Origin of the sequence: Pantoea sp. Mb-10, assembly GCF_021272205.1 — a bacterium.
In the GTDB taxonomy this organism is placed as follows: domain Bacteria; phylum Pseudomonadota; class Gammaproteobacteria; order Enterobacterales; family Enterobacteriaceae; genus Pantoea.
Genome location: NZ_JAJSDX010000003.1, coordinates 171,935 through 401,332 on the forward strand (window position 1 = coordinate 171,935; position 229,398 = coordinate 401,332).

Annotated in this window: 211 protein-coding genes, 2 tRNA genes, 1 pseudogene and 1 riboswitch (1 of these 215 running past the window's edge); of the genes and pseudogenes, 72 read left to right on the plus strand and 142 right to left on the minus strand. The window is 57.8% G+C overall.

Annotation, left to right across the window (positions count from 1 at the left end; genetic code table 11):
* The first annotated feature begins 225 nt into the window (after positions 1-225).
* Positions 226-981 carry a M48 family metallopeptidase gene (locus tag LU196_RS06850; protein WP_232758667.1) on the plus strand — a complete coding sequence of 252 codons (756 nt, stop codon included), beginning with the start codon at positions 226-228 and terminating at the stop codon, positions 979-981.
* A 52-nt stretch (positions 982-1,033) separates the two neighbouring features.
* Here the strand turns inward: LU196_RS06850 and speB are convergent, their stop codons facing one another.
* Positions 1,034-1,960 (minus strand): agmatinase, encoded by a 927-nt coding sequence (gene speB / locus LU196_RS06855; protein ID WP_232758666.1) that lies wholly within the window; start codon positions 1,958-1,960, stop codon positions 1,034-1,036.
* A gap of 296 nt (positions 1,961-2,256) precedes the next feature.
* Between speB and LU196_RS06860 the strand changes: the two genes are divergently transcribed.
* Positions 2,257-3,222, plus strand: coding sequence for a DMT family transporter (locus tag LU196_RS06860; protein ID WP_232778281.1), 966 nt, complete (start codon positions 2,257-2,259; stop codon positions 3,220-3,222).
* Positions 3,223-3,262: 40 nt separating this feature from the next.
* On the opposite strand, the gene LU196_RS06865 is transcribed toward LU196_RS06860, so the two are convergent.
* The 7 genes from LU196_RS06865 to speA all read right to left on the minus strand — a co-directional run bounded on the left by LU196_RS06865 (position 3,263) and on the right by speA (position 29,330).
* Entirely contained in the window at positions 3,263-4,141 is an 879-nt protein-coding gene (locus LU196_RS06865) for a LysR family transcriptional regulator (protein WP_232758664.1), read from the minus strand.
* Between the two features lie 244 nt (positions 4,142-4,385).
* Complete coding sequence (locus LU196_RS06870; RefSeq protein WP_232758663.1) at positions 4,386-4,901, minus strand: GNAT family N-acetyltransferase; 516 nt, start codon at positions 4,899-4,901, stop codon at positions 4,386-4,388.
* Between the two features lie 92 nt (positions 4,902-4,993).
* Positions 4,994-6,217, minus strand: a complete 1,224-nt coding sequence (locus tag LU196_RS06875) for an HlyD family type I secretion periplasmic adaptor subunit (RefSeq protein ID WP_232758662.1) — start codon at positions 6,215-6,217, stop codon at positions 4,994-4,996.
* A complete protein-coding gene (locus LU196_RS06880) occupies positions 6,214-8,394 on the minus strand; it encodes a type I secretion system permease/ATPase (RefSeq protein WP_232758660.1) in 2,181 nt (726 codons plus the stop codon). Before LU196_RS06880 ends, LU196_RS06875 begins: the two co-directional genes overlap by 4 nt.
* Positions 8,391-9,845 carry a TolC family outer membrane protein gene (locus tag LU196_RS06885; RefSeq protein WP_232758659.1) on the minus strand — a complete coding sequence of 485 codons (1,455 nt, stop codon included), beginning with the start codon at positions 9,843-9,845 and terminating at the stop codon, positions 8,391-8,393. Before LU196_RS06885 ends, LU196_RS06880 begins: the two co-directional genes overlap by 4 nt.
* Before the next feature lie 68 nt (positions 9,846-9,913).
* The gene (locus LU196_RS06890) at positions 9,914-25,762 is read right to left on the minus strand and encodes an Ig-like domain-containing protein (protein WP_232758657.1); all 15,849 of its coding nucleotides are present in this window, start codon (positions 25,760-25,762) and stop codon (positions 9,914-9,916) included.
* A 1,588-nt stretch (positions 25,763-27,350) separates the two neighbouring features.
* A complete protein-coding gene (gene speA / locus LU196_RS06895; protein ID WP_232758656.1) occupies positions 27,351-29,330 on the minus strand; it encodes a biosynthetic arginine decarboxylase in 1,980 nt (659 codons plus the stop codon).
* A 764-nt stretch (positions 29,331-30,094) separates the two neighbouring features.
* On the opposite strand from speA, the gene metK reads away from it, so the two are divergent.
* From metK to ruvX, 8 genes are all read left to right on the plus strand, one after another.
* A complete protein-coding gene (gene metK / locus LU196_RS06900; RefSeq protein WP_232758654.1) occupies positions 30,095-31,246 on the plus strand; it encodes a methionine adenosyltransferase in 1,152 nt (383 codons plus the stop codon).
* Between the two features lie 471 nt (positions 31,247-31,717).
* A complete protein-coding gene (locus LU196_RS06905) occupies positions 31,718-33,112 on the plus strand; it encodes a sugar porter family MFS transporter (protein WP_232758653.1) in 1,395 nt (464 codons plus the stop codon).
* A 95-nt stretch (positions 33,113-33,207) separates the two neighbouring features.
* Positions 33,208-33,720, plus strand: coding sequence for a SprT family zinc-dependent metalloprotease (locus tag LU196_RS06910; protein WP_232758651.1), 513 nt, complete (start codon positions 33,208-33,210; stop codon positions 33,718-33,720).
* Between the two features lie 75 nt (positions 33,721-33,795).
* Positions 33,796-34,503, plus strand: a complete 708-nt coding sequence (gene endA, locus LU196_RS06915) for a deoxyribonuclease I (protein ID WP_232758649.1) — start codon at positions 33,796-33,798, stop codon at positions 34,501-34,503.
* Between the two features lie 72 nt (positions 34,504-34,575).
* Positions 34,576-35,307 carry a 16S rRNA (uracil(1498)-N(3))-methyltransferase gene (gene rsmE, locus LU196_RS06920; RefSeq protein ID WP_232758648.1) on the plus strand — a complete coding sequence of 244 codons (732 nt, stop codon included), beginning with the start codon at positions 34,576-34,578 and terminating at the stop codon, positions 35,305-35,307.
* A gap of 95 nt (positions 35,308-35,402) precedes the next feature.
* Positions 35,403-36,347: a glutathione synthase gene (gene gshB / locus LU196_RS06925; protein WP_232758646.1), complete on the plus strand. Its 945-nt coding sequence runs from the start codon at positions 35,403-35,405 to the stop codon at positions 36,345-36,347.
* A gap of 86 nt (positions 36,348-36,433) precedes the next feature.
* The gene (locus tag LU196_RS06930) at positions 36,434-36,997 is read left to right on the plus strand and encodes a YqgE/AlgH family protein (RefSeq protein ID WP_232758644.1); all 564 of its coding nucleotides are present in this window, start codon (positions 36,434-36,436) and stop codon (positions 36,995-36,997) included.
* A complete protein-coding gene (gene ruvX, locus LU196_RS06935; protein ID WP_232758643.1) occupies positions 36,997-37,413 on the plus strand; it encodes a Holliday junction resolvase RuvX in 417 nt (138 codons plus the stop codon). Before LU196_RS06930 ends, ruvX begins: the two co-directional genes overlap by 1 nt.
* A gap of 34 nt (positions 37,414-37,447) precedes the next feature.
* Here the strand turns inward: ruvX and LU196_RS06940 are convergent, their stop codons facing one another.
* Positions 37,448-38,440, minus strand: coding sequence for a type IV pilus twitching motility protein PilT (locus LU196_RS06940; protein ID WP_232758641.1), 993 nt, complete (start codon positions 38,438-38,440; stop codon positions 37,448-37,450).
* Between the two features lie 16 nt (positions 38,441-38,456).
* On the opposite strand from LU196_RS06940, the gene LU196_RS06945 reads away from it, so the two are divergent.
* The 4 genes from LU196_RS06945 to hemW are packed head-to-tail and all read left to right on the plus strand — an operon-like array spanning position 38,457 to position 41,468.
* On the plus strand, positions 38,457-39,149 hold the full coding sequence (locus LU196_RS06945; RefSeq protein WP_232758639.1) for a YggS family pyridoxal phosphate-dependent enzyme: 693 nt from the start codon (positions 38,457-38,459) through the stop codon (positions 39,147-39,149).
* A gap of 27 nt (positions 39,150-39,176) precedes the next feature.
* Positions 39,177-39,731: a YggT family protein gene (locus LU196_RS06950; RefSeq protein ID WP_232758637.1), complete on the plus strand. Its 555-nt coding sequence runs from the start codon at positions 39,177-39,179 to the stop codon at positions 39,729-39,731.
* A gap of 20 nt (positions 39,732-39,751) precedes the next feature.
* Positions 39,752-40,345, plus strand: a complete 594-nt coding sequence (locus LU196_RS06955; protein ID WP_232758635.1) for an XTP/dITP diphosphatase — start codon at positions 39,752-39,754, stop codon at positions 40,343-40,345.
* Positions 40,338-41,468 carry a radical SAM family heme chaperone HemW gene (hemW, locus tag LU196_RS06960; protein ID WP_232758634.1) on the plus strand — a complete coding sequence of 377 codons (1,131 nt, stop codon included), beginning with the start codon at positions 40,338-40,340 and terminating at the stop codon, positions 41,466-41,468. Before LU196_RS06955 ends, hemW begins: the two co-directional genes overlap by 8 nt.
* Before the next feature lie 162 nt (positions 41,469-41,630).
* On the opposite strand, the gene LU196_RS06965 is transcribed toward hemW, so the two are convergent.
* From LU196_RS06965 to trmB, 3 genes are all read right to left on the minus strand, one after another.
* A complete protein-coding gene (locus LU196_RS06965; RefSeq protein ID WP_232758633.1) occupies positions 41,631-42,350 on the minus strand; it encodes a DUF2884 domain-containing protein in 720 nt (239 codons plus the stop codon).
* 134 nt (positions 42,351-42,484) lie between these two features.
* Entirely contained in the window at positions 42,485-42,811 is a 327-nt protein-coding gene (locus tag LU196_RS06970; protein WP_232758632.1) for a YggL family protein, read from the minus strand.
* Entirely contained in the window at positions 42,811-43,530 is a 720-nt protein-coding gene (gene trmB, locus LU196_RS06975) for a tRNA (guanosine(46)-N7)-methyltransferase TrmB (RefSeq protein WP_232758631.1), read from the minus strand. The genes LU196_RS06970 and trmB overlap by 1 nt, the downstream gene beginning before the upstream one ends.
* Before the next feature lie 154 nt (positions 43,531-43,684).
* Here trmB and mutY point away from each other — a divergent pair, with 154 nt between their 5' ends.
* From mutY to mltC, 3 genes are read left to right on the plus strand one after another with little or no spacing between them, the layout of a single operon-like run.
* Positions 43,685-44,770: an A/G-specific adenine glycosylase gene (gene mutY, locus LU196_RS06980; RefSeq protein WP_232758629.1), complete on the plus strand. Its 1,086-nt coding sequence runs from the start codon at positions 43,685-43,687 to the stop codon at positions 44,768-44,770.
* On the plus strand, positions 44,770-45,042 hold the full coding sequence (locus tag LU196_RS06985) for an oxidative damage protection protein (RefSeq protein ID WP_232758627.1): 273 nt from the start codon (positions 44,770-44,772) through the stop codon (positions 45,040-45,042). Before mutY ends, LU196_RS06985 begins: the two co-directional genes overlap by 1 nt.
* 55 nt (positions 45,043-45,097) lie before the next feature.
* Positions 45,098-46,177, plus strand: coding sequence for a membrane-bound lytic murein transglycosylase MltC (gene mltC / locus LU196_RS06990; protein WP_232758625.1), 1,080 nt, complete (start codon positions 45,098-45,100; stop codon positions 46,175-46,177).
* Positions 46,178-46,212: 35 nt separating this feature from the next.
* On the opposite strand, the gene LU196_RS06995 is transcribed toward mltC, so the two are convergent.
* Positions 46,213-48,360, minus strand: coding sequence for an ornithine decarboxylase (locus tag LU196_RS06995; RefSeq protein ID WP_232758624.1), 2,148 nt, complete (start codon positions 48,358-48,360; stop codon positions 46,213-46,215).
* A gap of 417 nt (positions 48,361-48,777) precedes the next feature.
* Between LU196_RS06995 and LU196_RS07000 the strand changes: the two genes are divergently transcribed.
* On the plus strand, positions 48,778-49,761 hold the full coding sequence (locus tag LU196_RS07000) for an MDR family oxidoreductase (protein ID WP_232758623.1): 984 nt from the start codon (positions 48,778-48,780) through the stop codon (positions 49,759-49,761).
* Between the two features lie 40 nt (positions 49,762-49,801).
* Here LU196_RS07000 and LU196_RS07005 read toward each other — a convergent pair whose 3' ends face one another.
* The 7 genes from LU196_RS07005 to LU196_RS07035 all read right to left on the minus strand — a co-directional run bounded on the left by LU196_RS07005 (position 49,802) and on the right by LU196_RS07035 (position 55,672).
* Positions 49,802-50,623 (minus strand): siderophore-interacting protein, encoded by an 822-nt coding sequence (locus LU196_RS07005; RefSeq protein ID WP_370640975.1) that lies wholly within the window; start codon positions 50,621-50,623, stop codon positions 49,802-49,804.
* Positions 50,624-50,747: 124 nt separating this feature from the next.
* Positions 50,748-50,975: a hypothetical protein gene (locus LU196_RS07010; protein WP_232758622.1), complete on the minus strand. Its 228-nt coding sequence runs from the start codon at positions 50,973-50,975 to the stop codon at positions 50,748-50,750.
* Between the two features lie 163 nt (positions 50,976-51,138).
* Positions 51,139-52,008, minus strand: a complete 870-nt coding sequence (locus tag LU196_RS07015; protein ID WP_232758621.1) for a helix-turn-helix domain-containing protein — start codon at positions 52,006-52,008, stop codon at positions 51,139-51,141.
* A 226-nt stretch (positions 52,009-52,234) separates the two neighbouring features.
* Positions 52,235-52,387, minus strand: a complete 153-nt coding sequence (locus LU196_RS07020) for a DUF2474 domain-containing protein (protein ID WP_232758620.1) — start codon at positions 52,385-52,387, stop codon at positions 52,235-52,237.
* A 16-nt stretch (positions 52,388-52,403) separates the two neighbouring features.
* Positions 52,404-53,408: a cytochrome d ubiquinol oxidase subunit II gene (cydB, locus tag LU196_RS07025; protein WP_232758619.1), complete on the minus strand. Its 1,005-nt coding sequence runs from the start codon at positions 53,406-53,408 to the stop codon at positions 52,404-52,406.
* Between the two features lies 1 nt (position 53,409).
* Positions 53,410-54,834, minus strand: coding sequence for a cytochrome ubiquinol oxidase subunit I (locus LU196_RS07030; RefSeq protein ID WP_232758618.1), 1,425 nt, complete (start codon positions 54,832-54,834; stop codon positions 53,410-53,412).
* A gap of 457 nt (positions 54,835-55,291) precedes the next feature.
* Positions 55,292-55,672, minus strand: a complete 381-nt coding sequence (locus LU196_RS07035) for a helix-turn-helix domain-containing protein (RefSeq protein ID WP_232758617.1) — start codon at positions 55,670-55,672, stop codon at positions 55,292-55,294.
* Between the two features lie 100 nt (positions 55,673-55,772).
* On the opposite strand from LU196_RS07035, the gene LU196_RS07040 reads away from it, so the two are divergent.
* Positions 55,773-56,624, plus strand: a complete 852-nt coding sequence (locus tag LU196_RS07040) for an SDR family oxidoreductase (RefSeq protein ID WP_232758616.1) — start codon at positions 55,773-55,775, stop codon at positions 56,622-56,624.
* A gap of 309 nt (positions 56,625-56,933) precedes the next feature.
* Positions 56,934-58,592, plus strand: coding sequence for an alpha,alpha-trehalase TreF (gene treF / locus LU196_RS07045; RefSeq protein ID WP_232758904.1), 1,659 nt, complete (start codon positions 56,934-56,936; stop codon positions 58,590-58,592).
* A gap of 1,509 nt (positions 58,593-60,101) precedes the next feature.
* On the opposite strand, the gene LU196_RS07050 is transcribed toward treF, so the two are convergent.
* Positions 60,102-61,049, minus strand: coding sequence for a sensor domain-containing diguanylate cyclase (locus tag LU196_RS07050; RefSeq protein ID WP_232758614.1), 948 nt, complete (start codon positions 61,047-61,049; stop codon positions 60,102-60,104).
* Between the two features lie 299 nt (positions 61,050-61,348).
* On the opposite strand from LU196_RS07050, the gene LU196_RS07055 reads away from it, so the two are divergent.
* From LU196_RS07055 to LU196_RS07065, 3 genes are all read left to right on the plus strand, one after another.
* On the plus strand, positions 61,349-63,082 hold the full coding sequence (locus LU196_RS07055; protein ID WP_232758612.1) for an ATP-binding protein: 1,734 nt from the start codon (positions 61,349-61,351) through the stop codon (positions 63,080-63,082).
* Complete coding sequence (locus tag LU196_RS07060; RefSeq protein WP_232758610.1) at positions 63,079-63,774, plus strand: response regulator transcription factor; 696 nt, start codon at positions 63,079-63,081, stop codon at positions 63,772-63,774. The genes LU196_RS07055 and LU196_RS07060 overlap by 4 nt, the downstream gene beginning before the upstream one ends.
* Before the next feature lie 538 nt (positions 63,775-64,312).
* On the plus strand, positions 64,313-65,494 hold the full coding sequence (locus tag LU196_RS07065) for an MFS transporter (RefSeq protein ID WP_232758608.1): 1,182 nt from the start codon (positions 64,313-64,315) through the stop codon (positions 65,492-65,494).
* An 86-nt stretch (positions 65,495-65,580) separates the two neighbouring features.
* Here LU196_RS07065 and LU196_RS07070 read toward each other — a convergent pair whose 3' ends face one another.
* Together LU196_RS07070 and LU196_RS07075 are read right to left on the minus strand one after the other, a co-directional pair.
* Positions 65,581-66,762 (minus strand): MFS transporter, encoded by a 1,182-nt coding sequence (locus tag LU196_RS07070; protein ID WP_232758607.1) that lies wholly within the window; start codon positions 66,760-66,762, stop codon positions 65,581-65,583.
* 56 nt (positions 66,763-66,818) lie between these two features.
* On the minus strand, positions 66,819-67,802 hold the full coding sequence (locus tag LU196_RS07075; protein ID WP_232758605.1) for an aldo/keto reductase: 984 nt from the start codon (positions 67,800-67,802) through the stop codon (positions 66,819-66,821).
* Positions 67,803-67,895: 93 nt separating this feature from the next.
* On the opposite strand from LU196_RS07075, the gene LU196_RS07080 reads away from it, so the two are divergent.
* Entirely contained in the window at positions 67,896-68,768 is an 873-nt protein-coding gene (locus tag LU196_RS07080; RefSeq protein ID WP_232758602.1) for a LysR family transcriptional regulator, read from the plus strand.
* 81 nt (positions 68,769-68,849) lie between these two features.
* Here LU196_RS07080 and LU196_RS07085 read toward each other — a convergent pair whose 3' ends face one another.
* The 13 genes from LU196_RS07085 to LU196_RS07145 all read right to left on the minus strand — a co-directional run bounded on the left by LU196_RS07085 (position 68,850) and on the right by LU196_RS07145 (position 79,564).
* Complete coding sequence (locus tag LU196_RS07085) at positions 68,850-69,542, minus strand: amino acid ABC transporter permease (protein WP_232758601.1); 693 nt, start codon at positions 69,540-69,542, stop codon at positions 68,850-68,852.
* 16 nt (positions 69,543-69,558) lie between these two features.
* A complete protein-coding gene (locus tag LU196_RS07090; RefSeq protein ID WP_232758902.1) occupies positions 69,559-70,245 on the minus strand; it encodes an amino acid ABC transporter permease in 687 nt (228 codons plus the stop codon).
* Between the two features lie 77 nt (positions 70,246-70,322).
* Positions 70,323-71,138 carry a transporter substrate-binding domain-containing protein gene (locus LU196_RS07095; protein WP_232758599.1) on the minus strand — a complete coding sequence of 272 codons (816 nt, stop codon included), beginning with the start codon at positions 71,136-71,138 and terminating at the stop codon, positions 70,323-70,325.
* Between the two features lie 20 nt (positions 71,139-71,158).
* Positions 71,159-71,896 (minus strand): amino acid ABC transporter ATP-binding protein, encoded by a 738-nt coding sequence (locus LU196_RS07100; protein ID WP_232758597.1) that lies wholly within the window; start codon positions 71,894-71,896, stop codon positions 71,159-71,161.
* 11 nt (positions 71,897-71,907) lie between these two features.
* Positions 71,908-72,474 carry a peroxidase-related enzyme gene (locus LU196_RS07105; RefSeq protein ID WP_232758595.1) on the minus strand — a complete coding sequence of 189 codons (567 nt, stop codon included), beginning with the start codon at positions 72,472-72,474 and terminating at the stop codon, positions 71,908-71,910.
* A complete protein-coding gene (locus tag LU196_RS07110; RefSeq protein ID WP_232758594.1) occupies positions 72,471-72,953 on the minus strand; it encodes a hypothetical protein in 483 nt (160 codons plus the stop codon). Before LU196_RS07110 ends, LU196_RS07105 begins: the two co-directional genes overlap by 4 nt.
* Positions 72,950-74,404 (minus strand): NAD(P)-binding domain-containing protein, encoded by a 1,455-nt coding sequence (locus tag LU196_RS07115; protein WP_232758593.1) that lies wholly within the window; start codon positions 74,402-74,404, stop codon positions 72,950-72,952. The genes LU196_RS07110 and LU196_RS07115 overlap by 4 nt, the downstream gene beginning before the upstream one ends.
* Before the next feature lie 1,066 nt (positions 74,405-75,470).
* Positions 75,471-76,430 (minus strand): LysR family transcriptional regulator, encoded by a 960-nt coding sequence (locus LU196_RS07120; protein WP_232758592.1) that lies wholly within the window; start codon positions 76,428-76,430, stop codon positions 75,471-75,473.
* Positions 76,431-76,602: 172 nt separating this feature from the next.
* A complete protein-coding gene (locus LU196_RS07125) occupies positions 76,603-77,481 on the minus strand; it encodes a manganese catalase family protein (RefSeq protein ID WP_232758591.1) in 879 nt (292 codons plus the stop codon).
* 39 nt (positions 77,482-77,520) lie between these two features.
* Positions 77,521-78,036 (minus strand): ferritin-like domain-containing protein, encoded by a 516-nt coding sequence (locus LU196_RS07130; RefSeq protein WP_232758590.1) that lies wholly within the window; start codon positions 78,034-78,036, stop codon positions 77,521-77,523.
* Positions 78,037-78,046: 10 nt separating this feature from the next.
* Entirely contained in the window at positions 78,047-78,520 is a 474-nt protein-coding gene (locus tag LU196_RS07135; protein ID WP_232758589.1) for a ferritin-like domain-containing protein, read from the minus strand.
* Positions 78,521-78,679: 159 nt separating this feature from the next.
* Positions 78,680-78,847, minus strand: coding sequence for a general stress protein (locus LU196_RS07140; RefSeq protein ID WP_232758900.1), 168 nt, complete (start codon positions 78,845-78,847; stop codon positions 78,680-78,682).
* Positions 78,848-79,075: 228 nt separating this feature from the next.
* Complete coding sequence (locus LU196_RS07145; protein WP_232758588.1) at positions 79,076-79,564, minus strand: CinA family protein; 489 nt, start codon at positions 79,562-79,564, stop codon at positions 79,076-79,078.
* A gap of 302 nt (positions 79,565-79,866) precedes the next feature.
* On the opposite strand from LU196_RS07145, the gene LU196_RS07150 reads away from it, so the two are divergent.
* The 5 genes from LU196_RS07150 (at position 79,867) to LU196_RS07170 (ending at position 84,129) form a co-directional block, all read left to right on the plus strand.
* Positions 79,867-80,373, plus strand: coding sequence for a hypothetical protein (locus LU196_RS07150; RefSeq protein ID WP_232758587.1), 507 nt, complete (start codon positions 79,867-79,869; stop codon positions 80,371-80,373).
* Between the two features lie 11 nt (positions 80,374-80,384).
* On the plus strand, positions 80,385-80,834 hold the full coding sequence (locus LU196_RS07155; protein WP_232758586.1) for a DUF421 domain-containing protein: 450 nt from the start codon (positions 80,385-80,387) through the stop codon (positions 80,832-80,834).
* Positions 80,835-81,190: 356 nt separating this feature from the next.
* The gene (locus LU196_RS07160; protein WP_232758583.1) at positions 81,191-81,379 is read left to right on the plus strand and encodes a general stress protein; all 189 of its coding nucleotides are present in this window, start codon (positions 81,191-81,193) and stop codon (positions 81,377-81,379) included.
* Positions 81,380-81,899: 520 nt separating this feature from the next.
* A complete protein-coding gene (locus LU196_RS07165) occupies positions 81,900-82,868 on the plus strand; it encodes a glycosyltransferase family 8 protein (RefSeq protein ID WP_232758581.1) in 969 nt (322 codons plus the stop codon).
* A 1-nt stretch (position 82,869) separates the two neighbouring features.
* Complete coding sequence (locus LU196_RS07170; protein ID WP_232758580.1) at positions 82,870-84,129, plus strand: O-antigen ligase; 1,260 nt, start codon at positions 82,870-82,872, stop codon at positions 84,127-84,129.
* Between the two features lie 54 nt (positions 84,130-84,183).
* Here LU196_RS07170 and LU196_RS07175 read toward each other — a convergent pair whose 3' ends face one another.
* The 13 genes from LU196_RS07175 to prfC form a co-directional block, all read right to left on the minus strand.
* Entirely contained in the window at positions 84,184-85,119 is a 936-nt protein-coding gene (locus LU196_RS07175; protein WP_232758578.1) for a glycosyltransferase family 2 protein, read from the minus strand.
* A 165-nt stretch (positions 85,120-85,284) separates the two neighbouring features.
* Positions 85,285-86,088, minus strand: a complete 804-nt coding sequence (locus LU196_RS07180; protein ID WP_232758576.1) for a hypothetical protein — start codon at positions 86,086-86,088, stop codon at positions 85,285-85,287.
* Positions 86,089-86,373: 285 nt separating this feature from the next.
* Positions 86,374-86,449: transfer RNA gene (locus tag LU196_RS07185), tRNA-Phe, on the minus strand.
* Positions 86,450-86,677: 228 nt separating this feature from the next.
* Positions 86,678-88,555 carry a penicillin-binding protein 2 gene (gene mrdA / locus LU196_RS07190; RefSeq protein WP_232758574.1) on the minus strand — a complete coding sequence of 626 codons (1,878 nt, stop codon included), beginning with the start codon at positions 88,553-88,555 and terminating at the stop codon, positions 86,678-86,680.
* 1,389 nt (positions 88,556-89,944) lie between these two features.
* On the minus strand, positions 89,945-90,658 hold the full coding sequence (deoD, locus tag LU196_RS07195) for a purine-nucleoside phosphorylase (protein WP_232758572.1): 714 nt from the start codon (positions 90,656-90,658) through the stop codon (positions 89,945-89,947).
* A 33-nt stretch (positions 90,659-90,691) separates the two neighbouring features.
* Positions 90,692-91,915 carry a phosphopentomutase gene (deoB, locus tag LU196_RS07200; protein ID WP_232758570.1) on the minus strand — a complete coding sequence of 408 codons (1,224 nt, stop codon included), beginning with the start codon at positions 91,913-91,915 and terminating at the stop codon, positions 90,692-90,694.
* 93 nt (positions 91,916-92,008) lie between these two features.
* The gene (gene deoA, locus LU196_RS07205) at positions 92,009-93,331 is read right to left on the minus strand and encodes a thymidine phosphorylase (RefSeq protein ID WP_232758568.1); all 1,323 of its coding nucleotides are present in this window, start codon (positions 93,329-93,331) and stop codon (positions 92,009-92,011) included.
* A 63-nt stretch (positions 93,332-93,394) separates the two neighbouring features.
* On the minus strand, positions 93,395-94,174 hold the full coding sequence (gene deoC / locus LU196_RS07210; protein ID WP_232758566.1) for a deoxyribose-phosphate aldolase: 780 nt from the start codon (positions 94,172-94,174) through the stop codon (positions 93,395-93,397).
* A gap of 259 nt (positions 94,175-94,433) precedes the next feature.
* On the minus strand, positions 94,434-95,210 hold the full coding sequence (locus tag LU196_RS07215) for a TatD family hydrolase (RefSeq protein WP_232758564.1): 777 nt from the start codon (positions 95,208-95,210) through the stop codon (positions 94,434-94,436).
* A complete protein-coding gene (locus LU196_RS07220) occupies positions 95,207-96,250 on the minus strand; it encodes a DUF6363 domain-containing protein (RefSeq protein ID WP_232758562.1) in 1,044 nt (347 codons plus the stop codon). The genes LU196_RS07215 and LU196_RS07220 overlap by 4 nt, the downstream gene beginning before the upstream one ends.
* Before the next feature lie 180 nt (positions 96,251-96,430).
* On the minus strand, positions 96,431-96,592 hold the full coding sequence (locus LU196_RS07225; RefSeq protein ID WP_007893192.1) for a DUF1328 domain-containing protein: 162 nt from the start codon (positions 96,590-96,592) through the stop codon (positions 96,431-96,433).
* 95 nt (positions 96,593-96,687) lie between these two features.
* Complete coding sequence (osmY, locus tag LU196_RS07230; protein ID WP_232758561.1) at positions 96,688-97,272, minus strand: molecular chaperone OsmY; 585 nt, start codon at positions 97,270-97,272, stop codon at positions 96,688-96,690.
* Positions 97,273-97,531: 259 nt separating this feature from the next.
* Positions 97,532-99,121 carry a peptide chain release factor 3 gene (gene prfC / locus LU196_RS07235; protein ID WP_232758559.1) on the minus strand — a complete coding sequence of 530 codons (1,590 nt, stop codon included), beginning with the start codon at positions 99,119-99,121 and terminating at the stop codon, positions 97,532-97,534.
* 430 nt (positions 99,122-99,551) lie between these two features.
* On the opposite strand from prfC, the gene ftnA reads away from it, so the two are divergent.
* Entirely contained in the window at positions 99,552-100,058 is a 507-nt protein-coding gene (gene ftnA / locus LU196_RS07240) for a non-heme ferritin (RefSeq protein WP_232758557.1), read from the plus strand.
* An 84-nt stretch (positions 100,059-100,142) separates the two neighbouring features.
* Here ftnA and LU196_RS07245 read toward each other — a convergent pair whose 3' ends face one another.
* Together LU196_RS07245 and LU196_RS07250 are read right to left on the minus strand one after the other, a co-directional pair.
* Positions 100,143-102,209, minus strand: coding sequence for a putative bifunctional diguanylate cyclase/phosphodiesterase (locus LU196_RS07245; protein ID WP_370640970.1), 2,067 nt, complete (start codon positions 102,207-102,209; stop codon positions 100,143-100,145).
* Between the two features lie 1,494 nt (positions 102,210-103,703).
* Complete coding sequence (locus LU196_RS07250) at positions 103,704-105,416, minus strand: lysophospholipid acyltransferase family protein (protein WP_232758555.1); 1,713 nt, start codon at positions 105,414-105,416, stop codon at positions 103,704-103,706.
* Between the two features lie 250 nt (positions 105,417-105,666).
* Between LU196_RS07250 and LU196_RS07255 the strand changes: the two genes are divergently transcribed.
* On the plus strand, positions 105,667-106,287 hold the full coding sequence (locus tag LU196_RS07255; RefSeq protein ID WP_232758554.1) for a response regulator transcription factor: 621 nt from the start codon (positions 105,667-105,669) through the stop codon (positions 106,285-106,287).
* Between the two features lie 73 nt (positions 106,288-106,360).
* Here the strand turns inward: LU196_RS07255 and LU196_RS07260 are convergent, their stop codons facing one another.
* The 10 genes from LU196_RS07260 to LU196_RS07305 form a co-directional block, all read right to left on the minus strand.
* Positions 106,361-106,975 (minus strand): cupin domain-containing protein, encoded by a 615-nt coding sequence (locus LU196_RS07260; RefSeq protein ID WP_232758552.1) that lies wholly within the window; start codon positions 106,973-106,975, stop codon positions 106,361-106,363.
* 234 nt (positions 106,976-107,209) lie between these two features.
* On the minus strand, positions 107,210-108,103 hold the full coding sequence (locus LU196_RS07265; RefSeq protein WP_232758550.1) for a flagellar motor protein MotB: 894 nt from the start codon (positions 108,101-108,103) through the stop codon (positions 107,210-107,212).
* Positions 108,103-108,972: a flagellar motor stator protein MotA gene (motA, locus tag LU196_RS07270; RefSeq protein WP_232758549.1), complete on the minus strand. Its 870-nt coding sequence runs from the start codon at positions 108,970-108,972 to the stop codon at positions 108,103-108,105. Before motA ends, LU196_RS07265 begins: the two co-directional genes overlap by 1 nt.
* Before the next feature lie 5 nt (positions 108,973-108,977).
* On the minus strand, positions 108,978-109,670 hold the full coding sequence (locus LU196_RS07275) for a FliA/WhiG family RNA polymerase sigma factor (RefSeq protein ID WP_232758547.1): 693 nt from the start codon (positions 109,668-109,670) through the stop codon (positions 108,978-108,980).
* 9 nt (positions 109,671-109,679) lie between these two features.
* Positions 109,680-110,207, minus strand: a complete 528-nt coding sequence (locus LU196_RS07280) for a flagellar basal body-associated FliL family protein (protein ID WP_232778282.1) — start codon at positions 110,205-110,207, stop codon at positions 109,680-109,682.
* Positions 110,152-111,261 (minus strand): flagellar hook-length control protein FliK, encoded by a 1,110-nt coding sequence (locus LU196_RS07285; protein ID WP_232758543.1) that lies wholly within the window; start codon positions 111,259-111,261, stop codon positions 110,152-110,154. The genes LU196_RS07280 and LU196_RS07285 overlap by 56 nt, the downstream gene beginning before the upstream one ends.
* Positions 111,258-111,551 carry a hypothetical protein gene (locus LU196_RS07290; RefSeq protein ID WP_232758541.1) on the minus strand — a complete coding sequence of 98 codons (294 nt, stop codon included), beginning with the start codon at positions 111,549-111,551 and terminating at the stop codon, positions 111,258-111,260. The genes LU196_RS07285 and LU196_RS07290 overlap by 4 nt, the downstream gene beginning before the upstream one ends.
* Positions 111,548-111,931, minus strand: coding sequence for a flagellar export chaperone FliS (gene fliS / locus LU196_RS07295; protein WP_232758539.1), 384 nt, complete (start codon positions 111,929-111,931; stop codon positions 111,548-111,550). Before fliS ends, LU196_RS07290 begins: the two co-directional genes overlap by 4 nt.
* A 13-nt stretch (positions 111,932-111,944) precedes the next feature.
* Positions 111,945-113,231, minus strand: a complete 1,287-nt coding sequence (fliD, locus tag LU196_RS07300) for a flagellar filament capping protein FliD (RefSeq protein ID WP_232758537.1) — start codon at positions 113,229-113,231, stop codon at positions 111,945-111,947.
* Between the two features lie 179 nt (positions 113,232-113,410).
* Positions 113,411-114,247, minus strand: coding sequence for a flagellin (locus tag LU196_RS07305; RefSeq protein WP_232758535.1), 837 nt, complete (start codon positions 114,245-114,247; stop codon positions 113,411-113,413).
* Positions 114,248-114,666: 419 nt separating this feature from the next.
* Between LU196_RS07305 and LU196_RS07310 the strand changes: the two genes are divergently transcribed.
* Positions 114,667-115,602, plus strand: a complete 936-nt coding sequence (locus LU196_RS07310; protein ID WP_232758534.1) for a transcriptional regulator — start codon at positions 114,667-114,669, stop codon at positions 115,600-115,602.
* Complete coding sequence (locus LU196_RS07315) at positions 115,577-116,029, plus strand: hypothetical protein (RefSeq protein WP_232758533.1); 453 nt, start codon at positions 115,577-115,579, stop codon at positions 116,027-116,029. The genes LU196_RS07310 and LU196_RS07315 overlap by 26 nt, the downstream gene beginning before the upstream one ends.
* Positions 116,030-116,052: 23 nt before the next feature.
* On the opposite strand, the gene LU196_RS07320 is transcribed toward LU196_RS07315, so the two are convergent.
* The 12 genes from LU196_RS07320 to LU196_RS07375 are packed head-to-tail and all read right to left on the minus strand — an operon-like array spanning position 116,053 to position 125,734.
* Positions 116,053-117,054 (minus strand): hypothetical protein, encoded by a 1,002-nt coding sequence (locus tag LU196_RS07320; protein ID WP_232758532.1) that lies wholly within the window; start codon positions 117,052-117,054, stop codon positions 116,053-116,055.
* Between the two features lie 5 nt (positions 117,055-117,059).
* Positions 117,060-117,968, minus strand: a complete 909-nt coding sequence (locus tag LU196_RS07325; RefSeq protein WP_232758531.1) for a flagellin/flagellar hook associated protein — start codon at positions 117,966-117,968, stop codon at positions 117,060-117,062.
* A 9-nt stretch (positions 117,969-117,977) separates the two neighbouring features.
* Positions 117,978-119,348, minus strand: a complete 1,371-nt coding sequence (gene flgK, locus LU196_RS07330; protein ID WP_232758530.1) for a flagellar hook-associated protein FlgK — start codon at positions 119,346-119,348, stop codon at positions 117,978-117,980.
* A gap of 56 nt (positions 119,349-119,404) precedes the next feature.
* Positions 119,405-119,707, minus strand: a complete 303-nt coding sequence (locus LU196_RS07335; protein ID WP_232758529.1) for a rod-binding protein — start codon at positions 119,705-119,707, stop codon at positions 119,405-119,407.
* Positions 119,707-120,807, minus strand: a complete 1,101-nt coding sequence (locus LU196_RS07340) for a flagellar basal body P-ring protein FlgI (RefSeq protein WP_232758898.1) — start codon at positions 120,805-120,807, stop codon at positions 119,707-119,709. Before LU196_RS07340 ends, LU196_RS07335 begins: the two co-directional genes overlap by 1 nt.
* A 25-nt stretch (positions 120,808-120,832) precedes the next feature.
* A complete protein-coding gene (flgH, locus tag LU196_RS07345; protein WP_232758528.1) occupies positions 120,833-121,492 on the minus strand; it encodes a flagellar basal body L-ring protein FlgH in 660 nt (219 codons plus the stop codon).
* A gap of 60 nt (positions 121,493-121,552) precedes the next feature.
* Positions 121,553-122,338, minus strand: coding sequence for a flagellar basal-body rod protein FlgG (gene flgG, locus LU196_RS07350; RefSeq protein WP_232758527.1), 786 nt, complete (start codon positions 122,336-122,338; stop codon positions 121,553-121,555).
* A 12-nt stretch (positions 122,339-122,350) separates the two neighbouring features.
* Entirely contained in the window at positions 122,351-123,082 is a 732-nt protein-coding gene (locus tag LU196_RS07355; protein ID WP_232758526.1) for a flagellar basal body rod protein FlgF, read from the minus strand.
* A gap of 2 nt (positions 123,083-123,084) precedes the next feature.
* Positions 123,085-124,275 carry a flagellar hook protein FlgE gene (gene flgE, locus LU196_RS07360; RefSeq protein WP_232758525.1) on the minus strand — a complete coding sequence of 397 codons (1,191 nt, stop codon included), beginning with the start codon at positions 124,273-124,275 and terminating at the stop codon, positions 123,085-123,087.
* A gap of 9 nt (positions 124,276-124,284) precedes the next feature.
* On the minus strand, positions 124,285-124,956 hold the full coding sequence (locus LU196_RS07365) for a flagellar hook capping FlgD N-terminal domain-containing protein (protein WP_232758524.1): 672 nt from the start codon (positions 124,954-124,956) through the stop codon (positions 124,285-124,287).
* Positions 124,953-125,381, minus strand: coding sequence for a flagellar basal body rod protein FlgC (gene flgC, locus LU196_RS07370; RefSeq protein WP_232758523.1), 429 nt, complete (start codon positions 125,379-125,381; stop codon positions 124,953-124,955). Before flgC ends, LU196_RS07365 begins: the two co-directional genes overlap by 4 nt.
* A 2-nt stretch (positions 125,382-125,383) precedes the next feature.
* Positions 125,384-125,734 (minus strand): flagellar basal body protein, encoded by a 351-nt coding sequence (locus LU196_RS07375; RefSeq protein WP_232758522.1) that lies wholly within the window; start codon positions 125,732-125,734, stop codon positions 125,384-125,386.
* A gap of 82 nt (positions 125,735-125,816) precedes the next feature.
* Between LU196_RS07375 and flgA the strand changes: the two genes are divergently transcribed.
* The 3 genes from flgA to flgN all read left to right on the plus strand — a co-directional run bounded on the left by flgA (position 125,817) and on the right by flgN (position 127,356).
* Entirely contained in the window at positions 125,817-126,584 is a 768-nt protein-coding gene (flgA, locus tag LU196_RS07380) for a flagellar basal body P-ring formation chaperone FlgA (RefSeq protein ID WP_232758521.1), read from the plus strand.
* A 71-nt stretch (positions 126,585-126,655) separates the two neighbouring features.
* Entirely contained in the window at positions 126,656-126,928 is a 273-nt protein-coding gene (gene flgM, locus LU196_RS07385; RefSeq protein ID WP_232758520.1) for a flagellar biosynthesis anti-sigma factor FlgM, read from the plus strand.
* Complete coding sequence (flgN, locus tag LU196_RS07390) at positions 126,925-127,356, plus strand: flagellar protein FlgN (RefSeq protein ID WP_232758519.1); 432 nt, start codon at positions 126,925-126,927, stop codon at positions 127,354-127,356. The genes flgM and flgN overlap by 4 nt, the downstream gene beginning before the upstream one ends.
* Before the next feature lie 31 nt (positions 127,357-127,387).
* Here flgN and LU196_RS07395 read toward each other — a convergent pair whose 3' ends face one another.
* The 9 genes from LU196_RS07395 to LU196_RS07435 are packed head-to-tail and all read right to left on the minus strand — an operon-like array spanning position 127,388 to position 136,074.
* Positions 127,388-128,290 (minus strand): hypothetical protein, encoded by a 903-nt coding sequence (locus tag LU196_RS07395; RefSeq protein WP_232758518.1) that lies wholly within the window; start codon positions 128,288-128,290, stop codon positions 127,388-127,390.
* Positions 128,287-129,654 carry a glycosyltransferase family 2 protein gene (locus LU196_RS07400; protein ID WP_232758517.1) on the minus strand — a complete coding sequence of 456 codons (1,368 nt, stop codon included), beginning with the start codon at positions 129,652-129,654 and terminating at the stop codon, positions 128,287-128,289. Before LU196_RS07400 ends, LU196_RS07395 begins: the two co-directional genes overlap by 4 nt.
* Positions 129,651-130,085, minus strand: coding sequence for a flagellar export protein FliJ (gene fliJ / locus LU196_RS07405; protein WP_232758516.1), 435 nt, complete (start codon positions 130,083-130,085; stop codon positions 129,651-129,653). The genes LU196_RS07400 and fliJ overlap by 4 nt, the downstream gene beginning before the upstream one ends.
* Positions 130,086-130,093: 8 nt before the next feature.
* Positions 130,094-131,407, minus strand: coding sequence for a flagellar protein export ATPase FliI (fliI, locus tag LU196_RS07410; RefSeq protein ID WP_232758515.1), 1,314 nt, complete (start codon positions 131,405-131,407; stop codon positions 130,094-130,096).
* Positions 131,407-132,096, minus strand: a complete 690-nt coding sequence (gene fliH, locus LU196_RS07415) for a flagellar assembly protein FliH (RefSeq protein ID WP_232758514.1) — start codon at positions 132,094-132,096, stop codon at positions 131,407-131,409. Before fliH ends, fliI begins: the two co-directional genes overlap by 1 nt.
* Before the next feature lie 3 nt (positions 132,097-132,099).
* A complete protein-coding gene (locus LU196_RS07420; protein ID WP_232758513.1) occupies positions 132,100-133,137 on the minus strand; it encodes a flagellar motor switch protein FliG in 1,038 nt (345 codons plus the stop codon).
* Positions 133,115-134,701, minus strand: coding sequence for a flagellar basal-body MS-ring/collar protein FliF (gene fliF, locus LU196_RS07425; RefSeq protein ID WP_232758512.1), 1,587 nt, complete (start codon positions 134,699-134,701; stop codon positions 133,115-133,117). The genes LU196_RS07420 and fliF overlap by 23 nt, the downstream gene beginning before the upstream one ends.
* A gap of 9 nt (positions 134,702-134,710) precedes the next feature.
* Positions 134,711-135,046 carry a flagellar hook-basal body complex protein FliE gene (locus LU196_RS07430; RefSeq protein WP_232758511.1) on the minus strand — a complete coding sequence of 112 codons (336 nt, stop codon included), beginning with the start codon at positions 135,044-135,046 and terminating at the stop codon, positions 134,711-134,713.
* An 11-nt stretch (positions 135,047-135,057) separates the two neighbouring features.
* Complete coding sequence (locus LU196_RS07435) at positions 135,058-136,074, minus strand: sigma-54-dependent Fis family transcriptional regulator (protein WP_232758510.1); 1,017 nt, start codon at positions 136,072-136,074, stop codon at positions 135,058-135,060.
* A 461-nt stretch (positions 136,075-136,535) separates the two neighbouring features.
* On the opposite strand from LU196_RS07435, the gene LU196_RS07440 reads away from it, so the two are divergent.
* The 9 genes from LU196_RS07440 (at position 136,536) to LU196_RS07480 (ending at position 144,578) form a co-directional block, all read left to right on the plus strand.
* Positions 136,536-137,393, plus strand: coding sequence for a flagellar motor switch protein FliM (locus LU196_RS07440; RefSeq protein ID WP_232758509.1), 858 nt, complete (start codon positions 136,536-136,538; stop codon positions 137,391-137,393).
* 1 nt (position 137,394) lies between these two features.
* Positions 137,395-137,760, plus strand: a complete 366-nt coding sequence (locus tag LU196_RS07445) for a FliM/FliN family flagellar motor switch protein (RefSeq protein WP_232758508.1) — start codon at positions 137,395-137,397, stop codon at positions 137,758-137,760.
* Positions 137,760-138,518, plus strand: coding sequence for a flagellar type III secretion system pore protein FliP (gene fliP / locus LU196_RS07450; RefSeq protein ID WP_232758507.1), 759 nt, complete (start codon positions 137,760-137,762; stop codon positions 138,516-138,518). Before LU196_RS07445 ends, fliP begins: the two co-directional genes overlap by 1 nt.
* On the plus strand, positions 138,515-138,787 hold the full coding sequence (gene fliQ / locus LU196_RS07455; protein ID WP_232758506.1) for a flagellar biosynthesis protein FliQ: 273 nt from the start codon (positions 138,515-138,517) through the stop codon (positions 138,785-138,787). Before fliP ends, fliQ begins: the two co-directional genes overlap by 4 nt.
* A gap of 2 nt (positions 138,788-138,789) precedes the next feature.
* On the plus strand, positions 138,790-139,563 hold the full coding sequence (fliR, locus tag LU196_RS07460) for a flagellar biosynthetic protein FliR (protein ID WP_232758505.1): 774 nt from the start codon (positions 138,790-138,792) through the stop codon (positions 139,561-139,563).
* Positions 139,563-140,687, plus strand: coding sequence for a flagellar type III secretion system protein FlhB (gene flhB / locus LU196_RS07465; protein ID WP_232758504.1), 1,125 nt, complete (start codon positions 139,563-139,565; stop codon positions 140,685-140,687). The genes fliR and flhB overlap by 1 nt, the downstream gene beginning before the upstream one ends.
* On the plus strand, positions 140,674-142,767 hold the full coding sequence (locus LU196_RS07470; protein ID WP_255697747.1) for a flagellar biosynthesis protein FlhA: 2,094 nt from the start codon (positions 140,674-140,676) through the stop codon (positions 142,765-142,767). Before flhB ends, LU196_RS07470 begins: the two co-directional genes overlap by 14 nt.
* Before the next feature lie 318 nt (positions 142,768-143,085).
* Positions 143,086-143,940, plus strand: a complete 855-nt coding sequence (locus LU196_RS07475; RefSeq protein WP_232758503.1) for a hypothetical protein — start codon at positions 143,086-143,088, stop codon at positions 143,938-143,940.
* Positions 143,941-144,095: 155 nt separating this feature from the next.
* Complete coding sequence (locus LU196_RS07480; protein WP_232758502.1) at positions 144,096-144,578, plus strand: YlaC family protein; 483 nt, start codon at positions 144,096-144,098, stop codon at positions 144,576-144,578.
* 9 nt (positions 144,579-144,587) lie between these two features.
* Here the strand turns inward: LU196_RS07480 and LU196_RS07485 are convergent, their stop codons facing one another.
* Positions 144,588-145,997, minus strand: coding sequence for a PLP-dependent aminotransferase family protein (locus tag LU196_RS07485; protein WP_232758501.1), 1,410 nt, complete (start codon positions 145,995-145,997; stop codon positions 144,588-144,590).
* A gap of 103 nt (positions 145,998-146,100) precedes the next feature.
* On the minus strand, positions 146,101-148,203 hold the full coding sequence (locus tag LU196_RS07490; protein ID WP_232758500.1) for a bifunctional diguanylate cyclase/phosphodiesterase: 2,103 nt from the start codon (positions 148,201-148,203) through the stop codon (positions 146,101-146,103).
* A gap of 62 nt (positions 148,204-148,265) precedes the next feature.
* Between LU196_RS07490 and LU196_RS07495 the strand changes: the two genes are divergently transcribed.
* From LU196_RS07495 to LU196_RS07520, 6 genes are all read left to right on the plus strand, one after another.
* Positions 148,266-148,574, plus strand: coding sequence for a hypothetical protein (locus LU196_RS07495; RefSeq protein WP_232758499.1), 309 nt, complete (start codon positions 148,266-148,268; stop codon positions 148,572-148,574).
* A gap of 208 nt (positions 148,575-148,782) precedes the next feature.
* Positions 148,783-149,352 carry a spore coat protein U domain-containing protein gene (locus tag LU196_RS07500; RefSeq protein WP_232758498.1) on the plus strand — a complete coding sequence of 190 codons (570 nt, stop codon included), beginning with the start codon at positions 148,783-148,785 and terminating at the stop codon, positions 149,350-149,352.
* A 57-nt stretch (positions 149,353-149,409) separates the two neighbouring features.
* Positions 149,410-149,886 carry a spore coat U domain-containing protein gene (locus LU196_RS07505; protein ID WP_232758896.1) on the plus strand — a complete coding sequence of 159 codons (477 nt, stop codon included), beginning with the start codon at positions 149,410-149,412 and terminating at the stop codon, positions 149,884-149,886.
* Between the two features lie 26 nt (positions 149,887-149,912).
* Positions 149,913-150,608 (plus strand): molecular chaperone, encoded by a 696-nt coding sequence (locus LU196_RS07510; protein WP_232758497.1) that lies wholly within the window; start codon positions 149,913-149,915, stop codon positions 150,606-150,608.
* Positions 150,608-153,013, plus strand: a complete 2,406-nt coding sequence (locus tag LU196_RS07515) for a fimbria/pilus outer membrane usher protein (RefSeq protein WP_232758496.1) — start codon at positions 150,608-150,610, stop codon at positions 153,011-153,013. The genes LU196_RS07510 and LU196_RS07515 overlap by 1 nt, the downstream gene beginning before the upstream one ends.
* The gene (locus LU196_RS07520; protein WP_232758495.1) at positions 153,010-153,972 is read left to right on the plus strand and encodes a spore coat U domain-containing protein; all 963 of its coding nucleotides are present in this window, start codon (positions 153,010-153,012) and stop codon (positions 153,970-153,972) included. The genes LU196_RS07515 and LU196_RS07520 overlap by 4 nt, the downstream gene beginning before the upstream one ends.
* 39 nt (positions 153,973-154,011) lie before the next feature.
* Here the strand turns inward: LU196_RS07520 and LU196_RS07525 are convergent, their stop codons facing one another.
* Positions 154,012-155,334 (minus strand): MFS transporter, encoded by a 1,323-nt coding sequence (locus tag LU196_RS07525; RefSeq protein ID WP_232758494.1) that lies wholly within the window; start codon positions 155,332-155,334, stop codon positions 154,012-154,014.
* Between the two features lie 392 nt (positions 155,335-155,726).
* On the opposite strand from LU196_RS07525, the gene LU196_RS07530 reads away from it, so the two are divergent.
* Entirely contained in the window at positions 155,727-157,157 is a 1,431-nt protein-coding gene (locus LU196_RS07530; protein WP_232758493.1) for an Ig-like domain-containing protein, read from the plus strand.
* Between the two features lie 57 nt (positions 157,158-157,214).
* On the opposite strand, the gene exbD is transcribed toward LU196_RS07530, so the two are convergent.
* Both exbD and exbB read right to left on the minus strand, forming a co-directional pair.
* On the minus strand, positions 157,215-157,637 hold the full coding sequence (exbD, locus tag LU196_RS07535) for a TonB system transport protein ExbD (RefSeq protein WP_232758492.1): 423 nt from the start codon (positions 157,635-157,637) through the stop codon (positions 157,215-157,217).
* A 5-nt stretch (positions 157,638-157,642) separates the two neighbouring features.
* Positions 157,643-158,368, minus strand: coding sequence for a tol-pal system-associated acyl-CoA thioesterase (exbB, locus tag LU196_RS07540; protein ID WP_232758895.1), 726 nt, complete (start codon positions 158,366-158,368; stop codon positions 157,643-157,645).
* 278 nt (positions 158,369-158,646) lie between these two features.
* On the opposite strand from exbB, the gene metC reads away from it, so the two are divergent.
* Together metC and LU196_RS07550 are read left to right on the plus strand one after the other, a co-directional pair.
* Positions 158,647-159,837, plus strand: a complete 1,191-nt coding sequence (metC, locus tag LU196_RS07545; RefSeq protein WP_232758491.1) for a cystathionine beta-lyase — start codon at positions 158,647-158,649, stop codon at positions 159,835-159,837.
* Positions 159,838-159,934: 97 nt separating this feature from the next.
* Positions 159,935-160,597 carry a DedA family protein gene (locus tag LU196_RS07550; RefSeq protein ID WP_232758490.1) on the plus strand — a complete coding sequence of 221 codons (663 nt, stop codon included), beginning with the start codon at positions 159,935-159,937 and terminating at the stop codon, positions 160,595-160,597.
* A gap of 30 nt (positions 160,598-160,627) precedes the next feature.
* On the opposite strand, the gene LU196_RS07555 is transcribed toward LU196_RS07550, so the two are convergent.
* The gene (locus LU196_RS07555) at positions 160,628-161,542 is read right to left on the minus strand and encodes an AraC family transcriptional regulator (protein WP_232758489.1); all 915 of its coding nucleotides are present in this window, start codon (positions 161,540-161,542) and stop codon (positions 160,628-160,630) included.
* Between the two features lie 221 nt (positions 161,543-161,763).
* On the opposite strand from LU196_RS07555, the gene dkgA reads away from it, so the two are divergent.
* The gene (dkgA, locus tag LU196_RS07560) at positions 161,764-162,591 is read left to right on the plus strand and encodes a 2,5-didehydrogluconate reductase DkgA (protein WP_232758488.1); all 828 of its coding nucleotides are present in this window, start codon (positions 161,764-161,766) and stop codon (positions 162,589-162,591) included.
* A gap of 46 nt (positions 162,592-162,637) precedes the next feature.
* Here the strand turns inward: dkgA and ftsP are convergent, their stop codons facing one another.
* The 6 genes from ftsP to LU196_RS07590 form a co-directional block, all read right to left on the minus strand.
* Positions 162,638-164,068: a cell division protein FtsP gene (gene ftsP, locus LU196_RS07565; RefSeq protein WP_232758487.1), complete on the minus strand. Its 1,431-nt coding sequence runs from the start codon at positions 164,066-164,068 to the stop codon at positions 162,638-162,640.
* 129 nt (positions 164,069-164,197) lie between these two features.
* Positions 164,198-164,935 carry a 1-acylglycerol-3-phosphate O-acyltransferase gene (locus LU196_RS07570; protein WP_232758486.1) on the minus strand — a complete coding sequence of 246 codons (738 nt, stop codon included), beginning with the start codon at positions 164,933-164,935 and terminating at the stop codon, positions 164,198-164,200.
* A 37-nt stretch (positions 164,936-164,972) separates the two neighbouring features.
* Entirely contained in the window at positions 164,973-167,246 is a 2,274-nt protein-coding gene (gene parC / locus LU196_RS07575) for a DNA topoisomerase IV subunit A (protein ID WP_232758485.1), read from the minus strand.
* 121 nt (positions 167,247-167,367) lie between these two features.
* Complete coding sequence (locus tag LU196_RS07580) at positions 167,368-168,012, minus strand: glycosyltransferase (RefSeq protein ID WP_232758484.1); 645 nt, start codon at positions 168,010-168,012, stop codon at positions 167,368-167,370.
* Positions 168,009-168,692 carry a hypothetical protein gene (locus LU196_RS07585; RefSeq protein WP_232758483.1) on the minus strand — a complete coding sequence of 228 codons (684 nt, stop codon included), beginning with the start codon at positions 168,690-168,692 and terminating at the stop codon, positions 168,009-168,011. The genes LU196_RS07580 and LU196_RS07585 overlap by 4 nt, the downstream gene beginning before the upstream one ends.
* Positions 168,693-168,811: 119 nt before the next feature.
* Positions 168,812-169,576: a transporter substrate-binding domain-containing protein gene (locus tag LU196_RS07590; RefSeq protein WP_232758482.1), complete on the minus strand. Its 765-nt coding sequence runs from the start codon at positions 169,574-169,576 to the stop codon at positions 168,812-168,814.
* Positions 169,577-169,735: 159 nt separating this feature from the next.
* Between LU196_RS07590 and LU196_RS07595 the strand changes: the two genes are divergently transcribed.
* Positions 169,736-170,317, plus strand: a complete 582-nt coding sequence (locus LU196_RS07595) for an NAD(P)H-dependent oxidoreductase (protein ID WP_232758481.1) — start codon at positions 169,736-169,738, stop codon at positions 170,315-170,317.
* 31 nt (positions 170,318-170,348) lie between these two features.
* Complete coding sequence (locus LU196_RS07600; RefSeq protein WP_232758480.1) at positions 170,349-170,657, plus strand: putative quinol monooxygenase; 309 nt, start codon at positions 170,349-170,351, stop codon at positions 170,655-170,657.
* Between the two features lie 67 nt (positions 170,658-170,724).
* Here LU196_RS07600 and LU196_RS07605 read toward each other — a convergent pair whose 3' ends face one another.
* The 9 genes from LU196_RS07605 to nudF all read right to left on the minus strand — a co-directional run bounded on the left by LU196_RS07605 (position 170,725) and on the right by nudF (position 182,819).
* Positions 170,725-173,850, minus strand: a complete 3,126-nt coding sequence (locus LU196_RS07605; RefSeq protein WP_232758479.1) for an Ig-like domain-containing protein — start codon at positions 173,848-173,850, stop codon at positions 170,725-170,727.
* Positions 173,851-174,043: 193 nt separating this feature from the next.
* A complete protein-coding gene (locus tag LU196_RS07610; RefSeq protein ID WP_232758478.1) occupies positions 174,044-174,922 on the minus strand; it encodes an OmpA family protein in 879 nt (292 codons plus the stop codon).
* Positions 174,923-174,973: 51 nt separating this feature from the next.
* The gene (locus tag LU196_RS07615) at positions 174,974-177,067 is read right to left on the minus strand and encodes an Ig-like domain-containing protein (protein WP_232758477.1); all 2,094 of its coding nucleotides are present in this window, start codon (positions 177,065-177,067) and stop codon (positions 174,974-174,976) included.
* A gap of 262 nt (positions 177,068-177,329) precedes the next feature.
* A complete protein-coding gene (locus LU196_RS07620) occupies positions 177,330-178,229 on the minus strand; it encodes a LysR substrate-binding domain-containing protein (RefSeq protein WP_232758476.1) in 900 nt (299 codons plus the stop codon).
* Positions 178,230-178,350: 121 nt separating this feature from the next.
* Positions 178,351-180,246, minus strand: coding sequence for a DNA topoisomerase IV subunit B (gene parE, locus LU196_RS07625; RefSeq protein WP_232758475.1), 1,896 nt, complete (start codon positions 180,244-180,246; stop codon positions 178,351-178,353).
* A gap of 46 nt (positions 180,247-180,292) precedes the next feature.
* Positions 180,293-180,874 (minus strand): esterase YqiA, encoded by a 582-nt coding sequence (gene yqiA / locus LU196_RS07630; RefSeq protein ID WP_232758474.1) that lies wholly within the window; start codon positions 180,872-180,874, stop codon positions 180,293-180,295.
* A gap of 2 nt (positions 180,875-180,876) precedes the next feature.
* Positions 180,877-181,704: a 3',5'-cyclic-AMP phosphodiesterase gene (gene cpdA / locus LU196_RS07635; RefSeq protein WP_232758473.1), complete on the minus strand. Its 828-nt coding sequence runs from the start codon at positions 181,702-181,704 to the stop codon at positions 180,877-180,879.
* Between the two features lie 57 nt (positions 181,705-181,761).
* Entirely contained in the window at positions 181,762-182,187 is a 426-nt protein-coding gene (locus LU196_RS07640) for a DUF1249 family protein (RefSeq protein ID WP_232758472.1), read from the minus strand.
* Entirely contained in the window at positions 182,184-182,819 is a 636-nt protein-coding gene (gene nudF / locus LU196_RS07645; protein WP_232758471.1) for an ADP-ribose diphosphatase, read from the minus strand. The genes LU196_RS07640 and nudF overlap by 4 nt, the downstream gene beginning before the upstream one ends.
* Before the next feature lie 211 nt (positions 182,820-183,030).
* On the opposite strand from nudF, the gene tolC reads away from it, so the two are divergent.
* The 3 genes from tolC (at position 183,031) to LU196_RS07660 (ending at position 186,491) form a co-directional block, all read left to right on the plus strand.
* Entirely contained in the window at positions 183,031-184,503 is a 1,473-nt protein-coding gene (gene tolC / locus LU196_RS07650) for an outer membrane channel protein TolC (protein ID WP_232758470.1), read from the plus strand.
* Positions 184,504-184,650: 147 nt separating this feature from the next.
* Positions 184,651-185,319, plus strand: coding sequence for a DUF1190 family protein (locus tag LU196_RS07655; RefSeq protein ID WP_232758469.1), 669 nt, complete (start codon positions 184,651-184,653; stop codon positions 185,317-185,319).
* A gap of 8 nt (positions 185,320-185,327) precedes the next feature.
* Positions 185,328-186,491: a glutathionylspermidine synthase family protein gene (locus LU196_RS07660; protein WP_232758468.1), complete on the plus strand. Its 1,164-nt coding sequence runs from the start codon at positions 185,328-185,330 to the stop codon at positions 186,489-186,491.
* Positions 186,492-186,523: 32 nt separating this feature from the next.
* On the opposite strand, the gene ygiD is transcribed toward LU196_RS07660, so the two are convergent.
* A complete protein-coding gene (gene ygiD, locus LU196_RS07665) occupies positions 186,524-187,309 on the minus strand; it encodes a 4,5-DOPA dioxygenase extradiol (protein ID WP_232758467.1) in 786 nt (261 codons plus the stop codon).
* Between the two features lie 317 nt (positions 187,310-187,626).
* Between ygiD and LU196_RS07670 the strand changes: the two genes are divergently transcribed.
* Positions 187,627-188,010: a cell wall hydrolase gene (locus tag LU196_RS07670; RefSeq protein WP_232758466.1), complete on the plus strand. Its 384-nt coding sequence runs from the start codon at positions 187,627-187,629 to the stop codon at positions 188,008-188,010.
* A gap of 49 nt (positions 188,011-188,059) precedes the next feature.
* On the opposite strand, the gene ribB is transcribed toward LU196_RS07670, so the two are convergent.
* Positions 188,060-188,716 carry a 3,4-dihydroxy-2-butanone-4-phosphate synthase gene (ribB, locus tag LU196_RS07675; protein WP_232758465.1) on the minus strand — a complete coding sequence of 219 codons (657 nt, stop codon included), beginning with the start codon at positions 188,714-188,716 and terminating at the stop codon, positions 188,060-188,062.
* Between the two features lie 106 nt (positions 188,717-188,822).
* Positions 188,823-188,972: riboswitch (FMN riboswitch) on the minus strand.
* A gap of 171 nt (positions 188,973-189,143) precedes the next feature.
* Here ribB and LU196_RS07680 point away from each other — a divergent pair.
* The gene (locus tag LU196_RS07680; RefSeq protein WP_232758464.1) at positions 189,144-189,449 is read left to right on the plus strand and encodes a ubiquinone biosynthesis accessory factor UbiK; all 306 of its coding nucleotides are present in this window, start codon (positions 189,144-189,146) and stop codon (positions 189,447-189,449) included.
* 33 nt (positions 189,450-189,482) lie between these two features.
* Here the strand turns inward: LU196_RS07680 and hldE are convergent, their stop codons facing one another.
* The 3 genes from hldE to LU196_RS07695 form a co-directional block, all read right to left on the minus strand.
* Complete coding sequence (gene hldE / locus LU196_RS07685) at positions 189,483-190,907, minus strand: bifunctional D-glycero-beta-D-manno-heptose-7-phosphate kinase/D-glycero-beta-D-manno-heptose 1-phosphate adenylyltransferase HldE (RefSeq protein WP_232758463.1); 1,425 nt, start codon at positions 190,905-190,907, stop codon at positions 189,483-189,485.
* Between the two features lie 115 nt (positions 190,908-191,022).
* Positions 191,023-193,881 (minus strand): bifunctional [glutamate--ammonia ligase]-adenylyl-L-tyrosine phosphorylase/[glutamate--ammonia-ligase] adenylyltransferase, encoded by a 2,859-nt coding sequence (glnE, locus tag LU196_RS07690; RefSeq protein ID WP_232758462.1) that lies wholly within the window; start codon positions 193,879-193,881, stop codon positions 191,023-191,025.
* A gap of 31 nt (positions 193,882-193,912) precedes the next feature.
* Complete coding sequence (locus LU196_RS07695; RefSeq protein ID WP_232758461.1) at positions 193,913-195,223, minus strand: inorganic triphosphatase; 1,311 nt, start codon at positions 195,221-195,223, stop codon at positions 193,913-193,915.
* A gap of 202 nt (positions 195,224-195,425) precedes the next feature.
* On the opposite strand from LU196_RS07695, the gene LU196_RS07700 reads away from it, so the two are divergent.
* Positions 195,426-196,049, plus strand: coding sequence for a TIGR04211 family SH3 domain-containing protein (locus LU196_RS07700; RefSeq protein WP_232758460.1), 624 nt, complete (start codon positions 195,426-195,428; stop codon positions 196,047-196,049).
* Between the two features lie 142 nt (positions 196,050-196,191).
* Positions 196,192-197,424: a multifunctional CCA addition/repair protein gene (locus tag LU196_RS07705; RefSeq protein WP_232758459.1), complete on the plus strand. Its 1,233-nt coding sequence runs from the start codon at positions 196,192-196,194 to the stop codon at positions 197,422-197,424.
* A gap of 17 nt (positions 197,425-197,441) precedes the next feature.
* On the opposite strand, the gene bacA is transcribed toward LU196_RS07705, so the two are convergent.
* Entirely contained in the window at positions 197,442-198,260 is an 819-nt protein-coding gene (bacA, locus tag LU196_RS07710; RefSeq protein WP_232758458.1) for an undecaprenyl-diphosphate phosphatase, read from the minus strand.
* A gap of 191 nt (positions 198,261-198,451) precedes the next feature.
* Positions 198,452-198,811 (minus strand): bifunctional dihydroneopterin aldolase/7,8-dihydroneopterin epimerase, encoded by a 360-nt coding sequence (folB, locus tag LU196_RS07715; protein ID WP_232758457.1) that lies wholly within the window; start codon positions 198,809-198,811, stop codon positions 198,452-198,454.
* 107 nt (positions 198,812-198,918) lie between these two features.
* On the opposite strand from folB, the gene plsY reads away from it, so the two are divergent.
* A complete protein-coding gene (gene plsY / locus LU196_RS07720; protein WP_232758456.1) occupies positions 198,919-199,515 on the plus strand; it encodes a glycerol-3-phosphate 1-O-acyltransferase PlsY in 597 nt (198 codons plus the stop codon).
* A gap of 28 nt (positions 199,516-199,543) precedes the next feature.
* Here the strand turns inward: plsY and tsaD are convergent, their stop codons facing one another.
* Positions 199,544-200,557, minus strand: coding sequence for a tRNA (adenosine(37)-N6)-threonylcarbamoyltransferase complex transferase subunit TsaD (gene tsaD / locus LU196_RS07725; RefSeq protein ID WP_232758455.1), 1,014 nt, complete (start codon positions 200,555-200,557; stop codon positions 199,544-199,546).
* Positions 200,558-200,836: 279 nt separating this feature from the next.
* Here tsaD and rpsU point away from each other — a divergent pair, with 279 nt between their 5' ends.
* From rpsU to rpoD, 3 genes are all read left to right on the plus strand, one after another.
* Entirely contained in the window at positions 200,837-201,052 is a 216-nt protein-coding gene (rpsU, locus tag LU196_RS07730) for a 30S ribosomal protein S21 (protein ID WP_001144069.1), read from the plus strand.
* A gap of 118 nt (positions 201,053-201,170) precedes the next feature.
* On the plus strand, positions 201,171-202,916 hold the full coding sequence (gene dnaG, locus LU196_RS07735; RefSeq protein ID WP_232758454.1) for a DNA primase: 1,746 nt from the start codon (positions 201,171-201,173) through the stop codon (positions 202,914-202,916).
* Between the two features lie 258 nt (positions 202,917-203,174).
* The gene (rpoD, locus tag LU196_RS07740; RefSeq protein ID WP_232758453.1) at positions 203,175-205,019 is read left to right on the plus strand and encodes an RNA polymerase sigma factor RpoD; all 1,845 of its coding nucleotides are present in this window, start codon (positions 203,175-203,177) and stop codon (positions 205,017-205,019) included.
* Between the two features lie 61 nt (positions 205,020-205,080).
* On the opposite strand, the gene mug is transcribed toward rpoD, so the two are convergent.
* Entirely contained in the window at positions 205,081-205,596 is a 516-nt protein-coding gene (mug, locus tag LU196_RS07745) for a G/U mismatch-specific DNA glycosylase (protein ID WP_232758452.1), read from the minus strand.
* 355 nt (positions 205,597-205,951) lie between these two features.
* Between mug and LU196_RS07750 the strand changes: the two genes are divergently transcribed.
* Positions 205,952-206,027, plus strand: a tRNA-Ile gene (locus LU196_RS07750).
* Positions 206,028-206,212: 185 nt separating this feature from the next.
* On the opposite strand, the gene LU196_RS07755 is transcribed toward LU196_RS07750, so the two are convergent.
* The 27 genes and pseudogenes from LU196_RS07755 to LU196_RS07885 all read right to left on the minus strand — a co-directional run bounded on the left by LU196_RS07755 (position 206,213) and on the right by LU196_RS07885 (position 223,502).
* Positions 206,213-206,410 carry an ogr/Delta-like zinc finger family protein gene (locus tag LU196_RS07755; RefSeq protein ID WP_232758451.1) on the minus strand — a complete coding sequence of 66 codons (198 nt, stop codon included), beginning with the start codon at positions 206,408-206,410 and terminating at the stop codon, positions 206,213-206,215.
* Positions 206,411-206,490: 80 nt separating this feature from the next.
* Positions 206,491-207,645: a phage late control D family protein gene (locus LU196_RS07760; protein ID WP_232758450.1), complete on the minus strand. Its 1,155-nt coding sequence runs from the start codon at positions 207,643-207,645 to the stop codon at positions 206,491-206,493.
* On the minus strand, positions 207,642-208,169 hold the full coding sequence (locus LU196_RS07765; RefSeq protein WP_232758449.1) for a phage tail protein: 528 nt from the start codon (positions 208,167-208,169) through the stop codon (positions 207,642-207,644). The genes LU196_RS07760 and LU196_RS07765 overlap by 4 nt, the downstream gene beginning before the upstream one ends.
* The gene (locus tag LU196_RS07770; RefSeq protein ID WP_232758448.1) at positions 208,166-210,127 is read right to left on the minus strand and encodes a phage tail tape measure protein; all 1,962 of its coding nucleotides are present in this window, start codon (positions 210,125-210,127) and stop codon (positions 208,166-208,168) included. Before LU196_RS07770 ends, LU196_RS07765 begins: the two co-directional genes overlap by 4 nt.
* On the minus strand, positions 210,117-210,254 hold the full coding sequence (locus tag LU196_RS07775) for a GpE family phage tail protein (RefSeq protein WP_232758894.1): 138 nt from the start codon (positions 210,252-210,254) through the stop codon (positions 210,117-210,119). The genes LU196_RS07770 and LU196_RS07775 overlap by 11 nt, the downstream gene beginning before the upstream one ends.
* 20 nt (positions 210,255-210,274) lie before the next feature.
* Entirely contained in the window at positions 210,275-210,553 is a 279-nt protein-coding gene (locus LU196_RS07780) for a phage tail assembly protein (RefSeq protein WP_232758447.1), read from the minus strand.
* A gap of 61 nt (positions 210,554-210,614) precedes the next feature.
* The gene (locus LU196_RS07785; protein WP_232758446.1) at positions 210,615-211,124 is read right to left on the minus strand and encodes a phage major tail tube protein; all 510 of its coding nucleotides are present in this window, start codon (positions 211,122-211,124) and stop codon (positions 210,615-210,617) included.
* 12 nt (positions 211,125-211,136) lie between these two features.
* A complete protein-coding gene (locus LU196_RS07790) occupies positions 211,137-212,306 on the minus strand; it encodes a phage tail sheath protein (RefSeq protein ID WP_232758445.1) in 1,170 nt (389 codons plus the stop codon).
* Between the two features lie 210 nt (positions 212,307-212,516).
* The gene (locus LU196_RS07795; protein ID WP_232758444.1) at positions 212,517-212,969 is read right to left on the minus strand and encodes a hypothetical protein; all 453 of its coding nucleotides are present in this window, start codon (positions 212,967-212,969) and stop codon (positions 212,517-212,519) included.
* A gap of 228 nt (positions 212,970-213,197) precedes the next feature.
* Complete coding sequence (locus LU196_RS07800) at positions 213,198-213,614, minus strand: tail fiber assembly protein (protein ID WP_232758443.1); 417 nt, start codon at positions 213,612-213,614, stop codon at positions 213,198-213,200.
* Complete coding sequence (locus LU196_RS07805) at positions 213,614-214,579, minus strand: phage tail protein (protein ID WP_232758442.1); 966 nt, start codon at positions 214,577-214,579, stop codon at positions 213,614-213,616. Before LU196_RS07805 ends, LU196_RS07800 begins: the two co-directional genes overlap by 1 nt.
* Positions 214,576-215,184 carry a phage tail protein I gene (locus LU196_RS07810; RefSeq protein ID WP_232758441.1) on the minus strand — a complete coding sequence of 203 codons (609 nt, stop codon included), beginning with the start codon at positions 215,182-215,184 and terminating at the stop codon, positions 214,576-214,578. Before LU196_RS07810 ends, LU196_RS07805 begins: the two co-directional genes overlap by 4 nt.
* Entirely contained in the window at positions 215,177-216,085 is a 909-nt protein-coding gene (locus LU196_RS07815; RefSeq protein WP_232758440.1) for a baseplate assembly protein, read from the minus strand. The genes LU196_RS07810 and LU196_RS07815 overlap by 8 nt, the downstream gene beginning before the upstream one ends.
* 3 nt (positions 216,086-216,088) lie before the next feature.
* On the minus strand, positions 216,089-216,439 hold the full coding sequence (locus tag LU196_RS07820) for a GPW/gp25 family protein (RefSeq protein WP_232758439.1): 351 nt from the start codon (positions 216,437-216,439) through the stop codon (positions 216,089-216,091).
* Entirely contained in the window at positions 216,436-217,026 is a 591-nt protein-coding gene (locus LU196_RS07825; RefSeq protein WP_232758438.1) for a phage baseplate assembly protein V, read from the minus strand. The genes LU196_RS07820 and LU196_RS07825 overlap by 4 nt, the downstream gene beginning before the upstream one ends.
* 203 nt (positions 217,027-217,229) lie before the next feature.
* The gene (locus LU196_RS07830) at positions 217,230-217,697 is read right to left on the minus strand and encodes a phage tail protein (RefSeq protein WP_232758437.1); all 468 of its coding nucleotides are present in this window, start codon (positions 217,695-217,697) and stop codon (positions 217,230-217,232) included.
* Positions 217,627-217,950: an Rz1-like lysis system protein LysC gene (gene lysC, locus LU196_RS07835; RefSeq protein WP_232758436.1), complete on the minus strand. Its 324-nt coding sequence runs from the start codon at positions 217,948-217,950 to the stop codon at positions 217,627-217,629. The genes LU196_RS07830 and lysC overlap by 71 nt, the downstream gene beginning before the upstream one ends.
* Positions 217,871-218,221: pseudogene (locus LU196_RS07840) on the minus strand (LysB family phage lysis regulatory protein); the annotation flags it as partial. The pseudogene LU196_RS07840 and the gene lysC, both read right to left, overlap by 80 nt.
* On the minus strand, positions 218,218-218,730 hold the full coding sequence (locus LU196_RS07845; RefSeq protein WP_232758435.1) for a lysozyme: 513 nt from the start codon (positions 218,728-218,730) through the stop codon (positions 218,218-218,220). The gene LU196_RS07845 and the pseudogene LU196_RS07840, both read right to left, overlap by 4 nt.
* Entirely contained in the window at positions 218,711-218,929 is a 219-nt protein-coding gene (locus LU196_RS07850) for an HP1 family phage holin (RefSeq protein WP_370640972.1), read from the minus strand. The genes LU196_RS07845 and LU196_RS07850 overlap by 20 nt, the downstream gene beginning before the upstream one ends.
* Positions 218,930-218,932: 3 nt before the next feature.
* Positions 218,933-219,139, minus strand: a complete 207-nt coding sequence (locus tag LU196_RS07855) for a tail protein X (RefSeq protein ID WP_232758434.1) — start codon at positions 219,137-219,139, stop codon at positions 218,933-218,935.
* Positions 219,140-219,803: 664 nt separating this feature from the next.
* Positions 219,804-219,995: a hypothetical protein gene (locus tag LU196_RS07860; RefSeq protein WP_232758433.1), complete on the minus strand. Its 192-nt coding sequence runs from the start codon at positions 219,993-219,995 to the stop codon at positions 219,804-219,806.
* Positions 219,996-220,283: 288 nt separating this feature from the next.
* Positions 220,284-222,320 carry a replication endonuclease gene (locus LU196_RS07865; RefSeq protein ID WP_232758432.1) on the minus strand — a complete coding sequence of 679 codons (2,037 nt, stop codon included), beginning with the start codon at positions 222,318-222,320 and terminating at the stop codon, positions 220,284-220,286.
* The gene (locus LU196_RS07870; RefSeq protein WP_232758431.1) at positions 222,317-222,541 is read right to left on the minus strand and encodes a TraR/DksA family transcriptional regulator; all 225 of its coding nucleotides are present in this window, start codon (positions 222,539-222,541) and stop codon (positions 222,317-222,319) included. The genes LU196_RS07865 and LU196_RS07870 overlap by 4 nt, the downstream gene beginning before the upstream one ends.
* Positions 222,541-222,759 carry a DUF2732 family protein gene (locus LU196_RS07875; RefSeq protein WP_232758430.1) on the minus strand — a complete coding sequence of 73 codons (219 nt, stop codon included), beginning with the start codon at positions 222,757-222,759 and terminating at the stop codon, positions 222,541-222,543. The genes LU196_RS07870 and LU196_RS07875 overlap by 1 nt, the downstream gene beginning before the upstream one ends.
* 68 nt (positions 222,760-222,827) lie before the next feature.
* Positions 222,828-223,160, minus strand: a complete 333-nt coding sequence (locus LU196_RS07880) for a hypothetical protein (RefSeq protein WP_232778283.1) — start codon at positions 223,158-223,160, stop codon at positions 222,828-222,830.
* A gap of 78 nt (positions 223,161-223,238) precedes the next feature.
* On the minus strand, positions 223,239-223,502 hold the full coding sequence (locus LU196_RS07885) for a hypothetical protein (protein ID WP_232758428.1): 264 nt from the start codon (positions 223,500-223,502) through the stop codon (positions 223,239-223,241).
* Between the two features lie 133 nt (positions 223,503-223,635).
* Here LU196_RS07885 and LU196_RS07890 point away from each other — a divergent pair, with 133 nt between their 5' ends.
* The 3 genes from LU196_RS07890 (at position 223,636) to LU196_RS07900 (ending at position 227,226) form a co-directional block, all read left to right on the plus strand.
* Positions 223,636-224,214, plus strand: a complete 579-nt coding sequence (locus tag LU196_RS07890; protein WP_232758427.1) for a phage repressor protein CI — start codon at positions 223,636-223,638, stop codon at positions 224,212-224,214.
* Positions 224,214-225,251, plus strand: coding sequence for a tyrosine-type recombinase/integrase (locus LU196_RS07895; protein ID WP_232758426.1), 1,038 nt, complete (start codon positions 224,214-224,216; stop codon positions 225,249-225,251). The genes LU196_RS07890 and LU196_RS07895 overlap by 1 nt, the downstream gene beginning before the upstream one ends.
* Positions 225,252-226,152: 901 nt before the next feature.
* A complete protein-coding gene (locus tag LU196_RS07900) occupies positions 226,153-227,226 on the plus strand; it encodes a hypothetical protein (protein WP_232758425.1) in 1,074 nt (357 codons plus the stop codon).
* Here the strand turns inward: LU196_RS07900 and LU196_RS07905 are convergent.
* The 3 genes in view from LU196_RS07905 to LU196_RS07915 are tightly spaced (each overlapping or abutting the next) and all read right to left on the minus strand, a layout consistent with a single transcriptional unit that may run on beyond the window.
* Positions 227,192-228,622 (minus strand): amidase, encoded by a 1,431-nt coding sequence (locus tag LU196_RS07905; RefSeq protein ID WP_232758424.1) that lies wholly within the window; start codon positions 228,620-228,622, stop codon positions 227,192-227,194. The genes LU196_RS07900 and LU196_RS07905 overlap by 35 nt on opposite strands.
* Positions 228,615-228,821: a hypothetical protein gene (locus LU196_RS07910; protein WP_232758423.1), complete on the minus strand. Its 207-nt coding sequence runs from the start codon at positions 228,819-228,821 to the stop codon at positions 228,615-228,617. The genes LU196_RS07905 and LU196_RS07910 overlap by 8 nt, the downstream gene beginning before the upstream one ends.
* On the minus strand, positions 228,799-229,398 hold the 3' portion of the coding sequence (locus tag LU196_RS07915) for a M28 family peptidase (RefSeq protein ID WP_232758422.1). It continues 1,038 nt past the right edge of the window; only the last 600 of its 1,638 coding nucleotides appear in the window; the start codon falls outside the window, past its right edge — the gene reads right to left on this strand; it ends in the stop codon at positions 228,799-228,801. The genes LU196_RS07910 and LU196_RS07915 overlap by 23 nt, the downstream gene beginning before the upstream one ends.

The window sequence follows — 229,398 nt, forward strand, 5'->3', positions numbered from 1 at the left end:
AACATGTTGTATTCCATCAGTTATCAGGCGAAGCGGGGAAAAAGTTGCACATCAATGTACATGAAAATACGGGCAGAAGTACATGCATCAGGATGCTAATCCATTGCATTTCCAGCCTTGTCTGCTAGTCATTGATCACAATGCAGGCTATAACCGACACGTTTAAACACTTGGGATCGTTTCAGGTGTTTGTTTTCTTTATCTTGTTACCTTAAGGACGACCTCATGAAAATCCGCGCCACCCTTATGGCTCTGGGCATGGCTTCGCTGCTGAGCGGCTGCGAAGGCCTCGACAATAACGCACTGCTGCAATCGGGCGCGCAGGCCTATCAGGCGTATGCGCTGAGCGATGCGCAGGTGAAGCAACTGAGCGACCAATCCTGCGCGCAAATGGACAAAGAGAATCAGGTTGCGCCTGCCGATAGCGCTTACCAGCAGCGATTGAATAAAATTGCCGCCGCACTGGGCGACAACATCAACGGCGTGCCAGCCAATTACAAGGTGTATCAAACCAAAGACGTTAACGCCTGGGCGATGGCCAACGGCTGTATCCGCGTTTACAGCGGCCTGATGGACATGATGACGGACAACGAAGTGGAAGGCGTGCTGGGCCACGAGATGGGCCACGTGGCGCTCGGCCATACGCGCAAAGCGATGCAGGTGGCGTTTGCCACCACGGCAGCGCGCACGGCAGCGGCGTCGGTGGGCGGAATGATTGGTCAGCTGTCGCAGTCGCAGTTGGGCGAGATGGGCGCCAAGCTGGTGAATGCGCAGTTCTCACAAACCCAGGAATCACAGGCGGACGACTACTCCTACGACCTGATGAAGAAACGCGGCATCAATCCGATTGGCCTCGCCACCAGCTTTGAGAAGCTGGCGAAGATGGAACAGGGCCGTCAGAGCTCGATGTTTGACTCGCACCCGGATTCCGAAGCGCGCGCGCAGCACATCCGCGACCGCATCGCCGCAGACAGCAAGTAACCCTGCGCAACAAAGCGCGCACCCGGCGCGCTTTGTTGTCTCTTCGTGAAAATTATTTAATCCCTTTGTTCGCCGCCTGAACGTGCAGCATGTCCAGCGCCAGCGTTGCCGCCGCCAGCGCGGTCAGATCGGCGTGATCGTAACCCGGCGCCACTTCCACCAGATCCATACCAACGATATTCATGCCCTGTAAACCGCGGATCAGCTTGGTTGCTTTGTCGCTAGTGAGGCCGCCCACCACCGGCGTGCCGGTGCCTGGCGCGTGCGCCGGATCCAGACAGTCGATGTCGAAGGTCAGGTAAACCGGCAGATCGCCCACCGTACGTTTCACTTCCGCCAGAATGTCGTCCACGCTGCGGTCGTTAACTTGGGCCGCATCCAGCACATTAAAGCCCAGCGACGGATCGAATTCGGTACGGATGCCGATCTGCACCGAGTGCTGCGGATCGATCAGCCCCTCTTTCGGCGCGGTAAAGAACATGGTGCCGTGGTCGAAGGTCGGTCCATTGGAGTAGGTGTCGGTATGCGCGTCAAAGTGCACCAGCGCCATTTTCCCGAAGTGTTTCGCGTGCGCGCGCAGCAGCGGCAGCGTGATGAAGTGGTCGCCGCCGAACGTCAACATGCGCTTGCCGTTGGCCAGCAGCTTCTCCGCGTGCGCCTGCAGTTTATCGGCGAAATCCTGTGAATCGCCGAACGCATACACCAGATCGCCGCAGTCCACGACGTTCAGGCGCTGGCGCAGATCGAAATTCCACGGCCAGCGGCACCCTTCCCACGCCAGGTTGGTGGAGATCTGACGGATCGCGCCCGGCCCTAAGCGGCTGCCCGGACGACCAGACGTGGCCGCATCAAACGGCACGCCGGTGATGACCCATTCAGCATCGCTGTCGTAAGGCTGGAAATTCAGTGGAAAACGCATGAAACCAAAGGCGTTAGAAACCAGGGAGTTGTCGTACTGATTGCCCAGGGTGTTGTGCATAGCTTGTCCTCGTTTGATCCGTGAGTCGGTGCGGCTAACCCGTGAAAGTGTCGATAAAGATGAAAAAAATCCCCTCCGCGTCGTTGGCCCGACGAGGAAGGGATGGATAGCGTGATTATCGCCAGGATCGGCGCCCCCTGCAATGCGGGAATGGTGCGCGGCGAGCTTCAGCCATCACCCAGCCGTTATCAGGAATCCTGATAACGCCATCAAAAATGACAAATATTCACGCTGCGCAAACGGAGGCATAGTTTATTCACACATCGCTTAACGCCTGAAACAGAGGGAATATCAAAATGAAGAGTTACATGAAAGGACTGCTCTGCTGTTTATTTGCCACGCTGTCATGGGGCGGCATGTTTCCGGTGATGACCCATGCGCTGACGCACATCGATCCGTTTAACTTCACTACCCTGCGTTATGGCATCGCTGGCGTCGCCTTCGCCCTGCTGCTGCTGTTCCGTGAAGGACGGTCAGCCTTTCGTTTGCAGGGTGAACGCTGGGGATTGGCATGGCTGTTCGGCACGCTGGGCTTCGCCGGATTCGGCTTCCTGGTGTTTTTAGGTCAGCACCTGGCTGGCCCTGGCGGCGCACTGACGGCCTCCATCATGATGGCGACCATGCCGATGCTCGGTCTGCTCACCGTGTGGGCGCTGAAAAAAGTGCGTCCACGTGCCAGTACTTTCGGCTTCATTCTGCTCTCTTTTAGCGGCGTACTGCTGGTGATCACCCATGGCGATTTTGCCAGCGTTCTGCACTCGCCAGGCAATCTCACGGCAAATCTGTTGCTGATTGCCGGTGCGCTCTGCTGGGTGCTGTACACCGTGGGCGGCAGCTATTTTTCCGGCTGGAGTCCGCTGCGTTACACCACCCTGACCACCCTGCTGGGTATGACCAGCGTAGCCGCCATTGATGGGCTGCTGCTGGGAACAGGGACCCTTGCGGTGCCCAGTGCCGCCGCCGTCACCGCCGTGATCCCACATCTGCTGTATATGTCACTGATCGCAGGCTTAATGGCAGTGCTGTGCTGGAATATTGGTAACCGCATTGTCACCCCGACGAACGGCGTGCTGTTTATGGATGTGGTGCCCGTTACCGCCTTTGTTGTCTCGGCCCTAAACGGTGTGTTGCCCACCGAAGTGCAGATTGCCGGCGCCGCGATCACCGCCACCGCGCTGGTGCTCAATAACCTTAACCAGCGCAAAATAGCGCGTCAGTCCGCCCCCCAGCCCGTACTGAAAACCGCTGCTGCGCGGCGTTAAGCGCCATCGGGTCCTCTTCAATCGGAGAGGACCCTCTCCCTCAACACGGCACCTGCCAAATATCCCGAACCGTATCGATGAGCGCAGCCACCACCGGCGAGCGCTCTTTATCACGATCCCAGACGAAACAAAGCTGACTGACCGTTTTTTCACCGGGCCAGATATACATCTCTTCGTTATCCTGCGACACCAGCGCAACATCTTCGCGCATCAGGGTGATCCCGGCCTGCATCGCCACCAACTCTGACAACGTTTTTTCCTGATCGGCAACCATAGCAGGCTGTACGCGCGCGCCATTCCTTTCAAAAAAATCACGGGCAATCGCGCTAAACGAGCACTTTTCTGGCGTGGCAATCCATGGAAATTCTTGAAGTTTATCCCAACCGGCCGTTTCCATCTCCGTCTTCCAGGCGCGCGGTCCGACAATACACAGCGTCACCGGAGAGACCACAATCACACCCAGCCGTTCGTCATTTACCTCACCAATCACAAATCCTGCATCCAGTTCACCCGCCAGCAGACTGTCAATGATGTGCCCGGAGATGTTCTGCCTGATGGTCAAACTCACGTTCTGCTGACGCTGACGCAGCTGGGAAAGGACTTGCGGCAAATTAAGGATCATCGGCACAGAGATCGTGCCAAGGGCACAGGTACCGGCAGCGTGCAGCGAACGGGCACGGCTGACAAACTTACTGGCCGCGTCAAGGGCGAGGCGCGCTTCAGCGCGCATGATCACGCCCGAGGCGGTGAGTTCCATGCCGCGAGGCGTCCGCCGAAACAGACGCACATTGAACTCCGTTTCAAGTGATTTGATGTGCGCACTCACCGCGGGCTGGCTGAGAAAAAGCTGGCTGGCGGCACGCGTCAGGCTCGCTGTTTCTGCCACGGTCACAAAGGTTTTAAGCTGGTTTAGATCCATTAAACGTTCGCCTGTATGGGAGTGAAGTACGCGATGGGCAATGAGAATTTAATTTACAACAATCATTATTTCCTTACGTTTCTATACTCCATAAGGAATTCTTTTTACGGTGCCGCTGGCAACCCCGGCACATTTCGTTTTTATCGCCCGCATGACTTTTCCACACACAGCATCATTCTTTCTAACAAGAAAACGGATGCTTAACGTGCCCAAACCCGCAGCACATAGCGAAACACGCTGACCCCTATTCGCCCCCCGCAACCTGCAATTCATACACCACGCACGGCACATCATAATGCTGCTCAATGCCCTTGTAGGTCATGCCCAGCCGCTGCATTACCCGCTGCGAGGGGATATTTTCCGGGTCGGCCACCGCCACTAAATAGGTCGCGCCCACGTTCTCAACCGCAAACGCGACGATCGCCTGCGCGGCTTCGGTGGCATACCCTTTGCCGTGGTGGGCCGGGGCCAGTCGCCAGCCAATCTCCAGCGGGGCGCCGTCCACGTTCGCCAGATGTTGCAGACAGGCGGCGCCGACAATTGCGTCCGAGGCTTTTTCTTTTATTGCCCACCATGAAAACCCGTACTGCTGCCAGCGGGCCTGCACGCGCGCAATGGTTTCCCGCGTCTCTTCCGGCGTCTTCACCACGCCGTTGCTGATATAGCGCATTACGCTGGCATCGCTGTCCATCACCCGTAAACCGTCATAGTGGCTGTCATCAAAGGGCTCAAGCTGCAAACGCGCGGTTTCTACTCTCATCGGCTACACCTGCTTATATGAAAGGGTAAAGGGAAAGGCTTTCCCCTACCCTATCACGTCGTACGCAAGAACCGCGACGCGCGTGCCCCCCCTTAGCGCTCGCGCAGCGCTTCCTGCGCTTTGTTGAACGGCTTAACCAGATAATCCATCACCGTTTTCTCACCGGTTTTAATGTCCACGGTGGCGACCATGCCCGGTGAAATGGAGAAGCGGCTGCCCGCTTTGTTCTGCACATAGTCGTTATCGGTGCGGATAAATACGCGATAGTAGTAGATCTCCGGTTTTACCTCATCCTGAATGGTATCGGGGGAAATGCTCTCCACCACGCCGTTCAGCCCGCCGTAAATGGCATAGTCATAGGCGGAGATTTTCACGATGGCGCGCTGACCCGGATGGATAAAAGCAATATCACGCGGCGACAGGCGAGCCTCAATCAGCAGGCGATCGTTCAGCGGCACAATGTTCATCAGCTCGCCGTTGGGTGGCACCACGCCGCCCACGGTGGAAACCTTGATATTTTTCACAATGCCGCGCATCGGCGCGCGGATAGTCAACCGCGTCACGGTGTCTTCGCGGCCGCGGATCACCTGTGCCAGGCTGTCGGCCTCGGCGCTGGCTTTGGCCAGCTCCTCGCGCGCCTGCACATAATATTGCGAGCGCATATCGCTGAGTTTGAGCGCCAGATCCGCTTTATCGCGCTGCAGACGCAGCACCTCTACGCTGCTGGCTGCGCCGGTTTTAGCCAGCCGCTGGGTGATCTCCAGCTCGCGCGAGGCCAGCGCCAGCGAGGCGTTGTACTGCCGGGTGGCATCGGTAAGCTGCGCGCGGCGCGTTTTGTACAGCCGCGTCTCGGCGGCGATCAGATCGGGATACGCTTTCAGCTCGGCGGGAAAGGTCAGCGCCTCGTCATTCACCTCCGCCCGCAGGCGCGCAGCGGCAGCAACCGCCGCCCGATAGCGCGCGGCGCTCTCCCCCACGCTCGATTGCGAACGGGTGGCATCCAACCGCGCCACGACTTCTCCCGCCTGCACCCGATCGCCCTCGTGCACGCGCAGTTCGGTCAAAATGCCCCCTTCCAGCGACTGCAACACCTGCTCGCGTGAACTGGGGATCACTTTCCCGGTGCCGGTTGACACCTCATCCAGCACCGCAAACCACGCCCAAATCAGCGCCGCCACGATCAGCGCGGCGCTCATCATCAGCAAGCGCACCGCGCCGGTGTAGTGCGTCTCTGAGGCCAGTTCAGCGAGCAAATCGTCGCCCGCATCCACCTCGCTGGCGGTCACCAGCCGCAATTTAGCCGGAAGTCGCTTCATTCAGTCGGCTCCTCTGGCAAAGCATCAGTGGCACGCGGCGTGGCCAGCGCGCGCTCTTTTGGACTGTCCATCACCAGCTGTCCCTCTTTCAACACCAGTACGCGATCCACCAGCGCCAAAATGGCGGCGCGGTGCGTCGCCACCACCAGCGTGCGCCCGTTAAGCCAGGCGCCCAGTCGTTCAATAAACGCCTTCTCGGTGTGGTCGTCGAGCGCGGCGGTGGGTTCATCCAGCACAATGATGTTGGGATCGCGCAGCAGCATGCGCGCCAGCAGCAGCGACTGCCGCTGACCGCCGGAGAGCCCCACGCCGCCCTCCATCACCGGGTGATCCAGTCCCAGCGGCAGACGGCGGATGAAGTCCGCGCCGCCGCTCACCGTCAGTGCGCCAAAAATCGCTTCATCGGTGGCATGCGCCGCGCCGAGCGTCAGGTTCTCGCGCAGCGTACCGTGAAACAGCCGCGCGTTCTGCGTTAACAAACCGACGTTGCGCCGCACGTCCGCCAGATCGATGTGCGGCAAACTCAGGTTATCCAGCCGCAGCTCGCCGCCCACCAGCTCCATGCCACCGCACATCGCCTGCAGCAGCGTCGATTTCCCGGCGCCGTTGCGGCCCAGCACGGCAATACGTTCGCCCGGCTGAATCGTCAAGCTTTTGATACGCAGTGCAATGATGAGTGAGTCGCTGTTATAGCGAAACTGCGCGTCGGTGAACTGGTAGTGCCCAAACAGCACCGGGCAGTGAATACGCGTCTCGTCGGCGCTGTTCTCTACCGGCAGGTTCATTAGCGCATCCAGGCTGCCTTTCGCCGCCTTCACCTGCTGCCAGCGCGCCAGCACGCCGCATAGCGTCGCCATCGGCGCAATCATGCGTGACGAGAGCAGCGAGGCGGCCACGATCGCCCCGGTAGTAATGTCGCCGTTGATGACCATCGGCGCGCCCACCACAATCACGCTGGCATACACCAGTCCCTGAATGGTGACGCCCCAGCTGATCAGCGCGTGCATCACCTTGCGCATCTCCATGCCCGACTGCGCGGTGATGCGGATATAGCTGTTCCACTGCTGCAAGAAGCGGTCTTCCGCCTGCATCAGCTTGATATCCTCCAGCCCCTGCACGCTCTCCACCAGCACCGCATTACGCAGCGTCGACTCTTTCAGGTTCTGCTGCGCCAGCTTGGCCAGCTTTTTCTGGCTCAGCACGCCGGGCAGCACCATCAAAATCACGGCAATGGGCGCTATCCACGCCAGCTGCGGCGCAATGATCGCCATCACCAGCATAAACAGCAGGAAAAACGGCATGTCCACAATCGCGGTCACGGTCGTAGAGGTGACCATTTCCCGCACCGCCTCCAGTTCACGCAGCTGAGAGATAAAGGTGCCGGTGGATCGCGGCACGGCGCTGTTGCGCAGGCGCAGCGCATGACCAAACACCCGGTCAGAAACGCGCATGTCGGCACGCTTGCCCAACAGATCGGTGACGTGATCGCGTCCCACGCGCAGGATATAGGTGAAAATCACCGAGAGGATCACCCCGATATACAGCACATACAGCGTGGGATAAGACTGTGCCGGGATCACGCGATCGTACACCTGCATAGAGAAGAGGATCCCCACCAGTGCCAGCAGATTGATCAAAAACGCGCCCAGCATCACGTAGCCATAAGGCCGCATATCGTACAACACCAGCCGCCGCAGCCAGTCGGGCTTGACCGCTTTCAGGTAGCGATCAACACGGCTGTCTTTGGCGGCGGTCACCGGACGCAGCGCGGCGATAACGCGGATCGCCGGCAGCAGCTCGTCGATCGCCAGCGGCGCGGGCTGATCGTCACCAGCAAAGTGCACCCGCACCCGATCTTCGCCATCAAAACGGGTGATCACCCCGACCTGGCCGTCCTCCATCTCCACCGCCAGCGGCAAGCGCCAGCGGCTGATCTCTTGCACCTCCTGCTGGTAAAACTGCAGTGACAGACCCGCCTGCCGCGCCAGATGGCGCAGCGCTTTCTCGCGCGTTTGATTGCCCTGCCACGCCGTCATCGCCATGATCATGCCCGGTGAACAGGGCAAACGATAATGACCGGCGATGAGCATAATGGCGGTGGCCCAACGGTTCAGCGTTCCGCCACCGCTGCCGCCGCTTTCACTTTCCGGCGCATCGGGGATCGATAATTGCGTCATGGCTGTATCTCCACGTTTTGGATCCGCTGATGATTCAAGGCGAAAGCGGTGCGAATGTGCCCGGTACTGTAAAGGCAGTCGAGCTGAAGGGTGCGCAGCTGACTGATGGTCTGCTGCAAGGTAAAGCGGGTTTGAAACACTTCCTGTTCGGCATTCAGCACGTCCAGCAGCGGTCGGGTGCCCAGCTGGAGATACTGATCCTGATAAAGCTGCTGGGTTTTCTCTCCCAGCGTTTGCTGGCGCGCCATCATGGTCAGGCTCTGCGACAGGCTGAGCGCTTCGCTCTGCGAGGCACTCAGCTGCTGCCGCGCTTTCAGCCGTGCGGAGTTAACCGCGGCATTGGCCGCCTGTAACGCGTTCGCCGCCGCGTCGCGCGCGGCGGTAATACCCCCGCCCTGGTACAGCGGCATCTCCACTTTGATAAAGGCCTGATACTGAGTGCGATCCAGCGTTCCGCTGCCAGAATAGCGGTCGTTAAGGTAGTGCGTGACCTGCGGTTCCAGCGAGAGCGTGGGCATATTTTGCGCGTTGGCGTTATCCAGCTTGGCCTGCGCCTGGTTGGCCTGCGCCCAGGCGGCCAATACCGCGGGATTGAGCGCGTCATCCACGCTGCCCACCGCGCAGGCGCGGGTCAGGTTGTCGGGAAAGGCTTCGCTGATCTCACGCACCTGCGGCCAGCCGAGGTAGGTGGCCAGCGTGGCACGCCAGCGATCGAGACTGGCCTGATATTGCGTCAGCAGCGTGCGGGCGCCTTCAATGCGCGCGTCGGTTTGCGTGGCGTCAGACAGCGACGCCGCCCCCTCGGCGTTACGCTGCCGCGCCAGCTCCCCGATTTTGCTCAGCGCCGCCAGCTGCTGACGCGCAATCTGCACCAGCTGCTGATAGCCCTGCACCTGCACCAGCGCGGCGGCGGTATCGTGCGCCACGCTATCAATGCTGACCAGCACGTTGGCCTGCTCCTGCGCCACGCCCGCTTCGGCGGATCGCACCGAGCTGCTCACTTTGCCGAAGTCGTACAGCATCTGCGACACCGACAGCACAAACGACGGACTAAAGCCTTTTTCACTGTAGGCGTTACTGTAGCCATTGTTCATGCCCGCGCTGATCTGCGGATAATACTTGGCTTTCGCCACATCCACCTGATTCGCCTGCTCCAGCATGTTACCAATGGCCTGCGCGATATCAGGATGCCACTGCACGGCGCGCTGCACCGCCTGATTAACGGTTAAGACCGGCGGTATCTCAGCGGGCGCGGGTTCCGCCACCTGCCCGGTGAGCGACGGCAAATCTGGCTGCGCCTGCGCCAGACGGCTGGCGGCGATATGTCCCGCCTGCGTGAGCGCGTCGCTGGCCGCCATGAGTTGAGAACAGTGAAAAAGCATGACGCCCGCCATCCAGCGGCTAAGCGTCGCGCGGCGGCGCGTCATCGCGCCCGTTTGCAAAACATCCATTTAGCGTTCACCCATGAAGTAAGAAAGGGGCACCACCCTGTGCCCATACTGCATCCCTGAGTCAGCGATTACGCCGTGTGGATCTGATGCGGCTGCTGCAACAGCTCCTCAAGTGACACGTTTACGCCCTCCAACGTAATCAATTGGGTACTGCTGAAGCCGGTGCCTGTGCCGTCCCGGTCAATGGACAGCACGGTGTTACCCTCTGGAGTATGATCGACTTTGACGAAATCATTAACATTACTGGTGGAATCATTCCAACCAATCAGCAGATCGCTGATGTCGATTTTGTCGCCCTGCGCCACGCTAAAGTCCGTCCAGCTGTCGTGTCCGTTGCCGCCGGTGGCGTCGGCATTAGCCAGCAGATGGTATACCAGCGTATCGGCGCCCGCCCCCGCTGTAATGACGTCGTCGTAGGCGCCGCTGGTCAGCGTGTCCGCCACCGATGTGCCCTCGATGATCGGGTGCAGATCGATGGTGAATTGCTGGCTACTCAGGGTGCCGTCTGCCGCCGTCAGCGTGTAGCTAAACACCTCCTGGTGCGTCAGCGTCTGCCCGTCAACGCCGGCGTTAAGCGCATAGGTGTAGCTGCCGTCAGCGGCGATACTCAGCACGCCATAAACGCCCGCAACCTGCGTCGTACCGATGCTATTGACCTGCGTCACTTCACCTTGTTCATTAGTAATGCTCAAGGTTCCGCTGTGGCTGGCGGTGCTGTCGCCGTAGATGCTGCCGCTGGCGTCATGCACGGCCAGCGCCTCGCTCTCCACCCGCAGGCTCTGCGCCATAAAGGTGTTCACCGTCAGGCCGTTGTGCAACGTGATGGTCAAATTGGCCGAGGTCACCGCGCCGCTGGCGTCGCGCACCGAGTAGGTGAAGACGTCGCTGGCAGGCAAGGTATCCACGTCCAATCCGGCTTTAAGGGTGTAGGTGTAATTGCCTTTCGCATCCAGCGTCAGCGTGCCGTAGTTGGAGGTGATCACCGTGTTACCGGTGGCGGCGATCACGTTGCCCGTGACGCTGCTCACCGCGGTGCCGGTTGGCACCGTACCCGCCAGCGAACTGGTGTCGTTGGCCAGCAGATTGCCGGTGACGCTCGCCGCCACCGTCACCGCCAGCGTTGTGATATCGCTGGTGGTGCTGATGGTGGTGGCCGGTAGCGCAGCCACGCCGTTACTGGTGCCCAGCAGCACCGCATAGCGCCCGGTGTTCAGGTTGCTGTAGGTGATGTTGGCCCCGGATTGCGTGCCGAGTGACAGGAACGATTGAATGTAGTTGGCGTTACTGGTTTGCAGCGACCAGCTGCCGTCCGCATTCTGCTTATAAAGATAAAGCGTGTAGTTGGCGGTGAGCGACACCAGGCTGGTGACCGTACCGTGCAGCGTCACCGAGCGGCTGTCTCCCGCGCCAACGTTAAAGAGATAGGCGTTGGTGCTGCTCAGGACGCTGGCGCTCACGGTGTTAGACAGATTGGCGCTCAGCAGTGCAGTACTGTTGTAGTTGGTGCTGCCGTTGTTGAGCAGCCCGCTGGTCGTCACATAATCCACCTCGTTCACGTCGTTGGTGGCAACCACGCGGATCGCCCCCAGCAGGCTGGCCGAGGCCGAAGTGTTACCGGCGCGATCCGTTTGCACCACCGACAGGCTGGCGCCGGTGATTTGCGGCGTGCTGAGTGATACCGACCAGGTGCCGCCGCTGCCTACCGTTGCCGTGCCGAGCGAGGCACCGCTGCTGTCGCGTACCGTCACCACCGCGCCCACTTCACCGCTGCCGCTGACCAGCGTACCCGCGGTATTGATCGCCAGACCGCCGACCGCCGCCGGTGCCACCGTATCCACCGTGACGGTGGCCGTGGCGTTGCCGGTACTGACATTGCCTGCGCTGTCGGTCACGGTGGTGCTCAGAACGTGCGCGCCATTGGCCAGCGCGGCGGGGGTAAAGCTCCACGCGCCGCTGCTGCCCGCCGTGACCGATCCCAGCACCGTGCTGCCGTCATACACCGTAACGAGGGCGTTGGCTTCGGCGGTACCGCTGAGCACCGGCGTGGTGTCACGCGTGAACGCGCCGCTCACCAGCGTTACCGGGTTCGCGCCGCTGTCATCAACGATCGTCAGCGAACTGGCCAGCGGGGCCACGGTATCAATGCGTAAGGCGGTGGAAGCCGTGGCGCTGACGTTGCCCGCCGCGTCGGTCTGCGTCACGTTGAGCGTGTGCAGGCCGTTGCTTAGCGCAGGGGTAGTGAAACTCCAGCTGCCGTTGCTGCCCACCGTGGTGGTGCCCAGCAGCGTCGCGCCGTCGTAGACGCTGACGCGCGCCCCCACTTCGCCGCTGCCGGTGAGCAGCGGCGTGCTGTCATTGGTCAGGCCGCCGCCGGGAATGCCCAGCGCGGTGCTGCCATTGTTGTTGAACGCCAGCAGGCCGGTGACCGCCGCCGGGGCCACGCTGTCAACGATCAGCGAGGCCGCGGTGGCTCCACTGACGTTACCCGCCGCATCTGTGACGGTCACGCTCAGGGCGTGCGCCCCCTGGCCCAGCACCGGCGTGGTGAAACTCCAGCTGCCGCTGCTGCCTGCAATAGCCGTACCCAGTAAGGTGCTGCCGTCATAGATAGAGACGCGGCTGTTGGCCTCCGCCGTGCCGCTCAGCACAGGCGTGGTGTCGTTGCTGAGGCCGCCGTTCGGCACCAGCGCGCCGGTGATATCGTTGGTGACCGCCAGCGTCGTCGTCGCCGGGGCTACCGTATCCACGGTGATCGCCACCGTGGCCGATGGCGCGCTGACGTTGCCCGCCGCGTCGCGCACCGTGACGTTCAGCGCGTGGGCACCGTTGCTCAGCGCCGCGGTGGTAAAGCTCCATGCGCCGCTGCTGCCCGCCGTGACCGATCCCAGCACCGTGCTGCCGTCGTATACCGTGACAATCGCGTTAGCCTCAGCGGTGCCGCTAAGCACCGGCGTGGTATCGCGCGTGAATGCGCCGTTCACCAGCGCCAGCGGATTGGCCCCGCTGTCATCCGTCACAATCAGCGTACTCACCGCAGGAGCCACGGTATCGACCGTCAATACGGTGGACGCCGTGGCGCTCACGTTCCCCGCCGCGTCAGTCTGCGTGACGTTAAGCGTGTGCAGGCCGTTGCTCAAGCCACTGGTGATAACGCTCCAGCTACCGTTGCTGCCTACCGTGGCGGTGCCCACCAGCGTCGCCCCGTCGTACACGCTGACGCGCGCGCCCACCTCACCGCTGCCGGTGAGCAGCGGCGTGCTGTCGTTGGTGACGCCGCCGCCGGGAATGCCCACCGCCGTGCTGCTGCTGTTGTTGAACGCCAGCAGGCCGGTGACCGCCGCCGGGGCCACGCTGTCAACAATCACCGAGGCCGAGGTCGTGCCGCTAACGTTGCCCGCCGCATCTGTAACGGTCACGTTCAGGGCGTGCGCCCCCTGACTCAGAGCCGGTGAGACGAAGCTCCAGCTGCCGCTGCTGCCCACAATCGCAGTGCCCAGCAGCGTGGTGCCGTCATAAATCGACACCCGGCTGTTGGCCTCCGCCGTGCCGCTCAGCACAGGCGTGGTGTCATTGCTGAGACCGCCGTTCGGCACCAGCGCGCCAGTGATATCGTTGGTGACCGCCAGCGTCGCTGCCGCAGGGGCCACCGTATCCACGGTGATCGCCACCGTGGCCGATGGCGCGCTGACGTTGCCCGCCGCATCGCGCACCGTGACGTTTAGCGCGTGGGCGCCGTTACTCAGCGCCGCCGTGGTAAAGCTCCACGTCCCGTCGCCGCCTGCGGTGACCGTGCCCAACAGCGTGCTGCCGTCGTAGACACTGACCACGGCGTTGGCTTCCGCCGTACCGCTCAGCGTTGGCGTGGCGTCATCGGTGATCGCCCCGCTCACCAGATCGCCGACGATGCTGCCCACGTTGTCCGTGACGCGCAGATCGCTCACCGTCGCAGGGGCAGTGGTATCCACGGTAAAGGTCACCGCGGCGTTCGGGCTCACGTTGCCCGCCGCGTCGGTGGCCGTGACGTTAAGCGTGTGCAATCCGTCAGCCAGCGTGGAGCTGATATAGCTCCACGCGCCATTGCTGCCCGCCGTGACCGTGGCCAGTAGCGTCGTGCCATCGTAAATACTGACCACGCTGCCCGCTTCTGCCGTGCCGTTAAGGCGCGGCGTGCTGTCGTTGGTGAGGCCGTTGGCCGCAATGGTGATCGGCGAGCTGCCGTTGTTATTGAGCAATACCAAGTCGGCAACCGCCGCGGGTGCCACGGTGTCCACCGCGATCGTGGCCGAGGTGGTGCCGCTGACATTGCCCGCCGCATCCGTCACGGTGGCGCTCAGAACGTGCGCCCCCTGGCTGAGCGTGCCGGTGGTAAAACTCCACGCGCCCAGCTCATCCACGGTGACCGTGCCCAGCAGCGTGGTGCCGTCAAAGATCGTTACCACGCTACCCGCCTCCGCCGAGCCGCTCAGTACCGGCGTGGCGTCATTGGTGATACCGCCGTCGGGGATGGTGAGGCCCGTAAGATCGTTGGCAATCGCCAGCGTGGTGCCAGTCGGCGCCACGGTATCCACGGTGATCGTTACCGTGTCTGATGCCGCGCTGACGTTACCTGCAGCATCGCGCACCGTCACGCTCAGAGCGTGCGGGCCGTTGCTCAGCGTGACGGGGGTGAAGCTCCACGCGCCGTCGCCGCCTGCGGTGATCGAGCCCAACAGCGTGCTGCCGTCGAAGATACTGACCACGGCGTTGGCTTCCGCCGTGCCGCTCAGGGTCGGCGTGGCGTCATCGGTGACCGCCCCGTTTGCCAGATCCCCGACGATGCTGCCAACATTGTCCGTGACGCGCAGATCCACTACCGCCGCCGGTGCGGTGGTATCGACAGTGAAGGTAATGGCCGCGTTCGGGCTGACGTTACCCGCCGCGTCAGTGGCGGTGACGTTCAGGGTGTGCGGGCCGTCAGCCAGCGTGCCGGTGGTGAAGCTCCACGCGCCATTGCTGCCTGCCGTCACCGTACCCAGCAGCGTGGTGCCATCGTAAACGCTGACCACGCTGCCCGCTTCTGCCGTGCCGCTAAGCTGCGGCGTGCTGTCGTTGGTGATGCTCTCCGCCGCAATCGGCAGCGGTGCACTGCCCTGGTTATTGCTGAGCGTAAGGTCTACCGCCGCAGGCGCAAGCGTATCAACCACCACATTGAGCGCCGCAGACGGGGCGCTGATGTTGCCGGCCACATCCGTGATGCGCACCGTGAGTGCGTGGTTGCCCTCGCTCAGCGCTTGCGTGGGTGTGAAGCTCCACGCGCCCGCCGCGCTGGCGGTGGTGGAACCGATCGCCGTGGTGCCGTCATACAGCGTGACGATGGCGTTCGCTTCGGTGGTGCCGCTGAGCAGCGGCGTGCTGTCGTTCAACAGGCCGCCGTTGGCCACCGGCGTGTTGCTGTTGCCATTGGTGACGAGCGGCGACGCCGCGTCCGGTGCCACGCTGTCCACGGTAAACGCCAGCGCCGCAGAGCGCGGACCGACGTTGCCCGCCGCATCGGTCACGCTGACGCTCAACGCATGGGCACCTTGGGCAAGCCGGAGCACGCTAAAGCGCCACGCGCCCGCCGCGTCGGCAACGGTGCTACCAATCACCGCATTGCCGTCATATACCGTGACGAGCGCGTTCGCTTCGGTGGTTCCGGCCAGCTCGGGTGAGGTGACATTGGTGACGCTGTCGGCCACGATCTCCACCGGGGTGGTTCCGCTGGTATTGGCGGCGGACAGATCGGTAACCGCGGTGGGCACCACGGTATCCACGATGATGTTGGTCACCGGGGACTGCACATCATTGCCCGCGCCATCGCTCACAATCACCGACAGAGCATGCGGTCCTTCACTGAGCGCGTCAGGAGTGAAGGTCCACTGCCCGTTGGCGTCGGCGGTGACCGTTCCCAGCACATCGCTGCCGTCAAGGATCTGCACCGTGTAGCCCGCGGTGGTTAACCCGCTCAGCACCGGCGTGCTGTCTTGGGTGTAGGCGCCATCTGCCAGCGTCACCAGCGCGCTGCCGCTCTGGTCGAACAGCTGCAGCGTGGTGGTGGCCGGTGGCAAATCAGCCTGCACGTTGAGATCAAACGCGGGCGCGCTGACCGCGCTGACATTGCCCGCCGCGTCCGTGGCCGTAAAGGTAAAGCTGTGCGCGCCGTTGGCAAGTGCGCCAGGCGTGAATGTCCAACTGCCGTTGCTGCCTGCCGTGGTCGAGCCGATCAGCGTGGTACCGTCATACACCCGCACCACGCTGCCGATCTCCGCCTGGCCGCTAAACGCCGGCGTGCTGTCATCGGTGGTGGTCCCGGAGATCAGATCGCCGGTGCTGCCGCCCACGTTGTCCGTCACGGTGAGCTGGCTCACCGCCTCCGGCGCGGCGGTGTCGAGGGTGAAGTCAAAGAACGGTGACAACGCGCCGGTCGTGCCTGCCGCGTTGGTGACCGACACCGACAGGCTGTGCGGCCCGTCAAGCAGCGCAGGCGCGTCAAAGCGCCACGCGCCGCTGCCATCAACGCGCGCGGTGCCCAGTAGGGTATCGCCGTCAAACACATTGATGGTGGTGCCCGCCACGCCGGTGCCCAGCAGCACAGGCGTGCTGTCATTGGCATACCCGCCATTGATTACATCGACCAACACCGTGCCGGTGTTGTTATACACGCCAAACGAGGCCGGTGCGTCCGGTGTCGAGGTATCCACCGTCAGAGAGACCGAGGCGGCGGCGCTCACGTTGCCCACCGAATTGGTGACCGTCACGTTGAGCGTATGCACGGCGTCGGACAGCGCACTGGTGGTGACGCGCCAGTTACCGTCGGCATCCGCCGTCGCAGAGCCGATGAGGGTGGTGCCGTCATACACCTGCACCAGCGCATTGGCAATCGCGGTCCCACTCAGCACCGGCGTGCTGTCGTTGGTTAGCCCGCCGTTCGGAATCGTCACCGCGCCGCCGCCAATGTCATTGGTCAGCACCAGATCGCTGGCCGCTGGCGGTGCAGCGGTGTCGACGGTTACGGTGAGTGACGCGCTAGGGATGCTGCTGTTTCCGGCGGCGTCACGCACCACCACGGTGAGCGCGTGAGTACCGTCGGTCAGCGTGGGAGTGAAACGCCATGCGCCCAGCGCATCCGCCGTGGTGCTCCCTATTACCGTGCTGCCATCAGAGATAATCACGGTGCTGTTGGCCTCGGCCTGACCGCTCAGCTCCGGCGTGCTGTCGTTGGTCACATCCGTGTTGGTAATGGGCTGCGGCGTCGCACCGTTGTTGTTCACCAGCGTAATGTCGGTGGCCACGCCCGGCGCCACGCTGTCGACGGTAAAGGCTATCGCAGACGAATTGGCGCTGACGTTGCCTGCCGCGTCTGTGACCGTGGTGCTAAATGTATGCGCGCCCTGGCTCAGCGTCTCAGGGGTAAAACTCCAGCTGCCGCTGCTGTCTGCAGTGACCGACCCCAGTAACGTTGATCCATCGTAAATGCGCACCACGCTATCCACTTCCGCGCTGCCGTTGAGCTGCGGCGTGGTGTCATTGGTGACGCCGCCCGATGCAATCGGCACCAGGGCGCTACCTGCGTCATTACTCAAGGTGATGTTGCTGGCGGCATCCGGCGTCACGGTATCAATGTTCAGGGTGAACGGCGTTGATGGCGTACTGACATTGCCCGCCACGTCGGTCACGGTGATGGCGAGCGCGTGCCCGCCCTCGCCCAACGCTGGGCTGGTCAGACGCCACGCGCCTTGGGCGTCAGCGGTGACGCTGGCAATCGCCGTGGTGCCGTCGTAGAGCGTCACCAGACCGTTCGCCACCGTGGTACCGCTCAAAATCGGCGTATCCACATTCGTATAGCCGTTATCGGCAATCGGCACTTCGCCCGCCCCGCCGGGAAGAGTAACGCTGATACCGCCGGTTTCCGGGATGCGGGTGTCCACCGTCAGCGCTAGCGCCTCGCTGGACGTGCTAACGTTACCCGCAGCGTCGATGACCTGCACGCTGAGGCTGTGGCCGCCGTCGGTGAGCACCGGTGAGGTAAAGCTCCAGGCCCCCGTGGTGGCATCGGCCTGGACGCTGCCGAGGGCGGTAGCGCCATCGTAAACCACCACAAGCCCACCGGCTTCGGCGAGGCCGCTTAGGGTCGGGGTGCTGTCATTGGTGAGGCCGGTCAGGGTGTTACCCGCGCTGTCCTGCGCGATGACCTCGCGCGCGGCGTCTGGCGCCACGGTATCGACCGTAAAGGCCAGCGCAGCAGAAGCCGGGCCGCTGTTCCCCGCCAGATCGGTGACCGTCGCCGTCAGGCTGTGCGCCCCTTCTCCCAGCGGCGCATCCGGCGTAAAGCGCCAGTTGCCGTTGCTGTCAGCGATCGCCGTGCCCAGCACCGCGCCCGCGTCGCGGATAGCGATCGTGCTGCCCGCTTCCGCCGTGCCGGTCAGCACTGGCGTTGCGTCCCGGGTGACGTCACCTGTACCAATTGTCACTGGCGTGATGCCCAGATCGCTGCTTAAGGTGAGATCGGCCGGCTGATCCGGTACCGTGGTGTCCACGGTAAAGTCCAGCGCAGCGGACGGCGCGCTGACGTTGCCCGCCGCATCGCTGACCGTGGCGGTGAAGCTGTGCGCGCCCTCCGCCAACGGATCGGCTGGCGTAAAGCGCCAGTTGCCGTCGGTGCCCGCCACCACGCTGCCCAATACCTGATTATTATCACGCACCACGATCAGGCTGTTGGCTTCGGCCGTGCCGCTCAGCACCGGCGTGGTGTCGTTGGTGCGGCCGCCCTGCGCAATCGGCACGTCGCTGCCGCTGTTGTCATTACTGAGTTGCAGGCTGCTGGCGACGTCCGGCGCCTGGGTGTCCACCGTAAAGGCAAACGCCGCGGACGGATCGCTGCTGTTGCCCGCCGCATCGCTCACGGTGGCGGTGAAGCTGTGCGTACCCTGGCTCAGCGCAGGCGAAGTAAAGCTCCATGCGCCGCCGCTGCCTGCCACGGTGGAGCCCAGCACGGTGGTGCCGTCGCGCACCGTGACAATGCTGCCTTCTTCTGCCGTGCCGCTCAGCACTGGCGTGGTGTCATTGGTAAAGCCGTTGGCCGCTATCGGCTGCGGCGCAGTGCCGCTGTCGTTGTTCAGGACAAGATCCGCTGCCGCTGGCGGCGGTGTGGTATCCACGGTAAAGGTCAGCGGAGTGCTGGCTGGCCCGACGTTGCCCGCGGCGTCCGTGACGGTCACGGTCAGACTGTAGTCACCGTCACCGAGCGGTGCGTCCGGCGTAAAGCGCCAATTGCCGTCGGGATCGACCACGGTAGTGCCCAGCACGGTTGCCCCATTACTGACCGTGACGATGCCGCCGGCCTCTGCGGTGCCCGTCAGGATGGGGGCCGTGTCATTGATCGCGCCGTTGGCGGCAACGGGCTGTTGCGAACCGCTGCTGTCGCTGCTGAGCTGGAGATTCGCCGCCTCCTCTGGCGCGGTGTTATCGACAATGACGCTCACCGCAGCGGACGCCGCGCTGACATTGCCGGCGGGGTCGGTGACACTCACGGTCAAACTGTGCGCCCCTTCACTCAGCGGTGCCTGCGGCGTGATCTGCCAGTTGCCGTCTTGATCGGCCACGGCGCTGCCCAGCACCGTGCTGCCGTTATCCAGCAGGATGACGGTACTGCCCGCTTCTGCCGTGCCGCTCAGGGTCGGCGTGGCGTCGCGCGTCGCACTTCCTGCGGGAATCGTCTCGCCCGCATCATTATTCAACGCCAGATCCTGCGCGGCCGTCGGCGCTTGCGTGTCCACGGTAAACGCCAGCGGCGCTGAGGCCTCACTCACGTTGCCCGCCGCGCTGGTGACGGTGGTGGTCAGGCTATGCGCCCCCTGCGTTAAGGTCGGCGCGGTAAAGCTCCAGTTTCCGCCGCTGCCAACCAGCACGGTTCCCAGCACGGTGGTGCCGTCGAGCACCGTCACGGTGCTCCCCGCTGCCGCCGTGCCGCTTAACACCGGCGTGGTGTCATTGGTAAAGCCATTGGTGATAGGCACCGCGTTGCCATTTTGATCGTTAATCAGCAGCAGATTGCTGGCGGGCACAGGCTCGGTAGTATCCAGGTTGAACGGGATCGCCGCCGAAGTGGGGCCGCTGTTGCCTGCCGCATCGGTGACCGTGGCCGTGAAGCTATGCGCGCCCGCAGCCAGCGGCGCGGCGGTGAACTGCCAGTTACCCGCGGCGTCCACCAGCGCGGTGCCCAGCACCGCGCCGTTGTCGCGGACCGTGACGGTCGCGCCCGCTTCCGCCGTGCCGCTTAATACGGGCGTGGTGTCATTCGTGGTTGAACCCGCGGCGATAGGCACCAGCGTGCCGCTGCTGTCATTGCTTAACTGCAGCGCACCCGCTGCCGCCGGCGGCGTGGTGTCGACGGTAATGGCGATCGGTGCCGACGGTGCGCCGGTATTGCCCGCCGCGCTGGTCACGGTCGCGCTCAGGCTATGCGCGCCTTCCGCCAGCGCGGGCGTGGTAAAGCTCCAGCTGCCGCCGCTGCCGACGATAACGCTGCCGAGTACCGCGTCACCGTCATAGACGATCACGCTGCTACCCGGTTCCGCTGTGCCGCTCAAGACCGGCGTGGCATCGTTGGTGGTGGAATTCGGCGCAATCGTCACCGGCGTGGTGCCGCTGTCATTGCTGAGCTGGATGCCGCCGGGCGCAGCCGGTGCTGAGGTATCCACGGTAAAGACGAAGGCGTCAGACGCCGGGCCGGTATTGCCTGCCGCGTCGGTGACCGTGGTGGTCAAACTGTGCGGCCCATCGGCCAGCACAGGTGAACTGAATGTCCAGTTACCGTCGTTGCCCACGGTCGCGGTGCCAAGCAGCGTGGTGCCATCAAAGAGATTGACGGTGCTGCCCGGCTCGGCACGGCCGCTGAGCAGCGGCGTCACATCATTGGTGGTGCCCCCGTCCGTGAGGGGCTCCGCCGTGCCGCTGCTGTCGTTGCTGACCTGAATCGCACTGGCGGCGGTAGGCGGGGTGGTATCGACCGTGAGCAGCAGTGGCGCACTGGCCGGGCCAAGGTTGCCGGCGGCATCGGTCACGGTGGAAGTCAGGCTGTGATTACCCTCGGCGAGCGCCGGATTGGGCGTAAATTGCCAGCTACCGTCGCCGTTCACCACCGCCGTGCCCAGCACCACGCCGCCGTCAGAGACGGTGACGGTGCCGCCCGGCTCCGCCAGGCCACTGAGTACCGGCGCGGTGTCGTTGGTGACGCCGCCTGCGGCGATCGGTGTACCGCCGCTGTTACTGAGCTGAATATTTTCCGCCACCGCCGGGATCAGCGTATCGACCGTGATGCTCACGGGTGCGGACGCCGAGCCGGTGTTGCCCGCGGCATCGGTCACGGTGGCAACCAGGCTGTGGTTGCCGTCGCTGAGCGCTGGCGTCGTGAAAGTCCAATTGCCGCTGTTATCCACGGTCACGGTGCCAATCACGCCGTTCTCATCGGCGACGGTGACCGTACCGCCCGGTTCACCGCTGCCGCTGAGCGTCAAGGTATTGGTATTGGTGCTGCTGCCATCCGGCAGCGGCGCGTTGTTGCCATCGGCCACGCTCACCCCTACCGGCGCGGCCGGGGCCACGGTATCAATGGTGACGGTCAGCGTCGGCGTGTCGCTGGCAGCTCCGCTGGCAGGATCGGTGGCGGTGGCACGGAATACATAGGTGCCGTCACTCAGCGCCGCCGGGGTGAACGCCCACTGGCCGTTGGCGTCCGCCGTGGCGGTGCCCAGTTCCACCGTGCCGTTGTAAATGGTGATCAGGAAGCCCGCCCCCGATTGCCCGCTGACGATTGGCGTATTGTCGCTGGTGCTGGAATTGTTGAGCAGCTGCACATAGGTGCTGCCGCTGTCGTCCGAGATCACGATCAGCTCGTTGGTCACGGGCACGCCCGCCTCGATGTTCAGCGTAAACGCCGGTGAAGCCGGACTGACATTACCCGCCGCATCGGTGACGGTGGTGGTGAGATCGTGCTGGCCGTTGGTCATTGGCGCATCCGGCGTGAAACGCCAGCTGCCGTCACTGGCGACGGTGACCGATCCCAACAGCACGCTACCGTCATAGATACGTACCACGCTGCCCGCTTCCGCCGTGCCGCTTAAGGTCGGCGTGCTGTCGTCCGTGGTGGTGCCTGACGTCAGCGGCCCCGTGCTGCTGCCCACGTCATCGCTGACCACCAGATTGCTGGCGGCGGCAGGCGCGGTGCTGTCCACGGTAAACGCCAGCGGCGCGGTCGGCGGGCTAACGTTGCCGGCGGCATCGCTGACGGTAGCCGTCAGGCTATGGCTGCCGTCCGCCAGCGCGGGTGAAGCAAAGCTCCAGTTGCCCGCGCTGTTGACCACTACGCTACCCAGCAGCACCTCGCCGTCGCGCACGGTAATAAGGCTGCCCGCCTCTGCGGTGCCGCTCAACACCGGCGTGGCATCTTTGGTGAGGCTGCCTGCGGCAATGGACACCGCCGTGCTGCCGGTATCGTCCGTCAGCACCAGATTCGTGGCCGCATCCGGCGCAACGCTGTCCACGGTGAACGTCATCAGCAGCGTGTCCGTGGTGTTGCCCTGCGCGTCGGTCACGGTGCCGCGAATGCTGTGCACGCCCTGGAACAGCGCGTTAAGACGAAACGCCCAGCGGCCGTTGCTGCCCGCCACCGTGCTGCCCAGAAGCGTCGCACCGTCATACAGCGTGACGGTATTGCCCGCGCCGACCAGGCCAGTTAACGCCAGCGAGGTAACATTGGTGCTGCCGCCGTCGAACAGCTCCTGAACCGTATTGCCGCTGTCATCCATAAGTTGCAGCGCGCGGGTTGGCGCGGGGAGATCCGCCTGGATATTCACCACAAAGGGTGCGCTGGCCGGGCCAAGGTTGCCTGCCGCGTCGGTGGCGGTGAGGGTGAACGTATGATTGCCGTTGCTGAGCGCGGGCGTGGTAAACGTCCAACTGCCATCAAGGCCCACGGTGGTGTTGCCCAGTAGCGTGCTGCCGTCGTAGATCGCCAGCAGCGCGCCCGGTTCACCGCTGCCGCTCAGGGTGGGGGTATTGTCATCCGTGACGTCGCCAGAGGTCAGCGGCCCCTGCTCCGTACCCACATCATCCGTGACCACCAGGTCGCTGATTGCCGCGGGCGGCGTGTTGTCCACGGTGAACGTGAGCGGTGTCGTGGCGGCGCCGGTGTTACCGGCTGCGTCCGTGACGGTGGTGGTGAGGCTGTGCGCCCCTTCGCTCAGCGCGGGCGTGGTGAAACGCCAGTTACCGTTGCTGTCTACCACGGCGCTGCCGAGGACATTGTTGCCGTCGCTCACTACCACGGTGCCGCCCGGTTCTGCGCTTCCGCCCAGCGTCACCACGTTGCTGCCGGTAGTACCGCCATTATCTACCGGGGTGACGATGCTGCCGTTGCTGCTGCTCAATTGCAGATTATCTGCGGCCGCTGGCGGAACAGAATCAATGGTGATGTTGAGCGTGATCGAGTCGGTGAAATTGCCCGTGCCGTCATCGGCGACGGCACGGAACGCATAGGTGCCGTCCGCCAGCGGGGCGGCCGGGATAAAGCTCCACTGCCCGCTGGCATCGGCGATCGCGCTGCCCAGCACCGTGGTGCCGTTGTATAGCGTGACCAGCACGCCCGCTGCCGCCACGCCGCTCAATACCGGCGTGGTATCTTGCGTGCTGCCGCCCGCTGGCAGCACGTTGAGCGTGCTGCCGCTGTCATCCGTCACCTGCAGCGAGCTGGTGGTCGGCGGCACACCAGCGGCCACCGTCAGGTCAAAGGGTGACGTGGGGGCACTGATATTGCCTGCCGCATCGGTGACCGTGACGCTCAGCGCGTGTGCGCCGTTGCTCAACGCGGGGGGGGTGAAAGACCAGTTGCCCTGCGCATCGGCCGCGGTGCTGCCGAGCAGCGTGCTGCCGTCGTAAATCCGGACAATGCCGTTGGCTTCCGCCGTGCCGCTCAACGTAGGCGTGCTGTCATCGGTGGTGTCGCCGGACGCCAGCGGGCCGGTTGCCGCGCCAACGTCATCACTGACCACCAGCGCGTCCGCCGCCGCGGGTGGCAGCGTATCGACAGAGAAGCTAAGCGCATCGGAGGCCGGGCTGACGTTGCCCGCCGCATCGGTGACGGTAGTGGTCAGGCTGTGGCTGCCCTCTGACAGCGACGGCGTAGTGAAGCTCCAGCGGCCGTTGCTGCCAACTAGCGCAGTGCCCAGCACCGTATCGCCATCACGAATCGTCACCGTGCTGCCGGGCTCGGCGCTGCCGCTGAGCACCGGCGTGGTGCTGTTGGTCGCCCCTCCTGCCGCAATAGGCTCCACTGTACCGCTGTCGTTATCGCTCAGGATCACGCCGCTTGCTGCCGTAGGTGGCACGATGTCCACGGTGATCACCACTACGGGCGTTTGCGTGACGTTACCGCTGGTATCGGTGACGGTGGCGGAGAGCGCGTAGGTGCCATCTGCCAGCGCGTCCGGGATGAAGATCCATTGTCCATTGCTGCCCGCAACGGCGGTGCCGAGTAAGGTACTGCCGTTGTACAGTGCAATGAGCGCGCCGGGGCTGGCTAAACCGCTCAGCGTTGGCGTGTTATCTGAGGTGCTGCTGCCGTTGCCGAGCGGGAGCAGTGCAGGACCGGAATCGTCGGTGATCTCCAGCGGCGAGGTGGCGTCGGGCAGATTCGCCTGAACCGTGAAATCCCAGCTGGCTGAAGGCGCGCTGACGTTGCCTGCCGCATCCGTTAAGGTCACGTACAGGCTGTGCGCGCCGTTGCTTAGCGCCGGCGTGGTAAAGGCCCAGTTACCGTTGCCATCCACGGTCGTAGAACCGATCGGCGCGGTGCCATCGTAAATTTGTACCACGCTGCCGGGCTCACCGCGCCCGCTCAGGACCGGCGTATTGTCTGTGGTCGTGGCGTTAGCGGGAATGCTGCTGGCGCCCCCGCCGTTGTCGCCGCTCAGCGCGAGATCGGTCGCCGCAGTGGGTGCCTGCGTGTCCACCGTGAAGTTGACGGGCGCGCTGGGTGCGCTGGCATTGCCTGCGCTGTCGGTCACGACCGTGGTAAAGCTGTGCGCGCCATCCGCCAGCGTGGGTGCGGTGAACTGCCAGGTGCCGTTCGCCCCCGTGACCGCGCTGCCGAGCAGCGTGCCGCCATCGTAAACATTAACCAGCGTGCCCGGCGTCGCGTTGCCGCTTAGCACAGGCTGGTTATCATCGGTGGCCGTGCCGTTCACGATCGCGCCGCGAATCGGCCCGACGCTGTCGCTGATCGCAAGATTCGTCACCGCACTGGGGGGCGTGGCTGAACCGCCGCCTGGGGTGGTACCGCCGTCGCCCGGCGTGGTGCCACCGTCGCCCGGTGTGGTGCCACCGTCGCCCGGTGTGGTGCCGCCGTCGCCCGGCGTGGTGCCGCCGTCACCGGGTGTGGTGCCGCCGTCGCCCGGTATTGTGCCGCCGTTGTCACCACCGCCACCACCACCGCCGCCACCGCCAGCAAAGGCCGCGCCCAACCCAGCCAATGCGGCACCGCCGATACCGAAGGCCGCGATAGTGCCGGTATTGGTGACGTTTTCAGCTAACAGCCCTTCGGTACTGTCGATGGAGACATACTGAAAACCCTCCGTCGCGGGATCTTCTACCCACCAGAGCGCACCGCGATCGTCTTCCAGCACCAGATCGCTGTCACCGTCAGCAGAGTAGAATTTCTGAATAACAATCTTCTCGCCCGACTGTTTAGTGATAATTAAATCATTGCCGCTGCGTGTAAATGACTGAACGTCAACACGATTAAGATGAACTTTAACCACGCTCGGCGCCGTTAAATTAACTTGGCTGCCGCTGAACTCAGACGCAATGGTTCCACCTTTAGCCGTGACAGAGATATTGTTCATATTATTGACATCCCGCGTGGTTATCAGAATTGATAAAAAGTACCCAGCTTCCGTAGAAACCGGTTTTTTCAATAAATAACGCCCTGTTATTTATTGCTTCTCCTGAACGACCTCATTAACACAATGAAATCGCCTGTGGCCGACATCCAGTAAGGGAGTGGGATCGCGCGCTTCACCCCAGAAAAGCCCATTACTACGGCGCTATACCGCGCCCGCAGCGTGACCCGATCGCACTTTTTCTGTGGCGAAAGCCACCTCCAGCAAACCAGTATGTTATTCATAAAAAACGCGTTAATTTAAAAACCCTGGTCAGACAGCGCGTGCGATAGCCCTTATTCCTGGGCAGGCGCACCGCGTAGTCGCATTCATTGCCAGACGGTCAAGAAACCGGGCGTGATGCCGCAGGGAGGGTTAACGCGGCAGGGATAAAAAGCCTTCCTCTGCGGGAAATTCCCCTTATTTCGGCATCACATCGCGTCTGATTGGAATAACCGGGACCAAAGTCATTAATCTACAGCGGGCGACGCTGACACAGGTCACGCCGAGCGTTGTAACAGGACGGCGCGATAAATCGCGCGCGGGGGGAAGTGAAAAGTTCGCAATACGGTAAAACAGGCCTGCCTGATTTATCGATATTTTATTGGCCCTAAAAATACTAGCGGCATTTGCGTCATCCACACCTGCAACCCAATTCCGTAACAACCCGCAGTGGTAAAACTGAATAACTTTTCCGATCTGGTGAAGGAAGCAAAACCATTTATCATCGGCAGAACGCCGACGGTAGAACGCCTGATGTCGCGCAGGCTAACGCTTATTATTTTTCACCGCGCCGTCAGGAGAAGACGTTCCTGCTTCTGAGCAGGCGCAGGCGGGATATAATTTTTATGAGCATCAATAAAATAGGCTTTAAGGTGTTTCTCGTTTATTCCCTCGCGTAAAACGGCGAGAGTGAATGCGCGAACGGCTTACGTAAAACGCCTTAAAAACATCGATAAAACTTACCTCTTAACAAAAGACTAACGTAGAAGGTTAGCTTTGAAAAATAGATTTCAAACCTCATTTCGGTAAAATTTAATCGCCAAAACCTATTAATTACCTTGCTAAATTTCTTTTGATTTCACTAAGAGTAAGAAATTGCTGAACCGAGAAAGCGTGAAGCGTGACCTCTATCCGCACATAAAAATCTCAAGTACCTGATTTAAAATAAAAACCGCCATCTTAACCCCTTTTTGCCTCTCAGCTGACTTTATTTATCTGAAAAACTTTGTTTTCCTAAAAGCGCATAAAAAAAACCGCAGGCGCAGCGAACGGGAATGGAGAGATATTTAAATTTTTGTAATCTTTTTAAGGATTGTGATCGCACCAGCAGAGTGCGCCTTTCGCGGTCTTCAGGCGAGGTGACATAAATACGCCACAGACGGTCTTCTGCGCTGCGCTTAAATTAACGGAAGATTTTTAGCATTGTATTGAAATATAAATGCTGAAGGCGGGCGGATTATTCGTGACGTATCACTCGGGCGTGACTTATAGCAAAAAATAAGGGCGCATCGCGATGCGCCCTTAAATACGACTGCGTTGTGAACGCCGCTTACTCGTCTTCGAGATAGGTGTAGCCGTAGAGACCGCTTTCGAACTCTTCGAGGAACTGCGCGCGCAGGCTTTCGTCGATGTCCTTTTGCTGCGTTACCTGGTCGCGGAACAGCGTCATCAGATCGTTGGGGTTCAGCTGCACGTACTCCAGCATATCGGCAACGGTATCGCCTTCGTCTGAGAGCTGGACCTCCACGCTGCCGTCCGGGAAGGCAAACACATCCACCGCTTCCGTGTCGCCAAACAGGTTATGCATGTTGCCGAGAATTTCCTGATAGGCGCCCACCATAAAGAAGCCCAGCATTGGCGGATTATCAACGTCGTATTCCGGCATCGGCAGGGTGGTGGCGATGCCGTCACCGTCAACGTAGTGATCGATGGTGCCGTCGGAATCACAGGTAATGTCGAGCAGCACCGCGCGGCGCTGTGGCGTTTTGTTCAGCCCTTCCAGCGGCAGCACCGGGAACAGCTGGTCAATGCCCCACGCATCCGGCATTGATTGGAACAGCGAGAAGTTGACGTAAATTTTGTCCGCCATGCGCTCCTGCAGTTCATCGATGATAGGACGGTGCGCGCGGTTACTGGGGTCGAGGTGCTGCTGAATATAGTGGCAGATGCTGAGATAAAGCTGCTCCGCCCAGGCACGCTGGCCGAGATCGTAGGTGCCCGACGCGTAGCCGGTATGGATATCGAACAGATCCATCTGGCTGTCATGCAGCCACTCGCGCAGCGAGCGGCGCACGCTCGGCTCATGCATCTCCTGCCAGGTGTTCCACAGGCTCTGAATCGGACGCGGCGAATCGGCATCCGGGGCCACCGGGGTGCTAAATTCGTTGCGCTCCACGCCGATGATGTTGGAAACCAGCACGGTATGGTGCGCGGTCACGGCGCGGCCGGACTCGGTGATCACCGTTGGGTGCTCCAAACCGTGCTCTTCACAGGCATCGCCAATCGCCCAGATCACGTTGTTAGCGTATTCGTTCAGGCCATAGTTCACCGAGCAGTCAGACTGCGAGCGCGTACCTTCATAATCCACGCCCAGACCGCCGCCGACATCAAAGCACTTGATGTTAACGCCAAGCTTCGCCAGTTCAACGTAGAAGCGCGCCGATTCGCGCACGCCGGTGGCGATATCGCGAATGTTGGCCATCTGTGAGCCGAGGTGGAAATGCAGCAGCTGAAGGCTATCCAGCCGCCCTGCTTTACGCATGATGTCCACCAGCTGTAATACCTGAGAAGCCGCCAGGCCGAACTTGGATTTTTCGCCGCCGCTGGATTGCCATTTGCCCGACCCCTGCGACGCCAGACGCGCGCGAATGCCCAAGCGGGGAATCACATTGAGGCGCTCAGCCTCTTCCAACACCAGACGCACTTCGGTCATTTTCTCAATAACCAGGTAAACCTTGTGTCCCAGCTTTTCGCCAATCAGCGCCAGACGAATGTATTCACGGTCTTTATAGCCGTTACAGACGATCACCGTGCGGGTTTTGCCTGCATGGGCCAACACTGCCATCAGTTCCGCCTTGGAACCGGCTTCCAGTCCAAGCGGTTCGCCGGAGTTCACCAGCGACTCGATCACGCGTTTGTGCTGGTTCACCTTGATGGGATACACCAGGAAGTAATCGCCTTTATAGCCGTAGGATTCCCGCGCGCGCTTGAAGGCCGCGTTAATGGAGCGCAGGCGGTGCTGCAAAATTTGTGGGAAGCAAAATAGCGCAGGCAGACGCTGGCCATCCGCTTCACGCTCTTTGACCAGCTTGGCCAGATCGACGCGCACCTCAGGCTGATCGGGATCGGGGCACACGCTGATGTGGCCCAGTTCGTTGACGTCGTAATAGTTGTTTCCCCACCAGGCGATGTTGTAGGTGCGCAGCATACGGCTGGCCTCTTGATCGTTCATCGCCACTTCCTGCATAGAGCGGAGTGCACCCTGTTCGCCAGCTGACGAACCCTTGATATTCTTCATGTCGTCAGACATCGCGAACCTCAATTTTCCGTTGAAAGATGAAAAAGTTGCCCTGTTTTCTTGCGTAAAAACCGGGTAAGTATCGCCTCATTTCGCGCAACCCCGTATCGCTGAAACTGATGCTAAGTGTAAAACACCCTGTTCGAGTCGGTGAAATCGCGCCGAAGGCAGCGGTTTTCCATCCTCAATAAGGCTGAGCGCGATAAAGGCTAAAAAGTTTAGTCAGCGCACGTGTCGGCATGATGACCGCAACACAGCCTGCGGTGACGGGAGAAAAGAACAAAACGGGAAAGGTATGGCAGCGCGCAGGCGTTGCGCGGTAAACCGGTAAGCGAAGACGTGTGATTCATTGTTTTCATCACCTCCAACGTCTGCGACCAGCAAACGAAAAGCGGTTCCGGTATATGTCAGAAAAGGTTTCTGACGGCGCGACGCACGGCGGCGTCATTTCATGCTGTTAGCAGCGGCGATTTATACAACCAGACGGGGGGAAATGCAAAATCTTTGTCGGAGCGCGCGGGGCGTGTCAGGAAAATGTTCCAGAAGTCGCGCAATAAAAAATGCGGAATCAGAAAAAGCACTGGAAAACCGCCTGGAGAGTAACCTAAAATAGCCGTCCAGATGGTTTTCCATCTAAACTGATTAACAATCAGGCGGTGCAGGTGATTGACACCTCACTCCTTACTGCTCGCGGCTTTGCCTGAAGGGGCGTCGAGTCGGCCCGGCCACTTACGCTATGCAGTCGAATTCAAACCATTTGTAAGGTAAAGAACAGAATGGCTAAACACCTTTTTACATCTGAGTCCGTATCAGAAGGACATCCTGATAAAATCGCTGACCAAATTTCCGATGCCGTGCTGGACGCAATCCTGGAACAGGATCCCAAAGCGCGCGTGGCCTGCGAAACTTACGTGAAAACCGGGATGGTGTTGGTAGGCGGTGAAATCACCACCAGCGCATGGGTTGATATCGAAGAGATCACCCGTAATACCGTGCGTGAGATCGGCTATGTTCATTCCGATATGGGCTTCGATGCCAACTCGTGCGCCGTACTGAGCGCTATCGGTAAACAGTCTCCCGACATTAATCAGGGCGTTGACCGTACCGATCCGCTGGAGCAAGGCGCAGGCGACCAAGGTTTGATGTTTGGCTACGCCACCAATGAAACCGACGTGTTGATGCCTGCTCCCGTGACCTATGCGCACCGTCTGGTGCAGCGCCAGGCCGAAGTGCGTAAGAACGGCACGCTGCCGTGGCTGCGCCCGGATGCGAAAAGCCAGATCACTTTCCAGTATGACGGTGGAAAAATTGTCGGTATCGATGCCGTCGTGCTGTCTACCCAGCATGCAGAAGAAATTTCTCAGGCCGATCTGCGCGAAGCGGTGATGGAAGAGATCATCAAACCGGTACTGCCCACAGAGTGGATCAACGCCAGCACCAAATACCATATCAACCCAACCGGTCGTTTTGTGATTGGCGGCCCGATGGGCGACTGCGGCCTGACCGGACGTAAAATCATCGTTGATACCTACGGCGGCATGGCGCGTCACGGCGGCGGCGCTTTCTCCGGTAAAGATCCGTCCAAAGTGGACCGCTCAGCGGCCTATGCAGCGCGCTATGTGGCAAAAAACATCGTGGCGGCTGGCCTGGCCGATCGCTGCGAAATCCAGGTCTCCTACGCAATTGGCGTGGCAGAGCCGACCTCCATCATGGTGGAAACCTTCGGCACCGAGAAAGTATCAACCGAACAGTTGACGCTGCTGGTGCGTGAATTCTTCGACCTGCGCCCTTACGGTCTGATCCAGATGATGGATTTGCTGAAGCCGATCTATAAAGAAACGGCCGCTTACGGTCACTTCGGTCGCGAACACTTCCCATGGGAACAAACCGATAAAGCGCAGCAGCTGCGCGAGGCTGCGGGCCTGTAATCGTCCCCGCCTGCCCGACACGCCCGCTCTGAGAGCGGGCTTTTTTTTGTCCCTACTCCGCCCCATCACTCGTCTTGCTGCTCACTTTGCGCCCTTTTGTGCCTTTTGCCAGGCGGCCCAGGCGCTTTTTATTTCGTTGTCTACACTGTTAGCACTGCATTGCTAACAATATGTTAACGATTACATTTTGAAATCCTTTTATTATCTGAAATTTAGAGATTTTTCAGCGTAGTTATTCTTATTAAAATGCGTTATTTTCAGCGTCGTCTGATAGCCGGTATGAAGAGCGATGTCAGAAACTTAAAGATAGCTATACCTTACTGGTTTGAACCCTATTTTGGGCGGGAAATGCTGGATTGCAGGGTTTCAGCGTGTGTAACCGATTACACTAGCGTGATCGTACTCACTTTTTTCCGCTGACGGGTTTCATAACATTGATAACAACAATGATGGATAAACTTCGGAGGCACAATGCCTGGTAATACTCACAAAAGCAGAACCTCAAACAAGATGATGACCTTGTTTGTCTGCTTCTTAGCGGCCCTGGCTGGCCTGCTGTTTGGTCTGGATATCGGCGTCATTGCCGGTGCCCTGCCCTTCATCGCCAAGGATTTTAACGTCACCGCGCATCAGCAAGAGTGGATCGTCAGCTCCATGATGTTCGGTGCCGCGATCGGCGCTGTCGGCAGCGGCTGGATGTCGTCGCACCTGGGCCGTAAAAAGAGCCTGATGGCGGGCGCTATCCTGTTTGTTATTGGTTCGCTTTGGTCGGCGATGGCCCCTAACCCGGAAATGCTGATTGCCGCGCGCGTGGTGCTTGGCCTGGCCGTAGGCGTTGCGTCGTACACTGCTCCTCTCTATCTTTCTGAAATCGCGCCGGAAAAGATTCGCGGCAGCATGATTTCGCTGTATCAGCTGATGATTACCATTGGCATTTTGGCCGCTTACCTGTCTGACACCGCGTTCAGCGATGCCGGTGCGTGGCGCTGGATGCTCGGTATCATCACTATTCCGGCCGTGCTGCTGCTGGTGGGCGTGTTCTTCCTGCCTAACAGCCCGCGCTGGCTGGCGGCAAAGGGCGATTTCCGCAGCGCGCAGCGCGTGCTGGATCGCCTGCGTGATACCAGCGAGCAGGCGAAACGCGAGCTGGACGAAATCCGCGAAAGCCTGAAGGTGAAACAGTCTGGCTGGCAGCTGTTCCAGGGCAACAGCAACTTCCGCCGCGCGGTCTATCTGGGCGTGCTGTTGCAGGTAATGCAGCAGTTCACCGGCATGAACGTCATTATGTATTACGCGCCGAAAATCTTTGAAATCGCGGGCTTCGCGAACACCACCCAGCAGATGTGGGGCACGGTGATTGTGGGTCTGGTGAACGTGTTGGCCACCTTTATTGCCATTGGCCTGGTGGATCGCTGGGGCCGTAAACCGACACTGGTGCTGGGCTTCATTGTGATGGCTGCCGGTATGGGCGTGCTGGGCACCATGTTGCACATGGGTATTCACACGCCGTCTGCGCAGTACTTCGCGATTGCCATGCTGCTGATGTTTATCGTGGGCTTTGCAATGTCAGCCGGTCCGCTGATCTGGGTGCTGTGCTCCGAGATCCAGCCGCTGAAAGGCCGCGACTTCGGCATTACGGTCTCCACGGCCACCAACTGGATTGCCAACATGATCGTCGGTGCGACCTTCTTAACCATGCTGAATACGCTGGGCAATGCGCCGACCTTCTGGGTTTATGCCGGTCTGAACGTCTTCTTTATTCTGCTGACGCTGGCGCTGATCCCAGAGACCAAAAACGTCTCGCTGGAGCACATTGAGCGCAACCTGATGCAGGGTAAAAAACTGCGTGATATCGGTCAGCAGTAAACGCTCGCTTCTCTCTCAAGGCTGCCCTCGGGCGGCCTTTTTTTTTGCCCTAAGCCCGCTTGAATGATGGTCGCCAATTTTTTATGCTGCCCGCCATGAAAACACCTCGCCTGCCGATTGCGCTGCAACAAGACGTTATGCGCTCCCTGCGCCACTTTTTACAACTGGCCAGTGAGCGGCTGGCGCGCACCTTTGATGAGCCGCTGCTGACCTATCAACAGCGCGGCACGGCAGCGGGCACGGCATGGTTGGAAAAGTGGGAAATCCGCCTAAACCCGCTGCTGTTACAGGAGAACCCCCGCGCGTTTGTTGAAGAGGTGGTGCCGCACGAGCTGGCGCACCTGCTGGTGTGGAAACTCTACGGCCGCGTGCCGCCGCACGGCAAGGAGTGGAAATGGATGATGGAGAGCGTGTTGGGCGTACCGGCGCGGCGCACCCACACTTTTGCCCTCACCTCGGTGCGCAGCAATACCTTCCCTTACCGCTGTGACTGCCAGCAACATCAGCTTACGGTGCGGCGTCATAATCGCGTGGTGCGGGGCGAGAGCGAATATCGCTGCGTTCACTGCGGCACACGCCTACAGCCCGGTGAATTCGCCGCCCGTTAGCGTCTGAATCTGATTCCCCGCTGGCGCCGCTTCTGTTACCCTGCCGCCCTTTTCCGCTTTGGGTAAATTTGGAATATGTCTCGCAAAACGCTGTTATTACTCTCCTTATTACTGGCGCCGCTGAGCGCATTCAGCCTTGATCCTACGTCGTATCATCAGAACAATTTTCAGCAGGCCAAAACCTTTGCTGCGGCGATCAACGCGGATGCACCCGGTGATTTTTATTGCGGCTGTAAAATCACCTGGCACGGTAAAAAAGGCGTGCCGGATCTCAATAGCTGCGGTTATACCGTGCGTAAAAACGCCAATCGCGCCGAGCGGATTGAGTGGGAGCATGTGATGCCAGCGTGGGAGTTTGGCCATCAGCGGCAGTGCTGGCAGAACGGCGGTCGTAAAAATTGCACCAAAGACGCCGACTATCGCCGTATTGAGAGCGATCTCCATAACCTGCAACCCGCCGTTGGCGAAGTAAACGGCGACCGCAATAACTTCCCGTACAGCCAGTGGAACGGCGGCGAGCAGCCGTATGGCCAGTGCAGCATGAAAGTGGACTTTAAAGAGAAGCTGGCGCAGCCGCCCGAGCGCGCGCGTGGCATCATCGCCCGCACCTATTTCTATATGCGCGACCAGTACCATCTGCGCCTGTCACGTCAGCAAACGCAGCTCTTTACCGTGTGGGATAAACAGTACCCGGTGACGCCGTGGGAGTGCGAACGAGACAATCGCATTGCGCGAGTACAGGGAAATCATAACCCTTACGTACAACAGGCTTGCCAGCGCTAAATGCCCTACCTACACTAGCTTTTTTTGATTGCGCCGTGCCCGCTGGCACGGCCTAACGCTGGCAGGAACCGCATGCGTATACCTCGCATTTATCACCCCGACCCCCTCGACGTTGACCGTGAAATCTTGCTGGATGAAGATGCCGCTAACCACGTTGGGCGCGTGCTGCGCATGACGGCGGGGCAGCATATTGAACTGTTTGATGGCAGTAATCTGACTTTTCAGGCGGAAATCACCCAGTCTGATAAAAAGCGTGTAAAAGTAAGGGTGCTGGCGAGTCAGCCTGACGATCGCGAATCGCCGCTGCACCTTCATCTCGGTCAGGTGATGTCGCGCGGCGAGAAGATGGAATTTACCATTCAGAAGTCGATCGAGCTGGGCGTGAATGTTATTACGCCGCTGTTTTCTGAGCGCTGCGGCGTCAAGCTGGATGCGGAGCGCCTGGCAAAGAAAATTCAGCAGTGGCAGAAAATTGCCATTGCCGCCTGCGAGCAGTGCGGTCGTAATCGCGTGCCAGAAATTCGTGACGCCATGACGCTGGAAGCCTGGTGTGCGGAACCGGAGAGCGGGCTTAAGCTGAATTTGCACCCGCGCGCCAGTCACAGCATCAACACGCTCGCGCAGCCGGTCTCACGGGTGCGCCTGCTGATTGGCCCCGAGGGCGGATTGTCAGCAGATGAAATTGCCATGACCGCGCAGCAACACTTTACCGACATCCTGCTGGGACCGCGCGTGCTGCGCACGGAAACCACCGCGCTCACCGCCATTACGGCACTTCAGGTGAGGTTTGGCGACCTCGGTTAAGCGATAATTTTTGGCGCGTATCCCCCCGCGCCGATTCAACAGCCTGACGCTTTCATACGAAACGGGACGGCTGACTTCCCCTTGAGGAGAGAATAATGATTAAGCTTGGCATCGTGATGGACCCTATTTCGTCCATCAATATTAAAAAAGACTCCAGCTTCGCCATGTTGCTGGAAGCACAGCGCCGCGGTTACGAAATTCACTACATGGAGATGGGCGACCTCTCGCTGCGCGGCGGCGTCACCTACGCCCGCACGCGTCTGCTGAGCGTGGAACAGAATTATGACAGCTGGTATACGTTTGGCAGCGAACAGGAAATTGCGCTGGCCGATCTCAACGTGGTGCTCATGCGCAAAGATCCGCCGTTTGATACCGAGTTCATTTATGCCACCTATCTGCTGGAGCGCGCCGAAGAGCAAGGCACGCTGATTGTTAACAAACCGCAAAGCCTGCGCGACTGTAACGAAAAGCTCTACACCGCATGGTTCGCCGATTTAACGCCGGATACGCTGGTGACGCGTAATAAAGAGAAGCTGCGTGCCTTCTGGCAAGAGCACGGTGATGTGATTTTGAAGCCGCTGGATGGCATGGGCGGCGCCTCCATCTTCCGCGTTAAGCAGGATGATGCCAACTTTGGCGTGATCAGCGAAACCTTAACCAATCACGGCCAGTATTTCTGCATGGCGCAGAACTACCTGCCGGCGATTAAAGAAGGCGACAAGCGCGTACTGGTGGTGGACGGTGAGCCGGTGCCTTACTGCCTGGCGCGTATTCCGCAGGGCGGCGAGACGCGTGGCAACCTTGCGGCCGGCGGACGCGGCGAAGCACGTCCGCTGAGCGAGAGCGACTGGGAAATCGCCCGTCGCGTTGGGCCTACGCTTAAAGCCAAAGGGCTAATTTTTGTCGGCCTCGACATCATCGGTGATAAACTGACTGAAGTTAACGTGACCAGCCCAACCTGCATACGTGAAATTGAAGCGGCCTTCCCCGTTTCCATTACCGGTATGCTCATGGACGCAATTGAGAAACGTTTGGGCTGAGACAAGTTCTGGCGCACAAGCGCAGTAAACCACCCAAAACCGGCGTTGCGGCGGTAATGCCGGTTACTTTTGGTATATGAGTGATAATGAATTTACAGCACCATTTTTTGATTGCGATGCCGTCGCTGCAAGATCCGCTCTTCAAACGCTCGGTGGTGTATATCTGCGAGCACAACGAAGAGGGTGCCATGGGGTTGATTATCAATAAGCCCATGGAAAACCTGACGGTAGAAGGTATTCTCAAGAAGCTTAAAATCACTGCCACCGAACGTGACCCCGCCATCAAGCTGGATAAACCGGTATTTGCCGGCGGACCACTGGCGGAAGATCGGGGCTTTATCCTGCACTCCGCGCAGTGCGTCTATGCCTCAAGTATTCGCATTTCCGAGAGTACAGTCATCACCACGTCCCGCGATGTACTGGAAGCCATTGGCACCCGTGCGCAGCCTGAAAGCGTGTTTGTTGCGCTGGGCTACTGCGCGTGGGAGAAAGACCAGCTGGAGAGCGAACTGCTGGAAAACGCCTGGCTTACCACGCCCGCTAATACGGATATTCTGTTTAAAACGCCTATCGCCGACCGCTGGCGCGAAGCGGCGCGCAGTTTAGGGATTGATATTCATAACCTAACCAGCGATGCAGGACACGCCTGATGAGCAGCGACACCCTGCTGGGGTTTGACTTCGGCACCAAAAGCATCGGCGTCGCCGTGGGGCAGCAGCTCACCGGAACCGCGCGCGCGCTCGCGGCACTGAAAGCACAGGATGGTACGCCCGACTGGCTGCTGATCGAGAAGCTGCTCAACGAGTGGCAACCCGATTACGTGGTCGTGGGATTGCCGCTTAACATGGATGGCACCGAGCAGCCGCTTACCGCACGCGCGCGAAAATTTGCCAATCGCCTGCACGGCCGCTTTGGCGTTCGGGTCGAGTTGCAGGATGAGCGCCTCAGCACGGTGGAAGCACGCGCCGGGCTGTTTGCACGCGGCGGCTATCGGGCATTGCAGAAAGGCCAGGTAGACTCGCAATCGGCGGTCATTATCCTGGAAGATTGGTTCGAAAACCACTGACGCCCTTTTGCTCCGTGTTGCAGGCGCGCCTGGCTCAGATTAGGCCGGCGTCACGCCGTGCCTGCTCGCTCTGCGCAAAGGTCTGCATACCCGCCTGCGCACCGGTTTGTAACACGCCAGGCAGCTGATGCATTTTCCCTTCGCGGATCAAATTCGCCACCGCAGGTGTGGCGATCAGCAGTTCATACACCCCAATCCGCCCACCGCGCCGCGCCGCAACCAGCCGCTGGGCCAGCACCGCTTTTAGGCTGCTTGCCAGCTGGGTGCGCACCAGGTTCTTCTCCTCGGCGGGAAACACATCCACCAAGCGATCCACCGCTTGTGCCGCGCCGCGCGTGTGCAGCGTCGCCAATACCAGATGGCCGGTCTCTGCCGCAGTAAGCGCCAGACGAATGGTTTCGCTGTCGCGTAGTTCGCCCAGCAAAATCACATCCGGATCTTCGCGCAGCGCCGCCTTTAATCCTTGCTGGAAGGACGCGCAGTGTGTGCCCACTTCTCGCTGCTGAATCAGCGAACGCTGGCTGTGGTGGACAAACTCAATGGGATCTTCCAGCGTGATGATGTGACGCGCATGATGCTGATTCAGGCTGGCCACCAGCGCCGCCAGCGTGGTGGATTTGCCGCTGCCGGTGGCACCGACAATCAGCATTAATCCGCTCTCTTGCTGCGTCAGCACTGGCACCGCCGGCGGCAGATGCAGGGTATCGAGTGCGGGCGGGTCGCAGGCGATCACACGCAGCGCCAGCGAGAGCCCGTGGCGCTGCTTAAAAAGATTAGCGCGCAGGCGCGTGCCGTGCGCGAGCGTCAAGGCGAAATCTACGTGACCACAAGCCTCCAGCGTATCCTGCTGCGCGTGCGTTAAGTGCTGTTGGCTAAACTGCTCCAGCCACGCTATGGACAGTGTTCGAGCGTCGGGTAGCGGCTCCAGCACGCCCTGTCGCCGCCAGTGGGGCAAAAGTCCGCTGCAGAGGTGCAGATCGGCAGCGTTATGCTTTACACTAAGGGCCACTATGTCATCCAACTCCATTTAGTTTCTCCTGACTATGACTTCCATTGAGCACAACTTACAGCAGGTGCGCGAACGTATCGCCGCGGCGGCTAAACGCTGCGGCCGTGCGCCAGAAGAAATTACGTTACTTGCAGTGAGCAAAACCAAACCTGTGAGCGCGATTCACGAGGCGGTTGCTGCCGGGCAGCGGGCCTTTGGTGAAAACTACGTGCAGGAAGGCGTAGAAAAAGTCACTGCGCTGGCCAATCGCCCAGACCTGCAATGGCACTTTATTGGCCCATTGCAATCCAATAAAAGTCGGCTGGTGGCCGAGCACTTCGCCTGGTGCCATACCGTGGATCGCGACCGTATCGCGCAGCGACTCAACGATCAGCGCCCCGGCGAGTTACCGCCGCTTAACGTGCTCATTCAGGTAAATATCAGTGACGAAAACAGCAAATCTGGCATCATGCTGGAGGCCATTTCTCCGCTGGCACAGCTGATCGCCACGCTGCCGCGTCTGCGCCTGCGCGGCCTGATGGCGATTCCGGCACCGGAGCAGGATTACGCGCGTCAGCTGGCGGTGTGTCAGCGAATGGCGGACGCCTTTTATGCGCTACAGCGGGCGTATCCTGACGTCGATACGCTTTCTCTGGGAATGAGCGACGATATGGACGCGGCCATCGCCGCAGGCAGCACCATGGTGCGCATTGGCACCGCCGTATTTGGCGCGCGCAATTACGCGTGACCTTCACAACAATAATTGAGGAACTCCATGTTAACACTGACGTTTTTAGTCAAAACGCTGATTGACCTGTACGTGATGGTACTGCTGCTGCGCGTCTGGATGCAGTGGGCGCGCTGTGACTTCTACAATCCCCTGTCGCAGTTTGTGGTGAAAATTACCCAACCGATTATTAAACCGCTGCGCCGCGTATTACCTGCGCTGGGGCCAATTGATACGGCATCGCTGCTGCTGGCCTTTGTCCTCACGACGCTCAAATACCCGATTTTGCTGCTGATCCAGGTCGGCGTTTTCTCGGTGGATCCCACCAACCTACTGGTTGGGCTCTTGTCACTCCTCAAGTCCGCCGGTTATCTGGTGTTCTGGGCGATCATTATCCGCTCGCTGATGAGCTGGATCAGCCAGGGTCGCGGCGCGATGGATGCCGTATTGATTCAACTGACCGAACCGCTGATGGCGCCGATTCGCCGCATCCTGCCCGCCATGGGCGGCATCGATTTCTCGGCGATGATCGTCATTCTGGTGCTTTACGCGCTGAACTTCCTCGGCATGGATCTGTTCCCCGGCCTTTGGTATCTGCTGTAATTCTTTGATTTGGATGTGTTATGCAAAACGTTGTTCTCGCCACCGGTAACCCGGGTAAAGTCCGCGAACTGGCCGATCTGTTAACAGAGTTCGGCCTCACTATTGTGGCGCAGACTGAACTGGGCGTGGCGTCGGCCGATGAAACCGGCCTGACCTTTATTGAAAACGCGCTGATCAAAGCGCGCCACGCGGCACAGGTCACTGGCCTGCCCGCCATTGCCGATGATTCTGGCCTGGCGGTTGACGCACTGGGCGGCGCGCCCGGCATCTATTCCGCGCGCTATGCGGGTGAGGACGCCAGCGACGCGCAGAACCTTGAGAAGCTGTTGCACGCGCTGGAAAATGTGCCGGACGGCCAGCGCCAGGCGCAGTTTCACTGCGTGCTGGTGTATCTGCGCCACGCGGAAGATCCCACGCCGCTGGTGTTTCACGGCAGCTGGGCGGGGGAAATCACCCGCGCGGCCGCCGGTGAAGGCGGCTTTGGATATGACCCGATTTTTTACGTGCCTGAATTGGGGAAAACGGCCGCAGAGCTGACGAAAGCAGAAAAGCGCGCCGTTTCTCACCGTGGAAAAGCATTGACGCTGTTGCTGGAAGCGATGCGCAATGCCTGAGTTACCGCCGTTAAGCCTGTACATTCACATTCCCTGGTGCGTGCAGAAGTGCCCGTACTGCGACTTCAACTCTCACGCGCTGAAAGGTGAAGTGCCGCACAACGAGTACGTGCAGCACCTGCTCAACGACCTCGATCGCGACCTGCCGCTGACCGCCGGACGCGAAGTGCGTACGGTGTTCATCGGCGGCGGCACGCCAAGCTTGCTCAGCAGCGAGGCGATGCAGATGCTGATGGACGGCGTGCGGGCGCGCGTGCCGCTCTCCCCCTCGGCGGAAATCACCATGGAAGCGAATCCCGGTACGGTGGAAGCCGATCGCTTTAGCGGCTACCAGCGGGCGGGCATCAACCGCATCTCCATTGGCGTGCAGAGCTTTAGCCCGGAAAAATTAACGCGCCTGGGCCGCATTCACGGACCGGAAGAAGCGCGCCGGGCGGCCGAGCTGGCCTCCGGCCTGGGGCTGCGCAGCTTCAATCTCGATCTGATGCACGGACTGCCGGATCAATCGCTGGAGGAGGCGCTGGACGATCTGCGCCAGGCAATTGCGCTTAATCCGCCGCACCTGTCGTGGTACCAGCTCACCATCGAGCCCAATACGCTGTTTGCCTCGCGGCCGCCTGCGCTGCCGGACGATGATGCGCTATGGGACATCTTTGAGCAGGGTCACGCGCTGTTGACCGCAGCGGGCTACCAGCAGTACGAAACGTCCGCCTATGCGAAACCCGGCTACCGCTGCGAGCACAACCTCAACTACTGGCGCTTTGGCGATTATCTCGGCATTGGCTGCGGCGCCCATGGCAAGCTCACCCAGCCCGACGGACGCATCGTGCGCACGGTAAAAACGCGCCACCCGCGCGGCTTTATGGCAGGCAATTATCTGGATAAGCAGCATGACGTGGCGCAGGAAGATAAGCCGTTTGAGTTCTTTATGAATCGCTTCCGTCTACTGGAAGCCGCACCGCGCGCAGATTTCACCCGCTATACCGGGCTGGATGAGCAGGCGATCCGCCCGCAGATGGAAAAAGCGATTGCCGCCGGGTATGTGGTAGAACGCTCAGACGCGTGGCAAATCACGGAGAAAGGCAAACTGTTCCTGAACTCTCTACTGGAACTGTTTATGTAACTGCGATCCGGCAAGACACACTGCGGTGCGCCTTGCCGGACGTCAGGTTAATCAGCCGCGCATCAGGCGTAGGCTAGCGCCATGGCGTGGCAAAGAAACGTCAAAACAGCGGGACGCGGTGAGCCAGCCCGCAGCAGGCAGGCTGGATGATGACCGGGAACGTCAGTTCTTCACCTTGTTCATCAGCGACTTACGCTGTCTTTCCAGCGCAGTGACGCGGTTACACACTTCATGGCCAAAATTCTGGAAATCCTGCTCCTGATTGTTCCATTCGGCCTGTACCGCCTGCTGTAGGCCGCCCAGGTTGCCCATGATCGCCTGCAACGGATTGCCGCCGCTGGCCGTCTGGCTGCTGCCCATCTCATTCAGGCTGTCCTGCATGATGCCGCCCAGCGTACTCTGTACCAGCTTTTCCCCTTCAGCACGCACCTGATCGATCGCCTGGTGGTGGAAGGTCAAGCCGTCCGCACGGTGCTCAATAATGCGGTTCATCTGCTGCTTGAGCTGCCCATTGAGCGTGCTAAGGCGATGACGCACATTGCTGTTCGGGCCCAGTTTTTCCACGATGACTTTATCCAGCGCCGCACGGCTGCGCTCCAACCGCGTGGTGGCGCCGTTATCCACCCACGGCAAATCGCGGCGCAGGGCCGTTTGGTAATCAATCGCCTGCTGGCGCGTTGCGGTGTCCACCGTCACGCTCTGCCCATTAAAACGCACCTCGCCCTGGGGCGAGAGCTCAAGGTTGCCGTTGCTGCCAACAACCTGCACGCGCTGCGGAGTAATGATCACGTCATCCTGGGGTTTTACGCTGCATTGATAATCCGCGTGCGCCTGGGCGGCGGCCATCAGCAGCAGCGCGGTGGAGAGAGCTTTACGAATCATGCAATTTTCCTTTGTTCAAACCGATAGCGACAGAACGGAACAGCGGACTGGCCGGCAGTGTCGCGCCGCCGAGGGAGATGGCGTTGGGACAGGGGCACTGCCGAACGGCGACAGTGCCAGAGAAAAGAGGCGGATCAATCCCACCAAACGTCAAACAGTTCGGTAATCTGAATGTCCTGTAGATTCCGCTGCGCCAGCCAGTTACGCACAATTTCACGGTGTTCATCGGTGCATTTGCCGGTTTGCTGCAGACACACCAGCCCTTCCCAGACCAGATAGCCGCTGCCATCGTAAGCGAGGCCGTTGGGATCGATCACTTCGTTAATGAATTGATCCAGCGTGGCGTCCACTTCGTCTTCAGATGTGCCCTCGGCAAAGCGCCAGGCGACAGAGAACCCCAACTCCTGAAACTCATCAATGTGCAATTTTTTACGTAAACGACGGCTACGCTGTACGGCCATTATTTCACCCTCTCAAACATCAAATCCCATACGCCGTGGCCCAGTCGCTGCCCGCGCTGCTCAAACTTGGTTAACGGACGCGTCTCTGGACGCGGCACGTAATCCTGTGTTTCCGACTGGTTAGTATACCCGTCGATGCTGTTCATGACCTCAAGCATGTGCTGCGCATACGCTTCCCAGTCGGTGGCCATGTGAAACACCCCGCCCAGCTTCAGTTTGCGCTGCACCAGTTCTGCAAAGGGTACCTGCACGATACGGCGCTTGTTGTGACGCGCTTTGTGCCACGGATCCGGGAAGAACAGCTGCACCATGCGCAGGCTGTTATCGGGAATCATCTTTTGCAGTACTTCAACCGCGTCGTGGCACATGACGCGCAGATTGGTCACGCCCGCTTCTTTTGCTGAGGCCAGGCACGCGCCGACCCCAGGCGCATGCACTTCAATGCCGAGAAAATTCTGGTGCGGGTTGTTTTGCGCCATTGCCACCAGGGAGGCGCCCATGCCGAAGCCGATCTCCAGCACCAGCGGTGCCTCACGGCCAAACAGCGCCACCATGTCCAGCGGCTCAGGCTGAAACTCCACGCCCATCTCCGGCCAGTAATTGTCGAGCGCGAGCTGCTGTCCTTTCGTTAAGCGCCCCTGGCGGCGCACAAAACTGCGGATACGGCGTAATGGCCGCCCATTCTCATCAAATTCCGGGGTGATGACGTCATTAATCATGTTGAAGCCTGCTGGTTAGCCTGTTCAGGGAAACGCGCATTATGCAAAGTTAGATAGCAGAAGCAAGCCTTTGCAATCTTCTGGTTTACACCCTGTGGTCTCTGTGCTGGAATTCCTGCCTGATTGTAGAGTAACCACGGAAAATTTCCCCCCTATGATGCAAGCGCCGCAGTTCGCGCAACAGGTGCTGGAATGGTATCAGCGCTTTGGTCGCAAAACCCTGCCGTGGCAGCTGGAGAAGACACCTTATAAAGTGTGGCTCTCTGAAGTGATGCTACAGCAAACGCAGGTCGCCACGGTGATCCCCTACTTTGACCGCTTTATGGCGCGTTTTCCCACCGTTACGGATCTGGCCGCAGCTCCGCTGGATGAGGTGCTCCATCTCTGGACCGGACTGGGCTATTACGCACGTGCGCGCAATCTACACAAAGCCGCGCAGCAGGTGGTCACCCAGCACGGCGGCGAGTTTCCCCGCACCTTTGAGGCCGTGGCCGCACTGCCGGGCGTTGGGCGCTCTACGGCGGGCGCCATCCTGTCGCTGTCGCTGGGCCAGCACTTCCCGATTCTGGACGGCAACGTTAAGCGCGTCCTCGCCCGCTGCTACGCCGTGAGCGGCTGGCCCGGTAAAAAAGAGGTCGAGAAACGCCTGTGGACCATCAGCGAAACGGTGACGCCCGCCGAAGGCGTGAGCCAGTTCAATCAAGCGATGATGGATCTCGGCGCGATGGTCTGTACCCGTTCGCGTCCCAAATGCGAGGTCTGCCCGCTGAACAGCGGCTGCGAGGCCTATGCCAATCAGAACTGGGCCGATTATCCAGGCAAAAAGCCCAAAGTCACGTTGCCGCAGCGTAGCGGCTGGTTTTTGCTGATGCAGCACGACAATACGGTGTTTTTGCAGCAGCGTCCGCCGGTGGGCCTGTGGGGCGGCCTATTCTGCTTTCCCCAGTTCGATAGCGAACAGGCGCTCATCGACTGGTTAGCCGCGCACGGTATTCCTGGCAAACCTCAGCAACTCACCGCGTTTCGCCACACCTTTAGCCATTTCCATTTAGACATTGTGCCAATGTGGCTAGCGTGGCCTTCGTCCGGGTCGCTGATGGATGAAGCAGGCGCTCTCTGGTATAACTTAGCGCAACCCCCGTCAGTGGGATTGGCCGCGCCGGTTGAGCGCCTGTTACACGAATTGCGCCATCCCCAACAGCTAACGCTAAACGCGCGTTTGATCCAAGAGGAAGAGTAATGAGCCGCACCATTTTTTGTACGTTTTTACAACGCGAGGCTGAAGGTCAGGATTTTCAGCTCTACCCTGGCGAGATTGGTAAGCGCATCTACAATGAGATTTCTAAAGAAGCCTGGCAGCAGTGGATGGCCAAACAAACCATGCTGATCAACGAGAAGAAGCTCAACATGATGAATCCGGAAGACCGCAAAGTGCTGGAAAAGGAGATGGTGAATTTCCTCTTCGAAGGGAAAGATGTGCACATTGAAGGTTATACCCCGCCAGAAAAATAACCCGTTTAGGGCCTTCCTTTGAGGCCCCTTTTTTCGAATCAGGCACGCATCAACAATGAACAAAAAACTGATAGCCCTGTTAGTGATTGCTCCGCTTTTGGTTTCCTGCTCCGGACAAAAAAAATCGCAATATCACGAAGAGTGGGTCAAGGACACCAACGGTTTCGACATTCTGATGGGGCAGTTTGCCGCCAACATTGAAAATATTTGGGGCATGAACGAAGTCCTGATTGCCGGCCCCAAGGATTACGTCAAATACAGCGACAACTATTACACCCGCAGTCATATCAACTTTGACAGCGGTAGCATTACCATCGAAACCATTTCCGGCACTGATCCGATGGCCAGCCTGCGTCAGGCGATCATCACGACACTGCTGATCGGTGACGATCCGGGTAACGTTGATCTCTACTCTGACGCCAACGACATTAAAATCAGTAAAGAACCGCTGCTTTACGGTCAGGTGCTGGACAATACCGGGCAGCCAATCCGCTGGCAGGGCCGCGCCGGCGCCTTCGCGGACTATTTGATTCAGAATAAGCTGCAAAAGCGCGTCTCCGGACTGCATGTCATCTGGTCCGTGACCATTCCCATGGTGCCGAACCATTTGGATAAGCGCGCGCACAAATACCTGCCGCTGGTGCGCAAAGCCGCCGAGCAATACGGCGTCGATGCCTCGCTGATCCTGGCGATCATGCAGACCGAATCGAGCTTTAACCCGTATGCGGTCAGCCACTCGGATGCGCTTGGCCTGATGCAGGTGGTGCAGCACACCGCGGGCGTCGATGTGTTCCGCATGAAAGGCAAATGGGGTAAGCCGAGCCGCAGCTATCTGCTGGATCCGGCCAACAATATTGACGCAGGTACCGCTTATCTCTCGCTGCTGCAAAACAGCTATTTAGGCGGTATTCAAGATCCGCTGTCGCGGCGCTATGCGGTCATCACCGCCTACAACGGCGGCGCGGGCAGCGTGCTGCGGGTGTTCTCCAGCGATAAAGATCGCGCTTTTTCCGCCATTAACGGCATGTCGCCGAGCCAGGTTTATCAGACGCTGACCACCAACCACCCTTCCGGTGAGTCGCGCCGTTACCTGTATAAAGTGAATCAGGCGCAGCGCAGCTATCACCGCTACTAATAAAAATGGCGTCCTGCGGGACGCCATGTTGTTTATCACAGCAGCATGTTCGCCACCAGCCGCTTGTGACCGCTGGCATCCTCTTCGGTGTAGACGCCCTGCAGCTCCGGTGAGAAACCGGGCAGCAGATTAATACCTGCCTCCAGCGCCAGAAAATAGCGCTGAACCGCCCCGCCCCACGCTTCGCCCGGCACGACGCACAGCACACCCGGCGGATAAGGCAGCGCGCCCTCTGCGGCGATACGACCTTCAGCCTCAGCAATCGGCACCAGCGCGACCTCACCGCGAATGTAGGCCTGATGCGCATCCTGCGGGTTGACCTTGACCGGCGGGAAACAGGCCTGACGAAACATGTCGCGCTGCAGATCTTTCACGTCGTAGCTCACATACAGATCGTGCATCTCCTGACACAGGCGGCGCAGGGTATAGCCTTTGTAGCGATCAACGTGTTTGCGATAGACGCTCGGCAGCACCTCTGCCAGCAGGGCATCGTCGCGCACATGCTGCTCAAACTGCGCCAACATCGCCACCAGATGCGCCATTTTTTCCGGCGTTTCCGCCGGTGTCAGCAGGAATAGAATTGAGTTCAGGTCACATTTCTCGGGCACAATCCCGTTCTCGCGCAGGTAGTTGGCGAGGATGGTGGCCGGAATGCCAAACGCGGCGTATTCGCCGCTGGCGGCATCAATCCCCGGCGTGGTTAGCAGCAGCTTGCAGGGATCGACCAGATACTGATCGCGCGCGTAGCCGTCAAAACCGTGCCATTTGGCCCCCGGTTCCAGGCTGAAGTACGCCGGATCGGTGGCGATCGCCTCGGTATCGGCTGCGGCCCATGGCTTGCCGTGCACGGTCTCCGGTAGAAACGGTTTGATCATTTCGCAGCGCGCCAGAATGTCTTTGCGCGTCTCAATGCCGAGGGTCACGCAGGTATGCCACATGCTGCGCCCTGCCTCGCCTTTGTGCATCTGTGCGTTGATGTCCAGCGCGGCAAACAGCGGATAAAACGGGCTGGTCGAGGCGTGCAGCATAAACGCGTTGTTAAGCCGCTTGTGCGGGCAAAAGCGCTGCTGTCCGCGAATATGGTTATCTTTCTTGTGGATCTGCGAGGTTTGCGAAAAGCCCGCCAGCTGCTTGTGCACCGACTGTGTGACAAAGATGCCGGGATCGTTCTCGTTCAGCGCCAGCGTCAGCGGCGAGCCGTCCTGCATCAGGGGAATAAATTGCTCATAGCCCAGCCAGGCGGAGTCAAACAGGATGTAATCGCACAGATGGCCGATGCGATCCACCACCTGCCGCGCGTTATAGACTGTGCCATCGTAGGTGCCAAGCTGAATAATCGCCAGCCGGAACGGGCGCGGCTGCTGGGCACGCTCAGGCGCCACCTGAGCCACCTGCTCGCGCAGCCAGGCGTCATCAAAGCAGTGGGCATCAATGCCGCCAATAAAACCAAACGGATTGCGCGCCGCTTCCAGATAAATGGGCGTCGCCCCCGCCTGAATCAGCGCGCCGTGGTGATTGGATTTGTGATTGTTACGGTCAAACAGCACCAAATCACCGCGCGTCAGCAGCGCGTTGGTGACCACTTTGTTGGCGCTGGACGTACCGTTGAGCACAAAGTAGGTTTTATCCGCGTTAAACACTTTGGCGGCGTGCTTCTGCGCGTCTTTCGCCGAGCCTTCGTGAATCAGCAGATCGCCCAGCTTCACATCGGCGTTGCACATATCCGAGCGGAAAACATTTTCGCCATAAAAGTCATAGAACTGGCGCCCCGCCGGATGCTTACGGAAAAAGGCGCCGCCCTGATGTCCCGGACAAGCAAACGTGCTGTTCTGCATATCCACATAGCGCGTGAGCGTGTCAAAAAACGGCGGCAGCAGCGCCGATTCATACGCCTGTGCGGCCTGCTCCAGCGCAGCCCACTCCTCTGGCGCACCGTTGATTTCACCGGAGACACCGGGCAGCGTCAGCACCTCCTCGTCGAAGGCATTGGCGACAAACACCGGCAAATTAAAACCGGTTTGGCGCAGCAGCGTCAGCACGCCGCTGCGGCTATCTGCCAGCGACACCACCACCGCCGCGACGTCGGTAAAATCGGTATTATCCAGCGTCACCACATCGCGCGCGGTGTTGAGACTGAGGCTAGGCGCTACCGCTACGCTGGCAGCAATTTTCAATGGGTTCATAACACAAATCCCCGTAATGAAGGATGAGTGGGTGCCAGTGGCACAGCAATGAGGAGTGTTCCCCGACGAGTAACGTCAATTCGGACGACAGAGCCGCCGCAACCGATAGACATCAGTAAAGCCAGAGCGCCTCCGTCTTTACTCATGTCCAACAGCGAACCGCTGGAACTGCCCTCACCGCATCGTAAAGGCGCAACACGAACAACGGATGACAGAGCGTCGTTTAGCCGCCGGTGAACGGGCACAAGCGCAGTCGCGCAGCGTTGCGGTCATCGTGGCGTCCTCGGCAAGAGAGAAAGGAAAAGTGGGCCGCCATGATGGCACTTTTTGCCAGGGGGAACAACCCGCCTGCGCCTGGCCCAATGGCGTAGGGCGGCGTAGTATTAAACCTCTACTTCCTGAGCCGCCGGAGGCTGCATGTTTAAAGCATGGATAATCACCAATGATCAGCAGGGATACCGCATTTCGCTGCAGGATCTCGATGAAAGTCAGCTGCCCGACAGCGACGTCACCCTTGACGTTAGCTACTCCTCGCTGAACTACAAAGACGCGTTGGCTATCTGCAACAAGGGCCCGATCGTGCGCCAGTTTCCCATGGTGCCGGGCATCGATTTCGTCGGCAGCGTCACCGGCAGCCATCACGCGCACTGGCAGCAGGGCGATACGGGTCTGCTCACCGGATGGGGCGTCGGGGAAAAACACTGGGGCGGACTGGCGCAGAAAGCCTGCGTGCCAGGCGACTGGCTGGTTCGCGTGCCCGCCGCGCTGAGCCCGGTACATACCATGGCAATCGGCACCGCCGGTTTTACCGCGATGCTGTGCGTGCTCGCGCTGGAAAAACAGGGGATCGCGCCCGATCGCGGTCCGGTGCTGGTGACGGGCGCCAGCGGCGGCGTCGGCAGCTTCAGCGTGCGGCTGCTGTCGCGTTTAGGCTATGAGGTGGTGGCCTCCAGCGGGCGCAACAGCGATCGCGAATACCTGATCGACACGCTCGGTGCCTCGGCGGTCATCGCGCGGGAAACGCTCAGCGCGCCCGGCAAGCCGCTGGCGAAAGAGCAGTGGGCGGCGGCAATTGACAGCGTGGGCAGCCATACGCTGGCGAACGTCCTGGCCAGCTGCAAGCGCGATGCGGTGGTCGCCGCCTGCGGCATGGCGCAAGGATTGGATCTGCCCGCCAGCGTCGCCCCCTTTATTTTGCGCGGCGTGACCTTAACCGGCGTAGACAGCGTGATGTGTCCTGCGCCGCTGCGTGCAGAAGCGTGGCAGCGCCTGGCTTCGGTGATGGATGATACGCTGCTCAAACCGCTCTACAGCGTGATTCCGTTAAGTGACGTGCGCGAAGGCGCTGAACAGTTGTTAGCAGGAAAAGTGCGCGGAAGAGTGGTGGTGGATTGTCGCTAAACATCGCGCCGCCGCGGCGACGCGATGTGCGATTAACAACCTACTTGCGGTGCCAGTAGGCCACGGCGCGCACCACGTCCGGGTGCGCGCCCCGCTGCTGGGTAAAATAGTCGCTCAGGCGCTTCACCGCCTCGCCTTCCCCGGTCAGCCAGATGAAGTAGTCCGCCTCCGGCAGCGGAACGGTGGCAAGCTGATCCACCAGCGGCTGTAACGTATCTGCCTGCATAGTGCCACTGCCCAGCCAGCTTACGGTGACCCCGTCGAGATCGCCGAGATACGCCTCTCCCACGTCCGCATCCGCAAACGCGAACAAATGAACATGCTGCGCCTGGATCTCCGCGAGGCGGCGCTTAACGGCCGGTAGCCCGGTTTCATCGCACACATAGAGCTGCCAGGCGTAATCCACCGGCGCGACGCTGGAACCACGCGGCCCGCCGATGATCAGCCGATCGCCCACGGCGGCCTGCTCTGCCCAGCCGCTGGCGATACCGCCATCGTGCCGCCAGAAATCCAGCGTCAGCGCGTCGAGACCGTTGAACGCCAGCGGCGTGTAATCACGGGCCACAGGCCGCACGCCGCCGGGCCAGACGATGCCGTCTTCGGTCATCTGCGGCAGCACAGACAGTGCGCCAGCCTCTGGGGCGAAAAATACCTTGATATGGTCATCAAAGGAGGGCGAGTGAAAGCCCGCCAGATCGTCTCCGGTAAACGTAATGCGCCAGAAGGCTTCGGCGATCGGCGTTTTGCTGACAACGGAAATGTGGCGGAAACGCAGTTCATTGCGAACGCGCTGGGGCGCACGGGGCGTAGTGTTATGGTGCAAAAGGCTCTCCCAAGACCGCGCGGCGGCCTGAATCGTAATTAACACTCATTCTCATTAATACGTTCAAGCCTAACGGCGATGTCGAAGGCGCACAATGTCGAAACGTGCGCTACGCGGCGTGATGCCATGAACAAATCGTCGCGCAGGAGACAGCGATAGGCGATCAGTTCAGGTTTGGCGGGCAGTTAATAAAACGGGCATCGTCCTGGCCGTGCTGCGGCAGACGGTTGTCGCCCAGGATTTCCTGTTGCGCGCAGGCTTGCTGATGAGGATGCAAGCCGCTTGGCGGCGAGAAGGGTTCATCCATCTGCGCCGCAGCCAGGGCGGAAAAGCCCAGCAGCGCTGTGGAGATAAACAACGGTAGAAGTCGCGTCATTTTGGTTTTTTTCACGTAAGTGGTCCGGAAAGGACCTGAAAGGCAGAACATTATCCAGCCTGAGGCGGCGTGGCGGGTGAATAACACGTTGGTTCAGGCTTCAAGGCAGTATTTTACGCCACCGTGCGCGGCAAACTTATAAAAACGTGCGGTTGCTCACTGTGACCGCACGTAGGGTTTACGCGCCGAGTGACACCGGAATGTAAAACGTACCGTGGAGCACATCGGGCGTGCTGCGCAGCAGATCCAGCTTGAGCAGGTCTTTGCCGGGCCGCCGCGCCACTTCCAGCGCCGGTAAATGGCGGTAATACATCTCTGCGGTGAACGCATTGATCTCTTCGGGCGCACCTTGCCACTCAATCTCGGCGTACAGGCCCTGCTCGCCGGTCCAGTTTTGCACGGGATGCGGTAAAACGTTGGCATGCTGGCTTTCCAGCGCCTGGAACAGGCTGATGCGCTGCTGGTCGGCAGAGTGTAATCCCGGACCAAACTGAAACCCCAACCAGCCACGCTTCGCGTGCTGTCCGGCAAACGCGATAAAGTCCCGCGTATACTGCGCCACGATATGATTGTGATGCTCAATGTACTCACCAAAGCGGCACTCCCACTCCACCACTTCACCGCTCAGCTGCACCGCAGGCTTTTCCGTCAGCCGCGCTTTCGTCAGGGCGCGACGGCTGGAGATACGACCGTGGAAGTGCTTCATGGGCAGTTCAGGAATGCGCCGATAAGCGCCAGGCGTGAGGCCGAAATGGCTTTTAAAAACGCGCGTAAAGTTTTGCTGGTTATCAAAGCCAAAGCGCACGGCAATATCGATCAGCGGCAGATGCGTCAGGCGCAGCGCCATCGCGGAGAGCGTTAAACGGCGTTTGCGCGTATAGGCGGCCAGCGTTTGGCCGGTGATCTCTTTGAACATCCGCTGCATATGCCACTTAGAGTAGCCTGATTTAAGCGTAATAAGGTCGATATTAAGGTCATCGGTCAGGTTGGCTTCGATCCAGTCAACCAGGTCGCTGATGTATTGCTGTTTGAGGGTCAGGCTGAGCATGTGGGCGAGTTTACTGCGCGGCGGAGGCGTGCGCTTTTGTGTTATGTGTCAATGAAATATACCAAAATGGTGCGCGTAACGTAAGGAACAGTAAAGCTGGCCGGGTCGTTTTCGCATTAATTGCTTAGGTGACTAACTTTTTGCTGTGCATCGCGGCCCCCCTGTCGCGGTCAACAATAAAAAACGGCGCCGTTGCCGACGCCGTCTGTGCCTTTCACCGGGTACGTTAGTGGCTGCGCATGCCTGCCGCGGTCATCATCATACGAAACAGCGAGGCCACTACGCCCAACGCCAGCACGCTTGCGCCGTAAATGACCACCAGCCACATCACGCGTTTCCACCAAGGGGCAGCGGATTCACTCTGCTTTTTCATCGTCATCACCTCAGCCTGTCTATCAGTGGTATCCGGCATCCGCTTTGATTTTTCCGCGGAACACGTAGTAGCTCCAGAAGGTGTAGCCCAGAATCATCGGAATAATCAGCAGGCTTCCTACCAGCATAAAGGCCTGACTCTGCGGCGGAGATGCTGCGTCCCAGATAGTCACTGACGGTGGAATAATGTTAGGCCACACGCTAATGCCTAAGCCGGAGAAGCCGAGGAAAATCAGCGCCAGCGTTAACAGGAACGGCGAATAGTGCGCCTCTCGCTTGATGGCGCGCACAATACCCCACGAGCAGAGCAGCACCAGCACGGGCACCGGCAGGAACCAGAACAGGTTCGGACGGCTGAACCAGCGGTGTGAAATGGCGTCGTGCGTAAACGGCGTCCACAGGCTAATGATACCCACCACCACCAGCAGCGCGATCACCAGCGGAATCGCCAGCGCCGACATTTTACGGTGCAGCTCGTGTTCGGTTTTCATGATGAGCCAGGTGCAGCCCAGCAGCGCATACGCGATGACCAGCCCCACGCCGCAGAACAGCGGGAACGGTGCCAGCCAGTCCATTGCCGAGCCGGCAAACGCGCGCCCCTGCACCGGAAAACCATCAATCATGGCTCCGACCGCTACCCCCTGGCTGAACGTAGCCAACAGCGAACCGGCGATAAATGATTTATCCCAAAATGCGCGATGCTCTTCGGTAGCCTTAAAGCGGAACTCGAAAGCCACGCCGCGAAAAATCAGGCCGATCAGCATGGCCGTCAGGGGAATCGCCAGCGCGTCTGCGATCACCGAATACGCCAGTGGGAAAGCGCCATAAAGTCCGGCCCCGCCCAGCACCAGCCAGGTTTCGTTTCCGTCCCAGACCGGCGCCACGGTGTTGACCATCATGTCGCGTTCAACCGCGTCTTTGTTGAACGGGAACAGAATGCCGATGCCGAGATCAAAACCGTCCATCACGATGTACATCAGCGTGGCGAAAACGATGATGGCAAACCAGATTATGGAAAAATCGATCATGTTATTTTTCCTCCTGCGGATGATTCAGGCGCTCTTTAGCCGCAGAGAGCGGACGCGCCGGCGTATGATGCTGACCGGGACCGCCCAGTGAGACATCGTGCCCTTCGCCCGTTTCCGGACCCTTTTTAATCAGGCGCATCATATAGATATACCCCACGCCGAACACCGACGAGTACACCAGAATAAACGCCAGCAGGCTGATGCTCATATGCAGGTCGCCGTGCGCTGACACCGCATCAATGGTGCGCTGTACGCCGTACACCACCCACGGCTGACGGCCAATTTCGGTGGTAAACCACCCGGCCAAAATGGCGATCAGACCGGAGGGCCCCATCAGCAGCGCAAACCACAGGAACGGCCGTGATTGATAAAGCCGCTTTTTATAGCGCAGCCACAGGCTGAGCACGCCCAGCGTGATCATCAGCAGCCCCATCGCCACCATGACGCGGAAGGACCAGAAAATCACCAGCGAATTGGGACGATCTTCTTTCGGGAAGCTCTTCAGCGCCGGCACCTGCTTATCCAGGCTGTGGGTCAGAATCAAACTACCGAGGTACGGCACTTCCAGCGCATATTTGGTGCGCTCCTGCTCCATATCCGGGATACCGAACAGGATCAGCGGCGTGGCTTCACCGGGTGGGTTTTCCCAGTGCCCTTCAATGGCGGCAATTTTAGCTGGCTGATGCTCCAGGGTATTCAACCCATGCGCATCGCCAATCATCGCCTGAATGGGGGCCACGATCAGCGCCATCCACAGCGCCATGGAGAACATTTTACGGATGGCCGGATTGTCGTTGCCGCGCAGCAGATGCCATGCCCCAGACGCGCCGACAAAGAAGGCGCTGGCGAGGAACGCCGCCACCGACATATGGAATAAGCGATAAGGGAAAGACGGGTTAAAGACAATTTTGAACCAATCTTCCGGCACCACGATGCCATTCTGAATGATGTAACCCTGCGGCGTATGCATCCAGCTATTGGACGCGAGGATCCAGAAGGTCGAAATCAACGTTCCCAGCGCCACCATGCAGGTTGCAAAGAAGTGCAGGCCCGGCCCAACGCGGTTCCAGCCAAACAGCATAACGCCAAGGAAACCCGCCTCAAGGAAGAACGCGGTCAGCACTTCATAGGTGAGCAGCGGCCCGGTAATACTGCCCGCAAACTGCGAAAAGCCGCTCCAGTTGGTCCCAAACTGATAGGCCATAACCAAACCGGAGACCACGCCCATACCGAAGTTAACGGCAAAGACCTTGGACCAAAAATGGTAGAGATCGCGATAGGTCTCGTTACGGGTTTTTAGCCACATGCCTTCGAGCACCGCCAGGAAGCTGGCGAGACCGATGGTAATGGCCGGGAAGATAATATGGAAAGATACAGTAAAGGCGAACTGTATTCTTGCCAGATGGAAGGCATCTAATCCAAACATTGCTTACCTCATTGCCACAAGATTGCACCGAATTTTTTACTTATAATTAACACAGGGTGGCGGGAAATAAATTTCCTGCTACGCCGGAGCGCTCCCACCCATTTTAATGCACGCGGCGGGAACAAAAAGAAACAGTCGGAATGGGTAAAACTATAACAGTAATCTTTGATTAAGATCAGTGTTTTTAGCACAAAGTAGTTGTTTAAAATCACCGAGTTAAAGTTAAGCGCAGTGCTTCATTGTGACATTTTTGTTATTAATGAGGGTCGCTATTTTCCCGGCTTATCCGGTAAGCGCTTAATTTAATTATTTTTTAATGCACGCCACGGTCACGTTTATTTCACCGGTTGGTTTTTGACGTTGTAAATAATTCCGCACGACGCTTTTTGGTTGTTATTTAAACCGCCAAGCGATAAAACCAAACGCTATAAGCACGTAAGGCATGAACCTTATTTATTTACCCGGCCTCACCCACCTTGTCCTGATGGATAATGCGATGGACGTTGCTTTCCAGCCAGTCGGCCAGCCCAATCACCTGCCCTGCGACTTCGCGTCCCAAGGGCGTCAAGCGGTATTCCACGTGCGGCGGCACCACGTCGTAGGCGATGCGCGCAACAAACCCATCTTCTTCCATATAGCGCAGCGTTTGAGCCAGCATCCTTTCACTGACGCCGCCAATTTTCCGGCGCAGCACACTAAAGCGCAGCGTGTCTTCACGCAGGGCTAACAAAACCAGCACGCTCCAGCGGCTAGTGATGCGCTTCAGCACCTCGCGCGAGGGGCAGTTCACGTTTAGCAGCTCACCGCGTATAAATTTTTCACTCAATTTTTCAGACACTTATTATTTTCCTTCATGCTAACAATTCTGTAAGTACTTACTAATAGTTAGCTTATCTCTTAGTCTGCTTTTACACCAGTTCACCTTGAAGGAGTCCACCATGATTGCGATTACCGGCGCCACGGGCCAATTAGGCCGCTTAGTGATTGACGAGCTGTTAAAGAAAATGCCTGCTAACGCGCTGATTGCTGCGGTGCGTTCGCCGGAAAAAGCAGCCGATCTCGCGGCCCTCGGCATCACAGTGCGCGCAGCTGACTACAACCAGCCGGCAACGCTGGCGCAGGCGTTCCACGGCGTAGAGAAGCTGCTGCTGATCTCGTCCAGCGAAATTGGCCAGCGCGAAGCGCAACACCGTGCCGTTATCGACGCGGCCAAAACGGCAGGCGTACAGTTCATCGCCTATACCAGCCTGCTGCACGCGGATACCTCCCCGCTCGGTTTGGCTGCGGAACATGTGGCCACGGAAGCCCTGCTGCGCGCATCGGGTATCCCCTTTACGCTGCTGCGTAACGGCTGGTACACCGAAAACTACGCGGCCAGCATTCCGCCTGCGCTGGCGCACAGCGCCTTCCTGGGTGCAGCGGGTGAAGGGCGCATCGCCTCAGCCGCGCGCGTGGATTACGCAGCCGCTGCCGCAGCCGTCATCGCTGGCGACCATCACGCTGGCAAGATCTACGAACTGGCTGGAGACGAGAGCTATTCCCTGGCAGAGTTCAGCGCCGAAATCGCGCGTCAGTCGGGCCAGCAGGTGCATTACGTCAATTTACCGCCTGCAGAGTTTGAAGCCGCGCTTAAAGGCGCAGGTTTACCTGATCCCGTGGCTGCGCTGCTGGCCGATTCCGATGCGGGTGCCGCGCAGGGCGGACTGTTCGACGATAGCCATACCTTAAGCCAATTAATTGGACGCCCTACCACGCCTTTTGCCACTGTTATCCGTGAAACGCTGGCGTAATCCTGTCCCTGGGCCGACGCGCGTCGGCCTAGTGCTTTGCCATGAATTGATCAAGATTTCGCCGCCCATTCGGCAATTTGGACGCCCATTTTCATTTACAGAAAATTCTGTCTCATTATTTAAAAAGGTCATTTCAGCTGCCACTTTCAATTCCTGAAATATAGTCCGTTGTTATCACTGCAAATTCACCAGAAAACGCGATCAATCGACAAGATTTATTACGTTCATAGATATTTCGCATTGTTGTCTGATGGGGTGAGAGTTCTATAATTTGTCTTTTGAGCAACCAGGCAATTTCAGGAGGCCGCTATTAATACTATCCGCCAGCAACGCCAAGCTTTCGATGAACACGAAGCCCATGCTGATCTGGGGTATCAATACGATCCTCACGAATTGATCCGCGATGACATGCAGGATTCGGAGCCAGAGCCAGAGCTAATTGAAGGCCTGCCGGCGCCGGATGCGTTAACCCCTGCCGATCGATATCTTGAACTGTTCGAACATGTGCAGATGGCGCGCATTTTTGACGATAGCAAGACCTTTCCAGATTGCGCACCGAAATACGATCCGCTGGATATATTAATGCGCTACCGTCGTCGTAAACGTTCCGCTGATTTCGATCTCGGACAATTCGTACACGAGCATTTTTATTTACCGGTGGTGAATGAAAGTTTTTATGTTTCCGATCCGGATAAAACCATCACGGAACATATTGACGATCTGTGGCCGGTATTAACCAAAATGCCACAGCAGCATTTACCGCATTCATCACTATTGCCGCTGCCGAAACCCTACGTGGTGCCGGGCGGACGCTTTGGCGAGACCTATTATTGGGACTCGTATTTCAGCATGCTCGGTCTGGCAGATGCCGGACGCGACGATCTGCTCCGTCATATGGCGGATAACTTTGCCTGGCTGATTGATAACTATGGGCATGTGCCTAACGGCAACCGTACCTACTACCTAAGCCGCTCGCAGCCACCGGTGTTTGCCCTGATGGTAGAACTGTTTGAGGAAGACGGCATTCGCGGCGCAAAACGCTATCTCGATCAGCTGATGAAAGAGTATCAGTTCTGGATGGATGGCGCCGGCGAGCTCATGCCGCATCAGGCTTACCGTCACGTGGTGCGTATGCCCGATGGCTCCCTGCTTAACCGCTATTGGGATGACCGCGACACGCCGCGCGATGAATCCTGGATGGAAGATGTGGAAACCGCCAGTAAATCAAGCCGCCCGGCCAGTGAGGTCTACCGCGATCTGCGCGCGGGTGCGGCGTCGGGCTGGGATTACTCTTCGCGCTGGCTGCGCGATCCGCAGCGCCTGGCAAGTATCCGCACCACCCAGTTTATTCCGGTGGATCTGAACGCGTTTCTCTACAAGCTGGAGCTGATGATCTCTACGCTGTCTCATGCAAAAGGCGAAGAGCTTACGGCCTTGGCCTGGCAGAAGAAAGCCGATGCGCGCCAGCAGGCGATTAACCGTTATTTATGGGACGACACAGCGGGCGTGTACCGCGATTACAACTGGCGTGACGAGCGTTTTGGTGCGTTCACCGCCGCAGCCGTGGTGCCGCTTTTCCTGGGCCTTGCCAGCGCAGAACAGGCGCATCTGCAAGCCATCGCGCTGCGCCAACTGCTGCTCACGCAAGGGGGACTGTTTACCTCCATGGTCGACAGCGGCGAGCAGTGGGATAAACCCAACGGCTGGGCACCGCTGCAGTGGATGGCCGTAGTCGGTCTTAATCACTACGGTGAAGAGACGCTGGCGAAAGAGATCGCCCTCAACTGGCTCACTACGGTGAAGAACTTCTACAAGATTCACCACAAGCTGGTCGAGAAATACGATATCAGTGGCGACCGCGCGCGCCCCGGCGGCGGCGGCGAATACCCGCTGCAGGACGGCTTCGGCTGGACAAACGGCGTGACACGCCGTCTGCTGACGATGTACGGACACCTGCTAGCGGACTAAGGGTAATGGGCCAGCGCACTGGCAAATCGCTGCGGGCGTCCGGCCCGCAAAGCCGGTGATTTGTGAGCGGGCTCGCGCGTTGGCCTGACTCTGAGCGGGTTCCGGCCCGCCAAGCCGGTTTTAGTTGCGCAGGCCCGCGCGTTGGCCTGACTCTGAGCGGGTTCCGGCCCGCCAAGCCGGTTTTTACTGAACCCTTAGCGGGTTCCGGCCGCTCAGCCGGCATTGCTCTGAGCGGGTTCGACCCGCTATGCCGGTTTGTAGTTGCGCGGGCTCGCGCATTAGCCGCTGCGCGGGTCAGGCTACTCAGCCGATATGGCCCCAAGCGGGTTCCGGCCCGCTATGCCGGTCTTTACTGAACCCTGAGCGGGTTCCGCCCGCTAACCGCACGGCAGTTTCAGCCGCCCCGCTGCGGCGTACGGGCAAAGGGCCGATGGGCGCGGCCCTTTGCAATCCGCGCCCTGCGCCAGCCTCCGCTGTTCCCTCACTCCGCCGCAACGGCCTCACGGACCGCGCGGATTCGCCATCCCTGGCTCATTCCGCCCTCTCAGCGGCATCCCTGCCGCTTCGTCCTGGCCGTCACGCTCCGTTCGGCGCTCCGGATGGCGCCACAAACCTCGCCTTTAAGAGCCTTTTTCTGTTTTTTGTCTGGTGTTGTCTGGTTGGCCGTAAACGGGTCTGCGAAGACAGTGGCTGGCTGAAAAGAAGAAGAAGACAGAAACACAAGATTGAACAGGTTTCTGGTGAACACGGCGCGGGCGGGATGGTACTTAAAAGTCTTACCGCCACGCAGTGACCTTAAAAGACGTAAAAACACGAAAGAAGGGTTTTGCTTAACGCCGCGCGGTCTGAATGCTTCTTAAAAGTCCTACCGCCACGCGGTGGCTGCGAAAAAAGTCATGGCGTGCAGCGGGGGGGTGTGAAGCGCCATCCCCACTCGCTGAACGACTGAAGGCTTCCAGGATGAGCCGCATGGATGCGGCGAAAGGCGGCGTTGAGCAGGAGCGAATCGACGCCGGTCCGTCAGGAAGGCTGAGGGAGTGAAGGCACCGCGCAGCGGCGAGTGGGGCTGGCGCAGGGCCGGGGAGTGCAGAGGGCGCGGCCTGGCGCCCTCTGCTCGGTCGCCGCTACGCGGCAAAGGCACCTGCCAGTGCCATGGCGAACGAAACACGCTCCGTGCTAGCGGAAAGCACCGCAGCCACTGCCCGTGGCGAATCTACCCTCTGCTCGGTCGCCGCACCGCGGCAAAGGCACCTGCCAGTGCCATGGCGAACGAAAGTTGCACCGTGCTAGCGCCAGCGAGAAAGCACCGAGCCGCTGCCTGCGGCATAAGCCCGCCACTGCAAGTGGCAAAGGCACCTGCCTGTGCCATTGGCGAACGAAAGTTGCACCGTGCTAGCGCCAGCGAGAAAGCACCTGCCGCTGCCTGCGGCATAAGCCCGCCACAGCCCGTGGCTAAAGCACCCTGCCGCTGCCTGCGGCAAAAAGGCCAGGGGGCGCGGCCAAGCGCCCTCATCGCGCGATTCCGATACCCTGTTTGCCCTGCCGCTTAACCTGATACATCGTCTCATCGGCACGCGTGAGCGCATCGTCAAAGCGTACTTTGCCCTGTACCGCTGCGATACCCATTGACGCACCGATTTGCGCATAACCGTTGTCAAGTTCAAAGGGTTCCTGCGCGGCGTCCAGCACCCCCTGCGCGATCTTGCCCACCAGCGGATTGTCGAGGTCAAACGGCATCAGCAGCATAAACTCATCGCCGCCCAAACGGCCAATCACCACGCTGGGTGGGAGGGCGTCACGGATACGCTGACTAAACTGTGTCAGCACCTTATCGCCGCTGCGGTGCCCCAGCGTATCGTTAACGTGCTTGAAGTTGTCCAGATCGATAAACGCGATGCACAGCGGACCTGCGGTGCGCAGGCTGAGAAAATGGGCATGCAGCGCATGTCGATTCGCCAGGCCGGTGAGCGGATCGTGGTGGGCAAGCAGAGAAAGCTGCGCTTCGTACTCTTTCTCTTTGGTCATATCGATATGCGTACCGGTCACTTTTAGCGGCAGGCCATTATCGTCCCACGCCGTGACGCGTCCGCGATCCAGCACCCAGGTAATCTTGTCATCTTTTCCCAGCATGCGGTGCAGCGCTTCATAATAAGGCGCGCGCCCTTCGATATGATCATAAAACGCGTTGAGAACCTCCGCGGCATCATCAGGGTGCAGGTGCGCGCGCCAGGCGTCAAAACGGGCTTCGGACGCGTTGGGCTGAAAATCCAGCATCGCCCCCCAGCGCCGATTGAAAATCACCAGCTTGCCGCTGGGGATATCTAACTGCCACAAGCAGAGGCCCGTGCCATCTAACGCCGCACTGAGCTTGTTACGCGCGTCGTGCGCGATGCGCTTTAAGCGCGCATTATGCTTTTTAAGCAGCGCAATCTGCTGACGTAACGCTTCTTCGGACATGGCTTGCGGCAGGCGAGAAAATAAGGGCTATTTTGCCTGCCGCAGCGCATCTGTAAACCACACGAACAAAAATCAGATTAGTCACCATGAATTGCACGCAACGAAGCGATAAACGCGTAGACCGCGACAAAATCCAGCGTAAAACGCGACGGCGCTGCGCAACCACATTTTAAGAAAAATCTCAAATCGACGTTAAATTTGTCCGATGCGCTGTCGCTCTCCTATCAAGCTGACCCTGAGTTAGCAGGAAGCGTCGCCCCGGCGGCGTGAAGGTTTTCTTTCTCTAAACTGAGAGACTCATGATGTGGGAAAGCACGCTGGACGCGGTGTCATTGTGGAAAAGCGCTTTTCCTGTTGTCGAAGCGTTAGATTTTGTCTGGGCGCTGCATGGTGTCACCGCAATGGGGCTCTTCGGCTTATGCGGGCACACCCTGCGGCTGCGCGCACAGCTGAGGCGCCAGCTGCAGCAGGTGCATACCCGGCAGCGCCGCATAAACCAACTTGTCTGTCGCTTGCGTAACTTACGCCAGGCGCACCGTATCGTACTGCGGGCCAGTGAGGCGAAAAGCGCCTTTTTATCAGATACCTGTCACGACATTCGCACCCCGCTGGCCGCGCTGGTCGGTCTGCTGGCACTCGAGCGCCGCAACCACCGTGATGCCCAGCAGCGCCAGCGCAATCTCACGGCGGCATGGCGCACGTCATGTACGCTGCTGGATCTGCTGGGCAAGCAACTCGATCTGGCCAAGATTGAGTCCGGAGCACATTTGTCACCGCCTCAACCTATTGTGCTGAGCAACGTATTGCACGATGTCGACGCGCTGTTTCGCCCGGCGGCGCAGGCGAAAGGATTGGCGCTCAGCGTGACGCTGCGCGTGCACCACACCTGCGTATTGTTCAATCCTACGGCGCTAAAGCAGATTTTGTGCAACCTGCTCAGTAACGCCATTAAATTTACCGCGCGCGGCGCGATTACGGTGACGCTACAGCAAAGCGATAGCCAGCAGAGCCGCTATACGCTGTGCGTGAGCGACAGCGGCCCGGGGCTCACGCCGGAACAGCAGCAGCGCATGTTTGACCCTTTCGTGCAGTTTCACACCTCGAATACGCAAGCCCGCGGCAGCGGCTTGGGGCTGGCGATTTGCCAACGACTGGCAGAGCAGCTCGATTGCGATCTGCAGGTAGAGAGCACGCCGCAACAAGGCTGTACGTTTACCCTGCACTTCACGGCACCGCCAGCGGTGGCTGTCGCAGCGCACCCGCCGATAGCCACAAGCGCGATCCCCGCCCCCGCACTGCGCCTGCTGGTGGTGGATGATAACGCGATACAGCGTCAGCTGCTGTCACAGCAGCTTATGCAGGCGGGACATCAGGTGCTGCTGGCGGAAAATGCACGCACGGCGCTGGCGCTGTGGCGTCAGTACCAGCCGGACTGCATCCTGACCGACTGCCGCATGCCCGAGATTGATGGCGTCCGCTTTGCCCGCCTGCTGCGCGCCGAAGAGCAGCAACGCCAGTGGCAGCGCGCACTGCTATTTGGTCTGACGGCAAACGCGGAGACGCAAGAAAGGCTGCGGGCACTCGCTGCGGGAATGGATGACTGCCTGGTCAAACCGCTGGCGTTAGCGGATTTTCTGCCACGCGTGAACGCCGCGTTAGCCGCCAGGCAGGAAGCAACGCTGCACACGCTTAACCTGTTCACGGCGCACAATACCGCTGCCCTTCACACGCTCCTGGCGCTGGCGCGAAAGCAAAACGCGCACGACTTTAAGCGTTTGCAGCAGGCCGTAACGCGCAATGATTTTGCCGTCGCCCGTCACGCCGCCCATCAATTAAAGGGCAGCGCACTGATACTGCGCGCATCGCGCCTACAGCAGAGCTGCCTCGCGGCGGAGCAGGCCGCTGAGTGTGGCGATGCCCAACAATTACAGCAGATCATGCCCGCTGTCACCGCGGCGCTCGCCGAGCTGGAGCACCTTTTCCAGCAGCTCAACGGCACAACCTCCCCCTTCACAAATGAGATAACGTCATGAACAGCCCATCGCCGTTGCACCTCGTCGTTCTGGACGATCATCCTCTTATTGGTAAAGCCATTGAATATCGCCTGGCTGAAGAAACGGATTTCATCTGGGCGGGCGCGTTTACGCAGCGCCAGCAGCTGCTGGCATTCATACAGCACCACCCGGTGGATATCCTGATTCTTGACTACATGCTCAACGAGCAGGATCTGGATGGCATCGCGCTGGTAAACCAGCTGTTAAGGCACCTGCCTGCGCTGCGTATTTTAGTGTATTCCGCCGTGGAGAAGCCCGCGATTGTTCAGCTTTTGGTGAAAGCAGGCGTACTTGGTTTCGTGGGGAAGAGTCACACGTCAGAAGTCTTACTGGCGGGACTGCGCCAGGTTGCGCGGCGCGAACTGTTTCTCACGGCCGACATGCTGCTGGAGCTGGATCGCCTTAATGAGTCGGCGCAAGAGATGCACGACTATTTGCCGCCGCGCGAAGATGGCAGCGTGGATAAAGTCATGCTGCGTAGCTTAAGTCCGCGTGAGCTGGAAGTGCTGCGCTGCTACCTTGACGGCTTAAGCATTACCCAAATTGCCAGTAAATACGCACGCAGTCGTAAAACCATCAGCGGGCACAAGCAGACGGCATTGCGCAAGCTGGGGCTGCGTTCGGATCGGGAGTTGTTTAAGTACAGCGAACACTTTTCGCATTTGAATTAATCTATCTGCCTGCGGCAAGGCATCTGCACCGATCGAGGCGTTCAAGCTTGAGCAAAGCGAAGCCCCCGGCTACGCGCAGAACGCTTGGCGCCACAAGTGCGCGTTAGCCCTTTGGCTGGTGCGTTCAACAAGATGAAATTTATTGCCCGTTGCCCCTACGCGCCACTTACCCTGTTCAACACCCCATTGCACGTTATTTGACACAGTTGCACACAAAATCATTAATGATATTTATCATCAGTTTAACGTGATAGGTAACGTTATTTTTGTCGCATGAAGATTTTTTTAAAAAGCGGAAAAAACGTTTCCCGGTGCGAGTGAAAAGAACAAAACGCAACCCCTTCTGCAAAGAGGCCTTTTTAATAGGGAGAGGGAGATAAAAAACAGCGATAAACGCTAATGTAAATGGTATAGCGTGAAAACATTACATTAATTGACATAAAAATAACGCGCATATAGGTTAGGTATCTTAATGATTTCTACCCTACACGCCTTGTATGACGATTTCATGACAAAGCTTAAAAGGAAGGTGGTCACCATGGAAGAACGTGCACTGCAAGCCCCGTCGCCGGTATGGACAAGTCGGTTGATATGGGCGGTAAACCTCTGCTCTATCAGCGCTTCAACCTTATATTATATCTATCTCTCCTGGTACATTTACCATGCCACCGGCAATATTATTCTGTCGCAGGCCGTGCTTTATGCGCCCATGATTTTGCCCGTGCTGTTTGTTAATCAGGTGCAGAGCATTGCGGAAAAAACCTCGCCGCGAAAATTATTAATGGTCAGCAATATCGCGGCCGCCGTCTGCACCCTTTTTATCTTTAGCTTGCTTCCTGCGCTTCCTACGCTGGCGCTGTTAGGCGGACTGCTCATCGGCTCCATTGACGCCCTGCAACGCGTAGGCCGTATTGTCGCGATAAAACACTATTTTAGCGGCGATAAAATTGAGACCACCGTTCCCCTTACGCTTACTGCCCAATTTATTGCAGGGGGGCTTGCGGGGATGCTAATGGGCAGTATCAAGGGCGAGATGTCACCGCACCTTGCCATGGCAATGATTTCGGTGTTATTTGTGGTTTCGGTGGTATCCGCTTACCTGTTGCCTAAACTCAATCTCCACCCGCAAGGGCAAAAACAGACGCGATCGCTTAAGTCGTTTATTGTGCTGTTAGCCGCCCATGCCCCTTTGAAAAAAGCCTTTCTTAATTTCGTGCTGTTTATTACGTTCTTTCAGGGGTTTTTTAACGTCTCGCGCGTGACCCTGCCCTCTCACGTATTGAACCTGCCTGAAAACTATGTGGGCTACCTGCAATTAATTAACAGCGGTGCCGCCCTGGCTGGCGCACTTTTTTACTATGTTTATAATCGTCGCGGAGTGAAGTTTAATCCGCTTTACATGGCCATAATCAGCGCCCTGTTCATGCTGCTTACCTCACTCGGCATCAGCGTTTACACCAGCTTCACCGCTTATTTTTTCTATATCTTCTTTTTCGAACTGGCCTTTTTTAAGTTACAAGCCGATATCGTGTTGCAAAGCGATATCAAAGATATGCCGATGATTGCCGCCATGCAGTACGCTGGTGTTTACATCGGTATGATCTCATCCATATTTACCGGTTCACTGCTCACGCAATATTCTCATCTTTACGTGGTCGCCGTGGTGTTTGCTGCCGCTTATTTTGTTGGCTACTGCTTACTCAGTAAAAAGAAAGCCTAACCTCTTTTGCGCCGTCGGAGATGCAGCGTGACTGGCACGCATTACCGACGGCACGTGCATCAAGAACCCTCTCTAATCGCGCTTATTCACTGGGGTTTTAACCGGGCGATCAGCGCTATGCTGCTCGCCATGACACCCGCCGCAAGCAAGGCCATCCCCTGAAGGCCAGCTATCGCTAACGCCTGCCCCCCAACAAGTGCACCGGTGCCGATCGCGGTGTTAAAAATGGCAACATACACCCCTGACGCTGGCTGCGCCGCCTCACCGGCACTCCGTAGCAGCCACGTCTGCAATCCCACAAACACAATCGCGATACCTGCAGCCCATCCGGCGAGCAACAAGCCGCTGAACACCAAAGGCAAGGGGGCAGTCATGGCGATTCCCAGCATAGCAAGGGCAGCGGAACTCAGGATTAATGATAATAAGATCAAGTTCTTGAGATGGCGGTCAATCAGTTTTCCGGCAACAATATTTCCTAGCATGCCGGCGAGTCCGGCCATCAGCAGCAAACCGGAAATAGCGGACGCGGGGACCTGCTGTGCCTGCGTTAACAGAGGTTCCAGATACGTAAATGCAGCAAAGTGCGCAGTAATAATGCAGGCCGTGGCACCGAACAAAGCAAGGAGCATGGGATTTTTGAGTATCCCAACGTAAACATCCAGCCTTAGCGGGCGGGCCCCTGATAGCGGCGGAAGTGTCCAGAAGAGAACACAGGCGGTGGCAAAGGCGATCAGCGCAATGGCCATAAATGCAGTGCGCCATCCAGTCATGTCGGCAATCAAACTGGACAGTGGCACGCCCAGAACACTTGCCGCAGAAACGCCGCCAAAAATTACCGCTGTCGCAAGCCCAAGCTTCTCCGCTGGGACAAGCTGAGAAGCCACAATACCGATCAACGCCCAGAATGCTCCGTGCGCCATCGCGCCTACCATGCGGGAATACATTAACGCGGACATAGAAGAAGCGTGCGCCGCGGCCACGCAGGAGAGAGCAAGGATCGTCATCAATGCCACTAACAGGGCTTTACGTGAAATTTGCGCGGGAATGCAGCCAGACAACAGTGCGGCCAGGGCCGCAACCCAGCCGTAAGCCGTCACGACCAAGCCTGCGCCCGATGCAGTCTGATTCAGATCTTTTGCTAACAGACTGAGCATGCCCACAGGTGCCAGTTCACTGGTCACAATTGAAAATGCGCTCACGCCAAGTGCGGTAACGGCCACCCAAATGCGCGTTGATTCTTGTCTTACGGATAAAACGGTGTCATTCATACCATGTGTACTCTTAGAATTTAGGGGCGGGCGATAAAGGTATTTTTGCTAAGCATTCAGGCATTTATCCCTTTCATGCCTTCAGGCGTGTAACGTTCCCCCCTAATGGGAATGCGAGAAAGGGCGGCGCGTATTGCCTGTTGTTCCGCGCCAGAGAGTTGCACGTCCTGCGCGCGCGCGTTTTCATTCAGGCGACTCAGGTTGCATGTGCCGGGTATAGGCACAATGTTCTCGCCCTGCGCCAGTATCCAGGCTAGCGCTATCTGTGAGGGTTTACAGCCTTTGCGCTCTGCCAGCCTGGTGAGCATCCCCACTAACGTGTGGTTGATGGCCATATTTTCCGGTTGAAAACGCGGTAGCGAACGGCGGAAATCCGCCTTGTCAGGAAGCGGCTGATGCTGAAATCGTCCTGTCAGAAATCCCCGCCCCAAGGGGGAATAGGCCACAAACCCAATACCCAGCGCGTTACACAGCGGCAGGATGCTTGTCTCTGCATCGCGGCTCCATAAGGAGTACTCGGTTTGTACGGCTGCCACGGGATGAACAGCGTGGGCGCGCCTGAGCGTCTCAGCGCTCACTTCGCATAATCCGATGTGCCCAATCTTACCCGCTTGCACCAGCTTCGACAGGCCGAACAAGGTCTCTTCAATCGGCGTACTGGCGTCAATGCGGTGCACATAGAAAAGATCGATATGCTCAACGCCAAGGCGTTTAAGTGACGCCTCACAACTCTGACGAGCATAGTCTGGCTTGTTACACAGCCGCCGTTGGTATTCGCCAGGTTGGCGCACGATGCCAAATTTTGTCGCCAGCGTCAGCGTGGGTTTGCGCGACTTAATGAACTTCCCCAGTAACTCTTCATTGTGACCGCAACCATACGTATCGGCGGTGTCGAGGAACGTCATCCCCAAGGCCAACGCGTTATCCAGTACGGCCATAGCCGCGCGATCGTCACGCGGGCCATAAAATTCGCTCATCCCCATACAGCCCAAGCCAAGTGCAGAAACGCGAAGCGTTGGCGTCAGATTACGTGTTTGCATATTTATCTCCTTGTGAGGGCTGCAGTATCATTGCGATCAAAATTAGAAAACAGACATGAAAACGGATACTCGTTTTCCATAATCGGAAAAAGCATGCAAAAAGACTTCAACTGGGACGATACGCGCGTGTTTCTGGCCATTGTTCGCGCGGGTACGCTAAGTGGCGCAGCAGAGGCGCTGAAGATAGGCATTGCAACCGCGTCAAGACGCCTTGACCGGCTTGAGGCGTCCCTGTCCGTTCCGCTTTTCAGCCGACATCAGAGCGGTTATCGGCTAACCGATGATGGCGAAGCGCTGCTGGAGCGAGCTGAAGCCTTTGAATTGGCGGGACACGCTTTCAGCGAGTCGGCGCAGCGTCAGGGCCAGATTGCCGGGCTTGTCCGTCTGGCAACCTCAGAAAATCTGGCCACCCATTTTATTCTGCCTTCGCTGAAAGCGTTGCTTGAAAGGTCTCCCGAGCTGCGGGTAGAGGTGTTGAGTGGCGTCCAGTCGGTAAATCTGCATCGCAGGGACGCCGATATGGCCATTCGTATGGTCAAGCCTGATGTGGGGAATCTGACCATCAGGCGGTTGGGCACCGTGGGTTTTGGGTTATACGGTGCCCCCTCCTACCTCGAAAAGATACAGATGAGTGAGACGCACTATGTGGGTTGGTCTGAAACACACCAGCACTTGCCTGCCGCACGCTGGATAACCCGGAGGCTGCGCGGTAAACCCTGTCGGTTAGAGGCAAACACACTGCGGGCACAGGTATCCGCCATTTCAGAAGGGTTGGGGCTGGGAGTCTTACCCCATTTTATGGCTCGGGACAAAGGGCTCTGCTGCCTCGATCCCGATCTGGGTGTGGATCAATCCTTGTGGCTGGTCATGCATTCGGACCTGGTCAGCTCAAGACGCGTGAGAGCCTTCGCCGATCATCTCATTGCGCTGTTTGAGGTGAGCAAAGATCGCCTGATGATGCCGTGAAAACAGGCGTAATCCGCGTGTTTAACCAAGGTGAGCACGCGTGATGCCCCCGCCCTGAGGCGGCGGCCCACACTGCTGCCATCAAGTACGAATCCGCAAGCGCGCTTCGATCATATCCGCCACCTTGGTCACCACATAGGCGATGACCATGTAAAACAGCGCGGCAATCAGGAAGGCTTCCAGGTAGTAGAAATTCAGCGCGGCGGTGAGCTGCGCCTGGGCAAAAATGTCCACCACTTCAATGGCAAACGCCAGCGAGAGCGCTTTCATGATCACCATAAAGGCGTTCGCCAAATCGGGAATTGCCGCCACGATAATCTGCGGAAACATCACCCGGCGAAACAGCTGCCCGCCGCTGTAGCCCAGCGACAACGCGGCGTCAGACTGACCGCTGTCAAACGAGTTAAGCGCCCCTTTCCACACTTCGGCCTGAAAGGCCGCCACGCAGGCGCTGAGCGCCACCACGATAATCACCCAATTGGGCAACAGGTGGGCATTAATCTGCACGCCCAGCAGCGTTGCCAGACCGTGCAATCCCGCAGGCAATCCGTAGTAGGCAAGGAAAATCACCACCACCATCGGCACGCCTTTGAAAGCCACTTTATAGGCGATCACCAGCTGGCGCAGCACCGGCAGGCGGCGATGCTCAATAAATGCAAACAGCCCGCCGAGCAGCGTGGAGCAGATAAAAATGGTCACCGCCATCAGCAACGTAACCGGAACGGCATCGAGAATGCTCCAGAAATCCGGTAGCAGAACGTCCGCATCAAACATGGTTTTCTCCTTGCGATCACACGCCGGTAAAGGTCACGCGCGTGGCTGATTTCGCACTGTATTTCGCGTGCCGTTGTTCAAAGAAGCGGATAATCAGCCAGGCCACCAGACACAGCAGTGAATAGAGCACCGCCAGCACCAGGTAAGTACCAAATTGATACTGGTTATAGTCACGCTCCATGATCAGGTGCGCGGTCGCCATTACGTCAGCCGCACCGATGTACATCACCAGCGCCACGTTATGAATGAGATAGATAATCGCATTGCCGTAGCCGGGCAGCGCAAAATGCACCGCCTGCGGGCCGACGATGCGCAGCAATTTTTGGCGAAAGCTGTAGCCCATGCTGTCGGCCGCGTCGTGCTGGCCGCGCTCCACGGCCAGATAGGCCGGTCGCATCACTTCCGACAGGTAGCCGCCGTGATACAGGCTCAAGCCAATCATCGCCGCGACGTTGGCGGTGAAGATGTCGCTCAGGCCGAAACGATCGACGATCAGGGGCAGGCCGTAAAATGCCACAAACAGCTGTAGCACCACCGGCACGCTTCGCGCGTAAGAGACATAAAGATCGGCCAACTGGCTGAGCAGTACGATACGGCGCACGCGAAACAGCGTGGCGATCAGCGCCAACACAAAGCCGACCAGCATAGCGACCAACATTATGCCGAGCGTCAGCGGCAGCGCTGACAACAATTCGGGAATCATGGCGGTGAGATTCACGATAAAACACTCCTGCTAACGGTGACAGCAGACGCCGCGACCCGCGCGGCGCCGTAAATCCCTTACTTCATATATTGAGTGACATCTTCGCCAAACCACTTCTGCGATAGCTTATCCAGCGTACCGTCGCTCTTCAGCTCTTTCAGTGCGCGGGCAATGTCGTCGTTGAGCGCCTGATTGTCCGCCGAGCGATGGATCAGCACATAGGTGTTATTAACCGCCACCGGCTCGCTGGCTTTGATCGCCAGTTTCTGGTTATCGATCACCGTCTGTTCGCCGAGATTTGACGGCAGGATCAGCGCGTCATATTTGCCGTTCTGCACTTCTTTCAAACGATCCGGATAGGGGACGCCTGCGCTGGAGGCTTTGATGTCGATCTTGTCGCTGGGATTGTCCTGCTGCCACTGCATCACAAACTTGTAAACGCCGCCGCCTGCGGTAACCGGCACGATTTTTTTGCCAACCAGATCCTTCATGCCATTAATCGCGCTATCGCTGCGGCTGTAGATCTTCATCAGACTGGCGCCCATTGGGGCATCCGGGATCAGGAACTGTTTGCTGCGCGCTGGCGCTTTGTAATAACCACCGGTGGCCATGTCATATTTCCCGGTCGCCAGCCCGGTTTCCTGGGCGATATCCGCTGCGCCTTCCATCACGAACTTATACTGCGGCAGCTTGGCGTTAATGGCTTTGAGCACGTCGGGCTCATAGCCCTGCGGCTCGTGACCGATCGCGCCCCAGGAGAGCGGTTTGGACTCGGCAGCGGTGGCAATTTTTATGGTGCGCACCGCGTCAGCGACGCTGCTGCCGCTAAACAGGGCCAGTGCGATGATGCCGGGCGCGGCCAGGCGACGTAAGGTGGTTTTGAGTGCAGGCATGTCTTTGCTTCCTTTTATGATTAGAAGACGCGTTCTGAATTGAGGAACTGTGCAAGGCGCGGCAGGGTTGGGTGGTCAAATATCTCTGTCGGGCTGCCCTGCGCGGCCACGACGCCCTGATCCATAAATACAATGCGATTTGAGACGCTTTTAGCGAACTGCATTTCATGCGTTACCAGCAGCGAGGTGATCCCGGACGAGGTGACGTCTTTGATCACTTTCAGCACCTCGCCTACCAATTCGGGATCGAGCGACGACGTCGGCTCATCAAACAGCATCACATCCGGGCGTACCGCCAGGGCGCGCGCAATGCCGGTGCGCTGTAACTGACCGCCAGAAAGCTGGGAGGGATAGTGATCGCATTTTGCGCCCAGCCCCACCCGCTCCAGCTCCTGCAGGGCGATCGTCCGCGCCTCGGCTTTGCTTTTGCCCTGGATCACCCGCAGCGGATCCATGACGTTTTCCAGCACCGTCATGTTTTTAAAGACGTTGAACTGCTGAAATACCATGGCGGTGCGTAGGCGGATCGCCTGGATCGCCGCCTTATTCGGCGCGGCATAATCCATGTGGATCTGATCGAGCTGGATGGTGCCTGCGGAGGGTTTCGCCAGCGCGTTAATGCAGCGCAGTAGCGTGGTTTTGCCCGTGCCGCTTGGCCCAATGATCGACACCACATCGCCACGTTTGACCGACAAATTGACGCCTTTCAGGATGGGATTATCGCCATAGGCGAGCGTGATATTGTTGAGCTCTAACATCGTTCGCGCCCTTATTTGTTCAGGTCGGCATGGCCGAGCACGTGCATGAGACGGTTGGCCCAGCCAAAAATGGCAATGGCGTGGATAAGGTCGAGAATTTCCGCGTCATCCATACCTTCGGCGCGTAACGCGGCGATATCCTCCGGCGTCGCCTCCGACGGCGTGACCGACAGACGGCGTGCGAAGCGATAGATCGCCGCGTCGCGGGACGACAGCGCGTCCGCACGGTCAAAATAAATTGCGCTGACCACGGCATCACTGCCCGCCAGCTGCGCATGGCGCCGCGCGTGCACCACCGCGCAGTAGCGGCAGCCGTTGACGATTGACGCACCCAGCGCGCCCAGCTCGCGATCGGCGCGATCGAGCCCGCCTTCCACATACATAATCGCGTTGAACAACACGGTACGTGCGGTGTAACTCTCGGGATCGTGCACCAGCGTGCGCACATATTCGGAGATTTTCTTGTTCGACGGCGTGACTTTCATCGCTTCGCGCTGTGCGGGGGTGGCGTCATCCACCTCAACCGGGGCGATCCACGGGTGCCAATGCAGCGGTTTGAGATTAACGGACGGAATCATGCGGACCTCAACAGGCGAAGACCCGCAGTGACGCGCGTCTGAAAATTCACAAAGGCCACCAGCTCTGAGAGCGCCACAATCTGTGGATGGCTAAAGCCCGCCTGCTCCAGCAGGCGAATATGCTGCTCCGTGGCCTGCGTCGGGTTCAGCGTGACCCAGTCGGCGTGACGCGCCAGCGTTGCCAGTGGCTCATCCGAGACCGGCTCGCCCGCCGCCAGCGCCAGCAGCGCCGCGCTGGGCTGATGCGCCGCCAGCTGTGTCTGGTAATCCTGCACCAAGGCGGCATCGCGGTTAAGCAGGGCCATGCGCTGCGCCAGCGCCAGACGCACGTCCGTGGATAAGCCTTGATCCGTCTCCGGCGTCAGCACCGAGGCCTGGCACTGTGCTGCGCCCTCGACAAATTCAGGCCGCAGGCGGCGCGTCTGGTAAAGCGCATCGTCTGGCGCCAGTCCGGCGGCTTTATCAATAGCGTCACTCACAACGCATTCTCCTGTTTCAGTAACGGGGTGGAATCAACCCATTCATCGCCCTGTAATTCAGGGGTGTCGAACGCCTCTAAACGGGCGTAGTGCTGCTCAACGTCCTCAGCAAACAGCGAGGCGGTAATCCCACGCACCAGGCGTTCTGCCCCGGCGCTCACGGCGGGGATATCGCCGGATACTTTGCCGTGCGTCAGCATCGCCGCATCGTTAAAGCAGTGGATGTGCGCCAGCATCGGGCAGGCGCCCGCTACCCGCTCGCGAAACTCAAAGGTCGGGCCCAGATCCGGCGCGTCGATCATGCCCGGCCGGGGCGCGCCCATTTCCGGCTGCCAGCGCCCATCCGCCCAGGTGCGAATGTGCGGCGCGAGCTCGGCGAATTCGGACCGACCGTGGAAGTTGTTGGTAAAACCGGTGGCGGCAATCAGATAGTCGTAGCGCAGCGGTCCTTGAGTGGTATCCAGCAGCAGCCCCTGCGGCTCCTGCGTGACGCCCTTGATGGCGCAGTCCAGCAGGAAGCGCGCGTTGGCATGACGCGAGACGCGCAGCGTTGACGCGCGCGGCGGCGGCGTTTGCGTGGTGGCGGTGTAAGCGACAAATTTCCACTTCCACGCGTCTGGCAGATGATGCATGCCATGCACCACGCCCTGGCTGCCGATACCGGTCATTTTGTTGATGCGCGGCATCGCTTTGCGGCGGATCAGCAGATCCACCCCCGCTGCGCCCTGCTCCAGCGCCGTGGCGGCGTTGTCCATTGAGGATGCGCCAGCGCCAATGACCGCGACGCGCTTACCGCGCAGCGCGGTGAAATCGATGTCATCGGCGGAGTGCGCCCAAAATTGCCGATCGATGCCCTGCAAGAAGGCGGGCACCGCCACGCCGCCCAGTCCAGAACGGCCGGTGGCCAGCACCAGACGTCGCGTATAAATGCGTCCGGTCTCTGCGCCGTCGAGATCCAGCGCAATCAGATCATCCGCCTGGCTAATCTGGCTGACGCGGACGTCATTACGCACCGGCAGATTGAGCACGCGACGATACCAAATGAGATAATCCATCCACTGCGCTTTGGGAATTTTGTCCAACGCGTCCCACGCCGCGCGGCCCCACTGCGCGGTAAACCATGCGCGAAAGGTGAGCTGCGGCAATCCCAGCGCCGGACCGTGCAGGCTTTTCGGCGAGCGCAGCGTTTCCATCCGCGCAAAGGTCACCCATGGTCCCTCTTTGCCAGCGGGTGCCGCATCGTAGGCAACGACGTTGCTGATGCCGGTGAGGGTGAGCTTTGCCAGTGCCGCCAGTCCGCACATGCCCGCGCCAATGACCACCACATCGCGCACGGCGCGGCCCTGGTACTGACGTTCAGGTACCCAAGGTTTAGCCGGGAGTTCAAGGTACTCCAAATCCTGCTGAAGCTGCGCTTCGAGCGCCGCGAGGCCATTGGCTGCATTGGTCATAGCAATTTCCCTGAGGGTGGATACGTCGGCATGCACGCACGCATGACGTGCAGCAGCCGAGCCGTTTCAACCATTCAATTAACACATACTAAAAGATTAATTATTTACACCGCGCATAATGGCGCCGAAGTTTTCGCATAATCCTCCCGCCCCGTCAGCGAGTCAATCGCTGCGCTCAGCTTTTAACCAATGGATTTCTTATATGTTATGCAGGAATTGTTATAAGAGGGATGCCGCAGGCAGCGGCTCGGTGCTTTTCCGCTAGCACGGTGCTGCTTTCGTTCGCCACAGGCTGTGGCAGGTGCCTTTGCCGCGTTGCGGCGACCGAGCAGAGGGCGCCAGGCCGCGCCCTCTGCACTCCCCGGCCCTGCGCCAGCCCCGCTCGCCGCTGCGCGGTGCCTTCACTCCCTCAGCCTTCCTGACGGACCGGCGTCGATTCGCTCCTGCTCAACGCCGCCTCTCGCGGCATCCATGCCGCTCGCCCTGGAAGGCCTCCTTCGTTCAGCGAGTGGGGATGGCGCTTCACCCCCCCGCTGTGGGTCTTTTATTTTTTGCAGCGACCACGTGGCGGTAAAGCTTTTAAGTTGCGTCCGGCCCGAGTTGCTTCGAGCAAGACCCTTTTTGTCTTCTGTCTTTCCAGCCAGCCACTGTCTTCGCAGACCCGTTTACGGCCAACCAGACAACACCAGACAAAAAACAGAAAAAGGCTCTTAAAGGCGAGGTTTGTGGCGCCATCCGGAGCGCCGAACGGAGCGTGACGGCCAGGACGAAGCGGCAGGGATGCCGCTGAGAGCGCGGTATGAGCCAGGGATGGCGAATCCGCGCGGTCCGTGAGGCTGGCGCGGCGGAGTGAGGGAACAGCGGAGGCTGGCGCAGGGCGCGGATTGCAAAGGGCCGCGCCCATCGGCCCTTTGCCCGTACGCCGCAGCGGGGCGGCTGGAACTCCCGCAGGGTTAGCGGGCGGAACCTGCTCAGTGTGTACTGCATACCGGCATAGCGGGCCGGAACCCGCCCAGGGTTCAGTAAAGACCGGCAATGCGGGCCGGACTCCCGCTGTATACGGTGCTCAATCTTGATTGATCGAACGCATGACGCGGTGATGCTCACTGCCGGGCAACTGTATGAAGCCGGGCAGCAGATCCGCGGCTGCACTTGCCAGCGCGTCGATAAGCGCATGCGTGGCGTGGGAGAGCTGGCGGCCCTGCGGGGTGATCACGCCGAAGAAATAGGGGATCGCCTCCTGCAAAGGACGGATCGCCACGCCCGCGAGCGGCATGCCCCACGCGGTGACAGGTTCAAGGATCGCCACACCGAGTCCCGCGCGCACACAGCCTAAAATATTGGCGGACGAGTTGGTCTCAATGCTCTCGAGCAGCGGCGCCTTGACCTTTTTCAGCGCCTTCTCGTAGCGTCCGCGCAGCCGCTGCGGGCTCCAGGGGGCGATCAGCCGACGTCCGGCCAGTTGGCTCAGCGACAGCGTGTCATGCTGCGCGAGCGCATCGTCCTCAGCCAACGCCGCCACGCAGTGTGACTGCCCGATCCAGTGCACATCCACAGCATGGTGTTCCAGCGGCAGACTACAGAGCCCGAGATCGGCTTCGGCGGTGATCACCGCATGCGCAGTTTGCTCCGCAGAATCACTAAGGATCTGCACCCGATTGGTCAGGTTCAGCCGCGCCAACGCCTGCGGCAGTAACCCCGCCGCCAGCGCCGGGGTGGCTGCAATGCTCAAAGGTCGGTGCTGCTGATCGGCGATTTCCTGGGCGCGCAGACGGATTTGCTGCAAAGAGAGCAGCGCCTTTTGCACGTATTGATGCAGCTGCAAGGCTTGTTCCGAGGGATGAATACGCGGCCCGTTGCGGATAAACAGCGGGTAGCCCAGCGACTGTTCCAGTTCCTGGATCAGGCGTGATACGGCCGGTTGCGAACGGTTAAGCGCTTTCGCCGCCGCCGTTACGCTGCCCGCAGAAATCACCGCCGAGAACGCTTCCAGCTGGCGTAAATCGAGATCGTTTAACAGAGTCATGACGTGCTTTTTTTCCCTGGTCGCTGTTCGCCCCCGCCAAAAGAGCGGGAAAAACATCATAGAGAGAGTCGCGCCATTTAGCTATCGGTTCACCCTGTCTCAGGTCGCTGAACAAGGCATAAAAAAACCCGTTGCTGCCACGCAGAAACGGGTTTTTAACAGACAAGTACGATCAGGCTTTTTTATGCGTTTTTTTGCTGCCAGCTTCAGCTCCGGTGATCGGGTCGATCTGCGGATCGGAGGCCGTTCTGGCCGCCAGCGCCTCAACGCTTTTCCGCTGCTCGTCCGGCAGAATAATACTGGCCAAGCCATCACCGCCGTCCACCGCTGGCTGCGGATCGGCGACATAATCGAAGTTTTCGTCCGAATTCCAGCTGCCGCGAACCTCGTTGCCTTCCGACATGTTGTAATAGGTGTGCGCATACTGTTCGATAGGCGGCAGTTTTCCGGGTGGGAAATTGTCGCGAATGGCATACAGCGCCTTTTCGAACGAGAGCTGGTGCGCCGCTTCACGCGTCATCAGGAAGCCAAGCGCATCTTTGACACCCACGTCATCGGTCACGTTGATTAAGCGCTCGTAAATAATCTTGGCGCGCGCTTCCGCCGCCACGTTTGAACGCAAATCAGCGGTGACTTCCCCGATGGTGTCGATATACGCCGCAGTCCAGGGCACGCCGCCCGAATTGGTCAGCGGCGGACCGCCACCGTAGAGAATCGAGGTCAGATGGCTATCATTGCCCGCACCGGTAATGGAGCGATAGAGCTCGCCTTCTTTCTCGGTGCCCTCTGCCAGCTCGCCTTTGGCGCCTTTGTTGAGCATGCCCACCAGCGATCCGATGATCTCAAGGTGGCTCAGCTCTTCGGTCGCGATATCCATCAGCATGTCGCGGCGACCGATATCCTCATCGCCCAAGCCTTGGGTAAAATAGCGCATGGCTGCTGCCAGTTCGCCCTGTGGGCCACCAAACTGCTCCAGCAGCAGGTTCGCCAGGCCGGGGTTCGGTTCACTCACGCGCACCGTATACTGCAATTTTTTTACGTGTCGGAACATTGCTCACCTCAAAAATGCGTTGTTACACAGCAAGGCGCGTTAGCGTTTCGCCTGCGCGTCAGGATCTTCGCTGCGCAACAAGAATTGGCTGGTCAGTTCAGGCAGATGCTCAAGCATCCATTTCGCCATCTCTTTTTCCTGCTCACAAATCTGCTTCAACACCGGGACGCTTTCGCTATCGCCTGCGCGCTCGGCAGCGCTCATCAAGCTGGTGTAACTGGCCAGTTCGAAATTTTCGAAGACATAGCCCGCAATCGCGCCTTTGATGACCTCGTCTTCAGCAAACGCGCCACCAAACGCCTGGCCCATCGCCGCCATCTTGCCCATGACATCTTTAACGCTGGAGTGCGAGATATCATGGCGATCGAGAATCACTTCCAGCTTTGATTGCTGATCGCGCGTCTCGTGGATGTGCTGCTCAATACGCGCTTTGAGCTGCGGATAATTCTCCAGGCGGCTCGCCATCTGTTCGAGCATGGTTTCGGCTTGTTTTTCCATCGCATGCGCATCGCGCAGCCAGTCGTGATAGTGCGACATTGCAGGGGTCGTCGACATTGCTGTCTCCTTATTGCTTCTTGGCAATAACAGTGAGTTTTTCGTCCGTGGATTTTTCTTCCGCCAGCGTTTCCGCCAGCAGTCGTGCCGCGTCGTTTAACTTAAGCTTTTTCGCCATGGCGACCAGCGTGCCGTAAGTCGCAATTTCATAGTGCTCCACTTTTTGTGCGGCCCCTATCAGTCCGGCATCGCGGACCTCACCGGCCTCGGTGGATTCAATTAATTCCTGCGCCTCTTCGACCAAGCCTTCCAGCGCATGGCACTTCATGCGCATAATGCGCAGCTCGTCATGGCTCTCTACCACTTGATCCAGACGTTCGATTTGGCCCCGCGTCTCTTCAAGGTGCTGCTGAAACGCATTTTTAAGGCTTTCATCCGACGCAGCCCGCGCCATTTTCGGCAGCGCACGTGTGATTTGCTTCTCTGCGCTATATACGTCTGACAGGTCATGAATGAAGAGATCGAGTAATGTTTTTACTTTCATGATATTTTTCCGTAAATAGACTTAGCGAAAACGTGCAGTTAATTAAAATGAAAGACAGCACGTCGCAGGACGCGGTGATGCGTTCATTTTAAAAAATTACAGGTAATAAATAACTGGCGAGCGTCCGCTGCCCAATGAAATTATTCCTTTAATGGCAAATCAAGAACCGCGATTGCTGTTCTGTCCGCCTTTTTTGCCAGCTTCAGATGCCTTTTCGCGGTCGTTTTTAAAATTACCGCCGCTATTTTGGCCACCTTTTTTGCCCGCTTCAGATGCTTTCTGTTTGTCCTCGGCGAAGTTACCTGAACCGCCTCTATGCTCAGTCATATTCATTTCCTCTTAAAAGATTGAATTAACATGACAGCTGACTAACGTCATGCACGTGTTACCTACTTAAGGGTAATAGCGATCTCTTTTCTCGCAAGCGTGGCGGCTATTTTTATTTAAAAATCACACCGCCTCGCTAATATAAAATTTACCCGCCACGCTTATTTACTGCCTGTTTATCAAGCAGTGAATAGACGTGTTTCGCTTATTTCATACGTTAGGCGTGATTTATGACGTTAATATTTTATACAGCTCGCTCACGGCATGGTGCGTGGCCTTGTGCATGACTTCCTGGCTTTCGCCATCGAACCATTTGTGGCAGGTACGGATACTGTCATCGGGCAGGCCCCAGGCGAACCACACCGTGCCGGCCGGGGTGCCATCTTCGCCCCCGTCCGGCCCCGCATAGCCACTGACCGCGATGCTGACGGCGTCCCCTGAGCACGCTTTGGCACCGCGTGCCATTTCGCTTACCGCCGCTTCGCTCACGGCCGTATGATTAGTAAGTGTTTGCTCACTAACACCCAAGACGCGGTGTTTGGCCGCATAGGTATAGGTGATGAACCCGCAGCTATAGAACTGGCTGCTGTTGCTTACCGCAGCCAGCGCCTCCCCAACCCAGCCTGCCGTACAAGACTCTGCCGTGGTCAGCGTGAGCTGCCGCTCCAGTAAAAATGCGCCCAGCTGGCTGGCCACCTCATTGAGTTCACGTTGCATTATTCTCTCCTGTTCATTGCCTTAAATAATGAAAAAAGCGTAGCGGGCCAGAATATAAGCTAAGCGACAATCCACGTACCCAGCCTGATTTCCCATTGCTTTTCCCGCTGCATCATTGCTTCATTACGACGCAGTATAGAATTAAATTAGCCTGAATCTTTCGACCGTAATATAAGCGCACCGTAAAAAAAACGCTTAAATCCCCTTCTGCTTTCGGGGCCGCGCAATATATCGCCCGGTACAATGCGCGCTTTATTTCTCGCAGACTTATACTGATAGCGTTAAAAACGGGAAGCACACCTATGAAACGCGATGAATTTACCAGCCGAACGTATCCGGTTAAAGAGGATATGCGCTGGCAGAAAAAAGAGAGCACCCTCCAGCGGCTGGGACAATATCTGCTTATCATGGTGGTGATTATGGGTGCAGCCGGACTCTTTTCCAAAGGCTGGTTAAGCGACCGTATTATCACGGCAAAGGAAGACGCTTTTAGCGTTAAATATGAACGCTTTGGCCGAGTAAAAAGCAACATGGCCATGGTGATCAACACCGCGGTCGTAAAGCACCCTCGTTTCAGCGTGACGCTCACCAGCGATGCGCTGGACGAGATGCAAATTCAGACGCTCCAGCCGCAGCCGCTGGAGGCCTGGAGTACTGGCAATCAGCTCACGCTGCTGTTCTCTTCGCATGACGTCGCCGGACACGCGATTTGGCTGGGGGTGCAGCCGCAATCCGCTGGCAAAATTACCCTGCGAGTGAGCCTCGATGCTTTGCAGCCCGTGGTCATTTCACAGTGGATATATCCCTGACAGGAGGCGCAATGGAAACGGTATGGCGCGCAGCCAGCATCTATTTTTTGCTGATGGTCCTGTTTAAGATCGCAGGCAGACGCACGCTCCTTCAGATGACGTCGTTCGATCTGATCTTATTGCTGATCATCAGCGAGGCCACGCAACAAGCCCTGCTGGGCGATGACTTCTCGGTAACGGGCGCGGCCTTAACCATTATTACGCTGGTTACCATCGATATTGTGTTGGGCAAAATGAAAAATCGGTTTCCACGCCTGGAACAGCTCACCGAAGGTGGCCCTGTTATTCTGGTCGAGCACGGTGAGGCACTCATGCAGCGGATGAAGATGGCCGGTGTCAATATCGATGACGTGCTGGAATCAGCCCGTGCGTCGCAAGGCCTGGAGCGGCTCGATCAGATTAAATACGCGATACTGGAAGTGAATGGGCAAATCTCTATTATTCCGGCAGACGAAAAATAACGCGCTGGCACTGGCGGTTATTTCATCAACTTACCCTGAGCCAGCTTTTTATTCAGGCATTGCCCCACCGAAAAGCGCCGATAGCAGCAAATCATTCCTTCTGGGTGGCGTGACTGTTATCACAAAAAAAGAAACATATAGACTTATACGACATCAGGCAGCTTGTACAAATATTCATTTTTCTTTCGCTAAATTATTTGGTTATAAGCGCAGCGTGAGGCTTCATATTTATCTTCTTTACCGCCTCGTTTTTAAACATGCATATTCAATATTGCTTTCCTGTCAATATCATCCATCTTCTTGCTGGTAGCATTTTTTTATTTTCTACGATTTCACTATTTAGCTGGGGGTGACCTATGACACAACGTAGAGGCGGTGCCGGTAATTTTGCAGAAAACTCGGAGCGCGCGCGCGACGCGGGCAGAAAAGGCGGCGCAGCGAGCGGCGGTAATTTCAAAAATTGCCCGGACCGCGCCGTTGAAGCGGGTCGTAAAGGCGGTAAAGTCAGTCGTCGTGGAAAAAGTGTGACCGCAGAATCTCAATAGTTTTTTGGCGCTATACATGCCCCAGCCTATGGCTGGGGCAATATTAACCCGACGATCCCTCCTGATGAAGAGTTCCATGCTGACAAGCGAGCATTTATTACATGGTAGGACGCGTGCAGATCCCTGTTATCCACGTCACGACCTTCCCACTCCTTTTCCATTAGCCTGCCTCATCGCATTATTTCCTCCTGCATGTTAATTGCGGGGTCTCCGCCAGGTGCGCTTTTTTCTCCCTACTCGGTTCAACCTTTATATACAGGCGAAAATCGGTTTGCAGAAAACGGCTTGGCTAACGGCGCGCGGCAAGACAGCGTGATTTTCGCCTGCGCAGAAGCCGGGCATACGGGAGAATGGCACGGCTGCCTGCGGTCCAGGCAGCGCGGTTTGCCCGTTTTTTTCTGTAGAACTGCGTTATCAGAATTAACAGGTTTCTGAATTACCCATTGTGATTGATAATGCTTGTTCCATAAGGCTTTATGGCAGCCCAAGATAGCGTGATTTCAACCAACAATGGACGTATATGGATCAACTTAACCTAGACGCCATCCGGTCCAGGACACTCCTGGCCGCCGACACCGACAAGCACATATTTTTTGGCGTGGATAACAAATTCATTGCGCACGCGTTAATCACCCTGATGTCACTTGCTGAGCACGCCGGCGCGTCCGCCTTTCACTTTCACCTGATCTCTTCAGACCTTACTGATGCGGACGCCGCGCGCTTCACGGCCGTGTTATCGGGCACCCGGCACGGTCTCACGCTGCATCACGCGGGCAGCGATCTCTTTGTCTCTCTGCCCACGACCCAGCTCTTTACGCGCGCCACTTACTATCGGCTGCTGGCGCCCAAGCTGATACCCAATGCCGGTAAGGTGCTGTATCTGGATGCGGATATGGTGTGCATCAGCAACCCCGATGCGCTGTGGTCGCTGCCTTTTGACGAGGAGGCTATTGCGCTGGTGGTGGCGGAGAGCGACCCGCTGCAAGCCAGGCTTGCCGCCAATGTCGGGCTACGCGGTAGCGCCTATTTCAATGCCGGCATGATGCTGATTGATATCGCCAGATGGAACCGCGCGGCAATCAGCGAACAGGCGCTGGCCGTGCTCGCCGCGCAGGGGCAGCGGCTGCAGTATCTCGATCAGGATGCGTTGAATACGGTGCTTGAAGGCCGCGTTAACTATATTGACCGGCGGTTTAATTATATTGAGATGCTGGCTCACGACGCGCAAGGCTATCAGCGAGACGTCCCGGCCGACACCTGCATTATTCACTACGCTGGCGCGGATAAGCCTTGGCAGACGTGGAATCAACAGTATGTCTGTCGCCACTACCGCGCGGTTTATCAGCGCTCGCCTCTCTCCGACCACCCGCTTGACCGCCCAACGGAGGCTCAGCAGGCCAAAAAAATGTATAAATCTCTGTTTCGCACGCGTCGGCTGTGCCGCGGCGTGTATTGGTGGATACGTTATTATCAGATGAGGTACTTATAAGATGCTGCTTGCGAAGCGCTGGTCAGGGATCTCGACTAGCCACATCTATTCCGCGCTGCTTTTGGCGATCTGCACCGCGCTGGCTACATCACTGTTCGTTGACGCATGGCCGCGCAAATTGATGTATTTCACCAGCTATGCCGCCATCATTTTTATGGTCGTGGCCATCAAACGTAAAACCTTCGTCTATGACGCCTCTGCGTTGACGGTGGCGGGCGCGCTGCTGTTTTTGGGCGCCGTGCGCTTTACGTGGGGCACGCTGTTTGCCCATGCGCAGTACAGTGACGTGGTGGGCAATTATCGTTTGGGCGGTAAGCTGTTTATGATCTCGGCGCTGCTGGCCTACTTCATCATTGCCTGGCGCCACTGTGTGACTCAACAGTTAGCGATGAAAGCGCTGGGGGTGCTGCTGGCAGGTCTGCTGGTGACGCTTGGGTTTGCGCTACATGAGCACGCTACCACCGGTCTGCGCGTACAGTTACTGACCGACTCCGCCGGCACCGTTTCCTATCTGATGACCGCGCTGGCGCTAAGCACGCTGTTTATGGGCTACCGCGCCATCACGCATACCGGCGTGCGAATGGCCCTCTTCTTTGGCATTTTTGTGCTGAATACCCTGCTCCTGATCCTGACGGAATCCCGCGCGGGCGTGTTGACCTTGCCGGTGTTGTATTTGGCCTTTTTCTGCGTGTCGCATACGCGGCATATTAAATACGCCCTTATCCCGCTGGTGGTGGCCATGGCGGTAGGCTTTGCACTGATGCCGCAGTCGGTATGGCAACGTCTTGAGAGCATTCAGGCGGAGGTCGACACCTATCACACCAATAACGACACCTCGATTGGGGCTCGCTTCTCGATTTGGAAAGGCGGTTATGCCAGCATCCACTGGTCGCTGATGGGTCAGAGCCCGGATGACCGCACCGAAAAAGCCCGGGCGTTTATTCAGCAGCACGAGCGCGGCAATCCTGAAGCCTACAAAAACGTAAAGTATCATTTGCACGATGACGTGCTGGAAACGCTGTCGCTACAGGGGATCGCGGGCGGCGTCTCGATTCTGGTGTTTTATGGTGTGTTGTTGATTGTGCCGATACGGCGCCGTTCGTCTGCCATTGCGGTGCTGCCCGCTTCGCTGATGGTGTTCGGTCTGACCGATACGGTACTGATTCAGTCGCAGTCTGTCACCATGCTGTGCCTGGCGCTGTTTGCCAGCTATGCCCTGATGACACCCGCACCCCGCCACGCAGACGCGCCGCGGCGTTAGTTTTCGACACGCGCTGCCGCTGTCAGCGGTCGCGCGTGTTCCTCTGCTCGCCCCTCAAAATGCCCCGCGCAGACGCAACGCCAGATATTTCTTTTTGAAGCTGGTGCGCACGTGGCGATCGCACAAGAAATCCAGCGCCGGGAGCGCACGCAGTGCCTGTTGAACGCGCTGGTTATCCGCCTCGTCTTTGAACTCATGCTGATGACGATTGAGTATGGTGATCCAGTGGCAGGCGATTAAGTTGCGATAACGCTCGCCAAAGGCCACGCTCATCTGCTCGGTAGCCTGAATCAGCATGTTGACCTTTTCCGGATCGATCTGCGTAGAAAGGCTGTCCGCACGTTTGAAGTACAGATACGGCCCCGATGCGGCAAACAGGATGGCGCTGCACCGCGCCAGCACCGCGGGAAACAGCCACGCATCTTCGTAACAGCGGAACGCCGGAAAGGCCAGGCCAGCCAGCCGATCGCGCCGGAAAAATTGGCCGATAAAATGCGCCTGCAGTTCACGGTGTACCAAAAATTTGCAGATGGCCTCATGGCGCGTCAGCGTCACAGGGGCAAATGCGTCCAGGCTTGTGGGCTTGTGCGACGACGGATAGACCTCGTGCAGACGCGTGAGCAATGCATCCGGCTGGCGCGCGCGCAGCAGCGGTAAAATCTGCTCAAATGCCCCGGGGATAATCTCGTCATCACCGTCGATCATGGTGACGTATTGGCCCGTACACTGGGCCAGCGCAAAATTACGTACTTTGCCGATGTTGCGGAACGCGACCTGATGGACATCAACGTTGGTGTACTGCTGAGAAAAGCGCTGGCAGATGGCGTAAGTGCGGTCTTCGGACGCATCGTCAATCAGGACAATCTGCGACACCTGCATCACCGCCTCTGCCGCGCTGACCACGCTCGCGAGACAGGCGTCGAGCCATGCCTCTGCGTTATGCGCGGTGACAACGATACTGAGAAGTGGGCTGTTAGGCTGTGTGGTCATCAACGTTTCCAATCGGTAAACGGGCGCATCCCCGTAAAGTGCCGAGGAAAACTAGCAGGAAAAGCGGCGTGTGGGTAGAGGGAGTTGGCTGGGTGGACGCACACCGGCATTCGCTCTGTTCGTACAAGAAGCCTGTGTGCGCTGCCCGGTATGCCGACCAGAATCTTATTTCAGGGAACGTCCTCCAGAGAAGCCGAGCTTCCTGGCAGGTTTAGGATCGAACACGTATTTCTGGTAATAATCCAGCGTAACGATTTGTGCGGCGACCTGTTTGTGTTGGATATTATCATTATGTTCGGTGTCATCGGCTTTCGGTCTGGTAGGGACAGCAATAACGCAGGTATGAACGGCACCATCACCGCCTGCCTTATCGTCACTTTTTGAAACGCGATGTGAAGTAAGCTCCAATGTATATTCTCTCAGCTCTGCCTGAGTCATTCCTGCGTTTAGCTGGAAGCCTTTGGCAAAGGCATGAATGGTGCCTGCTTTTAAAGTAGAGTCGTTATTCATGCACTCAATTAAAGCTGATAACTTTTTTGCATCGTACTTGTCCCCTCGTAATTCTTTATAATCTTTTCCAAATTTTTCAGTTGAAGGGGGTAAATTAAAATATTCTATTATCTTTAGCTGCAGCGTTTCGTTTTCTGATAATTCACCACCTATGAGATAATGAGCAACATGCTGCTTTTTCTTAATAAGATTATGCCGGGCTTTTAAAAACCCTATAGAAGAACTTTTATATTTTTTATATTCAGCACTCATATCATTAAGAGACCTTTTAAACTCTATAATGTAATACTCACAATTAGCCAGCATCACCGTATCGCCAATTCGCTCCAAATTTCCATCCAAAGGGGCTAAAAAGTCGATATTACAGACGTCTTTTGCTTGGGTAACGAAATTATATTCGACCGTTTTTTCAAACCAGGTTTTGTTTGCTTTGGTTGGATTTTTAACGGGATGATTCATATTAACGTTACCTTCCTGAGGGTGGAGTATGGGCCTGTCTCTTCATTCCTGAGCCAAGTGACTCAATAAAAAATGAGTGGGCAAGCGGATCTTTAATAACACATCGATGTTCAGAATGACAGCCAGCCCGCCATGTTCAGCGCCAGCAAAAAAGTAGAATGGTTAGAAGCGCGAAGAGGGACGCAGATTACGGCATTAGCGGAGCAAGCCGTAAACGCCGCCGCGCGCTGTTTCAGCCCTTTAAAAAGCAAAAACCCAGCCATAAAGGCTGGGTTTTCAGAATGTTGGTGCCCGGACGCGGAATCGAACCACGGACACGGGGATTTTCAATCCCCTGCTCTACCGACTGAGCTATCCGGGCAACGGGGCGCATTAAACCTTACTCGGGCCGCACCGTCAAACGCTTTTCGGCAAAAATGCATCTGACTGCTGGGTTTTACAGCAACCTCGCGAAGCGGCCGCCGTGCGGGCCGTTTTTCACCCGCGAAGAGAGGGGATTTCTCACCGCAGGGCCCTATTGCGAGACAGGGTTTATCGCGGGCCATACGCGCCCTCAGGCGCACGCATCACGTCTTGGCCAAAAACGCCGCTAGCGCTTCTGCGCGGTTTCAACCGGCGCGGCCGAGGCGGCGGGCAAAAAGAGGTGGTCCAGAATATTGCGCATCAGCGGCGCGGCCGTGACGCCTTCGCTGCCGCCGTTTTCGAGAATCAGCGCCACCGCCACTTTAGGATCGTTAAACGGCGCAAAGGCGGTATAGAAGATGTGATCGCGCAGGCGCACCGGGATCATTTTGGCGTTATACACCTGGTTTTGCCGCAGGCTGAACACCTGAGACGTGCCCGACTTCGCCGCAATGCCGTAGGGTGCCGTGTGAAAATATTTATAGCCGGTGCCGTTCGGCGCATTCGCCATGCCGAACATCGCGTGGCGCACCAACGACCAGTAAGGTGATTTGGCATCGCCAATTTGCGGCTGCGGCGCGCTGGGCTGATAAGGCTGCTGCCAGTTCCCGCGCTGCGCTTTTTCCAGCAGGTGCGGGCTGATCACCCGGCCGTTGTTGATCAGCGCCACCATCGCTTTCACCATCTGGATCGGCGTAGCAATCCAGTATCCTTGGCCAATGCCCACTGACACCGTATCGCCCTGATACCACACGCGCTTGTGCACTTTCTGCTTCCATTCGCGGCTCGGCAGCAACCCGGCATACTCTTCATTGAGATCGATCCCGGTGGGTTTACCGTAGCCGAACTGGCTCAGCATGGCGTGAATGCGATCGATGCCCATCATATACGCCACCTGATAGAAAAAGCTGTCGGCCGACTCCTCAATGGCTTTGGTGACGTCCAGCATGCCGTGCCCGGTTTTTTTCCAGTCGCGGTATTTGCGCTCGGTGCCCGGCAAGGTCCAGGTCGGCCCACCGTAAAGCGTAAAGCTTGGGGTAATGACTTTGCTCAACAGCGCCGACATCGCCATATAGGGTTTGACCGTGGAGGCTGGCGGATAAAGTCCTTGCGTGACGCGGTTGATCAGCGGCAGATTTTTATCCTGCAGCAGCGTTTTGTAGGCTTTGTAGCTAATGCCCTTCACAAACGGGTTAGGATCGTAACTGGGAGCGGACACCATCGCCAGCACGCCGCCGTCGTGCGGATCTTCAATCAGCACTGCGGCACGCTGCCCGGCGAGCTGGCTCTCCACATACTGCTGCAAGTGCAGGTCGAGCGTCAGGTAAAGGTTCTTGCCCGCCACCGGCGGCACCTCTTTTAACACGCGCACAATGCGGCCGTGGTTATCGACCTCGACCTCCTGATAACCGGTTTTACCGTGCAGCAGCGACTCGTAATAGCCTTCAATGCCCTGCTTGCCGATGTTGTGATCGGCGGCATAGTTCTCCGCCACCCCTTCCGCATTCAGCCGCTTGTAATCGTTGTCGTTGATTTTCGACACATAGCCCAGCACGTGCGCGAGGTCGGCGCCGTAGGGGTACTCCCGATCCTGATAGGTATCGATGTTAACGCCGGTAAAACGGAATTGGTTCACCGAAAAGCGCGCCACCTCTTCGTCGGTGAGTTCCGCCTTGAGCTCCACCGGCTTGTAGCGGCTGCTCTGCCTGAGGGCGTGCTCGAACGTCTCGATATCCTCTGGGGTGAGATCGACAATCGGCTTCAGCGCCGCGAGCGTGGCCTGCATATCGCTGATTTTATAGGGGGTAACCAGGATGTCGTACCAGGTCACGTTGCGCACCAGCGGGATCCCGTTGCGATCGAAGATCAGCCCGCGCGTCGGCGCAATGGGGATCATTTTGATGTCGTTTTCGTTGGATCGCGTTTGGTAATAGCCGTGCTGATCGACCTGTAAGCGATAGAGGTTAATACCAAGGATCGTGAAACAGATAACTACCAGGGCAAAAGCGACAAGCGCGCGGCGGGTAAACAGCTTTTCTTCAGCTTCAAAATTACGGAGGTTCATCAGGGCGCACAGTCTCTTTGTTATCACGCTAATGATAAGCAGAGATTGTTTTAGAGCCAGCACGAAGATGCACAAGCTTCAGTAAAAGTGTGACAGATGTTTTCGGCCAAGGCGTTGACGGGGGCGCTGCGGGCGTCCGGCCCGCAAAGCCGGGTAAGGGTGAGCGGGGGCCGGCCCGCTCAAGCCGGTTTTTACTGAACCCTGCGCGGGTTCCGGCCGCTCAGTCGGCATTGCTCTGAGCGGGTTCCGCCCGCTAACCCTGCGGGAGTTCCAGCCGCCCCGCTGCGGCCTACGGGCAAAGGGCCGGTTCTGAGCGGGGTCCGGCCCGCTATGCCGGTCTTTATTTGCACGGTCTCGCGCATTGGCCGCTGTGCTGGTCTGACTCTGCGCGGGTTCCGCCCGCTAACCGCACGGCAGTTTCAGCCGCCCCGCTGCGGCGTACGGGCAAAGGGCCGATGGGCGCGGCCCTTTGCAATCCGCGCCCTGCGCCAGCCTCCGCTGTTCCCTCACTCCGCCGCAACGGCCTCACGGACCGCGCGGATTCGCCATCCCTGGCTCATTCCGCCCTCTCAGCGGCATCCCTGCCGCTTCGTCCTGGCCGTCACGCTCCGTTCGGCGCTCCGGATGGCGCTCAACACCGCCGCCTGTAAGAGCCTTTTTCTTTTTTTTCTGTGTGGTGTTGGCTGGGCGGCCGTAAGCAGCCTTTCAAAAAAGGTGACTGGCTGAAAAAGACAGAAGACTAAAGGCAAAAGACGTGTGGTTAAAACAGTGCGGGCGGGATGTTACTTAAAAGTCTTACCGCCACGCACTGGCGTCTAAACACGAAAAACGCGAAAGACGGATTTTGCTTAACGCCGTACGGTCTGGATGCACCTTAAAAATCTTCCCGCCGCGCGGCGGCTGCGAAAAACATAAAAGACCTACAGCGAGGTTTGGTAGCGCCATCCCCACTCGCTGAACGAGTGAGGCCTTCCAGGGCGAGCGGCATGGATGCCGCGAGAGGCGGCGTTGAGCAGGAGCGAATCGACGCCGGTCCGTCAGGAAGGCTGAGGGAGTGAAGGCACCGCGCAGCGGCGAGTGGGGCTGGCGCAGGGCCGGGGAGTGCAGAGGGCGCGGCCTGGCGCCCTCTGCTCGGTCGCCGCAGCGCGGCAAAGGCACCTGCCATTGCTATGGCGAACGAAATATGCACCGTGCTTCGCGCCAGCGAGAAAGCACGCTAGCCGCTGCCTGCGGCATAAGCCCGCCACTGCAAGTGGCAAAAGCACCTGCCAGTGCCATGGCGATCGAAAGTCGCTCCGTGCCAGCGAAACGGCACACCAGCCGCTGCCTGCGGCGAATCAATCGCACTGCGCCGGGCGAGCGGCGCGCCGCCCCGCTCGGCCTGGCGGATCAATCCCCCAGCAGCACGGACTCCAACGCAATCTTGATCATATCGTTGAACGTGGTTTGACGCTCCGCGGCGGTGGTCTGCTCGTGGGTACGGATGTGATCGGACACGGTGCAAATCGTCAGCGCTTTGGCACCGAACTCGGCGGCCACGCCGTAGATGCCTGCGGCTTCCATCTCCACGCCCAGAATGCCGTACTTCTCCATCACGTCGAACATTTGCGGATCCGGCGTATAGAACAGATCGGCGGAGAAGATGTTGCCGACGCGCGCGTCTACGCCCAACGCTTTGGCGGCGTCAACGGCGTTACGCACCATGTCGAAATCGGCGATGGCGGCAAAGTCATGATCTTTGAAGCGCATACGGTTCACTTTGGAATCGGTGCAGGCACCCAAACCGATCACCACGTCGCGCAGTTTCACGTCCGCGCGAACCGCGCCGCAGGAGCCTACGCGGATGATTTTCTTCACGCCAAAATCCGTGATCAGCTCTTTGGTATAAATGGAGCAGGAGGGAATGCCCATGCCGTGACCCATGACGGAGATTTTGCGGCCCTTATAGGTGCCGGTGAAGCCCAACATGCCGCGCACGTTGTTCACTTCTTTCACATCGTCGAGGAACGTCTCAGCGATATGTTTTGCCCGCAGCGGATCGCCGGGCATCAGCACGACGTCTGCAAAATCACCCATCTCGGCGTTAATGTGTGGCGTTGCCATAATACATTTCCTTTTTAAATTGTTATGCCTGCGTTACAGCAGGCTTTTGCCATAGTCCATGCTGGACAGGCCAAAATAGTTTGCGATGGTCTGGCCGATATCCGCAAAGGTATCGCGGTAACCCAGCGATCCCGGTTTTACCTGCGGGCCATAGATCAAAATGGGAATATGCTCGCGGGTGTGTTCCGTGCCCTTCCAGCTGGGATCGCAGCCGTGGTCGGCGGTGAGGATCAGGATATCGCCCTCTTTCACCAGCGCCATCAGCTCTGGCAGGCGGCGATCAAACAGTTCAAGGCCGCCCGCATAGCCCGCGATATCGCGACGATGGCCCCATGTAGAGTCAAAATCCACGAAGTTGGTGAATACAATTGACATATCGGGCGCGTTTTTCATCTGTTCGATGGTGGCATCAAACAGCGCGTCAAGGCCGGTGGCTTTGACTTTCTGCGTAATCCCCTGATGCGCATAGATATCCGCGATTTTACCCACGGAGATCACTTCACCGCCCTTCTCATCCACCAGCTTTTTCAACATGGTCGGTGACGGTGGCTCAACGGCCAGATCGTGACGGTTACCGGTGCGCTCAAAGTGCCCCGCTTTATCCCCCACAAACGGACGCGCGATGACGCGGCCGATATTGTAGCCGCCGTTGGTCAACTCTTCACGGGCGATTTCACACAGCGCGTACAGGCGATCGAGCCCGAACGTCTCTTCATGGCACGCGATCTGGAACACCGAATCCGCCGAGGTATAGAAGATCGGCTTGCCGGTTTTCATGTGCTCTTCGCCGAGCTCATCCAAAATCACGGTACCTGATGAGTGGCAATTGCCAAGGTAGCCGGGCAAGTCAGCGCGCGCCACCAGCGTGTCCAGCAGCGCTTGCGGGAAACTGTTCTCTTTATCGCTGAAGTAACCCCAGTCAAACAGCACCGGTACGCCCGCGATCTCCCAGTGGCCGGATGGCGTATCTTTGCCGGAAGAAAGCTCACTGGCGTAGGCGTAGGCGCCGATGATCTCCGCGTTGGCGTCCATTCCTGGCGGAATACGGCCCGTAGAGAGTTCCGCCGCTTTGGCTAAGCCCAGCGCCGTCATGTTCGGTAAGTGCAGTGGCCCTTTACGCCCCACGTCGGCGCGGCCTTCAAAGCACGCTTCGGCGATATGGCCGAGCGTATCCGATCCTTCATCGCCGAATTTATCGGCATCGTGGCTGGATCCGATTCCAAAGGAGTCGAGAACCATAATAAAAGCACGTTTCATGCAAGTCTCCTGCGCGATGGCGCGATGACAAGTCAAAAAAAAGCGATCAGATCAGTATACCCGAATGGCTGCTGCCTGGCACGCAGAAGCGTATTACGCGCCGATGCGCCGATAGACAACCGGCGTCGGTGCGGGCGCGCTATCACTGACGCGTATCGCTGCCTTAACGGCCGCGGCGGCATGCTGCCACTGCGCTTCCGTGGCGGCATGGATCACCGCCAGCGGTTGTCCGGCATCGACAGACGTCCCCAGGGCGATCATCTCACTCAGGCCAACGCTATAATCCAGCGTCTCACTGGCTTGCCGACGACCGCCACCCAGCGAGACCACCGCCAGGCCAAGCGCGCGCGTGTCCATGGCGCTGACCACACCGGCGCGGTCGGCGTAGACCGCTTTGCTCAGCGCCGCGCCGGGCAGATAGCGATCGAGCTGTTCAATGAAATCCGTTGGGCCGCGCTGCGCTGCCACCATGCGGCCAAACACCTCTGCCGCCTTGCCGTTATCCAGTACCTGCAGCAGCTTTTCTCGCGCTTCGCGCTCGTTCGCCGCCAGTTTACCGGAGATCAGCATTTCGGCACACAGCGCCAGCGTCACCTCAAGCAGGCGCGGATTACGCGCTTCGCCTGTCAGGAAGCGGACCGCCTCACGCACTTCCAGCGCATTGCCCGCGCTGGAGGCCAGCACCTGATTCATGTCAGTCAGCAGCGCGGTGGTTTGACAGCCGGCGCCGTTGGCAACGCCCACGATCGCCTGCGCCAGCTGCTCGGACGCTTCAAAGGTCGGCATAAATGCGCCGGAGCCGACTTTCACATCCATCACCAGCGCATCCAACCCTTCGGCCAGTTTTTTCGCGAGGATTGACGCGGTGATCAGCGGGATCGAATCGACGGTGGCCGTGATATCGCGCGTCGCATAGAAGCGCTTGTCGGCCGGGGCCAGCGAGGTGGTTTGCCCGATGATCGCCACGCCTACGTCACGGATGATCTGGCGGAACCGATCGTCATTGGGAAAAATATCAAAGCCGGGGATCGCCTCCAGCTTGTCCAGCGTGCCGCCCGTGTGGCCTAATCCGCGCCCTGAGATCATTGGTACGTAGCCACCGCACGCCGCCACCATTGGGCCAAGCATCAGCGATGTCACATCGCCCACGCCGCCGGTGGAGTGCTTGTCGACGACCGGGCCGTTGAGCTGCAGCGATTGCCAGTTCAGCACGCTGCCGGAGTCGCGCATCGCCATGGTTAAGGCGACGCGCTCCTCGAGGTTCATATCCTGGAAATAGATGGTCATCGCCAGCGCGGCGATTTGTCCTTCCGAGACGCTGTTATCACGCACACCGTTGATAAAAAAACGGATCTCCGCCTCGCTAAGCGGCTGCCCGTCGCGTTTTTTACGAATGATTTCTTGTGGCAGGAACACGATTATCTCCCCGGCTGGCGTAGTGAGATCACGTGGGCGCACGCGCGGTGCGCCCCAATGGGATTAATAACCTGATTTGCTGGTCGTGGTTTCGTGACCCAGCGTGGTTAACAGATTGGCTAACAGGCTGGAGGCGCCAAAGCGGAAATGGCGCGTATCCGCCCACGCGTGACCCAGAATGTCATCGGCCAGTTGCAGGTAGTGCGCGGCGTCTTCTGCGGTGCGCACGCCCCCTGCCGGCTTAAAGCCCACCTGCTGCTGCACGCCTTTATCGCGGATCACTTGCATCATGATCGCCGCCACTTCTGGCGTGGCATTGACCGCAACTTTACCGGTAGAGGTCTTGATAAAATCCGCGCCGGCATCAATGGCGATCTCTGAGGCCGCGCGGATAAGCGCCTCGTCTTTGAGCTCGCCGGTTTCAATAATGACTTTCAGCAGCACGTTAGCGCCCGCACAGGCTTCTTTACAGGCTTTAACCAGATCAAAACCGCGCTGGCGATCGCCCGCCATCAGCGCGCGATAGGGAAACACCACGTCCACTTCATCGGCGCCGTAGGCAATCGCCGCGCGGGTTTCTGCCAGCGCGATCTCAATATCATCGTTGCCGTGCGGGAAGTTGGTGACGGTGGCGATACGAATGTCTGGCGTGCCCTGCTCGCGCAGCGCTTTGCGCGCCACAGGAATAAAGCGCGGATAGATGCAGATAGCGGCGGTGTTGCCGGCAGGGGATTTTGCCTGACGGCAGAGCGCAATCACCTTTTCGTCGGTGTCATCGTCATTCAGCGTGGTTAAATCCATCAGGTGCAGGGCGCGCTGCGCGGCAGCGGTGAAATCGGTCATGGGATTCTCCAAAAAGTCGTGGCGACGTCGCGCCGCCTGATAATGTGACAATTCTAACAAAACGCGTGCTGAAAATTCGTGTCTTTTATCACACCAAAACGAAAAATTAGCGGTAAGGATACATATATATGGCGACATTAATCACAAAAAGGCGCGTTCAGGCCGCAGAATGCGCGCACAGCGCCCTGTTACTATTATCACAAATAAAGCGCGAAAAAGGTAGGCGTCTGCGGAAGGTTTAGCACATCGCCGCAGGGGATTAGGCAGGCAGGTTAAACAGGTGCAGGCTGTTTTGCCACAGCGCGTCGGCGATGACATCCGCAGGTTCGCTGCGCAGCGCGCACAGCGCGTCGAAGACATTGCGCGCACGTTCCGGTCGGTTGGGCTGCCCTTGATAACCGTGCAGCGGCATGTCCGGCGCGTCGGTTTCCAGCAGCAGTGATGAGAGCGGCAGGCGCGCCAGCGTGTTACGGGTTTTGCTGGCGCGCTCATAGGTGATCGTCCCGCCCACGCCGATCGCATAGCCGAGCTGCACGAAGCGCTCGGCCTGTTGCAGACTGCCGGCAAAGCCGTGCACCACGCCACGGCGGGGTAAATCGTGGCGGCGCAGTCGCATCGCCAACTGATCGTGGGTGCGACGGGAGTGCAAGATCACCGGTAAATCATACGTCTTCGCCAGCTTAAGCTGCGCATCCAGCAGCCAGGTTTGTTTGTCGAACTGCGGATCGGGCATGTAGAGATCGAGCCCAATCTCGCCGATTGCCACGCGTTTTGCGTCGGGCATGTCCAGCCAGCGCCTAAGCGCGTCCACGTCGGCTTCCGTATGCCGCGCGATCGCAATGGGGTGCAGCCCCAGCGCGGCGTACAGCGCCTCATGCTGCTGCGCAAGTTGGCTCACGCGCGCAAAACGGCTGACGTCCACGCTGGGCACAACGATACGCGTGACGCCGGCTTCAGCGGCACGTGCAATGCTGCCTGCGGGGTCATCCACGAAGGGCGGAAAATCAAAATGACAGTGGGTATCCATGAACCTCATGCCAGCGATCCTTTACTGAAATCGGGATCGTTGTCCGCCACGCCGGTCGGTAGCAACGGACGGTTTTCCGGCGCGTTAGCCACCGCAGCGGGCGGAGTGACGCGCAGTACCGGTTCGGCATCGCTGAGCCACTGCCCTAGCGTGGCAAGAAAATAGCGTCCGCTGCGGCGTCCGAGGTGATAATCCTGATTGAGCGAAGAAACGCGGCTGCCAAGCGCCATGCTGGCCAGCGGTTTCGGCGGATAAATTTCGATGATGCGCAAATCGTCCGGCGGTGTCTCAATAAACTGCTGAATCTCACGATAGCTCGCTTCATGGTGATTCAAAATATTGATCATCGGCTGCAGGGCGCTGTCGCCAAGCCAGCGCTCCATGCGCCTGAACCACTTGGGCGTATAGGCCATCTGCGAGGGAACGGTGCGGATAACCACAATGGTATCTGCGCCGCGCCGTGCGGCCTCGCGCACCGGAATAGCATCGCTGATGCCGCCGTCCTGATAGCTGATCCCATCCAGCAATACGCCGCTGCGGTAAAAACCCGGAATGGCGCTGGAGGCCTTGATGATATCGTGCCACGTGAGATCGGTGGGATTGAAATACTCCGCCATGTAGTCATCGCTGCGACAGGCGCACATATAGAATTCACTGCCTTTGGCAAATAGCGTTTGGGCCGCCGTGAGCGCCAGAGGAAACTCCTGTTTGGTCACATCAATCAACCAGTCGAGATCGATGAGATGACCGCCGCGCACAAAGCGCACGGGATCAAAAAACAGCTTGCTGGTGGTGTAACGCGTGATCACACGCCGCGCGTAGCCGGGCTGGGCGCAAACGAAAGCGGACAAGTTTTGTGCCCCGGCTGACGTGCCGAGCATCAGATGAAAGGGATTAAAGCCTGCGCGCTGAAACTCATCCAGTACGCCTGCGGTAAAGATACCGCGCTGACCGCCACCTTCACAAACCAAGGCTATCTTGCGCGATTTAAAAGGCGTGAGCGCCAGTGGCTCAAGGGTGTTTAACGATACCGGAATACGTATTCCCACGGGGTTCCCTCAGTAAAATTGCTGCTCTGAGGGAAGCGGCAAGGCCAGCATCCCGGAGAACCAGTCATTGTCATTCCCTGACCAACCGCACATTGCAATTGCCGCGACATCCATTGTGTCGCAAATGACTGGTCTCCGCTGTACTGGGTCTTGCGGGTAAGCGTTACATCAACGCTTTAGTCAGGGTCGTTTGCGCCCGGTGAACAGGCTAACGAGGAACAGAATAATACCGACAATAAAGACAATTTTAGCTGCCCATGCTGCCGTACCCGCCAGACCGCCGAAACCTAACGCTGCAGCAATCAAAGCGATGACCAGAAAGATAATACCCCAACGAAACATAAGCCTCTCCTTAAACCATAGTGAAAATCGAACTGCTTATCCAACATCATGTTTTTATTACCCAGCGGCACCGAAACGATGCCGCTGCGCCCGCGTTAAGATTTTACCTTCAGGTCATTCTTCACGCTTTTCACGCCTTCAATGGCTTTGGCGATTTTCTCAGCGCGATCGGACTGCGCTTGATTCGCCACTTCTCCAGAAAGCTGCACCACGCCGTCGGTGGTTTCCACCTTCACGTTACGCGAAGGCACAATATCATCGGCTAAAAGCTTAGCTTTAATTTCACTGGTCGTGGCCGCGTCACCCGCGTACCCCTTCAGCGAAGCTTGTTTGCTGTCTTTAACGTGTAGTTTGTCACTGACGGATTTCACGCCCTCAACTTTTTGCACCAGCGCGACGGCCTTTTCAGCCTGATCCTGCGATGCAACAAAACCGCTTAGGGTTACCACGCCCTGCTCGGTTTTCACTGAGATATCCGTACTTTTAATGGCGTCGTCATCCACCAAGGCCGCTTTGGCTTTGGCGGTGATGCCGCTGTCATCCATAAAACCATCGACTTTTTTCATAGAGCTATCGACTTTAGAACCCGTGCTGGTTTCGGCAGCAAAAGCAGTACCGCCTAACAGGGCCGTGGTGGCCAGCGCAGCAATCAGGGTTTTGGCAATCTTAGTCTTGTTCATCGATATCATCCTTCTTTAATCCGTTAATCACTCGCAAAGCGAATGCGCCAGCAACAAACGGCGTTGCTGCGTTGAGAGACGTAACGAAACGCAACGTTTCTTTTTTTGTCCGACAAAATGAGCATAGTAGGGATTACAGCTTTTGCTGGCTTTTGTGGTTGATATCTCGCCAAAAAGCCGTAAAAGCAGGGTAATTAAGAGGAGTCTGTAGCGAAGAAACAGGGCCAGTAATGATTACTGGCCCTACTGAGAACAGAAATTAGTGTTCGCGGGTTTTGCGGAACGTCACATCAGGATAGCGCTCCTGGGTGATGTTGAGATTAACCATGGTCGGCGCGATGTACGTGAGGTTATCGCCGCCATCCAGCGCCAGGTTGACCTCATTCTTACGCTGGAAATCGTCGAATTTCTTCGCATCGCTACACTCCACCCAGCGCGCGGTAGAGACGTTGATGGCTTCGTAAATGGCCTCAACGTTATATTCGCTTTTCAAGCGCGCCACAACGACGTCAAACTGCAGCACGCCCACCGCGCCCACAATCAGATCGTTATTGTGCACTGGACGGAATACCTGCACCGCGCCCTCTTCTGATAGCTGGACCAGCCCTTTCAACAGCTGTTTCTGTTTGAGCGGGTCACGCAGGCGAATGCGGCGGAACAGTTCCGGGGCGAAGTTCGGGATGCCGGTGAACTTCATGGTTTCACCTTGCGTGAAGGTGTCGCCGATCTGAATGGTGCCGTGGTTATGCAGGCCGATGATGTCGCCCGGATAGGCTTCCTCGACGTGCGAGCGGTCACCCGCCATAAAGGTCAGCGCATCGGAGATCACCACGTCTTTGCCGGTGCGAACCTGACGCAGCTTCATGCCTTTTTCATACCGTCCGGACACCACGCGCATAAACGCCACGCGGTCGCGGTGTTTGGGATCCATATTGGCCTGAATCTTGAACACGAAGCCGGTGAACTTCTCTTCTTTCGCTTCTACCAGACGGGTATCAGTTTGGCGCGGCATGGGCGCGGGCGCCCATGAGACCAAGCCATCCAGCATATGGTCTACGCCAAAGTTGCCCAGCGCGGTACCGAAGAATACCGGGGTGATTTCCCCGCTCAGGAACAACTCTTGGTCGAACTCGTGCGATGCGCCCTGCACCAGCTCCAGCTCGTCGCGCAGCTGCTGCGCCAGCTCCTCGCCCACGGCGGCATCCAACTCTGGATTTGCCAGGCCTTTCACCACGCGCACTTCCTGAATCGTGTGGCCTTTGCCCGTCTGATACAGGTAAGTTTCGTCGTTATAAAGGTGGTAGACCCCCTTGAACAACTTGCCGCAGCCGATAGGCCAGGTGATAGGGGCGCAGGCAATTTTCAGCTCGCTCTCTACCTCATCCAGCAGCTCCATCGGATCGCGGATATCACGGTCAAGTTTGTTCATAAAGGTGATGATGGGCGTGTCGCGCAAACGCGTCACTTCCATCAGCTTGCGGGTACGATCCTCAACGCCTTTCGCGGCGTCGATCACCATTAAACAGCAGTCCACCGCCGTCAGCGTGCGGTAAGTATCTTCGGAGAAGTCTTCGTGGCCGGGAGTGTCCAGCAGGTTCACGAGGCTGTCGCGATAGGGAAACTGCATCACCGAGGTGGTAATTGAGATCCCACGCTGCTTCTCCATCTCCATCCAGTCGGATTTAGCATGCTGGCTGGAACCACGGCCTTTCACGGTGCCGGCGGTTTGAATAGCCTGTCCGAACAGCAGGACTTTTTCCGTAATCGTGGTTTTACCGGCATCCGGGTGCGAAATGATCGCAAACGTACGGCGGCGCGCCACTTCATCTAAAAAGGGGGCATTCGACATGAGTCAATTCTTCTTTAAGGGCAGCACGCGCAAAGCGCGCTGCAGATAAATCGTTCCGGGATGAGGCCGGGGATCAGGTTACCCGAGATGAAACTCAGGCAGCGATAGTGGCGCGATCTACATGGGCGGCAGTCCGGTCATCCCGTGAGTAATGAGGTGGCATAGCATACAATATTTCAACACCCGGGGAAATCGCAGGATGCACAGGCAGTTGCGCCGCCCCCTCACGCCCGTTAACAGGCAAAATGCAAAACAAATGCGAATGAAAATCAGCGCGAAGTGAGAAAGCCTCGCATTCAAAAAATGAAATAATTCCATTTACAATCAATGAGATAAAATCACATTTTTGCGGAAAAAACCTTCACAGGAAAGTATAGATTGATGCATAATTCGCCGTACTTCTTCACACCCATTCCATAAGGACGCAGCCATGTTAACTGCTGAAATGACCTCCCGCCTCAATGACCAGCTCAACCTCGAATTCTTTTCGGCTAACCTCTATTTGCAGATGAGCGCATGGTGCTGCGACAAGGGTTTTGAGGGTGCAGCCTCCTTTCTGAAAATGCACTCGCGCGAAGAGATGGCGCACATGCAGCGCCTGTTTGATTACGTCAGCGATGCCGGCTCCCTGCCGGTACTCGGCACCATCGCCGCGCCAGCGATCAGCTGGAACTCGCTCAATGACGTACTGGAAGAAGCGCTGAAGCACGAGCAGTTAATCACGAAAAAGATCAATGAGCTGGTTCACACCGCGCTGACCTCGCAGGATTACTCTACTTTCAACTTTCTGCAGTGGTACGTGGCAGAGCAGCACGAAGAAGAGAAGCTGTTTAAAACCGTGCTGGACAAATTGGCGCTGGTGGGCAGCAAAGGCGAAGGCCTGTTCCTGGTGGACAAAGATTTGGGTCGCATGACCGTTGATGGCCACGGCCAATAATAAGCACACGATTGCACACCGCATTTAAGGTTAACGCCCGGCTAAGCCGGGCGTTTTTTTGCTACGCGGCTGCGGTAACTCCCGCTAGACCAGCGCCTTAAGGCGCAGTTCTGAAGGCTGCGGCCGGCCAAACAGATACCCCTGGAAGAGCGTACAGCCCTCTTCACGCAGCCTGGCAAATTGCTCGCTATTTTCTACGCCTTCCGCCGTGATTTGAATATCCAGGCTGCGGCTCATGCCGGTAATGGCGCGGATAATCGCCAGCGCCTCGCGGCTGTCACTCATGTCATTGATAAAAGACTTGTCGATTTTTATCTTATCGAACGGAAACGAGCGCAGATAACTCAGCGAGGAGTAGCCCGTACCAAAGTCATCCAGCGCAATCTGCACCCCTAACTTTTTCAGGCGCTGCAGGGTATCAATATTGCCGAGAGAATCATCCAACAGCACAGATTCGGTGATCTCGACTTCAAGGCGGTGCGGATCCAGCGCGGACTCGCGCAGCGCCCCTTCAACCACCGACACCAACGCGCTGTTTTTAAACTGCAGCGGTGAGAGGTTCACGGAAACCGACTGATTGGTATCCCAACTTTGCGCTTCACGACAGGCTTCATACAGCGCATAAGCCCCGAGCATATGAATGATGCCCGTCTCTTCGGCAATCGGAATGAAGTCGTTGGGCATGATCACGCCCTTGATCGGGTGGTGCCAGCGCATCAGCGCTTCATAGCCGATAATACCAGCGTCATTGGTAATCGGCTGATAATAGAGTTTGAGCTGGCGGCGGGTCAGCGCTTCCCGTAGGTCATTTTCAATGGCGCGGCGATGACGGGCCAGATCGTCCATGCGCGGCGTAAAGTGCTCATAGCGATTGCGCCCGTTGCGCTTGGCCTCATAAAGCGCCATGTCGGCGCAGCGCAGCATATGTTCCGGCGTGTTAGTGGCCTGCGAGGTCAGCGCAATGCCCACGCTTAATCCCACCGATAAGCTGTGTCCCTCCACATTGATCGGCGGCTGAATGGCGGCAATCAGCCGTTGTGCGATGGCAGCGGCTTCCTGCGCATCTTGCATATTGGGTAGCACCACGGCGAACTCGTCCCCGCCAATGCGCGCCAGCGTATCCTGATCGCGCAGGGAACCGCGCAGGCGTTTTGCCACGGCCCTTAGCAGCTCGTCCCCTATCTGGTGACCAAGCACATCGTTGACGTTTTTAAAATTATCCAGGTCCAGACACAGCGTGGCGCTTAGCTGATTTTCAGCGCGCAGCGCTTCGCTCAGCTTTTGCCGAAACAGCATGCGATTGGGCAGACTGGTGAGATTATCGTGGTGTGCCATGTGATGAATGCGCGCATCAGCTTCACGCTGGTCCGTGACATCTTCCACCATCAGCATTACGTAGTTCTGCCGGATATCTCTGCCGCTGATGGTGGTGGCCCGCGTCTGCAGGATGCGCTCGCCAGCCGCCGTCACCAGCAGTTGCTCGCGCGTATGAATACCTTCGTTGCGCAGGGCAATATCCGCCAGGCTATTGAAGTAATCACTGAGTTCCGGCGACATGCATTCATGCGGCCGTTTATGCATGATCAGGGACTTATGCATGCCAAATAGCTGCTCGGCTTTGTCGTTCACCAGAAGAATTTCGCGGCTGATGGCATCTTCCACGATCACACAGGAGGGAATGTTGCTGATAATGGTTTCAAGAAAGCTGGAAATTTCCGCCATGCGGGCGCTCTGCGCCTGGGCCAGGTCGCGCGCGCGCAGGAGCTGCTGCTCATTTTCCCGCCGCTCGGTGACGTCGCGGGTAATTTTGGCAAAGCCGATCATTTTGCCGTTTTCGTCGCGAATGGCGTCAATCACGACGTGCGCCCAGAAGGCCGATCCATCTTTGCGATAGCGCCAACCTTCATCTTCAAAGCGGCCGGTTTTGCTCGCGATGCCGAGATTGGCGTCCGGCGTCTGCGCCAGCCGATCTGAGGCGCCGTAAAATACGGAAAAGTGCTGGCCGACAATTTCTTCTGCGCGGTAGCCTTTAGCGCGCTGCGCCCCCGCGTTCCAGTTTGCCACTGTGCCATCCGGTTTCAGCATGTAAATGGCATAGTCCACTACGCCCTGTACCAGCATACGGTACATAACGTCAGAGTCGTTGTTCATTGTTTTTCGCCTATTGCGGCCGGGTTCAAATGCGCGGTTAAGAATATTCTCAACCAAGATGCAGACTTAAACGCAAAAGCGCGCTGCTGACAAGCGTAAATCGCGGGCATACCAAAGTTGGTAGGGGTGGGAGGCCAGCGCTGGCCGGGGCGCTGCGGGAGTCCGGCCCGCATAGCCGGTGATTCGTGAGCGGGAGTCCGGCCCGCTCAAGCCGGTAAGGCACCAGGCGGGTGCCGAACGCTCAGCCGGTATGGCTATGAGCGGGTTCCGGCCCGCTATGCCGGTCTTTATTGAACCCTGAGCGGGTTCCGCCCGCTAACCCTGCGGGAGTTGCAGCCGCTCCGCTGCGGCGTACGGGCAAAGGGCCGGTTCTGAGCGGGTTCCGGCCCGCTATGCCGGCATGACTATGAGCGGGTTCCGCCCGCTAACCCTGCGGGAGTTGCAGCCGCCCCGCTGCGGCGTACGGGCAAAGGGCCGAGGGCGCGGCCCTTTGCAATCCGCGCCCTGCGCCAGCCTGCGCTGTTCCCTCACTCCGCCGCAACGGCCGCACGGACCGCGCGGATTCTCCATCCCTGGCTCATTCCGCTCTCTCAGCGGCATCCATGCCGCTTCGTCCTGGCCGTCACGCTCCGTTCGGCGCTCCGGATGGCGCTCAACACCCCCGCCTGTGAGAGCTTTTTTCTTTTTTCTGTATGGGGTTGTCTGGGTGGATGCATGCAGGCTAGCAAAAACAGTCGCTGGCTGAAAAAAACAGAAGACAAAAAGGGTTCTGTTTAACGCCGCGCGGGCAGGATGCTGCTTAAAAGTCTTACCGCCACGCACTGGCGTTTAAAGACAAAACATGAAAGGCGGGTTTTGCTCAAAGCAGCGCGGTCGGAATGCACCTTAAAAATCTTACCGCCACGCGGCGGCTGCGAAAAAAGTCATGGCGTGCAGCGGGGGGTGTGAAGCGCCATCCCTACTCGCTGAACGAAGGAGGCCTTCCAGGGCGAGCGGCATGGATGCCGCGAGAGGCGGCGTTGAGCAGGAGCGAATCGACGCCGGTCCGTCAGGAAGGCTGAGGGAGTGAAGGCACCGCGCAGCGGCGAGTGGGGCTGGCGCAGGGCCGGGGAGTGCAGAGGGCGCGGCCTGGCGCCCTCTGCTCGGTCGCCGCAACGCGGCAAAGGCACCTGCCAGTGCCATGGCGAACGAAAGATGCACCGTACAGACGAAAAGGCACCACAGCCGCTGCCTGCGGCGAACCCACCCTCTGCTCGGTCGCCGCACCGCGGCAAAAGCATCTGCAATTGCTATGGCGAACGAAAGATGCTCCGTGCGAGCGAGAAGGCACCAAGCCGCTGCCTGCGGCAAAAGCACCTGCCAGTGCTATGGCGAACGAAAGATGCTCCGTGCGAGCGAGAAGGCACCAAGCCGCTGCCTGCGGCACAAGCCCGCCACTGCAAGTGGCTAAAGTACCCTGCGGCTCAAAAGGCCAAGGGCGCGGCCTGGCGCCCACTACGCCTCCGGCGCCAAATGCATACCGATATAGCGCGCATAGCGCGACGCCTTCAGGCGCGTTAAATCCACTAACACCAGACCATCGATACAGTGATTGAAATCGGGATCGCTGCCAAAATCGATAAACTGCACCCCGCCCGACTCACATACCTCGGAATACTGCTTATAAAGCGTCGGGATCGCCGTGCCAAGATTCGCCAGCAGCAGCTTCAGGCGACGCAAGTCTTCGCTGTAGTCATTGCCGGTAAACTGTGCCAGCACCTCGGGTAGCGAAGCAGGATAGGGACGTCGAGAGGTCGCCAGCGGCAGTTCGGTGGGAAAATAGAGACGATAAAACGCGACCAGCAGATCGCGCGCCGCCAGCGGCATTCCGCCGGAGATCGACACCGGACCAAACAGATAGCGGGTTTGCGGATAACGCGCCAGATAAGCACCGATGCCCATCCACAGGTAGTCTAATCCGCGCTTGCCCCAGTAGGCGGGCTGAATAAAACTCCGGCCCAGCTCAAGGCCTTGATTAACGATAGGCAGCATACGCTCGTCATAGTGAAACAGGCTATGGCTATATATGCCCTCCAGCCCGCGCCGCGCCAGCTGTTCCGCGCCGGGAATAAACCGATAGGCGCCCACAATTTCCAGCGCGTCCTCATCCCATAAAATCAGGTGATAGTAATCGTCGTCGAACCTATCGAGATCGCGACGTCGGCCACTGCCCTCGCCTACTGCACGAAACGCGATTTCACGTAAGCGTCCCAGCTCGCGCAGCAGCGGCACCCACGTGGCCCCGTTGCGTCGCCACAGATAGATCTGTTTGCCATCCGGTAACACGCCGAGATGTTCACTCCCCTGCAGCGCTTTTTTCAGCTCAGCGCGATCCTCCGGGCGCGCGATGGCCGCTTCCGTTTGAAACAGGCCAGATCGCCCCTGTCCGATGCGATAAAGATGCTTGCGCAGCCGCTTGGCCAGCGCTTTCCCCGACGTATGGCCGTCATGCCAGTGGGCAAAGGGAATCTGCTCGCCGATATGCAGCTTAATGCGCGAGCCGCGCTGACGAAACATTTCACGCACCAGCATCAGCATGGCCAGCGGCGGAGCGAGTTTCGCCAGCGCGTAAAACGACAGGCTGTTGCGTCCCACAATGTGTACCGGCACCAGCGGCGCACGCGCACGGGCCGCGAGGCGCAAAAAGCTATGGTGCCAGCGCCGATCGCGCACCCCTTGCGAGCTCATACGCGACACCTCTCCGGCGGGAAAAATGATCAGCGCGCCTTGATTATCCAGATGCTGCTGCATCGCGGTGAGCTGTTCCCGGCTGGTGCGGTTACTGATGTTATCCACGGGCAACATCAGGTTATTGAGCGGCGTGAGCATCATCAGCATGCGATTGGCCACAATTTTCACATCGCGTCGCACCTGTGACACCGCCGCCAACAGCGCCAGGCCATCCAGCGCCCCCAGCGGATGGTTGGCCACAATCACCACCGGCCCACGCGTGGGAATCTGCTCAAGATCGCGCTCGCTAAGTTCGGCGCGCACGTCAAGATGTTCCAGCACCTGTTCGACCATATCCACCCCTTTCAGGTGCGGATAGCGCGCAGCAAAACGTTGAAACTCCTGCTCGCGCACGGCCCATTTGAGCACTTTTTTTTGCCAGTTCGCCGGTTGCTGACCGGGCCAAAACGTATGGAGAAGCTGATCAACGGAGAACATCTTTCACCTTTCAGGCTGTCATTTCTCCCACTGAAATTAAAAGCGCTTGTTTTCAGTTTGATGAATCCGCGCCTTTTAAAGGAAACGTCCCGAGAAATATTGATAAAAAAAGCGCATTTGTCTTAAACAGAAAAATTCAAGACATGGCTTAAATCTTATAGGGAAGCCTCATGAATTAATTTAGCCAGACCTCTATGTACAGCTGTTTTCAGATTCCCACTTGGTTATTTAAATTTTTTGGACTGCACATATGATTCATTCGGTATTTATTGTTGATGACCACCCTTTAATTTGCGAGAGCATCAAAGCACTGCTTCACGCCTATCACTATTCCGTAGTCGGAATGGCTGAACGGGGTGAATTGCTGATCAGCCAATTGCATCAGCTCAAGCCGGATGTATTACTGCTGGATCTTACGATGCCAGGTCGTGCTGGCATCCCGCTGATTGCGGATATTAAGCGCGTATTACCGCAGCAAAAAATCATCGTATTTACCGCATCCGAAAGCGTGTTTTACCAGCGCTGCTGTTTGCAGCTCGGCGTTGAGGGTTACGTCTGTAAACGCGGGGAGTTGGATACGCTGCTAACGGCAATAAAAGACGTTGAGTGCGGCAAACGCGTCTATCCTACCGCCGCGCAAAATGCCCACGTTCCTACATTCATTGAAAGCGATAAATTAATGGAACTCACGCGACGCGAATTGATTGTATTAGTTAAACTTGCATCGGGAATGTCAAATAAACAGATCGCAACGCAACTGCAACTCAGCAGTAAAACAATTAGCACATATAAAATCAAAATCTTGCGTAAATTAGGTCTGAAAGGCATTAGCGGAATTAATCGCACCGCCAAAGCGCATGATTTGGTGTAAACCTCGTGCGCGTGGGGAGCAGAGCGTAGTTGGAGAGGTCTTTTATCGACCCGCTACGCTCTGCCCCGCCCTTTTAGGGATGCGTCGTCTGCTGCGCGATGGGCAACCAGATCTCGGTCAACGTACCCTCCTTGCCGGTAAACGGATCGCGCTGGGGCAGAGGAACCCGCTTGATGGCTTCTTTCGCCGCACGCAGACGCGAAGGCTCATCGCGATAGGTTTCCGGCGACATGCCTTCGGGATACGCGCCCACCACGAAGAAATCTTCCGAGGCAAACACCTGTTTATGACCTACGCCCGCAGGAATCAGCACGGCATCGCCTTCGCGCAAGGTCACCATACGGCCAGCATCGCCGCCTAACAGCACTTCCGCCCAGCCCGCCGCCACGCCCAGCACTTCATGGGTATTGGGGTGATAATGCGTGTAAGGGAAAATCGGCGCGCGCCACGCCGCAGGCCAGCCATTCTCGGTAAAGGTTTTTTCAAACCACTCCGCGCTGTTGCGCCCCTCTTCTTCTTCATATTCAGGTGCGATCTGCGGCCAGATGATCAGCGGCAACAGGTTATTGGGTATCGCGCCTGACTGCTGCCATAACATGAGATGCTGCGGATTACTGGATGCTCCGGCAGAAAATGTGCCTGCGGCGAAAGACATCAGTAACAGCAGGCTGGAGGTGTTGTCAGTCATACTCTTTCTCCGGAAAGCGTTGTTGCCTAATTGTGACAAAATTCGGTTGCAATACAATGTGCGCTTGACAACAAAATCTTGATAAATACCTGATTTCGCTTTCTTAACTCAAATTCATGCGCAACATATTTAACAAAAAGAGCGCATTTTTTTACGCTGCGGTTAGCTTCCAGGGCAAAGCGTGCTTATGCGCCCACAACCGGCGAAAAACCTGATGCATATCCTGTTTAAAAGCTACGTTTTCAAACGCGCCACAATCGGCTTAACCACCTTCTCCCCTTGCCGCCCGTAAAACTGCAGCAAAGTTTCTGCCGCAGAAGCGGTGAGCACCATGATTTCCACGCGTCGATTACGCGCATTCAAGGGATTACCCTGATCCAGCGGCATGCGCGCCGCCACGGCGTTGACTTGCAACACCCGCGCACTCTCCAGCCCACCGCGCTCCAGCGCGCGCCGGGCCGCCAGCGCCCGATCGCCAGACAGGTTCCAGTTGTTATAAGCCGCACTGGGCTCATACTGCGCGGCATCGGTATGACCGCTGATCATGATCTGGTTATCAATGCGATTGAACACCGGTCCCAGTTCGGTCAGTAAGCGCTGAAAATAGGGCGTCAGTACCGCACTCCCACGCGGGAACATCATGCGATCGCGATCGTCCTGAATCAAAATGCGCAGCCCCTGCGGCAGCGTTTCCAGCGTGAGATGGTTCTGGGCATGGTGCGCGCTGATAAGCTGTTCGATCTGCTGCTTGAGAGTCGCCAGCTCGCTGTCTGCGCGCGTAGGGGTGGCGTCAACGCCTTGATCCACGGCCTGCTCCACGATGCCGCTGACCGTGGCTTGTTGCGCCGGCGGCACCAGTGCCCTTGCCTGCGCAACGATGGCCTCCGTACCCTCAACGGCGAAGGGATCGAATCCGGTGCCGCTGAAGAGGGAGTGTCCGTGCAACTGCGCCACAATCTCTTTGCGTTCATCTTCGCTGACCGCGCCCACAATCCACAGCACCATAAACAGGGCCATCATCGCCAGGGTAAAGTCGGCAAACGCCACTTTCCACGCTCCGCCGTGATGACTGTGATGCGATCGGCGAACGCTGCGTTTAATAATGGTGGGGTGCGCATTGTTTTTCATCAGGCCGCGTCACCGTTGGTCATTTGATTAACCCAGCCGTCCAGCGTGGCAAAGGTGGGTTTGGAATCCAGCGGCAACATTTTTCGCCCTGCGTCCACCGCCAGCAGCGTCGGCTTTCCGGCGAGCTGATTGACCAGCACGGTCCGGATGCATTCCAGCACCGCCAAGCGCTTCTTCATGTTCTGCTCCATCGCGTTGGCTAAGGGGTCCATCAGGCAATAGCAAAAAAACACGCCGAGAAAGGTTCCCACCAGCGCGGCAGCCACTTTGATGCCGATCAGCGCAATCGATCCGTCGATGGACTGCATCGTAATAATAATGCCGAGAACGGCGGCGCAGATACCAAAGCCCGGCATCGCCTCAGCGGTGCGCTGCAGCGAGCGCGAAGGCTTCAAAAGCTCCTCCTCCACGGCATGCAGCTCTGATTCCAGCAGGCCTTCCAGCTCATGCTCGTTGATTTTTCCCATGGCCATCAGACGGAAATTGTCAGAAATAAAGGCAATCAGCCCGTGATCGGCCAAAATCAGTGGATAGCGCTGAAAGAGCTCGCTCTGTTCCGGCACCTCTATATGGGAATCCAATACTTTGAGTCCGCCGTTCTGCACCAGCTCCAGCAGCTCATACAGCAGCATCAACAGCTGTTGCTGAAACGCCGCGTTGTAGGTGTTTTTTTTCATGGCTCCGCGAATCTGCCGCCAGGTCTCTTTGAGTACGCTTTTGGAGTTACCGATAAGCATGGCGCCCGCGCCCGATCCCAGGATAATCAATAATTCTCCCGGCTGCCAAAACACGCTCATTATTCCGCCTGCATGGACGTAACCTATCGACACGCTCCCCAGCACTAACAAAATTCCAATCAATTTCTGCATAACGGTTACTCAAAGAATTTTTTAATTTTTTCAGCAATTTTTTTGTTGAGCTGACACACGCGCGCTTCCGTAAGTGTGAGTACCTGCGCAATCTCTTTCAGGCTCATTTCATGCTGGTAATACAGGCTGAGGATCAGCTTTTCCCGCTCTTCCAGCGACGACAGCGCCAGGTTTAACGTCCGCTGAACGCCCACTTCCTCTTCCAGATGACGCCCGCTTAGCATCATCCCGCTACCTTCAGCCGAAAGCACCTCGTCAAGGCTTTCCATCACGCTGGCTGACTCCAGCAGCAGATACTCCTGCACCTCCTCATGGCTCAGTCCAAGACAGGTGCGCAGCTCGCTTTCACTGGGTTCATGACCAAGCTGGCGCGTGAGCGCGCGCACGGCATCATTGATCTTGTGATTCCGCTGGCGCAGGCGCCGCGGTCGCCAATCGTGGCGACGCAGCTGATCCAGCACCGCGCCGCGCACACGCTGAAGCGCGTAAGCCGCAAAATTTCCATCCGGATGTCCATAGCGTCGCAGCGACTCCACCAGCCCCATCAGCGCGATCTGCTCCAGATCGTCACGATCCATCACCGAATCGGTTTGCGTCGACAGCTGGCGCACCACGCGTTTCACCAACGGGAGCCACTGATGGATATACCGACTCTCTTCCGCGGGGCTCATGCCGGTGACGGCAGTAAAAGCGTTCATCATCGTTCCTTACTGGAAAACCATTTTTGAGATGATGACGTCGGTAAAGGGCGTGCTCTTGCTGAACGCGCCTTCGTAACGGGTCATCAATTGGAGGTGAATGTCATCCACTGACATGGCGCGCGCCGCGGCATAATCCATGCCAGAAAACATGCCAACCAGCACGCTTTTGAGCTTCGGCAGCGCACGCTCGGTCTTTTCCATTGCGGCATCGCTGTCCACTACATACGCCAGATCCAGCAGCAGATAGCGCTCGCGGTTATCCCTCCCCTTGAGGGTGACAACCTGGTTTTTGACTTCGAAATACTGAATGGCCCGCGGTGTCTCTTTGGGTTTAAACAAGGTGAAAGCCGAGCCTTCGTGACTTTCCTTCTCCCCCTGAGGGAAGAACTGCATACCGCTGACGACTAATGTGGCGGTGAGCAATGCGCTGCACATCACCAAGGCGAAGCCCGTGGCCACCGTTTTTATTTTCATGGCGCTATACCGTCGTAAGAATGGAATGATCGTGTTGGGATTGCCGCTCCGCACGCTCATCGCACGGCTCATGGCCTGCGATGGGGGCCGCGCTGCGCGGCTGCGATTGGCCGTTCTGTCGCTGTTCGCTCTGCTGCTGAGAAATCTGCACGTTAACCGTAACGCTGTTTTCCTCGCTCAGCGTCCCGCGCAGCTCGTGGCTGACCTGCTGCAGGGCGCGATAAACCTCAGGCTGCGCGGCCTGAATATGGACCTGTAATTTCCCCTCTTCGTAGTGAATAGAGACCTCTACTTTGCCGAGGTGCGGCGGGTCGAGGCGAATGGTGGCTTTCTGCGTACTCTGAGCAATCTGCAGGTGCAGACGCTCGCCCAGCGCCGTTTTCAGCGTCAGCGCTTTTTCCCGTTCGGCTTCCGGCAGCGCAAGGGGCGTCTGTTGCAGATCGGCGGAAGGCGCAGCGGCTCCCGTCGCCGCAGGGAGCGGCAGCACGGTAGGCAGAGATGATTGTGGTCGGGGCATTGGCATCACGCGCCACCTCGTTTCTACGCGTTGAGCATGCTCGCGCGTGGCCAGCGCGTCTGCGATCACACCGAGAGCAGCGGGGGCGAGCGGCACGCTCTCCCCTGCCGCCGTTACCGACATCGGCCGCGGTACGCGCGCAGGAAGGCGCTGCGGATGTACCACCGGACCGCGAGCGGGCATCACCGCAACCTCAACGCCCGCGCCTGCCAACTGCGCTGTCGCAGGCAAAGCCCTCTCTGACTGCACCGGCAGCGGCAGCGCCATCTCCAGCGTATGCACGTCCAGGATGGTCTCATCGGGCGCGGTGTGATCGCCGCTCGTATGCGCCAGCGCCTCCGCCTCTGGCGTCGCCACCGGAAGCAGCGAAACGTCGGGGAGGACAAAAGCCGCTACCGTGGAGGGCAGCGCGGCAGCGTGTGGCGCGCCGACATCCCCTGCAGGCGTCAATGCGGGAACGCGCGGCGATCCGGCAGCCACTGCGGGCAAGCCTGCGGCAAGGCGCGGCGCTCCGCTACCCTCCGCGGCGGCCAGCAGGGGCTGATGCGGTGTGGCGCCGGGTAGCGCCAGCATCCGTTGAAGCGTGACCGGCGTCATGCCTCTTCTCCTGTTTCCGCGTCGAACAGGCTGTATGCCTGCCTGCCATAGCGCTGCGCCTGATACTGCGCGAGCTGCAGTCGCAGCGTCTCAAGCCGCGCGCGACCCTGCGCCATAACGCGCAGATAGCGAGACCGTAACGCTGCCCGCGCCGCGTCCTGCAGATTTCGCGCCTGCTGCTGCAGCTGCAGATTGAGCTGCGCGTCAATCTGCATCACCCGTGGCCAGTCATTCTGCTGCGCGGCGGCTTCCAGCGCCGTTATCAGCGCCTCATAGGACGAGGGCGTCATGGCTGCATCCCCTCCCATCCTTCACGCAGCGTCGCCAGCAAGCCCTCGACCTCCTCTATCTGCGCAAGGGAAAGGTTATGGCTGGCGTCATACAACCGATAAACGCAGTAGTCATAAAGCGAGGCCAGACGCTGCGCAAGTTCACCGCCGCGTTCGTAATCCAGCGCACTGGTCAGCGCGTTTAAAATATCAATGCACTTCGAAATGCTGCTGGCTTTACGCTCAAAGCGCTTAGCCACAATGTGGCCTTTAGCGCGGATCAGTTCGTCCTGTAACCCGGTGAACAGCATAAGCACCAGCTGATGTGGCGTAGACGCTGCCGTGCGTATCGCCAAATCCGCCTCGCTATAGCCGTGTGTTTCAGACCGATTCCCGTACATCTTTCACTCCTGATTAACCAAAGAACTGCGCCATGGTGCTTTCCATCTGCTGCATGGCGCTTTGTACCCGCGTGAACTCTTTCAGGTAACGGTTGTAGTGCGTGTCATAGCGCTGCTGAATCTGCAGTTCTTTGCTGCTGAGCTGGCTGGTTTTACGATCGAGGGAGTCCTGCCTTGATTTGATGGATCCGGTCACGCTCAGGAAACCATTCAGGCTTTTGTCCATCTGTTTGATCACCCCGTCGGTGCCACCAAACAGTGCATTCAGCGCCTGCGGATTGTCGTTAACCGCCTCGAGAAAGGTCTCGCTGTCGATGGACAGCTTGCCCTTTTTGTCGAGTTCAATACCGAAATCCGCCAGCGTGTTACCGTTCACGCTTTTGCGCAGCAGCGAGGTCATCTGCTGTTCTAACACCCGCAATGAGGAATCCCCGGCCAGCGCACCCGCCTGCACTTTTTCTCCGCCGCTGCGCGTCAGCTCATCGAGCTTGTCGGCAAGCGTGTTCCAGGCATCGACAAATTTCTGCGCCTGCTCTTTGGTCTGCGTCTCATCGTTACCCACGCTGATGACCAGCGGACGCGCCGAATCGGTTTTCTGTATCACGTTGATTTCGACGCCGGGAATGAGATCGCGGAAGGTGTTGCTGCTGCTGGTAATGGTCAAGTTACCCACCTTGATTTCCGCATCGCGCGCAGCAGAAATCGCGCTGCCACCTTCCATCGCACTTTTGAAGGCGGCATCGCCCGCTACGCTGATGGTGAAACCGTTGGCAACCCCGGTCTCTTCACTGCCCATCATCAGGCGGTTTTGGCCGTTGACCTTCATGATCGATGCCGTGACGCCAGGGTTATCCGCGTGGCGGTTGATGGCGTCGCGCAGTTCTGCCATGGTGGTGATGCTGCCGACATCGAGATCGAGGCTTGTTCCACCCACCGACACGGAAAGCGTGCCGGTGGCATTTTTCACCCTATCGTCGGTAAGACTTTCAAAGGCGGTTTGCTGCGCAGCAGCGGTTTCCGTCACGGCAATTTCATACAGCCCCTTACTGGCGCTGCCATCGGCTTTTAGCGTGACGTATCCCTCCAGATTGGCGGTAGCGGCATTGGTGACCACCTCACCTTTACTGCCAAAGCCTTTAAGGGTGGTGCGAAACGCGTCCAGCGCCGTTTTTAACGCGCTGAGTGCCGTCTGCTCGGCACCCACTTTTTTCTGCTGTGAGGACAAGCGAGACTTCATGGCGGCCACGCTGTTAGTGGCTAACATTTCCGCCCATTGGGACGGTTCCATACCTAGATTCATGAGATTCTCCTGCTGATATCTGATTCAATAGCAACGGGCGTGCCATCTTTTATTTTCTTTAAAATCAGTACGATAAAGAATTTGAGCGGAAGAGATATTTCCGCACAGCGGAAACCATGCTGAGGGCGGCGGAAAAAAAAACACCGCTGCGGGAGCGGTGTTGACGTAGGAAGGCGTAATTAGCCCAGCATGCCCAGCACCATCTGGCCCATGCCGTTGGACTGCTTCAGCATCATCTGGCTGCTCTGCATCAGCATCTGCTGACGGCTCATCTGCGAGCCCTCTTTGGCGAAGTCGGCGTCGCGAATATTGCCGAGGCCAAGGTCGGTGTTGTCTTTCATGTTGGCGAGGTTGGCGGCGGTGTGGCCCAGGCGGTTGATGTTGGCACCCAGCGCCGAGCGGATCTCGCCTACCGCGTTCAACGCGTCAGTCACACTGGTAATCATGCCGCTTGCGCCGCTGGCCAATGTACCCGAAGCAAGGGTGGTAATCGCAGAGGCGGTCGCCGTCAATTGCCCACTCAGATCCACCTGCAGGGATTCGCCAGCGGTAGCGCCAATCTGGAAGTTCATGGCTGCTCCCAGCTTGCCACCCGATGCCGCCAGCAGTTTTTCCGAACCGTAAGCGGTATTGCCCATGATGTTGCCCAGCTCGCTGTTAAGCGCATCAAACTCGGCCTGCATCGCCTTCTGATCTTCCGGTGAGGTGCTGGTGGCATCCGCCGCCTGCGTAGCCAGATCTTTCATGCGGAACATGATGTTGGACACTTCATCGAATGCGCCCTCTGCGGTCTGCAGCATCGCCGTGGCTTTGGTGATGTTGTCTTTGGCCACGCTCATCCCGCGCGACTGTCCTTCCAGACGTGTCGCAATCTGCAACCCTGCGGCATCATCGGCTGCGGAGTTAATGCGCTTGCCGGTGCCCAGACGCTCCATGGCGGTACTGAGGGCGGCATTTGCGCGGTTCATGGAGTTGGTGGAAGACATTGCGGATGAGTTAGTAAACAGCGTTAACATAGAGATGACTCCTGATAATTTTCAATAAATTGTGCTACAAGCATCAGGAGAAAACGGCACACTATTTTGGCACCTTAAGCAGCAACGAGATATTTACAATAAAAAAGTTTCGCCCGTAATAATGACTCACAGCATCAACGGAATAATTTAAAAATTAAGCGACACAGCAAAATTTTATGAAATGAATGCGTTTAAAAAAGCGCACTCCTCATTCATTTATTCCTGCACGCTAATGCATAAATCGGTTTTTTATAAGAAACGGGTATTTAATATCCATGGATTTACCCCTCTATTTCATTTTCCTTATAAAATTTTAAGGCCGAACTTGTTTTGCAACGCGAGTTAAGGCAGAATTTTGTCAATTAATGCGTTTTTGTAGCATCCTATTGACTGCTCTTCTTATTGAGATATCTCCCACCATGGCCGCACATTGCGTGATTAATCACTGGCTCGTCGATCGCGACAGCGCCTCACTTATCCATCAGGAAAGTGGCGAACAGCGCAGGCTGGGAGAGTATCAGCTGAAGTTACTGCTCGTACTTATTGATCATGCCGGACAAATATTATCGCGCGAGGAGTTAAATCAGCTGGTCTGGGAGCGACGCGTCATTGGGAACAATAGCCTGCCCAATGCCATCCATGCTCTGCGCGCCGCGCTGGAAGACGATGGCAAACAACAGCGCATCATCAAAACGTTGCCGAAAAAAGGCTATATTCTCGATACGGAATTTTGTCAGTTCATTACGCGGCATGAAGATGAACATGCCGCTGCGCCACCAGAAGACATTTCTCTCCCACCCCGCGCTGGAGATGAAAGTCAGGCCCTGCTCTTAGAAAACAAACCTGCTCATCGCGAGCTGACCGCACCAGCAGGCCCGGAATGGGCGGTGGCGGTAACGCAACCGACAACATTACGTCTTCGCGTCTGGAAAACACTATTTGCCAGCTTGCTGATCATACTCGTGCTAATTACGGCAATGATTGTGCATAATATGCGGCACACGAAGCTGCATTTTGAGCCGGTGAATATTGAAGGCGTGAGCCAAATTCGTTTATTGCACCTTGTCTACGTACCGGCCAGAGAAAATATTACGCCTCAGGATATACACAAGCTGCTGGGGGATTCGTTGCGCCAACTTAATGGCTCGCTGCGGCAACGTAATGCGCGCATGGATATCTATACGGCTTTGCGCGGCAGCACGCTGAGTTTGACGCTGAATATCTTTACCCCCTGCGCACACCAGCAACTCGCTATGGGGATCGCGGCCGCCACGACCCACGCAGAGGCAATGCGTAAATTGATTGTTGAAGAGACAGAGAGAAAACTGAATGAGATGGCCCCTTGCGACAAGTAGTCTGCTGATCGTCACGCTTCTACTGGCGGCGGCCGCCTGGCACTTCAACTGGCTGCCGCTGCACCAACCTGCTTTCGATCCACACTTTCACGGTGAGGTGGGCGAAATAGGGTATTACGATCTCAATACCGATCACCGTGAGCACTATTCGACGTTTTTATCTACGCGCGATAACGCGGTCAAAATTGAGTTTACCAGCCGGGAAGATCGGGAATTCAGAGCAGAAATAACGTTCATACCGCAGATTGCCTCACCGGTGGGGTACGTGTATCAATACATTCCTAATGTCTATAAAGCCAGCCAGCCGCATCGGCTGTTACAAAGCAACTTTTCGTTTATGGCCCACAACGGCGTAACGGTTAACAGCCTGACCTTTGAGGGACACCGCGTCGTGATCACCCCCTCTGGCTTGATCATCCGTCAGTGACGGCAAGGTGAGCACACTGGCGCTCACTGACGGCTGAGTACATTTCTCACCGTGGTCACCGCCAGATTCGCCTGCGCACCCAACGCCTTTGCCACATCGAGATAACCCGGCGCGCGCAGCTGCTGCGCCACGCTCTCGGCGGTATGATATGCCTGCCCGCCCGAGAGAGTGGCCATGCTGTCAACGCGCTGCTGAACCTGGCCCAGCGTCCGCACTAACTGTTGCCGTTGCTGCGCAATGTTCGCCAGCGCGCGGTGAACGTGCGTTTGCAGCGCACCGGAACGGTCGGAATGGGCCAGCGCCCGCGCAATAGTGTCGTCCAAGGTGTCATCGGCCAGGGGTTTGAGCGGAAAAAACTGCCCTTGAGGATAGCGCACGCCCCCGCCCTGAACGCTCAGGTGATTCGCCACACGCGGCCACTGCGCTTCGTCCACTTCAAACAGCAGGTCGTGCTGCGCCGTGATTTTACCGTGAATGCCCCATTTGCCCAGCGCCTGATTCAGGCCAATCAGCGTTTGCTGCGGCGAACTGTCGGCGGCGATCGCCGCAGCGCTCAACTCACGCCGATCGCCCGCCAGCGAAAAAACGATCACCTCCGACTTCGCAGGGTTCAACAACGCCTTACCGTCTCGCAGCTGAAAGCTAACCTGCGGTTTTCCCTCTAGCGTAACCTGCAACTGACGATTGACGCTGTTCCCTGACAGCCGCGAGCGCTGCGCGAGAAGCGCCTGCGTCTGTTGCAATTGGTGCAGCCTGCCACCGCGTCGATCTGACGCCTGATCGAGCCTCAACAGCTGGTTTTCTGCGGCGTGCAGAAAACGATCCGCCATTTGTACCCGGGTGAGCTGATGATTGAGCTGCACGTTATAGCGCAGCGGCTGCGAAGAGATCAGCGGCGCGTCAGGAAAATGCGCGCGCCGCCGCGCCGCCGGGGCCTGCTCGCGAAGCGGGTTTGCTTGTAGACGGGCGCTGCGCGCGTAATCCTCGCGAAGCACCGGTGCCGACAGAGTGTCCACGTTAATCATGACGCTTACCTTAGGTTAAACAGCGACAGCGTCGCGACCTGACCATAGGTCTTGTAGGCCGCCTGAGAGGCCAGGGTGTAGCGGTTCAAATCCAGCATGGCGCCCGCCATGTCCAAGCCTTCCAGTTGCTGAGTCAGTTCCTCATGGATGAGGGCCTTATCAGCATGCGCATCCTGCAGCAAGGTGAGACTGTTTTGGCGCCCGCCCAGATCGGTAAAAAGGCGCGTCACGTTGTCGAGCGTGGTTTGTGATTGCGCAAGCATCGCGGTGATGTCCGCGCTGTAACTCCCCGCCGGTAGCGCCGGATTCGCCATTTTCCCCAGCAGTGTCTCAAGCTGATTCAGCATCTTCATATCGTCGCCGAAACTGGCCGCCAGATCGATATTCGCAGGCACCGTCACGCCGTTGCTCACCGGCGTACTGACGCCGTCATGGTTACCCTGATAGATCCACGCGCCGCTGCCGGCATCGCGCACCACGGGCGCACGATCGGTCACGGTGCCCGCAAACAGATAGCGACCGCTCTCATCCCGGCTATTTAACTGGGCAATCAGCGCTGATTTCAGGGTCTCAAGTTCAGCGGCAAAGCCTCCCATATCTTCCGCGTTGTGCTGGGCGCTGTTGGCCTCGCGCAGCGTATCCAGCATGCTTAACAGCAGATCGCTGCTGCCCTCCACCTGGGTTTCCTGCAGGCTGAGCGAATGGCTCACTTGCGTAATGTTGTGCTGATACTGACGGGTTGCCGCCTGCTCCCGGCGGAGTTGAGACAGCTGCGCGCTGGCGACAGGATCGTCCGACGCCACCCGTACCCGCTTCTGCTCGGCAATCTGCGTCATTAGCGTATTAAGTTTGCCGTTGTTGACCTGCAGATTGCGCATCAATGTCGTACCAAAATTCAGAGAGGAGACTCGCATCGTTTGTCCTTAAAAGAGCGCCAGCAGATCGGTGAATATCCGATCGCCCGTGGCGATCACCTTCATGTTGGCCTGATAAGCTTGGGTGTACTGCGTGAGATTCACATACTCTTCGTCGTAATCCACCGCGCTGAGGTTATCCCGTTCGGTCTCCGCGTTCTGCAGCCATGCCTGCGCGGCACTGAGTTCGGTCTGATTCTGTCGGCTTTTAATGCCTACGGCGCCGATCATCGCGTTACTTGCCTCATCCAGCGTGGCGGGTGGCTGGCCCGCGATGCTAAAGCGCTGCTGCTTGATGGCGAGGAGATCCAGCAGGTTCTGGTTGTTGCCCGGCGCGGTAGGATCGGCAGAAAACGCCAGCTCCTCTGCCGTAAGCGCGTTGACCTGCAGCATGCCGGTGGGATGATTGGGATTAAAATTAAACAGCGGTTTGCCCGCGTTCCCCTTTAAATCAAACCCTTTTGCCAGCCGATCGTTAAACGCCTTTGCCATTGCTTCAGCCATGCCGCCAAGACGCGCTTCGCTGCTGTCGAGGGTATCGACCTGATAATCGTGCATCGCCCCCAGCTGACCGCCGGTGGCACTGTCGATCTCATAGGCGCTGCCCGCAAAGCTGAGCTGAAGAACGTGCGCGCCGCTGGCGTTGCGCTGCATGGACAATGCGCCCACCTCACTGCCGCTGACCAATGGCTGCCCGGAAGGGAGCGTCAGCGTATATTCGCCGGTCTCGCTCTCCTGCACGCGGATATCGAGATAACCACTGAGTGCGCGTACCTGCTCGTCGCGCTGATCGCGCAGGATGCTGGCATCCCCTCCTGCCGCCACGGTCTCTTTGATGCGCGCGTTGTAGTGGGCAATGGCTTCGCTGGTATGATTAATAGAAGCGGTAAGGTCACGCTGTTGCTGCTCACTCTCACTGCGCTGCTGCTGTAAAAAGTTCTGAACGTGATTAATGCGCGTGGCCAACGCCTGCGCTTCGCTGAGGACCGTCTGCCGCATCGCGTCGCTGTCGGGCTTTTCCGTGGCGCCGCTTAGGGCAGCAAAGAACGTATCCAGCCCGTCACCCACGCCGGTATTTTCCGCACTTAACAGCGTCTCCAGCGCGCCAAGGTAGCGCTGGCTACTGGAAAAATAGTCGTTCTGGGTGTTAGCGCGCCACACCTGACCGATGCGGAATCGATCGGCGATGCGCTCAATGCCGCTCACCTCAACGCCGCTGCCGCTAAACAGACGCTCGACGCCCGCCGGCCCGATAGCATTCTGCTGAATACGTTGGCGACTGAAGCCTTTGGTTGCCGCATTCGCGATATTCAGCGCGGTGACGTTCATGCCAATACGCGCCGCGCTCGCACCGCTGTAACCTATGTTAATGATGCTCATGTTCTGTCTCGCCGTTACTGTGTCTGATTAAGCAGAGCGACAAACGAAGCCCGCTCTTAAGATGAGGAGGGGGAAAGCTGCCGGATAAGCAAATCGGCGATCCCGGTGCTGCGCTGGCTCGCCAGCTGCTGCGCCAGAGCATCATCGAAAAAATCGCGGATATGGCGCGCTTCACGGCTGCTAAAAAAGCCCTGCTCATCCGCCATGGCATCCGTACTCTGGCGCATGGCCGCAAGCATATTGCGTAAAAACAAGGCTTCAAATTGCTCGGCAGCCTGCTCAAGGCGCGGCGGTGGTGCTGCGTCAGAAACCGAGGCAGCTGCGGGCGCGACTGCCGAATAACGTGTATGAATATTCATCACATCACCACCAGTTCCGCATCCAGCGCGCCGGCCTGATGCAGCGCCTGCAGGATCGCCATGATATCGTCCGGTGCTGCGCCAAGGCTGTTGATGGTGTTGACGATACTGCGCAAGCGGGTGCCGGCCGAGATCACCACCATATTGCCGCGTCCGCGATCGACGCGAATGTCACTTTCCGGCGTCACGGCGGTGTCGCCCGCGCTGAGCGCCCCCGGCTGGCTCACGTTGCTGCGTTCGTTAATGGTCACCGTGAGGTTGCCATGCGAGACCGCCGCCGCACGAACCACAACGCCCTCTCCCATGACGATGGTGCCGGTGCGGGCGTTGAAGACCACGCGGGGAGGCGCTTTGCCGGCGTTGATCTCCACCGTCTCCAACAGCGACATAAACGCCACGCGGGCGGAGGCCTCACGCGGCGCGTGTACCGACACCGCCGTGGCACTTTTCGCCACGGCGGTGTTGGCACCGAACGCCTGATTCAGCGCCACGGCAATGTTATTCGCCGTGTGAAAGCTGGGCCGCTTGAGGTTCAGCATGACGTCGCTGTTATCCTGAAAATCGCTGCCCACCGCCCTCTCCACGGTCGCCCCGCCCGGAATACGCCCGACCGTGGGCGTATTCACCGTGAGGCTGGAGCCACTCTCTCCCTGCGCGCTGACGCCGCCAACGATCACGTGTCCCTGCGCCAGAGCATAGACTTCGCCGTCGGCACCGCGCAGCTGCGTCAGCAGCAGCGTGCCGCCGCGCAGGCTTTTGGCATCGCCAATAGATGAAACGGTGACGTCGAGGGTTTGGCCCGGCGCGTAGAGAGAAGGCAGCGTCGCGCTGAGCGCTACCGCCGCTACGTTTTTCACTTTAGGATCCCGTTTCCCCGGCAGCTGTACGCCAAACTGACGCAGCATGTTGCCCAACGATTGGCCGGTAAATTTCACCTGACTGCGGTCGCCGGTACCATCCAGCCCGACCACCAGGCTATAGCCCACCAGCTGATTTTCACGCATCCCCTGTACGTCAACCAAGGTGCCGAGCGGCTGTGCGTGCGCGCTTTTCACCCCAAAAAAAGCGCTGCCCAGTACGAGCGGCAGCAAAAGGCGCATTAAAACTTGCGGCATTGTCAGCCCCTTAAATCGGAAAGAGTGGATGGTTAAACAGGCGCGTCAGCCAGCCCGCCGCGTTCGCATCGCTGAGCGCGCCGCGTCCGGCATAGGTGATACGCGCATTGGCAATGCGCTGTGAAGAGAGGCTGTTGTCACGTTCAATGTCGTCGGCGCGGACCAGCCCGGTGACGCGCACATATTCATCGCCCTGATTCAGGGTGAGCCACTTTTCGCCGCGTATCAGCAGTATCCCGTTCGGCAGCACCTTGTGCACCGCCACCGAGATGGCGCCACGCAGCATGTTCTGCTGGGCAGACGTGGCATTGCCGTTAAAATTCCGGTTGCCTTTCACCGCGCCGCTCAACTGTTCGAAGGTTTGTCCCAGCAGTGACGGCGCCCCCACCTCAAGCGCATTTTTTTTGCCGAAGTTCGTGCGGGCCTGCTTGCTGGACTGCGTGGACTCTTCCAGGCGCACGGTGAGGATATCCCCGACGCGATAGGCACGCCGATCCTGCATCAGCGACCACGCGTAATTGGCCTGATAAAGTCCCCCGCTGTGCGCCTGAGGCGCGGGCTGCTCCCACGCCTCAGGCGGAGCAAAGGCGGCATCGTCTTTGTGCGCCAGCAGCGCCGGGCTTTCACACCCGGCCAGCAGCAGCAGTAGCGCCAGGCGGGTTGTTTTCATCAGTTTCATGGATCATTTCTGTGTTGAAGAGCAAACGGAAGACGCGCTTCCGCCCGAAAATTACATCTGCTGCGTGACAAACTTCAGCATGTCATCAGCAGCCGACACCATTTTGGCGTTCATCTCATAGGCGCGCTGGACGGTGATCATCTCCACCATCTCCTCCACCACCTGCACGTTCGATCCTTCGAGTGAGCCCTGTTCCAACTGCCCAAACGCCTCTTCACCGGGCACGCCCTCTACCGCTTCGCCGCTGGCGGCGGTTTCGCGGTATAGGTTGCCGCCAATGGACTCCAGGCCAGCCGGATTCACGAAGTTCACCAGCGTGATCTGGCCCAGCTCTACCGGTTCGGCTTCACCTGCGACGCTGGCGCTTACCGTGCCATCTTTGCCAATGGTGAGCGTTTTACTGCCTTCTGGCAGCGCGATTTGTGGAATCAGCGCAAGCCCTTGCGCATTAGTCAGCACCCCGTCAGCGCTGATTTTCAAATTGCCGGCGCGCGTGTAAGCGATATCGCCGCTGGCGGTTTCAACCTGCAGAAAGCCCTGTCCGGTAATGGCCACATCCAGCTCCTGCTGGGTATTACTCAGAGTGCCCTGCGTAAACTGCTTCTGCGTTCCCACAATTTTGACGCCGCTACCAAACTGCACGCCGCCGGTGGCGGCGCTACTTTGATCCAGCTGACTGCCCGGCGCGCGCTGAGTTTGGTAGAAAAGATCCGCAAAAATGACGCGATCGCGCTTAAAACCCGTGGTGTTTACGTTTGCCAGATTATTTGAAATGGCGGCCATTTTGGCGTCCTGTGCCGCCAGGCCGGTTTTACTGACCCAAAGAGCAGGATTCATCACATTTTCCTTTTAGCTTGCACGAAGCAGACGATTTCCCGACTGCGCGAGGGTGTCTGCGGCTTTCATCATTTTGATTTGCGCCTCAAACTGGCGGCTAAGGGCCAGCGTCTGCACCATTTCATTGACGGTCGACACATTGCTGGCTTCCAGATGCTCACTGACAATCTGCACCTGCTCGCTGTGCGCGGCGGTGGCCCGGGGGCCAACCAGCCAGCCGTCATTGTTTTTACGCAGCTGCGCGTCCGGCAGCGACACCAGCTTGATGCGCGCAACGTCCTGCGCGGCGGCGACGTTGCCGTCTTCGGGGATCACGGTAATGGTGCCGTCGTTGCCAATCGCCAGCTGGGAAAACGGCGGCAGCTGAATCGGCCCGTCTTCGCCGAGCAGGGGTTTTCCGCTGATAGAGAGATTGCCCATGTCGTCGATATCAATGTGGCCATTGCGGGTATAGCGCTCTCGCCGCCCGTCGCTGACCGCAATCAGGCCCGCACCCTGAACGGCAATGTCCAGTTCGCGTCCGGTCTCCTGCAGCGTCCCCGCCGCCATATTGATACCGCCGTTTTCGCTGCTGACCAGGTAACGGCTGGCGTATCCCGCCCCCGCCACCGCCGTGGCGGTAGCGCGCTCCAGGTCGGCGCGGAACCCTTGGGTATTGGCGTTGGCCAGATTGTTGGCGTGAATGCGCTGCTGCACCAGGCTGCGGTTTGCGCCGCTGACGGCGGTATAGATCAGGCGATCCATACTTACAGCGCCTGGAACAGCGCGTTCATCATCGCGTCGTTGGTGGAGATAACTTTGGTGTTCGCCTGATAGTTACGCTGGGCGCTCATCAGACTCACCAGCTCAGCGGTCATCTCTACGTTGGAGTCTTCCAGCGCGTTAGATTTAATGCTGCCATTCAGCCCCGTTTTTGGCGCGCCAAGAATCGGTTGCCCGGAGGCGTTATTGGCGGACCAGGCGGTGCCATCCTGGGCGTCCAGCCCGTTGGGATTGCTGAAGTTTGCCAGCACCAGCTGCCCCTGTAGCAGGCGCTCACCGTTGCTGTAAGTGGCGTAAATCTTGCCGTCATCGTCAATCTGTTCGCCGTTTTTTTCCCCGGCGGCATAGCCATTGGGGCCATTTTTAGCGACGTTGAACGCCGATCCAAACTGGCTGCTGCCGGTGTAATCCAGCGCGATACTCAGCGGATCCGCCCCGCCGATGGCGGCACCGAGGGGGGTGGGTCGGGTGGGTAAGGTCAGTGCGCCGGCGGTGTTAAACGTCAGCGGCTGGCTTGCGGGCGTCGCGGGCTGGCCGTCGACGAAATAGTGGGCTTCCCACTGGTTATCCGCGGTTTTAACAAAAAATTGCTCCAGGGTGTGCTCCCGGCCCAGCGAGTCGAACACTTTGCTACTGTAGGTATTGTTGTAGGAAGTGCTGTCGTTCTTGTCGAAGGTCGTCGTTGCGGGCAGCGCGCTTTTCGCATCGAGGTTGCTCACAAAACTCAGGCTATCCGTGGCTTTAGCGGGAAGATTACCCGCATTGATGCGCAGATCGCTCACCACGCCCGTTTGCAGTTGCCCGCTGGCATCCACGCCATAGCCCTGCAGGCGTTTGCCTTGATTGTTGATAAGAAAACCGGTGCTATCCACGCCCATGTAGCCCGCGCGGCTATAGCTGATGCTGCCGTCGCTGTCCTGGGTCATGAAGAAACCGCTGCCGGCGATCGCCAGGTCAAGCCCGCGCCCGGTGGCGGTGATGCCCCCGTTTTGCGTGATGCTCTGCGAGAGGCTATTTACGCCTACGCCCAACGGCTGGCCGCCCGCGTACAGCGAGGAAAACTCCGCCCGCATGGATTTGTAGCCCACGGTCCCGCCGTTAGCGATATTGTTGCTGATGGCGCTCAGCTGTTTTGTCACGGCATTGAGGCCGGATGTAGCAATGGAAAAACTCATGATAAGTCCTTAGGAAAAGTGGCGTGACGACGTATCACGCTTGCTGTCGAACTGACGGAGCTGGTTGTAATCGACATCCCCCAAGCCGGTGATATTGAGCTTGGCTGCACCGGTCTGGGCGTCGAATCGCACGCTATTAACAATGCCGGCAATCTCAATGCCAATGCCGCTCTCGGCGGTGTCGGTCACGACGCTCAGGCTGTAGTCGCCTTCGGCCAGGCCCAGCGCCGTCGGGTCGATCGTGAAGGGCACATCGCCCGGCTTCTGACTGCCCAGATCCAGCGTGGTGACGTTCCCGGTGCTGTCTGTCATCTGCAACGTGACGTTGCTCGCCGCATGCTGCAGCGTGAAGCGGCCTTCCACCTTCTGCCCGTCCAGCTGAACGCGCTCGTTCTGGGCGAACACGCGCTGACCGGGCAAATTCGACATCCCCAGCATGTGTAGATTTTCGCCGGCATAAAACAGCGCGGTCAGGGTCTCTTTCATCCCCTGCATCGACTCCATCTGCGACATCATGGAGAGCTGGTTGATGTAGTCTGCGCTGTCGGTAGGATTGGTAGGGTCCTGATTCTGGATCTGTGCCACCAGCAGGGTGAGAAACAGATTACTGACGCTGCCGTTTTGCTGCGGCGCTGAAGGGGTGCCCTCGCCGCCAGTGCGGCTGTTGTCCACGCGCATCATCCGCCCTCACCCAGACGCAGCAGACTCTGCTGCATGCTTTTGACGCTGTTCAACACCTCTACGTTGGTTTCAAAGTTTCGCGAGGCAGACATCATGTCGGCCATCTCCTCTACGGTATTGATATCAGGATAAAAGACGTGCCCCCGGGCGTTCGCCAGCGGGTGGCCGGGTTCATAGCGCCGTATCGCGCCGCCGCTCTCCACCACGTCCAGCACCTGAACGCGCGCGCTGGCCAGCGCGGATGAGGACACTAAGCCGCTTTTTTCATACAGCGCCGCAAACACTGGCCGCCGCGCTTTGTAGGCTGCCGCCTCGCTGGAAGCCGGAGAGTCTGCGTTCGCCAGGTTACTGGCGATGGTGTTCAACCGCACGGTCTGCGCCGTCATAGCAGAAGCAGAAACGCGGTAAATATCATTAAAAGACACGGTTATTTCCCTTCGATGGCCTGATGAAGGCCGCTGAATTTACCGCTGAGAAAGCGCAAGCTGGTTTGGTAATCCAGCGCGTTTTTCGCAAACTCAGCCTGTTCAACATTGAGCGTCACGGTGTTCCCGTCGGCTGCCGCCTGGTAGGGCACCCGAAAGCGAATTTCCGGCGGCAGGTCAAAACCACTTTTTTGCATTGCACGTTGCATCTCAGCGGCGAAATCAATATCTTTAGCCTGGAAATTCGGGGTATCCACATTTGCCAAATTGGCCGTTAACAGCTCTGCTCGCGAAAGTCGAAGCTGTAATGCGGCGGGATGCACCCCCAAAGCCTTGTCAAAACTTATCCCCATTTCGTCCTCCTGATACGTGATGTCTACACGCTTAAGCAATACGCGTGCCAACTATTTAACGTATTGATTTTAGAGGATTAAAATGAAAATCACGCCCGCAGCACGGAATCCCCGTTTCCGCTTCCTCCCGCTTGGCCTTCTGCTGTTATCCGTCCCGCTGATGGCTGCCCAGCCTGCGCCGAAAAGTGCGCGCAAGCAGGTTTATCAGCAGGCGGTTGCGCTGGCCTCAGCGGACCTGTCGCGCATTGGTCAGGTACACAACTGGCCAACCTTCACCAGCAAGCTCAACGTCTTCATTCCCGGCGAGGTAGACGCCCTGGCGCGCTGTGCCCGCCCGCTGACGTACGCGTTGCCAGCCGGGAACACCGCGCAGCTGGCGAGGCTGCGCTATGACATTCGCTGCGGCGATCCGCAGGGCTGGGAGCTCACGGTAACGGTCAAGCCCGACGTCTGGCTGCCGGTGCTGGTCGCTAAAAAGGGGCTCACGCGCGAGCACGTGCTGACCGCCAGCGATGTGGTGATGAAAAAGCGCAATGTCGTGACGCTGCGCGACGGCTTTATGACTCAGCCCGATGAGGCTATCGGCTTGATGTTGAAAAAACGGGTGCGCGAATTCCAGGCGATTACGCCCGCGCACCTGACGCAGCCGCTGTTGATTTCGCGCGGCCAGCAGGTGCTCATGCTGGCGGAACAGGACGGCGTGCAGGCAAAAATGCTGGGAGAGGCGATGAAAAACGGGCGCAAAGGCGAGATCATCAAGGTACGCAATGTGCAAAGCCGAAAGACGGTGAGTGCCCAGGTCGCCGATCGCGGCGTGGTGCGGATGCTGATGGCGCCAGGCACGCCCTGACAGGCGGAATTTAAGTTTCCGCATGACCGTGTCGTTATGCAGGGGCATGCTGAAATCGACGTGAGGACATAATGAAGATCAACCCGAACGCTACACCCGTCACCCTGGGCACGCCGTCCCTCGCCACCGTGCAGGATGTCGCCGCTTCCGCTGACGCGCCCTGCGTACCGCACACGCCTGCTGAAGACGCCGGTCGACTGCAGACCGCCCGCGATCAACTGCGTGACATGCCGGAAGTGGATGCCCCCTTCGTCAGTGCCATGCAGGATGCGCTCAAGGCTGGCCAACTGCGGGTAGACACGGCGCAGCTGGCGCAGGCCATGATGGACTTTTACCGTAAATGAGTGACACCCGTGAGCACGTCAAAGCCCTGCTACTGGATATTAAACACGATACGCAGCGCTACGATGCGCTACGGCTATTACTGCAGCAGCAGCGAGACGCCATGATCGGGTGTAATACAGATACCATTCAGCAGGTTAACGCCGCGCTACTGCCGCTTTACCAGCAGCTCGCGGGCTCTGCGCAGCGTCGTAGCGATATCCTGCAAACGCTGAGACTCGCAAACGACAGCCAGGGCATGGCGCAGCTCCTGCGCTACCTGCCCGTCTCGCTGGCGCAGCAGGTGGAAAGCTGGTGGCGCACGCTGGAAAACAACGCCCGGGCGTGTCAGCAGTTAAACGAACGTAATGGCATCTTGCTGACGATGCAGCAGGAAACCCTGGAAAGCCTCACCGGCGAGCCTTCGCGCACCTTTCTTTATACCCGCTAAAAGAATGCCGCGCCGATGCGCGGCACACCTCTTACTTCAACAGAGATAATCCCACCAATAGCGCATTATCCTTCTCTGGCGTGGGCAGCGCCTCACGATGCCAGGCGGCCAGCAGGGCCACCAGCTTAGGCTCGTCCACCTCACACCCGGCGGACAACAGCTGGCCGACTAACAACTGAAGGCTAAAGACGCTTTGGCACAGCTGCAAAAACGCCCTTTCCCATTCCTCTGGATCACTGCCGGGAAAAACGTGGTGCCACACGTACCACCGGAGATAGTTACGCCACAGCGTGTCGTGTTCGGCCAGCCAGGCGTCGAACGGGATATTCGCGCGCTGCGCGCTCAACTCGCCGAGCAGACGCGCCTCTTCCAGTGAACGCAATTCGCTCAGGATCATCATCAGCATCGTGCCGGTTCGCGCGTCGAGTGTGGCATCCAGCCGTCGCGATCCCAACTGACGCATAGCGGCTATCGCATAGCTATCAATAAGGGGTAAGGTGGCAAAGGCCTCCCTGAGCACACCGCCTTCCATCAGCGCCTGCAACTCATCCCCCAGCGCGTGGATAGCCTCTGCAGTCGGCACCTGCTGGCCGCGGCTGATTAAGATGCCGAGCGCATACAGCGTTTCATTCAGCGGGCGTGCGCTATTGAGCAGCGTGCGGTAGACCTGTTGGTTAAGCGCGTAGAGACGTGGGCAACAAGGGGACAGCGGTAGCGGTTCGGTGGTCTCGATGTGCATATCGAACGCATGGGCATCACGTAAAATCACCGCCGCGGCGCTGTCGCAGCGCAGATCCCAACTGAGGCGCTGCTCATTCTGCCAGCGTATCTGGTGCAGCGGTTTTTGCCCCTGGCAACCGGAACAGGTGCAGGACCAGTGCGAAGCCGCCTGCTGCACAATATAGCCAGGCGTAAAAAGATGGGCGGTATTCATACAAACTCCTGTGAGCCGGCTTGGGGCACAGCGCCAATTTTGCGGAAAAAGCGCGCCGTTGCCGGTTCGCCATTGATGGTTTCATTGTGGAAAAACAGACCGGGATAGAGCGCAAACCAGCGCAGATCGGCGGTGATAAGGTGGTTATCTGCGTCGGGGTGCGCCAAACGCGCCTGAAGCGCGGCGTAGGCCGGCTGGTTCACGCAGCAGGCCAAATGCGGCAGCGCCTGAGCGTGTGCCGCCACCACTCCGGGCAGCTGGGTCAGCGGCCAGCCGGCCATCAGTTCAGCGCCCAAATGGAAACCGTCCCAGCCAACGTGGGGCAAGGCGCGCAGGAGTCGGTTCAGCGCATCGATACCGCGTTGATGACGGATCCACGTCATACGACTATCCAGTAACAGATAGTTCGGCCAGCTTTCCTGCTGCGCGCGTTGCAGGACCGCCGCGTGGGTTAATCGCTCATGCGCCAGCGGTGCCATAGAGATCAGACGCCCCGCAGGCAGACCCGCATCCAGCAGCTGCTGGCGCAGCGCGGCGTTTTCACCAATCAGCACCACGCGATGGAAAAAGCCCCAGTCTGGCTGCTGCGAGAGCGGCGCCTGATGCAGACGCTGATAAAAGCTGCGCAGCAGGGGGTCCGGCACGGCCTGTTCCAGCGTGATGGCCTGGGCTTTGCTGCTCGCCAGCACAAAGTCTTTGTCAAAGGTGTTACGGCTGTGCGACACGCACAGAATGCTGCGCCACGGGTCAAGCTGCAGCACCGGCACCGTAAAGCCACGGGTAAAGCTGCCCTCTTCGCCCAGCGTCACGCGATCGTCATAGCGATGGCTGCGCAGATAGTTGCGGTGGTAGGCGAATGTGCCGTTCAGGGCGTGGCGCGGCCCGGCGCTGACGGTCATAAAAATCTGATTGATATGGCTGTACCACACCGGCAGGGTGTCGCAACCGGCAAACAGGGCGTTATGACGGCGCATCTCGTTAACGGTGTAGCGGATTTTATCCGCAGGGTAGAAATCATCGTCGTCCATGCAGATGATGTATTCGCCCTGCGCCAGCGCGTTAAGGCGGTTGCGTTTGGCACCAATCGGCAAACGCTCCGGCAGATGAAAGTAGCGTACCCGTTCGGGATAAGGCGCGTAGCGCGTCAGTTCTGCCACCCATTCAGCGTGGCTGTGCGGTGAGTCATCAAGGATCACCAGCTCACGCCGTTCGGCAGGATAGTCCTGGTACTGAAACATGTAGAGCAGGTAAGGCAAAAACTCGGCGCGGTTATAGGTTGGCGTCACCACGCTCACCAACGGGAACGTCTCTGGCAACGCGCTCGGATGTCGCGACATCAGCGCGGTAAACAGATCGCGGCTCATGCTTTTTGCCTCCGATTACGCAGCCAGCATTGCAGCGCGCAATCGTCCGTAAGCGCCTGCTGCTGCCGCTGCGCCTCCTGCGCCTGCGCGTCACGCTGCTGCGCCAGCATCAGCGCAAAGCGCTTTTCTTTGCAGGCCTCGTCGAGCAGCTGCGCCTGTAACACCTGCTGCTGCTGTTCAGCCAGTTGCACGGCCTGACGCTGCCCGTTCACCAAACGCTGGAGGTGCGTTTTATAACGCGCCAGATTACCGAGCTGAGCAGGCTCCATGCGGGCCGAGATCTCGCCCAGCCGGGTTAAGGCTTCAATGTTGCTGTGGTAGCGCCGCACCTGCTGCTGCTGCTGCGCCAGCTGGCTTCCCAGCGCGTCAACGTTGCGTGCCCGCAGGTCGCGAAGCTGTGACAAAGTCACAAGAAGAGAGGGTCTGTTCATATCAACCTTTATGGCTGGCTCAAGGCCAGCAGTGCGTCAATGGCGTCGGCCAGCGCGGCAGGCTGTTCAACCGGCTGACAAAGAAACTGGGTGATGGCGGGAAAGAGTCGCACCGCGCGATCGGCTTGCGCATCCACACCCGCCACGTAGCCACCCAGCGGCAGCAGCGGCTTGATGGCCATATAGTCGGCGTAGAGCTGCTTCAGCGCGCGCGCCGCCTGCTGATGCGCGGGTGCGGTCACCAGACTCATACAGCGGCTGATGCTTTGACCGATATCAATTGCAGGGTAATGTCCCGCTTCCGCCAGCTGGCGCGTTAAAACAATATGGCCATCCAGCACGGCGCGCGCGCAGTCAACGATGGGATCCTGCTGATCGTCCCCTTCCGCCAGTACGGTATAAATGGCCGTCATGCTGCCCGCGCCGTCGCTGTTCCCGGCGCGCTCCACCAGCCGGGGAATGATGCCAAAGGCCGAGGGCGGATAGCCTTTGGTGGCAGGTGGCTCACCGAGCGACAGGGCGATTTCGCGCTGCGCCATGGCGTAGCGCGTGAGTGAATCCACCAGCAGCAGCACGTCATAACCGGCGTCGCGATACCACGCGGCCAGCGTGTGACAAAGCTCGGTGGCTTTAAGGCGCATCAGCGGTGATTCATCGGCAGGTGCCGCCACCACCACCGATTTCGCCCTGCCCACGGCCCCCAGGGCGTGCTCAATAAATTCCTTCACTTCGCGTCCGCGCTCGCCAATTAATCCGACGATCACCACTTGTGCGCTGGTGGCGCGGGTGATCATGCCGAGCAGCACGCTTTTACCCACGCCCGACCCGGCCATCAATCCCACGCGCTGACCTTTGCCGATGGTCAACAAGCCGTTGATGGCATTCACACCCACGTCAAGCGGTTCTGACACGGCTTTGCGCGTCAGCGGGTGGATCTGCGTGGGCCGAACGGGAAGCACCGCCGTGCCGCCGGGCTTGGGCTTGCCGTCGAGCGGTTCACCAAGGCCGTTGACGACCCGTCCCAGCCAGCTCTCCCCGATCATCAGCGCGTTCTGTTCCTCTTCCGGGAACACGCGCGCGCCCGCGATTAACCCAGCGGGCGTTTTGTAGGGCATCAGCCAGGTGGTCTCACGGTCAAAGCCCACCACCTGCGCCGCCAATAACGTACCGTCTGCCTGTTCAATACTGCATCGCTGTCCCACTACCAGACGGCAGCCAACGCACTCCAGCAGCAGGCCGCTGACGCGTACCAGCCTTCCGGCAACGCGCGCCAGCGGAATGTTGTTCAACGATTGCAGCAGGTGTTCAACGGTGCGCGTCATCACGGTTCCGGCTCCGTATCCGTCTGTTCAGGGCCGGCTAAATTCTCTTGCAGCACCTTGAGGCACTGACTCAAACGCTGGTTGCAGCCGATATCCATTTCATTGTCATCGGTGAGGATGCGGCATTCGCCTGGCGCCATCTCACCGTCCGCCACCAGCCCCCAGCGCGCGGCTTTTTCAGGCTCCAGCGCGGTAATACGCGCAAACTCCTCGGCGTTCAGCAGAATACGTATTGTCGTGGGTAACGTGGGCAAGCTGGCCAGCGCCTCGTCGATCAGCGCCAGCAGCTGCGTCGGCTGGAGTGCCAGCTCGCAGCGAATCACCTGGCGCGTGACTTTTTCCACCAGGGCGACAAGCTCCGTTTTGCGCTGCTGCGCCTGTGTTTCTGCCAGCGCTTGCAGGCGCGTTGTCAAGGCATCAAGCGGAGCCGCCGCCGTGAGAAAGTGCGCCAGCGCCTGCTGCTTGCCCGCCTCAAATCCCAACGGATGGCCCGCTTCACGCCCCTGCTGCAGACCGTCCTCGTACCCCTGATTTTTCCCCTGCGTCAGCCCTTGAGCAAAGCCTTCGCTGACGCCCTGCTGAAAGCCATCCAGACGCTGCCGCGACGTGGCCTCAGCCGATCCCTCGTTATCCAGCCCGGCTTTACGCAGCGGCGGAAATTGGTGCAGGCGCATAGGTTGACGAGCCATCGCTTATTCCACCGTCTGTTCGCTGAAAAGCTGCACCTGAATGTCGCCGCTCTCTGCCAGCTCACGCACGCGCGCCATGATCTCTTTGCGTACCTGCTCAATGCGCGTAATGGGCACCGGTCCCAGCCGGGCGGTGGTGGTTTGCAGTAGCTGGACCTGACGACGCGGCATGGCGTCATAGATGGCCTGTCGCAGTACCGTCTCAGTGCCCTTTAGCGCCACCGCCCACTGCTCCATCGGCACCGCCTCCATCAGACGCTGCAGCACGCTGCTACTCTGACGGCTGAGAATAAAGAACTCATACATCTCACTTTTTAGCTCATCCGCCACGGCTTCATCGCGCTGCTCAAGCTGCGACAGAAGCGCCTGTTGATTATTGCTAATGCGATTAACGATATTGGCAGCCTGGCGAAGACCCTGCACTTTTGAGCCATGCTCGGAGAGTACTGCGACGCCGCGGTCAATAAGTCGATCCAGCTCATCTACCACATCGCGATTGATGTCATCCAGCCGTGCCACGCGATAGAGGATCTCGTTTTGGCGCGCCACCTCGAGCTGAGCGAGCACCCCGGCGGCAACATCAGGCGGTAAAAAGGCAAGAAACACCGCCTGCAGCTGCAAATGCTCCTGGTCAATCATCGCAGCAAGCTGCGGCGTATCCACCCACTGCAAACGCGCCATCCGGTGACGGATTTCATCGCCGTAAATACCGTTGATCACGCTGCGGGCAATTTCACCGCCCAGCGCGCGCTCAAGGATATTGCGCAGATAACTGCGCGACGCGCCGTTAATACCGCTCTGCTCGCGGTAGTCCTGAAAAAACGTATTGATTGCAAGGCGCGCGTGCGTGACTTTGACGCCGTGCAGGCGCGCCATGGTTTCAGAAAGCCGCAAGACCTCCTCGCGGCTCATTTTTCGCATCACCTGTGCGGCCGCCTCTTCGCCGATGCTGAGCAGAACGATCGCAGCATGTTCCAGCCGCGAACGGGTTTTCTGCCCTTCAGAATGTTTGGTGCTTTTACTTGCTGCTGCTTCGCTCATTGCTGCTGACCCACTGTTTCAACACGTCGGCGACGCGATCGGTTTCGCTCTGCGCCAGGGTTTGGAGGTAATTGATTTTGGTTTCAAGGCCGGAGCCCTGCGGCGGCAGATCGTCGCCGCTGAAACCACTGTTGGGCAGCAACGGCGCATCCTCATTTTTTGCCTCGTCTTCAGCGGGTTCTGCCAATACCGGCGGCGAGGGTTGCGGTTGACGCGCCACGCGGCGCATCATCGGCAGCAGTCCAAACAGCGTCACCAGCAGCGCCAGTAGACCGATTCCGCCGCGCTCCGCCCACTGCAGCACGCTGCGGCTCTCCCACCACGGGGGCGTGTGCTCCACCTCAACCGCTGGCGGGTTGAATGCCATCAGCGCCAGCGATAGGGCATCGCCACGCTGACTGTCAATGCCCGCCGCTTTGGCCAGCAGCGCGTTCATTTCCGTCTGCTGCGCCGCGCTCCAGGCTTTTACGCTGGTGGCGTTCTGGTTGAGCAGCACCGCCACCGTGAGTTTTTGCACGGCAAATCCGGCATGCTGAATGTGGCGCACATCGCGATCCCATTTGAATTCACGCTGCGCCTGGCTGCGACTGGAAAGGGAAGCCGTCTCTTTGGCCGGGGCCGCCGTCACGGGACGATTGCTCAGTGAGCCGGGAATACCCATCGCGAGCGGTTCGTTACTGTTGTCCTGCGACAGCTGCTCGCGGGCAACGCGTGGCGCATTCAGAAAACGCTCCTGCGTCTCTTCTATCTGGCTAAAATCCACGTGCGGCACGACGCTGACGCGAAAGTTTTCGCGCCCGACAATCGGCAGCAGCAAATTGGCGATGTTGCGCTCTACCTCTTCACGCATCTGCTGCACTCGCTCGCGGCCCCGGCGCTGATCTCCCCCGGCGTGCGCGTGCGCGATGTTAGCCGAGAGCAATGTCCCCTGCTGATCCACCACGCTGACCCGTTCGGGCGACATACCCGGTACGCTGCCCGCCACCAGGCTCACGATGGCGCCCACCTGCTCATCATTGAGATGACGGCCGGACTTGAGGCGCACCATCACCGAGGCGGTGCTGTTGGGCTTATTCGCCAGCACAAATGCGCTGCTCTCGGTGATCCCCAGATGCACGCGCGCATAAGCCACGCTCTCCAGCGCCATAATGCTTTGCGCGAGTTCCCCTTCCATGCTGCGGCGCAGGCGCACATTTTGGATAAACTGGCTGCTGCCTAGCATCTCCTCTTTATCCATGAGCCCATAGCCCTCCGGCGAGAGGGCCTTAATGCCCTTTGACGCCAGCGCCAGGCGCGCGTTAGGCAGGTCGTTCTCACGCACCAACAACACGCCGCTGTCGGGCGCAACGCGATAGCGCATCCCCGCGTCGCTCAGGGCCGCGACCACATCGGCCATCGGTAGGTTCTCCTGCGAGCCAAAGAGTGCAGTCCAGCGGTTATTGCTCTGCCACAGCAGCGCCACCACCACCGCGGTAATCACCGCCGCAATCGCAGCAGGCAGAAGCCATCGCTTGATGACGGCTGGCGCAGTCGCTGACAGCTGTGACGCGAGTTTTTTCAGCACAATCGCTCCTTAAAGTGGACTGTTCATCACGTCATCAATGCCTTGCTGCAGCTTATTGCGCACCTGCAGCAGCGCCGAAAAAGCCACGCTGGCCTTCTGGCTCTCGATCATGGCACTGCTCAGATCGTCACTCAGTCCCATATCAATGGCTTGCTGCTGCTGTGCCGCGCTTCGCTGCAACCGGTCAACCCGATCCAACGTGGCTTCCAGCACCTGTTTGAAATCCGGTGCGTCGAGTGAAACCGGCTGTATTGATGCCATGCGCGGCGAACCGATGGGGGTAATCACTGGCACATCAGCCAGCATGGCCGCCTGAAAGGACGGAAAAGTCAGTGCTTCGGTCATAACGATGTTCCTTAAGAGAGACTGCCGAGGTCGAAACCCTGTTCGCGCAGAGAGGCCAGCCGATAGCGCAGCGCGCGTGGCGTAATACCGAGGAATTCGGCCGTTCGCGATCGGTTTCCCTGATAGCGCTTCAGGAGTTCAAGGATGTACTGCGACTCTGCACGCCGACCGTGGCGCCGGATGTGGCCGTTATCGAGCGCCTCGACGTCCTCAGACGCAGGCTCCATTTCGGCGGGCATCAGGCCGTTTCGGCTTTGCAGTTGGAAACAGGCGGCGCTGAGATCGCCATTGCCACACATGATCAGGCCGCGCTGCAGGATGTTTTCTAACTCACGCACGTTACCGGGCCAGGAATAGTGCAGTAATGCTTCCCGTCCACAGACGGTAAGGTGAGGTGAATGGCTGACGAACGACTGGTATTTTTCAATAAAGCGCTCAGCCAGCGGAATAATGTCGGCAGTTCGTTCGCGCAGTGGCGCAATATGCATCATGACCACTGACAGCCGGTAGTAGAGATCCTGACGGAATCGTCCTTCACTGATTTCTACGTCTAAATTTTTATTGGTCGATGCAATAATCCGAATATCCAGCGGGATCTTTTTATGGCTGCCTAAACGCTCAACCTCCTGCTCCTGTAATACCCGCAGCAATTTCACCTGCAGCGCTAGCGGCATATCCCCTATTTCATCCAGTAATAGGGTGCCGCCATTAGCCAACTCAAACTTTCCGGGTTGGCTAGAGATCGCCCCGGTAAAAGCACCTTTCTCATAACCGAAGAGCATCGCTTCCAGCATATTTTCTGGGATGGCCGCGCAATTCACCGCAACGTAGGGTGCGCGCTGAGAAAATGCGTGATGGTGAATGTATTTTGCAACACACTCTTTTCCCGTGCCGGTTTCTCCGGTAATTAAAACCGGCACATTATATTTGGCAACGCGCTTTGCCATGCTAAAGAGTTGAACACTATCCGGCGAGTGCGCAATAAAATCTTCAGCATAGGCTTTATTTGACTGTGTGAAATTCAACATAGCTCGCTTCCTTCAAATTGGGGAAAACACCCATCACGGGAAGGCCCCCAACTTAAATACCTCAATCTTATATCTATGTAACGATATATTTTGCCATTTCAGAAACCCCCTACATCATAAAGATGAATATTCCTGGTTCGTCTGTATTGCATGGGAGCGACGAGTATACTTACCAGAAAAGTCTTATCTACAACCATTACAGTATTAAAATATTAATGCAATAAAATCATACATTTAATGATTTAACCATTTTTAAATATTAATTACATGAAAGATTAATAATGCATTAAACGTTGTTTTAAATATTTTTGAACATTAATTTAAGCAAGACAAAAACAGAACATCACGAACAGGCGTGAACGTCACATTGATTATTCTGACGCGCTAACGCACACCGTAACTCTGTTAATTGAAACCTGCCCTTCTGCGCGTTACGCAAATTTATTGTCGGGAGTGAAGCCATGTCGCTACGCAGCAAAAAGAACAAAATAAGGATTTACCCACCGGCGAATCATCCTGAGCTGATGCCGCTGGACGTTGGCAAACTTGGCCGTCCTTATCACAAAGTCCCGTCAATGTTTAAAGATAACCGCGATCGCCTTGACTCTAAGCTGGGCATCTATTTTCTGAAAAAATTTCGCGTCAATGCAGGTTTAAAGGACTTAGCGTTTCACATGGACTGCACGATAAAGCAGGCCAGCTTGTTTAGCAGTGAAGCGGGAAATCTGGGCTTTACGATTGATCGCGCCTTATTACTCACTCTGCTGCATGATTATTACGGTTTAACGCGCGATGACCAGAATATGGCAGAAGTAGAGCGCGTCCCGGTGACAAAAACCGAAGAGCGGATGCTGAATAAGCTGGCTTACGATCTGGTGGATTTAGTGTGTGATGACGCTCTCTTTCCTGAACCGCTGCACATTAAAACTGACCCTGCCGCGTTAATCACGCACTGGTCGTACCGTATCGATTTTTTTCTCGACGGTTACGAGGGCGGTCAATTTTCTTTACTGCTGGATGCCGGGCACGTTGATCGCTTGCTCTGCACGCTGCGCCAACCCGCTGAACATGCCCAAGCGGCCATCTTTCCGTCGCAACCCTGCTTTCGCCAGCTGCCGGTGCGCCTGCGCGGCCGGTTGGCCTCGCTGCCATTGACCGTGGCGGATTTGGCCCGTCTGCAGCCCAACGATGTACTGCCTTTCGCCATGAACGACCGCATTCCGCTGCTGGTAGGTAATCAGCCGCTGTTCAGCGCCGTCATTTGCGAGGATCGCGGCAAACTTTACTTTTCTGACCTGAGTGAACGTGCGAGTGACTAATATGAGCGATTTAACCGATCTGGCGAGCGCCCTGGATATCGATTTCTCTCTGGAAACCGATGCCGAGACGCAGACGCCCGCCACCCTGATAAAACCGGACACCGCGCGTAATCTGGCGTTGTTTAGCCGCATTCCGGTGACGCTGACGCTGGAGGTTGCGTCGGTGGAGATCTCGCTCGCCGAGCTTATCGGGGTGGGCAATGATTCCGTGATTGAACTGGATAAGCTGGCTGGCGAGCCGCTGGATGTCAAAGTCAACGGCATTCTGTTTGGCAAGGCTGAAGTCGTGGTGCTGAACGATAAGTACGGTTTGCGCCTGATCGCGTTTAACAATCACGATCTCAGCGAACTGGCAGGAGGCCTGTGATGCCGCGGGTGACGCGCTGGACAATCAGCCTGGCGGGCATCACGCTGCTGCTAACCGGCCCGGCGCTGGCGCAGCAGAGCGGGTTGCCGCTGTTCTCGGCGCTGCCCACGCGCGAAGGTGGCCAGGAATACAGCGTTAAAATCGATATTCTGATTTTGATGACGCTGCTGAGTCTACTGCCCATCATGCTGCTGATGATGACCTGCTTCACCCGCTTCATTATTGTGCTGGCGCTGCTGCGCCAGGCGATTGGCCTCCAGCAAAGCCCGCCAAATAAAGTGCTGACCGGCATTGCGCTGGTGCTCACGATGCTGGTGATGCGCCCCGTGTGGACCACCATTTACCATGACGCCGTGGTGCCGTACCAGAACCAGCAAATTGGCCTTAAACAGGCGTTGAGCATAGGTCAGGAACCGCTGAAAAGGTTCATGCTGTCACAAACGCACAGCACGGCGCTGGCGCAAATCATGACGATTGCGCACGCCAGCGGCGAAGCCAACGATCAAGATCTGTCGATCCTGGTGCCCGCCTTCGTGCTGAGCGAGCTAAAAACGGCGTTTAAAATTGGCTTCATGATCTATATCCCGTTCCTGGTGATCGATCTGATCGTGTCCAGCATCTTAATGGCCATGGGCATGATGATGCTCTCGCCGCTCATTATCTCGCTGCCGTTTAAGCTGATTCTGTTTGTACTCTGCGACGGCTGGTCGCTGGTGGTGGGCACGCTGACGCACAGCGTGCAGGGCGTGGCGCTATGATGACGCTGGACGTGGCGGGCGACGTACTGGCCCAGGGATTGAAGCTGGTATTGTCGATCTCGGCGGTGGCGATTGTACCCAGCCTGCTTACCGGCCTGGCGGTGAGTATTTTTCAGGCCACCACCCAAATCAATGAACAGACGCTGAGTTTTTTGCCGCGTCTGGTGGTCACCCTGCTGGTGTTGGTGTTTGCCGGGAAATGGATGCTGACGCAGCTCATTGACTTCACGCAGCTTATTTTTCAGCAAGCGGCGGCGCTGGTAGGCTGACCATGAACGTGACGTTTGACGATCTGCTTGAGCCGCTTTTCGCCCTGTGGCTGCCGTTTGTGCGCATCGCCGCTCTGCTGCATTTTTGCCCGATACTGGACAATCGCGCCTTTACCCGCAAAGCCAAAATCGGTCTGGCGCTGCTGTTAAGCCTGGTGATCACGCCCATGCTTGCAACCGTGCCGGTGCTGCGCGAATTGCTGTCGGTGCAAAGCCTGCTGCTGACGGCGGAACAGCTGCTGTGGGGGTTACTCTTTGGCCAGATGCTGGGGTGGAGCGTGCAGGCGCTGCAAACCGCCGGGCATATATTGTCGATGAATATGGGCTTGGGCATGGCGGTGATGAACGATCCGGCCAGCGGTACCTCGACCATGGTCATCGCCCAGATTATTTACGCCTGGACTGGCGTGCTATTTTTCTCCATGGATGGGCACTTACTGCTGCTGACGCTGCTTTACAGTGGCTTCACCTACTGGCCTATTGGTCAGGCGATCAATGCGCTTACTCTACGCACCGTGGCAGGCGGCATTGGGTGGATGTTCAGCGGTGCGCTGCTGCTGGCGATGCCCACCGTTATCATCATGATGCTGGTGCAGGGCGTATTCGGCCTGCTTAACCGCATCTCGCCCACGCTGAATCTGTTTGCTCTTGGCTTTCCTATCAGCATGCTGTTTGGCCTGTTTTGCTTCACCTTGCTCATCGGCAACGTCGGTAGCCACTATCTCGAACTCACCCAGCAGGTTCTGGCCCTGCTGGATAACATGAGGTCGGCGTGATGGCGGGTGACAAAAGCGAAAAACCCACCGCCGGTAAGCTGCGTAAAGCACGTGAAAAAGGCGATATTCCGCGGGCAAAAGAGGTTAATCTGGCGGTGAGTTTGGTCATGGCCTTGGTCACGCTCGAGCTCTTTTTTCCCTATTATCAGCAGCTCATCCACGCCGCGTTCCTGGCGGTGCGTCAGATGGCTGACCGCATTCACGATAACGGCGCCCTGCATCAGTTTATGCTGACGCAGGTGAAAATTTTGCTGAAATTCCTCGCCACGCTGCTGCCCATTCCGCTCACCGCCGCCCTCGCTACGCTGATACCGGGCGGGTGGGTTTTTGTTCTCTCGCGTATTCAGCCGAACGTGAAAAAGCTCAACCCGATTAGCGGCGCTAAGCAGCTGTTTTCCGCCCAGCACTACACCGACGTGGGGAAGATGATCGCCAAGTGTTTGGTGGTGCTGGCCCTGCTATGGCACTGCGTTCAGGATAACCTCGGCGCCATGATGACTCTGCAGGGGCTGTTTCTCCACGCGGCCATTTCCCAAGGCCTGGCGCTGTTTGCCGACATCATGCGGCTGTTTGTGCTCACCCTGGTGCTGTTCGCCGTGATTGATCTGCCGCTGGCGCGCTTTCTGTTTACCAAGAAAATGCGCATGACCAAGAAAGAGGTGCGCGACGAGCACAAAAATAATGACGGTAATCCCCAGGTGAAAGGCCGCATTCGGCAAATACAGCGCCAGATGGCCATGGGACAAATTAATCAGCAGGTTCCGCACGCTGACGTCGTGATCACCAACCCCAGCCACTTTGCGGTAGCGCTGAAATACGATCCGAATAAGGCGGCGGCGCCGTATATCGTGGCCAAAGGGCGCGATGACATTGCGCATTACATTCGCCGCGTGGCGGAGCAGCACCGCGTAGAGATCGTGCCGTTTCCGCCGCTGGCGCGCGCTGTGTTTCACAGCACGCGACTCAATCAACAAATCCCCGCCGCCCTGTTTCGTCCGATCGCGCAGGTCCTGAGCTACGTGATGCAGCTGCAGGCGTGGCGTCAAGGCCAGGGCAACAAACCCCGGCTGGATACGCAATTGCCTAACCTGAAAGAGATAATGAAAGCCCATGAGCCTAATTAACCTGCGAGCGCTGCTGCGCCAGGCGCACGTCGGCGTCCCTGTATTATTACTCAGCGTGCTGGCGATGGTGATTTTGCCGCTGCCGCCGCTGGTGCTGGACGTCTTGTTCACCTTCAATATTGTGCTGGCCATTATGGTGCTGCTTGCCAGCGTGAACAGCAAGCGACCGCTGGATCTCTCAATTTTCCCCACCCTGCTGCTGGTGACGACGCTGATGCGACTGACGCTCAATGTCGCCTCTACCCGCGTGGTGCTGCTTAACGGCCATGAAGGCGGAGCCGCGGCCGGTAGAGTCATTGAAGCGTTTGGCAACGTGGTGATCGGCGGCAATTTCGTCGTGGGCTTTGTGGTGTTCGTGATTTTGATGATCATCAACTTCGTGGTAGTGACCAAAGGCGCTGAGCGCATCTCTGAGGTATCCGCCCGCTTTACGCTGGATGCCCTGCCGGGCAAGCAGATGGCGATCGATGCCGATCTTAACGCCGGTTTAATCCAACAGGAGCAGGCCCGGCTGCGGCGTAAAGAGGTCGCCAACGAGGCTGACTTCTATGGCGCGATGGACGGCGCCTCCAAGTTTGTGCGTGGCGATGCCGTCGCGGGCATCATGATTCTGCTGATCAACGTGTTAGGCGGCATTCTGATTGGTGTCTTCAAACACGGATTGCCGGCGGGCCAGGCGTTTGAACAGTACGTCCTGCTGACCATTGGTGATGGCCTGGTCGCGCAGATCCCCTCGCTGCTGCTGGCGACCGCCGCCGCGATTATTGTCACTCGCATCAGCGACGGTGCCGAGTTGGGCGACGACGTTAAAACTCAGCTGCTGGCCAAGCCCGCGACGCTCTATACCGCTGGCGCCGTAATGCTGGTGCTTGCGGTGGTCCCCGGCATGCCCCATCTGGTGTTTTTACTTTTCACCGCGCTGCTGCTGTTTGCCGCCTGGCGGCAAAGCCGGGCGGTGGCGAAACCGACGCAGAACCCGGTGGATATCGAGAAAATTCAGCAGGCATTGGCCCCTGACGATCGGCGGCCGACCATCAGCTGGGACACCATTCCCATGGTGGAGCCCATTGGCCTCAATCTCGGCTATAAGCTGGTCACGCTGGTGGACAAGAGCAACGGCGCGCCGCTCACACAGCGTATGCGCGGCGTGCGGCAAATGGTGTCCGAAACCAGCGGCGTGCTGCTGCCCGAGATCGCCCTGCGCGAAGATTTTCATCTTAAACCGGCACAGTACGCGATTAAGATTAACGGGGTACGGACTGCTGTGGGCGAGGTGCATGCCGATCGCCTGATGGCCATCCCCACGCCGGAGCAGTATGGCGAGATCGATGGCATTCTGGACACCGATCCAGCGTATGGCATGGCGGTGACGTGGATTCTGCCGGAGCAGAAAGCCAAAGCGCTGAATCTGGGCTACCAGGTCGTGGATTGCGCCAGCGTGATCGCCACCCACGTCCACAAGGTGGTGCGCGAGCATCTGCCGGTGCTGTTTAACTACGATGACATTACTGCGCTGCACCAGCGCCTCGCGCACATGGCGCCGCGTTTATCCGATGATGTCAACGCAGCGGTGAGCTTTAGCCTTCAGCTCAAAGTGTACCGTTTACTGCTCACCGATCAGGTGTCCCTGAAAGATATCACCACCATCGCCACCACGCTGCTTGAGAGCAGCGCGATCACCAAAGATGCGCTCTTGCTGGCGGCCGATGTCCGTCTGGCGCTGCGCCACGCCCTGGTGGCTGCGATTGCACCCGATAATAAACCGCTATCGGCCTTCACGTTGGATAACGAACTGGAGAATCTGCTGCTGGCCGCGCTGAATCAGGCGCAGCAGGCGGGCAAGGTGGCACTGGATAGCTTCCCGGTGGATCCCAATATTTTAACCCAACTGCAAAACGCGTTGCCCACGGTCATGGAGCAGCTCAAAGCGCAAAATCTGACGCAGGTTCTGCTGGTGACGCCGCAGCTGCGGCCGCTGATGGCGCGCTACGCCCGGCTGTTTGCCCGGGGGTTGCACGTGCTCTCTTACAATGAGATTCCCGACGAGGCGAACCTGCAGGTCGTAGGTCAGGTAAGCTAATGGGAGGCTGCCAAGAAAAACCTTAGACCTCAAAGACATTTTCCTAAAAAAGGGAGAGACAGGTCTTGTCTTAATTAATCTTCTTGGGCCTGACGTTCACGTCGGGAACCGGGAAGCGCGCACGACGCAAAAAAAAGCGGGACGCTGCCACAACTCATCGCGAAATAAAATAAAACCATTTAAAATCATATCATTGCATGCAATAAAATTACAAGACAGGTCTCATATTAACGAAAAACCGATGCCTCGATACTTCCGCTGCTGCAATTTTTCCCGCTAGTTTTGCGGTTTTTTTTGACCTCTAGCATAGGAATTACCATGGACAATCTGAATTTTCCGTACAAGAAAAATCTCGATTTAAATAATCCAGCATGTTCGCTCTCTGATGCGTCCCAGGTCCTGCTGCCGGACAGTGACGTCGAGTGGCGCGATGAGCCGCTGTTCAGCGGAGAGTGTCGCACGCGCACGCGCTCGCTTCAGCAGGCGCCCGAGGGGAGCGCGGCGCTAACGCTGATGGCGGCAATGTCAGGGCCGCTTATGTCCGAGACGCCCACGCAAAACGCGCGCGCCAACGATGCGGATCTGCCTATCCGCGCACACACTGAACAAGAGGCAATGCGCGCGGCGCTGGTTTATGACTGGGCCGACCTGTATCGCTTACCGCTGAATACCCTGGTTGAGAACACACCGTTAACCGACGCGTTTTCCTCACCTGGCTTAGCGGATGACAACCAAAAAATGCTGGATTTACTCACCGCAGAACTGCGCACCCTCAATGACCTTGAGTGGCTTGCTGACCACAGCGGAGGCAGCAGCCTGATGCACACGCGCAACCAAGCGCCGTTAACCCCAGATATGACGCCCGCGATAGCGGTGACGCAGGAAGAACCGGCGCCGCAGCTGGAAGGGAATGATCTGCTGTTCCCCGCTGCCGAACTGCCGGGTGAAGGGGATCGTGAGGAGGAATTGATGGCGCGTGCCGTGGCGAGTCACAATGGCGAGAAGGTGTGTTTATCGCTGGAGGACATCCTGGGCATGCAAGATGAACTCATCGCCTGGAGCGCGGCATACGGCGATGAGCTAAGCGGCGGCACGGTGGTGGAGCATTATCCGTTCTATATCGAAAATAACGAGAGTTGGCAGATGGCAGGAACGCGTGAGCACCTAACGTAATGAGTGCGCGCGGGCGGCGTCGCAGCAGCCATGACGGAGGGTGTACGTGCCGTTTTCCCGCAGGGAACTGTTATAAAAAAACAGCTAAAATCTGTCTCTAACGCCTTACACTGTTATGTGGTTTGATGGCAAGCAGTGATAATCAGAGGTGTATTATGGACGCGATTAAACAAATCCTGCTTGATGAAATCGACACGCTGAACCGTGATGAGCTGCGCGATAACCGCCCGCGCTTCAGTTTCTCTTTTCTAAAAACGCATCCCGGCCTGTGGGCGCTGATGTACGGTTGCTACGCGCTGTGCGTCGCGCTGATCTTTTCCACCGACATGCTAGGCTGGCCCGCCTTCTGGTTTGCCACGGTGTTTGTGCTGATAATGAGTTTTCTGATGCTGTTGGATATCAACCCAAAATACCGCTTCGAGGATATTGATACGCTGGATCTCCGCGTCTGCTACAACGGCGAGTGGTACTACGTGCAGCCCGTGTCACAGCAGGCGCTGGATAAAATCGTCAGCCTGCCCGATGCGCCCGAGCGCGTGCGCAGCGGCATTGCCCGCTTGATGCAGCAAAAAGGCGAAGTGGATTTTTACGATGTTTATTATCTCACCTGGGGACATCGCCAGGCCGCCCAAGTGTAACGCTGTCGCTTAAGCCAGGGTGGCAATGAGCGCACCAAGCCGCTCTACGGCGGCTTCCGCGCGTGCATCCCAGGGCCAGGCTGCATTGAAGCGAAAACAGTGATTGAAGGCGTTGCTGCCGGAGAACAGTTGCCCCGGCGCAATACTGATCCCTTCCTGCAGCGCCAAATGGTAGAGCTGCGTGGTGTTGATCTGGCCTGGCAGCGCGATCCACAAGAAGTAGCCGCCTGACGTGTCGCTGATGCGCGCCTCGTCGGGTAACACGCGGCGCAGCGCCTGCCGTGCCAGCTGCTTGCGTTTTGCCAATGTCTGCCGCAGTTTTTTTAAGTGGGTATCGTAGCTGCGCGTGCTGAGGAAGTCCGCCAGCGCCAACTGCATCGGCGCACTGGTAGAGAGCGTGCTCATCATCTGAATACGTTGCACGCGCTGCGCATGACGTCCTGCCGCCACCCAGCCCACGCGAAACCCCGCGACCAAATTTTTTGAAAAGCTGCCGCAGTGCAGCACGTTCCCGTGGCGATCAAAGGCTTTGGCTGGCAGCGGCTTATCGTGGCCACTGTAAAGATCGCTATAAACATCGTCCTCGATCATCGCCACGTTGTAGCGGTCAAACAGCGCCACCAGTTGCTGCTTGCGCGGACGGCTCAGAGTAAAGCCGAGCGGGTTGTGCCGATTGGTCATCAGCCACGCGGCTTTGACCGGCCAGCGCTGCAGCGCCTGCTCCAGCTCCTCCATATCCATGCCCTCTTCGGCGTCGCTGGCAATGGCGATGGCATTGAGCTTCAGGCGCTCAATAGCCTGGAGCGCGCCATAAAAGGACGGGTGTTCAATCACCACCCAATCTCCTGGCTCGGTGACCGCCTGCAGGCTGAGGTTCAACGCTTCCATCGCGCCATTGGTGATCACGATGTCATCTGGCGACAGCGTTATCCCCTGCTGGGCATAGCGCTGCGCCAAAATTTTACGCAGCGCTTCGTTGCCGGGCGGCAGATTATTCAACGCATCGGTGGGTTTGAGGTGGTGCGAAACATTGACCAGCGATCGCATTAGCTGACGCTGGGGAAACAGCTCCGGATCGGGAAACGCCGAGCCAAACGGCACAATGTGGGGGTCGCGCGTGGCCTGTAGCACGTCGAACACAAAGCTATTGGTGTCCGCCTGGTGGCTTTTCTCAATAGCCTGCACGGGTGGACGTGGACGTGCCGCCGCGGCACGCGGCGCGACATAGTAGCCGGACTGCGGTTTAGAGACGATCGCGCCTTGGCTTTCCAGCACTTCATACGCGTGCATCACCGTCATCAGGCTCAGACCGCTGTGCTCCGCCTGCTGACGCAGCGAAGGTAATTTTTCTCCCGGCTGCCAGATACGTGCGTCAATCTGCGCGCGCAGTTGCGCCACCAATTGCTGATACTTCGCCACTCACCCTCCGCTGTCGCCCGCTAAGCGGCACAGTGTAGCGTAAATCACCGTGCGAAAAAGCCCGCGCTGCACCGCTGAGGCGGCTATTTCAGCACAGCTTGCCTCACTGTGGCGTAAGCGCGCCTTGCGGCTGTAACTGAACCTGCCTCAGCTCGGTGGGCAGCTTGTCGATCAGCTCGGGCGGCAGCGGTTTGCCCAGCAAATACCCCTGCAACATGTCGCAGCCAAGTCCGGTTAGAAACGCTTGCTGCGCCGGTGTTTCGACGCCTTCAGCCACCACCTTGAGATTAAGCGACTGCGCCAGGGCGACGATGGCAGACACGATGGTGGCGTCTTCGTTTTTTGCCTGCAGCTCTTTCACGAAAGCGCGATCGATTTTAAGCTCGGATGCGGGAAGACGTTTCAGGTAAAGCAGGCTGGAGTAGCCCGTGCCAAAATCGTCAATCGACGCCCTGACACCCCTTTTCGTCAACTCCGTAAGAATGCGCACGCTCTCTTCAGGGTGGCGCATCGCGGTGGTTTCGGTGACTTCAAGCGTCAGCAAATCGGCGGGAATATCGTGTCTGGCCAGCGCCTGCAGCACCGTATCCACCAAATTGCTTTGTTCAAACTGCAGCGCCGACAGGTTAACCGCCACCGACCAGTGCGGATGGCCTTCCCGATGCCAGGCGTGCAGCTGCCGACAGGCTTCATTGATGACCCAGTCGCCAATGGCGACGATCATGCCGGTCTTTTCCGCAAGCGGCAGAAACACATCCGGCGTCAGCAGGCCGCGACGGGGATGATCCCAGCGCAGCAGGGCTTCAAAGCCGAGAATCGGACCGCTGGGCGCGCGATACTTCGGCTGATAAAACAGACGCAGCTCGTTGTTGTCCAGGGCGTGCCACAGGTCGTTATTGAGCTGCAGCTGCGACTGGGCTTGGGTATTCATGGAGGGTTGAAAGAAGCTGTAGCCGTTGCGGCCGTTATTTTTGGTGTGGTACATCGCGGCGTCGGCGTTGAACATCAGCTCGCGATCGTCGCGGCCATCGCCCGGATACACCGCAATGCCCACGCTGAGTGACACCACTAAGTCGTAGCGCGAGACGTTAAACGGACGATCGATCGCTTTCACCAGCGCATCAGCCACCGCAGCGGCATCGTTGGGCTCCTGGATCTCCATCAGCAGAACAAACTCGTCACCGCCCAGCCGCGCCAGGGTGTAATGCCCCTGCATTTGCGCGCTCATGCGTTCGGTCACGGCCACCAGCAGGGTATCACCCACGTGATGACCAAACGCGTCGTTGACCGCCTTGAAACCATCCAGATCCATAAACATCAGTGCGAACTGCGACTGCTCGCGGTTGGCTTTGTTGAACGCCTGGTCCAGGCGATCTTCCAGCAAAATGCGGTTGGGTAGACGCGTCAGATTATCGTGCAGCGCCAGCTGGGCCAGTTCACGATTGGCCTCCGCCAGCGAACGCGCCAGCAGCGAGGTGCGCGCCTGCATGCGCGCATCCAGCATGGACACCAACAACGTGATCCCGAGGATCGCCAGCGTCACCACCGTGACCAGAATCGCCAGCCAGCTGCTGTTGACGCCCATGTGCGTGGCATGGCTGTGCAGCGGAAAGCTGGCGGCTGCCATACCGGTATAGTGCATGCCAGCAATCGCAAAGCCCATCACCACCGACGCGCCGAGCCGCAGCAGGGTCACGCGAGGGTGCCCATCACGCAGATGAAACGCCAGCCACAGCGCCGCGCCTGACGCTGCCAGCGCAATCACCACCGACAGCGTAATCCAACCTGCATGCCAGACGATACCGGGCGTAAACATCAGCGCGGCCATCCCGGTATAGTGCATGGCAACCACGCCCGAGCCCAGGACCAGGGCGCCTGCGCACAACCGGGCGATCGGCAGCGCCTGAGACGTGCACACCAGCCACAGCGCAACAATCGATGCCACCACGGCCACCGCCATAGAGACGGCGGTCAGCTTTGCATCGTAACTCATGACCATATCAAGGCTCATTGCCAGCATGCCGATAAAGTGCATGGCCCAGATACCAATGCCCATGGCAAAGCCGCCGCCCAGCAGCCAAATCATCCCGGCGCGCCCGGATGAGGAGGCGACGCGCCCTGCCATGTTAAGCGCGGTAAAAGAGGCCAGCACCGCCACCAGAATCGAAATGATGACGGTAAATGCGTCGTATGAAGTCACTAACATAGTGATTTCCCTGGGTTAAGCCGTTACTGAATCAGCTGTGGTGTAAGTAAGAAGCAAGGGCGGTGGTGACGACGCTGTCATCGGTGCTGCCCGCAGGCGGCCTCGCGCGATCGCCGTTCAGTACAGCGGGGATCCGTGCTGGACGCCATCCCCACAACCTTAAAAACGACAAGACATTTCTTATTAATTCCTTTCTGCCGTCGTCGTTTAGAGCACAAACACATTCAAAAATTAATGATGCTAATTTAAATAAGGAATCTATCATTGCGCCTCAGGCGGCGACAAACTATCGATTCAATCGCTTATTAATTTTTTTCAACACGCCGCCAGCCCCCGTCAATACTGCTTTATCGGCGAAACGAGCCAATTGATTAGCAAAAAATCACGCGGCATTCTCGGCGTGACCGATGCGCTGTTCTATAGTAAATAAAACTGATATAAAACATTAAGCTTCTATGCAGGAATTTTCTTACCTGGCAGGCACTGGCATACCCAGCCCTGACGGGAATTTGCGTTAACTTTTGTCTGATATCACCGGGTGAAAAAGCATCGATTCTGGATAATCAGTAAGGAATGATTATGAAACTCAAGCTTTTTCTTGTGGCCGCCAGCCTGAGTGCCGTCGCGCTACCCCACGTTGCCAGCGCCGCCACCACCACCGGCACCATTAACGCCACCTTGACGCTGACCACGGGCTGTCTGGTGAACGGGCAATCCGCCACCACCGGCGTGAATTTCGGTACCCTGAACTTTGGTAGCAGCGCCGCCACCTTTGATACCCTTAACGCAACGCTGGTGGGGGCCTCCGGGAACGGTATTTTTGTGCGCTGCACCACCGGTCAAACCTTTAACGTCCAGGTCACCAGCAGCAATGCCGCGCCTGCCACCACCTTCGGTACGGTAAGCGGACAGCCGCGCTATCTCATTCTGGGCTCCAACAATACCCAAGGCATTGCCTATACCCTTTACAGTGATGCAGCCTTTACGACGGCCATCGCCAACAACACCAACATTGCCCCCAGCGGGACCACCGATCCGGCACTGGGTACCAACTTTGCCATCTACGGACGCGTGGTGGGTGGCGGCTTCGATCCGCTCATCCCGGCCGGGACCTACACGGATACGATCAACGTGGCGGTCAATTACTGAGTGCTGGGCTGACGTTACGGCGTGGGAGTATTACACAGGAGATGCGGCGGAGGCGCGCTGTTGCTGAGCGTCACGCTTTCCGCTTGGGCGCTGCCCACTGCGACTTTCCAGGTGGCTGCCTCAGTGGTCGCGGGCTGCGTGGTGTCGGGAACCAATACCGGCACGTTCGGCGCGCTGAATTTTGGCACGCAGTCGGGCGTGGCGCGCCGGAGCGTAAGCACAAGCCTGGTGCAGAGCACCACGATCACGCTGGCCTGCACGCCCGGCACCGCACTCAGCATGAGCATCAATGGCGGCAATAATTACGCCTCGACGCGCAACCTGAAAATCAGCGGCAGCACCGCTGAGAGCGTGCCCTACGCGCTCTATAGCAATGCCGCACTCACTACCGCCATTCCGGTCAACAGCGCCGTCGCGCTGAGCTACAGCAACGCCAATAACATTACGCTGCCCATCTACGGCCAGCTCACCCTGCCCGGCCCCACGCGCGCCGGCACCTATACCGACACGTTAACCGTGACGCTCAGCTGGTGACGACATTGAAAAAAGGACGACTGACAATGCGCCTGCGCGACCTGTTTACGCTGCTGCTTATAGCCCTGATGCCCGTTGCACACGCGGCGAACTCCCTGATGATTTGGCCGATCGATCCCACCCTCAACCCCGATGAAAAAGCCAGCGAGCTGTGGCTGGAGAATCGCGGCAGCGCCAGCACCATTATGCAGGTGCGCGTCTTCGCCTGGCAGCAGAAGGCAGGCCAGGAGCAGTACCAAACGCAACAGCAGGTGGTTGCCAGTCCGCCGATGGTGCGGCTGGAGGCGGGACAAAAGCAGCTGGTGCGTTTGATTCGACAACTGCCACCCGCGCCCGGGCAGGAGGCGGCCTACCGCGTGGTGCTGGACGAGATCCCGACGCCGCGCACGCCGGGCGATAATCAGGCGGGACTGACGTTCCAGATGCGCTATTCGGTCCCGCTGTTTGTTTACGGTAGCGGCGTAACGCGCGACAGCGTGCAGCCGACGCTGCAGTGGCACGTGGTCAGCGAGGCGGGCAAACGCTGGCTGGAACTCACCAACCGCGGCAACGGCCATGCGCGCCTGAGCAACGTGAAGCTCGGCGATCGCAACCTGGGCAGCGGGTTATTTGGCTATGTGCTGGCTAATAGCCAGTTTCGCTGGCCGCTCAGCGGGGCCGCAAGCGGTGAGTTGTCCGCCGAGGTGAATGGGCGCCACTGGCGCAGCGCTGCCGCGCGCTAATGAGGCACCGATTCTCGGCCTGCACGCTGACGGCGATCGGCGCGCTGAGCGCGTGGCCCTTGCACAGCGCGGCGGAGACCTTTTCTACGCTGCCGCCGCCGCCCGCGCTGGAGAACAGCGCCAGCACTCAGCAGTTTATGCTGGAGCTGGTGGTGAACCAGCGCGCGCGCGGCGACATTGTACCGGTGGAACGCCGTGCGGGTGATTTTTGGCTGCGTCGGGGTGACCTGCTGCAAGCGGGCATTCCCGCCGACAAGCTCTCCGGTGAGCAAATCAATCTTCATCAACTCAATGAGGTCGACGTGACGTACGACGAAGCGCGCCAGCGCCTGCTGATCACCGTGCCCCCCGCGTGGCTGCCCGACCAGGTGATTGGCCAGGCGCAGCGCGGTATCCGCTACCCCGGTCGTGCGTCGAACGGGGCGCTGGTGAATTACGATCTCTATGTCACGCGCACGTCGCGCGTGGGCACGCGCCTCTCAGGCTGGAATGAGCTGCGTGCGTTCGGCCCAGCCGGGCAATTCTCCAGTAATGGCGTCTACAGCCAACCGCTGTCGGGCCGCATGGCGGGCCAGCAGCAGGGCTTTATTCGCTATGACACGTGGTTCAGCAATGAAAACGAGGAGCACGCCTTGGCCTGGCGCGTGGGCGACGTGGTCACGGATTCTCTGAGCTGGAGCAACAGCATCCGCCTCGGCGGCGTACAGATCGCACGGGATTTCAGCGTGCGTCCCGATCTGGTGACTTATCCCCTGCCCAGCTTCGCCGGGCAGGCAGCTGTGCCCTCTTCGGTCGATCTGTTTATCAACGGCTATCGCAGTGCGCAAGCGGATGTACAGCCCGGTCCCTGGTCGCTGACCAACGTTCCCTTTGTCAACGGTGCGGGTGACGCGGTGATTACCACCACGGATGCCGTGGGCCGCCAGGTCACCACTACCCTGCCGTTTTATGTTGCCAGCAGCCTGTTAAAAGCCGGTTTAGCCGATTACGCGTTTTCTGCGGGGGCCATCCGGGAAAACTACGGCCTGAAAAACCTCGACTACGGCGCGGCGGCGGCCAGCGGCTCGTATCGCTATGGTCTCACCGACCGCTTTACCCTGGAGCTGCACGCCGAAGGGGGCGAAGGGGTGGTTTCGGGCGGCACAGGCGGTTTGGTCACGCTTGGCAGTTGGGGCGTTCTTAACGGCGCGCTGGCGCAAAGCCAAATGGCGGGCCAATCTGGCCGGCAATACAGCTGGGGATACCAATATAACAACAGTTGGTTTAGCGTGGGGACACAGCATGTTCGGCGCAGCGCCGACTACGGCAATCTGGCGCTGGCCGGTACGCGCGGCGACAGCGGCAATACCCGCTATTCGCTGGCGCAGCGCAGTGCGCAATACACCGCCAGCGTGTCGCTCAGCACCTATGGCAGCCTCGGTGTTGCCTATCTTGATATCGCGGGAGGCGCGGGGGATCGCACCCGGCTGCTGAATATGACGTGGAGCAAAAACCTCTGGGGCAACAGTAGTCTGTATCTCTCCATGAGCCGCGATCGCCAGCGTGGCGACTGGAGTGGCGCGCTGTCGCTGGTGATCCCGTTTGGTGAACAGAGTAGCGCCTCGATAAGCGTTGAGCGCGATCGTCAAGGAGAGCAGAATCAGCGCGTGTACCTGTCGCGCGCCATGCCGACCGAAGGCGGGCTGGCGGGCGATGCGTCTTGGGCGCATCAGGGCGGCAACAGCGGTGATTATCGCCAGGCCAGCCTGCGCTACCGCAACAACAAGCTGGATGGCTCGATGGGCTTCTATGGTGACCGCGACGCCACCACGCAGTGGGCGGATTTCACCGGTGCGCTGGTACTGATGGATAACCGCGGGTTCGCCGCCAATGATATTAATGACGCCTTCGTGGTGGTGAAAACCGATTATCCCGGCGTCACCGTGCGCTATGAAAACCAGCCGATGGGGCGAACCGATCGCGCCGGGTATCTGCTGATCCCTTCGGTGAGCAGCTATTACGGCGCGAAATATGACATCGACACGCTCGATCTGCCGCCCGATCGCAGCGTGCCGCGCGTTGAGCAGCGCTTCGCTGTGAAGCGCAACAGCGGGTATCTGCTGCATTTTCCGGTCGAGCCGCTGCGCGCAGCCAGCGTGGTGCTGCACGATCGCCACGGCGCGCCGCTGCCGGTCTCCAGCCAAGTGCTGCGTCAAAACCAGGCCACCGCCTACGTAGGTTGGGACGGACTGGTGTGGATGGAGGATCTCAGCGCGGATAACCCGATGCAAGTGGTCACTCCCGATGGGCGACGCTGTGACACCCGGTTGACGTTGGCGAAAGGCGAACCCAAGGCGCTGAAAACCTACGGCCCGCTCAGATGCGATCTGCCCGATGCCGTGACACCCTCAGGCGCCACGCCATGAGAACGCTGCTGCTACTTCTGCTGTTTGCCTTCCCCGGTGTCGGCGTGGCCGCGTGTGCTCTCTCTGCGCCCGCGGCCAGCTTTGGCACCGTAACCACGTTCGCCGTGAACAGCACGGCCAGCACCACGTCCAGCAACACCAACGTCAACTGCGGCAGCGGTACGCTGGCGCTGCTGGGCACGGATAACGTGACCTACGCGTTTACCAGCGCCAGCGGCGTTAGCGGATCGCGCGCAGTGCTGAAGGCCTCAAGCACCGGTGCGGATGCGATACCGATTCAGCTCTGTATTGACAGCGCCTGCGCCAATGAAATGCTGGTCGGCGGTCGCCACGTTTATGATTCTGCCGCGTTGCTTAGGCTCGGCAGCACGCTGAATTTTACGATTCCACTCTATTTTCGCACCGTGCCGGGCCAGGTGGTGGCGGCAGGCAGCTACACCACCACAATCACCCTCACGGTCAGCTATACCGTCTGCGCGGGCCTCAATGCCGCAGGGTTGTGCGTAGGGACCGTGCAGAGCAGCACCGGAACGCCCATGACGTTTGCGGTCAATCTGATCGTCACCAACGATTGCACCACCATCACGGCACCGAACCTGAATTTCGGTAGCGCCCCGCTGGCAAACCGCTTTTCCACCCTCCAGCAGACCATTAGCGTGGTGTGTTCGAAGGGCAGCACGTTCACAGTGGGACTGAGCAACGGCAGCTATTACAGCGGCACCGCGCGGCAAATGGCGAGCGGCGCAAATCGGCTAGCGTACGAGATTTACAAAGGCACCACGACGACGGCGCGCTGGGGCCCCGCCGGAAGCGATCGCTGGAGCAGCAGCAGCGCCACCTCGCTCAATGCCGATAACCTGACGCGTAACTTCACGTATACCGCACAGATTCTGCCTACGCAGGTGACGCCGCCAGCGGGCAATTATAGCGATAGCGTGGTGGTGGACGTGGCGTTTTAAGGCGAGAAAAACGTGGCCCGCAGCGGGGCCACGACAGGATTACAGGGAGGCGCTTACCGGAGTGACGCTGTGTCGCGCGCGATATTGCTTCACCATGCGGCCGATAAGCAGCGTGCCCAGCAAACCGCATACTGCGGCAAATGACAGCCAGACGCCCGGCATCGCTTTGTCGCCGGTGGCATGAATCAGGTAGCTGGAGACCGCAGGCGTGAAGCCGCCAAACAGCGCCGTGGCCAAGCTATAGGCCAGAGAAAAACCGCTGGCGCGCACTTCGGCAGGCATGATTTCCGCCAGATAGACCACCATCGCGCCGTTATAGCTGGCGTACAGGAAGGACAACCACAGCTCCGCTTCCACCAGATGCGCAAAGGTCGGTGATGCCACCAGCCAGTGCAGAACGGGCCACGCGGTAAGGATCATCAGTACCGTGAACACCAGCAGCAGCGGACGACGACCGACGCGATCGGACAAGGCGCCCATGATCGGCAGCCAAAACAGGTTGGAGATGCCCACGAACAGCGTGACCAGGAAGCTCTGCTTATCGCTCATCATCAGCACGGTTTTGCCGAAGGTCGGCGTGAACGCGGTGATCATGTAGAACATCACCGTGGTGGTCACCACCATCAGCATTCCCGCCAGTACCAGCGCCCAGTTCTGCGCGACGGACCGCATAATCTGACGCATAGAAGGATGGTGCTTACGCTGGCTGAACGCTTCGGTCTCTTCCAGCATACGGCGGATCCAGAACAGGAACGGTACAATCAGGCAGCCGACCACAAAGGGAATACGCCAGCCCCACTCGGTTACCGCGTCCTTCGCCAGCAGGTGGTTCAGGGCCAGACCCAGCAGCGCCGCAAAAATCACCGCCACTTGTTGGCTGCCTGATTGCCAGCTTACGTAGAAGCCTTTACGCCCTTTGGGGGCCACTTCCGCAAGGTAAACCGACACGCCACCCAGCTCAACGCCTGCTGAGAAGCCTTGCAGTAAACGCCCCAGTAAAATCAGTACCGGCGCAGCCGCGCCCAGCGTGGCGTAGCCGGGCACCAGTGCGATGGTCAGGGTGCCGAGCGCCATCAGTCCCAGCGTCAGCAGCAGCCCTTTACGGCGTCCGTGATGATCAATGTAAGCGCCCAGCACAATGGCACCCAGCGGGCGCATCAGGAAGCCCGCGCCAAAGGTCATTAGCGTCAGCATCAAGGAAGCAAAAGGATCGTCGCCCGGGAAAAAGGTTTTGGCGATCGCCGTAGCGTAGTAGCCAAACACCATAAAATCGTACATCTCCAGAAAGTTACCGCTGGTGACGCTGAAGATCGTTTTGGCCCCACTCCTGGCCGGCTTTTGTAAAGATTGACTCGTGCTCATAACATCCTTCCCGTTTTTTCTTCCCCTTTTAGCGGGTTACGCCAGGAATAGATGTGATCCCGTTCACCATTGCAGTTTACAAAAGTGAGACCAAACGTAACAAAAAAATAACAACATAGTGCGTCAGATTCTCATAAGGCGAAACGCGCAGCATGCGGGAAGACTTTTTCCGCAGCCTCGCTCTCCGTAGCGCGTTCCACATCCGTTATCCGTTGCCCTTTCGCACCTTCATTCGCCTATGCGAGCAAATTTGGCCTAACAAAAACATTAGCACCACGAATAAATTACTTACCTTTTCGGGACAAGTCTGGTTCAGGCTCTGGCGCGTTGACCGTTAACTCTTACGGGCTTTAGAGAGCAATGACGCTCGTATAGAAACTCTGGAGAGTAAAATGAATTCAACGCGTGAAACCGACAGATTACATGGAACCTTTGTGCCGAACTTCGCTGAAACCGTGCCATCCACCGCGGATATACCGGACATCGCGGACGATCGAACCACGCTCGACGCCGCGCAGCCCCAGCCGGCAAGCGCGCCCCCAACCATCCGCTATGCGCTGGATGATGTCGGCACCGTCAAGGGGGAACTGGACAGCGGCAGCACAACCGACGACTTCTCACCGACGCTAGTAGGGCGCGCCGAACCCAACAGTATCGTTTACTTATTCGCGCAAAATAAATACGGTGGCATCGGGTTCAAGGGCAGCGTCAAAACCGATAGCGACGGTAACTGGGTTATTCAATCACGCGAAATGATAAGCGGTGACGGGCTCTACAGTTTTCACGCCAGCTACACCAACAGCAAACAGGATTACCGTCCTGACTTTGTCCTCAACATGTTGGCGCAGACCGATCCGGTACCGCAGATCGCGTTTGCTCACGACAACAGCGGCGACATGACGGGAAAAATTTATCAATACGGCACCACCGATGATAAAACCCCGACGCTGGAAGGGCGCGGCGCCCCCGGCAGCGTCGTGGAAGTGCAGGCGCAATCGAGCTGCGGTGAATGGTGCACCTTGGGCAGCGTGACGGTGGATGCACAGGGCAACTGGCAATTTCAGGTCACGGAACGCGATCGTTATGGCGAGTGGACGTTTCGCGCCCGCGGCTATCATCACGGCCAGGCCAGCAGCTGGAGCGAGAGCTTTACGCTGATTGTGATTCCCGAAAAGCCTCAGCCGCCAACCGTCGATTATCTGCTTGACGATCAGGGCTGCGTACCGGAAGTGGTGCTTGATGAGGGGGCAACCGATGACCCAACGCCCGTACTGAATGGCACAGGCGTGGCCGGCCAGGTCATTGAGGTGCAGTACCTTTTGCAGGCGTTGGGTTCAGTCGCGACGTGGCAAACCGGCAGCACCGTGGTCGGCGAAGATGGCACATGGCAGTTCATGTTCCCCACGCTCTACCAGCAAGGCTGTTGGGTTTGTCAGGCGCGCGCCTCGACCGGTGAGCTAAAAAGCGCGTGGACGGAACCGTTTTCGTTTACCTTGACGCCTCCCGCACACACCGCGCAGGACACAGCGCCGGAGGAAAAAAACGCTGCAGTCCCGGAGACGATAGATATCAATACTTTACTGGCGCATGCAGAGGCGGAAGGCGATCCCGAGCTGATGGCGGAATTGCATGCCCTGCTGTCAGACCTTGAAAACGCATTGAGGACGCCCTCAACGCAAAACTATGTGATGCGAGACGGCGAGCAGATGGCCTGGTCGGATAGCGCAGGCGTGTTTACCTTGAGCGAACTGGGCTGGCATAACGTTCCATTAGGCGAGCAGGAGTTGATGGTGCCTTATCTGGCGCGGAACGAATGGGTTTAACGGCTTCACGCCAATAAAAAAGCGGCCGCAGGCCGCTTTTTCGCACCGGTGCCAGGCTTACTTTTTCGCGCTTTCCATGCCCATCAGGCCTATTTTCAGGTATCCCGCCGCGCGCAGCTGATCCATGACGCTCATCAAGGTTTCATAGTCCACTGACTTGTCGGCCTGGAAGAAGATGGTGGTCTCTTTGTTCCCGGCCGTTTGCGCGGTCAGGGCATCGACCAGCGTCGCTTTGCTCACCGCGTTATTGCCGATGAAGATTTGCTTGTCCTGTTTGATAGAGAGATACACCGGCTTATCGGGACGCGGCTGCGGCGCGCTGGTGGAAGCAGGCAGGTTAACCCGCACGTTGACCGTCGCCAGCGGTGCCGCAACCATAAAGATGATCAACAGTACCAGCATGACATCAATAAACGGCGTGACGTTGATTTCATGCATTTCGCCATCGCCGATGGCGTCATCGTTTAAGCGCATCGCCATCGTACTTACCCTACACGCAGCTTTTGTGCAGTCGCGCGGTTACCGCCTTTGACCGCTTCAATGGTGCCAAGATCGAGATCGCGGCTCTGCAGCAGCATGATCTGCGCGGCCACATCGCCCAGCGAGGCTTTGTAGCTGGCAATCATGCGCGCAAAAACGTTGTAAATCACAACCGCGGGGATCGCCGCGACCAAGCCAATCGCCGTCGCTAACAGGGCTTCTGCGATCCCTGGCGCCACGACGGCAAGATTCGTGGTCTGGGTTTGGGCAATGCCAATAAAGCTGTTCATAATGCCCCACACGGTGCCAAACAACCCGATAAAGGGTGCGACAGAGCCGATGGTGGCGAGGAAGCCATTACCGCGCCCCGCGTGGCGGCTAAAGGCGCCTACGCGACGCTCAAGGCGAAAGCTGGTACGCGCTTTGATGCCCTCGATATCTTCGCTGCCCGCAGACAAGATCAGCTCATTTTGTGCATCGTTGAGCAGCACCGTGCTGGCGCTGTGGCGACGGAAGCCTTCTGCGGCACGGTAGGCATCATCAAGGGATCGGGCTTCGCTCAAATCCTGCTGTTCGCGTTTAAGGCGGCGTTTCGCCGCGCTGAGTTCAGCATACTTGCCAAAGAAAATGGCCCAGGTCACTACCGACGCCAACAACAGGCCGATCATCACTACCTTTACCACGATATCCGCATGCTGATACATGCCCCAGACGGAGAGATCCGTCTGCATCAAATCACTGGCTACCACGCTGCGTCTCCAACTTCTGTTGCACAGTTCACGATCGAAGCCACGATCATAGCAAACAACCCGCGCGAAGTGATAGTCGTTCTCATTACTATTTACAAACGCCACCGTCGCGTTCTCGGCGGCTTTTGCGTCTGATGAGGATCATCGCGGTGCCGGCGCGGTAAACCCTCGACTCACTCTGATAATCATGATTCAAAGGCCACCCGCGCGGGCAATTCGTGGTAACGTGAAGCCTTTGCGGTAAGCGTCAGGAAAGGCCGATGGCAACCAACAAAATCGATACCACGCTGGTGAGCGCGGGACGCAGTAAACGTTATACCCAAGGCGCCGTAAACAGCGTGATCCAGCGCGCGTCGTCACTGGTTTTTGACACGGTAGCGGACAAAAAGCGCGCCACCGCTGGACGCGCCAGCGGCGAACTGTTTTATGGCCGACGCGGCACCCTCACGCACTTTGCGCTGCAGGACGCGATGACCGAGCTGGAGGGCGGTGCCGGCTGCGCGCTTTTTCCTTGCGGCGCGGCGGCGGTCGCCAATGCCATTCTGGCCTTTGTGGCCGCAGGCGATCATATTTTGGTCAGCGGCGCGGTGTATGAGCCGACGCAGGATTTCTGCACCAAAATCCTCAGTAAGATGCATGTCGCCACCACCTTTTTTGATCATCAAATCGGCGCCGAGATCGCCGAACTGATTCAGCCCAATACCCGCGTCGTGTTTTTGGAGTCGCCCGCCTCGATTACCATGGAAGTGCAGGACATTCCGGCGATCGTCGCTGCGGTGCGCGCCAAGGCGCCCGAGGCGGTGATCATGATTGACAATACGTGGGCGGCGGGCGTGCTGTTTAATGCGCTGGCGCACGACATTGATATTTCCATTCAGGCGGCGACCAAATACATCATTGGCCACAGCGATGGCATGATTGGCACGGCGGTCGCCAACGCGCGCTGCTGGCCGCAGCTGCGTGAAAACGCCTATCTCATGGGACAGATGGTGGATGCCGATACGGCCTACATGGCCAGCCGCGGCCTGCGCACGCTGAGCACGCGACTGCGGCAGCATGAAGAGAGCGCATTGCAGGTGGCAGAGTGGCTGGCGACGCGCCCTGAAGTGGCGCGCGTTAACCATCCAGCGCTGGCCCAGTCGCCCGGCCATGCGTTCTGGAAGCGCGACTTTCGCGGCAGCAGCGGCCTGTTCTCGTTTATTTTGCAGGAAAAGCTGGGCCGCGAGCAGTTGGCGCACTATCTTGATGGCTTTGAACACTTCAGCATGGCCTACTCGTGGGGCGGCTATGAATCGCTGATTCTGGCCAACCAGCCCGAAGAGCTGGCGGCGATTCGCCCGGCGGGCGGCGTGGATTTCAGCGGGACGCTGGTGCGTCTGCACATCGGGTTGGAGCACGTGGATGACCTGCTGGCGGATTTAAAAGCGGGCTTTGCACGCCTGCGAAGTTAAACAAAACATAAACCTGCTGCGGGCAGAGGGCGGAGGTCGCGCCATGTGCCGCTGCAGCGCGTTAAAATAGACTCCTTGTGACTCGATGAGATAGCCGATGGGTGTTTTACATGAGATTGTCAGCGCGCTTTGGCATCAGGATTTTGCCGCGCTCGCTAATCCGGATGTAGTGTGGATCGTTTACGGCGTGATGTTCCTGACGCTGTTTCTGGAAAACGGCTTGCTGCCTGCGTCGTTTCTGCCCGGTGACAGCCTGCTGCTGCTGGCCGGTGCCATGGTCGCTAAAGGGGTTATGGATTTCGTGCCGACGATGGTGATATTGACCACGGCGGCCAGCCTTGGCTGCTGGTTGAGCTACCTGCAGGGGCGCTGGCTGGGCAACACCAAAATGGTGCGAAGCTGGCTGATGCACCTGCCCGCGCAGTATCATCAGCGCGCGTGGCATTTGTTCAATCGTCACGGCTTGATGGCGCTGCTGGTGGGCCGTTTTCTTGCCTTTGTACGCACCCTGCTGCCCACCATGGCGGGCATTTCCGGTTTGCAAAATGGTCGTTTCCAGCTGTTTAACTGGCTGAGCGGTCTGCTGTGGGTGGGCATTGTGGTGGCGATGGGCTACGGCATAAGCCAGGTGCCTTTTATCAAACGTCACGAAGATCAGGTGATGGCGATCTTGATGGTGCTGCCGATGGTGCTGCTGTTTGTCGGACTCACGGGCAGTATTGTGGTGATTTGGAAAAAGCGGCGGCAGAAAACCTCGTAAGCACGGGGCGCGCCAGCCGCGCCCGGCACGTTAGGCGGCATCAGACGGCTGCGCAGGCAGCGTCAGACGCGCGCGACTCACCTCCTCGCCCGGCGTCACGCCGAAGTAGCGCTTAAACTCCCGCGAAAATTGAGACGGGCTTTCATAGCCCACGCGAACAGCCGCCACGCTGGCTTTTAAACCGTCCTGCAGCATCAATAACCGCGCCTGATGCAGGCGATAGCGCTTAAGGTACTGCAGCGGCGAGGTCTGCGTCACCGCTTTGAAGTTATGGTGGAAGGCGGAGATGCTCATGTTCACTTCGGCGGCCAGCGTCTCGACGCTCAGGCTGTCGGCATAGTGTTTTTCAATGCGGCGCAGCGCACGCGCGATTTGGCTAAATTGCGTCTGGCGATTCACCAGCGCCAGTAGCGCCCCCCCTATCGGACCGGTCAGGACGTAGTAAACGATCTCGCGGACCAACTGTGGCCCCAGGACACGCGCATCGCGCGGATGACCCATCACGTCCAGTAGCCGCTCGGCGGCGCACAGCATCTCTTCGCTCAGGAAGGCCGAATGAATGCCACCGGTTTGCCGCGGGGGCTGAAACTGCTCGTCGTCGCCGATCTCCAGCAGCAGATCCTGCAGATTGGCGATATCCACGTTAAGGAACATACCGGCCAGCGGTGCGTCCGGCGTGGCTTCGGTTTCACACTCCACCGGCAGTGGCACGGTGAGCATCAGATACTTTGTGGCGTCGTAATAAAACTGGGTGCTGCCAAGGTAGCCGGTTTTACGCCCCTGAAACAGAATCACGATCCCCGGCTGATACATCATCGGGGTGCGTGGCAGCGGTTCACAGGCATAAATCAGCCTGACATTGGGCACCGGACTAAGGGTGCGACCAGCCTGCATCAGCGTGATGACTCGCTGCGCCAGGTGGCGACAAAGGGCATCATGAGACATTGTGCGCTCCGGCAAAAAAAAAGCAGTGTGCCGCAACCTCGCGTATTGTGCCAGCGGTCTGGCACCGCTGACGCGCACCACGCTCGCTTTGCCACGGCAGCACGCTCGCTTTGCCACGAAAGATGCGCGCGTATCGCACAGCGATCCGCGTATCGGGTTTGTTGACTAGACTTACTTCCATTCTTTCTACGGTAAGTCACTGTGATCAGTAAGGAGCAACCATGGCAGAGCAACCCATTATCAAACTCCGCGACGGCAATATGATGCCGCAGCTTGGCCTTGGCGTATGGCAGGCCAGCATCGAGGAAGCACGCCACGCCATCCTGGAGGCGTTAAACGTTGGTTATCGTTCGATTGATACCGCCGCCGTTTATAAAAACGAAGAAGCGGTGGGTCAGGCATTACAGGAAACCGATGTCCCGCGCGATGACATTTTCATCACCACCAAGCTATGGAATGACGCGCAGCAAAATGCGCAGCAGGCGCTGGAAACCAGCCTGAAAAAACTGCAGTTGGAGCGCGTGGATCTCTATCTGATGCACTGGCCGTGTCCGGAAAAAGATCAGTACGTGGACGCCTGGAAACAGATGATTGCGCTGCAGCAGCAGGGCTTAATCAAGAGCATCGGCGTGTGTAATTTCCATGAATCGCACCTCAAACGCTTGATCGACGAGACCGGCGTGACCCCGGTGGTGAACCAGATTGAGCTGCATCCGATGTTACAGCAGCGCACGCTGCACGCGTGGAATGCTCTGCATCAGATCCAGACCGAGTCGTGGAGTCCGTTGGCACAAGGCGGCGACGGGGTATTCGATCAGGAGATTATTCGTCATCTGGCGAAGAAGTACGGCAAGACGCCGGCACAGATTGTGATTCGCTGGCACCTCGACAGCGGGCTGGTGGTCATTCCTAAATCGGTGACGCCAGCCCGTATTCACGAGAACTTCCAGGTGTTCGATTTCCGTCTGGATAAATCGGAAATCAGCGAGATCGCCAAACTCGATAGCGGTAACCGTCTGGGGCCCGATCCGGAAACCTTTAACGGTTAAAGATGGGCCATCCACTGCGGCTCGCCTCAAGGGGGCCGCAGCGGTATCACGCCTGCGGCGTCACCAGCAGTTGGCCTGCGGTGCCACGGTCCGCAAGCTCCAGCGTCTGGCTGTAATACATAAAGGGGAAGTGTTCCGACGAACTTTGCGGGAAGCTCACCAGCAGCTCCACGTCACCATCCACCCATACCGTATCTTTCCAGCCGCGATCCTCGCCCATGGACGACGCGCCGTTGACGCTTTTTACCAGGAACATCACGCCCTGAATATGCAGCGACTGCGGACGGTCGGCGTGGATGATCCAGCGTTCGAAGGTGCCCTGCTGAGCCGTGGTATCGATACGGCTCATGTCCCACAGCGCACCGTTAATGCCCGGCATGCTGTCACCGATGCGAAATTCCCGCGTGCGCACCGCCGCGCCATCCAGGATCTGATCGGCCAGCAGGCGCATCGGGAGATTGTCCGTCACCAGCGGCAGCAGACCGGTTGGGCGCAGACTCAGCACCAGCGTGTTGGTGAGAATCGACGAGGGTTCAAACAGGCCGCGCAGGCGATCCATCAGCCCGGCAGCGGCACCTGCGGTGATCGAAACCTCGTCGCCCTGCGACATATCCACCAGCACTTCCCGTCGTTCGCCGGGTGCCAGCGACAGCGTTTGTACCGCAACCGGCGCCGGCAAAAAACCTTGATCGCTGGCAATGACGGTGAACGGACGGTTATCGGAAATGTTCAGCTCAATACGGCGCGCATTTGACGCGTTAAGCAAACGCAAGCGGACCCAGCCGCGCGATACCTCAACGTAGGGATTTTGCACGCCGTTGACCAACAGCGTATCGCCCAGGAAACCGCCGTCCGCCGGCGGGTTGTAAACCGGGGTGGCAAAATTATCCAGCCGCTTGTCCTGAATGATCAGCGGGAAGTCATCAACGCCGTAATGCTTGGGCAGCGGCAGAGCTTTGCTGACCTCATCTTCGATAAGCCACATGCCCGCCAGGCCATTATAGACGTGCGGCGCCATGCGGTTCGGCGTATTCGCGTGATACCACAGCGTGGCGGCGCTCTGGCGTACCGGCAGCACCGGTGCCCAATCCACCCCAGCGGACATCATGCGCGGTGCACCGCCCATTAAGGCACCTGGCACCTGCAGGCCGCTGACGGTCATCGAGACCGGCTCGTTCAGGCGATTGCTGTAAATCAGCTTGACGTCATCACCGCTGTAAACCCGCACCGTGGGCCCCAGATAGAGGCCGTTGAGGCCCCACACCGGCACTTTATTGCTGTCGCCGCTGAACGACCAATGGCTGCGCTGCAGCGTCAGAAACAGCGGCTGCCCGCGACGGGACTCAATCAGCGGTGGCACCGGCAGCGGTACATCGCCCTGCGGCGCGGCTGCGGCGCGGGCGGTTATGGGCAAAGCACCGGTAGCCAGTGCAATACCGGCGGAGAGCTGAATAAACTGACGTCTGCTGCAAGACATAAAACTTCAGACCTTTTGCGCGGGGCGTGAACACGCCCTGTCCATGTTGTTCTTATCAAGAAAGTGCTGTGCGTGCCCGTCCGGGCCGGGATGAACGGGGCGGAGTGCCCGGCCCCCTCGTTAAGTCCGTCAGATTTTACCGTTTTTTTCGCGTTCGGCGACTTCGGCGTTCAACTCTTCCAGCTTAGCAGACATTATTTCACGGCAGTGGGTCGCCAGCTTGCGCACCGACGCCGTTTCAAACTGTGAGGTATCCACCGGCGGCAGCATTTCTACAATCACTAAGCCATTTTTCCAGCGGTTGAGTTTGATTTTATCGTGGGTGTTGGAGACCACGATCGGGATAATCGGTACGCCCGCCGCCACCGCAGCGTGAAAGGCACCGGTCTTAAACGGCAGCAAGCCTCGTCCGCGGCTGCGCGTGCCTTCCGGAAACATCCAGAAGGAGATGCGCTTTTTATTGAACTGCGCCACCAGCTCACCGATGGTGCCGTGCGCCTTGGCCCGATTATCGCGATCAATAAGCAGATTGCCGGTCAGCCAGTACAGTTGGCCAAAGAACGGGATCCACAGCAGACTTTTTTTACCCACCGTCACGGTGGTGGGCTGCACGATGTTGGCCGCGGTGATCATGTCGTAGTTGTTTTGGTGGTTGGCAATATAAATGGCGTTGCCGTAGTGCGCCGCCTCAGGGGGCTTACGCAGCTCCACCTTGACGCCAAACACCGTGGAGAGGCGTCCAAAAAGATGGCCAAAGGTAGCCACATGGCGCGGATTTCGCGGCGAGAACAGGCACCAAATCGAGCCAAAAATGCAGACCAGTATCGAATAAATAACAACGATAATTGACCGTAAAATTAATAACATAGTTTCCTCAAACAGGGCTCTTTTGCTCAGGCGAAGATCAGACTTCGCCTGCGGTATCACGCGCCGGACGCGCCGGGGCGTTCACTTCCACGCTATCAATACGCTGCAGGCCACGCGCCACGCTGCCGCGACGGCCGCGATCGGCGCGCACTTTTTGCAGATCCTCATCGCGCATGATCAGCTTGCGTTTGCCGACGTAAATCGTCAGTGAACTGCCCGGCGGCAGGATCAGCAGCCACTGCAAGCGATCGACGCCCGCTGCGGCATCCGCCGCCGGAATCGAGATGATTTTATTGCCCTTGCCTTTCGACATTTGCGGCAGATCGCTCACCGGGAACATCAGCATACGGCCCGCCTGGGTGATGGCCAGCAGCATGTCGTCGCCGGAGTGCACCGCCAGCGGCGTCATGACTTTGGCATTTTCAGGCAGCGTCAGCAGCGCTTTACCGGCGCGATTGCGCGAAACCAAATCGGCAAAGGTACAGATAAAGCCATAGCCCGCGTCGGAAGCCAGCAGCAGTTTCTGATCGTCAGCCTCCATCAGCACCTGCTCAATGACTGCACCCGGCGGTGGCGTAAGTTTACCGGTCAAGGGTTCACCCTGCCCGCGCGCCGACGGCAGCGAGGTGGGATCGAGCGTGTAGCTGCGGCCGGTTGAGTCGATAAACGCCACCGGTTGGTTGCTTTTGCCGCGCGCGGCGGCGCGATAGGTGTCCCCGGCTTTGTAACTTAACCCTGCCGGATCGATATCGTGCCCTTTGGCGCTGCGCACCCAGCCCATTTGCGACAGTACAATGGTCACCGGCTCAGCGCTCACCAGCTCATTTTCGCTCAGGGCTTTGGCCTCTTCCCGCTCCTGCAGCGGCGAACGACGTGCGTCACCGTAGGTTTGGCTATCGGCCTGCAGCTCTTTCTTGAGCAGATTGCTCATTTTCTTCTCGGAGCCAAGAATTGACTGGATCTGGTCACGCTCTTTTTCCAGTTCGGCCTGCTCGCCGCGAATTTTCATCTCTTCCAGCTTGGCAAGATGACGCAGCTTCAGCTCCAGAATCGCTTCCGCCTGGGTTTCGCTGATGTCAAAACGCGACATCAATACCGGCTTCGGCTCATCCTCCGTGCGGATAATGTGAATAACGTCATCGATGTTGAGAAACGCCACCAGCAAACCTTCAAGGATATGCAAGCGGCGCAGCACGCGGTCAAGACGGTGATTGAGGCGGCGCGTCACGGTGTCGCGGCGGTAGACCAGCCATTCCGTCAGGATCTCATGCAGGTTTTTTACCGCCGGACGGTTATCCAGGCCGATCATGTTCAGGTTAACGCGATAGCTTTTTTCCAGATCGGTGGTGGCAAACAGGTGATTCATCACCTGCTCCAGATCCACGCGGTTAGAGCGCGGAACAATCACCAAACGCGTGGGGTTCTCGTGATCCGACTCATCGCGCAGATCCTCCACCATCGGCAATTTTTTGTTGCGCATCTGCGTGGCGATCTGCTCCAGCACGCGCGCACCGGAAACTTGATGCGGCAGCGCGGTGATCACCACGTCGCCGTCCTCTTTTTTCCATACCGCGCGCTGGCGAATCGAGCCGCGCCCGTTCTGGTAAATTTTGCGAATCTCGTCGCGCGGGGTGATGATTTCCGCTTCGGTTGGGAAATCCGGCCCCTGCACAATATCCAGCAGTTCGTCCAGCGTGGTACCGGGTTTGTCGATGAGCTTCACTGCGGCTTCGGCCACTTCGCGCAGGTTGTGCGGTGGAATATCGGTGGCCATGCCCACGGCAATGCCGGTGGTGCCGTTCAGCAGGATATTCGGCAGGCGCGCCGGCAGCATTTTCGGCTCCTGCAGCGTGCCATCGAAATTGGGAATATAATCCACCGTGCCCTGCCCCAGCTCGGCCAGCAGCACTTCTGCATACTTAGACAGACGCGATTCGGTATAACGCATGGCGGCGAAAGACTTCGGATCGTCCGGCGCCCCCCAGTTGCCTTGGCCATCTACCAGCGGATAGCGGTAGGAGAACGGCTGCGCCATCAATACCATGGCTTCATAGCAGGCGCTGTCGCCATGCGGATGGTATTTACCCAGCACGTCCCCCACGGTACGCGCGGATTTTTTGAATTTAGCGCTCGCGCTAAGGCCCAGCTCAGACATGGCGTAAATAATACGGCGCTGCACCGGCTTCAACCCGTCGCCGATATACGGCAGCGCGCGATCCATGATGACGTACATGGAGTAGTTCAGGTATGCGTTTTCGGTAAATTTGTGCAGGGCAAGACGCTCTGCACCATCCTGCGTTAACTCGCTCATTAAGCTTGTATCCTCACTCTGGTTCCACGGCGGCGGAACACCGGGCGGTGGTTTGGCGAGGATAGTACATTATTGGCGGAATTTAGTCACAGGGAAGCCAGTGCCGGGCATCGCTGCGCCCTCAGCCTGGCAGCGCATTCAGCGCATTGTGTAAGCCAAAAGTCGTGCCCCACATCTGGCGCGCGAACACGTGCCCGGTGCCCAGATAGGTTTTACCGCTGTAGTGCTCTGGAATAAAGTAGTGGCTGGGCCAGCACGTGAGATTACTGTAGCCAAGGCGCTGCACGGTTTGCGTCAGCAACAAAGGGCCCGTTTCTTCCCACGGTAGGTTTTTCGTGACGCTCTGTTTACGCTCAATGGCCATGATCAGCTCTGCCAGCAAGGCAGCTTTCGCTTCAGCGGCCAGATAGCCATTGGCGATCAGGCCCGCCCGGACGTGTTCGTTCTCCATGCTGGCGCACACCTGGCTATCAAACAGCCACGCTTCTAAAGGTTTGATGCACAGGCTGTCAGCGTCTACCGCAAAACCGCCGTGGTGGAACAAAATCTCATAGCGCATGATATCCGCCGCCCCGGCGTACCGTGCTCTCTTGAGCATACTGTCAATGTGCCGGCGGTTGATCCATGCGGTGCTGGCCAATTCAGCATTGCCCCAGACTTTCACCTGCCAGCGTGGATTCAGGTCGCGCCAGCTCGCGATCAGCCTGGCGGGGATTTTACTTTCATCGCCAATCCAGACGATGTGAAGGGTTTTGGGGATATTCACGGCGTCACCTCGCTCAGCGTCACGGCAATGTCAGACAAGGGTTTGTAGAAGAGAGGGCGGTAGTCCATGTGACCGTCTTCAATATTGGAGCAGCCGGGCAGCTGATGGCCGGCAACGGGGTAGATGCCCAACCATTTGTCGCGCATCATCAAGCTTTGCCAGTGGACATCCAGCGCGTACTGATTTTTACGCCCGCCCTGTAACAAGGCGGCGAGGGAAGCCGCATAATTATCGCGCAGCGTGAGCAGATAGTGCGCATTGACGAGATAGGCGCAGGCGCAAAACGCCTTCAGCGGTTTTACCAACCCTGGCGCGCTTTTCAACGGAATAACCTGCAAATAGTTAGCACTAAGCAGCGCGACGTCCCAGCTAAGCGCGGTCAGCGCATTTGACATGCACGTCAGCGCCGCACTGCTCTGGGCCGTGTGGTTAAAACACATATCATCTTCCAACACCAGGATAGGACCCCAGCCGTTTTCGATCGCCATATTGAGCACGGCAAGGTGCGACTGCGTGCGGCCAATGTGCCCCAGCAGATGGGCACAGGCGTCGAAGCGCACGATTTTTTCCGGCGGGACGCGCAGCAGCCTAAGCTGCTTTTGCAGGCTTTCGTCGCGATCTTTGCGGTGCGACAAATTGATATAAATAACTTTATCGATACTGTCCCAGAGCGGGGTCATGGCAAAGGTTTCCACAGGTGTTTAGCGGTTAAAGACGTCACCTGCGACCGATAAATTTAATGTTGCACATTTTTGAGAGGGGTCATCGGGTGGCGCTAACCCAAGCGCCACCGACGCGTTTAGCGGCTTGCGCCCAACCACTGCTGTTTAACGCGCGCGTATTCGCCCGTGGCAGTACTCAGGTGCAGCCATTGGTCGACATACAGCTTCCAGCTCATGTCGTCGCGCGGCAGCATGTACGCCTTTTCACCGTATTGCATCGGTTTATCTGGGCTGATGGCGCATAGCGAGGGGTAGTGCTGCGTCTGAAACAGCGCTTCAGACGCATCGGTGATCATGACGTCGGCCTGATTATCCACCAGCTGCTGAAAAATCCCCACGTTGTCTGCCAGCCGTAAAGTGGCCTGCGGCAGATGGCTATGGACAAAGGCTTCGTTGGTGCCGCCAGCCGGTTCGATCACGCGCACTGCGGGTCGGTTAATCTGCGCCACCGTCTGGTATTTTGCTTTGTCCGCACAGCGCACCAGCGGAATTTTACCGTCAACGTCCAGCGGCTGCGCAAACCAGGCAATTTGCTGGCGCTTCAGCGTGACCGACACGCCGCCCAGTGCGATATCACACTGTTTTGCGACAAAATCCTCACTCAGGGTTTTCCACTGCGTTGGCACCCAGCGTACCTTCGCCCCCAGGCTGGCGGCCAGCGACTGGGCCATGCTGATATCCAGCCCTTCATATGCGCCATCGGGACGCAAAAAGCTGTAAGGCTTGTAGTCGCCGGTGGTGCAGACATTGAGGGTTTTACTACTGAGAATGGTGTCCAGGTGTGATTGTGCTGCCGCAGTGCCGGATACCAGCAGCGCGACCGTTGTGATAGCGATTTTCATGGTTTCTTCTTATTGAGGGAGGCGTATTTGCGCACGAATTGTGCCATAACTCGCCCAATTATTGCCTGCCAGGCAAAAGTCTTGTGATCAACGCCCCATTTTTACCCGCATCTCAGGGGCGTACAGTGTGCGCATTCATCCAACACGAGCACGGATTTTATGAGCAACATTTTCATTATCGATGGCGGAAAAACCTTCGCGCACTCCAAGGGGGAGCTGAACCATACGCTTACCGAGGTTGCTGCCAGCCAGCTGCGCGACATGGGCCACAGCGTGCAGGTCACCGTGGCCGACAGCGATTACAACGTGGCGGAAGAGATTCAGAAATATCTCGACAGTGACGTGGTGATTTATCAAATGCCAGGCTGGTGGATGGGCGAACCCTGGACGGTAAAAAAATACATCGATGAAGTCTTTACCGAAGGTCATGGTTCGCTCTATGCCAGCGACGGCCGTACGCGCAGTGACGCCAGCAAGCAGTATGGCTCCGGCGGGTTGATCCACGGGAAGAAATATATGCTGTCTCTGACCTGGAATGCGCCGCTGGAGGCCTTCACCGATCCCGATCAGTTCTTTGAAGGCGTAGGCGTTGACGGGCTTTATCTGCATTTCCACAAGGCCAATCAGTTCCTCGGTATGGAAGCCCTGCCCACCTTCATCTGTAACGATGTGATTAAACAGCCTGATGTGCCGCGTGATATTGCGCGCTATCGGACACATCTCAGCGAGATTTTTGCTTAACTGTAAGCACACCGGTAAAAAAGGAAGCATTATGTTAACCGTCGTCGCAGAGATTTGTATCAAACCCGGCCGCCGTCAGGCGGTGCTGGATGCCGTGAAAACGCTGATCCCTGAAGTGCTGAAGGAAGAGGGCTGCCATCAGTACGATGCGCTGGTGGATCATCAGGCGCAGGTAACGTGGAAACAAAATTCCCCCGACTCCATTTTTATGCTGGAGCAGTGGGCGTCCCTGCGTCATCTGGAGCAGCATCAGCAGATGCCGCACATGGATGCGCATCGCGCCACGATCAAAGACGACGTGGTGGACGTAAAAATTCTGGTGCTTGAAGCAGCGCAATAGCGATCTGTTCAGTGATAAAAAAACCCCCGGTCAGGCGACCGGGGGTTTTTTATATTAACGGCCGGAATCAGATCTCTTCCTGGCGGTGTTCGACCAGCACTTCTGCGGTGCCGGCCGTATTCTGATAAACATCGTACTCCATGCCCGCAATCGTCATGGTACCCGTCGCCTGATTCCAGTTATCCACACTCTCGCCCCTCGGCAGAATGTCTTCCAGCGCCAGCGACGTGTTGCCTTCGTTCGCCGCAATCACTTGCGTTTTATCGTTGTCGATAAACAGCGACTTCGCATCCAGGGCCAGAATCTCGTTCAGCGACATCTCCATAATATTGTCGATTGCGCCAAACGGGATCACCGTTTTGCCGGGCGGCGTGGTGTCCAGGTGCGTGGGGAAGTTGGTATCCAGCGACGTTTCGTTACCGGCGGTATCACGGAAACCAACGCTGAAGATCACTGTCTCATCGACTTCTTCCCTGGCGGCCTCCTGATCCTGGTACTCTTTGTATTCAAAGCGCCAGTTCCCCATATTGTCCACCACGGTAGTGCCCAAGATAACCGTTTTGTTCGCATCGCCGTAAATCACCACCACATCATCTTTTTGGCCGGTGCCTTTCAGGATGGGGGTCAGATCTTTGGTTTCGATGTATCCGGTTGTGCCATCCACCGCGAGTAAGGTTTCCGTACCGCCCAGATCTTTATACACGCCGTCGAAAGTGCCCACCGCTGGCGCAGTGGTATCCACGTCGAAACGGATAGGCGTGCTGAGATCGCCTTGAACACCCGATTCACTCACCACGCGATACGAAATCTCGTGAGCGCCTTCAGGAAGCAGGGGCAGTTCCAGCGCAAAGTTCGCGCCCGCCGTGACCTTGACGCTGCCGATAAGTGTGGCGCCGTCGTAGACCAGAATCATACCGTTTTCGGTAGAGGTGCCCTTTAGCGTAGGTTGCCGATCGTCGGTGATGCTGCCGTCAGTGATGTTACCCGTGTTCGGGCCAACGTCATCTTCCAGCGCGATCACCGTAGGATTGAGCGGTATGTGCGTATCGACAATCAGATCGACAGGATCGGATTCTGACGTATTGCCTGCCGGATCTTTGATTGCCACGATCAGCTCGTATTCACCGTCTGGGATCGCTTCGCCCGGCGTCACGGTCCATTTGCCGTCTTCGCCCACAATCGCAGTACCGATAATCGTTTGCTCACCGGTGTTTTTGTCTTCAATGATGACGCTCACGAGATCGCCTTCGTCTGCATCCTCACCGCGGATATCCGGCGTGGTGTCTTTGATCGGCGTGCTGGGGTCAATAAGCGCAATGCCATCGGCGACAAGGGTTGGATCATCGGGCTTATCCGGCGCTTGGGTATCGATAATGAGCGTAAAGGGATCGGTTGCGTCAGAGAGTTTTCCGGTGTCTTTATCCTGCGTTTTCGCCGTCAGTGAATGTGAGCCATCACTCAGTGGCGGATTAAGGGTGAACGTCCAAGTGCCGTTGACGACCATCACCGAGCCAATAAGTATGTCGTTGTCGTAGATAAGAATGGTGTCATCATTCTTACCGACGCCGCTAAATTTCGGCGTGCTGCCGTTGGTGGCATCGCCGCTGGCGAGTTCGATCTCCTGCGCGCCGTTGTCCGCCACGACGTGGCTGATCTCCGGCTTATCGATCATGTTCAGATCGATAGTCACATCAAAGGTTGGACTCTTTTCAGATACCGTTCCCCCTTTGCTCACCGAATCCACGCTCAGGCTGTGGGCGCCGGGCTCCAGGTTCACCGTCAGCTCCCACTCGCCGCGTGCAGTAGACATCACCGAGTCAATCAGTTTGTCACCGTCCCAAACGCGCACCAGCGTATTCGCATCGGCCTTGCCTTTCAGGGTGGGCGTGGTATCACTGGACACGGCCCCGGTTGTCAGTTCAACGCCTATCCCGCTGGTGTCATCGATCACTTTATCAAGGGTGGCAGGATCGGGCTGGTGCGAGTCCAGCGTGAAAACAAAGGGATCGGATTTTGCACTCTCACGCCCAAAGCGATCGACGTAGAATGCGCTCAATGCGTAGGTGCCATCGGTATCCAACGTCGGCTCAAAGTGCCAGCGCCCATCTTCACCGGCCGTGACGGAACCGATGACTTTGCCATTGCTGGTGATTTTTACCAGTGAACCCGGCTGCGCAACGCCCGACAGGGTCGGGGTTTTATCGTTGGTGTAATCGTTGAACGACAGGTAATCACTGTCCCCTTCATCATCAATGACGCGCATAATCTGCGGTGCTTCCGGCAATGCAGTTTCAACGTAATAAATACGCTGCACGGGTTCGCCCCAGTTATTTGCTTTATCACCAAAGCGAACCTGCACTTGGTAAATGCCATCGGTTAATTTTGGTGACGCAAAGCGCCAGTTGCCCTCTGCATCCGCCAGGAAGGTAAACACCTTTTCGTTGATTAAGACTTCAACCAGTCCGTTGGCATCTGCGCCGCCCGCATCGAATGTAATGGTATCTGAAGAAATATGAACCTGGCGCGGCAGCGCACTTGCCTCCGCCAGCGTTACATCATCATGCTGAAGGGGCTGAATATAATCCGTGTGATCCGCATGATTGTGTGCTTTTACAATGGCCCCGGCTTCCACCGTGACGTCAAACGCCGCTGAGAGATCGCTGACATTATTGGCCGCATCCGTGGCGCCAACCTGCAGAGAATGTTCGTCTGCGGAGAGTGTTGGCTGCATGCTCCATGCGCCCATGCTGTCTGTTTTTGCCGACGCAATGGGCGTCGTACTGCCATCGTCATAGAGGTAGACAATCGTATTAGGTTCTGACACGCCTGAAAGGCTCGGTGACGTTTCTTTGGTGCTGTCTCCCGGCGTCAGGTTGCTGCTTTTCGTCGCAGAATTATCCTCTACGCGCCAGATCTCCGGCGCCACGGGCTTGGTCGTATCATAATTCACAATAAACGATGTGGGCGCACTGGCATTCGATGCCGGGTCAACGGAAAACACGGTAACCGTGTGTAAGCCATCAATCCAGCCATTTGGGTTAAATGACCATTTCCCATTTGCATCCGCCTTCACGGTATATTCCACCTCATCAATGATGATATGAATCATACAGTTTGCATTGGCTTCATCTTGAATATCTTTCCATTGATAATCAGGCTTACTCGTATTTACAATTCGAACCGGCGCAATCACGCTCGAGGAAAATGTTTTGGCTATTAATCATAGCAATACTCCTTTACGGGTAAAATCAATAAATTAACGTTAAATTCAACAGGGTAATTAATTAATAAAATTCAAGATGCGTCTTGGTAAACCATACCCAGTCAATAAACATTTGGTTTTGTAACAGTAGAGCTGCATTTGAAAAACTGAAACAGCAGGATAATTAGTTATTTTCAACACCAATCACGACCCGACGTTCATCACGGTAGCATGCTTTCTTTTCTTTTATTGTTCCCTTGCAAACTTTAGAAACCTGCGTTTCGCCCATGCTTTGAGTAATCATATCGCTGGCTAACAATCCGTTATCGACCAAGAGAGTTTTTACCGCCTCTGCGCGGCGCTTCCCTAAATTGAAGTTAGCGTCGGCTTCACCAATCGGATCGGTAAAACCAGTAATCACTATCCGTTTATTTTTTCTTTCCTGCATGTTTAACATCGCCACAAATTGTTGGATGGCTTCGCGACCCTCGTGCGATATATCGTTGCTATTGGCACTGCCAAATTTAAACAGCAGGTCCGAAGAAAAAACGTAATCCGCGCGTGATTCACCGACATTCGTTTCACAGGCAATAACCGATGAGGCACGTGAAAGCAGATGCGTTTGCTTTCGCAGCGCGGTAAGCTGCTGTTCAGCCTCTTCAGCATTACTCACCAGCGGGCGCCCCGTGTCATCCAGATTCGCACGGATATAAAACGTTTTTCCCGCAGCCAGGTTGTCGCGCCACGGCTGCCGCTGTTTCCCCTCATACGTAGGCGCATCGCCAGTAAAACTGCCCAAGGAATGCATGCCGGGTGCCAGACAAAATACGGTATAGCCACCGCTGACGAGTGAAGTATGAAACTCTCCGTCGACATAAATATTGGCTGCGGCTTTCACTTCGTTATCAACCGGAAAATAATAGACAATTCGTGTTTGATTATCTGTAACCGCAGGCATCGCTTTCCATGCTTCACCAAACAGGTTGCCAGCATGAGCGCTCAAGGGTGCCAGGACGCACAGCGAAGCCATTAAAGCCAGCGCCGTTAGTGTTTTATTTCTCATTGCTACCTCTCAATACCAAATGCAAAGCCTAGGCGTGAAAAAATATAAATTTTAAAATTGTTCAGGCATTTCAATTAGGGGGTAAATGTCGTCCTTAGGACGAGAATTTATTTCCGCCGCAACGCCACTGCCAGGATGAAGATTACCCTCAAGCAGATCGAAATAAGCGTCGCCCTCAAGCAGTTCGGCGAGATCGTGCCGTACGGCGTTTTCTTCCCCCTCATCGAAAATACGATAACTTTCGTTGTGGGAAAGGATATCCAGCGGCAACGCGTCAAACGGAATTTCTGGTTTTGGGGGAGGCGTAACGTCAATTTCAATGTGCCACGCTGGCGTTTTTGCAGAAACTACGCCATCAGCCCCCTTAAATGCGGCTTCAATAGCGTACACGCCTTCAGGTAATTCTGGCGTGTAATATTCCCAATGTCCCTTTTCGTCCACAACGACGGATTGATAGAGATAGGAGCTTTCACTTTTGATCCATAAATAAACGATATCACCCGCATGTCCCGAGCCTTGAATAATTGTCGAGGGATCGTTGGAGGCGCCATTATTGCCAATCGGAATTAAAATACCGCCGCTGTTGTTGTCTTTATAAAGATTATCCAGGGGTACGGTCGGATCGGGCGTGACTTCATCGCCTTCACCGCCTTCGTTATCATCGCCGGGGCTATCATCAATGATGATGGTCTGCTTGTCAGAAGGAACAGATTCGTTACCGGCAGGATCGGTAACGACAATCTGGAATTCGTGCTGCCCTTCGTAGAGCGGCGTTTCCGGTTGGAACGTCCAACTGCCATCTTTACCGACAATGGCTGAGCCAATCACTTCACCGTTGTCGATAACCTTGATGACTTCGCCCTCCTGCCCCTCGCCGCGAAAGATCGGCGTGCGGTTATCGGTTTGATCCATCACTGGCGCACCGGTGCTGTCTACAATCTCACCAATTTCGCGTTTCTCAGGCGCCACGGTGTCAATAAGGACTTTCCAGCTCTCAGAGGACAGCGATTTGTTGCCGACGGAATCGATCACAATCACGCTCAGTTCATGTTCACCGTCCGCCAGTGCTGGGGTATTAAATGTCCAATTCCCCTCTACGTCCGTTGTGGTGGTGCCAAGGAGTTTTCCATTATCCCAGATTTCTATTGTGGCGCGGGCTTCTGCCTTGCCGCGCAGGCACGGCGTGGTGTCGTTGGTTGCGCCGCCTTTTTCAATGGGCGTCGGCGGAGTGGTATTGTCGTTACTCAGACCGCTGAGCGTGCTTTTCGCGGGCGCCGTATGGTCGATGGTGAATTCCCAGGCTGGGCTAAAATCGCCCACTGCGCCCCGCTCGTTCTGCTCTTGGGTCTTAATGCTGTGCGCGCCAGCGCTGAGCGCTTTTACCGGGGTAAAAGACCACTTACCGTCTTCTCCAACACGTACGGATCCAATCAGCGTATCACCGTCCCAGACCTTAATCATGTTGCCTGGGGTGCCTTTGCCGTTAAACGTCGGCGTCGCGTCGTCGGTTTTCCCGCCTTGCGTAATGGGACCGGTAATGTTGCCAACGTCGTCAACCACATCGGTAAGCTCTGGGGTTTTAACGCCGCGACCGTCGCTTTCGCCACGGTGATGACTATCGTCATACTGATGTTTGGCGGCCAAATAGCCCAATCCGGTGGCAGCGGCGATAGCGGCTAAGCCGCCGAGTGCAATCAGCGCAGGAGACCAGGCAAACCCTGCCGCCAACGCGTAATCGGACTCTGGCTCTGCAACGGTTTCTTCGCCCAGCGCTAACGAGGACATTTCGCCTTCCGCCAGCGCCGCGGCCTCATGCTCAGCGAAACCATCAGTGGCGACATACGCGTGCAGCACACCGTCTTCTGCTTTGCCAACCAGCGAACCCGCTGTGGAAAAAAAATCTTCAATAATCAGTGCTGCCTGGTCGGGTTCTGCGCCTTCCAGCATGACATGAAGATCGTTGCCCATGCGCTTAACGGTGATATTTTCTGGCGCAAAACCCTCGTTCCCCTGCGCCAACAGGTATTTCCCTGCTTTAATCGCCTGGATTTTTACCGGCTTACCGTCTCGGCTCACCGATAAGACTTCCGCTTTGTTTATCGATTTGTTGTCAATCACTGCGACACTTACGGGCATCTCATTCATAGCCATTCCTTACCATCTTCTAAACGCGTGATCGCGCGTTGGGACACCAACGCAGCAATCGCCCCTGATGACTGCACGCCTGCGCCATGGCAGACGAAAAGAGTGGCTATAATCCAGAAAATTGCCTCTAAGGAGACATAAGAACGGTCTCGTTAGAATTTTAAATTTTTATCAGAAGGGGTGTTTGAAATGATAAGTAAAGCTTTTGATTTCATTGATTAATTAATCAATGCCCGCTCAATGAATGCTGACGATAGTTGGACTAAAACAAGTTATTTTCTTGAATTTTCTCGCTTAAAAATGCCAGGAAACAGTGAATACGGGGAGCCAGGGCCTGATTGCGGTAAAACACCGCATTGATAGGCAATCTGACGGATTGGGTTTCATTTTCCAGCACCTGAACCAGGCGACCGGCAGCACGATCTTCGCGGCTAACGTAATCTGATATGCGTGCGATGCCTTGGCCCGCCAGCGCCAGATGACGAATAGTTTCCCCACTTGAGGCCGTTATGGTGGGTTTAACCTGCATCAGCTCCCCTTCGTGCTGCCAAACCGGCCAGACGTTATGGGCATCAATGTGGCTAAACCCAATACGCTGGTGGTTCGCCAGGTCGGCCACAGAGTGCGGTGTGCCTTTTTGCGCCAGGTATGCCGGGCTGGCCAGCAGGCGGACGGGACTGCTACCCAACAAGCGCGCACGCAAAGTTGAATCGCGAAGCTCACCGACGCGGATCGCAATATCGGTATGCTGTTCCAGTAGATCGATGACGATATCGTCGGTGTTGAGCTCCAGTTCAATCAGCGGATATCGCTGCTGAAACTCCGCAATTAAAGGCACGATGACGTGCAGCATCAAAGGCGTGGCGGCATTGATCCTAAGCCGGCCCGCGGGCATTTCACGACGCTGTGCTAACTGCGCTTCGGCCTGCTCTACTGAGGCCAGGATCTGCCGGGCGTGGTCGAGAAACAGGCCTCCCTCTTCCGTTAACGCGAGCCGACGCGTGGTACGGTGCAGCAGGGTGGTTTGTAGCTTGTGTTCCAGCCGGCTCAGCGCGCGGCTGATACCCGAACTGGTTTGATCCAACTGTTCTGCCGCGGCGGTAATAGAACCACTGTCCACTACCGTGACCCAGGCGCGCAGTTCTTCCAGTGTGATTTTCACGTTCTCATCTCGATCGTCATGGTGCCTTTACCACAGCCCAGCGGCGTTCACTCCGCATCGACAAAAAGCGCAGCGCATGGTGCATGCGACAAAAGTAAAAGGACGCCGCAGCGTCCCTGTTTTACACTTCGAGATCGGCAAGATCGCCCTTTTCCTGCAGCCAGTTACGTCGATCTTCCGAGCGTTTTTTGGCCAGCAGCATGTCCATCATGCGTAGCGTTTGCTCCACATCTTCATCGTTGATGGTGAGCTGAACCAAGCGGCGCGTGTTGGGATCGAGCGTGGTTTCGCGCAGCTGGAGCGGATTCATTTCGCCCAGACCTTTAAAGCGCTGCACATTGGGTTTGCCTTTCTTGCGTTTGAGCTGCTCCAGCACGCCCTCTTTCTCATCCTCATCCAGCGCGTAATAGACCTCTTTGCCTAAATCGATACGGTAGAGCGGCGGCATCGCGACATAGACATGGCCCTGCTGAACCAGCGAGCGGAAATGCTTCACAAACAGCGCACACAGCAGGGTGGCAATGTGCAGGCCATCGGAGTCCGCATCGGCAAGAATGCAGATCTTACCATAGCGCAGCTGGCTGAGATCTTCGCTGTCGGGATCGATACCGATCGCCACGGAGATATCATGCACTTCCTGCGAGGCTAACACTTCGTCCGAAGAGACTTCCCAGGTATTCAGGATCTTACCTTTTAGCGGCATGATCGCCTGATATTCGCGATCGCGCGCCTGTTTGGCCGAGCCACCGGCGGAATCCCCCTCCACCAGAAACAGTTCGGTTTTGTTGAGATCCTGCGCGGTACAGTCTGCCAGCTTACCCGGCAGCGCGGGCCCGCTGGTGAGCTTCTTGCGCACCACTTTTTTGGCGGCGCGCATGCGGCGCTGGGCGCTGGAGATCGCCAGCTCAGCCAGCATCTCTGCGGCCTGCACGTTTTGATTGAGCCACAGGCTGAAGGCATCTTTCACAACGGCAGAAACAAACGCCGCGCACTGACGCGACGAGAGACGCTCTTTGGTCTGTCCGGCAAATTGGGGGTCTTGCATCTTCACCGACAGCACGTAAGCGCAGCGATCCCAGATATCCTCTGCCGAAAGTTTAACGCCGCGCGGCAGGATATTGCGGAATTCGCAAAATTCGCGCATCGCGTCCAGTAAGCCCTGACGCAATCCGTTAACGTGGGTGCCGCCCTGCATGGTGGGAATCAGGTTTACGTAACTTTCCGTCAGCAGCTCACCGCCTTCTGGTAGCCATAGCAGCGCCCAGTCTACCGCTTCCACATCACCCGCAAAGCTGCCGATAAACGGTTTTTCAGGCAGGGTGGGCAAGCCGTTAACGGCTTCGCTCAGGTAGTCGGTAAGGCCATCCTGATACAGCCACGTTTGCTCGGTGTCGTTGACCTTGTCTTTGAACACGATCTCGACGCCCGGGCAGAGCACCGCCTTCGCTTTTAACAGGTGCTTTAAACGTGAGACAGAGAAGCGCGGGCTGTCGAAAAAGCGCTCATCAGGCCAAAAATGCACGCTGGTACCGGTATTGCGCTTTGCTACGCTGCCGATCACCGCGAGATCCTGCACTTTGTCACCGTTTTCAAACGCAATCTGGTAAACCTCACCGTTACGACGTACCGTGACTTCGACGCGCGTTGAGAGCGCGTTAACCACGGAGATCCCCACGCCGTGCAGGCCACCCGAGAACTGATAATTTTTATTCGAAAATTTACCGCCCGCGTGTAAGCGGCACAGAATGAGCTCAACGGCAGGCACGCCCTCTTCAGGATGGATATCCACTGGCATGCCGCGACCGTCATCAATCACTTCCAGAGACTGATCGGCATGGAGGATCACTTCTACACGTTTCGCGTGACCGGCTAGCGCTTCATCGACGCTGTTATCGATCACTTCCTGGCCCAAATGGTTGGGACGCGTGGTGTCGGTATACATACCGGGGCGACGACGCACCGGTTCAAGGCCGGTTAAGACCTCAATCGCATCGGCATTATAGCTTGATTGGCTCATCGTAACTGTCTGATTGGCAATAGGAATAGGGGTCCATCTTGCGTTTTCAGGGAGCCGTCAGCCCCAGAAAATCAATGATCTGCGCAAAATGGCGTTCGAATCCGATATAAGCATGATTGCCACCCTCTTCGACCGTCTGGCGGCAGGCGCTGTAGTAGTTCAGCGCCTGGCGATAGTCGAGTACTTCATCGCCGGTTTGTTGCAATAACCAGAGCAAATCAGGCGCTTCAAGCGGGTCAATCTGCAAGACTTTCAGATCGTAAATGTGGCGAGACTCTAACACATATTGCTGGCCGGTGTAGGGATTCCGATTTTCTCCCAGGTAATCCACCAGCAGCTCAAAAGGCCTGACGGCGGGATTCACCACCACCGCTGGCAGCATAAAACACTGGGAAAGCCAGGTGGCGAAATAGCCGCCTAACGAAGAGCCGACCAGGCCAAGCGGCTCACCGGCGTGTTGCATCACCAGCTCTTCCAGCATCATCGCGGCATCAGCGGGAAACGTGGGAAGCTGGGGCACCATGACCTCAAGGTGGGGATGATGCGCGGCCACCCAGCGCTGCAGCTGCGTGGCCTTTGCCGATTGCGGTGAACTGTTGAATCCGTGCAGGTAAATCAGCGCCGCCACGGTTAATAGCCCTCTGATTCAAGGTCGGGACGGAACAGATCGCTTTGTAGCCGGTTGACTTCGGTGTGCACCTCGCCATCCGCTCGCAGCGTTAACCAGCGCCAGCCCGGTGCAGCATTGTCGAGAGCGAAGTTGGTACAGTGTGGTTTGAACTGTACGCACGTGGATGGCGAAGCCAACACCCGGCGCCCATGCCAGTCAAGATCCAGCTCCTGATGAATGTGTCCACACACCAGATGACGCGCCCGGGGAAAATGCTGCAGCACGTCATGGAGCTGATGGGGATTGCGCAGGCTGTGCTGATCCAGCCACGTGCAGCCGCAGGGCAAAGGATGGTGATGCAGCAGGACCAGCGTATGGCGCTCAGGCTGCTGGCTCAGCACGCGATTGAGCCACTCCAACTGTTCGTCGCTCAACATGCCATGCGGGACGCCAGGCACCTGGCTGTCCAGCAGCACCAGCTGCCAGTGTTCGCCCAGCAGGATATGCTTTTCTGCCGCGATCCCCGCTTCCGCTAAGGTCGTGACCATCGCTGGCTGAAAATCGTGGTTGCCCGGCAGCCAGACGCACGGCTTCGGCAGCCGCGAAATACCCGCAACAAAATGTTGATACGCTTCGGTGGTATGATCCTGGGCAAGATCGCCCGTGGCGATGACCACATCGTATTCGTGCTGCTGCGCGAGGATCGCGTCCAGCACGGCATCGAAGCTCGACCAGGTATTCACCCCCAGCAGCGATTGATGTTTTCCTGCGAAAAGATGGGTATCCGTGATTTGTAAAATTCGGATGTCGGACCCTTTTGCCGCAGGAAGCGTAAGCAGGCTATCCAAAGCGTTTCCTTAATCTCCACGCCACACAGTTGCGTTGTTTACCCGAAGGTTTCGCTATCAGCAGACAGGTAGTGCCACGGCGCCGTGCGCAAGGCAGTAGCGTAACCAGTCAGCAAGAAATTGGTTAATCTGATGTTTTTCATCGCGCTGGTGCAAATTTTTATTGGGGTAATCATAGCGCGCTTTGAAGCGGTAGATCTGCTGAGTGGAACACACTTCAGCGACCATCGCATCGTGATAGAGACGCACCGACATCGCAGGCAGACTCCAGTAACTGACGGTCGGCGCGATCTGCCGAATTTCCACCCGTGTGGTATAGCGCGTCGACTCTTCGATGGTCAGTTGATAACGGGCGCCGTTCACCTGATACCTCACCGACGCGCCTGCCTCGTCATCACGCGGCAGCAGGCGACGCAGCTGGGCGAAATTGGTTTCGCACAGACGCATCATTTCGGGAAAATCAGGGGTGTAGCGCTGTTTCATTTTCGTTTCCACTCTTCGCGTAATTTTTCATGGTGCAACGCCAGCCATTGCAGGGCGATGACAGAAGCTGCGTTATCAATTATCCCCTCTTCCACCCAGCGGTAAGCCTGTTCCCGGCTCACAACATGGACAAGAATATCCTCATTCTCTTCCTCCAGCCCGTGATTTCCCTGTGCCTGGCTGGCATCCACTTCGCCCACCAGCACCGACAAACGTTCTGACGTTCCGCCGGGACTGGCTAAGTAACTCACAATGGGTTTTACGCGCCCGGTTTCAAGGCCCGCTTCCTCAATGGCTTCGCGCCTTACGACGTCTTCCGGCGTTTCGCCGGGTTCAATGATGCCCGCCACCATCTCCAGCAGCCAGGGCGTGCTACTGGAATCTAAAGCGGGGATGCGAATCTGTTCGATAAGCACCACTTCGTCGCGCAAGGGATCATAGGGTAGCAGCACGGCAGCGTGTCCGCGCTCGAAAACTTCCCGCACCACTTCTTTGCTCATTCCGCCATTAAAAAGCCGGTGGCGGAAGCGGTAGCTGACTATGGAAAAAAAACCGTGGTAGCGCGTGTCGCGTGAAATAATTTCTACATCGTTTTTTGTGAAAGTCACAGGAGATTTTTTTTCAGCCGTCATCCTTTGATTCCTTATGCAGATTGGGATGAAGCGAAGAAAAGACAACCCACCGCTTCGTCCGAGTGGTTCTTTCTGAAATAATTGCGTAAATTAAGCGAAGAAGGCACGTTCAGCCAACTTATCTCTGATGCCGCCTCTGTAAAATCGGCGATTATTTTTTGGCTTATCTGCAGCGCTATCGGTGAAATTTGCTGCAACAAAAGGAATGCAAATGAAAAAACTGCTCCCACTTTTTATTGGCCTGAGCTTAGGCGCTTTTAGCCTCGCCAGCCAGGCAGAAAACCTGTTGCAGGTTTACCAGCAGGCGCGCCTGAGTAACCCCGATCTGCGCGCCTCTGCCGCCGATCGCGATGCGGCTTTCGAGAAGATCAATGAAGCTCGCAGCCCTTTGCTGCCTCAGTTGGGCTTGGGTGCAGATTATCAATACAATAGCGGCTATCGCGATAACAGCGGCCTCCATTCCAACACGACAAGCGCCTCGCTGCAATTGACCCAATCCATTTTTGATATGTCCAAATGGCGCGCGCTTTCCCTGCAGGAAAAAACGGCGGGCATTCAAGATGTCACTTATCAGGTTGCGCAGCAGGATCTCATTCTTAACACCGCCACGGCCTATTTTAATGTATTAAAGGCGATTGATACGCTTTCCTATACTGAAGCGCAAAAACAGTCTATCTACCGCGAACTGGATCAAACCACCCAGCGCTTTAACGTGGGGCTGGTCGCGATCACCGACGTCCAAAACGCCCGCGCCCAGTATGACAGCGTGCTGGCCAATGAAGTGACCGCGCGCAACAATCTCGATAACGCGGTGGAGTCGCTTCGTCAAATCACCGGCATGGATTATTTGTCGCTGGCCTCGCTGAATATTGATCGATTCAAAACCGCGCGTCCCGACGCTGTGGCTACGCTGTTGAAACAGGCAGAGAGCCGCAACCTCAACCTGCTGTCTGCCCGTTTGAGTCAGGATTTGGCGCGTGAGCAGATTCGCTCTGCCGAGTCCGGCCACCTGCCTACGCTTGACCTGACGGCCTCTACCGGCTTGTCCAACAGCAAATATGGCGGCAGCCGTGCGAACCAGAGCGCGGGCACGACGGATTCAATCACGGGTTCAAATCAGGTTGGATTGAGCTTCTCAATGCCACTTTATAGCGGCGGCTCGGTCACTTCTCAGGTAAAACAAGCGCAGTACAACTTCGTTGCCGCCAGCGAGCAGCTTGAAGGCGCACACCGCAGCGCGGTGCAAACCGTGCGCTCCTCTTATAACAACGTCAACGCCTCGATCAGCAGCATTGATGCCTATAAGCAGGCTGTGATCTCTGCGCAAAGCTCCCTGGATGCCATGGAAGCGGGTTATCAGGTAGGCACCCGTACCATCGTTGATGTGCTGGATGCCACAACGACGCTGTTTAATGCGAAACAGCAGCTTTCTGACGCGCGCTATAGCTACCTAATTAACCAGCTCAACATCAAGTATGCGCTGGGTACGCTGAATGAGCAGGATTTGCAGCAGTTGAACGCGACGCTGGGTAAAGAAGTGACGACTACGCCAGAAGTGGTCGCACCGGAAAACAATCAGCAAGCGGCGCGCGTCGATAACGGTCCTAACGCTACCGCGCCGTCATCCGCTGCACGAGCCCATCCGGCAGCCGCCCGCAGCAGCGGAAATCCGTTCAGTCATTAACCCGCAAAGGGCCGCACAGCATGTTGCGGCCCTTTTCGCATTCGAACGTATAACAACGTAAAGATCCCTTCTCCAACAGGCTCGCGGCTTCATTTTACCCCCCTCATCACCTATCCTAACGCCACCTTTGGGCACAGGATGAAAACTATGAAACGGACAAAAAACATTCGCCATGCCGCGTTTCGGAAAAGCTGGCAAGCGCGCCATTTAACGCCTGTGGCGTTAGCCGTCACCGCCGTGTTTATGCTGGCTGGCTGCGAGCAAAATGACGAAACCGTCTCGCTTTATCAGAACGCCGATGACTGTACAAAAGCCAATCCAAGCCAGAGTGCACAGTGCACCACGGCCTACAATAATGCGCTGAAAGAAGCGGAACGCACCGCCCCAAAATACGCCACGCGTGAAGATTGCGTTGCGGAATTCGGTGAGAATCAGTGTCAGCAAGCACCAGCGCAGGCTGGCGTCGGCACCAACAATGCCGAAGCCCAACAGAGCGGCAGCTTCTGGATGCCTCTGATGGCAGGTTATATGATGGGCCGCATGATGGGCGGTGGAGCCGGTTTTGCTCAACAGCCGCTGTTCTCGCCCAAAACCCCTAACAGCCCGGCAAACGGTCAGTTTGTTGATGCGTCAGGTAAAAATTACGGTGCCGCCACCCCGGGACGCAGCATGAACGTGCCCAAAACCGCGATGGCCCCGAAACCCGCCACAACCTCGACCATCACCCGCGGCGGCTTTGGTGAAACCGTGGCGAAACAAAACACGATGCAGCGCAGCAGTGCGACTGGTACCAGCAACCGCTCGCTGGGAGGCTAGGCTCGCGCATGCAACGTATTGCTGTCAGTGAACGCCCGGATTGGCGAGAAAAGGCCACAGAATATGGCTTTCAGTTCCACACCATGTATGGTGAGCCCTACTGGTGCGAAGATGCCTATTATCAGTTCACCCTTGAGCAGATTGACCAGCTCGAAGCGACCACGGCAGAACTGCACCAGATGTGCCTGAAAGCCGTCGAAAAAGTTGTGAACAGCGAAGCCCTTCTTACGCGCTTCTGCATTCCCAAACACACCTGGGATTTTGTGCGCGACGCTTGGGCGTCGCGTCAGCCTTCGCTCTATTCACGTCTGGATCTGGCGTGGGATGGACACGGCGATGCCAAGCTGCTGGAAAACAATGCGGATACGCCAACGTCGCTGTATGAAGCAGCCTTTTTCCAGTGGATCTGGTTAGAGGATCAGCTTAATGCGGGCAATCTGCCCCAAGGCAGCGATCAGTTTAATAGCCTGCAGGAGAAGCTGATTGCGCGTTTTGCCGCGCTGCATCAGCAACACGGTTTTAACTGGCTGCATTTTGCCTGCTGTCGCGATACGGAAGAAGATCGTGCCACAGTGCAGTATCTGCAAGACTGCGCCACCGAAGCCGGGTTACCCAGCGAGTTTCTCTACATTGATGAGATTGGCTTGGGTGAAAAAGGCCAGTTTACCGATCAGCACGACCAGATTATCAGTAATCTGTTCAAGCTCTATCCGTGGGAATTCATGCTGCGGGAAGTCTTCTCCACTAAGCTTGCGGATGCGGGCGTGCGCTGGCTTGAACCGGCATGGAAAAGCATTCTTTCCAACAAAGCGCTGCTACCGCTGCTGTGGGAAATGTACCCAGGCCATCCTAACTTGCTGCCGGCCTACTTTGCTGACGATAAGACGGCCCCGACGCTGGATAAGTACGTTATCAAGCCGCTGTTTTCACGCGAAGGTGCCAACATTCGTATTATTGAAAAAGGCCAGGAGATTGCGCGAGCTGACGGCCCGTACGGCGAAGAAGGCATGATTATCCAGCAGTTCCATCCTTTACCGCAGTTTGGCGACAGTTACACGCTGATCGGCAGTTGGCTCATTGACGATCAGCCTGCGGGTATTGGTATCCGCGAAGATCGTGCCTTGATCACGCAGGATCTGTCACGATTTTATCCGCACACTTTTATTGAATAAGCCTCAGGCCGCCGAATGTCAGGCGGCCTCATTTATCCTACCTGCACGGACATCATGCTGATGGCGCCCATTTCCATTCCTTCGACGGGAATCCTGATGGGCTCATCTTTACCGCGCGCGCCCAATATGTAGAGCAGCGGCAAATAGTGCTCCGCAGTGGGGTTAGCCATGCTGGCATCTGCGTGCTGCTGATAGTTCACCAGCGGGTGTGATGTCATTTCCCCCGCGTCAGCGAGATGTTCACGCACGTATTCATTAAAGCGTTCAGCCCAGGGATAGGCAGAGACAGCGCCCTGCCAGCGCAACATACGCAGATTGTGCACAACATTTCCGCTGGCGATCGGCATGACGCCTTCATCGCGGAGTGCTGCCAGCCTGCGGCCCATGTCAAAATGCCATGCAGCCGGTTTGCTGCTATCAATGCTTAATTGCACGACCGGAATATCCGCCTGCGGATACATTTTGGCCAGCACCCCCCACGAGCCGTGATCCAGGCCCCAGTCGTGATTGGCTTCAACGCTAATCGGCGCCAGCAATTCAATAATGCGCCGCGCTAGCGCGGGTTCACCGGGCGCCGGATAGCGCACGTCAAACAGCGCCTGTGGAAAACCGCCGAAGTCATGAATGGTACGCGGATTCGCCATGGCCGTGACTGCCGTTCCGCGCGTGTACCAATGCGCTGATACAGCCAAAATAGCGCGGGGCCGCGGTAACGTTTGGCCTAAATGCTGCCATGCACGCGTATAGCGATTGTCTTCGAGGACGTTCATTGGGCTGCCGTGGCCCAAAAACAGCGCAGGCATGCGCGTTTCGTTCATGGCGGATCCTTTTCAGATGTTGCTTTATTCACCGCTAAGATACGCGCTTTCCCCCGCGGATTAACGCTGATAAGCATGATGATGTCCATCAGAAAATTTGAAAAACATTACCTGAATTAGGTGCATTGCCGCAAAGGGCGTGGGGAGAGGCGCCAGACTGCACTGGAGAGGCAAGACGCGTCTTAAAAAGACTGCGGAAGACAATATAAATCAATAGCTTATAATGAATAAAGCCAAGCTCGAGACAGGTCTTATAAAAAAAGCCCGTGCAGCATTTTTACACTTCACGCCTTTTCAACATGATGGCGTGGAGCATTATGCTACTTCAGGGAGCTATTTTGTGCCTGGCAATGAATATTTATCACGAAGCGCGAGGCGAACCCATAAAAGGTCAGATTGCGGTGGGCACCGTCACGATGAATCGCGCCAATTGGCAGATTAAAAAGGTTTGCCCGGTGGTTTACGCGGAGAAGCAATTTTCATGGACATCGCTGGCCGCTCATCCCTACCGTCAACCGCCCTCAGAGGACAAAAGCTGGCAGCGTGCGCGCTCGCTGGCAAAAAAAATTGTCGACGGCGAGTTAAAAGATGCAACGCGCGGTGCGACATTTTTCCACACCCATGCTGTGAAACCGGCGTGGCGGCATGCCTTTAAGCGCACGGTCATCATTGGCAATCACGTCTTCTATGCCAAACGCTGAGCATAAAAAAAGCCGGAGAAGTGTCCGGCCTTTACTGCGGGTTATCGCGTTAGCTCGCCTGCAGCGTCTCACGTGCACGGCGGTAGGCAACCAAATCCTCAATCGTGACTACCGGCATATCGTGCTGCTTTGCAAAGATAATCGCCTCAGGCGCACGCGCCATAGTGCCGTCATCATTGGTCAGTTCACACAGCACGCCTGCCGGTTTAAAACCAGCCAGCGTCACCAAATCGAGGGTCGCTTCGGTGTGACCCCCTCGCGTCAATACGCCGCCTTCGCTTGCGCGCAGCGGGAAAACGTGACCGGGACGATTCAAATCGGCGGGTTTGGCATCGTCAGCGATAGCTGCGCGAATGGTGGTGATGCGATCCGCCGCTGACACGCCGGTGGTGACGCCTGATGCCGCTTCGATGGTGACGGTAAAGCCGGTGCCATAGGCGCTGGTGTTTTCCTCTACCATCATCGGCAGCGCCAGCTGCTGGCGGCGCGCTTCCGTAATGCACAGGCATACGATCCCGCTTCCATGGCGGATCGTCAGAGCCATTTGCTCAACGGTCATGGTTTCCGCAGGAAAGATCATGTCACCTTCGTTTTCACGATCTTCATCGTCAAGCACCATGACGCCGCGACCGTTGCGCAGCGCCTCAATGGCGCGTTCTACACGCTGTTCGGGCGTGCCAAATTCAGAAAGAAGCGTCTGATTCATGGTAATAAACCTTATCAATATGAAGTTACCAGAACCAGGGCGAGCTTAGGAGTGCGTGAAAAACACATGGCAAAAACGTGACGCGGGGATGCCCCCCGGCAAATGTCGTTACCCTCTCCCATCCGGACTTTAACCGTCGGCCCCGGAATTACACCGGATCTGCTGACCTTTCACTTTGCAGCAAAAGCGCTCGCGGGCTTTCAGCCATAGCTGATTTACCGCCGGTGGGGAATTTCGCCCCGCCCTGAGAATAAGCGTGGTCACTATAGCGTCAATCACCAGATCGGGCAATCAACAAAAGCGCAAATGGTTTTGCATTGACTGCGGTGGCGATTTCAGGTTTAACCTTTTCATTTCTGGCATTACACTTACTGTTTGTAGAGTCGGAACCCGCGCTGTTATCAGCCACCGTAACCAGGAAATGACCATGATCGACACGAAAAAAATTGAACAACTGGCTCGCCAGGTACACGAAGCCATGCCAAAAGGAATTCGCGACCTGGGCGATGATGTCGAAAAGAAAATTCGTCAGGTTTTACAGGCGCAGTTAACCCGCATGGATCTGGTTAACCGGGAAGAGTTTGATGTGCAGACGCAGGTGCTGTTGCGCACGCGTGAAAAACTGGCTGCGCTTGAGCAGCGTTTGGCGAAGCTGGAGAGCGAGAGCCCAGCGGCTCCCGCGCCTGCGGTTGTGACGCCCGATCCCGCAGGCAAGATTGACACGCCGCAATAACTTACACGGCGGGAGTGCTCTCCCGCCGCGTTTTTAATGGCTGCGAATGGTTTTGATGATGTTGCTGGTCGAAATGCCATCTTCAAAGTTGAGCACGCGAACTTCGCCGCCATTTGCCCACACTTCTTTGCTTCCCGCGATCTCTTCTGGCTTGTAATCGCCGCCTTTTACCAGCAGGTCAGGTAATATCTCCGCGATCAGGCGCTGCGGCGTATCCTCTTCAAACAGCACGACCCAGTCTACCGCTTCTAAGGCGCTGAGCACGATCATGCGGTTATCCTGCGGGTTGACCGGCCGGGTTTCACCTTTTAGCCGCTTGGTCGACGCATCGCTATTAACCGCCACGATCAGGCGATCGCCCAGCTTGCGCGCATTAGCAAGGTAAGACACGTGACCCGCATGCAAAATGTCGAAGACGCCGTTGGTCATCACCACTTTCTCGCCGCGCGCGCGCGCCTGCGCAACGGCCGCTTTCAACTCGGATTCGGTCATTACGCCAAAGCCGGTATCGGGACGGGCATGGATCGCGTTCTCCAGCTCCACCGTGCTGACGGTTGAGGTACCGAGTTTACCGACCACAACGCCTGCCGCCGCGTTGGCGAGGAAACACGCATCTTCCAGGCTGTCACCGGCAGCCAGCACGGCAGCCAGCACGCCAATCACCGTGTCGCCCGCGCCGGTGACGTCATACACTTCCTGCGCCTGCGTGGGTAAATGCAGTGGCGCTTTACCGGGCTGAAGCAGCGTCATGCCGTTTTCCGAACGCGTAACCAGCAGTGCAGAGAGGTCATAATCAGCGATGACCTGCATCCCACGGCTCACAATCTCTTCTTCCGATTTACACTTGCCTACCACCGCCTCGAACTCAGACAAATTAGGCGTTAGCAAGGTCGCACCGCGATAGCGTTCGAAATCGGTGCCTTTGGGATCGATGAGTACAGGCACCTTCGCTTCACGTGCCAGTTGAATCATGGTCTGCACGCTGTTTAAGGCGCCCTTGGCATAGTCAGACAGCACCAGCGCACCTGTCTGCGCCAGCGACTGCCGGAGGCGATCGTGCAGCGGTTCAGGATCAACCTGCTCAAAGCCCTCTTCGAAATCGAGGCGAATAAGCTGCTGATTACGGGACAGCACCCGCAGCTTGGTGATCGTGGGATGCGTTTTCACCGCCACGAAATCACACTCCACGTTCACGTTATCAAGGGTTTCACTCAACACGCGCGCGGCATCGTCTTCGCCAGTCAGGCCAATTAAACGCGAGGCGGCACCCAGCGCAGCAATGTTCATCGCTACGTTGGCGGCACCGCCGGGGCGTTCCTCAATGGTGTCGACTTTTACAACCGGCACCGGCGCTTCAGGCGAAATACGGCTGGTGGGACCATACCAATAGCGATCTAACATGACATCGCCAACCACCAGCACGCGGGCTTTGCCAAAAGCGGGCAGGGTAACTTTCATTCCAACGACTCCAGACAACAGTCAAAATAATGCGCGGATAATAACATACCCCCTGCAGACTGCGAGCCGCAGCTGCACAGCCCAGTGCGCGGGTGCATGCTGCCCAAAGGGATGATTACGCGCCGGGTGGCGCGTTTTCGCTGCGGCCTAACCAGCGCTGCCAGCTCTGCTTTACCGCGTCACGCTCAGCGGCAAAGCGCGCAGGCTCGACGTGCCCCGGCATCGCCTGCAGCGCCAAGTGATGCAAGGCGTCACGCAGCGTGACGTAGGCATGCGTCAGCGCCTGCGCTTCGTCATCCGTCATAATGTGATGACGCGCCATGAGCTCAAAAATACGCACGTTATCTGACCAATGTGTTAACGCCGGCTGTTCCACTGCGTAACGCAGTACCAAATATTGCGCGATAAATTCGATATCGGTAATGCCGCCTTCATCGGTTTTGATCTCCCAGCGCCCTTTATGCTTGTTGCTGAGATGCGCACGCATTTTTTCGCGCATCTCGCGCACCGCGCTTTGCAGCGTATCCGGCGTTCGCGGCAGAGAGAGAATGTGGTGACGAATCAGATTAAATCGCTCACCTAAGGCGGGTTCACCATAGACGATACGTGCGCGTACCAGCGCCTGATGTTCCCACGTCCACGCTTCATTGCGCTGATAATCCTCAAACGCCGCAAACGTGCTGACCAGCATACCCGCCGCGCCAGAGGGGCGCAGCCGCGCGTCGACTTCATACAAAGTACCGGATGACGTCCGCGTGCTGAAAAGATGCATGATGCGCTGGGCAAGACGAAGATAGAACTGCCGACCATCAATAACGCGTTCGCCGTCGGTTTCGGCCTCAGCCGGACAGTCGTGCAGAAACACCAAATCTAAATCCGAGCTGTAGCCCAACTCCCAGCCGCCGAGTTTGCCGTAACCAATGACGGCAAAGCCGCGCTCATTATCCTGCGTAAGGTGAGAAGGTCGACCATAGCGCTGCACCATCATTTGCCACGCCTGCTGTACCACCGACTCAATAATCGCTTCCGCCAGCCATGTTAAGTGGTCGCTTACTTTCATCACCGGCAGCGTTTCAGCGATGTCCGCAGCGGCAATGCGCAACAGTTGCGCCTGCTTAAACTGGCGCAAGGCTTCCAGCTGCTGCTCTTCATCCTCGGCCGGGATACGCAGCAGATATTGACGGAGCTCATCGCGGTAGGCATCGGTGGCCGTGGGCTGGTAAAGCGTGGCCGGATCGAGCAGTTCATCCAGCAATAAAGGATAGCGGGCAAGCTGGCTGGCGATCATCGGAGAGGCGGCGCACAGGCGAATCAGGTGCCGCAGCGCACCGTGATATTCCGTCAGCAATTCCAGATAGGTACTGCGCGTCAGCACGCCCAGCAGTAGCGGCGTCAGGCGCCCCAGGACAATATCGGCATCCGCACGCAGGCACACTTCACTGAGCAAGCGCGGCATTAGCTGATCAAGCGCCATCCGGCCGCGCGGCCCCACGGTGCGACGTCCCACATCCTGACGGAAATCACGCAGGGTGTTATACAGCGCGTGGCGCGCGGTTTCCTCCAGCTGCGGTACCACCGGCGTGACATCCTCTTCTTCCAGTGTGTCCTGCCACAGGGCAGCAAACTCAGCCAGCTGCGGCTGATCGTCCACATCCGGCGCGTCATCGCCAATCAGCTCGTCAAAAATACGGCGCACGCCCGCCATCTGCTGAGCAAGCTGCGCAACCAAACTCTCCCAGTCGGTGGCACCCATCGCCCAAGCCAGTCGCTGGCGATCGAGCGGATCTTCCGGCAGCGTTTGCGTCTGCTGATCGTTGATGCTCTGCAGCAAGTTCTCCAGCCGCCGTAAAAAGAGGTAGGCGCTGTGCAAGTGCGTAATCTGCTCTGGGCTCAACAATCCGAGTTCGCCAATTGCGCTGAGCGTCGGCAGTAGCGATCGCAGCTGTAGTGAGCGCTCACGTCCACCTCGAATTAGCTGGAAGACCTGCACGATAAATTCCGTTTCGCGGATGCCTCCGGCGCCGAGCTTAATGTTGTCCTTCAGGCCGCGCCGACGGACCTCGCGCGCAATCATCCCTTTCATGTTCCGCAGCGATTGAATGACGCTGAAGTCGATATAGCGGCGGTAGACAAAGGGTCGCAGCATTTGCTGCAACTCCTGGCTCCACCTTCCCTGATCGTCACCCATGAGGCGCGCTTTCACCATCGCATAACGCTCCCAGTCGCGCCCCTGCTCCTGGTAATAATCTTCCAGCGCGGCAAAGCTCAACACCAGCGGGCCGCTGTCGCCGAAGGGCCGTAAACGCATATCCACGCGGTAGACAAACCCGTCCAGCGTAGGTTGATCCAGCACTTTTATCAGCCGCTGGCCCATGCGCGTAAAAAATTGGGCATTGTCCAGTTCGCGTCGTCCACCGCGCGTCACGCCGTTTTCGGGCCAGGCAAAAATGAGATCGATATCCGAGGAAAAATTGAGTTCGCCGCCACCGAGTTTGCCCATGCCGAGAATCAGCATGGGTTGCGCTTCTCCCGCGTCATTGCAGGGGGTGCCAAAATCGCGGCAGCAATCCTGCCAAACCCAATCGCGGGCTGCGGCAATGAGCGTTTCGGCCAGCGTGCTGAGCTGCGTCAGGCTCTGCTCTGTGGTGGCGTGTTGTAGCGTCTGCATCCAGGCAATGCGCACCAGCATATGCCGCCGGAAGAGGCGCAGCGCGCGCATCAGCGCGGCTTCCGTATCCACACCCTGCAGCTGCACATTGAGCCATGCGCCATAGTGCTGCCACTCGTTAACGTGGGGCGTATGCTGCTGAAGCTGCGTCCACCATTCAGGATGCTGCTGCAGGTTATCGACCACAAAGTCACTGAAAGCCAGCACGCCCGCCTGTTCGGACGTCAATGCCGCAACCGGTATATCAAGGCGTTCGGCCACGTGGTTAAGCTGCGCCTGCATCAGCGCGGGTATGGGTAACACCATCTTGCCTCTCGGATTCGCTTGTGCGGAGTCGTTAGCGTGGGCTACCGCTGTTTAACCAAAATGGCGCCTGTCGAGCCGCCAGGTTAACCAGCTGGACTAAGCCCTGCGTCTGCTGTTCACGTATGGCCCATTGCAATTCCTGCCAGCCCGTGAGCCAGGCGTTGACGTCTTCCGACGGATATGCGCCTGCAAGCAGGTGTACGGCCAGCAGCTGGCGGTGCAGCCGCGTGGCTTTATCCTGAAACTCATTAAACAGCTGCACGCCGATGAAGGTCTCTTTGAGATCGGCCGCAATGCGGCTCAGCATGATGTCACTGAAGCGCTTAAACGATCCCTGCAGCTTGTTTTTGCTTTTGTCATCCAGCCAGTTTTGCCACTGGGATTCAACCAGCCAATGCGTCAGGGCGAGCTGCGCCTCGACGGCATTTGCGGAGAAACAGAGCTGTTCCGCCGTTAAGGTGTGTTCTGCCAGTTGCTCTTCGACAAGCAATAATTTCTGCCGAATTTCGCTGCTGGCTTTACGCGGTACCAGCGCACCAAACAGGGAAAAGGCCTGGCGCAGCGTCTCCAGCGCCTCAGCAACGCCCTCTTTTGCCTGGGCATTGCCGCGCAGCCACGCCTCTTCATGATACTGCCAATGTGTCAGCCCGGCGGTCAGAGCAGTAACCATGCCCTGCTCCACCGTGGCTTTGGCAGCCGCTTTCTGCAGCGGCAGGGCACGTACCGGATTGATTTCCGAGCCCTGTGCCAATTGATAGCCGCGCGCCGCTTTACTCAGGCTTCCCAGGCGCAGTCCGCCCAGCGCAATGAGCTCCCCGGCAAATTTCAGCATCGTGGCGCGCTGCCCCTGCTTAAGCTCCAGTTCCACTTCATACAACGGCTCACTGCGCTCTCCCGCCGCAACCTCACCGCGATCAAACGCCACTTCGATTTCGCTTTCCTCAACGGTAACGACCCAGGTTTCACGCTGGAAATGGGTACTGAATAAGGGCTTGAGGCGCGGCTGCAGCGCGTGCAGATCGGTTCCCTGCGGCCAGACGTCCTGCGGTAACAGGCTGATCTCCAGCTCGGGGGCTGAAAGTGGGACATTGTATTCCGGCCGCTGATGCAGTCCGCCCACCGTTTTGCCGGCGGTTTTTAAGGTCATTTCGTACTGTTCACCCACACCACGAATGCGCAGTCCCATGTCCCAGCGACGCAGTTGATTATCCTCGGTTTCAAAATAGAGGTTAGTGAGCGCGCGCGCTGCGCTGTGCTGATGGGGCCAGGCGGCAAGCGCCTCAGCCAATTTTTCGGCGGCGGCGGGCGTGGCAATGAACTTTAATTCGATTTCAATGGTCATAATTTTTTATTTAATACGCTGCTGGCACTGAGTAGGTTAATCTGGCGAGAGTAAAGCACCGAAAGCCCCCTGTCTCGGCTTTCTTGTGCTTTTACGGACCTTATCGCACCGGATTGAGACCAGGATAGTTCCCATTCAGATTTTTGAGAAGCGTCCCCAGACTGTGCCAGTAATTTTAAGCCATGAAGAAAAACGATATCGAATGAAAAAAATCACGCTCGCCGCCCTTGCCTTGCTGGCTTTTAGTGCCTTCGCGCCTGCTCACGCCGCTGATGAAAAACGCTATATCTCCGATGAATTATCAACGTGGGTGCGAAGCGGTCCCGGCGATCAATACCGCTTAGTGGGCAAGCTTAACGCCGGCGAACAAGTCACGCTGCTTCAGGTTAACAACGACTCCCAGTACGCCCAGATCCGCGATGCAGAAGGCAAAACAAACTGGATCCCCCTGTCACAGCTCAGTGCCGAACCCAGCCTGCGCACGCGCGTGCCGCAGTTGGAACAGCAGGTGAAAGATCTGACCGCCAAGCTGGCCAACATTGATAACAGCTGGAACCAGCGCACCGCTGAAATGCAGAGTAAAGTCGCCAACAGCGATGGCACCATCGACGGCCTGAAAGCCCAGAACCAAAAGCTGAAAAATGAGCTGATTGTGGCGCAGAAAAAAGTGAGCGCGGCCAACGTTCAGCTGGATGACAAGCAACGCACCATTATCATGCAGTGGTTTATGTACGGCGGCGGCGTGCTCGGCGTCGGTCTGCTACTTGGTCTGCTGCTACCGCATATGGTGCCACGTCGTAAGAAAAACGATCGCTGGATGAACTAACCTACTGCACTGATCCGTTTGTTTCTTCAGGGGTATCGCAAGATGCCCCTTTTGTCGTGTCCGATTGTTAGCCAAAATGTGTAACAATTAACGTTTCATGCGCGCGCGTCGCGCAAGGTTAATTGATCTCTGGAGTGGGTAAGTGAAGACGTTTCTGGTCGGTGGTGCAGTGCGCGATGCCTTACTGCGCCTACCGGTAAAAGACCGGGATTGGGTCGTGGTGGGTGCCACACCTGATGCCATGCTGCAGCAGGGCTTTCAGCAAGTGGGCCGTGATTTTCCGGTATTCTTACACCCGCAAAGCCGCGAAGAGTACGCGCTGGCGCGTACCGAACGCAAAAGTGGCAAAGGCTACACCGGCTTTGTGACGCAGTTTGCGCCGGATGTGACGCTGGAGCAGGATTTGCAGCGCCGCGATCTCACCATCAATGCCATCGCCCAAGCCAGCGACGGTACGCTCATCGATCCCTGGCAGGGTCAGCGAGATTTGGCCTCCCGCACGCTGCGGCACGTGTCGCCCGCGTTCAATGAGGATCCCCTGCGCGTGCTGCGCGTGGCACGCTTTGCCGCCCGTTTTGCCCACCTCAACTTCCGCGTGGCCGAAGAGACGATGGCGCTAATGCGCGCCATGTCGGCGAGCGGTGAATTGGCGCATCTCACGGCCGAACGGGTGTGGAAAGAGACGGAAAACGCCCTGCTGACGCGCAATCCTCACGTTTACTTTCAGGTGCTGCGCGACTGCGGCGCACTGCAGGTGCTTTTCCCCGAACTTGATCGACTGTATGGCATTCCTGCGCCGGCTAAATGGCATCCGGAGATCGATACCGGCGTACATACGCTGATGACGCTGATGATGTCTGCCGCCCTTTCCGACGCGCTGGATGTCCGGTTCGCCACGCTGTTTCACGATGTGGGTAAAGCACTAACGCCGCCGGAAAAATGGCCAAGCCATCATGGTCATGGCCTTGCCGGCGTGCCGATCGTGGAAGCCCTGTGCCAGCGCCTGCGCGTGCCGAACCAGGTCCGCGATTTCGCCCTGCTGGTCACCGAGTTTCACGATATGGTGCACACCATTGAGCGCATGTCGGCGGAGGCCTTAGTGACGCTGTTTGATCGCCTTGATGCGTGGCGTAAACCGGATCGGGTCGAAAAAATGGCGCGGGTCAGCGAAGCCGACGCGCGCGGTCGCGCAGGCATGGAGAGCAACGCGTATCCGCAAGGCGATTATCTGCGTGAGGCATTCGCGCTGGCGCAGGCGGTGCCGACAAAAGCGGTGGTCGAAGCAGGCTTTAAAGGTGCTGCGGTACGAGAGGAGTTAACGCGACGCCGGATTGCCCGCGTCCAGGAAGGTTTGCTGAACGCGCGGCCCGATTAACGGACCGCGTGCCGTGATTACATAAAGATGGCGTACACCGCAGCCGCGACGATAAAACGGTAAATCGCGAACGAAACAAACGAGATACGTTTGATCAGTTCAAGGAAGACTTTGATAGCCAGCAGTGCCACCACAAACGCGGTGATGAAGCCCACGGCGAACATCGGGAAATCTTCTCGGGTGAGGAATCCCATGCTCTTGTAGAGATCCAGCCCGGTGGCGCCTATCATCATCGGCACCGCCAGAATGAAGGAGAATTCAGAGGCCGCATACCGGCTCACGCCCATCAGCATCCCACCGGAAATGGTCGCACCCGAACGCGAGAAACCGGGCCAAAGTGCCAGACACTGGAAGCAGCCAATCATAAACGCCTGACGGTACGTGATGTCATCCACGCCCACCGCTTTAGGCTGCTTGGGCTTGAGAAATTCCGCTACCAGCAGCAGCACACCGCCAACCACCAGCGCATACATGACGTTAATCGGGTTAAACAGCGTTTTGATTTTATCGTGCAGTAACAGGCCAATCACCACCGCCGGTACCATGCCAAGCAGGATATGAATCAGGGTCAGCTTGCCCGTGCCGACGCCTTCATGCCGCTCCTGGCCAAAATGAATGCCAATCAGCCCAAACAAACGGCGCCAAAACATCACCACAACCGCCAGAATCGATCCCAGCTGAATCACTACCTCAAAGGTTTCCGCCTTGTCGCCCTCAAACCCCAGCAGGTGGCCAACAATGATCATGTGCCCCGTGGAAGAGACCGGCAGGAACTCCGTAAGGCCCTCCACAACCCCGAGGATTGCAGCAACCCAAAGCTGATGAATGTCTGCCATCAAAATATTCCCCTATCCGTTTTAAACAGTAAAAAGGCGGTCGCACTCAGCTACCGCCTGAAATTATGCCTACGCCTCGCTGAAGGAAACCTTAAGGATTTCGGTCACTTCGCACCGTTTGGCGCAGCGGCCTCGTTGTGAGACCCACCCTAATTTGGTTTGGTTTCATTGTGATGGCAATCACGGAAAGTTTATTTAGGAATAGTCCCGCGCTCAATACGCACGCCCACGGTGGCTGCCTGAGCCACAGCCCCCGGTTTTCCTACCTTTATACGCACACCGGGCGTTTTGAAACGGTTCATCAACAGATCGGCGATTTCTTCCGCCACGCGTTCAACCAAGGCGAAACGCTGACCTTGCAGGTGGTGGAGAATGGCGTCAGTGACATCGGCATAGCTCAGACAATCGTTCACATCGTCACTGGCGGCGGCGCGACGATTATCCCACGCCATTTCGACATCGAGCACCAGCTTCTGCTGCATGCCCTGCTCCCAGTCGTAAACGCCAATGGTGGTGAAAACGGTGAGTTGCTCTATAAATACGATATCCATGATGTCAGTCTCTGTTTTTAGCCAGGCCGGATACCACTTCCGGCGGATTGTGCGTATTATCCACGCTTAGTGCTAACAAAACGACCCAAAAGGAACGGTACGACGCTATGAGTGCTATCGCGCTTGGTATGATTATTTTCGCGTATCTTTGCGGCTCGATATCCAGTGCGATTTTGGTGTGCAAACTCGCGGGCTTACCTGATCCCCGCACGGCCGGTTCGGGTAATCCAGGTGCCACCAACGTGCTGCGTCTGGGCGGCAAAGCGGCAGCGGCAGCCGTGCTGGTTTTTGACGTTGCCAAAGGCATGCTGCCGGTGTGGATCGCTTATCTCCTGCACGTGACGCCAATGTACCTCGGCTTGACCGCGATTGCCGCCTGCCTCGGCCATATTTATCCGGTCTTCTTTCATTTTCGCGGCGGGAAAGGCGTAGCCACGGCGTTTGGCGCCATCGCACCTATCGGCTGGGATTTAACCGGTTTGATGGCCGGCACCTGGCTGCTGACGGTGCTGCTAAGCGGCTACTCGTCGCTGGGTGCGATCGTCAGCGCGTTGATTGCGCCCTTCTACGTGTGGTGGTTCAAGCCGCAGTTTACTTTTCCGGTTTCGATGCTGTCGTGTTTGATTCTGTTACGCCACCACGACAACATCCAGCGCCTGTGGCGCGGCCAGGAAAGCAAAATCTGGAAGCGGAAAAAGAAATAAAAAAAACCGGCGCGAGGCCGGTTTTTTCTTAGATGGCAGGCAACTCTGCCAGCGGCCAGCGAGGCCGCACGCTGACGCCCAGCTCACCGCGCGTACCGCCTTTTAAACGCACCATGCCCGCATAGGCAATCATCGCGCCGTTATCGGTACAAAACTCAGGGCGCGCGTAGAAGACTTCACCGTGACGCGTCTGCATCATCTCTGCCATACGCTCGCGCAACGTGCGGTTGGCGCTGACGCCACCGGCAATCACCAGCCGCGTAAATCCGGTTTGCTCCAGCGCGCGCTTGCACTTGATCATCAGCGTATCCACCACGGCATCTTCAAAAGCCCGCGCGATGTCGGCGCGCGCCTGCTCATCCCCCGCGTGCTCGCGAATGGTATTGGCGGCAAACGTTTTTAACCCTGAGAAGCTAAAATCCAGCCCTGGCCGATCGGTCATGGGCCGCGGGAAGCGGAAGCGGCCCGGCGTGCCCTGCTGCGCCATACGCGATAGCATCGGCCCGCCCGGATAATCCAATCCCAGCAGCTTGGCGGTTTTATCGAACGCTTCTCCGGCCGCATCATCGATGGATTCGCCTAACAGCGTATATTCACCGATGCCGGTCACGCTGATTAACTGCGTGTGCCCGCCAGACACCAACAGCGCAACAAACGGAAAGGCGGGCGGATTCTCTTCCAGCATTGGTGCCAGCAGGTGGCCTTCCATATGGTGCACCGGCACGGCAGGCACGTTCCACGCAAAGGCCAGCGCCCGCCCTACCGTCGCACCCACCAACAGCGCGCCCACAAGGCCAGGGCCGGCGGTGTAGGCCACGGCATCAATATCCCCCGCCTGTAACCCCGCTTCTTTCAGTGCAGCCTGAATCAGCGGCACGGTTTTCCGCACGTGGTCGCGCGATGCCAGCTCTGGCACCACGCCGCCGTAATCGGCGTGCAATTTCACCTGGCTGTATAATTGATTCGCCAGCAGACCGGACGCATCGTCATAAATCGCGATGCCGGTTTCATCGCAGGACGTTTCAATACCCAGAACTCGCATAGCTTTATCACCCTCTTCTTGCGGCGCGCAGTGTAGCACAAGCCCAATCAGGCCTGAGACACTTTGCATCTGAAAAAGTGTTTTTGTGTCGCATAAAGAGTGCGCTATACTCCACGGCCTGAAAAAACCGGCAGCCGCAACGGCACACGCCCCTGTTGGTTCTAAATTGTCCATGGTGCTTTACAAGCCAGCTGCGGTTGGAGTAAAATGCTGCACCATTTTGAAATGTGCTGACGCCGCAGTCAGCAGAAAAACCGATTTTATCGAGGTGAGAGTTACATGCCGGTAATTAAAGTACGTGAAAACGAGCCATTCGACGTAGCACTGCGTCGCTTCAAGCGTTCTTGCGAGAAAGCAGGCGTTCTGGCTGAAGTTCGTCGTCGTGAGTTTTATGAAAAACCAACGACCGAGCGTAAGCGCGCTAAAGCGTCTGCAGTTAAGCGTCACGCCAAGAAACTGGCTCGCGAAAACGCACGCCGCACTCGTCTGTACTAATTTCTCTCGGAAGTTCGCTTCCGGCGCGTGTTAAACGCAGACAGAGTCAAGTAAGAGGCCGTGCTTTCCGAAAGGAAGCGCGGCTTGTTGCCGTTTATGAGCTGAAAAACCGGGGCATATGGCTGGACGAATTCCACGCGTTTTTATCAATGATTTACTTGCCCGCACGGACATCGTGGATCTGATCGATGCCCGCGTAAAGCTGAAGAAGCAAGGCAAGAACTATCACGCGTGCTGTCCTTTCCATAACGAAAAAACGCCCTCTTTCACCGTAAGCGGCGAAAAACAGTTTTACTACTGCTTCGGCTGTGGCGCCAAAGGCAACGCCATCGACTTCCTGATGAATCACGATCGTCTGGAATTTGTTGAAAGCGTTGAGGAGCTGGCCACGCTTCACGGCTTAGACGTGCCGTATGAAGCGGGCAACGGCCCGAGCCCGATGGAACGCCATCAGCGCCAAAGTCTCTATCAGCTGCTGGAAGGCCTCGACGGATTTTATCAGCAAAGTCTGCGCAATCCGCAAGCGCGGTCTGCACAGCAGTATCTTGCCACGCGCGGACTGAGCCAGGACGTCATCGATCGCTTTGCGATTGGCTATGCGCCTGCCGGATGGGACAACGTGCTCAAGCGCTTTGGCCAGCAGAAAGAAGACCGCGAATCGCTGATGGAAGCGGGCATGCTGGTGACGAACGATTCAGGCCGTACTTACGATCGTTTCCGCGACCGCGTGATGTTTCCTATTCGCGATAAGCGTGGGCGCGTTATTGGCTTTGGTGGACGCGTACTGGGCAATGATACGCCCAAATACCTGAACTCCCCTGAAACGCCGATTTTTCATAAAGGCCGTCAGCTCTATGGTCTGTATGAGGCGCACAAAAACCATCCTCAGCCGGCGCGACTGCTGGTGGTGGAAGGGTATATGGATGTGGTGGCGCTGGCGCAGTTCGACATTGATTACGCCGTTGCGTCACTCGGCACCTCGACCACCGCTGAGCATATTCAGCTGCTGTTTCGCTCTACCGATAACGTCATTTGCTGTTACGACGGCGATCGAGCCGGGCGCGAGGCCGCATGGCGCGCGCTGGAAACCGCACTGCCGTACATGAACGATGGCCGTCAGCTACGCTTTATGTTTTTACCTGACGGCGAAGATCCAGATACGCTGGTGCGTAAAGAGGGCAAAACAGCCTTCGAAGCGCGAATGGAGCAGGCTATGCCGCTCTCCACGTTTCTGTTTGATAGCCTGATGCCGCAGGTGGACCTGAGCACGCGCGACGGGAAAACCAAGCTGGCCACGCTGGCGCTGCCGCTGATCAGTCAGATTCCCGGCGAAACGCTGCGTATTTATATGAGACAAACGCTGGGTATTAAACTCGGCATTCTGGACGATAATCAGTTAGACAAGCTGATGCCGAAGCTGGCAGAAAACGGCGCAGCACCAACGGCACCGCCGTTGAAACGCACCACCATGCGCGTGCTGATTGCGCTGCTGGTACAAAATCCGCACTTTGCCGCCATTGTTCCTACACTTGAAGGACTTGAGCAGTCAAAACTGGCCGGATTACCGCTTTTTGTCGAGCTGGTGCAGCGCTGTACCGAGAATCCTGGCCTGACGACGGGACAGCTACTAGAGTTATATCGCGGAACAGAATTTAGCCAGCCACTTGAAACCCTGGCCACGTGGAACCACATGATCGTGGATGAAGAGGCCGAAGCGGTATTTCAGGATTCATTGGCCAGCCTGTATGACTCCGCGCTGGAACAGCGACTCGAAGCGCTTCTGGCGCGCGACCGCACCGAAGGCCTTAGCGCTGCTGAACGGCGGGAGTTCTGGGCGCTCAGTCAGGCATTAGCGAAGAAATAAGCTTTTCGCAGGTCAGCGCTATGGCGCTGTTCTGCATTTCCGGCGCAGTAAGCGAGACCGGAACGAACATTGATATTCAGGACCGGCGGCAATATCGCCAAGTCCGCACAGCATCCAAGCGGCTTAAGTGCCGATATATGAAGGGCAAGAGCCCTGGCCGCGATGAGGGCAGCGGCAAAAACACAACGCCTTCACTGTTATAGTTGGCTCGCTGCCGACCAACACCAATCTAATTAACAGAAGTGTGGATACCGTCTTATGGAGCAAAACCCGCAGTCACAGCTTAAGCTGCTTGTCACCCGTGGTAAGGAGCAAGGCTATCTGACCTATGCTGAGGTCAATGACCATCTGCCGGAAGATATCGTCGACTCCGATCAGATCGAAGACATCATCCAGATGATTAACGATATGGGCATTCAGGTGGTTGAAGAAGCCCCGGATGCCGATGATCTGATGCTGAATGAGAACAGCACCGATACCGACGAAGATGCCGCGGAAGCTGCCGCGCAGGTGCTGTCGAGCGTTGAGTCAGAAATTGGCCGTACCACTGACCCGGTGCGCATGTACATGCGCGAAATGGGTACCGTTGAACTGCTGACGCGCGAAGGTGAAATCGACATCGCTAAGCGCATCGAAGACGGTATCAACCAGGTTCAATGTTCCGTTGCCGAATATCCGGAAGCCATTACCTATCTGCTCGATCAATACGATCGCGTTGAGGCGGGCGAATCACGCCTGTCCGATCTGATCACCGGCTTTGTTGATCCTAACGCGCAGGAAGACGTTGCGCCTACCGCGACTCACGTCGGTTCCGAACTGTCTGAAGAAGATCGTGACGATGAGGAAGAAGAGGACGAAGAGAGCGACGACGACAGCTCCGACGATGATAACTCTATCGATCCGGAACTGGCGCGCGAGAAATTTGGCGATCTGCGCACGCAGTATGAAACCACGCGCACGGTCATTAAAGCCAAAGGCCGCAGCCATGCTGATGCGGTTGCCGAGATCAATAACCTGTCTGAAGTGTTTAAGCAGTTCCGCCTGGTACCGAAGCAATTCGATTACCTGGTCAACAACATGCGTGAAATGATGGAGCGCGTGCGTACGCAAGAGCGCCTGATCATGAAGCTGTGCGTTGAACTGTGCAAAATGCCGAAGAAAAACTTCATCACCCTGTTCACGGGTAACGAAACCAGTGAGAGCTGGTTCAAAGCCGCGCTGGCCATGAACAAGCCGTGGTCTGAAAAGCTGCAGGAAGTGGAAGAAGATGTGATGCGTTCGCTGCAGAAACTGCTGCAGATCGAAGAAGAGACCGGCTTAACCATCGAGCAGGTAAAAGATATCAACCGTCGTATGTCTATCGGCGAAGCCAAAGCGCGTCGTGCGAAGAAAGAGATGGTTGAGGCGAACTTGCGTCTGGTGATCTCAATCGCGAAGAAATACACCAACCGTGGTCTGCAGTTCCTGGACCTGATTCAGGAAGGCAACATCGGCTTGATGAAGGCGGTTGATAAGTTTGAATACCGCCGCGGTTACAAGTTCTCGACCTACGCCACGTGGTGGATCCGTCAGGCGATTACCCGCTCTATCGCCGACCAGGCGCGCACCATCCGTATTCCGGTGCATATGATTGAGACCATCAACAAGCTCAACCGTATTTCGCGTCAGATGCTGCAGGAGATGGGCCGCGAGCCAACCCCTGAAGAGCTGGCCGAGCGTATGCTGATGCCGGAAGATAAGATCCGCAAGGTGTTGAAAATCGCCAAAGAGCCTATCTCCATGGAGACGCCTATTGGCGATGATGAAGATTCGCATCTGGGCGATTTCATCGAGGACACCACGCTGGAGCTGCCGCTGGACTCCGCAACGTCAGAAAGCCTGCGCTCTGCAACGCATGACGTGCTGGCCGGCCTGACCGCGCGCGAAGCGAAAGTGCTGCGTATGCGTTTCGGTATCGATATGAACACCGACCACACGTTGGAAGAGGTGGGCAAACAGTTTGACGTGACGCGTGAGCGTATTCGTCAGATCGAAGCCAAAGCGCTGCGTAAGCTGCGTCACCCGAGCCGCTCGGAAGTGCTGCGTAGCTTCCTCGACGATTAATCATTGCGTCGAAACAAAAAACCCCGGCTCGCCGGGGTTTTTTATTGTTTGAAATGGGCGTTCACGCTGACAGGTTCAACGCCTGATAGAGCTGCCGATACGCCGCCACCATCTCGTCGAGCGTGGCGCGATTCAGACCGCTGGGATTTGGCAGCACCCATAGCCGCGTTACATCCAGCCGCTCCGGCTGCTCGCCCCACGCCACATTGCGCTGACGAAACGCTTTCTGAAACGCCTCTTTGCCCAATACCGCCAGCGCCCGCGGCTGATAGTGCGCGATCTTCTCACGCAGCCTCGCCCCGCCGTCGCGCAGTTCTGTACCCGCCAATTCGCTCGCCTGTATGGTCGGCCGTTCAACCAACATGGTGATACCGCATCCCGTTTCCAGCAGACGCTGCTCCTGCTCGGGTTTCAGTTGTTCCTGGGTAAATCCCGCCTGATGGATCACTTTCCAAAATCGGTTGCCCGGGTGCGCAAAGTGAAAGCCGGTGTGCGCTGACGATTTCCCCGGATTGATGCCGCAAAACAGCACCTGCAAATCAGGCGCGATGATATCGCGTATTTCGTGCTCACTCATGCTCTTTCCTTTATTCCTGCGCGAGCGTGCCGCGTCATCCCGCCCTGCCCACGTTAACCGCTGAAAGCATAGCGATTCCCGCTTAGGCACGCCAGTCCGGGGTGCGCGCGGCGTTCTGAACCCCACGCATCAGGCAATCCCAGCAGCGCGGTCTAAAACGTACGGCGCCCGGTTTCCGCTGCGCGGACTGCAAACACCAGCCTTGTCATAAAAACCCTCTCTGCGAGCTTTTAGTGGCAGGAAATGACCTTTTTATGCTGAAAGATCAAGGGCTCACCAACTGCGTTAATTTTCACCAACCAATTGCTGAACGCTGGATCGCCTCCCCCAGATACTCTATAATCCTCGCTCCGCTGGCCCCTTAGCTCAGCGGTTAGAGCAGGCGACTCATAATCGCTTGGTCGCTGGTTCAAACCCAGCAGGGGCCACCAAATTTATTGATTGTTATCATGCACTTAAGCCACCTTTCACGGTGGCTTTTTTGTTTGCAGGTTTTCCGATGGCGATAAAATGGCGATCAATTTTTCTTATTCACTCTCTCGCTACCGCTTGGTCATCCTTGCCCGGATAAAAAAAACCACCGCGATTACGGTGGTTTTTTGTTAAACACTGCGCGTTAACGCTGCTTGGGGTGCTCGTCCACTTTACTCACCGCACCGGGGCTAACGATCATGGCCGCCACGGATTCATGCGTTTTGAACGTGCAGCTACAGTTGATGTTAGTGCACTGGTGATAACGCTCTTTGGTCTCTTTCGATATGTATCGGCTGCTTTTCGCGTGCGCAGCGGCCTGGCAAAGTGGGCAATGCATCATGGGTATTTTCTCCGTATAAGCATTTATACTTAATACGCCAACAATTCAAAAATAGCAATTTAATTCACAATTAGTGAATATCATTTAGTCTTAAGACTATCGCTCTCCAGAGAAAACGCCCGACCTGATATATCCATCTCTAAATCGAGTTTGGTGGTATATCCCGCAGCGCTGAGATTGTGCGTCACTTTCTTGATAATCCAGGGCTGGGTATCGATAACCGATTTAAAGCCGCTGACGCGCACCGGCGTTTCCGGATAGACATCCGCACGCCCCCACGCCAAGGTGACAGAGAACTCAGCGGTGCCGCGCTGCAGCATTTCCCATTTTGCTTTCGCCGCACGCATGGCGGTTGCACGGTCAGGATAGATTTTTGGCAGCACTAAAAGGTTATGTCTGCTTCCCGCCAGGTAATCGGCATCGGGCGTCCCGCTGGCTTGGGTAGCATCAGATGCTGACTTTTTCGCTGCGGGATGCGTCAATGTCGGCGAAGACGCTGCCGCGGGCTTGCGCTGCATGGTAAGCGTGTGAGGCGTCGGGTCTTTGGTGTGCAGCCAGGTTGCTGAAACGCCGGAGTAGTTGCTGCGATCGGCAATGCTAAAGCTGTATTCCTTGGTCTCCTGCCGGGTAAGCGCCAAGGGCATGATGGCCTTACCGCTGGCCGTAACGCCTTTACCCGGCGGCATAAAGAGCAGTTGCCCTGCTTTGATGGCGGCGATCGCGCCGAACAGCGTCGCAAGACGCGTCATAAACTGTGCGTCCGTTTCATTCGACTGATCGATATGGCCTACGCCGATGTTGGCCAGCTCCTTGCTGACATTCGGGATGAGGCCGTTGCGCGCGGCAAGCTGCGCCACGATGTCACTCAGCGTCTTCATATGATACGACTCTGAGTGGGATTGATTAAGCAGACCGCCAAAATCTGCGCTGCGCGCGCGGATCGTGAGGGTATCCGGCACGCCATGATGCGCCACTTCATCCACGATAAAACGGCCTTTATCGGTGAGCGTCTCGCCTTGCCAGCCAAGACTCAATATCACTGCCGCGCCGCGCACAGGCAGCGCAAGGGTGCCGTCGGCATCGTCCAGCACGAGATCGAGCTGATCGGCTTCAAACCCGCGATTATCGGTCAACGTCAGCGAAATCAGGCGCGCTTTGACGTTGGCCGTTACATTTTTATCATTCACCCGCAGCGTATAGTCTGGGGTGAACCGCCTGCCCGCCGGCACCGTCATCGTGTGCCTCCCTGTGCGCCCGGTATCAGGCCGCTTGCCATCGACGTTACGTCATCAATCGCTGACGTCACACTAGCCGGCAGCGCACGCACGCGGCCGCTTAAGTCTTCCAGCTGTGTTTTAAGATCGCCAAACATCGCGGTGAACGATTCATCAACGCGCTTCAGCGCCAGGGTAAACGCAATCTTGCTGGCAGCACCATCGTGAAAAAATTCACTGTGGACATGATTAATTTTCTCAATGACATACATGCCATAGATCAGCCCGTTCCCGCCAATCAACGGCCAGGCCAGCCCCTGGTCGGCCAGCAAACGAATCGTCATCAGGGAAATTGCACCGCCGGTGATTTCCGGGCGCAATTCGCCCGAAAGCACGAGCGTATCGGCCCCCGGTCCGGCAAACTGCGCCGTTGGACGCAGCCCGAAGCGGTCATTGGTTGGCCATCGATACTCAATGTTGTGCGTCAATGCGTTGTAGGGAAGCGTTTGGCGTATAAACGGCATCATGCCGTAGATCATCATCATGTTGCGTAGCCCCATCCCATACTGCTGCGATTCTGCGCCATGCGGTTACGATCCGCCGACACCTGCAATTCATTGACTAACGCCACGACATTCTCCTTTGTCATACCCTCATGCATATGGAGGTCAAACTGGTAGTTGTTCTGGCTTTGATCCACAGGTCCCGCAGAGGCTGCGGGCGCACTGACGGGTTTATAATCTGCGCCGCCCAACGCAACGCTGGCCGGCGGCCCGCTGGTGTTGACGCCCGCCCCGCCGGTGGCGAGCGGATCGGGCGACGTGACTTTTTCTTTCAGCCCGTCTGATTTTGTGTCGATAACGCCCAGCTTTTCGAGCACCCACTCGATACCGCCGCGCAGTTGATCCAGCGCCTGGCTCGGTATTTTCAACGCTTCCGCCAGCATGTTGCCGAACTTTTTACCCATGTCGCCCGCCGCCGCCAGTTCGGTTTGGGTTGATTTCACCGGTTCGAGTAATTGGGTGAATTTGTTCCAGAGTTCAGTAACGGCATTGCCGATCGCGGAGAAGAGGGGCGTAAGCCCGCCAAAAGCATCGCTGATCGGCCCCATCGCGGCGGTGAACCCTTCGCCAAACCCGTTGAAAAACGCGCTGATGGGCTCCCAATATTTACGCACCAGCAAAGCGCCGGCGACCACGGCGGCCACCAATGCCACAAACGGAAGCGTAATAGCACCCAAGGCCGTCGCCACGACGCTACCCACTGCCGTAAAAGCGGAGCCCAGCAGGCTAGCCCCGGTCACCAGCATATTAATGCCAGCGATCGCGGGCCACACCGCTTGGGCAATGCCTCCCACGGCACCAACCAGCACTAATGCTGTGGTGGCCGTGTCCGCTAAACCCGCCACCAGCGCAGGATTTTGTTGCACCCAGCTGTCGACCTGCAAAAGTAATTGCGTCGCGCTCTGGGTTAAGGTTCGCAGGCTGCGATCGGCCTTGTCGTAGAGGTCGATGCTCACGGCCTGTGAGGCAGATTGAAACGCAGCGATGTCGGTGCTGAGTGACCCCTGCGTACTTTGAGAAGATGCTGCTGCGCTGCCGCTCGCACGCTGAACCGACGTTGCCTCCGGCTTATCGCTGGATGTTGCGCCCCACGCAGACGCAGGGGAAATGCCCGCAGGCTCACCCAACGCAAGGTTGCGACTACTCAACGGTTGACCGTTATCATCACGTGTTTGCGTCAGCGCGCTGGGCATCGTCTGCAGCGGCGCATTAAACACGCGCAGCAGATTGGGGTCGCTAAGAACAGGCTGCTCCCGCGCGTCGACGCGATCGCGCGACGCGCTGTCGGCCGCCATCGTCGGTACAAGCTCAGAACGCTCTTTAACGATAAGCGTATCCGTGAGCCCACGTCCGTTTTGAACATTACGCCCAGAGGCCGACGGCTGCGCGTCTTGAGGGGGCGCCTCGCGGGTATCACTTAGGGGAACAAGCGTGGGCACCTGAACGGTAGCAGTGAGCGCGTCTAACTGCGCGCTGAGCGGAGTAAACGCGGAAGCGCTGTCGTCCTGAGCAGGCGCGCCCTGCGCTTGTGCCGCGTCGATGCCCGGGCGCAATATCGCCGCGCCCAATTGCCAGCCTTTTTTCACCGCATCGAGGCTGGAGGTTCCCACGTTGCGCACTTTTGCTGCTAGCGCCTGCCCACGCTGGTAGCGCGTCATCGTGGCGTTAAGTCGTCCCTGCGCCGTTTGCAGATTTTGCACCGGCGTGCTGGATGGCTGAGACGGTGCGTTATCGCGTTCAGGGCGGCTAACAGCCTGTTGTGCGCTGCTTTTACGCACGGCATCAATTCTTCTTGCCTGCTCGCTCCGTCCTAGCATGCTGACCTGCGCCTGACGGACATCCGCCGCCACCCCGAGCAAGGATTGCTTAGCGGCTTTAAACGGCAGTGAGGCTTTCTCTACCGCGTCTAGCAGCACCTGCACTTTGGGGTTATTGCTCATTTGCGTTTACTCCGCTGCGCATCAGCGCTTTATGCCGCCAATCCAACAGGTCGGCCAGCGGCATGGTGTACATTTCCGAGGGTGGCCAGTGAAATACCGTGGCGATATCGGCCATCAGGTCGTTGATTGTCAGGTCAGTCGGCCAGGCTACTCGTCCGACTTCGCAGTTAAAAAACCGATCACCTTGCCCGCTAGCGCAATCAAATCCGCTGGCGCCAGCGTGTTGCACTCCGCTTTGGTCAGCGACGGTACGCTGATGCGCGGTATCACCACCAGCAGGGCATCCACGTCTGAGCCCGCCAGTTCGGACAAGCGCACACCGCGCAGCGCTCCGGCATTTGGCTTCATCAGTTCAATCTGCGTCATCACGGTATCGCCACGCACAATAGGCGATTCCAGCACCACAACGTTTTCGTTCTGTTCCATTTTCACTGCCTTTTCAAAGGAGAGGAGAAAGCCAGCGTCGCCTGACGCTGGCATCAGGGCGTTAGACTAAACCGACGTTTTTACGGCGCTGTTCCAGGCGATCGACGCCGTTGACCTTCTCCACCATGTTGAGGGTGTCGATTTCAATCAGCGCCTTACCGTCAAAGGTCAGCTTGTAATAGGTGTTTTTGCTGGTGATCTTGGTTTCGCTGTCCTCGCCTTGCTTGGTTTCACCGAAGTCAAAGCTCTGGTGCTTTCCGCGCACCTCAATTTCTACCGCAACCTCTTCCCCTGCGTCGCCACGCTGGTAAGAGCCGGTGAAACGCAGCGGGACATCAGACGCGCCCCACTGTGAGAGCACCAGTTCATCGATGCCGCTGATGCTCCATTCGATATCCAGCGCATCATCCTCCAGACCATTGTCAATGAATGCGGCGCCGCTCATGCCCCCCGCACGGTAGGGATCGAGCTTGCGCGCCAGCTTAGGCAGCGTGACGGAGGTGACAACGCCTTGATAGCTGTTGGCATTGTTGAAAAGGTTCATGGCCTTGAGTTTGTGTGGCAGTGCCATTTATCTGGCTCCTTAACTGTTTACGGATGCGGCGAACGTCGCCAGATAGGTGTCGGTGATGCGCTGGCGCAGGGTTAAATCTTCCAGCGGTGGCACCGGCGTATAGTCGTAGTCGATAAAGAGCTTGCCCGCTTTCAGGCTGTCTTTGTCGTTGGCGCTTTCGTCATACCAGGCAGACGCGCCCAGCAGATAGCCCGCGCTGACCAATTCACGGAATTTGGCATTGATGCCCGCGATAATTTCCCGCACCAGAATCGGCGTGAGTGGCTTATCCACCGCCCACATGTGCGCTTCCGCCATGGTGTCGGCCAGCACCTGCGCGGTGCGGGTGTAGTTTTCGAACTGGAACAGCGGATCGTCGCTGCAGGTGCGGTTGCCCCAGAAGCGGAAGCCGTCCTTGCGAATCAGCGTGGTGACATCCGCTTCGTTGAGCAGATCGGCATCGGTGCCCGCCTGCTGCAGATCCCAGAATACCGAAGCCGAAATACCGGTGACGCCGTTCACGCCCACGTTCGACAACGTTTTGTGCCAGCCGGTGTCAGTGTCGATTTTGGCGCGCAGGCCGAGCGCGCGTGCGGTGGCCCAGGCGGTAGAGGATTGGCTGGTGGTGCTGTTCCAGGCGAGGAAATCAGGCCAAATGACCATCAGTTCGCGCTGGCTAAAGTTCTGACGATACAGACGGGCTTCTGAAATGGTTTTGCACTGCCATGCCGAAACGTAGGCGAACGCACGCAGCTGTTGCGCAATGCTGGCCAGGGCTGTGGCCACCTCTAATGAGTCGAGGCCGGGCGCGCCCAGAATGCGCGGCTTAACGTCCAGCTGCGTCTGTGCCGCCAGCAATGCTTTCATGCCGGTGTAACGGCCATTTTCGTCGGTGCCACCGATGATATTGGACACCGTTTCGGCGTCGTCTTTGCCTTCCGCGACACGTACCACTACCGTCACGGGCCGAGACTGATCGGCAATCGCCTGCAGCGCGGCGGCAAGCGTGCCGGTGACGCCAGCTTTACCGACGGCGCCCTGCACATTGGTGATGAGCACCGGCGTATTGAGTGGAAACGTCGCCGCATCAGCATCCTGCGCGGTGCAGACCATGCCGACAATGGCGGTAGAGAGAGTGGAAATAGTGCGCGTGCCGTCGTTGATTTCGACGACGCGGACACCGTGATGATAATCAGACATTCTGATGGACTCCTGTTCAAAGGTGTTCCCAGCATGTCAGGTCAGATGCGGGGGCGCATGCGGTTGCGGTTTGCTGAAATCTGAGCAAACACATGCCCGCCGTAATAAAAAAAGCCCCGAGTGGGGCTTTGAGATGGCGCGGATGCTTTGATGCAAGAATAGCCGGGGCGATACTCACCATCACCGCCCCGAGCTGCATACCGTTTAGCCCTAACGCGCGTTTAGCACGTACCAGCCGCCATTGATAAATACGATATTCTTTCCCTCTCCCGCATCCGGCGGCGCAATCGCGGTAGAGTTGGCGGGCAGGCCCAGCCCCACCGGAAGATACTCCTCAGTTGCGCCAGTGTAGCGGTGGTTTTGCTCGTCATAATGGTAGGCCGTGATGGTGCCCGCGACGATCGCTAACCCGTTTTCATCCAGAACGGCTCGAGCAGGCACCTGCTGCCAGTTGTCGTCTACGAACACGATGTTTTTCCCCTCGACCGCAACCGGCGGCGCAATCGCAGTTGAGTTGGCTGGCAGACCCAACCCCACTGGCAGATACTCCTCGGTTGCGCCGGTGTAATAGCCGCTGCGCTCGTCGTAGTGGTAAGCCGTAATAATACCCGCGACGATCGCAAGACCGTTTTCACCCAAGATGGCTTTATTTGCCTCAGTCATGGTGTGCTCCTCAAAAAAATGAATGCCACGTTACGTAGGCGGGTTTCAATAGAAAGGGGCATGAGTCGCCACCGCACAAGCGGGATCGCGACCACTCCTTCCCTACAATCCTCCTGATTGAAGGAGGGGGCAGGATCTTAGTCATGGCCGCGGCTTGCATGCGGTTGCGGTTTGGTGGGAAATGAGCGGACAGGCAAAAATATTCCCGCAAAAGCGGGAATGGGGACCTTACTCTGGCACGGCGGGCCAATCGATTGTAGGCACCTGTGAGGTGTCCACGCGATTCAGCATCACCCGATAGATTTTCCACGCCTTAAGTTGCGCGGTTTCCTGTTCAGTGGCCATACCCAAGTCTTGTGCATCATTCAAGGGACGAATTTTCCTATCGGCTTGCTGCATCAAAATGCTGACCAGCTGCTTCGCCTGCTCGACCCGCTCTTCAGCGCCAGGAGGCGGAATATCTGCCCATGCAGGCTGACCATCCGGTCCGGCGACCCGAATTTTGCCTTCTGGCGGCGCTTTACTGTATTGGATAAAAATCTCAGCGCTGACGTTTACAGCATCCTCCGGCCAGTCGACATAGCTAGTCTTAAGGCTGTCGGCGTAAAAAGCATTCTTGGTGGCACTGTAGCTGTACGTTTCCATTATTCCCCCACGGCGATCCAGTCAAAATAAAACGGCGTATTTACTGAGGCACGCTTGACGGTAGCGCCAGTGGCATTCCTGCCAGTGTGGCCATAAACAAACCCGCTTTCACCCTGCCATCCGGTTAATACCAGCCCTGCGCAACCTTTTGGGAAAGCTATCGGGAAGTTGAGTTTGAACATCATTGAGGCTGTATCCGATGAGGCATAGCTGCCCGCCTGCACAACCAGCGATGTACCATTAGCCAGCGGGATTTTTGCCCAACCATTTGCCATCAAGCCGCCGGTGAAGACGCTGATATCCGGGATCTGGTTTGCACCCGTGCCCACATCCCGCAGCGCCGCTGCTTTCAGACCGAGCGTGGCAAGCGCCTTTGCAACCAACCCAGCGTCTTTCAGTTCTTTCAACGCATTTTCCGTGAGCAAATACTGCCCGTGCGGATTGGCTGCCTTGAGGTGGCTGTTCAGCAGCGTGTCGGCGTACTGTCTGACCTCAATCACCCTGTCATCCACGTACTGCCGTGTTGCCAGCACCACAGACGGATCGATTTTCAGCGTCACGGCGCTGGTGCTGTTCACAATTAAGATCATACGCACGGTCTGCGTACGGCCGCTGCCCTCGGCCAGCTGCGGCTTGTAAGTCTCGGCGCAGTTGGCCACGGCAATCAGTACGCCGTTGGCGTCGTACAGGCCAATCTCCCGGATCCAAAATCCGCCCTCGCCTTCCGGGATAATCTGCTCGGCAATAATCTGGCTGCTGTTGGCCGCATCCACCGACAGCGCGTTGAGCGGCGCGCGGCGTTTTTCGCCGATGAGCTTCGTCTGCGCCGGGTCGGGCGTGGGCAGCGTGCCGCCACCGTCCCCCACCGCCATGGTGGAGATATTGACTTGGGTCCCCAGCGCCGCGGCGTTCGCCAGCAGCGCCGCACCCTGATTGGTCAGGAGGGCAAAATATTTGGTTGTCATACGCTCACTTCCAGTAGGTCGATAAGATGCACCGCGGCACCGGCATAAAGCGGGCCTCCGGCGCTGATGTGCTCAGGGATATAGGGATAAACGGTAAGCGCGTCACCGCTGTAGCACGCGGCGGCCACGGGAATGGCGCCGTGCGCGTCGAGGTTAATCGACAAACCAATCAGATGGCGGCTGCAGGGCTTCGCATCAGCAATTAACCGCTCCAGCTCGTTGTACATCTCTTCGGTGATGCCGTAGTCCAGCACGCCCACATCGAGGCGGAAGGTGCCGGGCGCATCGCCGGTCTTCCACCACTCAATGATGCGGATAAGGTAGCCCAGCGGTTCCACTACGCGGCGGATGGCGCCCACGGTGCCTTTACGCTGATGCACCGCACGGGACGCCGCCACCACCGCACGCTTGGTGGCTTCCGGCCAGGCGGTGTCCCAGCGATCAACCGACCACGCCCATGCCAGATACGGCAGCAGCACGAGTGGACAGGCTTGCGGATCCCATAGCTGGCGCAGCGGCACCGAGAGGCCATCAATTGAAGCCAGCGCCTCCGCAGCCGCCACTTCCAGCGGCGACGAGCCCGTGGGCAGCAGGCGGTCACTCATCGGATCCCCCCACGCGTAAGGCATAGCGGGTGCAAAAAGCCGCCTGCGTTTTGTCCAGCACCACATCCGCCAGCGGTTTAATCAGGTTAACGCGCTGGACGCCTTCAACGTGCAGCGCCGCATACAGCGCCGACAGGCGAATATCGCGGCCCAGGCGCTTTTGCGTGGTCACGAAGGCCACCAGCTTGGCTTCAGAAGCCGCACGAATCGGCTCGGCTTCCGGCCCCGGGTAGAGAAACAGCTCGGCCTCAATCTCGTAAGGCACAATGGCGGCCGACTGCACGGTGACACGATCCGCAATTGGTCGCACGTTTTCGTCATTGAGCGCCGTCTCCACCGCCGTCAGCAGGTCAGCCGGTGCTGTACCGTCCCCGTCGCGTGCCAGCACGGTGATGGTGACCACCGCCGGCGACGGGCTGATGGCAGAGGCATCTGACACGCGTCCATCGGCGCTGCGCGCGTGATACTCATACGCGCCGGCCGGTCCGGCCACGCTTAATCCTTCGAACGCGCCAGCGATGCGGGCGCGGAAATCGTCGTCGCTCTCCATCACAGCCGCCAAGGGCGGGATGGCGCGATCGTCTGCGGGAGCGATCACCAGTCGCGTTACGCCGTTGTTCGCACCAAGCTGATCTAAATCGGTGTTTTGGGCATACGCCACCATCACCGCGCGGGCGGCTTCGTTTACCCGCTGACGCAGAATGATTTCGCGATAGGCGTTCTCCTCAAGCAGCTTGACGATGGGCTCCGATTCCAACGACAAGGTGCGCGCGATGGCCGTCTGTTGCTCTGTCGGGTAAAGCGAGATCAGCGTGGCCTTGCGCTCGGCCAACAGGGTTTCGTAATCCAGCGTTTCCACCACGTCGGGCGCGGGTAACTGGCTCAGGTCGATGGTTGCCATGTTTTAGCTCACGGGGACAGTTAAGGAAAAAGGTTGCGCGGTGTCACTGCGGTTGCCAGTCAACTCGACCACCATGCTGCCGTCGAACGTGGAGGCAAAGTTGATGCCGGTGAGCGTGATGCGCGGCTCCCACGTTAAAATCGCGACGTAACACGCCGACATGATCTGCAGCCGCAGCGACGCGTTTTGTGGTTGGTCAATCAGCGCCGAGAGTAGCGAGCCATAGCGGCGGCGCATGACACGACTGCCGAGCGGCGTGGTGAGAATGTCGCTAACTGACTGGCGAATATGATCGATATCCGTCAGCGCTTCGCCGGTTTCCCGGTGCATGCCAAGGTAGTTTGTCTGGGTCATTGCGGGCCATCCGTTTTGCTGCCACCGCGCTGTACGCCGCCGTGGATATGGGTATCCAGCGCGACGCCGTTAGAGCTGAGCATGCCGCCGCGGTGTTCGACATTACCGGTCATTTTTCCGCCCTGCGTCACTTCGAGCTGTGCGGTTTTGAGAAGCTGAGTACATTCAACCAGCGGGGAATCGAGCAGTACTTTCACGGCGGCAGTGAGGGTGGCGGTCTGGATACCGGTGGCTTTGAGCGCCCCCTTTGCCGGTTCGTACTCGATCACCGCCCCGTCCGGGAATGACCAGTGCAGCGCATCGGCCGAGGCGGACGGTGCCGGGTTGGCATCGGAGAAAATACCGGGCAGCACAAAGCCGGTGTCGAGTTCGCCGCCGAGGCAAAAGATAATCACCTGCTCGCCCACTGAAGGCGCATTCCACGAGCGGGTCTTCCCCGCCCGGGCGGACAGCCAGTGCAGCCAGCCGGTGGTGTTGTTTCCCGTGTCCACGCGGCATACCCCGTCAAGGAGATTCACCTCAGCGACGGTGCCGATACGGATCAGGTTGCGCAGCAGGCGCAGGATTTCGGAGAGTTGTTCATTCATGGCATTATCTTGCTGAATGAAAGTGGCACGCACTACTTAAGTTGGTTTGTCCATACACCACCAAAAAGTCACTGCGCCAAGCAGGGGATGTGCGTCATACGTGGCCTCCTTGCCGCCTCGCCACGGCCTGTCTCATAGGCCATCGTGCAGAAGACAGATCTTTAATCAGCGCACTAAGTGGCGTATGCAAGACCCGTCTTCACTCAGGCCCCATACTCACTGATTAACCGACCGTGGGCATAAAGCTGCAGCGGCCGCGCGTCATCTTGCGGCGGCGGGCTCTCGGCGACGTGCTCGATGTACAGCGCTGTTCCGTCGCGCGTCACCCGCACGCGCTCGCTCAGCTGCAGAACAATTGCAATATCGTAGGTCGTGTCGCTAACGGGGTGAATTTGGAAGGTAAAACCGTCCCGCTGCTTCTCTTTTGTCGCCATCAGGTCGGGCTGATTAACGCGCAGCCAGTCGAGTATCGGTACAATCACTCCATCCATCTCACCGCTGAAAGCCGCGATCGCCACGTTCAGCCGATAGTGATATTCAAACGACAGCGACGCCGCCAGGGTAGAAACGATACGTCCGCTGTCGGTAAGCAGCGTGAGGCTATCGGGATGGGCCTGCAGCAGCGGTACGCTGTCGAGCAGCTTCTGACGAAGTTGTTGGGGTTTCAGCATCGTGTTGCTCCTGGCACTCTTTAATGATGTCAATTTGCAGTCCGCAGGCCACCAGTGCGGCCTCCAACTGGCGATTATCCGCCACCAGATCGCCCTGCGAACGCAGGTTGTTGCCCGGTATTGGGCAACTTGTCACGCGCGGACATCCAATCCAGATAATCTCTGGCGCTGGCGAAGGCGGGACGGCTGTGCAGGCGGATAACGTCAGCAGGCAGAGCGGCAGCAGACCACGCACGTAAAATCGGATTCGCATCGGTTTCCCTCTGTATGTGGGCTTCACGGGCCAGGGCCTGCGAGCTGGCTTGGCCCTGGAGTTGACGCAGCGCGGCTTCGCGCTGTTGGCTCTGCCGGTTTTCGCTGTCAAGACGATTGATCGCCCGGTCGCGGCTCTCGATGCCCGCCGACAGCGTATTGATGATCTTCTGCGCATCCGTCAACGTCTCGCTGGCGACCGACCAGCGCCAACCGGTCAGCGCCAGCGCCAGCAGCGCGGCAGCCAGCAGGGCCATCAAGATGCGGTTCATTGCGCCCCCTTGAGACACCACACCAGCTCACGTCCGCGCCGATTGCTCAATCCCGAATTCATCACGCCATTGACGTAGACCCAGCGCGGCAGCTGCAGGCAGGCGTCGCGCCAGCGACCACTGTTCAGCAGCTTCACCAGCGTAGAGCGGCAGGCATTACCGGTGCCAACGTTGAAGGCGAACGACACCAGCGCGTCATAAACGTGCTGCGGCACCGACACCAACACGCAGCCGGTCAGCGCCCGTTCAGTGCGAAGAACATTAGCGATAAAGGTGCCCGCCGCCTGGCGTTCAGTGATGCTTTTGCCCGGCACCACGCCGGCGGTATTGCCGATGCCATCCGTCCATCTCCCTGCGTCACACTGATACGGGCTCAGGCGACAGCCCTCATAATCCGCGATGAGTTTTAGGCCTTCTACCGAGGTATGCAGCTGCGGAAAGCCCGGTAGCGTGGCGGCCAGCGCCAGCACCACACCAATTGAACAGCGCTTAACGATTGGCAGATTCATAATCGCTCGCGCTCAGGCGGCCGCGCTCAAACAGCAGGTAGGTTTTGCGGCGGTAATACCAGCTCACCAGAAACATGCCGATCCCCAGCGCCATGCCCAGCAAGGTCGCCACATCCTGCAGATCCCAGCAGCCAAGCCAGCCCATCACCACGGCGATGGCGTAGGTGATAAACGCACTAATGCGCTCCGTACTCAGCATGATTCAGTCCCAAAGGTGAATGGTTTCGCGCGTGGGCGCGTCCGGTAATGCCGGGAGATCAATTGGCCAGCCGTGCGGCAACAGCGGTCCGGCCTCCGCCAGTCCAGTATTGGTCGCGTAAACCTGTTCGGTAACCTGTTGGGTGCGGCCATAGTAGCGAAAACAGATCGCGTCTACGGTATCGCCTTGCTGCGCATAAACGCGGGTCATGCTATGCCTCTCTTTTTCCTGTAGCGCCACGGCTGCCCATCACAATCGCAGCAGTCCCCGTGCCCACCTGTTGGGCACCGGTGTTGAGCGTGGTACGCGCATCGTGAGCCTCACTGAGTCTGTCGGCGAAGAACGGTGCCGCAACAGCCGCTTTACGTGTTAATGGACGTCACTTACGCGCGTCGGGTAATGGTTCCGCTCTCGCCTCCGCGCGCGGGTTATTGGCGATGAGCGAGGTTGATTGCAAGCCAGTGTCTCCGCTGTCCCCCTTCTGCCACAACGTCTTGCCGCCCGCTCAGCGTTGAGCAGGCACCACAGGTTACATTGGGAAGCAGGTCACGTCGGCTGGAAGGGATGCGGGAGAATGAGGCGCGCTTGAAACTTGCCTGAGAAGCATGACGCGCGCTAACGCTGAAGCCGCGCGCAACAGAGAAAAGCCCGCCTGTGGAGGCGGGCCGGGCGAGTCTGTGTCGGCATTGCGTTAACGCCTGCCGATTGCACGACGCGCTGAGCCACGATCTGGGCGTGACAGCCGCATGACGACCCCATGCGGCGCACGCTTTATTGTTATTGCGCCTTACGCTGCGCAACGCATCGATGGCGGGACACTGCCGCTGCGCGCCCGATGCGCTGTGGGATGCCGCAAGGGCCGCCACCGCTTACCCTATTTCTCCAGCGGCACCGCTGAAAATACCACTGAAAACTGTTTGTTGGTCATTACGGAGTTACCGGCAATCTCGGCGATAAGGCTAAGCGCGATCTCCCTGTCACGTTCTCTGCACATCCCTGCCGTCGTTAACCGAGCAATCAGCTCCACACGCTCAAGCATTACCTGTTCTTTTAATTCGTTATCCACGCGCCCTCCCCCCAACAATAACTGTACATATATACAGTAGCATAGCATTCTGAATGAGAGGAAGGAAAATATTAAAATTGGTAGTGCTTTTTATCTGCATGATAAGAAAAGCATTTCACCACTATTAGCCCAGCGGCAAGCCGCGCGCGTACGGCACGATTCCCCCCCGGCATCCGGTGCGGATCTAGTCGCGATTTGCGTCTTTTTAGCGGGCGAAAAGGCGTTGATCGGTTAAAGACGGCTAATAGACCACCGAGCCCCATCCGCTTGTTAACGCGGGGCCGGATCTCATGTGCGATCCGCTGGAAAAACGCTGCGCCGCGACGGTGACGGTGGGCGTCTGTCATCATAACGTCCGCGTTTCGTATACGCTTTGAGCGCTGTCACCCACTGCCGGCGCTCTCGCTGACACATGCCGTAAAAATCGGGTGTGCTAACAGGTTCCGACGGCGAGCTTGCCCGCGCCGCCTCCGTACAGTTATTGACAGAACTCCAAGAGGACGCGGACGCGTCCTGACGGTCAACCCCACCAGCAAGGGCGCGCTTGGGCACGATCTTCCAGGCGATCAGTCGGGTCAAGATGGGCGTATCTGCCCCAACTTGGGTGGCAAACACGCCTTTGATACGCAGCGTCTCTTCACCGTAGGCGTTCAGGTCTGCACTCGGCTGATACCAGGTGCGCACGGCCAGCGCGTCGCGCCGCACGAACGGCCCGCCTTGCGCATGGATATAGCCCGCCCAATCGCCAGCATCCGCGGCGTCGTGTGCCGCCGCAAACGCCACGCTCAGGCCGTGTGCGGTCTCGCTGTCCGCCATGCGACGCAGTTCGCGATAGACCGTGACCGGTGCCCCGCCCACAAACTGGAACTGACGGATATGCCAGCGCGCAGCCCACGCGCACACTGCAGCTGCCGTCTCGCTCAGCGGCTTGCCGCTTTCATTATCCCGCTCCCCTTCCAGCGCATAGCCATCAATGTTCTTGGCAATGTATTTCGCCACATAGCCGGTGGCACTGCCTTTGTTGGGGTCGATGGCTTCAGCATGGAAGCGGGCTTTACGCGCCTTGTCGCTGGTGAGTTCGCCGCTGTCTTCCTGCCAGGCGTAATCACGCATCGCCTGGCGCACCGGCTCGACGTGCTCAGGACGCATGAACAGCAGCATGTGCCAGTGCGGCGTACCGTCATGGTGCGGCTCCGCCACCCGAATGCCGAAAACGCGGATCGCTTCGCGGTGCAGTCGGGCGCGGATTTTTTGCCAGAGAGTGCAGAGATAACGCTGCGTATCCGCCGGGCTGGCACCACACCACTTGCGGTTGCCGTGGCCGGTTTTGAGCGTGGCGTGATAGCGCGCCGGGGCGGTTAAGGTGTAGAAGTCGCCGACAAACCCCATTTCATTGCAGATATTTTCAAAGCCGCGTATGCGCGTCATGAGCTCGCAGCGGCGGATCGCCGGATTGGCCACGCTGCCGTCATACTTATCGATCAGGCTGATGCGATTCCCTGCTTCATCTTCCAGCTCCATGCCGTTGAGAAACTCTCGCGTACGGCGTTTTTGCTCACGCCACTCAGCCGCCGCCATAGGGCTGGCGTAGGGCGTGTGCGTTTTGCTGACGTTGGCCAAGGCAATGTGAAGATGCTCGCGCCACGCCGCCGCCACGCGACGCAGTCGGCCCTTCCACCATTTTTCAGTCTGCATGCGCAGAATGGCAGGCGTCACCTCTTCTGGCGCAAAAAAGCGTGATGTGACGCGCTCCCACAGCGGCGGCATTTGCCGGAATGTGCGGGTCAGCGTGGCGGCCATCACGTAGAGGCGATGCGTCAAGCGGTAGTCCGACGCGCTGGGCGTGTACGCCTGAACCAGTTCCGCCAAAATAAAATTCGCGATATCGCCAGCCAGCCGATCCACATCGGCCCGCGCCATATCCGGCAGGCGGTTAAAGCGCGTCACCAGTTCCCATAACGCACCGGCTGAACGGGCCGCACCCTGCTCGTGTGGCGCATGGGCCATCAGTAAATGCAGCGTGCCGGACGGCAGGGTGTCGAGACGATAGCGTGCATGGACGCGCTCGAGGCGCGGCAGCGTGCGCGTGAGAAAGGTCCCGGTCAGGTATGCCGCTGCGCGGGTTGCGCCTTGGGTACTTTCTCGTTCAGCGAGACGACGTTGGATGTCGAGCTGGACCAGCTTTGGCTGCCGCTCCAGCTGCGTCTGGGCATGCGCATAAGCCGCCAGCGCACGCGTGCGGTGCGCCAGCTCTTTGTAGGTGGGATACGGGCTGGAAATCGCTTCCCGCGGCGCATTCCACGGGTAAGCGTAAGGCTCGTTCACGCAAGACCTTTGGCACGGCTTGGGTATTTTTCTACCCAAGCCTGGCAGCTTACACAGCGCGTGACGCCGTGACAGGCCCGACGACGGGCCTCTGGGATGGGGTTATCGCACTCCTCGCAAATAAACGCCGAGACCCCAACAGGACGCTTTATCGCCTGGGCCAGGGTGTCGGCTAACAGCTCCTCGGCGCGCTGCTGCGCGCGGTCGATCGCATCCGCCATCAGTGCATCTCCTCAAGAGCATGTCTATGGCGCTCGGCTTCCTGGCGAATCAGCTCGGCCGCTTCAACACCGTTCAGGGTGTGGCGATCGATATGTAAGGCCAACGCATCGAGACGTTCTGCTAGCGCTAACGCACAGGCTTTGCGCGCGCTGTTCTGCGCGGCTGTCAGGTTGGCATGCAGCGCTGCCGTGGTTGAACGTAAAGGGGTATTGCGCATGGTTTGGTCTCCAGAATTTAGGCAAAGGCATGCCCGGCGGGTTTACGCCATAAAAAACGGTTTAGGGATTAATCCGGTAAAACGCGGTCTGCCGTGGAAAACTGTCGAGGCAGTGTTTGTCCCCAGCGGGCCAGTTTATTCATCGCCTCGATGATCAATTCACGGCGACGTTCGTCAAAAAACTCAAAGGGTTCGCCGACATCGTTCACCTTGAAGGTTTTAGGGTGGTCTTGGTTTGCCAGCGTCAACACGCAAAATTTGAAGGCATGGTTTTGCTGGTTGAAATAGCGCAGCGCCGGGTTGGCATGGCGATCGCGCATCTGACGCCATCTTTTTTGAAATTCGTCGAAGGTGATCGGCTGCAGGCGCGCGTCCTGCGGGTGTGTCATGTGTTGCCGCATCGTTTTCTTCTCCTGTTAACGCCCACCGTCAAAAGGGTTTGTCGATTGAGCCATGGAAAAAAGTTCACTTATTGTGAATCACTCACCGATAATCAGTTGAAAGCGCGAGTGGCCAAGGGATTTACGCAGCTGCTCCTCTTTCCAGCGCGCGTAGTAGATGCGTATGGGCCCACCGGCTTTCGAGCAGCCTTTACGGATGGTGCGCGGCTCAATCGGCACGCGAGGGTTATCTCCGGTTGTCCAGCGGTAGGCGGTGCGTTGAGAGACCCCTTCCAATGCTGCAAATTGCTGCAGGGTAACCACGGGCGACGGCAGTTTGATGATTGCGATTTCACAGGCCATATAGCATCATTCCCTATTTAGTAATATTTAGCCGTTAATCGCCCTGTTTTTGCCAAGACTTGCCATTAACAGCCACCAATAAGAGCAATGCTAATACCAATTTTAGCATTTATCAAGACAGGTAATATTAAAAATGGTAGATACCGATAACTTTGACAATGAGGCTCTGCTCAACAGAATCTGCGAGGTCTATGGATTTTCACAGAAAATTCAATTAGCTAAGCATTTCGACATCGCCGCGAGTTCGCTGCAGAATCGCTACAAACGCGGCAATATGTCGTATGACTTTGCCGTGTTTTGTGCGCTGGAGACCGGAGCCGATCTGAAATGGCTGATGACCGGCGAAGGCCCGCCCAAGGTAGCTGCCTCTTCGGCGCAAGGTGCCACCGCAGTGCTTCCCCTGCATGCGTTAAGCGACGGTCGCCTGCTGCAGCTGGGGGAAATGGTGGTGGATGCACAGCTCTTGGCGCGATCCATGGAGAACATAGCGTGCGTGCGCAGTCACGACACCACCTATTTCGTTGAGAATCACGCCCCTTTGGCGGATGGCCAGTGGATTGTGAACATTGAAGGCGCCATCAGCCTGCGTGATGTCACGGTGTTGCCGGGCAAGAAGCTGCACGTCACCGGCGGAAAGGTGCCGTTTGAATGTGCCGTCGATGAGATTGTCATGCTAAGTCGGGTCGTTGGCGCGTATAACGAGATGGCGTGATGGCGGTAAGAAAATTACCTCAAGGCGGCTGGATTTGTGAGATTTACCCGAACGGTGCCGGCGGCAAGCGCGTGCGTAAAAAATTCGCCACCAAGGGCGAAGCGCTGGCGTTTGAGCAGTACAGCGTTAAGCAACCCTGGCAGGAAGGCAAAGAGGATCGCCGCACGCTATTGGATTTGATTACCGCCTGGTATGGCGCCCACGGTATCACGTTGAGAGACGGGCAAAAGCGGCAGCTGGCGATGCAGCATGCGTTTGCGTGCATGGGGGAACCGCTGGCCAAAGACTTCGATGCCCAGATGTTCTCGCGCTACCGCGAGAAGCGCTTAAAAGGCGACTACGCGCGCTCTAACCGCGTTACCGCGGTTTCGCCACGCACGCTGAACCTGGAGTTGGCCTACTTCCGCGCCGTGTTTAATGAGCTGAGCCGATTGGGCGAATGGCAAGGTGAAAACCCGCTGAAGCACATCCGCCCGTTCCGCACCGAAGAGACGGAGATGGCGTGGCTCAATCACGATCAAATTGCTCTTCTTCTCGCCGCGTGCCGCAACAACGATAATCCTGACCTGGAAACGGTGGTCAAAATTTGTTTGGCGACCGGCGCCAGATGGTCAGAAGCGGAAGGCTTAAAAAGCAGCCAGGTGGTGAAATACAAGATCACCTATGTCAAAACCAAAGGCCGAAAAAACAGAACCGTTCCGATTACCGCCGCCCTCTATAACGCGTTGCCCATAAATAAAGGCGGCAGACTTTTCTCGGACTGCTACGGTGCATTTCGCGTGGCGCTCGATCGCACCGGCATTGAATTACCCGCTGGCCAATTAACTCACGTTTTACGCCACACCTTTGCCAGCCATTTTATGATGAATGGCGGAAACTTACTGGTGCTGCAGCGCGTGCTTGGCCACACCGATATTAAAATGACGATGCGTTACGCCCACTTCGCCCCCGACCATTTAGAAGAGGCGGCCAGGCTCAATCCTCTGGCACACAGTGGCGATGAAATGGCGATAGAGATGGCGGATAGTGGCAAATAGCGGCAAATATTGGCAATGCATGTCAATGTTAATAAAGTTAAATCTTTGGTTTTTCTCGGTATGGCAACAATCTCATAATCGCTTGGTCGCTGGCTCAAACCCAGCAGGCCAGCAACATTTTAGCGTCACGAACCATGCCTGTGGCGCTTACCGTTCTCACGCGTGAGCGCCCTGCCTTGGTTTGTTATTTTCGCCGCCTCTTGCATAATGGCGATCCTTCGGTTACGAATAGCCACACGCACGCACTGTATTTCCACCCATAAATAAGCAGAAAGTTAATGTCAGCTATAAAAGCCGTGATGCAATGTCATTGTCATGATAATAAATATTTTAGCCGAGAGATCGTTTGGATGTAAAAACTCATCTATCCAACAGGCTTCTCATTTAAGCAGAAAGCGCGTGACAAAGTGATAACCCCACAGCGGAATTGACGGCCTGGCATACATCGTTCTGCTCGCGCGTGAAAGGCATTTATTTCCCTATAACGCTGCGAATAAAACGTCACGAACCAAATAAAGATGCACGTCATCTTATTATTACTCGCGGCTAAACACGATGGCACGCCTGCGCCATCACATAACGGAGATTAAAAAACGAAACTAAGGGGTTCTCCCTTGCCTGCCTTTCCCCATGGACGTTAAAAACGACGACACCTGACTGACATCAAAACTATCATTTTCAAAAAAAACGCTGCACCATACACCTTAATGACCATTCTCATAGGTTATTTATTGAATGTGAGACCTAATTTATAATTATATTTCACGCACTGCTCATCCGGCTTAATAATAAGGCCTTTCAACCCCATTCCGCCTGCAAGAATTACCACCACAATGCATTGACACAAACATTATTTAGTTAATAATAAATATTCACCCCCATTCTTCTCCACGGGAAAAATATGTTTTCAGCTAATAACCTCGAATTACTTTTTGATGATGACATCCCTGTTGAGCATTTATTCGTTGCGGCTAACGACTTTCCGCTTCCGCAGCGGTTATCCTGGCTATATATCATCGCCAATGTGCGCGAGAGTCCTCTATTTGACGACTATCAAACGGCACTCACCCACCGCAGGGAGGCAGCGACATACCGGCAGGTTGATACGCTCTATGCACAAACCCGGCTGACGTTGCATCTCTGCCAGTGCGACGTTGATCGGCCGGCACTGGCGCAGGATATCGTCGAGATGACGCAGCATATTGCGCAACGCATTCGCTGGGACGATCTGCACATCGATCCAGAACGCCCCCATTATCTGCGTGCTGACGCGCTGGCGGCCGGGCTGACTCACGTCACCTCTGTCGAAGCCGTGTGCCACTCGCTTGATCTTGACTGCCTGAACGTGACGTCAGACAGCGCTACCATTGCGATCAACGGCATCCCTGTTGACGTCATTGCTGATAGCGATAACTATGCCGATCTGCGTCTCGACGGAGAGACGCGAAGCGCGAGTATCGCCCTGCATGCCGCCAACTTCACATGCCTCACGCCGCGCGAAGCGCTTGAGTTGGCGCATGAAATCGGTCACTGCCGCAATCATCTCTCCAGCGACCATCCCAGCGGAGACTTTGCGCTGCCGTTCTGGGACACCGAACTGCCCGCTTTTGAGGAGGAGTGGCGGTTATGCGCCGCGCAGGATCCCACTCTCGATCTGCACGCCTGGGCGCTGGAAGCCATTAAGCAATCGGTGTTCGCGCTCTTTCCGCTTCTGGCCCCGGAATACGGTGTCGCCCGCGCCTACCGCGAGGCCCTTGCGCACAATCCCCTCTACGCCAAGAGCACCCACACCCCGACGTGGTTACTGGAAAAAACGCCGCTTTTTGTGTGGACTGGCGTGCCTTACGTGCACTATTTTCTCAGCCTTGCCCATCTGCTGTTACGCCATCACCCCGAGGATGCGACGCTGGCGCAGCTGTTGTCCCGCAGCTATACGCGTTTTACGCTGCGGAATCGGCCTGCTGACGCAGCATAATCTCATCACTGACCGCGGGCATGGCGAGCCAGTTCTCCATCGCCGCGCCCGCATCAAGCACCCCGTTATCATCAAACAGGCGACCGACCAGCTGCATACCCAGCGGCAGTCCGTCTGCCGTCAGGCCGAGCGGCAGACTGAGTGCAGGGTTGCCGGTGACGTTAAAGGGGATGGTCTGCGTCGGAATCACATGGCTGGCCGGCGGCCAATCCTGCGAAAACTCATCAAAGTGCGGCGCCGCCCGCAGGGTGCCCGGAAACAGCAGCAACGAATAATGCGAAAACAGCTCGGCGTTCAGCCAGCCAGTGAGTTCGGTACGCAAGCGGAAGGCATCGAGCAACTCGGCTGCCGTAATTGTCGCGCCGGGAAAGATACGCTGAAAGGTAAAGCGACCATATTCAGCGCCGCGTTCGCGCAAGGTGTGCTGATGAACCGCAAAGGACTCCGCCGCCATAATGACACGCCCGCACGCGTTAAACAGGGCAAAGTCCTTGAATCTCACCTCATCCACCTGCGCGCCCGCGTCCCTGAGAAAGCCCACGGCGCGATCCATCGACGCAATCAAGGCCGGGTCGGTATGGGGGTTATCGGTCAACAAATGTCGTGGCCAGGCGATGCGACGGCCCGACCACGTGACGGCGCGCGGGGTGAAATCCAGCGCACGGCGAACGGTGGTGGGATCGGCCGGGTCATGTCCGGCAATCACCTGCAACACCCGGCGGGTATCGTCACTGAAACGCGTTAAAGGCCCGCAGTGATCCAGCGTCCAGGAGAGGGGAAATACGCCCGCCCGTGAGACGAGGCCGTAGGTAGGCTTAAAGCCCACCACCCCGCATAAACAGGCCGGGCCGCGAATCGAGCCGCTGGTATCGGACCCGAGGGCAACCGGCACCAGCCCCGCCGCCACGGCGGCGCCTGCTCCGGAGGACGATGCGCCGGTAAAATGCGCCCGGTTCCAGGGATTGCGCGCCGGCGGAAAAGGCAGCTCATGGCTGGGCCCACCCAGCGCAAATTCATGTGTCGCCAGTTTCCCTAAATAGACGCCGCCCGCTGCTGCCAAACGAGCCGCCACGGTACTGCTGCGCGCAGCACGATGCTGCAACATCACGTGTGAATGGCAGGTTGTCGCCTCCCCTTCTACGTCGAAAATATCTTTAAGCGCATAAGGAATACCGGTTAACGGCCCCACCGGTGCGCCCGAGGCCAGCCAGGCGTCGGCGCGCTGTGCATCGCGATAAGCTCGCGCCCGGTCAACATGAATAAAGGCATTCAGCCCCGGATTGAAGCGATCGATACGCGCCAGAAAGTACGCCGTTAACGCCACCGAAGTCATCGTCTTCTGCTGCAAGCGGCGCGCCAGTTCAGCCAGCGAAAGAAGGTGCAGGGCGTTATTCACGGGTGGCCTCGTAATGGTAAACGACCGCTTCCGGGAAAAAGCCGTTGGCCGGTTCAGCGTGGGCAACACGGCACGCGTCGATTTGCGCCACCGCCTGCCGAAGCTCGATCACGCACTGTAACGTGCCCGCGCGCCAGGCCGGCGGCACGTCGATGGCGGTGCGCGCGATGCAGTGTTCAAAAAGCTGGTGTGGATCCATACGGTTCGCCCCCCGGCGTGTGCGTGGCTGTGCAGATCTGAAAATAATCGGACGCGGCAAAGATCGCGCCGAGTAAGGCCGTCGTCTCGACAGTGAGCGCCAGCCCCACGGTGTCAGCGGACTCGCGCAGCAGCGCCTTGCCGTGGCGGCCATCGGCCCCAATGGCGCATAGGTGCAGCAGCGCAAGGTAGCGCTTGTCCCGTGCAATCAAACTCTCAAGGGCCTGCCGCAGCGGCGTCGGTAACTGTTGGATAAGCCGCCGGAGGTTCAGTGGCCCGGCCCAGCGGCCCAGCACGCCGTTGGGCTCTGGAGGAATAATCGGACGCAGCGGCACAATCTGTTCGGGCGCCAGCGCCTGGAGTTGCATTGTCAGCGCCAGCGCCACAGCAACGGTGCGCTTCATCTCTGTGACGGAGACTTTATCGGGCAGATCGGCCGCCGTATGGTTAAACCTGTCGTCGAGATGGCACAGCTGCAACGCCGCGCAGTTACGCGACGCATCGCTGTGGTTCACAAACAACGCGTGATCGGAAAAGCCGTGAAAAGGCACGCTGACCCAGGAGCCGGGATGTCCGGC

Excerpts from the sequence above, each read along its gene's own strand:
- LU196_RS06850 (WP_232758667.1), top strand. The coding sequence starts at position 226 with ATGAAAATCCGCGCCACCCTTATGGCTCTGGGCATGGCTTCGCTGCTG.
- speB (WP_232758666.1), bottom strand. The coding sequence starts at position 1,960 with ATGCACAACACCCTGGGCAATCAGTACGACAACTCCCTGGTTTCTAAC.
- LU196_RS06860 (WP_232778281.1), top strand. The coding sequence starts at position 2,257 with ATGAAGAGTTACATGAAAGGACTGCTCTGCTGTTTATTTGCCACGCTG.
- LU196_RS06865 (WP_232758664.1), bottom strand. The coding sequence starts at position 4,141 with ATGGATCTAAACCAGCTTAAAACCTTTGTGACCGTGGCAGAAACAGCG.
- LU196_RS06870 (WP_232758663.1), bottom strand. The coding sequence starts at position 4,901 with ATGAGAGTAGAAACCGCGCGTTTGCAGCTTGAGCCCTTTGATGACAGC.
- LU196_RS06875 (WP_232758662.1), bottom strand. The coding sequence starts at position 6,217 with ATGAAGCGACTTCCGGCTAAATTGCGGCTGGTGACCGCCAGCGAGGTG.
- LU196_RS06880 (WP_232758660.1), bottom strand. The coding sequence starts at position 8,394 with ATGACGCAATTATCGATCCCCGATGCGCCGGAAAGTGAAAGCGGCGGC.
- LU196_RS06885 (WP_232758659.1), bottom strand. The coding sequence starts at position 9,845 with ATGGATGTTTTGCAAACGGGCGCGATGACGCGCCGCCGCGCGACGCTT.
- LU196_RS06890 (WP_232758657.1), bottom strand. The coding sequence starts at position 25,762 with ATGAACAATATCTCTGTCACGGCTAAAGGTGGAACCATTGCGTCTGAG.
- speA (WP_232758656.1), bottom strand. The coding sequence starts at position 29,330 with ATGTCTGACGACATGAAGAATATCAAGGGTTCGTCAGCTGGCGAACAG.
- metK (WP_232758654.1), top strand. The coding sequence starts at position 30,095 with ATGGCTAAACACCTTTTTACATCTGAGTCCGTATCAGAAGGACATCCT.
- LU196_RS06905 (WP_232758653.1), top strand. The coding sequence starts at position 31,718 with ATGCCTGGTAATACTCACAAAAGCAGAACCTCAAACAAGATGATGACC.
- LU196_RS06910 (WP_232758651.1), top strand. The coding sequence starts at position 33,208 with ATGAAAACACCTCGCCTGCCGATTGCGCTGCAACAAGACGTTATGCGC.
- endA (WP_232758649.1), top strand. The coding sequence starts at position 33,796 with ATGTCTCGCAAAACGCTGTTATTACTCTCCTTATTACTGGCGCCGCTG.
- rsmE (WP_232758648.1), top strand. The coding sequence starts at position 34,576 with ATGCGTATACCTCGCATTTATCACCCCGACCCCCTCGACGTTGACCGT.
- gshB (WP_232758646.1), top strand. The coding sequence starts at position 35,403 with ATGATTAAGCTTGGCATCGTGATGGACCCTATTTCGTCCATCAATATT.
- LU196_RS06930 (WP_232758644.1), top strand. The coding sequence starts at position 36,434 with ATGAATTTACAGCACCATTTTTTGATTGCGATGCCGTCGCTGCAAGAT.
- ruvX (WP_232758643.1), top strand. The coding sequence starts at position 36,997 with ATGAGCAGCGACACCCTGCTGGGGTTTGACTTCGGCACCAAAAGCATC.
- LU196_RS06940 (WP_232758641.1), bottom strand. The coding sequence starts at position 38,440 with ATGGAGTTGGATGACATAGTGGCCCTTAGTGTAAAGCATAACGCTGCC.
- LU196_RS06945 (WP_232758639.1), top strand. The coding sequence starts at position 38,457 with ATGACTTCCATTGAGCACAACTTACAGCAGGTGCGCGAACGTATCGCC.
- LU196_RS06950 (WP_232758637.1), top strand. The coding sequence starts at position 39,177 with ATGTTAACACTGACGTTTTTAGTCAAAACGCTGATTGACCTGTACGTG.
- LU196_RS06955 (WP_232758635.1), top strand. The coding sequence starts at position 39,752 with ATGCAAAACGTTGTTCTCGCCACCGGTAACCCGGGTAAAGTCCGCGAA.
- hemW (WP_232758634.1), top strand. The coding sequence starts at position 40,338 with ATGCCTGAGTTACCGCCGTTAAGCCTGTACATTCACATTCCCTGGTGC.
- LU196_RS06965 (WP_232758633.1), bottom strand. The coding sequence starts at position 42,350 with ATGATTCGTAAAGCTCTCTCCACCGCGCTGCTGCTGATGGCCGCCGCC.
- LU196_RS06970 (WP_232758632.1), bottom strand. The coding sequence starts at position 42,811 with ATGGCCGTACAGCGTAGCCGTCGTTTACGTAAAAAATTGCACATTGAT.
- trmB (WP_232758631.1), bottom strand. The coding sequence starts at position 43,530 with ATGATTAATGACGTCATCACCCCGGAATTTGATGAGAATGGGCGGCCA.
- mutY (WP_232758629.1), top strand. The coding sequence starts at position 43,685 with ATGATGCAAGCGCCGCAGTTCGCGCAACAGGTGCTGGAATGGTATCAG.
- LU196_RS06985 (WP_232758627.1), top strand. The coding sequence starts at position 44,770 with ATGAGCCGCACCATTTTTTGTACGTTTTTACAACGCGAGGCTGAAGGT.
- mltC (WP_232758625.1), top strand. The coding sequence starts at position 45,098 with ATGAACAAAAAACTGATAGCCCTGTTAGTGATTGCTCCGCTTTTGGTT.
- LU196_RS06995 (WP_232758624.1), bottom strand. The coding sequence starts at position 48,360 with ATGAACCCATTGAAAATTGCTGCCAGCGTAGCGGTAGCGCCTAGCCTC.
- LU196_RS07000 (WP_232758623.1), top strand. The coding sequence starts at position 48,778 with ATGTTTAAAGCATGGATAATCACCAATGATCAGCAGGGATACCGCATT.
- LU196_RS07015 (WP_232758621.1), bottom strand. The coding sequence starts at position 52,008 with ATGCTCAGCCTGACCCTCAAACAGCAATACATCAGCGACCTGGTTGAC.
- LU196_RS07020 (WP_232758620.1), bottom strand. The coding sequence starts at position 52,387 with ATGACGATGAAAAAGCAGAGTGAATCCGCTGCCCCTTGGTGGAAACGC.
- cydB (WP_232758619.1), bottom strand. The coding sequence starts at position 53,408 with ATGATCGATTTTTCCATAATCTGGTTTGCCATCATCGTTTTCGCCACG.
- LU196_RS07030 (WP_232758618.1), bottom strand. The coding sequence starts at position 54,834 with ATGTTTGGATTAGATGCCTTCCATCTGGCAAGAATACAGTTCGCCTTT.
- LU196_RS07040 (WP_232758616.1), top strand. The coding sequence starts at position 55,773 with ATGATTGCGATTACCGGCGCCACGGGCCAATTAGGCCGCTTAGTGATT.
- LU196_RS07050 (WP_232758614.1), bottom strand. The coding sequence starts at position 61,049 with ATGTCCGAAGAAGCGTTACGTCAGCAGATTGCGCTGCTTAAAAAGCAT.
- LU196_RS07055 (WP_232758612.1), top strand. The coding sequence starts at position 61,349 with ATGATGTGGGAAAGCACGCTGGACGCGGTGTCATTGTGGAAAAGCGCT.
- LU196_RS07060 (WP_232758610.1), top strand. The coding sequence starts at position 63,079 with ATGAACAGCCCATCGCCGTTGCACCTCGTCGTTCTGGACGATCATCCT.
- LU196_RS07065 (WP_232758608.1), top strand. The coding sequence starts at position 64,313 with ATGGAAGAACGTGCACTGCAAGCCCCGTCGCCGGTATGGACAAGTCGG.
- LU196_RS07070 (WP_232758607.1), bottom strand. The coding sequence starts at position 66,762 with ATGAATGACACCGTTTTATCCGTAAGACAAGAATCAACGCGCATTTGG.
- LU196_RS07075 (WP_232758605.1), bottom strand. The coding sequence starts at position 67,802 with ATGCAAACACGTAATCTGACGCCAACGCTTCGCGTTTCTGCACTTGGC.
- LU196_RS07080 (WP_232758602.1), top strand. The coding sequence starts at position 67,896 with ATGCAAAAAGACTTCAACTGGGACGATACGCGCGTGTTTCTGGCCATT.
- LU196_RS07085 (WP_232758601.1), bottom strand. The coding sequence starts at position 69,542 with ATGTTTGATGCGGACGTTCTGCTACCGGATTTCTGGAGCATTCTCGAT.
- LU196_RS07090 (WP_232758902.1), bottom strand. The coding sequence starts at position 70,245 with ATGATTCCCGAATTGTTGTCAGCGCTGCCGCTGACGCTCGGCATAATG.
- LU196_RS07095 (WP_232758599.1), bottom strand. The coding sequence starts at position 71,138 with ATGCCTGCACTCAAAACCACCTTACGTCGCCTGGCCGCGCCCGGCATC.
- LU196_RS07100 (WP_232758597.1), bottom strand. The coding sequence starts at position 71,896 with ATGTTAGAGCTCAACAATATCACGCTCGCCTATGGCGATAATCCCATC.
- LU196_RS07105 (WP_232758595.1), bottom strand. The coding sequence starts at position 72,474 with ATGATTCCGTCCGTTAATCTCAAACCGCTGCATTGGCACCCGTGGATC.
- LU196_RS07115 (WP_232758593.1), bottom strand. The coding sequence starts at position 74,404 with ATGACCAATGCAGCCAATGGCCTCGCGGCGCTCGAAGCGCAGCTTCAG.
- LU196_RS07120 (WP_232758592.1), bottom strand. The coding sequence starts at position 76,430 with ATGACTCTGTTAAACGATCTCGATTTACGCCAGCTGGAAGCGTTCTCG.
- LU196_RS07125 (WP_232758591.1), bottom strand. The coding sequence starts at position 77,481 with ATGTTCCGACACGTAAAAAAATTGCAGTATACGGTGCGCGTGAGTGAA.
- LU196_RS07130 (WP_232758590.1), bottom strand. The coding sequence starts at position 78,036 with ATGTCGACGACCCCTGCAATGTCGCACTATCACGACTGGCTGCGCGAT.
- LU196_RS07135 (WP_232758589.1), bottom strand. The coding sequence starts at position 78,520 with ATGAAAGTAAAAACATTACTCGATCTCTTCATTCATGACCTGTCAGAC.
- LU196_RS07140 (WP_232758900.1), bottom strand. The coding sequence starts at position 78,847 with ATGACTGAGCATAGAGGCGGTTCAGGTAACTTCGCCGAGGACAAACAG.
- LU196_RS07145 (WP_232758588.1), bottom strand. The coding sequence starts at position 79,564 with ATGCAACGTGAACTCAATGAGGTGGCCAGCCAGCTGGGCGCATTTTTA.
- LU196_RS07150 (WP_232758587.1), top strand. The coding sequence starts at position 79,867 with ATGAAACGCGATGAATTTACCAGCCGAACGTATCCGGTTAAAGAGGAT.
- LU196_RS07155 (WP_232758586.1), top strand. The coding sequence starts at position 80,385 with ATGGAAACGGTATGGCGCGCAGCCAGCATCTATTTTTTGCTGATGGTC.
- LU196_RS07160 (WP_232758583.1), top strand. The coding sequence starts at position 81,191 with ATGACACAACGTAGAGGCGGTGCCGGTAATTTTGCAGAAAACTCGGAG.
- LU196_RS07165 (WP_232758581.1), top strand. The coding sequence starts at position 81,900 with ATGGATCAACTTAACCTAGACGCCATCCGGTCCAGGACACTCCTGGCC.
- LU196_RS07170 (WP_232758580.1), top strand. The coding sequence starts at position 82,870 with ATGCTGCTTGCGAAGCGCTGGTCAGGGATCTCGACTAGCCACATCTAT.
- LU196_RS07175 (WP_232758578.1), bottom strand. The coding sequence starts at position 85,119 with ATGACCACACAGCCTAACAGCCCACTTCTCAGTATCGTTGTCACCGCG.
- LU196_RS07180 (WP_232758576.1), bottom strand. The coding sequence starts at position 86,088 with ATGAATCATCCCGTTAAAAATCCAACCAAAGCAAACAAAACCTGGTTT.
- mrdA (WP_232758574.1), bottom strand. The coding sequence starts at position 88,555 with ATGAACCTCCGTAATTTTGAAGCTGAAGAAAAGCTGTTTACCCGCCGC.
- deoD (WP_232758572.1), bottom strand. The coding sequence starts at position 90,658 with ATGGCAACGCCACACATTAACGCCGAGATGGGTGATTTTGCAGACGTC.
- deoB (WP_232758570.1), bottom strand. The coding sequence starts at position 91,915 with ATGAAACGTGCTTTTATTATGGTTCTCGACTCCTTTGGAATCGGATCC.
- deoC (WP_232758566.1), bottom strand. The coding sequence starts at position 94,174 with ATGACCGATTTCACCGCTGCCGCGCAGCGCGCCCTGCACCTGATGGAT.
- LU196_RS07215 (WP_232758564.1), bottom strand. The coding sequence starts at position 95,210 with ATGAGGTTCATGGATACCCACTGTCATTTTGATTTTCCGCCCTTCGTG.
- LU196_RS07225 (WP_007893192.1), bottom strand. The coding sequence starts at position 96,592 with ATGTTTCGTTGGGGTATTATCTTTCTGGTCATCGCTTTGATTGCTGCA.
- osmY (WP_232758561.1), bottom strand. The coding sequence starts at position 97,272 with ATGAACAAGACTAAGATTGCCAAAACCCTGATTGCTGCGCTGGCCACC.
- prfC (WP_232758559.1), bottom strand. The coding sequence starts at position 99,121 with ATGTCGAATGCCCCCTTTTTAGATGAAGTGGCGCGCCGCCGTACGTTT.
- ftnA (WP_232758557.1), top strand. The coding sequence starts at position 99,552 with ATGTTAACTGCTGAAATGACCTCCCGCCTCAATGACCAGCTCAACCTC.
- LU196_RS07245 (WP_370640970.1), bottom strand. The coding sequence starts at position 102,209 with ATGAACAACGACTCTGACGTTATGTACCGTATGCTGGTACAGGGCGTA.
- LU196_RS07250 (WP_232758555.1), bottom strand. The coding sequence starts at position 105,416 with ATGTTCTCCGTTGATCAGCTTCTCCATACGTTTTGGCCCGGTCAGCAA.
- LU196_RS07255 (WP_232758554.1), top strand. The coding sequence starts at position 105,667 with ATGATTCATTCGGTATTTATTGTTGATGACCACCCTTTAATTTGCGAG.
- LU196_RS07260 (WP_232758552.1), bottom strand. The coding sequence starts at position 106,975 with ATGACTGACAACACCTCCAGCCTGCTGTTACTGATGTCTTTCGCCGCA.
- LU196_RS07265 (WP_232758550.1), bottom strand. The coding sequence starts at position 108,103 with ATGAAAAACAATGCGCACCCCACCATTATTAAACGCAGCGTTCGCCGA.
- motA (WP_232758549.1), bottom strand. The coding sequence starts at position 108,972 with ATGCAGAAATTGATTGGAATTTTGTTAGTGCTGGGGAGCGTGTCGATA.
- LU196_RS07275 (WP_232758547.1), bottom strand. The coding sequence starts at position 109,670 with ATGAACGCTTTTACTGCCGTCACCGGCATGAGCCCCGCGGAAGAGAGT.
- LU196_RS07280 (WP_232778282.1), bottom strand. The coding sequence starts at position 110,207 with ATGAGCGTGCGGAGCGGCAATCCCAACACGATCATTCCATTCTTACGA.
- LU196_RS07285 (WP_232758543.1), bottom strand. The coding sequence starts at position 111,261 with ATGACGCCGGTCACGCTTCAACGGATGCTGGCGCTACCCGGCGCCACA.
- LU196_RS07290 (WP_232758541.1), bottom strand. The coding sequence starts at position 111,551 with ATGACGCCCTCGTCCTATGAGGCGCTGATAACGGCGCTGGAAGCCGCC.
- fliS (WP_232758539.1), bottom strand. The coding sequence starts at position 111,931 with ATGTACGGGAATCGGTCTGAAACACACGGCTATAGCGAGGCGGATTTG.
- fliD (WP_232758537.1), bottom strand. The coding sequence starts at position 113,231 with ATGAATCTAGGTATGGAACCGTCCCAATGGGCGGAAATGTTAGCCACT.
- LU196_RS07305 (WP_232758535.1), bottom strand. The coding sequence starts at position 114,247 with ATGTTAACGCTGTTTACTAACTCATCCGCAATGTCTTCCACCAACTCC.
- LU196_RS07310 (WP_232758534.1), top strand. The coding sequence starts at position 114,667 with ATGGCCGCACATTGCGTGATTAATCACTGGCTCGTCGATCGCGACAGC.
- LU196_RS07315 (WP_232758533.1), top strand. The coding sequence starts at position 115,577 with ATGAGATGGCCCCTTGCGACAAGTAGTCTGCTGATCGTCACGCTTCTA.
- LU196_RS07320 (WP_232758532.1), bottom strand. The coding sequence starts at position 117,054 with ATGATTAACGTGGACACTCTGTCGGCACCGGTGCTTCGCGAGGATTAC.
- LU196_RS07325 (WP_232758531.1), bottom strand. The coding sequence starts at position 117,968 with ATGCGAGTCTCCTCTCTGAATTTTGGTACGACATTGATGCGCAATCTG.
- flgK (WP_232758530.1), bottom strand. The coding sequence starts at position 119,348 with ATGAGCATCATTAACATAGGTTACAGCGGTGCGAGCGCGGCGCGTATT.
- LU196_RS07335 (WP_232758529.1), bottom strand. The coding sequence starts at position 119,707 with ATGAATATTCATACACGTTATTCGGCAGTCGCGCCCGCAGCTGCCTCG.
- LU196_RS07340 (WP_232758898.1), bottom strand. The coding sequence starts at position 120,807 with ATGCGCCTTTTGCTGCCGCTCGTACTGGGCAGCGCTTTTTTTGGGGTG.
- flgH (WP_232758528.1), bottom strand. The coding sequence starts at position 121,492 with ATGAAAACAACCCGCCTGGCGCTACTGCTGCTGCTGGCCGGGTGTGAA.
- flgG (WP_232758527.1), bottom strand. The coding sequence starts at position 122,338 with ATGAATCCTGCTCTTTGGGTCAGTAAAACCGGCCTGGCGGCACAGGAC.
- LU196_RS07355 (WP_232758526.1), bottom strand. The coding sequence starts at position 123,082 with ATGGATCGCCTGATCTATACCGCCGTCAGCGGCGCAAACCGCAGCCTG.
- flgE (WP_232758525.1), bottom strand. The coding sequence starts at position 124,275 with ATGAGTTTTTCCATTGCTACATCCGGCCTCAATGCCGTGACAAAACAG.
- LU196_RS07365 (WP_232758524.1), bottom strand. The coding sequence starts at position 124,956 with ATGATGCGCGTGGACAACAGCCGCACTGGCGGCGAGGGCACCCCTTCA.
- LU196_RS07375 (WP_232758522.1), bottom strand. The coding sequence starts at position 125,734 with ATGGGGATAAGTTTTGACAAGGCTTTGGGGGTGCATCCCGCCGCATTA.
- flgA (WP_232758521.1), top strand. The coding sequence starts at position 125,817 with ATGAAAATCACGCCCGCAGCACGGAATCCCCGTTTCCGCTTCCTCCCG.
- flgM (WP_232758520.1), top strand. The coding sequence starts at position 126,656 with ATGAAGATCAACCCGAACGCTACACCCGTCACCCTGGGCACGCCGTCC.
- flgN (WP_232758519.1), top strand. The coding sequence starts at position 126,925 with ATGAGTGACACCCGTGAGCACGTCAAAGCCCTGCTACTGGATATTAAA.
- LU196_RS07395 (WP_232758518.1), bottom strand. The coding sequence starts at position 128,290 with ATGAATACCGCCCATCTTTTTACGCCTGGCTATATTGTGCAGCAGGCG.
- LU196_RS07400 (WP_232758517.1), bottom strand. The coding sequence starts at position 129,654 with ATGAGCCGCGATCTGTTTACCGCGCTGATGTCGCGACATCCGAGCGCG.
- fliJ (WP_232758516.1), bottom strand. The coding sequence starts at position 130,085 with ATGAACAGACCCTCTCTTCTTGTGACTTTGTCACAGCTTCGCGACCTG.
- fliI (WP_232758515.1), bottom strand. The coding sequence starts at position 131,407 with ATGACGCGCACCGTTGAACACCTGCTGCAATCGTTGAACAACATTCCG.
- fliH (WP_232758514.1), bottom strand. The coding sequence starts at position 132,096 with ATGGCTCGTCAACCTATGCGCCTGCACCAATTTCCGCCGCTGCGTAAA.
- LU196_RS07420 (WP_232758513.1), bottom strand. The coding sequence starts at position 133,137 with ATGAGCGAAGCAGCAGCAAGTAAAAGCACCAAACATTCTGAAGGGCAG.
- LU196_RS07430 (WP_232758511.1), bottom strand. The coding sequence starts at position 135,046 with ATGACCGAAGCACTGACTTTTCCGTCCTTTCAGGCGGCCATGCTGGCT.
- LU196_RS07435 (WP_232758510.1), bottom strand. The coding sequence starts at position 136,074 with ATGTTGAATTTCACACAGTCAAATAAAGCCTATGCTGAAGATTTTATT.
- LU196_RS07440 (WP_232758509.1), top strand. The coding sequence starts at position 136,536 with ATGTCGCTACGCAGCAAAAAGAACAAAATAAGGATTTACCCACCGGCG.
- LU196_RS07445 (WP_232758508.1), top strand. The coding sequence starts at position 137,395 with ATGAGCGATTTAACCGATCTGGCGAGCGCCCTGGATATCGATTTCTCT.
- fliP (WP_232758507.1), top strand. The coding sequence starts at position 137,760 with ATGCCGCGGGTGACGCGCTGGACAATCAGCCTGGCGGGCATCACGCTG.
- fliQ (WP_232758506.1), top strand. The coding sequence starts at position 138,515 with ATGATGACGCTGGACGTGGCGGGCGACGTACTGGCCCAGGGATTGAAG.
- fliR (WP_232758505.1), top strand. The coding sequence starts at position 138,790 with ATGAACGTGACGTTTGACGATCTGCTTGAGCCGCTTTTCGCCCTGTGG.
- flhB (WP_232758504.1), top strand. The coding sequence starts at position 139,563 with ATGGCGGGTGACAAAAGCGAAAAACCCACCGCCGGTAAGCTGCGTAAA.
- LU196_RS07470 (WP_255697747.1), top strand. The coding sequence starts at position 140,674 with ATGAGCCTAATTAACCTGCGAGCGCTGCTGCGCCAGGCGCACGTCGGC.
- LU196_RS07475 (WP_232758503.1), top strand. The coding sequence starts at position 143,086 with ATGGACAATCTGAATTTTCCGTACAAGAAAAATCTCGATTTAAATAAT.
- LU196_RS07480 (WP_232758502.1), top strand. The coding sequence starts at position 144,096 with ATGGACGCGATTAAACAAATCCTGCTTGATGAAATCGACACGCTGAAC.
- LU196_RS07490 (WP_232758500.1), bottom strand. The coding sequence starts at position 148,203 with ATGTTAGTGACTTCATACGACGCATTTACCGTCATCATTTCGATTCTG.
- LU196_RS07500 (WP_232758498.1), top strand. The coding sequence starts at position 148,783 with ATGAAACTCAAGCTTTTTCTTGTGGCCGCCAGCCTGAGTGCCGTCGCG.
- LU196_RS07510 (WP_232758497.1), top strand. The coding sequence starts at position 149,913 with ATGCGCCTGCGCGACCTGTTTACGCTGCTGCTTATAGCCCTGATGCCC.
- LU196_RS07515 (WP_232758496.1), top strand. The coding sequence starts at position 150,608 with ATGAGGCACCGATTCTCGGCCTGCACGCTGACGGCGATCGGCGCGCTG.
- LU196_RS07520 (WP_232758495.1), top strand. The coding sequence starts at position 153,010 with ATGAGAACGCTGCTGCTACTTCTGCTGTTTGCCTTCCCCGGTGTCGGC.
- LU196_RS07525 (WP_232758494.1), bottom strand. The coding sequence starts at position 155,334 with ATGAGCACGAGTCAATCTTTACAAAAGCCGGCCAGGAGTGGGGCCAAA.
- LU196_RS07530 (WP_232758493.1), top strand. The coding sequence starts at position 155,727 with ATGAATTCAACGCGTGAAACCGACAGATTACATGGAACCTTTGTGCCG.
- exbD (WP_232758492.1), bottom strand. The coding sequence starts at position 157,637 with ATGGCGATGCGCTTAAACGATGACGCCATCGGCGATGGCGAAATGCAT.
- exbB (WP_232758895.1), bottom strand. The coding sequence starts at position 158,368 with ATGCAGACGGATCTCTCCGTCTGGGGCATGTATCAGCATGCGGATATC.
- metC (WP_232758491.1), top strand. The coding sequence starts at position 158,647 with ATGGCAACCAACAAAATCGATACCACGCTGGTGAGCGCGGGACGCAGT.
- LU196_RS07550 (WP_232758490.1), top strand. The coding sequence starts at position 159,935 with ATGGGTGTTTTACATGAGATTGTCAGCGCGCTTTGGCATCAGGATTTT.
- LU196_RS07555 (WP_232758489.1), bottom strand. The coding sequence starts at position 161,542 with ATGTCTCATGATGCCCTTTGTCGCCACCTGGCGCAGCGAGTCATCACG.
- dkgA (WP_232758488.1), top strand. The coding sequence starts at position 161,764 with ATGGCAGAGCAACCCATTATCAAACTCCGCGACGGCAATATGATGCCG.
- ftsP (WP_232758487.1), bottom strand. The coding sequence starts at position 164,068 with ATGTCTTGCAGCAGACGTCAGTTTATTCAGCTCTCCGCCGGTATTGCA.
- LU196_RS07570 (WP_232758486.1), bottom strand. The coding sequence starts at position 164,935 with ATGTTATTAATTTTACGGTCAATTATCGTTGTTATTTATTCGATACTG.
- parC (WP_232758485.1), bottom strand. The coding sequence starts at position 167,246 with ATGAGCGAGTTAACGCAGGATGGTGCAGAGCGTCTTGCCCTGCACAAA.
- LU196_RS07585 (WP_232758483.1), bottom strand. The coding sequence starts at position 168,692 with ATGACCCCGCTCTGGGACAGTATCGATAAAGTTATTTATATCAATTTG.
- LU196_RS07590 (WP_232758482.1), bottom strand. The coding sequence starts at position 169,576 with ATGAAAATCGCTATCACAACGGTCGCGCTGCTGGTATCCGGCACTGCG.
- LU196_RS07595 (WP_232758481.1), top strand. The coding sequence starts at position 169,736 with ATGAGCAACATTTTCATTATCGATGGCGGAAAAACCTTCGCGCACTCC.
- LU196_RS07600 (WP_232758480.1), top strand. The coding sequence starts at position 170,349 with ATGTTAACCGTCGTCGCAGAGATTTGTATCAAACCCGGCCGCCGTCAG.
- LU196_RS07610 (WP_232758478.1), bottom strand. The coding sequence starts at position 174,922 with ATGAGAAATAAAACACTAACGGCGCTGGCTTTAATGGCTTCGCTGTGC.
- LU196_RS07615 (WP_232758477.1), bottom strand. The coding sequence starts at position 177,067 with ATGAATGAGATGCCCGTAAGTGTCGCAGTGATTGACAACAAATCGATA.
- parE (WP_232758475.1), bottom strand. The coding sequence starts at position 180,246 with ATGAGCCAATCAAGCTATAATGCCGATGCGATTGAGGTCTTAACCGGC.
- LU196_RS07640 (WP_232758472.1), bottom strand. The coding sequence starts at position 182,187 with ATGAAACAGCGCTACACCCCTGATTTTCCCGAAATGATGCGTCTGTGC.
- nudF (WP_232758471.1), bottom strand. The coding sequence starts at position 182,819 with ATGACGGCTGAAAAAAAATCTCCTGTGACTTTCACAAAAAACGATGTA.
- tolC (WP_232758470.1), top strand. The coding sequence starts at position 183,031 with ATGAAAAAACTGCTCCCACTTTTTATTGGCCTGAGCTTAGGCGCTTTT.
- LU196_RS07655 (WP_232758469.1), top strand. The coding sequence starts at position 184,651 with ATGAAACGGACAAAAAACATTCGCCATGCCGCGTTTCGGAAAAGCTGG.
- LU196_RS07660 (WP_232758468.1), top strand. The coding sequence starts at position 185,328 with ATGCAACGTATTGCTGTCAGTGAACGCCCGGATTGGCGAGAAAAGGCC.
- ygiD (WP_232758467.1), bottom strand. The coding sequence starts at position 187,309 with ATGAACGAAACGCGCATGCCTGCGCTGTTTTTGGGCCACGGCAGCCCA.
- LU196_RS07670 (WP_232758466.1), top strand. The coding sequence starts at position 187,627 with ATGCTACTTCAGGGAGCTATTTTGTGCCTGGCAATGAATATTTATCAC.
- ribB (WP_232758465.1), bottom strand. The coding sequence starts at position 188,716 with ATGAATCAGACGCTTCTTTCTGAATTTGGCACGCCCGAACAGCGTGTA.
- LU196_RS07680 (WP_232758464.1), top strand. The coding sequence starts at position 189,144 with ATGATCGACACGAAAAAAATTGAACAACTGGCTCGCCAGGTACACGAA.
- hldE (WP_232758463.1), bottom strand. The coding sequence starts at position 190,907 with ATGAAAGTTACCCTGCCCGCTTTTGGCAAAGCCCGCGTGCTGGTGGTT.
- glnE (WP_232758462.1), bottom strand. The coding sequence starts at position 193,881 with ATGGTGTTACCCATACCCGCGCTGATGCAGGCGCAGCTTAACCACGTG.
- LU196_RS07695 (WP_232758461.1), bottom strand. The coding sequence starts at position 195,223 with ATGACCATTGAAATCGAATTAAAGTTCATTGCCACGCCCGCCGCCGCC.
- LU196_RS07700 (WP_232758460.1), top strand. The coding sequence starts at position 195,426 with ATGAAAAAAATCACGCTCGCCGCCCTTGCCTTGCTGGCTTTTAGTGCC.
- bacA (WP_232758458.1), bottom strand. The coding sequence starts at position 198,260 with ATGGCAGACATTCATCAGCTTTGGGTTGCTGCAATCCTCGGGGTTGTG.
- folB (WP_232758457.1), bottom strand. The coding sequence starts at position 198,811 with ATGGATATCGTATTTATAGAGCAACTCACCGTTTTCACCACCATTGGC.
- plsY (WP_232758456.1), top strand. The coding sequence starts at position 198,919 with ATGAGTGCTATCGCGCTTGGTATGATTATTTTCGCGTATCTTTGCGGC.
- tsaD (WP_232758455.1), bottom strand. The coding sequence starts at position 200,557 with ATGCGAGTTCTGGGTATTGAAACGTCCTGCGATGAAACCGGCATCGCG.
- rpsU (WP_001144069.1), top strand. The coding sequence starts at position 200,837 with ATGCCGGTAATTAAAGTACGTGAAAACGAGCCATTCGACGTAGCACTG.
- dnaG (WP_232758454.1), top strand. The coding sequence starts at position 201,171 with ATGGCTGGACGAATTCCACGCGTTTTTATCAATGATTTACTTGCCCGC.
- rpoD (WP_232758453.1), top strand. The coding sequence starts at position 203,175 with ATGGAGCAAAACCCGCAGTCACAGCTTAAGCTGCTTGTCACCCGTGGT.
- mug (WP_232758452.1), bottom strand. The coding sequence starts at position 205,596 with ATGAGTGAGCACGAAATACGCGATATCATCGCGCCTGATTTGCAGGTG.
- LU196_RS07755 (WP_232758451.1), bottom strand. The coding sequence starts at position 206,410 with ATGATGCATTGCCCACTTTGCCAGGCCGCTGCGCACGCGAAAAGCAGC.
- LU196_RS07760 (WP_232758450.1), bottom strand. The coding sequence starts at position 207,645 with ATGACGGTGCCGGCGGGCAGGCGGTTCACCCCAGACTATACGCTGCGG.
- LU196_RS07765 (WP_232758449.1), bottom strand. The coding sequence starts at position 208,169 with ATGATGATGATCTACGGCATGATGCCGTTTATACGCCAAACGCTTCCC.
- LU196_RS07770 (WP_232758448.1), bottom strand. The coding sequence starts at position 210,127 with ATGAGCAATAACCCCAAAGTGCAGGTGCTGCTAGACGCGGTAGAGAAA.
- LU196_RS07780 (WP_232758447.1), bottom strand. The coding sequence starts at position 210,553 with ATGGAACAGAACGAAAACGTTGTGGTGCTGGAATCGCCTATTGTGCGT.
- LU196_RS07785 (WP_232758446.1), bottom strand. The coding sequence starts at position 211,124 with ATGGCACTGCCACACAAACTCAAGGCCATGAACCTTTTCAACAATGCC.
- LU196_RS07790 (WP_232758445.1), bottom strand. The coding sequence starts at position 212,306 with ATGTCTGATTATCATCACGGTGTCCGCGTCGTCGAAATCAACGACGGC.
- LU196_RS07795 (WP_232758444.1), bottom strand. The coding sequence starts at position 212,969 with ATGACTGAGGCAAATAAAGCCATCTTGGGTGAAAACGGTCTTGCGATC.
- LU196_RS07800 (WP_232758443.1), bottom strand. The coding sequence starts at position 213,614 with ATGGAAACGTACAGCTACAGTGCCACCAAGAATGCTTTTTACGCCGAC.
- LU196_RS07805 (WP_232758442.1), bottom strand. The coding sequence starts at position 214,579 with ATGACAACCAAATATTTTGCCCTCCTGACCAATCAGGGTGCGGCGCTG.
- LU196_RS07810 (WP_232758441.1), bottom strand. The coding sequence starts at position 215,184 with ATGAGTGACCGCCTGCTGCCCACGGGCTCGTCGCCGCTGGAAGTGGCG.
- LU196_RS07815 (WP_232758440.1), bottom strand. The coding sequence starts at position 216,085 with ATGGCAACCATCGACCTGAGCCAGTTACCCGCGCCCGACGTGGTGGAA.
- LU196_RS07820 (WP_232758439.1), bottom strand. The coding sequence starts at position 216,439 with ATGACCCAGACAAACTACCTTGGCATGCACCGGGAAACCGGCGAAGCG.
- LU196_RS07825 (WP_232758438.1), bottom strand. The coding sequence starts at position 217,026 with ATGAATGAACAACTCTCCGAAATCCTGCGCCTGCTGCGCAACCTGATC.
- LU196_RS07830 (WP_232758437.1), bottom strand. The coding sequence starts at position 217,697 with ATGCTGAAACCCCAACAACTTCGTCAGAAGCTGCTCGACAGCGTACCG.
- lysC (WP_232758436.1), bottom strand. The coding sequence starts at position 217,950 with ATGCGAATCCGATTTTACGTGCGTGGTCTGCTGCCGCTCTGCCTGCTG.
- LU196_RS07845 (WP_232758435.1), bottom strand. The coding sequence starts at position 218,730 with ATGAATCTGCCAATCGTTAAGCGCTGTTCAATTGGTGTGGTGCTGGCG.
- LU196_RS07850 (WP_370640972.1), bottom strand. The coding sequence starts at position 218,929 with ATGCTGAGTACGGAGCGCATTAGTGCGTTTATCACCTACGCCATCGCC.
- LU196_RS07855 (WP_232758434.1), bottom strand. The coding sequence starts at position 219,139 with ATGACCCGCGTTTATGCGCAGCAAGGCGATACCGTAGACGCGATCTGT.
- LU196_RS07870 (WP_232758431.1), bottom strand. The coding sequence starts at position 222,541 with ATGGCGGATGCGATCGACCGCGCGCAGCAGCGCGCCGAGGAGCTGTTA.
- LU196_RS07875 (WP_232758430.1), bottom strand. The coding sequence starts at position 222,759 with ATGCGCAATACCCCTTTACGTTCAACCACGGCAGCGCTGCATGCCAAC.
- LU196_RS07880 (WP_232778283.1), bottom strand. The coding sequence starts at position 223,160 with ATGCGGCAACACATGACACACCCGCAGGACGCGCGCCTGCAGCCGATC.
- LU196_RS07885 (WP_232758428.1), bottom strand. The coding sequence starts at position 223,502 with ATGGCCTGTGAAATCGCAATCATCAAACTGCCGTCGCCCGTGGTTACC.
- LU196_RS07890 (WP_232758427.1), top strand. The coding sequence starts at position 223,636 with ATGGTAGATACCGATAACTTTGACAATGAGGCTCTGCTCAACAGAATC.
- LU196_RS07895 (WP_232758426.1), top strand. The coding sequence starts at position 224,214 with ATGGCGGTAAGAAAATTACCTCAAGGCGGCTGGATTTGTGAGATTTAC.
- LU196_RS07900 (WP_232758425.1), top strand. The coding sequence starts at position 226,153 with ATGTTTTCAGCTAATAACCTCGAATTACTTTTTGATGATGACATCCCT.
- LU196_RS07910 (WP_232758423.1), bottom strand. The coding sequence starts at position 228,821 with ATGGATCCACACCAGCTTTTTGAACACTGCATCGCGCGCACCGCCATC.